This window comes from Caballeronia concitans, from assembly GCF_001544615.1.
GTDB classification, from domain to species: domain Bacteria; phylum Pseudomonadota; class Gammaproteobacteria; order Burkholderiales; family Burkholderiaceae; genus Caballeronia; species Caballeronia concitans.
Genome location: NZ_FCNV02000002.1, coordinates 513,903 through 744,588, shown reverse-complemented (window position 1 = coordinate 744,588; position 230,686 = coordinate 513,903). Strand labels below are relative to the sequence as shown.

Annotated in this window: 195 protein-coding genes and 1 pseudogene (2 of these 196 only partly in view); 99 read left to right on the top strand and 97 right to left on the bottom strand. The window is 63.8% G+C overall.

The window, feature by feature from the left end; all coding sequences use genetic code 11:
• From AWB72_RS09435 to AWB72_RS09425, 3 genes are all read right to left on the bottom strand, one after another.
• Nucleotides 1-1,906, bottom strand: partial view of a two-partner secretion domain-containing protein gene (locus tag AWB72_RS09435; RefSeq protein ID WP_087128019.1) — the 5' end (the start) only. Its footprint begins 4,157 nt before the window's first position; 1,906 of the gene's 6,063 nt are visible here — the first part of the coding sequence; its start codon is at nt 1,904-1,906; its stop codon lies beyond the left edge, outside the window.
• Nucleotides 1,907-1,926: 20 nt separating this feature from the next.
• On the bottom strand, nt 1,927-3,660 hold the full coding sequence (locus tag AWB72_RS09430; RefSeq protein WP_087128045.1) for a ShlB/FhaC/HecB family hemolysin secretion/activation protein: 1,734 nt from the start codon (nt 3,658-3,660) through the stop codon (nt 1,927-1,929).
• A gap of 65 nt (nt 3,661-3,725) precedes the next feature.
• A complete protein-coding gene (locus AWB72_RS09425; RefSeq protein WP_244285569.1) occupies nt 3,726-5,927 on the bottom strand; it encodes a CHAT domain-containing protein in 2,202 nt (733 codons plus the stop codon).
• Between the two features lie 158 nt (nt 5,928-6,085).
• Here AWB72_RS09425 and tssJ point away from each other — a divergent pair, with 158 nt between their 5' ends.
• The 10 genes from tssJ (at nt 6,086) to AWB72_RS09375 (ending at nt 19,724) form a co-directional block, all read left to right on the top strand.
• On the top strand, nt 6,086-6,625 hold the full coding sequence (tssJ, locus tag AWB72_RS09420; RefSeq protein ID WP_342065423.1) for a type VI secretion system lipoprotein TssJ: 540 nt from the start codon (nt 6,086-6,088) through the stop codon (nt 6,623-6,625).
• Nucleotides 6,626-6,695: 70 nt separating this feature from the next.
• Nucleotides 6,696-7,172, top strand: a complete 477-nt coding sequence (locus AWB72_RS09415) for a hypothetical protein (protein WP_052449831.1) — start codon at nt 6,696-6,698, stop codon at nt 7,170-7,172.
• On the top strand, nt 7,172-7,387 hold the full coding sequence (locus tag AWB72_RS09410; RefSeq protein ID WP_052449832.1) for a hypothetical protein: 216 nt from the start codon (nt 7,172-7,174) through the stop codon (nt 7,385-7,387). The genes AWB72_RS09415 and AWB72_RS09410 overlap by 1 nt, the downstream gene beginning before the upstream one ends.
• Nucleotides 7,388-7,722: 335 nt before the next feature.
• Nucleotides 7,723-9,063: a type VI secretion system baseplate subunit TssK gene (gene tssK / locus AWB72_RS09405; protein ID WP_040050114.1), complete on the top strand. Its 1,341-nt coding sequence runs from the start codon at nt 7,723-7,725 to the stop codon at nt 9,061-9,063.
• Nucleotides 9,064-9,083: 20 nt separating this feature from the next.
• Entirely contained in the window at nt 9,084-10,406 is a 1,323-nt protein-coding gene (locus tag AWB72_RS09400; protein ID WP_040050115.1) for a DotU family type VI secretion system protein, read from the top strand.
• A gap of 2 nt (nt 10,407-10,408) precedes the next feature.
• The gene (gene tssM, locus AWB72_RS09395; protein WP_052449833.1) at nt 10,409-14,059 is read left to right on the top strand and encodes a type VI secretion system membrane subunit TssM; all 3,651 of its coding nucleotides are present in this window, start codon (nt 10,409-10,411) and stop codon (nt 14,057-14,059) included.
• A complete protein-coding gene (gene tagF / locus AWB72_RS09390) occupies nt 14,056-14,823 on the top strand; it encodes a type VI secretion system-associated protein TagF (protein ID WP_052449834.1) in 768 nt (255 codons plus the stop codon). Before tssM ends, tagF begins: the two co-directional genes overlap by 4 nt.
• Entirely contained in the window at nt 14,820-16,697 is a 1,878-nt protein-coding gene (locus AWB72_RS09385) for a serine/threonine protein kinase (protein WP_040050116.1), read from the top strand. Before tagF ends, AWB72_RS09385 begins: the two co-directional genes overlap by 4 nt.
• Nucleotides 16,698-17,511: 814 nt before the next feature.
• Complete coding sequence (locus AWB72_RS09380; protein ID WP_342065422.1) at nt 17,512-18,957, top strand: MltA domain-containing protein; 1,446 nt, start codon at nt 17,512-17,514, stop codon at nt 18,955-18,957.
• 62 nt (nt 18,958-19,019) lie between these two features.
• On the top strand, nt 19,020-19,724 hold the full coding sequence (locus AWB72_RS09375) for a response regulator transcription factor (protein ID WP_040049268.1): 705 nt from the start codon (nt 19,020-19,022) through the stop codon (nt 19,722-19,724).
• Between the two features lie 14 nt (nt 19,725-19,738).
• Here the strand turns inward: AWB72_RS09375 and AWB72_RS09370 are convergent, their stop codons facing one another.
• Entirely contained in the window at nt 19,739-21,514 is a 1,776-nt protein-coding gene (locus AWB72_RS09370; protein WP_040049269.1) for an ATP-binding response regulator, read from the bottom strand.
• Nucleotides 21,515-21,730: 216 nt separating this feature from the next.
• Between AWB72_RS09370 and AWB72_RS09365 the strand changes: the two genes are divergently transcribed.
• Nucleotides 21,731-22,507 (top strand): hypothetical protein, encoded by a 777-nt coding sequence (locus AWB72_RS09365; protein ID WP_052449747.1) that lies wholly within the window; start codon nt 21,731-21,733, stop codon nt 22,505-22,507.
• A 21-nt stretch (nt 22,508-22,528) separates the two neighbouring features.
• Here AWB72_RS09365 and AWB72_RS09360 read toward each other — a convergent pair whose 3' ends face one another.
• The 3 genes from AWB72_RS09360 to AWB72_RS09350 all read right to left on the bottom strand — a co-directional run bounded on the left by AWB72_RS09360 (nt 22,529) and on the right by AWB72_RS09350 (nt 25,606).
• Nucleotides 22,529-22,933: a hypothetical protein gene (locus tag AWB72_RS09360; RefSeq protein ID WP_040049270.1), complete on the bottom strand. Its 405-nt coding sequence runs from the start codon at nt 22,931-22,933 to the stop codon at nt 22,529-22,531.
• Between the two features lie 105 nt (nt 22,934-23,038).
• A complete protein-coding gene (locus AWB72_RS09355) occupies nt 23,039-24,373 on the bottom strand; it encodes an MFS transporter (protein WP_040049271.1) in 1,335 nt (444 codons plus the stop codon).
• A gap of 51 nt (nt 24,374-24,424) precedes the next feature.
• Nucleotides 24,425-25,606, bottom strand: coding sequence for a M20 aminoacylase family protein (locus AWB72_RS09350; protein WP_040049272.1), 1,182 nt, complete (start codon nt 25,604-25,606; stop codon nt 24,425-24,427).
• Nucleotides 25,607-25,750: 144 nt separating this feature from the next.
• Here AWB72_RS09350 and AWB72_RS09345 point away from each other — a divergent pair, with 144 nt between their 5' ends.
• Together AWB72_RS09345 and AWB72_RS09340 are read left to right on the top strand one after the other, a co-directional pair.
• The gene (locus AWB72_RS09345; protein ID WP_084592760.1) at nt 25,751-26,728 is read left to right on the top strand and encodes a LysR substrate-binding domain-containing protein; all 978 of its coding nucleotides are present in this window, start codon (nt 25,751-25,753) and stop codon (nt 26,726-26,728) included.
• Between the two features lie 99 nt (nt 26,729-26,827).
• Nucleotides 26,828-29,134, top strand: a complete 2,307-nt coding sequence (locus AWB72_RS09340) for a two-partner secretion domain-containing protein (protein ID WP_052449748.1) — start codon at nt 26,828-26,830, stop codon at nt 29,132-29,134.
• A 6-nt stretch (nt 29,135-29,140) separates the two neighbouring features.
• On the opposite strand, the gene AWB72_RS09335 is transcribed toward AWB72_RS09340, so the two are convergent.
• Nucleotides 29,141-30,970 (bottom strand): ShlB/FhaC/HecB family hemolysin secretion/activation protein, encoded by a 1,830-nt coding sequence (locus AWB72_RS09335; RefSeq protein ID WP_087128016.1) that lies wholly within the window; start codon nt 30,968-30,970, stop codon nt 29,141-29,143.
• 764 nt (nt 30,971-31,734) lie between these two features.
• On the opposite strand from AWB72_RS09335, the gene AWB72_RS09330 reads away from it, so the two are divergent.
• The 6 genes from AWB72_RS09330 to AWB72_RS09305 are packed head-to-tail and all read left to right on the top strand — an operon-like array spanning nt 31,735 to nt 41,292.
• Complete coding sequence (locus tag AWB72_RS09330; protein WP_052449750.1) at nt 31,735-33,015, top strand: efflux RND transporter periplasmic adaptor subunit; 1,281 nt, start codon at nt 31,735-31,737, stop codon at nt 33,013-33,015.
• A 47-nt stretch (nt 33,016-33,062) separates the two neighbouring features.
• Nucleotides 33,063-36,284 carry an efflux RND transporter permease subunit gene (locus AWB72_RS09325; protein ID WP_040049273.1) on the top strand — a complete coding sequence of 1,074 codons (3,222 nt, stop codon included), beginning with the start codon at nt 33,063-33,065 and terminating at the stop codon, nt 36,282-36,284.
• Between the two features lies 1 nt (nt 36,285).
• Nucleotides 36,286-37,785, top strand: a complete 1,500-nt coding sequence (locus AWB72_RS09320) for an efflux transporter outer membrane subunit (RefSeq protein WP_040049274.1) — start codon at nt 36,286-36,288, stop codon at nt 37,783-37,785.
• Entirely contained in the window at nt 37,782-39,113 is a 1,332-nt protein-coding gene (locus tag AWB72_RS09315) for a paraquat-inducible protein A (RefSeq protein ID WP_040049275.1), read from the top strand. Before AWB72_RS09320 ends, AWB72_RS09315 begins: the two co-directional genes overlap by 4 nt.
• Nucleotides 39,110-40,711, top strand: a complete 1,602-nt coding sequence (locus AWB72_RS09310; RefSeq protein ID WP_040049276.1) for a PqiB family protein — start codon at nt 39,110-39,112, stop codon at nt 40,709-40,711. Before AWB72_RS09315 ends, AWB72_RS09310 begins: the two co-directional genes overlap by 4 nt.
• The gene (locus tag AWB72_RS09305) at nt 40,711-41,292 is read left to right on the top strand and encodes a PqiC family protein (protein WP_040049277.1); all 582 of its coding nucleotides are present in this window, start codon (nt 40,711-40,713) and stop codon (nt 41,290-41,292) included. The genes AWB72_RS09310 and AWB72_RS09305 overlap by 1 nt, the downstream gene beginning before the upstream one ends.
• A 14-nt stretch (nt 41,293-41,306) precedes the next feature.
• On the opposite strand, the gene AWB72_RS09300 is transcribed toward AWB72_RS09305, so the two are convergent.
• The 19 genes from AWB72_RS09300 to AWB72_RS09210 form a co-directional block, all read right to left on the bottom strand.
• A complete protein-coding gene (locus AWB72_RS09300; protein WP_040049278.1) occupies nt 41,307-42,335 on the bottom strand; it encodes a hypothetical protein in 1,029 nt (342 codons plus the stop codon).
• On the bottom strand, nt 42,332-43,114 hold the full coding sequence (fabI, locus tag AWB72_RS09295; RefSeq protein ID WP_040049279.1) for an enoyl-ACP reductase FabI: 783 nt from the start codon (nt 43,112-43,114) through the stop codon (nt 42,332-42,334). Before fabI ends, AWB72_RS09300 begins: the two co-directional genes overlap by 4 nt.
• Nucleotides 43,111-44,304 carry an acetate/propionate family kinase gene (locus AWB72_RS09290; RefSeq protein ID WP_040049280.1) on the bottom strand — a complete coding sequence of 398 codons (1,194 nt, stop codon included), beginning with the start codon at nt 44,302-44,304 and terminating at the stop codon, nt 43,111-43,113. The genes fabI and AWB72_RS09290 overlap by 4 nt, the downstream gene beginning before the upstream one ends.
• Before the next feature lie 3 nt (nt 44,305-44,307).
• Nucleotides 44,308-45,246 (bottom strand): phosphate acetyltransferase, encoded by a 939-nt coding sequence (locus tag AWB72_RS09285; protein WP_040049281.1) that lies wholly within the window; start codon nt 45,244-45,246, stop codon nt 44,308-44,310.
• Between the two features lie 11 nt (nt 45,247-45,257).
• Nucleotides 45,258-47,582, bottom strand: coding sequence for a DUF3141 domain-containing protein (locus AWB72_RS09280; RefSeq protein WP_040049282.1), 2,325 nt, complete (start codon nt 47,580-47,582; stop codon nt 45,258-45,260).
• Nucleotides 47,583-47,748: 166 nt separating this feature from the next.
• Complete coding sequence (gene ppk2 / locus AWB72_RS09275) at nt 47,749-48,582, bottom strand: polyphosphate kinase 2 (protein ID WP_084592759.1); 834 nt, start codon at nt 48,580-48,582, stop codon at nt 47,749-47,751.
• A gap of 11 nt (nt 48,583-48,593) precedes the next feature.
• Entirely contained in the window at nt 48,594-48,950 is a 357-nt protein-coding gene (locus AWB72_RS09270) for an RNA recognition motif domain-containing protein (protein ID WP_374728881.1), read from the bottom strand.
• A complete protein-coding gene (locus AWB72_RS09265; protein ID WP_040049283.1) occupies nt 48,950-49,159 on the bottom strand; it encodes a DUF2964 family protein in 210 nt (69 codons plus the stop codon). Before AWB72_RS09265 ends, AWB72_RS09270 begins: the two co-directional genes overlap by 1 nt.
• Nucleotides 49,160-49,203: 44 nt before the next feature.
• Nucleotides 49,204-49,725, bottom strand: coding sequence for a hypothetical protein (locus AWB72_RS09260; protein ID WP_040049284.1), 522 nt, complete (start codon nt 49,723-49,725; stop codon nt 49,204-49,206).
• A gap of 6 nt (nt 49,726-49,731) precedes the next feature.
• Nucleotides 49,732-50,319, bottom strand: a complete 588-nt coding sequence (locus AWB72_RS09255) for a hypothetical protein (protein ID WP_040049294.1) — start codon at nt 50,317-50,319, stop codon at nt 49,732-49,734.
• Nucleotides 50,320-50,367: 48 nt separating this feature from the next.
• A complete protein-coding gene (locus tag AWB72_RS09250) occupies nt 50,368-50,826 on the bottom strand; it encodes a glycine zipper domain-containing protein (RefSeq protein WP_374728884.1) in 459 nt (152 codons plus the stop codon).
• Between the two features lie 370 nt (nt 50,827-51,196).
• The gene (locus tag AWB72_RS09245) at nt 51,197-52,192 is read right to left on the bottom strand and encodes a 2-hydroxyacid dehydrogenase (RefSeq protein WP_040048949.1); all 996 of its coding nucleotides are present in this window, start codon (nt 52,190-52,192) and stop codon (nt 51,197-51,199) included.
• Between the two features lie 30 nt (nt 52,193-52,222).
• The gene (locus AWB72_RS09240; protein ID WP_040048950.1) at nt 52,223-53,812 is read right to left on the bottom strand and encodes an aspartate:alanine exchanger family transporter; all 1,590 of its coding nucleotides are present in this window, start codon (nt 53,810-53,812) and stop codon (nt 52,223-52,225) included.
• A 184-nt stretch (nt 53,813-53,996) separates the two neighbouring features.
• Nucleotides 53,997-54,938, bottom strand: a complete 942-nt coding sequence (locus tag AWB72_RS09235; protein WP_040048951.1) for a 3-hydroxyacyl-CoA dehydrogenase — start codon at nt 54,936-54,938, stop codon at nt 53,997-53,999.
• Nucleotides 54,939-55,025: 87 nt separating this feature from the next.
• Complete coding sequence (gene kce / locus AWB72_RS09230) at nt 55,026-55,958, bottom strand: 3,5-dioxohexanoate:acetyl-CoA acetone transferase (RefSeq protein ID WP_040048952.1); 933 nt, start codon at nt 55,956-55,958, stop codon at nt 55,026-55,028.
• A 41-nt stretch (nt 55,959-55,999) separates the two neighbouring features.
• The gene (locus AWB72_RS09225; RefSeq protein WP_040048953.1) at nt 56,000-56,806 is read right to left on the bottom strand and encodes an SDR family oxidoreductase; all 807 of its coding nucleotides are present in this window, start codon (nt 56,804-56,806) and stop codon (nt 56,000-56,002) included.
• 29 nt (nt 56,807-56,835) lie between these two features.
• A complete protein-coding gene (locus tag AWB72_RS09220) occupies nt 56,836-57,504 on the bottom strand; it encodes a GntR family transcriptional regulator (protein ID WP_052449712.1) in 669 nt (222 codons plus the stop codon).
• Nucleotides 57,505-58,002: 498 nt separating this feature from the next.
• Nucleotides 58,003-59,346, bottom strand: coding sequence for an MFS transporter (locus AWB72_RS09215; protein ID WP_052449713.1), 1,344 nt, complete (start codon nt 59,344-59,346; stop codon nt 58,003-58,005).
• Between the two features lie 62 nt (nt 59,347-59,408).
• A complete protein-coding gene (locus AWB72_RS09210) occupies nt 59,409-60,194 on the bottom strand; it encodes an SDR family oxidoreductase (RefSeq protein ID WP_040048955.1) in 786 nt (261 codons plus the stop codon).
• Nucleotides 60,195-60,822: 628 nt separating this feature from the next.
• On the opposite strand from AWB72_RS09210, the gene AWB72_RS09205 reads away from it, so the two are divergent.
• A complete protein-coding gene (locus tag AWB72_RS09205; protein ID WP_040048985.1) occupies nt 60,823-61,326 on the top strand; it encodes a hypothetical protein in 504 nt (167 codons plus the stop codon).
• An 11-nt stretch (nt 61,327-61,337) separates the two neighbouring features.
• Here the strand turns inward: AWB72_RS09205 and AWB72_RS09200 are convergent, their stop codons facing one another.
• The 4 genes from AWB72_RS09200 to AWB72_RS09185 all read right to left on the bottom strand — a co-directional run bounded on the left by AWB72_RS09200 (nt 61,338) and on the right by AWB72_RS09185 (nt 65,203).
• Nucleotides 61,338-62,897 (bottom strand): SulP family inorganic anion transporter, encoded by a 1,560-nt coding sequence (locus AWB72_RS09200; protein ID WP_040048956.1) that lies wholly within the window; start codon nt 62,895-62,897, stop codon nt 61,338-61,340.
• Between the two features lie 81 nt (nt 62,898-62,978).
• Nucleotides 62,979-63,641, bottom strand: a complete 663-nt coding sequence (locus AWB72_RS09195; RefSeq protein WP_040048986.1) for a carbonic anhydrase — start codon at nt 63,639-63,641, stop codon at nt 62,979-62,981.
• Between the two features lie 151 nt (nt 63,642-63,792).
• Complete coding sequence (locus AWB72_RS09190; protein WP_040048957.1) at nt 63,793-64,584, bottom strand: DUF2182 domain-containing protein; 792 nt, start codon at nt 64,582-64,584, stop codon at nt 63,793-63,795.
• Between the two features lie 16 nt (nt 64,585-64,600).
• Nucleotides 64,601-65,203, bottom strand: coding sequence for a DUF1326 domain-containing protein (locus tag AWB72_RS09185; RefSeq protein WP_040048958.1), 603 nt, complete (start codon nt 65,201-65,203; stop codon nt 64,601-64,603).
• A 214-nt stretch (nt 65,204-65,417) separates the two neighbouring features.
• On the opposite strand from AWB72_RS09185, the gene AWB72_RS09180 reads away from it, so the two are divergent.
• Nucleotides 65,418-66,188 carry a CpsD/CapB family tyrosine-protein kinase gene (locus tag AWB72_RS09180; RefSeq protein ID WP_084592732.1) on the top strand — a complete coding sequence of 257 codons (771 nt, stop codon included), beginning with the start codon at nt 65,418-65,420 and terminating at the stop codon, nt 66,186-66,188.
• Here AWB72_RS09180 and AWB72_RS09175 read toward each other — a convergent pair.
• Nucleotides 66,185-67,078 (bottom strand): ATP-grasp fold amidoligase family protein, encoded by an 894-nt coding sequence (locus tag AWB72_RS09175; protein WP_084592733.1) that lies wholly within the window; start codon nt 67,076-67,078, stop codon nt 66,185-66,187. The genes AWB72_RS09180 and AWB72_RS09175 overlap by 4 nt on opposite strands.
• Nucleotides 67,079-67,542: 464 nt before the next feature.
• On the opposite strand from AWB72_RS09175, the gene AWB72_RS09170 reads away from it, so the two are divergent.
• The 8 genes from AWB72_RS09170 to AWB72_RS09135 all read left to right on the top strand — a co-directional run bounded on the left by AWB72_RS09170 (nt 67,543) and on the right by AWB72_RS09135 (nt 77,926).
• Entirely contained in the window at nt 67,543-69,042 is a 1,500-nt protein-coding gene (locus AWB72_RS09170) for a tyrosinase family protein (RefSeq protein ID WP_143754602.1), read from the top strand.
• 394 nt (nt 69,043-69,436) lie between these two features.
• Nucleotides 69,437-70,396: an ABC transporter substrate-binding protein gene (locus tag AWB72_RS09165; RefSeq protein ID WP_040048961.1), complete on the top strand. Its 960-nt coding sequence runs from the start codon at nt 69,437-69,439 to the stop codon at nt 70,394-70,396.
• A gap of 6 nt (nt 70,397-70,402) precedes the next feature.
• Complete coding sequence (locus AWB72_RS09160) at nt 70,403-71,944, top strand: sugar ABC transporter ATP-binding protein (protein WP_040048962.1); 1,542 nt, start codon at nt 70,403-70,405, stop codon at nt 71,942-71,944.
• Nucleotides 71,937-73,007 (top strand): ABC transporter permease, encoded by a 1,071-nt coding sequence (locus tag AWB72_RS09155; RefSeq protein WP_040048963.1) that lies wholly within the window; start codon nt 71,937-71,939, stop codon nt 73,005-73,007. Before AWB72_RS09160 ends, AWB72_RS09155 begins: the two co-directional genes overlap by 8 nt.
• Entirely contained in the window at nt 73,004-74,038 is a 1,035-nt protein-coding gene (gene yjfF / locus AWB72_RS09150) for a galactofuranose ABC transporter, permease protein YjfF (protein ID WP_040048964.1), read from the top strand. The genes AWB72_RS09155 and yjfF overlap by 4 nt, the downstream gene beginning before the upstream one ends.
• A gap of 7 nt (nt 74,039-74,045) precedes the next feature.
• Entirely contained in the window at nt 74,046-74,768 is a 723-nt protein-coding gene (locus tag AWB72_RS09145) for a FadR/GntR family transcriptional regulator (protein WP_040048965.1), read from the top strand.
• A 153-nt stretch (nt 74,769-74,921) separates the two neighbouring features.
• Nucleotides 74,922-75,368: a YybH family protein gene (locus AWB72_RS09140; RefSeq protein ID WP_244285567.1), complete on the top strand. Its 447-nt coding sequence runs from the start codon at nt 74,922-74,924 to the stop codon at nt 75,366-75,368.
• Nucleotides 75,369-75,571: 203 nt separating this feature from the next.
• Complete coding sequence (locus AWB72_RS09135) at nt 75,572-77,926, top strand: putative bifunctional diguanylate cyclase/phosphodiesterase (protein ID WP_040048966.1); 2,355 nt, start codon at nt 75,572-75,574, stop codon at nt 77,924-77,926.
• Nucleotides 77,927-77,962: 36 nt separating this feature from the next.
• Here the strand turns inward: AWB72_RS09135 and AWB72_RS09130 are convergent, their stop codons facing one another.
• On the bottom strand, nt 77,963-78,883 hold the full coding sequence (locus tag AWB72_RS09130) for a LysR family transcriptional regulator (RefSeq protein WP_040048967.1): 921 nt from the start codon (nt 78,881-78,883) through the stop codon (nt 77,963-77,965).
• 123 nt (nt 78,884-79,006) lie between these two features.
• On the opposite strand from AWB72_RS09130, the gene AWB72_RS09125 reads away from it, so the two are divergent.
• Nucleotides 79,007-80,197 (top strand): M20 aminoacylase family protein, encoded by a 1,191-nt coding sequence (locus tag AWB72_RS09125; RefSeq protein WP_040048968.1) that lies wholly within the window; start codon nt 79,007-79,009, stop codon nt 80,195-80,197.
• Nucleotides 80,194-81,504: an MFS transporter gene (locus AWB72_RS09120; RefSeq protein ID WP_040048969.1), complete on the top strand. Its 1,311-nt coding sequence runs from the start codon at nt 80,194-80,196 to the stop codon at nt 81,502-81,504. The genes AWB72_RS09125 and AWB72_RS09120 overlap by 4 nt, the downstream gene beginning before the upstream one ends.
• A 1,066-nt stretch (nt 81,505-82,570) precedes the next feature.
• On the opposite strand, the gene AWB72_RS28460 is transcribed toward AWB72_RS09120, so the two are convergent.
• The 5 genes from AWB72_RS28460 to AWB72_RS09105 all read right to left on the bottom strand — a co-directional run bounded on the left by AWB72_RS28460 (nt 82,571) and on the right by AWB72_RS09105 (nt 88,255).
• Nucleotides 82,571-83,380: a polymorphic toxin type 22 domain-containing protein gene (locus AWB72_RS28460; protein WP_244285566.1), complete on the bottom strand. Its 810-nt coding sequence runs from the start codon at nt 83,378-83,380 to the stop codon at nt 82,571-82,573.
• 78 nt (nt 83,381-83,458) lie between these two features.
• Nucleotides 83,459-83,896 carry a hypothetical protein gene (locus tag AWB72_RS09115; protein WP_040048970.1) on the bottom strand — a complete coding sequence of 146 codons (438 nt, stop codon included), beginning with the start codon at nt 83,894-83,896 and terminating at the stop codon, nt 83,459-83,461.
• A gap of 7 nt (nt 83,897-83,903) precedes the next feature.
• The gene (locus AWB72_RS28455) at nt 83,904-84,611 is read right to left on the bottom strand and encodes a hypothetical protein (RefSeq protein ID WP_143754600.1); all 708 of its coding nucleotides are present in this window, start codon (nt 84,609-84,611) and stop codon (nt 83,904-83,906) included.
• A 40-nt stretch (nt 84,612-84,651) separates the two neighbouring features.
• Nucleotides 84,652-86,859 (bottom strand): two-partner secretion domain-containing protein, encoded by a 2,208-nt coding sequence (locus tag AWB72_RS09110; RefSeq protein WP_040048989.1) that lies wholly within the window; start codon nt 86,857-86,859, stop codon nt 84,652-84,654.
• Nucleotides 86,860-87,913: 1,054 nt separating this feature from the next.
• Complete coding sequence (locus tag AWB72_RS09105; protein ID WP_040048971.1) at nt 87,914-88,255, bottom strand: hypothetical protein; 342 nt, start codon at nt 88,253-88,255, stop codon at nt 87,914-87,916.
• 119 nt (nt 88,256-88,374) lie between these two features.
• On the opposite strand from AWB72_RS09105, the gene AWB72_RS09100 reads away from it, so the two are divergent.
• Complete coding sequence (locus AWB72_RS09100) at nt 88,375-89,286, top strand: LysR family transcriptional regulator (protein WP_040048972.1); 912 nt, start codon at nt 88,375-88,377, stop codon at nt 89,284-89,286.
• A gap of 6 nt (nt 89,287-89,292) precedes the next feature.
• On the opposite strand, the gene AWB72_RS09095 is transcribed toward AWB72_RS09100, so the two are convergent.
• From AWB72_RS09095 to AWB72_RS09055, 9 genes are all read right to left on the bottom strand, one after another.
• Nucleotides 89,293-90,669: an MFS transporter gene (locus tag AWB72_RS09095; RefSeq protein ID WP_040048990.1), complete on the bottom strand. Its 1,377-nt coding sequence runs from the start codon at nt 90,667-90,669 to the stop codon at nt 89,293-89,295.
• Nucleotides 90,670-90,748: 79 nt separating this feature from the next.
• Nucleotides 90,749-92,470, bottom strand: coding sequence for a GMC family oxidoreductase (locus AWB72_RS09090; RefSeq protein ID WP_040048973.1), 1,722 nt, complete (start codon nt 92,468-92,470; stop codon nt 90,749-90,751).
• A gap of 20 nt (nt 92,471-92,490) precedes the next feature.
• Nucleotides 92,491-93,297 carry an enoyl-CoA hydratase/isomerase family protein gene (locus tag AWB72_RS09085; RefSeq protein WP_040048974.1) on the bottom strand — a complete coding sequence of 269 codons (807 nt, stop codon included), beginning with the start codon at nt 93,295-93,297 and terminating at the stop codon, nt 92,491-92,493.
• Nucleotides 93,298-93,303: 6 nt separating this feature from the next.
• Nucleotides 93,304-94,869, bottom strand: coding sequence for an AMP-binding protein (locus AWB72_RS09080; RefSeq protein ID WP_040048975.1), 1,566 nt, complete (start codon nt 94,867-94,869; stop codon nt 93,304-93,306).
• Nucleotides 94,862-95,398 carry a (2Fe-2S)-binding protein gene (locus tag AWB72_RS09075; RefSeq protein ID WP_040048991.1) on the bottom strand — a complete coding sequence of 179 codons (537 nt, stop codon included), beginning with the start codon at nt 95,396-95,398 and terminating at the stop codon, nt 94,862-94,864. The genes AWB72_RS09080 and AWB72_RS09075 overlap by 8 nt, the downstream gene beginning before the upstream one ends.
• A complete protein-coding gene (locus tag AWB72_RS09070) occupies nt 95,395-96,216 on the bottom strand; it encodes an FAD binding domain-containing protein (RefSeq protein WP_040048976.1) in 822 nt (273 codons plus the stop codon). Before AWB72_RS09070 ends, AWB72_RS09075 begins: the two co-directional genes overlap by 4 nt.
• Nucleotides 96,213-99,218, bottom strand: a complete 3,006-nt coding sequence (locus AWB72_RS09065; protein WP_087128040.1) for a xanthine dehydrogenase family protein molybdopterin-binding subunit — start codon at nt 99,216-99,218, stop codon at nt 96,213-96,215. Before AWB72_RS09065 ends, AWB72_RS09070 begins: the two co-directional genes overlap by 4 nt.
• Before the next feature lie 4 nt (nt 99,219-99,222).
• A complete protein-coding gene (locus tag AWB72_RS09060; protein ID WP_040048977.1) occupies nt 99,223-99,837 on the bottom strand; it encodes a UbiX family flavin prenyltransferase in 615 nt (204 codons plus the stop codon).
• Nucleotides 99,830-101,323 (bottom strand): UbiD family decarboxylase, encoded by a 1,494-nt coding sequence (locus AWB72_RS09055; protein ID WP_040048993.1) that lies wholly within the window; start codon nt 101,321-101,323, stop codon nt 99,830-99,832. The genes AWB72_RS09060 and AWB72_RS09055 overlap by 8 nt, the downstream gene beginning before the upstream one ends.
• 277 nt (nt 101,324-101,600) lie before the next feature.
• Here AWB72_RS09055 and AWB72_RS09050 point away from each other — a divergent pair, with 277 nt between their 5' ends.
• Nucleotides 101,601-102,542: a LysR family transcriptional regulator gene (locus AWB72_RS09050; protein ID WP_040048978.1), complete on the top strand. Its 942-nt coding sequence runs from the start codon at nt 101,601-101,603 to the stop codon at nt 102,540-102,542.
• Nucleotides 102,539-103,978: an aldehyde dehydrogenase family protein gene (locus tag AWB72_RS09045; RefSeq protein ID WP_040048979.1), complete on the top strand. Its 1,440-nt coding sequence runs from the start codon at nt 102,539-102,541 to the stop codon at nt 103,976-103,978. The genes AWB72_RS09050 and AWB72_RS09045 overlap by 4 nt, the downstream gene beginning before the upstream one ends.
• Here the strand turns inward: AWB72_RS09045 and AWB72_RS09040 are convergent.
• A pseudogene (locus tag AWB72_RS09040) lies at nt 103,978-105,543 on the bottom strand (methyl-accepting chemotaxis protein); the annotation flags it as partial. The gene AWB72_RS09045 and the pseudogene AWB72_RS09040 sit on opposite strands and share 1 nt — an antisense overlap.
• Nucleotides 105,544-105,849: 306 nt before the next feature.
• Here AWB72_RS09040 and AWB72_RS09035 point away from each other — a divergent pair.
• The 3 genes from AWB72_RS09035 to AWB72_RS29115 all read left to right on the top strand — a co-directional run bounded on the left by AWB72_RS09035 (nt 105,850) and on the right by AWB72_RS29115 (nt 107,720).
• Nucleotides 105,850-106,959, top strand: a complete 1,110-nt coding sequence (locus AWB72_RS09035; protein ID WP_040048981.1) for a helix-turn-helix domain-containing protein — start codon at nt 105,850-105,852, stop codon at nt 106,957-106,959.
• A gap of 110 nt (nt 106,960-107,069) precedes the next feature.
• On the top strand, nt 107,070-107,222 hold the full coding sequence (locus AWB72_RS29120; RefSeq protein ID WP_167550943.1) for a hypothetical protein: 153 nt from the start codon (nt 107,070-107,072) through the stop codon (nt 107,220-107,222).
• 258 nt (nt 107,223-107,480) lie between these two features.
• The gene (locus AWB72_RS29115) at nt 107,481-107,720 is read left to right on the top strand and encodes a hypothetical protein (RefSeq protein ID WP_040048982.1); all 240 of its coding nucleotides are present in this window, start codon (nt 107,481-107,483) and stop codon (nt 107,718-107,720) included.
• Here AWB72_RS29115 and AWB72_RS09025 read toward each other — a convergent pair.
• Nucleotides 107,715-109,919, bottom strand: a complete 2,205-nt coding sequence (locus AWB72_RS09025) for a two-partner secretion domain-containing protein (protein WP_087128012.1) — start codon at nt 109,917-109,919, stop codon at nt 107,715-107,717. The two genes, AWB72_RS29115 and AWB72_RS09025, sit on opposite strands and share 6 nt — an antisense overlap.
• Nucleotides 109,920-110,185: 266 nt before the next feature.
• Here AWB72_RS09025 and yghU point away from each other — a divergent pair, with 266 nt between their 5' ends.
• The gene (gene yghU / locus AWB72_RS09020) at nt 110,186-111,055 is read left to right on the top strand and encodes a glutathione-dependent disulfide-bond oxidoreductase (protein WP_040050261.1); all 870 of its coding nucleotides are present in this window, start codon (nt 110,186-110,188) and stop codon (nt 111,053-111,055) included.
• Nucleotides 111,056-111,070: 15 nt separating this feature from the next.
• On the opposite strand, the gene AWB72_RS09015 is transcribed toward yghU, so the two are convergent.
• Nucleotides 111,071-111,880 carry a DeoR/GlpR family DNA-binding transcription regulator gene (locus AWB72_RS09015; RefSeq protein ID WP_040050260.1) on the bottom strand — a complete coding sequence of 270 codons (810 nt, stop codon included), beginning with the start codon at nt 111,878-111,880 and terminating at the stop codon, nt 111,071-111,073.
• A 252-nt stretch (nt 111,881-112,132) separates the two neighbouring features.
• On the opposite strand from AWB72_RS09015, the gene otnK reads away from it, so the two are divergent.
• Together otnK and otnC are read left to right on the top strand one after the other, a co-directional pair.
• Complete coding sequence (gene otnK, locus AWB72_RS09010) at nt 112,133-113,434, top strand: 3-oxo-tetronate kinase (protein WP_040050259.1); 1,302 nt, start codon at nt 112,133-112,135, stop codon at nt 113,432-113,434.
• Nucleotides 113,431-114,090, top strand: coding sequence for a 3-oxo-tetronate 4-phosphate decarboxylase (otnC, locus tag AWB72_RS09005; protein WP_208863126.1), 660 nt, complete (start codon nt 113,431-113,433; stop codon nt 114,088-114,090). Before otnK ends, otnC begins: the two co-directional genes overlap by 4 nt.
• Here otnC and AWB72_RS09000 read toward each other — a convergent pair.
• From AWB72_RS09000 to AWB72_RS08985, 4 genes are all read right to left on the bottom strand, one after another.
• Nucleotides 114,074-114,730 (bottom strand): recombinase family protein, encoded by a 657-nt coding sequence (locus tag AWB72_RS09000; protein ID WP_052449849.1) that lies wholly within the window; start codon nt 114,728-114,730, stop codon nt 114,074-114,076. The genes otnC and AWB72_RS09000 overlap by 17 nt on opposite strands.
• Nucleotides 114,731-115,130: 400 nt before the next feature.
• Complete coding sequence (locus AWB72_RS08995) at nt 115,131-115,427, bottom strand: DUF6723 family protein (protein ID WP_052449848.1); 297 nt, start codon at nt 115,425-115,427, stop codon at nt 115,131-115,133.
• Nucleotides 115,428-115,566: 139 nt separating this feature from the next.
• Nucleotides 115,567-116,361, bottom strand: a complete 795-nt coding sequence (locus AWB72_RS08990; RefSeq protein WP_040050263.1) for an enoyl-CoA hydratase/isomerase family protein — start codon at nt 116,359-116,361, stop codon at nt 115,567-115,569.
• 32 nt (nt 116,362-116,393) lie between these two features.
• Nucleotides 116,394-117,458, bottom strand: coding sequence for a tartrate dehydrogenase (locus AWB72_RS08985; protein ID WP_040050258.1), 1,065 nt, complete (start codon nt 117,456-117,458; stop codon nt 116,394-116,396).
• A gap of 931 nt (nt 117,459-118,389) precedes the next feature.
• Between AWB72_RS08985 and AWB72_RS08980 the strand changes: the two genes are divergently transcribed.
• Complete coding sequence (locus AWB72_RS08980) at nt 118,390-118,641, top strand: DUF2934 domain-containing protein (protein WP_244285565.1); 252 nt, start codon at nt 118,390-118,392, stop codon at nt 118,639-118,641.
• On the opposite strand, the gene AWB72_RS08975 is transcribed toward AWB72_RS08980, so the two are convergent.
• From AWB72_RS08975 to AWB72_RS08965, 3 genes are all read right to left on the bottom strand, one after another.
• Complete coding sequence (locus tag AWB72_RS08975) at nt 118,638-119,846, bottom strand: GGDEF domain-containing protein (RefSeq protein ID WP_052449906.1); 1,209 nt, start codon at nt 119,844-119,846, stop codon at nt 118,638-118,640. The two genes, AWB72_RS08980 and AWB72_RS08975, sit on opposite strands and share 4 nt — an antisense overlap.
• A 144-nt stretch (nt 119,847-119,990) precedes the next feature.
• Nucleotides 119,991-121,697 (bottom strand): dihydroxyacetone kinase family protein, encoded by a 1,707-nt coding sequence (locus AWB72_RS08970; protein WP_040050749.1) that lies wholly within the window; start codon nt 121,695-121,697, stop codon nt 119,991-119,993.
• A 76-nt stretch (nt 121,698-121,773) separates the two neighbouring features.
• Nucleotides 121,774-122,481, bottom strand: a complete 708-nt coding sequence (locus AWB72_RS08965; protein ID WP_040050748.1) for an MgtC/SapB family protein — start codon at nt 122,479-122,481, stop codon at nt 121,774-121,776.
• Between the two features lie 117 nt (nt 122,482-122,598).
• On the opposite strand from AWB72_RS08965, the gene AWB72_RS08960 reads away from it, so the two are divergent.
• Nucleotides 122,599-124,614, top strand: a complete 2,016-nt coding sequence (locus tag AWB72_RS08960; RefSeq protein ID WP_040050747.1) for a protein-L-isoaspartate(D-aspartate) O-methyltransferase — start codon at nt 122,599-122,601, stop codon at nt 124,612-124,614.
• 12 nt (nt 124,615-124,626) lie between these two features.
• Here AWB72_RS08960 and AWB72_RS08955 read toward each other — a convergent pair whose 3' ends face one another.
• From AWB72_RS08955 to AWB72_RS08945, 3 genes are all read right to left on the bottom strand, one after another.
• A complete protein-coding gene (locus AWB72_RS08955; RefSeq protein WP_087128039.1) occupies nt 124,627-125,688 on the bottom strand; it encodes an SMP-30/gluconolactonase/LRE family protein in 1,062 nt (353 codons plus the stop codon).
• A 102-nt stretch (nt 125,689-125,790) separates the two neighbouring features.
• On the bottom strand, nt 125,791-126,816 hold the full coding sequence (locus AWB72_RS08950) for an SDR family oxidoreductase (RefSeq protein WP_040050745.1): 1,026 nt from the start codon (nt 126,814-126,816) through the stop codon (nt 125,791-125,793).
• Nucleotides 126,817-126,894: 78 nt separating this feature from the next.
• Nucleotides 126,895-127,308 carry an NUDIX domain-containing protein gene (locus AWB72_RS08945; protein WP_084592919.1) on the bottom strand — a complete coding sequence of 138 codons (414 nt, stop codon included), beginning with the start codon at nt 127,306-127,308 and terminating at the stop codon, nt 126,895-126,897.
• A 242-nt stretch (nt 127,309-127,550) separates the two neighbouring features.
• Between AWB72_RS08945 and AWB72_RS08940 the strand changes: the two genes are divergently transcribed.
• On the top strand, nt 127,551-128,918 hold the full coding sequence (locus AWB72_RS08940; RefSeq protein ID WP_052449904.1) for an MFS transporter: 1,368 nt from the start codon (nt 127,551-127,553) through the stop codon (nt 128,916-128,918).
• Here the strand turns inward: AWB72_RS08940 and AWB72_RS08935 are convergent.
• The gene (locus AWB72_RS08935) at nt 128,915-129,742 is read right to left on the bottom strand and encodes a phosphodiesterase (RefSeq protein WP_087128011.1); all 828 of its coding nucleotides are present in this window, start codon (nt 129,740-129,742) and stop codon (nt 128,915-128,917) included. The two genes, AWB72_RS08940 and AWB72_RS08935, sit on opposite strands and share 4 nt — an antisense overlap.
• Nucleotides 129,743-129,760: 18 nt before the next feature.
• Nucleotides 129,761-130,783 (bottom strand): sugar-binding transcriptional regulator, encoded by a 1,023-nt coding sequence (locus AWB72_RS08930; protein WP_052449903.1) that lies wholly within the window; start codon nt 130,781-130,783, stop codon nt 129,761-129,763.
• A 128-nt stretch (nt 130,784-130,911) separates the two neighbouring features.
• Between AWB72_RS08930 and glpD the strand changes: the two genes are divergently transcribed.
• The gene (gene glpD / locus AWB72_RS08925; protein WP_374728878.1) at nt 130,912-132,450 is read left to right on the top strand and encodes a glycerol-3-phosphate dehydrogenase; all 1,539 of its coding nucleotides are present in this window, start codon (nt 130,912-130,914) and stop codon (nt 132,448-132,450) included.
• Here glpD and AWB72_RS08920 read toward each other — a convergent pair whose 3' ends face one another.
• A complete protein-coding gene (locus AWB72_RS08920) occupies nt 132,451-132,924 on the bottom strand; it encodes a hypothetical protein (RefSeq protein ID WP_087128009.1) in 474 nt (157 codons plus the stop codon).
• Nucleotides 132,925-133,390: 466 nt separating this feature from the next.
• Between AWB72_RS08920 and AWB72_RS08910 the strand changes: the two genes are divergently transcribed.
• Together AWB72_RS08910 and AWB72_RS08905 are read left to right on the top strand one after the other, a co-directional pair.
• A complete protein-coding gene (locus AWB72_RS08910; protein WP_040050741.1) occupies nt 133,391-134,260 on the top strand; it encodes a manganese catalase family protein in 870 nt (289 codons plus the stop codon).
• A 143-nt stretch (nt 134,261-134,403) separates the two neighbouring features.
• Nucleotides 134,404-134,658, top strand: coding sequence for a DUF378 domain-containing protein (locus AWB72_RS08905; protein WP_208863125.1), 255 nt, complete (start codon nt 134,404-134,406; stop codon nt 134,656-134,658).
• A 45-nt stretch (nt 134,659-134,703) separates the two neighbouring features.
• Here AWB72_RS08905 and AWB72_RS08900 read toward each other — a convergent pair whose 3' ends face one another.
• Entirely contained in the window at nt 134,704-135,933 is a 1,230-nt protein-coding gene (locus AWB72_RS08900) for a phosphatidylserine decarboxylase family protein (protein WP_040050739.1), read from the bottom strand.
• Nucleotides 135,934-136,080: 147 nt separating this feature from the next.
• Here AWB72_RS08900 and AWB72_RS08895 point away from each other — a divergent pair, with 147 nt between their 5' ends.
• Complete coding sequence (locus AWB72_RS08895; protein WP_040050738.1) at nt 136,081-136,683, top strand: hypothetical protein; 603 nt, start codon at nt 136,081-136,083, stop codon at nt 136,681-136,683.
• A gap of 52 nt (nt 136,684-136,735) precedes the next feature.
• Nucleotides 136,736-137,329, top strand: a complete 594-nt coding sequence (locus AWB72_RS08890; RefSeq protein ID WP_040050737.1) for a hemerythrin domain-containing protein — start codon at nt 136,736-136,738, stop codon at nt 137,327-137,329.
• A gap of 29 nt (nt 137,330-137,358) precedes the next feature.
• Here the strand turns inward: AWB72_RS08890 and AWB72_RS08885 are convergent, their stop codons facing one another.
• From AWB72_RS08885 to AWB72_RS08870, 4 genes are all read right to left on the bottom strand, one after another.
• Complete coding sequence (locus AWB72_RS08885) at nt 137,359-139,674, bottom strand: FdhF/YdeP family oxidoreductase (protein ID WP_040050736.1); 2,316 nt, start codon at nt 139,672-139,674, stop codon at nt 137,359-137,361.
• Between the two features lie 142 nt (nt 139,675-139,816).
• Complete coding sequence (locus AWB72_RS08880; RefSeq protein ID WP_040050735.1) at nt 139,817-140,314, bottom strand: YciE/YciF ferroxidase family protein; 498 nt, start codon at nt 140,312-140,314, stop codon at nt 139,817-139,819.
• Nucleotides 140,315-140,396: 82 nt separating this feature from the next.
• Nucleotides 140,397-141,242 carry an NAD(+) synthase gene (nadE, locus tag AWB72_RS08875; protein WP_040050870.1) on the bottom strand — a complete coding sequence of 282 codons (846 nt, stop codon included), beginning with the start codon at nt 141,240-141,242 and terminating at the stop codon, nt 140,397-140,399.
• A gap of 29 nt (nt 141,243-141,271) precedes the next feature.
• Nucleotides 141,272-141,772 carry a CinA family protein gene (locus AWB72_RS08870; protein ID WP_040050869.1) on the bottom strand — a complete coding sequence of 167 codons (501 nt, stop codon included), beginning with the start codon at nt 141,770-141,772 and terminating at the stop codon, nt 141,272-141,274.
• A 150-nt stretch (nt 141,773-141,922) separates the two neighbouring features.
• Here AWB72_RS08870 and coxB point away from each other — a divergent pair, with 150 nt between their 5' ends.
• The 7 genes from coxB to AWB72_RS08835 all read left to right on the top strand — a co-directional run bounded on the left by coxB (nt 141,923) and on the right by AWB72_RS08835 (nt 149,826).
• Nucleotides 141,923-142,894, top strand: coding sequence for a cytochrome c oxidase subunit II (gene coxB, locus AWB72_RS08865; RefSeq protein WP_374728876.1), 972 nt, complete (start codon nt 141,923-141,925; stop codon nt 142,892-142,894).
• Nucleotides 142,891-144,837: a cytochrome c oxidase subunit I gene (ctaD, locus tag AWB72_RS08860; protein ID WP_040050734.1), complete on the top strand. Its 1,947-nt coding sequence runs from the start codon at nt 142,891-142,893 to the stop codon at nt 144,835-144,837. Before coxB ends, ctaD begins: the two co-directional genes overlap by 4 nt.
• Nucleotides 144,834-145,484 (top strand): cytochrome c oxidase subunit 3, encoded by a 651-nt coding sequence (locus tag AWB72_RS08855; protein ID WP_040050733.1) that lies wholly within the window; start codon nt 144,834-144,836, stop codon nt 145,482-145,484. The genes ctaD and AWB72_RS08855 overlap by 4 nt, the downstream gene beginning before the upstream one ends.
• Nucleotides 145,485-145,492: 8 nt before the next feature.
• Nucleotides 145,493-145,819 carry a hypothetical protein gene (locus AWB72_RS08850; RefSeq protein WP_040050732.1) on the top strand — a complete coding sequence of 109 codons (327 nt, stop codon included), beginning with the start codon at nt 145,493-145,495 and terminating at the stop codon, nt 145,817-145,819.
• Nucleotides 145,798-146,754, top strand: a complete 957-nt coding sequence (locus tag AWB72_RS08845) for a cytochrome c oxidase assembly protein (RefSeq protein ID WP_052449902.1) — start codon at nt 145,798-145,800, stop codon at nt 146,752-146,754. Before AWB72_RS08850 ends, AWB72_RS08845 begins: the two co-directional genes overlap by 22 nt.
• Nucleotide 146,755: 1 nt before the next feature.
• The gene (locus AWB72_RS08840; protein WP_040050731.1) at nt 146,756-148,030 is read left to right on the top strand and encodes a c-type cytochrome; all 1,275 of its coding nucleotides are present in this window, start codon (nt 146,756-146,758) and stop codon (nt 148,028-148,030) included.
• Nucleotides 148,031-148,572: 542 nt separating this feature from the next.
• On the top strand, nt 148,573-149,826 hold the full coding sequence (locus AWB72_RS08835) for a glycosyltransferase family 4 protein (RefSeq protein ID WP_084592917.1): 1,254 nt from the start codon (nt 148,573-148,575) through the stop codon (nt 149,824-149,826).
• Between the two features lie 2 nt (nt 149,827-149,828).
• Here AWB72_RS08835 and AWB72_RS08830 read toward each other — a convergent pair whose 3' ends face one another.
• A complete protein-coding gene (locus tag AWB72_RS08830) occupies nt 149,829-150,938 on the bottom strand; it encodes a nucleoside hydrolase (RefSeq protein ID WP_040050730.1) in 1,110 nt (369 codons plus the stop codon).
• Between the two features lie 133 nt (nt 150,939-151,071).
• On the opposite strand from AWB72_RS08830, the gene AWB72_RS08825 reads away from it, so the two are divergent.
• The gene (locus tag AWB72_RS08825) at nt 151,072-151,428 is read left to right on the top strand and encodes a CidA/LrgA family protein (RefSeq protein WP_040050865.1); all 357 of its coding nucleotides are present in this window, start codon (nt 151,072-151,074) and stop codon (nt 151,426-151,428) included.
• Nucleotides 151,425-152,159, top strand: coding sequence for an LrgB family protein (locus tag AWB72_RS08820; protein WP_040050729.1), 735 nt, complete (start codon nt 151,425-151,427; stop codon nt 152,157-152,159). The genes AWB72_RS08825 and AWB72_RS08820 overlap by 4 nt, the downstream gene beginning before the upstream one ends.
• Here the strand turns inward: AWB72_RS08820 and AWB72_RS08815 are convergent.
• Nucleotides 152,143-153,123, bottom strand: a complete 981-nt coding sequence (locus tag AWB72_RS08815; RefSeq protein ID WP_087128007.1) for an alpha/beta fold hydrolase — start codon at nt 153,121-153,123, stop codon at nt 152,143-152,145. The genes AWB72_RS08820 and AWB72_RS08815 overlap by 17 nt on opposite strands.
• A 118-nt stretch (nt 153,124-153,241) precedes the next feature.
• On the opposite strand from AWB72_RS08815, the gene AWB72_RS08810 reads away from it, so the two are divergent.
• Nucleotides 153,242-153,460, top strand: a complete 219-nt coding sequence (locus AWB72_RS08810; RefSeq protein ID WP_087128005.1) for an MARCKS-like protein — start codon at nt 153,242-153,244, stop codon at nt 153,458-153,460.
• Here the strand turns inward: AWB72_RS08810 and AWB72_RS08805 are convergent, their stop codons facing one another.
• Nucleotides 153,461-153,886, bottom strand: coding sequence for a CBS domain-containing protein (locus tag AWB72_RS08805; protein ID WP_040050727.1), 426 nt, complete (start codon nt 153,884-153,886; stop codon nt 153,461-153,463).
• Nucleotides 153,887-154,044: 158 nt separating this feature from the next.
• Here AWB72_RS08805 and AWB72_RS08800 point away from each other — a divergent pair, with 158 nt between their 5' ends.
• From AWB72_RS08800 to AWB72_RS08785, 5 genes are all read left to right on the top strand, one after another.
• Nucleotides 154,045-155,136: a glycosyltransferase family 4 protein gene (locus AWB72_RS08800; RefSeq protein WP_040050863.1), complete on the top strand. Its 1,092-nt coding sequence runs from the start codon at nt 154,045-154,047 to the stop codon at nt 155,134-155,136.
• Between the two features lie 104 nt (nt 155,137-155,240).
• Nucleotides 155,241-157,046 (top strand): HAD family hydrolase, encoded by a 1,806-nt coding sequence (locus AWB72_RS08795; protein WP_040050726.1) that lies wholly within the window; start codon nt 155,241-155,243, stop codon nt 157,044-157,046.
• 134 nt (nt 157,047-157,180) lie between these two features.
• Nucleotides 157,181-159,607 (top strand): glucose/quinate/shikimate family membrane-bound PQQ-dependent dehydrogenase, encoded by a 2,427-nt coding sequence (locus AWB72_RS08790; RefSeq protein ID WP_052449900.1) that lies wholly within the window; start codon nt 157,181-157,183, stop codon nt 159,605-159,607.
• 104 nt (nt 159,608-159,711) lie between these two features.
• Nucleotides 159,712-159,882: a hypothetical protein gene (locus tag AWB72_RS29110; protein ID WP_167550946.1), complete on the top strand. Its 171-nt coding sequence runs from the start codon at nt 159,712-159,714 to the stop codon at nt 159,880-159,882.
• Nucleotides 159,883-160,003: 121 nt separating this feature from the next.
• A complete protein-coding gene (locus AWB72_RS08785) occupies nt 160,004-161,164 on the top strand; it encodes a YihY/virulence factor BrkB family protein (protein ID WP_040050725.1) in 1,161 nt (386 codons plus the stop codon).
• A gap of 40 nt (nt 161,165-161,204) precedes the next feature.
• Here AWB72_RS08785 and AWB72_RS08780 read toward each other — a convergent pair whose 3' ends face one another.
• Complete coding sequence (locus AWB72_RS08780; RefSeq protein ID WP_052449918.1) at nt 161,205-162,344, bottom strand: PDDEXK nuclease domain-containing protein; 1,140 nt, start codon at nt 162,342-162,344, stop codon at nt 161,205-161,207.
• Between the two features lie 151 nt (nt 162,345-162,495).
• Between AWB72_RS08780 and AWB72_RS28845 the strand changes: the two genes are divergently transcribed.
• Nucleotides 162,496-162,717 (top strand): hypothetical protein, encoded by a 222-nt coding sequence (locus AWB72_RS28845; protein WP_159459351.1) that lies wholly within the window; start codon nt 162,496-162,498, stop codon nt 162,715-162,717.
• Here the strand turns inward: AWB72_RS28845 and AWB72_RS08775 are convergent.
• On the bottom strand, nt 162,710-163,339 hold the full coding sequence (locus AWB72_RS08775; protein ID WP_040050724.1) for a CDP-alcohol phosphatidyltransferase family protein: 630 nt from the start codon (nt 163,337-163,339) through the stop codon (nt 162,710-162,712). The two genes, AWB72_RS28845 and AWB72_RS08775, sit on opposite strands and share 8 nt — an antisense overlap.
• Nucleotides 163,340-163,553: 214 nt before the next feature.
• Between AWB72_RS08775 and AWB72_RS08770 the strand changes: the two genes are divergently transcribed.
• Both AWB72_RS08770 and AWB72_RS08765 read left to right on the top strand, forming a co-directional pair.
• Nucleotides 163,554-164,183 carry a lysophospholipid acyltransferase family protein gene (locus AWB72_RS08770; RefSeq protein ID WP_040050723.1) on the top strand — a complete coding sequence of 210 codons (630 nt, stop codon included), beginning with the start codon at nt 163,554-163,556 and terminating at the stop codon, nt 164,181-164,183.
• A 31-nt stretch (nt 164,184-164,214) separates the two neighbouring features.
• Nucleotides 164,215-165,153 (top strand): phosphatidate cytidylyltransferase, encoded by a 939-nt coding sequence (locus tag AWB72_RS08765; protein ID WP_040050860.1) that lies wholly within the window; start codon nt 164,215-164,217, stop codon nt 165,151-165,153.
• A gap of 54 nt (nt 165,154-165,207) precedes the next feature.
• Here the strand turns inward: AWB72_RS08765 and AWB72_RS08760 are convergent, their stop codons facing one another.
• The 5 genes from AWB72_RS08760 to AWB72_RS08740 all read right to left on the bottom strand — a co-directional run bounded on the left by AWB72_RS08760 (nt 165,208) and on the right by AWB72_RS08740 (nt 170,649).
• Nucleotides 165,208-166,653, bottom strand: coding sequence for an NAD-dependent succinate-semialdehyde dehydrogenase (locus tag AWB72_RS08760; protein ID WP_040050722.1), 1,446 nt, complete (start codon nt 166,651-166,653; stop codon nt 165,208-165,210).
• Nucleotides 166,654-166,792: 139 nt separating this feature from the next.
• Entirely contained in the window at nt 166,793-167,617 is an 825-nt protein-coding gene (locus tag AWB72_RS08755) for an NAD(P)-dependent oxidoreductase (protein WP_244285564.1), read from the bottom strand.
• A gap of 99 nt (nt 167,618-167,716) precedes the next feature.
• The gene (gene argG, locus AWB72_RS08750; RefSeq protein WP_040050721.1) at nt 167,717-169,051 is read right to left on the bottom strand and encodes an argininosuccinate synthase; all 1,335 of its coding nucleotides are present in this window, start codon (nt 169,049-169,051) and stop codon (nt 167,717-167,719) included.
• A gap of 178 nt (nt 169,052-169,229) precedes the next feature.
• Nucleotides 169,230-169,550 (bottom strand): DUF1330 domain-containing protein, encoded by a 321-nt coding sequence (locus AWB72_RS08745; RefSeq protein ID WP_040050720.1) that lies wholly within the window; start codon nt 169,548-169,550, stop codon nt 169,230-169,232.
• A gap of 82 nt (nt 169,551-169,632) precedes the next feature.
• Complete coding sequence (locus tag AWB72_RS08740) at nt 169,633-170,649, bottom strand: 1-aminocyclopropane-1-carboxylate deaminase (protein ID WP_040050858.1); 1,017 nt, start codon at nt 170,647-170,649, stop codon at nt 169,633-169,635.
• A gap of 177 nt (nt 170,650-170,826) precedes the next feature.
• Here AWB72_RS08740 and AWB72_RS08735 point away from each other — a divergent pair, with 177 nt between their 5' ends.
• The gene (locus AWB72_RS08735; RefSeq protein WP_040050719.1) at nt 170,827-171,315 is read left to right on the top strand and encodes an Lrp/AsnC family transcriptional regulator; all 489 of its coding nucleotides are present in this window, start codon (nt 170,827-170,829) and stop codon (nt 171,313-171,315) included.
• Between the two features lie 195 nt (nt 171,316-171,510).
• On the opposite strand, the gene AWB72_RS08730 is transcribed toward AWB72_RS08735, so the two are convergent.
• Nucleotides 171,511-172,416 (bottom strand): LysR family transcriptional regulator, encoded by a 906-nt coding sequence (locus tag AWB72_RS08730; protein ID WP_040050857.1) that lies wholly within the window; start codon nt 172,414-172,416, stop codon nt 171,511-171,513.
• Nucleotides 172,417-172,555: 139 nt separating this feature from the next.
• On the opposite strand from AWB72_RS08730, the gene AWB72_RS08725 reads away from it, so the two are divergent.
• From AWB72_RS08725 to AWB72_RS08710, 4 genes are all read left to right on the top strand, one after another.
• Nucleotides 172,556-173,998 carry a M20 family metallopeptidase gene (locus AWB72_RS08725; protein WP_040050718.1) on the top strand — a complete coding sequence of 481 codons (1,443 nt, stop codon included), beginning with the start codon at nt 172,556-172,558 and terminating at the stop codon, nt 173,996-173,998.
• Nucleotides 173,995-175,287 (top strand): MFS transporter, encoded by a 1,293-nt coding sequence (locus AWB72_RS08720; RefSeq protein ID WP_040050717.1) that lies wholly within the window; start codon nt 173,995-173,997, stop codon nt 175,285-175,287. Before AWB72_RS08725 ends, AWB72_RS08720 begins: the two co-directional genes overlap by 4 nt.
• A gap of 28 nt (nt 175,288-175,315) precedes the next feature.
• Nucleotides 175,316-176,365 (top strand): serine hydrolase domain-containing protein, encoded by a 1,050-nt coding sequence (locus AWB72_RS08715; protein WP_040050716.1) that lies wholly within the window; start codon nt 175,316-175,318, stop codon nt 176,363-176,365.
• Between the two features lie 810 nt (nt 176,366-177,175).
• Entirely contained in the window at nt 177,176-177,640 is a 465-nt protein-coding gene (locus AWB72_RS08710) for a hypothetical protein (RefSeq protein ID WP_040050715.1), read from the top strand.
• A 1,854-nt stretch (nt 177,641-179,494) separates the two neighbouring features.
• Here the strand turns inward: AWB72_RS08710 and AWB72_RS08705 are convergent.
• Nucleotides 179,495-180,469: a ParB/RepB/Spo0J family partition protein gene (locus tag AWB72_RS08705; protein ID WP_040050714.1), complete on the bottom strand. Its 975-nt coding sequence runs from the start codon at nt 180,467-180,469 to the stop codon at nt 179,495-179,497.
• Complete coding sequence (locus AWB72_RS08700; RefSeq protein ID WP_040050713.1) at nt 180,466-181,677, bottom strand: ParA family protein; 1,212 nt, start codon at nt 181,675-181,677, stop codon at nt 180,466-180,468. The genes AWB72_RS08705 and AWB72_RS08700 overlap by 4 nt, the downstream gene beginning before the upstream one ends.
• A gap of 622 nt (nt 181,678-182,299) precedes the next feature.
• Between AWB72_RS08700 and AWB72_RS08695 the strand changes: the two genes are divergently transcribed.
• Nucleotides 182,300-183,700, top strand: coding sequence for a replication initiation protein (locus AWB72_RS08695; protein WP_040050712.1), 1,401 nt, complete (start codon nt 182,300-182,302; stop codon nt 183,698-183,700).
• A gap of 58 nt (nt 183,701-183,758) precedes the next feature.
• On the opposite strand, the gene AWB72_RS08690 is transcribed toward AWB72_RS08695, so the two are convergent.
• Complete coding sequence (locus tag AWB72_RS08690) at nt 183,759-185,069, bottom strand: YbfB/YjiJ family MFS transporter (RefSeq protein WP_374728873.1); 1,311 nt, start codon at nt 185,067-185,069, stop codon at nt 183,759-183,761.
• A 333-nt stretch (nt 185,070-185,402) separates the two neighbouring features.
• On the opposite strand from AWB72_RS08690, the gene AWB72_RS08685 reads away from it, so the two are divergent.
• The 3 genes from AWB72_RS08685 to AWB72_RS08675 all read left to right on the top strand — a co-directional run bounded on the left by AWB72_RS08685 (nt 185,403) and on the right by AWB72_RS08675 (nt 189,632).
• Complete coding sequence (locus AWB72_RS08685) at nt 185,403-186,497, top strand: alpha/beta fold hydrolase (protein ID WP_040050711.1); 1,095 nt, start codon at nt 185,403-185,405, stop codon at nt 186,495-186,497.
• A gap of 200 nt (nt 186,498-186,697) precedes the next feature.
• The gene (locus tag AWB72_RS08680; RefSeq protein ID WP_052449898.1) at nt 186,698-187,684 is read left to right on the top strand and encodes a hypothetical protein; all 987 of its coding nucleotides are present in this window, start codon (nt 186,698-186,700) and stop codon (nt 187,682-187,684) included.
• Nucleotides 187,685-188,063: 379 nt separating this feature from the next.
• Entirely contained in the window at nt 188,064-189,632 is a 1,569-nt protein-coding gene (locus AWB72_RS08675; RefSeq protein ID WP_244285563.1) for an alanine/glycine:cation symporter family protein, read from the top strand.
• Between the two features lie 12 nt (nt 189,633-189,644).
• Here AWB72_RS08675 and AWB72_RS08670 read toward each other — a convergent pair whose 3' ends face one another.
• Both AWB72_RS08670 and AWB72_RS08665 read right to left on the bottom strand, forming a co-directional pair.
• Nucleotides 189,645-190,241, bottom strand: coding sequence for a cytochrome b (locus AWB72_RS08670; RefSeq protein ID WP_040050709.1), 597 nt, complete (start codon nt 190,239-190,241; stop codon nt 189,645-189,647).
• A 24-nt stretch (nt 190,242-190,265) separates the two neighbouring features.
• The gene (locus AWB72_RS08665; RefSeq protein WP_040050708.1) at nt 190,266-190,562 is read right to left on the bottom strand and encodes a hypothetical protein; all 297 of its coding nucleotides are present in this window, start codon (nt 190,560-190,562) and stop codon (nt 190,266-190,268) included.
• A gap of 237 nt (nt 190,563-190,799) precedes the next feature.
• Between AWB72_RS08665 and AWB72_RS08660 the strand changes: the two genes are divergently transcribed.
• Nucleotides 190,800-191,924 (top strand): VIT1/CCC1 transporter family protein, encoded by a 1,125-nt coding sequence (locus AWB72_RS08660; RefSeq protein WP_040050707.1) that lies wholly within the window; start codon nt 190,800-190,802, stop codon nt 191,922-191,924.
• Nucleotides 191,925-191,935: 11 nt separating this feature from the next.
• On the opposite strand, the gene AWB72_RS08655 is transcribed toward AWB72_RS08660, so the two are convergent.
• From AWB72_RS08655 to hpnI, 4 genes are read right to left on the bottom strand one after another with little or no spacing between them, the layout of a single operon-like run.
• Nucleotides 191,936-192,940, bottom strand: a complete 1,005-nt coding sequence (locus AWB72_RS08655) for a lysylphosphatidylglycerol synthase domain-containing protein (RefSeq protein ID WP_040050854.1) — start codon at nt 192,938-192,940, stop codon at nt 191,936-191,938.
• Nucleotides 192,937-193,752 (bottom strand): hopanoid biosynthesis-associated protein HpnK, encoded by an 816-nt coding sequence (gene hpnK / locus AWB72_RS08650; RefSeq protein WP_040050706.1) that lies wholly within the window; start codon nt 193,750-193,752, stop codon nt 192,937-192,939. The genes AWB72_RS08655 and hpnK overlap by 4 nt, the downstream gene beginning before the upstream one ends.
• A gap of 1 nt (nt 193,753) precedes the next feature.
• Nucleotides 193,754-195,178 carry a hopanoid biosynthesis associated radical SAM protein HpnJ gene (gene hpnJ, locus AWB72_RS08645; protein ID WP_040050853.1) on the bottom strand — a complete coding sequence of 475 codons (1,425 nt, stop codon included), beginning with the start codon at nt 195,176-195,178 and terminating at the stop codon, nt 193,754-193,756.
• Nucleotides 195,179-195,214: 36 nt separating this feature from the next.
• Complete coding sequence (gene hpnI, locus AWB72_RS08640) at nt 195,215-196,474, bottom strand: bacteriohopanetetrol glucosamine biosynthesis glycosyltransferase HpnI (RefSeq protein WP_040050705.1); 1,260 nt, start codon at nt 196,472-196,474, stop codon at nt 195,215-195,217.
• Nucleotides 196,475-196,892: 418 nt separating this feature from the next.
• Between hpnI and AWB72_RS08635 the strand changes: the two genes are divergently transcribed.
• Both AWB72_RS08635 and AWB72_RS08630 read left to right on the top strand, forming a co-directional pair.
• Nucleotides 196,893-197,156 carry a YlcI/YnfO family protein gene (locus tag AWB72_RS08635; RefSeq protein WP_040050852.1) on the top strand — a complete coding sequence of 88 codons (264 nt, stop codon included), beginning with the start codon at nt 196,893-196,895 and terminating at the stop codon, nt 197,154-197,156.
• Nucleotides 197,157-197,548: 392 nt separating this feature from the next.
• Nucleotides 197,549-198,445, top strand: coding sequence for an ATP-grasp fold amidoligase family protein (locus AWB72_RS08630; RefSeq protein WP_052449897.1), 897 nt, complete (start codon nt 197,549-197,551; stop codon nt 198,443-198,445).
• 1 nt (nt 198,446) lies between these two features.
• Here the strand turns inward: AWB72_RS08630 and AWB72_RS08625 are convergent, their stop codons facing one another.
• Nucleotides 198,447-199,385 carry a LysR family transcriptional regulator gene (locus tag AWB72_RS08625; protein ID WP_040050704.1) on the bottom strand — a complete coding sequence of 313 codons (939 nt, stop codon included), beginning with the start codon at nt 199,383-199,385 and terminating at the stop codon, nt 198,447-198,449.
• A gap of 159 nt (nt 199,386-199,544) precedes the next feature.
• On the opposite strand from AWB72_RS08625, the gene AWB72_RS08620 reads away from it, so the two are divergent.
• The 6 genes from AWB72_RS08620 (at nt 199,545) to AWB72_RS08595 (ending at nt 207,719) form a co-directional block, all read left to right on the top strand.
• The gene (locus AWB72_RS08620; protein ID WP_040050850.1) at nt 199,545-201,590 is read left to right on the top strand and encodes a hydantoinase/oxoprolinase family protein; all 2,046 of its coding nucleotides are present in this window, start codon (nt 199,545-199,547) and stop codon (nt 201,588-201,590) included.
• Nucleotides 201,591-201,593: 3 nt separating this feature from the next.
• The gene (locus tag AWB72_RS08615) at nt 201,594-203,333 is read left to right on the top strand and encodes a hydantoinase B/oxoprolinase family protein (RefSeq protein ID WP_040050703.1); all 1,740 of its coding nucleotides are present in this window, start codon (nt 201,594-201,596) and stop codon (nt 203,331-203,333) included.
• Nucleotides 203,330-204,499, top strand: coding sequence for a CaiB/BaiF CoA transferase family protein (locus AWB72_RS08610; protein ID WP_040050702.1), 1,170 nt, complete (start codon nt 203,330-203,332; stop codon nt 204,497-204,499). Before AWB72_RS08615 ends, AWB72_RS08610 begins: the two co-directional genes overlap by 4 nt.
• Nucleotides 204,496-205,311, top strand: coding sequence for an enoyl-CoA hydratase-related protein (locus AWB72_RS08605; protein WP_040050701.1), 816 nt, complete (start codon nt 204,496-204,498; stop codon nt 205,309-205,311). Before AWB72_RS08610 ends, AWB72_RS08605 begins: the two co-directional genes overlap by 4 nt.
• An 88-nt stretch (nt 205,312-205,399) precedes the next feature.
• Nucleotides 205,400-206,761, top strand: coding sequence for an MFS transporter (locus AWB72_RS08600; RefSeq protein ID WP_040050700.1), 1,362 nt, complete (start codon nt 205,400-205,402; stop codon nt 206,759-206,761).
• Between the two features lie 13 nt (nt 206,762-206,774).
• Entirely contained in the window at nt 206,775-207,719 is a 945-nt protein-coding gene (locus AWB72_RS08595; RefSeq protein ID WP_052449896.1) for a hydroxymethylglutaryl-CoA lyase, read from the top strand.
• A 79-nt stretch (nt 207,720-207,798) separates the two neighbouring features.
• Here AWB72_RS08595 and AWB72_RS08590 read toward each other — a convergent pair whose 3' ends face one another.
• Entirely contained in the window at nt 207,799-208,539 is a 741-nt protein-coding gene (locus AWB72_RS08590) for an alpha/beta fold hydrolase (RefSeq protein WP_040050699.1), read from the bottom strand.
• Between the two features lie 187 nt (nt 208,540-208,726).
• Here AWB72_RS08590 and AWB72_RS08585 point away from each other — a divergent pair, with 187 nt between their 5' ends.
• Nucleotides 208,727-209,662, top strand: coding sequence for a LysR family transcriptional regulator (locus AWB72_RS08585; RefSeq protein WP_040050698.1), 936 nt, complete (start codon nt 208,727-208,729; stop codon nt 209,660-209,662).
• A gap of 80 nt (nt 209,663-209,742) precedes the next feature.
• Nucleotides 209,743-210,951 carry a YbfB/YjiJ family MFS transporter gene (locus AWB72_RS08580; RefSeq protein ID WP_040050697.1) on the top strand — a complete coding sequence of 403 codons (1,209 nt, stop codon included), beginning with the start codon at nt 209,743-209,745 and terminating at the stop codon, nt 210,949-210,951.
• Here AWB72_RS08580 and AWB72_RS08575 read toward each other — a convergent pair.
• Nucleotides 210,948-211,904 (bottom strand): sulfonate ABC transporter substrate-binding protein, encoded by a 957-nt coding sequence (locus AWB72_RS08575; protein ID WP_040050696.1) that lies wholly within the window; start codon nt 211,902-211,904, stop codon nt 210,948-210,950. The genes AWB72_RS08580 and AWB72_RS08575 overlap by 4 nt on opposite strands.
• Before the next feature lie 290 nt (nt 211,905-212,194).
• Here AWB72_RS08575 and ssuD point away from each other — a divergent pair, with 290 nt between their 5' ends.
• Genes ssuD through AWB72_RS08560 form a run of 3 tightly spaced genes read left to right on the top strand, consistent with a single transcriptional unit; the run spans nt 212,195 to nt 215,025 of the window.
• Nucleotides 212,195-213,358 (top strand): FMNH2-dependent alkanesulfonate monooxygenase, encoded by a 1,164-nt coding sequence (gene ssuD / locus AWB72_RS08570; protein ID WP_040050695.1) that lies wholly within the window; start codon nt 212,195-212,197, stop codon nt 213,356-213,358.
• 36 nt (nt 213,359-213,394) lie between these two features.
• Nucleotides 213,395-214,237, top strand: a complete 843-nt coding sequence (ssuC, locus tag AWB72_RS08565) for an aliphatic sulfonate ABC transporter permease SsuC (protein ID WP_087128003.1) — start codon at nt 213,395-213,397, stop codon at nt 214,235-214,237.
• Between the two features lie 26 nt (nt 214,238-214,263).
• Nucleotides 214,264-215,025 carry an ATP-binding cassette domain-containing protein gene (locus tag AWB72_RS08560; RefSeq protein WP_040050693.1) on the top strand — a complete coding sequence of 254 codons (762 nt, stop codon included), beginning with the start codon at nt 214,264-214,266 and terminating at the stop codon, nt 215,023-215,025.
• A 47-nt stretch (nt 215,026-215,072) separates the two neighbouring features.
• Here AWB72_RS08560 and AWB72_RS08555 read toward each other — a convergent pair whose 3' ends face one another.
• Nucleotides 215,073-215,369, bottom strand: coding sequence for an IS3 family transposase (locus AWB72_RS08555; protein WP_040050692.1), 297 nt, complete (start codon nt 215,367-215,369; stop codon nt 215,073-215,075).
• 498 nt (nt 215,370-215,867) lie between these two features.
• Between AWB72_RS08555 and alr the strand changes: the two genes are divergently transcribed.
• The 3 genes from alr to AWB72_RS08540 all read left to right on the top strand — a co-directional run bounded on the left by alr (nt 215,868) and on the right by AWB72_RS08540 (nt 218,632).
• Entirely contained in the window at nt 215,868-216,923 is a 1,056-nt protein-coding gene (gene alr, locus AWB72_RS08550; protein ID WP_040050848.1) for an alanine racemase, read from the top strand.
• A gap of 272 nt (nt 216,924-217,195) precedes the next feature.
• Nucleotides 217,196-217,411 (top strand): ferredoxin, encoded by a 216-nt coding sequence (locus AWB72_RS08545; protein WP_143754598.1) that lies wholly within the window; start codon nt 217,196-217,198, stop codon nt 217,409-217,411.
• 18 nt (nt 217,412-217,429) lie between these two features.
• Nucleotides 217,430-218,632: a Rieske 2Fe-2S domain-containing protein gene (locus tag AWB72_RS08540; protein WP_052449893.1), complete on the top strand. Its 1,203-nt coding sequence runs from the start codon at nt 217,430-217,432 to the stop codon at nt 218,630-218,632.
• A 135-nt stretch (nt 218,633-218,767) separates the two neighbouring features.
• Here the strand turns inward: AWB72_RS08540 and AWB72_RS08535 are convergent, their stop codons facing one another.
• Entirely contained in the window at nt 218,768-220,288 is a 1,521-nt protein-coding gene (locus tag AWB72_RS08535) for an aminotransferase-like domain-containing protein (RefSeq protein ID WP_052449892.1), read from the bottom strand.
• Nucleotides 220,289-220,594: 306 nt separating this feature from the next.
• Here AWB72_RS08535 and cofE point away from each other — a divergent pair, with 306 nt between their 5' ends.
• Nucleotides 220,595-221,467: a coenzyme F420-0:L-glutamate ligase gene (cofE, locus tag AWB72_RS08530; RefSeq protein ID WP_084592897.1), complete on the top strand. Its 873-nt coding sequence runs from the start codon at nt 220,595-220,597 to the stop codon at nt 221,465-221,467.
• Nucleotides 221,468-221,482: 15 nt separating this feature from the next.
• Here cofE and AWB72_RS08525 read toward each other — a convergent pair whose 3' ends face one another.
• Both AWB72_RS08525 and AWB72_RS08520 read right to left on the bottom strand, forming a co-directional pair.
• Entirely contained in the window at nt 221,483-222,694 is a 1,212-nt protein-coding gene (locus tag AWB72_RS08525) for an NAD(P)/FAD-dependent oxidoreductase (RefSeq protein ID WP_159459350.1), read from the bottom strand.
• Nucleotides 222,695-222,782: 88 nt separating this feature from the next.
• A complete protein-coding gene (locus AWB72_RS08520; RefSeq protein WP_087128002.1) occupies nt 222,783-224,270 on the bottom strand; it encodes an NCS1 family nucleobase:cation symporter-1 in 1,488 nt (495 codons plus the stop codon).
• A gap of 488 nt (nt 224,271-224,758) precedes the next feature.
• On the opposite strand from AWB72_RS08520, the gene AWB72_RS28840 reads away from it, so the two are divergent.
• From AWB72_RS28840 to AWB72_RS08510, 3 genes are all read left to right on the top strand, one after another.
• The gene (locus tag AWB72_RS28840; RefSeq protein ID WP_040050688.1) at nt 224,759-225,028 is read left to right on the top strand and encodes a hypothetical protein; all 270 of its coding nucleotides are present in this window, start codon (nt 224,759-224,761) and stop codon (nt 225,026-225,028) included.
• 37 nt (nt 225,029-225,065) lie between these two features.
• Nucleotides 225,066-226,298, top strand: a complete 1,233-nt coding sequence (locus AWB72_RS08515) for an NAD(P)/FAD-dependent oxidoreductase (protein ID WP_040050687.1) — start codon at nt 225,066-225,068, stop codon at nt 226,296-226,298.
• Between the two features lie 178 nt (nt 226,299-226,476).
• Nucleotides 226,477-226,905, top strand: coding sequence for a hypothetical protein (locus AWB72_RS08510; RefSeq protein ID WP_040050686.1), 429 nt, complete (start codon nt 226,477-226,479; stop codon nt 226,903-226,905).
• A 24-nt stretch (nt 226,906-226,929) separates the two neighbouring features.
• Here AWB72_RS08510 and AWB72_RS08505 read toward each other — a convergent pair whose 3' ends face one another.
• Nucleotides 226,930-227,748 (bottom strand): MetQ/NlpA family lipoprotein, encoded by an 819-nt coding sequence (locus AWB72_RS08505; RefSeq protein WP_040050685.1) that lies wholly within the window; start codon nt 227,746-227,748, stop codon nt 226,930-226,932.
• A 251-nt stretch (nt 227,749-227,999) separates the two neighbouring features.
• Between AWB72_RS08505 and AWB72_RS08500 the strand changes: the two genes are divergently transcribed.
• Nucleotides 228,000-228,167: a hypothetical protein gene (locus AWB72_RS08500; RefSeq protein WP_159459349.1), complete on the top strand. Its 168-nt coding sequence runs from the start codon at nt 228,000-228,002 to the stop codon at nt 228,165-228,167.
• Nucleotides 228,168-228,420: 253 nt separating this feature from the next.
• Here the strand turns inward: AWB72_RS08500 and AWB72_RS08495 are convergent, their stop codons facing one another.
• Nucleotides 228,421-229,119, bottom strand: coding sequence for an NADPH-dependent FMN reductase (locus tag AWB72_RS08495; RefSeq protein ID WP_374728871.1), 699 nt, complete (start codon nt 229,117-229,119; stop codon nt 228,421-228,423).
• 191 nt (nt 229,120-229,310) lie between these two features.
• On the opposite strand from AWB72_RS08495, the gene AWB72_RS08490 reads away from it, so the two are divergent.
• Together AWB72_RS08490 and AWB72_RS08485 are read left to right on the top strand one after the other, a co-directional pair.
• On the top strand, nt 229,311-229,916 hold the full coding sequence (locus tag AWB72_RS08490) for a nitroreductase family protein (protein WP_040050682.1): 606 nt from the start codon (nt 229,311-229,313) through the stop codon (nt 229,914-229,916).
• A gap of 89 nt (nt 229,917-230,005) precedes the next feature.
• Nucleotides 230,006-230,686 carry the 5' portion of a hypothetical protein gene (locus AWB72_RS08485; RefSeq protein ID WP_040050681.1) on the top strand. 99 nt of this gene lie beyond the right edge of the window, so the window shows 681 of its 780 coding nt (coding positions 1-681); it begins with the start codon at nt 230,006-230,008; the stop codon falls past the right edge of the window.

Here is a 230,686-nt window from a genome sequence, read left to right as displayed (position 1 = left end):
TGTCGATCAGCGAATTTGCGATGCCGACCGCCGCGCCGTCGAAGCTCGTCGCGGCGGCAGGCGTGCCGGCCTGCGCCTGCGGCACGCCGATGGTCAGAAAGCCGCCGTTCGTGCTGATCGACGCCCCCGACAGCACGATGCGGCTCGCGCCCGCCGCTGCGCCGCCCGTGTTGGCGTCGAGCACGACGTTCAGCCTTCCGTTCGGCGGCGCGCTCGGAATCCCCTCCTGCGCCACCGACGCCCCGCCGATGGTCCCGAGCAGCGTGATCGAGCCGTTGGCGCTCATCGTGAGCGTGGCGTCGTTGGCGGCAGCGGGTCCGGTTTTCGTGATGCTCGTGCCGCCCAGCATCGTGATGTCGCCGTTGAATGCGCCCGTGCCGCCGTTGCTCGTCGAAAGCGTGACCGAACTGCCGCTGTTGAGCTGATTGCTGATGTCTTGCGCAAGCACGCTGCTATCGGTCGCGCCGGGTGAAAAGGTGACACGGTTCGCGCCCGTATCGAGCGCGGATACCGCCGTGCCGAGCGTGCTTGGCTGCGTGCTCACGATCAGCAGGCTCGCCGGGTCCAGCAGCCATTCGCCGCCGCGGCCCATCGGGGCATCGACGTGAATCTGACTGCCATTCGTCTCCAGATAGCCGCCGGACGTCTCCACGCGCCCACCGTTGCCGCCGCCCGCCCCGCCCCGTGCCGACAGTTCGCCGTAGACGCGCGCCGCCTGCGTCGCGTACATCACGACGTTGCCGCCATCGCCGGCGGCGAGGGCATCGGCGAGTACGTGGGCATTCGGGCTCATCCACAGGCCGTCCGCGTTCGCGATGTCCGCCTCCCTGCCCGCCGCGCCGCCGCCCACGCGCACGCGTCCGCCGCCTTGTGCGCCGCTCGCGTCGATGCGCGCGCCGTCCATCAGCGCGACATCGTGCCCGGTCACGTCGATGCGCCCGCCCGTGCCGCCGTTCGGCGCGCTGGCGTCGAGACTGCCCGCGATCTCCGTCACGCCCGACGTGCCGCCGTCGAGCACGATGCGCCCGTTGCGCGCCTCCACGCTTCTCGCCCGCACCGTGCCCGTCTGGTTGAGCACGCTCGCGGCGGCTTCGTCGGCGGCGCGCACCGACATCACGATCTGCCCGCCGTCCGCTTCCAGCACGCCCGCGTTGTTCACGAGCGCGTTGGCGACCTTGTCGTTGACCTTCAGCATCGTGAGGCCGTCGCCCGCGAAGTCGAGCGTGATGTCGCTGCCCGCGCCCATCGCGATCTTGCCGAGCGTCGCGCTGACGTGGCCGCTGTTGTCCACCTGCGCGCCCAGCAGCGCGACCGCGCCGCCCGTCGACGCCGTGATCGCCGCGCCCGGTTCGATCGACACGTTCCTGCCCGCCGCGCCGCCCTGCGTGAAGCGGTATTTGCCGGCGAGGAACGCGTCGTCGGAAATGCCGAGCGTCGAGGCGACGAGCGATCCCACGTTCACCGACGCTCCGCGCGCGAACATCACGCCCGCCGGGTTCACGAGGAACACCTGCCCGTTCGCGTTGAGCTGCCCGGCGATGCGGCTCGCCTCGTTGCCCACGACGCGGTTGAGCAGCACCGCCTGCGCCGACGGCTGCGAAATGTCCACGCGCTCGTTGCCCTGAATCGAGAATCCGTTCCAGTTGACGATGCCCTTCTGCGAGCCTTGCGTGATGGTCATCGCGGTGGCGCTCGGCCGGTTGATCGCGACGTTGCCCGCCTGCACCTGCTCGCCGACCGGCAGCGCGAACGCGCCCGGCGCGGCGACGAGCACGAGGAGCGGCAACAGCGCCGACGCCTTCAGCTCGGCGCCCGCATGACGCGCGGCGCGTTTCGCGAAACGCCGGATCGCGCGTTCCCATTCGCGGCGATGCCTGCGGGTCCGAAGGCAAGTGGTGTCGTTCATTGCGCGCTCCTTCACAGACCCTAAAACGATTTGGACACCTGCACGTACACGCGCGGCAGCTTGTCGTCGCCGGTGGTGTCGGGGCCGGTGGTGCGCCAGGCGATGCTGCCGTCGACCGTGATGCCGTACGGCCCGTTCCAGAACGCGCCGATGCCCGCGCCGCTGCGCGTCACCGTGTTCGCGCCTTGTCCGGGAATCGAGCGCGCGTTGTAGCGGCCGACGCCGATATCGAAGAACGCGGACAGCGTGAGCGACGGAATCACCGCGTAACGAAGCTGCGCCGTGCCGATCAGCCCTTCGTCGACGACCGCCTCGGACGGCGAATACGCCCGCACCGCGCGCGGCCCGCCGAGCGTGATGCGCGACGAACTGTCGAGGTTCTGGTTCGCCCATTGCCCCGACATGCCGAGAAAGAAGCTGGTTTTCGGGGTGATCGCGTTGAGGCGGTTGGCCTGCATCGTCAGGCGCACGCTGTTGCCTTGGGCGTGGCGGCCGAACGGACCCTGATCGACCTGCTCCGCGAGCGCCGAATCGATGTTCAGATGCGCGAACGAAAGCTGCACGTCCGCGCTGTTGAAGCCGCCGCCGAGAAAACTGTCGCGGCTTTCGTACGACAGCCCGACGCTCGCCACGTACAGCTTTTGCGGATTCTCGAAGCTCACGCTGCCGATCTTGTCCGTGAGCGACCGATACTCCAGCGCGCCGCGCAGCAGCAGGTTCTGGCTGCGCGAGCGGATGAGCGGATGCGACACCGACGCGGTCACGACATCGGCTTCACCGTGGGCGTCGAGCGCCGAGAAGTTCTGGCCGAGGTAGTAGTACAGATGCGAATACGCGATGCCCGCGCGCGTGCCGTACGCGTTGATCGGTGCGTCGTAGCCGATGCGCCCGTAGACCGTATCGGCGCGTTCGGCGGCGAGCAGGTTGAGGTCGAGGTTGTCGCCGATACCGAATGGCGACGCGAGCCGCCCGACCGCGCCGAGCCGCCAGCGGCCGGCGGGCGCCGCGCCGTAGTCGTCGACGGCGACCGCGAAGTTCCAGCGGCGCACCGGTTCCACGGTCACGCCGAGATCGACGGTGCCAGGCGTGCTGCCCGTCTCCAGCGCCGAACTCACGCGGATGCCCGGCAAGTCCGACAGCAGCAGCATCGTGCGTTCGAGTTCCGCCTGCTTCAGCGGCTTGCCCGGCTCGATGGCGGCGAGCCGCGCGCGCACCATCGACTCCTTGATCGGCGCGCCGGGCGCAACGGTCAGCCGCACGCGCCCGATCTTGCCTTCGAGCACGGTAAAGAGCACATCGCCTTGCGTCACGTCCTGCGGCGGAATCACCACTTGCGCGAGCGGATACCCGCGCTCCCGATACGCCGCCGCGATGCGCGCGCCCATCGCATTGAGATCGTTGATCGATACTTCCTGGCCGATTTTGTCGGCGACGAGCGGAAGCAGCGCGTCGGACGGCAGCGACTCGTTGCCCGCGAAGCGGATGCTCTTCAACGTGAACTTGCGGCCCTCGGGCGCGGGCGGCGCGGCGGGCGGCGGCGCGGGCAGCGCGCTCGTGGCGCCGGGCGGCGGCGCGGCGGTGGAAGGACGCGGCTGCTCGTTGAGCAGCGTGCCGGCGCTCGGCGTCTGCTGCGTGCCGGGAAGCGGCACCTGCTGCGCCCACGCCGACAGCGCGCCCGCACACGCGATGCTCGCGCCGGCCACGCGCGCGAGCTTGCGCCGACGCGGATTGATACGGATAGCGAAGGAATTCATGGCGTCGTTCACGGCTGCGTCGTTATCGAAAATCAGGCGAAGTGAAGCGAATTGAAGCGGAACGTTCAGCGCGCGACCGAAAGCCGCCAGTTGCCCATCAGATCGAAGGGCGCCCAGTAGAACGGATGCGCGAACTTGCTGTCGGCGAGCACGGCGAGTTGTGCATCGCGCATCGCGTCGATGGCTTCTTCGCCTTTCGTGAGCCCGCCGTAGAACGTGCGCATGGTGAGCGCGGTGGATTCATCGGCGACGGGCCACATCGATACGAGCAGCGCCGATGCGCCCGCGTAGAAGAACGCGCGCGTGAAGCCCATGATCTCGTCGCCGCGCTCGATGCGCCCGAGCGCCGTCTCGCACGCGGACAAGGTCACGAGCGCGACGGAATCGAACTTGAGGTTGTAAATGTCCTCCGCGAGCATCGGGTCGGGACCGTCGGCGGGCTGCGTGGCGGGCGCGAGCAGCACGCGGGAATGCAGCGGATCGATGGTGTCGGCTTGCGCGTGCGTCGCCACATGCACGATGCGGCCCGCCGGTGCGTTGTCGCTGAAGGTCTTGCGCGTAACGTCGTCGTGGAGGAAGGCTTCGCGCTGCGCGAAGAGCGGGCCGATGGCGCGGACTTCGGCTTCCGCGCCCGGAAGATCGAACTCCGGCGCAATGCGCGGATTGCCGAACGCGACGAGATTGCTCGCGACGCGCTGCTGCCGCCGCACGAGCTGCACGGCGACGCTCGCCGATGGCGCGAGCGCGATGGCGTGTCGCTGGATCAGAAAACCGTCCGCGTTTTTCAGCGCCTGGAACGGCATGTAGTGCAGCGCGCCGTTCGGCACGACGATGAGCCGTTCGCCCGGACGCAGGCCGAGCGGCGCGATGAGGAGCGCGTCGAGCTTCGCGCCGTAGGTGAGCGCCTGCGGCCGCCCGCGCACGATCGCGCCGCGAAAGTCGTCGACGGCGAGCGCCATGTCGCGGCGCGCGATCGGCAGCGTGAAGCCCCGGATGCCATCAGCGCGCACGACCCACGCGATCATCTTGTCGGTCAGGCCGTGATATTCGACGATCGCCTCGCCGGGTTTGAGCGCGCCGCGCACATCGTCGAGCGACAGCGCGCGGCCGTTGAGCTGCGTTTCACCGACGCTGGATGCGAGCCGGTTGCGCACCACGTCGAGCAGCGCGCGGCTGCGGCTCTTTTCCGAGAGCGCCCAGGCCTCTGCGTAATCGCCGTCTTCGACGACGAGCGCGATCGTTTCCTCGAAGACCGTTTGGGTATCGGAGAAGAGACCGGTCTTGAACTCGTCGCTGCGAAAGCGTGCGCGGATGGACTCGGATTCGTCGAGCGCGGTGAGCCACGCGTCGCGCGCCTTCGCGCGGTCGCCGAGCGCGAGGTATGCGCGGCCCATGCCTTCCTGCGCCCAAAGCTTGTCGTAGCTGGCGTCGGAGCCGCCTTTCGCGGCGCTGGCGGCGAACGCGTCGAGCGCTCGTTGCGGCTTGTGCTCGGCGAGCAGCAGATTGCCTTCGATGCGTTTCCTGAGCGGCGCGAGCAGCGTGTCGTCGATGCCGCCGGTTTCCGCGAAGGTCGCGCGCGCGCCGGCTGCATCGCCGGCGGCGATTTGCGCGTTGGTGATCGAGAGCAGCACCATCGGCCGATACCGCGCCGAAGCCGTCGCGAGCGCCGCGCGATATTCGGTGAGCGCGGCGGCCGGATCGCCGCGCCGCGCCGCGATGTCGCCGAGCACCTTGTGCGCGGGCGCGAGCACTTGCTGCGGATTGCCCGCGCCCGCGGCGATGGCCTCTTTCGCGTAGCGTTCGGCGTCGGGGAGATCGCCCGCGTAGCTGTAGGCGATGGCCAGATCGCGACGCGACAGCGCGGCGAGGTTCGCGTTGTCCGTCTCCTTGGCGACGACGAGCGCGCGCGACGCCGCCTCGATGCTCTCGCGAAAATCCCCGCGCTCCGCCGCCGCCACCGACATGCTGCAGTACGCGTAGCCGTCGAGCTTGACCTGATCGCGCGCGAGCAGAAGGCGCCCTTCTTGCGAGAGCGTCGCGATGGTTTCGGCGTCGCGCACGCGGGCTTCGGCCTGGCGCGCGGCGGGCGTCGGCGCTTCGTCGCGCGTGCGCTGCGCCGATTGGGCCGATTGCGCATCGGCGCGGGCGGCGGCGGCGGCGAGCGCGCAGCACATCGCGAAGGTGGTGGCGATCCGCCGTGCGTCGCTTTTCGCGACGCGAGCACCGGCCTTCAGACGGGCCGGCGCGATCCGATCGATCGGTTTCACGAATGCGCTCCTCGATGACCGCCGCATCGTGCGATGCGGTGCCACGATTAGACGAAACACCGCAGCCGATTTGAAAAACGCGGCGGCGTGGATCGTCTGCTGCTGTGTCGGCGGTCTCACTCAGGCGTTCATCACGGATCATGGACAGCGCGCGTTTTATGGCTCTCATGCGGCTTTGTTGCTTTTGTTGCTTTTGTTGCTTTCGTTGCGCTCGTTGCGCCGTGTTGCTTTGCATGCTCGCCGTGGCCGCGTGCAAGTCGCCGCCTCCGCCGCCTGCGCCGACCATCGTGCGAATCAGCGTGAATGCGCTCGATGGCGTCAATCCGGATCACACGGGGCGGCCCTCGCCCGTCGTCGTGCGCGTGTACGAGCTGAAGACGACCGCCGCCTTCGATAGCGCCGATTTCTTCACGCTCTACGGCAAGGATCAGGCGACGCTCGGCGGCGATCTCAACGCGAAGAACGAATTCCTGCTGAAGCCGGGCGAAAGCCGCAGCGTGGAGCAGACGGTGCAGCCGGGCACGAAGTTCGTCGGGGTGATGGCGGCGTATCGGGATATCGAACGATCGCGCTGGCGTATCACCGAGCCCGTGCCGCCGAATCAGACGACGGTGATGAACGTGCGTGTCGATGCGGCCGATGTGAGTATCGCGGCGCAGGCGGTGCCTGCGGCGGTGGGGAAGAAGGTTGGGAAGTGACCAATTTTGGCTTCGGCCCATGTTCGCCAGTGATACTTTCGTATCCTAACGATACAGGGGACGATCAGAGATGGCTTGCCGACTATCGCGGGCGGCGTCATCGGGCAGTTCTTTCGAGCGCACGCGGAAATCTTCGTGGATCGATCTGCCCGCGTTCAACGGGCCGGCTATTTTCAGCGCGAAACCGGGCGATGTGTTGCCCGACGGGCGGATCGCTACGGCGATAAAAAGCTCAGGTTCAGATATGGCAGGAGCAGTCTTAGGGGAAAGCAGTTCGGATGGTGGCTCGCTGGCACTGAGCCTCGATGATGAGGACTCCACGCTCAATGCGGCACCGTTCGAGTATTCTGAAGACTCGCCGTTGGGTGACGTCTTGGACTCAGCGGCCAGGGCCGTAAGCGAGCCGGACGAAGCGCATTGCTTTGCCCAGTATGAGCGCGACCTCGACATGTGTAACGCGCTGTATACAGCAATGGGCGGCAGTCGTGGCGCGATCCTGTGTCGCCAGAACGCATTTGATCGTCATCAACAGTGCAGAGGATTTTGATGGCTGCTCATTCGCCGTATTCTGTCGTCTCCTACTCGGAAGACACACGAGTGTTCCTGGTTCACGCAATCGAGCCGGCCGCGATAGCGCCCTTACTCGCGGGCAAGCTGGAATTGCCTATTGCTCCGGAAGAGTTCGATAACAAACTGGACGATGAATTCGCGCGCCGCCTGAGCGTCGCCATGCTCAACCTGATCGCGTTAGGACAGCCGTAGATCAAGCGGTATATGAGCGTGACTCAGCAGCCGATGGACGAGCCCGAGTGAAATCAGACGTCGAAGGCGAACGGCAGCCATCCTGCGCACGGTGCCACTGAACATCGGCTGGCGATGCGGCACCGGGTTCGTGGTTCCTGGAAAAGATGCTTGAGGACTTTCTGACAGAGTCGCTAATTCGATCCATCCGCCCACGTCCGCCCCATTCGTCACACCAGACGCCCCACAAGCAGCCCCCCTTCCAAATTCCCCGCCCCCAATCGTTCTTTGACCGGAGCGCCCGGAACGCCCTCGCGTCCTGTAAGCGCCCGCCCGAGCCAAGGAATCGAGCCACCATGACCTGGCATCAACGCATGATCTGGTCCGAGGGCCTCTTCCTCGAACCGCAGCATTTCCAGCAGCATGACCGCTTCATCGAGCATCTCGTGCGCTCCCATGCGCGCGCGACCGAAGCGTGGTCGTGGGGCTGGGCCGCCGTGAGCATCGACGACATCGCGCTCGGGCTCGGCAAGATCGCGCTGTCGCAGGCGTTCGGCGTGCTGCCCGACGGCGTCGCGTTCTCCTTTCCCGACGACGCCCCCGCGCCGCCCCCGCTCGACATCCCGCCCGGCACGCGCGACGAAACCGTGCTGCTCGCACTCCCGCTCGCCCGCGCAGGCGCCAAGGAATTCGACTCCGATGCCGCCGCCACGGACCGCGTCGATCACCTGCGCTATCGCACGAGCGATACCTCCGTCGCCGATGTCACCACGAGCACCGATCGCGTCGCGCAAATCCGCGTCGGCGCGCCGAATCTGCGGCTCATGCTCGCGCGCGACGCCACCGACGCCTTCGCGACCATCGGCCTCGCGCGCGTGCTCGAGCGCCGCGCGGACAATCGCGTGGTGCTCGATCCCGCCTACATCCCGCCGATGCTCCACGCGCTCGCCGACGCGCGTCTTCTCGGCTACGCGCAGGAACTCGCGGGACTCGCGCATCAGCACGCGGACCGGCTCGCGAGCCGCCTCGCGAATCCGGGGCGCGGCGGCGTCGCGGAAATCGCGGATTTTCTGCTGCTGCAAACGCTCAACCGCTTCGAGCCGCAGTACGCGCATCTGCTGCAATCGCCGCTTCTGCATCCCGAACGCCTTTATCAGACGACGCTCGCGTTCGCCGGCGACCTCGCCGCCTTCGACGAGCGCCGCCGCGTGCCCGCGTATCCGCCGTATCGGCACGACGACATCGCCGCGTCGTTCGAGCCGCTGATGCGCGACGTGCGCCAACTGCTCGCGCAAGTGCGCGAACCGGACGCCGTCGCCATCGAATTGCAGAGCCGCAAGCCCGGCGTGCGCGTCGCGCTCATCAACGACCTCGAACTCGTGCGCAGCGCGGGCTTCGTCCTCGCGGCGAACGCGCAGATGCCGGGCGAGGCGCTGCGCACGCGCTTTCCCACGCAGGTCAAGATCGCGCCCGCCGAAAAGCTGCGCGATCTCGTCAATCTCGCACTGCCGGGCATCGGACTGCGCGCCATGCCGGTCGCGCCGCGTCAGATTCCGTTTCACGCGGGCTTTTCGTATTTCGAGCTGGATCGCGGCGGCGAGCTGTGGAAGGAACTGGAGCAGACCGGCAATCTGGCGATGTATATCGCGGGCGAATTTCCGGCGCTCGAACTCGAATTCTGGGCGATCCGCCATTGAGACCATCGGGCATCGACGACATGACGAACCACGACGATCCCTTCGCCGGCTTCGAATCCGACCAGACGATGATCAAGCCGAATCCGGGCGCGCGCCGCCGCGTGCCCGGCGCGAGCGAATCGCGCGGCGGCGGGAACACCGAAGGCGCATACACCTCGGATTCCGACCCGCGCGCCTTCGACGCCGCATTCGTTCAGGGCGGCGCGGTCAATCCGCTCGTCGCCGCGTGCGCGCCGCTTCTGCAACTCGCGCCGCGCATCCGTGCGATGAGCGCCTGCGCCGATCCCGCCGCGCTACGCGATTCGCTCGCCGCCGGCGTGCGCCGCTTCGAGGCGCAGGCGCGCGTGAACGGCGTCCCCGCCGAGCAGGTCACGGCGGCGCGCTACATGGTCTGCACCATGCTCGACGAAGCCGCCTCCGGCACGCCTTGGGGCGCGGGCGTTTGGGCGCGGCAAAGCCTGCTCGTGACCTTCCACAACGAAGCGTGGGGCGGCGAGAAAGTCTTCAAGCTGCTCGCGGGACTCGCGCAGAAGCCGTCCGAGCATTTGCATTTGCTGGAGTTGTCGAACATCGTGCTCGCGCTCGGCTTCGAAGGGCGCTATCGCGTGGCGGCGCAAGGCAGGCAAACGCTCGACGCGATCCGCGCGCGGCTTCATCAGCTGATCCGCAAGGAGCGCGGCGATCCGGAGCGCGCGCTCTCGCCGCACTGGGAAGGCGTGCCCGCCGCGCGCCGCCGCACCACCGACGTGCTGCCGGTCTGGGTCGCGGGCGCGCTCGCGCTGCTCGTGCTCGCCGCCGCGTGGCTCGCGATGAGCTTCCAGCTCGGCCGCCTCTCCGACCCCGCGTTCGCCGCGCTCGCGTCGATCCGCGCGGGCGCGCAACGGCCGCTCGTCGTCACGCAGGCGGCGAAGCCGCGTCTCGCCGAATTCCTCGCGCAAGATATTCGCGATGGCCTCGTCGCCGTCGATGACCGCGTCGATCGCTCGGTCATCACGCTGCGCGGCGACAACGTGTTCAGCCCGGGCAGCGCGCAAGTGTCGGCGCAAACGCGGCCGCTGATCGGGCGCATCGCGGCGGCGCTCGGCGCGGTCCCCGGCAACATCCTCGTCACCGGCCACACCGACGACCGGCCGATCCGCTCGGCGCGCTATCCGTCGAACTGGGAACTCTCGCAGGAACGCGCGACGAACGTGCGCGACCTGCTCGCGGCCACGGTGCCAGCCGCCCGCCTGAAAGCCGAAGGCCAAGGCGACGCCGACCCCGTCGCGCCCAACGACTCCCCCGCCGGGCGCGCGCGCAACCGGCGCGTCGAGGTGACGCTTTTCGCCAGGCCGGGCTCGTGATCATGAAGAAGATCCTCTCGATCCTGTTTCATCCCGTGCTGCTGACCAGCATCGGCTTCCTGCTGATCGCCGGCGTGATCTGGATCGCGGGGCCGCTGCTGTCGTTCGCGGGCAACTATCCGCTCGAATCGACGACGGCGCGCGGCATCGCCATCGGCTGCGTCGCGCTGCTGCTCGTGCTGCGGATGCTGCTCTCCGCGTGGCGCGCGCGTCGCACGCAGGCGGCGTTGTCGAAGGGATTGTCAGCAGGATTCGCGATGCGCGACGCGCCGCCGCCCGCGCGCGCCGCCGCGCCATCGGCGGGCGAAGCGGAGGTCGCGACGCTCTCGCAACGCTTCGACGAAGCGCTCGCCGTGCTGCGCGACGCGCGCATCACCGCGTCCGGCGGCAAGCCCGGCTGGCGCGACTGGATCACGTTCTCGGGCAGGCAATATCTGTATCAGTTGCCGTGGTACATGTTCATCGGCGCGCCGGGCGCGGGCAAGACGACCGCGCTCGTCCATTCGGGCCTGCGCTTTCCGCTCGCCGAGCGATTCGGCACCGACAAGATTCGCGGCGTCGGCGGCACGCGCAACTGCGACTGGTGGTTCACCGACGAAGCCGTGCTCATCGACACCGCCGGCCGCTACACCACGCACGAAAGCGACCGCGACGCCGACCAGACCGCGTGGCAGGGCTTTCTCGCGCTGCTCAGGAAGACGCGCCCGCGCCAGCCGATCAACGGCGTGTTCCTCACGCTCGCCGTGCCCGATCTGCTCGCGGCCACGTCCGCGAACGCGGGCGACATGGCCGCCACGCTGCGCGCCCGCATGCGCGAGCTGATCCAGGCGTTCGGCACGCGCTTTCCGGTCTACGTGCTCGTCACCAAGACGGATCTGCTCGCGGGCTTCACGGAGTTTTTCGCGGACATGTCGAAGGAAGAGCGCGCGCAGGTCTTCGGCTTCACGTTTCCGTACGATCCCGCGCATCCCTTGACCGACGCCGAATTCGCCGCGCGCATCGATGCCGAGCTGAATGCGCTCGAAGCGCGGCTCGTCGCGCGCGTGCCGGACCGGCTGAACGCGGAAAGCGGGCTTGCCGCGCGCGCGGCGATCATCGGCTTTCCGCAGCAGTTCGCGGCGTTGAAGCCCGTGCTGGCCGAAGCGCTCGCCGCGACCTTCGTGCAGTCGAAGCACGACGAGCTTCCGTTCGTGCGCGGCGTCTATTTCACGAGCGGCACGCAGGAAGGCACGCCGATCGATCGCGTGATGGGCGCGCTCGCGCGGGCGTTCCATATCGATCGCATCGAGCGCGGCGCGCAGCCGGCACGCGCATCGGGCGGGCGCAGCTATTTCATCGAACGATTGCTGAAGCAGGTCGTGTTCGCGGAGCAAGGGCTCGCGGGATCGAACCTGCAATGGGCGCGGCGGCGGCATCTGCGGCGGCTGTCGGCGTATGCGGGCATCGCGGCGTTGAGCGCGTGCGTGCTGGCGCTGTGGGGCACGAGCTATCTGCGCAACCGCGCGTATGTGCAGCACGTCGAACAGGCCGCGCGCGCGGCGAAAGAGGCGGTCGCGGGGACATCGGCGGCGAATACGAGTCTCGTCGCGCTGCTGCCGATTCTCTCGGCGGTGCAAAAGCTCGGCTCCACGCCGCAAGTCGATGCCGCGCATCCGCCGCTCGCGATGCAATGGGGCCTGTGGCAAGGCGCGAAACTCGACGCCGCCGCGAACGGCGCATACGAACGGCTGCTCACCGATCTCTTCCTGCCGAAGCTCGCCGCGCGCATCGAGGAGCAGGCGCGCAGCGCGAACGCGTCGAATCCCGGCTACGCGTACGAAGCGCTCAAGGCGTATCTGATGCTGCATCAGCCGGATCATCAGGACCCCGATGCGCTCAAAGTGTGGATCGTCACCGACTGGGACCGCTCGCTGCCGCGCGAGGTCGGCAACGAGGAGCGCGCGGCGCTGGCCGGCCATCTGGATGCGCTGTTTTCGCGCGGCGTCGTGCATCCTGATTTGCCTTTCGACGAACGTCTCGTGGCCAGTGTGCGTTCGATGCTCGCCGCCAGCACGCTCGCGCAGCGCGTCTACGGGCGCGTGAAGCAGCAAGGCGTGGGCGCGGATTACCCGGAATTCACCGTCGCGCGCGCGGGCGGGCCGAACGCGCAGCTCGTCTTCGTGCGGGCGAGCGGCGCGCCGCTCACGCGCGGCGTGCCGGGGCTGTATTCGTTCGACGGCTATCACAAGGCGTTCCTGAAAGCCGTCGATGACACCGCCGCGCAACTCGCGAGCGAAGAGCCGTGGGTGCTCGGCATCCGCGATCAAAGCGGCCTGCCGCGCGGCGATCCCGCAGCGATGCAGCGCCTGACGCAGGACGTGCGGCTGCTGTACTTGCAGGACTACGCGCGCACATGGACGGAATTTCTGAACGACATCCGCATCGTGCGCGCGGACACGCTTTCGCAGTCGGTGCAGATCGCGCGCATTCTCTCCGCGCCGGATTCGCCGCTCGCGATGCTCGTGCGGGCCGCATCGCGGGAAACAACGCTCGCCGCGAAGCCGGACAACGAAGCGACGGTCGTCGACAAGGCGAACGACAAGATCAGCGCCGCGCGCGAGCGGCTCGAAAAGATCATTCGCGGACCGGACCCCACGCGCATCGCGCCGGCCGCGCCGGGAATGCGGCTGGAGAGCGTCGTCGACGATCGCTTCGCCGGCCTGCGCGCGCTCGCGACGAGTCCCGGCGGCGGGCAGCCCGCGCCGATCATGCAGACGCTCGCGCTCATCAACGATGTCTACGCGTACCTGAGCGCCACCGACGAAGCCTTGCAGCAGAAGACCGCGCCGCCGCCTTCGGACGCGCCCGCGAAGCTGCGTTCGCAGGCCGCGCGCATGCCCGAGCCGATCCGCACGGCGCTGCTCGACTTAGGCAGTCAGGGCGCGGCGCAGACGCTGCAGGCGCGTCGCGTGAATCTGTCGGCGGACCTGAAGGAGTCGATTTCCGCGTTCTGCAACCGCGCGGTGGCGGGGCGCTATCCGTTCGTGCCGGCGTCCGGCCGCGACGTGCTGCCCGAGGACTTCGGCACGCTGTTCGCGCCGGGCGGCAAGTTCGACGACTTCTTTCAGAAGAACCTGGCGCAGGACGTGGACGTATCCGCGAAACCGTGGGCCTTTAAGAAATCCGATTCCACCGCGACGCAGATCAGCCCCGCCGGGCTCGCGCAGTTCGAGCGCGCGGCGACCATTCGCGGCGTGTTCTTTCGGGGCGGCGGCAAGACGCCGGCGCTGGCGTTGCAGTTCAAGCCGCTCGACATGGACCCGTCGATTCTTTCGTTCACGCTCGACATCGACGGGCAAATCCTCACCTACGCGCACGGCCCGCAGGTTCCATCGGCTATTCAGTGGCCCGGCGCGCGCGGCTCGGGCCGCGTGAGCCTGCAACTGACGCCGCCGCCGTCGAACGCAGCGAGCAATCTGGTGTTCGAGGGACCGTGGGCGCTTTTCCGCATGTTCGACCGGCTCGACGTGCAGCCGACGGGCCAGCCAGAGCGCTTCATCGTCACGTTCGATGTGGAGGGGCGCAAGGCGCGCTTCGAGGTGACGGCGAACAGCGTCGAGAATCCGTTCCGGCTCGCCGATTTGCGCGCGTTCTCGTGTCCGGAACGCCTATGAGCGACGATCTCGCCGACGCCCTCGCCGATGAAGGCCCGGCCATTCCCGGCTGGTACGGCAAGCTGCCGTCGCTCGGCGATTTCGCGGCGCGGCGGCTCTCGGATGCGTTCGTCGCGCCGTGGGACGCGTGGCTCGCGCAGCGCGTCGCGGAAACGCAGCTTGCGCTCGGCGCGGACTGGCTCGAGTTCTATCTCACGTGTCCGGTGTGGCGCTTCTTCGCGATGCCGGGCGCGATTGCGCCGACGCTCACGCAGTGCTGGGCGGGCGTGGTGATGGCGTCGGTGGATCGCGTGGGCCGGCATTTTCCGCTGACGATCGCGGCGTCGCTGCCGTGCCCGCCTGCGCGCGGCGGCGAGATCGTCGCGCTGTGGGACTGGCTTTCGGCGATAGAAGGCGTGGCGCTCGCCGCGCTCGATTTCGACCACAGCATCGAGCGCCTCGACGCGCAGCTCGCCGCGCTGCCCGCGCCCTCGCCCGCGCCGCCCGTCAACGATGCGCGCGCGGCCGTGCTGACCGAACCGTGGATCGTGCAGTCGGCGGCGGCGCTACCGGATGCGCTCGCGCGCACCTTCGCCCCGGTCTGGCAGACGGAGCTTTATGGCATGAGCATGTGGACGTCGGCGCAGTGCGCGCAACCGGAAGAATCGACGGACGACGCGCAGGACCCGCCGACAGCGACGCCACGCCCGTTCACCATCTGGCCGGCGTACGGCTTGCCGGACACGGCGCTTTTCACGACGCTCTTGCGGGACCGCGCATCATGAACGCGACCGGCAGGCGTCCCGACGAGCGCGATCCGGACGGCGGCGACGAAGGCAAGACCGAGGTCAACATCGAGGCCGGCGGCGAGGACGACAAGACGGTGATCGTGAGCGGCGCGCGCGTGCCGTTGCCGAACAAGCCGGGCATGCCGGGCAAGCCCGCGACGCCGCCCACTGATGGCGTCCTGCCGCCCGGCACGCGGCTCGGCGAGTTCGAGATCTTGGGGCTGATCGGCGAAGGCGGCTTCGGCATTGTGTATCGCGCGCTGGATACGTCGCTGGATCGCGAGGTGGCGGTGAAGGAGTACATGCCGTCTGCGCTGGCGGCGCGCGTCGGGGCGACGCAGGTGCAGGTGAAATCGTCGCGATACGAGAGCATGTTCCGCGCGGGCCTGAAGAGCTTCATCAACGACGAGGCGCGGCTGCTTGCGCGATTCGATCATCAGTCGCTCGTGAAGGTGTATCGCTTCTGGGAGGCGAACGGCACGGCGTACATGGTGATGCCGTACTACCGGGGCGTGACGCTCAAGGACGCGTTGAAGGCGATGCCGAAGCCGCCTGACGAAGCGTGGCTGCGCGCGCTGCTGACGCCGCTCGTCGATGCGCTCGCCGTGCTGCATGCGTCGAACTGTTTTCATCGCGACATATCGCCGGACAACATCATCCTGCTCGACGATAGCCATCGTCCGGTGCTGCTGGACTTCGGCGCGGCGCGGCGCGTGATCGGCGACATGACGCAGGCGTTGACGGTGATTCTGAAGCCGGGTTATGCGCCGATCGAGCAGTATGCGGAGGTGGCGTCGCTGAGGCAGGGGCCGTGGACGGATCATTACGCGCTGGCCGCGATGGTGTATTTCGCGATCACGGGCAAGACGCCGCCGCCGTCGGTTGGGCGCATGGTGAGCGATGCGTACCAGCCGCTCGCGAAGCTGGCGGCGGGCCGCTATTCGGAGCGCTTTCTAAGGGCGATCGATCATGCGCTGGCGGTGTCGCCGGCGGACCGGCCGCAGACGGACCGGCAATTCGCGGATGAACTGGGGATTGCGCTGGATGTGGCGTCGGCGGAACGTGCGGCGGGCACGGATGCGTCGCGCGGTAGAAGTGCGTCGCGGCGGCGCGTGCGCTGGATGGTCGGCGCGGCGTGCGCGCTGGTGGTGGCGGCGCTCGGCTGGTTCGTGCCGAAGCTGATGCAGCAAGGTCCGCAGGTGGCGAGAGTGGATCGTGTGGATCGTGTCGATCGAGTGCAGGGGACGGCGAGCGAGGCGGCGGGATCGGCGGCGGCGCCTGTATCGATGCCGGCTGCGTCGCCGGCTGTTTCGCCGATCACACCGCCGCCGCCTGCGTTGCCGCCGTATACGCCTGCTGGTGAGTTTGCGCGGATTGAGGCGTTGTCGGATCCGTCGGTTGGGGTGAAGGTGGAGGTGCCGTTGGCGCGTGCGGTGGTGGATCGGGACCGGTTGCGCTTCATGGTGACGAGCGATCGCGATGGATATCTGTATGTGTTCGCGGTCGATCCGGCGAACCAGTATTTGCAGTTGTTTCCGAATGAGTTGGATCGAGACAATCGGATCGATGCGGGGAGGCGGATGGTGTTGCCGCGAGCGGCGTGGCCGATGCAGGCGGGCGAGCCGATTGGGGAGAATCATTTCGTGGCGATCGTGTCGTTGGCGCCGCGAGATTTTTCGGCGTTGGATTTGACGCACGATTCGGTATTCCCGAGTTTGTCGACTTCGGCGCAGGCATTGGCGGCGGCGCAGCGGACGTTGAGTGCGTCGCCGTTTGCGGGTGTGCCGTCGTGCGGGAGTGCGGCGCCGTCGTGTCCGGTGGCGTATGGAGCGGCGACGTTCAAAATCGACGTGGTGCGTTCGTCTAAATGATGGGTGACATTGAAAGGCACCGATGGTGTTAACGAGCCGAGGGGCTCGGAGGACGTGGCGCTCAGTGGGCGTGGAGGGTGATTCAGGGTTGATTCAAGCTGAGTGCCAACGTTGTTCTACGGAGTGCTGTGTTATGGCTTGATGGATGAAGAAAAACCGAAAGGCTTGAGAGACCACGAGGCATTGAAAGCACCGATGGTGTTAACGAGCCGAGGGGCTCGGAGGACGTGGCGCTCAGTGGGCGCGGAGGGTGATTCAGGGTTGATTCAAGCTGAGTGCCAACGTGGTTCTACGGAGTGCACCCTGATTCAGAACAGCGGGCGAAAAGGCTGCTTTCTTTGGTTACTTTCTTTGCAGCAGCAAAGAAAGTGACCCCCGCCCCGGGGAGGGGCGAGCTAATAGACCGACACGAAAATAAGAAAAGGGAAAACGTGACGAGGAAACCATGTCACAAGAAGCGAAGGGCTCCGACGAATTAACCGTGTTAAAGCTGCTAGCCGCAGCAGCGGCAATAAGCATAGCGAGTGGTTGCGCGACAAACCCACCGCCCGCTGCCGCGGAGGCAAATGCCCCCACGCTAGCACCACAGAACGAAGCGAAAGAAGAACCGAGCATAGTAAGCGCCGCACCGACGGGGCAAGAGCCTGGCATAACGAGCCCGTTACCGGCGACCCCATCGGCCCAACTGTCGGGCACAGCGACCCCGTTCGCGACAAAGAACGCCTTGTACACCCCGGTCCCCTTCACAGCCGTCCCCGGCTGGTCGAGGGATGACGTAGCCGAATCCTGGGAAGCCTTCCGCCGGAGCTGCTCGGTGCTGGGCGGCAAACCCGCCTGGGCCGCCCCGTGCGCGGCATCGCGAAAAATAAGCGCAACGGACCGCACCGCCATCCGGCAGTTCTTCGAAGAGAACTTCACGGTCTATCAGATCAGCAACGTGGACCGCACATCGCGCGGCGTGTTGACCGGCTACTACGAACCGGTGATGCGCGGCAGCCGCCGCTACGAACCGCCGTACGTGTACCCGGTCTACGGCGTCCCGCGCGACATGCTCTTCCTCGATTCCCGCAAGCTGCCACCGAACGCGCGCTCGGAACCGATGATGGCGCGCATCGAAGGCCGCTCGGTGGTACCGCTCGCGGCGCTTTCGATGAGCCGGGCGAAGGGCGTCTACGCGCTCGATTTAGGCAACAGCGTGCCCGACATCCGCGACAAGAAGCTGCGGCTGCGCCTCGTGGGCGGGCGCATCGTGCCGTACCTGTCGCGCGCGCAGATCGAACGCGGGCGCATCGATGCGCCGGTGCTGGCCTATGTCTCCGATCCCGCGATGCTCTACTCGATGCAATTGCAGGGCGCGGGAAAGATCGTGCTGCCGGACGGCGTGAGCGTGATCCGGCTCGCTTATGCCGAGCAAAACGGCTTCGCATTCAATCCGCCGGTTGCGAGCGCGCAGAGCAAGGGTCGCAAGATCCTGGTGCGCGGCGTCGAGATCGCGCTGGAAGAAGGCGCAGTGAGCGTGACGAACACGCCGGATGGCGCGGGCGCGTCCGCATCCGACGACACGCCTCAATCTCCGCTGCTGCGCGGCGCGCAGGACGCGGACGCATCGCCTTCGAGCGACGATCAAAGCGCCGACGCCAACCCCGACTCCCCGCTCCTGCGCGGCTTCACGCTTGCTAAGAGCGCGACGCCCGCGGTGCATCCGGCGCGCGTGAGCACGCCATCGGTTTCGGGAAATGCAGGCGTGGCGCGGATCGATTCGCCGCGCGCAACGACCACAGCGCCCGCTCCGCTCACCTCGACGCCCCTCGCCTACACGTTCGCCACATCCGATCCGAGCTACGTCTTCTTCCGCCCGATTCCGGATTCGTCGTCGGGGCCGATCGGCGCGCTCGGCGTGCCGCTGTCGCCCGAACGCTCCGCCGCGATCGATCCGCGCACCACGCCGCTCGGCGCACCCGTGTTCATCGATGCGAGCGAGAGCGGATCGGGGGCATCGGTCACGCGGCTTTTGATGGCGCAGGACGCGGGCGGCGCGATACGTGGCGCGGTGCGCGCGGACTACTTCTTCGGCACCGGCGCGCAGGCGCAGCAGAAGGCGAGCAGAATGAAGCAGCCGACGCAGATGTGGCTGCTGCTGCCGAAGGGGCTGCGCATCTCCGCGAAGGAATCGGGCGTGCGCGTGCGCGGCGGACCCGCGTTGCCGAGCGCGGATTGCGTCGTGAGCGACCCGGACTTGTGCGTCGACGATACACAGTGAATGATGCGTGATGCGCGCACGAGAAAAGCGCCGCGCATCGCGACACTCAGCCGGGAGACAGCATGAGGTTCCTCGTCGCCGACGACCACGAACTGATCCGTCAGGCCGTCAAGTCGCTGTTGCGCGGAATCGATCCCGAAGCGCAATTCGACGAAGCCGATAGCTGGGACACGCTCGCCGCCGCCGCGCGGCCCGAAGCGAACCACGATCTCGCCATCGTGGACCTGCACATGACGGGCATGGCGGGCGCGTCGTCGCTGGCGACGCTGCTGAAGGCGAATCCCGCGCTGCCGCTCGTCGTGCTCTCGGCGGAAGAATCCGTCGATGAAATGCGCGCCGTGCTCGCCGCCGGCGCGCTCGGCTTCGTGCCCAAGCGCGAGCCGGCCAACGTCATGCTCAAGGCCATCGAACTCGTGCTCTCGGGCGGCGCGTATGTGCCGATCGAGGCGCTCAGTCTCATCGGCGCGGCGCGGTCTGCACCGGCGCGACCCGCGTGTCCTTCCCCGACCATCACGACGAACGGCCCCGCCGCCGCGCTCGCGCCGCATCATCTGCATCTGATGGAAAACCTCTCGCCACGGCAGCGCGAAATCATGCGGCTCGTGCATCGCGGCTGCACCAACAAAATGATCGCGCGCGAACTGCAAGTCGCCGAAGGAACCGTCAAGGTCCATCTGTCGGTCATTTTCCGGGCGCTCGGCGTGCATAACCGCTCGTCGGCGATCGCGGTCATCAACGGCTGGCTGCAGGCGGGGCGCGAACTCTAGGTGCTTCGTTCGATTCACGCGGCCTCGTTCTGCCCGCTCTCCTGCAAGAGCATGTCGAGCGTGCGGCGCAGACGTGCCGGCGTCACCGGCTTGCGCAGGACCGGCACGCCATCGGCGGCGAGCGCGGACAGTTCGGGCGATGCCATGTCGCCGGTAATCATCACGCACGCCAGTTCGTTGTGTCCGCGCCGCCGCAGCGCCTCGCGCACAGCGCTAATCGCCTCCACACCGGTTTGCTGACGGCCGATCCGGTAGTCGCAAAGAAACGCGTCCGGCACGAAGCCCTCGGCGATCGCACGCACCGCCGCGAGTTCGTCGCGGCAGCCGCGCACGACGCAACCCCAGCGCGTGAGCAGCGTGCCGAGAGCATCGAGATTGGCGGGGTCGTCATCGACACACAGAATCTGGCGGCCTTCGAGCGGCGCGCCCACCGAAGGCGGCGCGGAAAGACTCGCGGTAATCAGCCCCGCCTCGCCGACCTTGACCGGCACGCGCACGGTCGTGCCGCGCCCGAGGTCCGAGCGCAGCGTGAGTTCGTCGCCGAGCATGCGGATGAGGCGTCGCACCGTCGGCAGGCCGAGGCCGTGTCCTTGCCGCACCGGGAATTGCGGCAGCGGCACCTGATAGAACTCCTCGAAAACGAGTTCGTGTTCGTGCGGCGCGATGCCGATACCCGAATCGCGCACTTCGATATGGCAGCGCTCGCGATCCACGCCGTGCCGCACGCCGATCCAGATCGCGCCGCGCTCGGTGTAGCGCACCGCGTTGGACACGAGGTTGATGAGAATGCGTTCGAGCAGCACGGGGTCCGTATTCGCGATGCAATCGGTCGGCGCGATCCTGAACGCAAGCCCTTTCGCGGCGGCGGCGGGACGGAACTGCTTGTCGATGCGCGCGAGCAGTTCCGAGAGCCGGAAGTGCTGCGTGATGACCTGCGTGACGCCGCTTTCGATGCGCGCGAGATCGAGCACCTGATTGAAGAGATGGTTCAGCGCCTCGACGTTCGCCATGATGTGCTGCGCCGTTTCATCGCGTTCTTCGGCTTTCGCGCCGCGTTCGCACAGCGCTTGCGCAAGCAGGCCGATGGCGTGCAGCGGCTGCCTGAGATCGTGGCTCGCGGCGGCGAAGAAGCGGGTCTTGGCGCGGCTCGCATCTTCGATCAGGCACTTCTGCCGCGTGATGGTCTCGGCGAGCCGTTGCTGGTTCACGAGCGCCGCGACGATGCGCCTATATCGCCGCCGATGCTGCGCCGCGAACACGCATACCGCGACGCCGCACGCGGCGAGCAGCGCGCTCATTTCAACGCGCGCGGGCCCCGGCAGAATCAGATTCAAGACGATGGCGGGCGCGATCAGCGTCAACACGGCGGCGGACAGATTCAACGCACACAGCCCGTTCGACGCGTATGCGAGCGCGGCCAGCGCGACGAGCAGCACGGTATGGATAGCGGCGGTTTCGTCCATATCGTTTCGGATCGCGAACCACATAGAAAAACCGGGAGCCGCGTGAAGCGCTACGTTGGCGAGCGCGTGAACATTGATCCATTCGCGTGCGCTCAAGGCAAACGGATGAAGACGCCGCCACGCCCACACCGTCAGCATGAGCGCGATGCCCACGCCATAGAAATGCATGCAGAGAAGAGTGAGCCGCGTGTCGCCGGGGCGGGTGAGATAGACCGCGCCGAGAAGGGAAATGGCACAGCCGTGCGCGATGAACGATGCAGGGTCCGCGGCATATAGCGCGTTCGCGAGATCGGTGTCGATCTCTCTTTGCTCACGATCGCCTGGCATTCTGTCATCCCCTTGTCGCGGTGCACGCCGGGTCGGTTCAGAAAGCAGGCGGACGATGCGGACCGCGTACACGGCATGGCCGTGAAGCGATCGTGCAGGTCCCGTGCTCGACTGGTTTACCCGAGAGTTTAGGCGACGGCTATCACTTAATCCATATTGGACGATCCCTCCGAAAAAACCATACTCATCGCGTAGCCACCGATAAGGGGGGATGCGATGGATACCTTGACGATGGACGCGGCCGCCGATGCCGGTCCCGTATCGACACTGGCCACGCTGTGGCGGCGCAGGACGCATCTGTCGCACGACGAAATGGTTTCGATCTATACGCTCGTGCGCAGCGCGTTGCGCAGCTACCATCCTCCCGAGTTGCAGTCGCTTCGGGAAGACAAGGAAGAGCTGATCGCGCAGTTCATCTACTCGAAGGTGCTGAGGCTCGAGCCGGGACACACCGATACGCATTCGAGCGATCAGAGCGCGCCGTCGAGCCGCTACGCCGTATGCACGTATTTCAGGCGCTTTTTGATCGATTGCCTGCGAAGCGCGAGCTATCAGCGCGACGTGTCGATCGAAGTGGACGGCATCGGTCAGCAAGTGGATGAACACGCGCACGCCGTAGCCGATCCGGTCGAATCCGTTTTGATGCAATACGGGCTTTGCGAAGCGCGCGTGCGGCTGCTCGCGCGCGAGTTCATCGACGGCCTCGACAAGTACGAGCGGCTCGTGCTCGCGGGCACGCTCGGCTGGTCATCGGGCGGCAAGGGCGGACTGTCGGGCGTGGCGGCGCGGCATCACATCCCGTCGTATCACTATCGCGCGGTCAAGCTCGGCGTCACCGTCAAGAAGTCCGCGCAAAGCGACGACTTCGCGGCCACCAAGATCGGCCGATGGATCAGCGCGACGCTCGGCATTGCGATCATCGCCGACAATCAGTCCGCGATCTTCGTCATTCTGAATCTGCTCGCTGTGGAGTCGGGGCCGGGCGCAGCTTGAGATGGACGGGCGCGTGGCGTGTCATCTGAACACCCGCGCCCACGCCGCCCGAACGCGGCGCGCCCGGTCTTCGAGCAGATAGGACGCGGCCAGCGCGAAAAGGCCGGCCATCACGCCCGTCAGCGCGTGCTCCAGCCACGGAACGCGATAGCCGCTGCGGTGCGAGAGGACATCGCCCAGCGCGGTGAGCAGGCCGACCATCAGCGCATTGCCGAAGCGCAGCGCGTAGATGCGCTTCACCGCCGGCACGAAGCTCAGCAGCACGGCGAGCGTGCCGGTGACAAGACCCGTGCGCAGCGCGACGGTCCAGTGCACGACGCTCAGCAGATTGCCCCAGCTTCCCGGCATGCAGGTCATGCATGCGCTGACCGGCTGCCAGAAACGCTGAACGAAAAGACGGACGCGGCGCTTCCAATCGATCGACATTGCAGTGGATCAGCGAGTTCGCGGTAGACCTTCCTTGCATCGCCGGGCGACGATACAACGAGTATGGTAGGCCCGCGATCCAAATGCAAACCGCCGCTGCATCGCTCAATCGAGCGCCTCGCGTGATCCCTCGCGCATGCAGTGAACGGCGATCACGCTCAATACGCCGCACGCAATCACGTACCAAGCGGGCGCGAGCACGCTGCCGGTCACGACGATGAGCGTCGTCACGAAGAACTGCGCGAAGCCCCCGAAGATCGCCACGCCGATGCTGTACACGATAGCCGCGCCCGTCGCCCGCACGCTGCGCGGAAAGAGTTCGCCGAGCATCGCGCCGACCGGCCCGACATTGAGCGAATGCACGACGGAAAGCGCCGTCACGACCGCGAACAGCGTGCCCGCCGTCGGATGGCGGTTGAGCAGCACGAAGGCGGGATAGATCGCGAGCATGAGCACGATGCGCGTGGCCTGCGCGAGACGCTTGCGGCCGAAGCGGTCGGAGAGATACCCGCCCACGGGCGTCAGCACGAACAGCACCGCGCCCGCGATGCAGCCCGAGAGCATCGAGGTCCATCCGGGCAGGCCGAGCGTCTTCACGCCGTAGATCGACAGATAGAACACGATGATGAAATGCGCCGATGTCCCGCCGATGGTGAGCCCGAGTCCCGAAAGCAACGCGCGGCCGTGATGACGCAGCACCGCGCGAAGCGGCGTCTTGTTTTGCGTGTGCGACTGCGACGAGACGGCGGCATCGACGGACTGCACGTGAGGCGCTTCTTCCATCGTGCGGCGCAGCCACCAGCCGACCGGCACGATCAGCGTGCCGATGACAAACGGCACGCGCCAGCCCCATCCTTCGAGTTGCGCGGGCGTGAGGGCCGCGCTCAGCGCCACGCCGGTCAGCGCGCCCGCGAGCGCGGCAAGACCCTGGCTCGCGAACTGCCACGACGCATACAGCCCGCGACGATTCGACGGCGCCTGTTCGAGCAGCAGCGTCGTGGATGCGCCCACTTCCCCGCCCGCCGAGAAGCCTTGCAGGAGCCGCGCGATCACGAGCAGCACGGGCGCCGCGACGCCCGCCTGCGCATATGTCGGCGCAATCGCGATGAGCGCGGTCCCGAGCGCCATCAGCCCGAGCGTGAGCAGCATCGCCTTCTTGCGACCGGCGCGGTCCGCGTACATGCCGATGACGATCCCGCCGAGCGGCCGCGTGAAGAAGCCGACGCCGAAGCTCGCCACCGCGAGCAGCAACTGGCCGACCGGATCGTGCACCGGAAAGAACAGCTTGCCGATGATGAGCGCGAAGAACGCATAGACGGTGAAGTCGTAGAACTCGAGCGCGTTGCCGACGGCGGCCGCCGTGACGAGACGCACGCGCGCCGCGCGCCCGCTCAAGGGCTGTCTCGTGCGTGCGTTACCGGCGATTGCGGGGGTATCCATGTCGTGCTCCAGTGTGCGCGTGGCGTGAGTCGATAACGATGTCGATGAGAATCAGTCGGCGAGCCAGGCTTCGGCGAGCCGGACCCAGTAGCTCGCGCCGGTCGCGAGAATGTCGTCGTTGAAATCGTAGCCGGGGTTGTGCACCATGCAGCCGCCCTTCGATCCCACGCCGTTGCCGATCCACGCGTAGCTTCCGGGACATGCTTCGAGCATGAACGCGAAGTCCTCGCTGCCCATCAGCGGCGCGGCGGCGGGATCGACGCGTTGCGCGCCGAGCATGTTCGTCGCGACTTGCGTGGCGAACGCGGTCGGCTCCGCATGATTCACGAGCACGGGATACCCCAGTTCGTAGTCGATCTCGGCGGTGCAGCCGAACGCGCTCGCCTGCGCGTGCGCGAGCGCCGAAATGCGCTCCTTCAACTGCATGCGCACGGCGGCGTCGAGCGTGCGCACGGAGAGCTTCATCAGCGCGGTCTCGGGAATCACGTTGTTCGCTTCGCCCGCCTGCACGCTGCCGACGGTGACGACCGCCGGTTTCTGCGCATTCACTTCGCGCGCGACGATGCTGTTCAGCCCCAGAATGATCGATGCCACCGCCGACATCGGATCGCGCGCGGCGTGCGGCATCGCGCCATGACCGCCGACGCCGCGCACGACGATCGACACGCGGTCCGACGACGCCATCGCCGGCCCCGGCGTGAAGAACATCTCGCCCGCGGGCAAGCCCGGCATGTTGTGCAGGCCGAACACGGCATCGCAGGGGAAGCGCTCGAAGAGGCCGTCTTCGATCATCGCTCGAGCGCCCGCCTCGCCTTCCTCGGCGGGCTGGAAGATCACGTTGAGGGTGCCGGAGAACTGCCCGCTCGACGCGAGATGACGCGCCGCGCACAGCAGCATGGCGGTGTGGCCGTCGTGACCGCAGGCGTGCATCACGCGCGCGGTCTTGCTGGCGTAAGGCAGGCCGGTGGTTTCTTCTATCGGCAGCGCGTCCATGTCGGCGCGCAGGCCGATGCGCTTCGTGCCGTCGCCCTGTTTCAGCACACCCACGACGCCCGTCCTGCCGAGACCGCGATGCACGTGGTATCCCCATTCGGCGAGCAGCCCGGCGACGAGATCGCTCGTCTGCGTTTCATCGAACGCAAGTTCCGGATGCTCGTGAATGCGCCGCCGCACATCGACGAAATCGGCTGCAATGGCGGCAATGCCGGGGATGATCGGGTCAACTGAAAGCATCTTGGCTCCTCGAACGCGTCGCGTGGTTCATCGATCGATTGAGCATAGGCAGTCGAAAATAATCGCAAAAGACAGTAAATTCCGTCTATGACGACCCACGGTTGTCGGCGAAAACCCTAGGTATTCCCAGGTGACAGCATGACGATGAAGTACCACCAGTTGCGCGCGTTCCTCTCCGTGGTCGAGCAAGGGAGCATTCGCGCCGCGGCGCGCAGCCTGTTTCTCTCGCAGGCGGCGCTGACGAAAGCCATCAAGGAACTGGAACAGGATCTGGGCGTGCCGCTCATCGTGCGGACCGCGCGCGGCGTCCAGCTCACCGCGTTCGGCCAGCAGTTGCGCGTGCGCGCGAAGCTCGTGGTGAGCGAAATGCGGCGCGCCGAAGACGACATCGTGCAGATGAAGGGCGCAGGGTCGGGCAGCGTGAGCGCGGCCATCACGCCGACCGCCGCGCTTTCCGTGCTGCCGCAGGCCTACGCGATGTTCCGCCGCGAGATGCCGCAGGCGAAGGTGAGTTTCATCGAAGGCTTTCCGGGCGTCGCGCTTCCGCGTCTGCGCGACGGCACGCTCGATCTCGTCGTCGCGGTCATCATGGCCAGTCAGTTGTCGGCCGAATTCGACTACGTGCCGCTGTACGAATCGCATTCGGTGATCGTCGCGCGCAAGGATCATCCGCTGCGTCATGCCACGCGCCTCGCCGATCTCGCGGATGCCGAATGGCTGCTGAATCCATCGCCCGAAAGCACGACGCAGGCGCTGCTCGACATCTTCACGCAGCACGGCTTGCCGAGGCCGCAGCGCGTGATCGAATGTCCGAGCTTCGTCATCGCGCATGGGCTGCTGCGTGAGTCCGAGGCGCTGGCCTCGATGCCGCGTTCGCTGCTCGATCACGAATGGGTCGGTGAAGGGCTTGCGGTGCTGCCTGTCGAGGATGCGCTGCCGGTATCGTCGGTGGGCGTGGTGACGCGTCGCGACAGCCCGCTCACGCCCGCCGCGACCGTGTTTCTCGACTGCCTGCAACGCGTGGTCCGCGAACGCAACGCTGCAAGCGCGCTTGGCGATAAAGATCAGAAAGCGACGGCGTCGCGCTCGCCAATCCGCATACAACAGTCCACTCGTCCCTGATGCGTCCGCGGCCCGCACTGCCGCATTGAAATTACCCGATCCGGTTCTATCCTGAATGATCCACCGGTCAGTTCGGTGTGCCACGCAACGGGAGACGTCATGCGCGATGAATCGTCCAAGCACGGCCGGCTCATCAGGCCCGCCGCGATCGTGTTTCTGGTGAGCGCCTCGGTGCCGGCCGCCTTCGCCGCCGGACCGCTGCCGCAGAACGGCCAGTTCAAGGCCGGCTCGGGCAGCATCACGTCGTCGGCCACGCAGGTCAACATCACGCAAAGCACCACGCGCGGCGTGATCGACTGGAACAGCTTTTCCATCGGCGCGGGCAACAGCGTGAACGTCAACAACGGCGCGGGCGCGACGCTTTCGCGCGTGACCGGTCCGAATGCCTCGGCCATCGACGGGAATCTCAGCGCGACAGGCAGCTTTTACCTCATCAATCCGCAAGGCGTGGTGATCGGGCAGCAAGGCGTGGTGACCACAGGCGGCCGCTTCGTCGCCGCCACGCTCGACACGAGCAACGACGCGTTCATCGCGGGCGGCCCGCTCACGTTGTCGGGCACGAGCACCGCGTCCGTCGTCAATCTCGGCAAGATCAGTTCGACGGGCGGCGATGTCTTCCTCATCTCGCTCGCGCACACCGAGAACGCGGGCCGCATTTCCGCGCCCAACGGCACGGCGGAACTCATCGCGGGCAACAACGTGCTGCTCAAGGATTCGACGAGCGGCGCGCAAGTCTTCGTGCAGCCGGGCGCGCAAGGCGACGTGGTGAACCGGGGCGGCATACGCGCCGCGCAGATCCATCTCCAGGCCGCCGATGGCAACGTCTACGCGCTCGCCGGCCATCACGCGGGACTGCGCGCGACCGGCACCGCCACGCGCGACGGTCACGTCTGGCTCATCGCGCATCAGGGCGATGTGCAGCAGCACGAAGCGATCACCGCGCGCAACAGCGACGGCTCGGGCGGCACGGTCCAGACCACCGGCAAGACGATGGAACTGGAAGACAGCACGGTGACGGCGGCGAAGTGGACCATCGGCGTGGGCGAACTGAACGCCGGGCCGCATAACGCGGCGGCGATCGCGGGGAGCCTGTCGAAAGGCACGTCGGTGACCATCGAAGCGGACAGCGACATCAACGTGCTTTCGACGCTGACCTGGACCGGCAACGCCACGCTCGTGCTCAAGGCCGGGCATTCGATCCTGCTCGGACCGGTCACCACCATCGCCAACACGGGCGCGGGCAATCTTTACCTGCGCGCGGATTCGAAGAGCATCGACAACAACGGCAGCGTGACGAACCAAGGCACGATCGACTGGTCGCGAAGCACGGGCATCGTCGCCGCGTTCCACGATTCGAACGGCACCTTCACGCCCGGCACCATTCGCACGAACGCCGCGTGGGCCGCCGCGCCGTTCAGCGGACTCAAGACGCAGGTGACCGCGTATCAGCTCGTCAATTCCATCGCGGAGTTGGAGAACATCTCGCAGAACCTGAGCGGCAATTACGCGCTCGGAAAGGATCTTAAGGCGAGCGGATCGTTCACGCCCATCGGCCTTGCCAGCACGACGGGCTTCACCGGCCAGTTCGACGGCTTCGGCCATATCATCGACGGCATCTCGTTCAGCACGACGCCTTTCTCGAACTCGCCGCCGCTCGGCATGTTCTCGGCGATCGGCGCATCGGGCGTGGTGCGCAACCTGAATCTCACGAACGCGTATGCGTCGCCGTGGGGCACGGTCGCGGGACTGCTCGCGGGCACGTCGGCGGGGCTGATCGCCAACGTCAACGTCACCGGCCAGATGTCGACGGACGAGATCGGCGCGGGCGCCATCGGCGGTGTCGTCGGCGAGAACTCGGGCACCATCTCGCGTGCCACCAGCAACGTGTCGCTGTACGCGCAAGGGTCGATGGGCGGCATCGCGCTATCCAACACGGGACTGATCGTGCAGTCGTGGGCGACCGGCGACTACGGCGGCGGCACGCATGCTCACGTGGGCGGCATCACGGCGGGCAACGGCAAGACCGGCATCATCCGGCAATCGTATGCGACGGGCAGCGGCGGCGGCGTGACCGATGGCGGACTGGCCGAGTACAACACGGGCAAGATCGAGGAATCGTTCGCCGCGATGGCGCTGCCGACCATCTTTCCCCCGGGCTATGTGGGCGGCCTCGTATCCACGAACGTCGGCAACGTCGCGAAGGACGTCTACTGGGATCGCGAGGTGTCGGGGCAGACGGTCGGCGCGGCCACGGGCAACGCGATCCCCGCCGCCAACGGCTTAACGACCGCGCAGATGGGCATGGCGTCGAGCTTCGCGCCGAGCTGGAACTTCGGGCCGGGCGGCACGTGGACGTTCGTGCCGGGCGTCTCGCATCCCGTGCTGCAATGGCAGGTGAACAAGTAGCCGCCGTCACGAGCCGAGCACGATATACAGCATCCCGACCGGCGCTTTGGATCCGGCGGGAACCGCGGCGTGCAGCGGATACCCGAACGTGCCGCGCACGTTGACGAAGCGGTTGACCTGAAAGCGGAACCCGCCGCCTATGCCGACGAGCGATCCGTTGTTCGGCTCCGTCGGCTGATCGATGCGGTTCCACACGCGGCCTGCATCGACGAAGAGGAACGGCTGGATCGCCACGCCGCTTTCGCCGATGCTCCACGGCGGCGTGCGGATTTCCGTCTGCACGTTCCATCCGCGATCGCCCTGCACGACATACGGCAGGTAACCGCGCACGCTGCTGTCGCCGCCCAGCCCCATCTCTTCGCTCGGCAGCAGCGTGTCGGGCGTCCATTGCAGCGCCGCCCTTCCCCATGCGACGAAACCGGCGCCCAGCGCCACATCGCGCTGCGCCGACAACTGCGCGTACATGTAGCGTGGCGTCGCGCCGTGACGCGCGCTTTCGAACGCGGCGTCGCGATTGTCGGCGTCGAGCCGGCCGGGACTCAGCACGACGGTCGCGTTCGCGCGTGTCTGGCCGCTCGCATCGCTGCGGTTCAGATCGTACGCAAGCAGGAATTGATGGATATGCGTGTTGGAATTGAACACCTGGAATCCGCCGAATTCGAGGTTGTTGTTCGACCGCTTGTAGTCGTAGCCGAACTGCACCTGTTGCTGCCAGCCCGAGAACGGCGTGAGCCGCCAGTCGTAGCGGATGCTCGCCTGCGCGGAGATGCCCGTTTGCCCGTAACTGTCCGGCAGGCGCGGCGTGCTTTGCGCGTAGACGCCGAATAGTTCGATGCGGTCGCGCCACGGCAATGGCGCGGAATAACTGAGCGCGTGCGCGACGAAGCGCGGACGGTTCGGACGCCCTTCGATGTCCGGATTGCCGCTCAGCGCGTCGTTGCTCGCGGTGATCTGATACGCGATCTGCTGATCGAGGCCGAAGAGATTGCCATAGTCGATGCCCGCGAAGAAGCGGTCGCGGCCGAGCTGCGGCACGCCCGCGTTGTCGTAGCCCGCCGAGACGCGCATCGGGAAACGGTCGGCGGTTTGCAGGATCACGTCGGTGGTGCTTTCGGCCTCGCCGGGCGCGTAGATCACATCGACCGCGCGATACGGGTTCGCGTTGAGCAACGCGAGGCCCGTGGCGACGTCGGATTCGCGGATGGCGTCGCCGGCGGTGAGCGGCATGTCGCCCTCGAGCAGCGCATCGGAGAAATAGCGATTGCCGCGCGGGATCACCCGGCCCAGCCGATAGCTCGCCACCGCGATCCGCACGACGCCGTCCGTCACGTCCTGCTCGGGCACGTAGACATCGACGAGCGGCAGCCCGCTTTCGCGATAACGCGCGACCACGGCGCGCCGAATCTCCGCAAGTCGCGCGAAGGTGAGCGGGCGATCGAGATCGGCGGCGAAGCCTTGCAGGAACGCGTCGTCGAGCGGAGGCAGACCGCGCGCGACGATGCGTCCATCGGCTGCGCGCGCGGCTTCATTCGCCGATGCGCCCGGCGCGCCCGCCTCGCGCGAACCCGACGCCGATGCTTCGAACACGAGTCCGCGCAGCGCGGCGACGGCCACTTGCGCCGACGCGCTTTCGGCTTGCGGCGGCTGCGGCGGCGCGGCGGGACGCGCGGGCGCGGGCGGCGGCGTGGGACTGACATCGCGATAAGACTGCGCGCGGGCAAACGCGCTCGACAGCAGCAGCGTCGCGAGGCAAAGCCTTGTCAGCCGATGACGCCGTGCCGGACGATGAGCGCCCGCGAAATAGCGGGCGCGCGGTTCCACGAGCGGATTGCGCATCTTGTTCCATGTTGTCGGGCACGTTTCGTGACGCGCTTTCGGTGGGACGCCGGCGCCGGATCGACGCCAGGCAGCAGATGTTAAGACCGAACGATAGCAGGCGCTATCCGGACAGGCGGCTATCGACAAATGCGGGAGGGAGGGAAAACCCTTGGAGTCAGCTCATTCCCATGAAGGTGATTGAGCCGACAAAACGCGCTCGCTGAACCCGGCTCATGCCGTAAGGGCAGCACGTATGTTCAGCCGATCTCGTCGTCGAAAGAGCGTCCATTCCTCGCGTTATGAAACAGTGGAAACGTCACATGCAAGAAAGCGAAATCAAGTATTTACTTCGGACACAAAACTATTCTCACTGACCCCCACCGTTTCACGAATCGACACGAACCCACGCCCGCAAATGCCACGCACGAACCCTATGGCGTTTTCAACATTATTCGGCTATTAGTAGATTCGTCAGGCGCACCGGCATGCACGCGGTGACCGCTCGTGGCCAGGCATGCAAGTGTCTCCGGCCATTGCGCGAACATCGAAAACGGAGGCAGCTACGGCACTTATGAGGCTCGGGTCTCGCGCTCGTTGACATCGACACGTCAATCCGTCGCGCGCGTAATCACTGCATGGCGAATGCAGCGCCGTGAGACACGCGCGTTGCCGGCATCGGCATGCAGGCGTTCTTCGCGCGCCGCGAGCATGTGACGGCGAGCGCGCCAAAGCGCCCGCACCCTGGTCAAGCCATCCCAAGAAGAGAGGCGTTCATGACGTTCATGGCGTTGGTGTCGGAACGATTACTGCATGGCGGTCATGCGCGGATGTCCCACGCGATACAGTCGATGCACGCACGCCGCTACATGCCGCTCGCGGCGCTGGCCCTGCTCTCGCTGGCCGCATGCAGGAAGCCGCCCGCCGAACCGCCGCGCGCCGCCGTCGACGTGACGGTGGTCACCGTCGCCGCGAAAACGACGCCGGTCGAATTCGAATTCACCGCGCAGACACAAAGCTCGCGCGAAGTGGAAATACGCGCGCGCGTCGACGGCTTCCTCGAAAAGCGCATGTACACCGAAGGCGCGCTCGTCGCGGCGAACCAGATCATGTTCTTGATGGACAAGCGCCCGTTCGAAGCCGCGCTGCAAACCGCCAAGGGCGCGCTTTCGCAGCAGCAGGCGCGGCTGCTCGTCACGCAACAGAATCTCGCGCGCGTGAAGCCGCTTGCCGCAATGAACGCGTTGAGCAAGAAGGATCTCGACGACGCCATCGGCAACGAAAAGAGCGCGGAGGCCGCCGTCATCGCGGCGCAAGGCGAAGTGCAGACCGCGCAACTCAATCTCAGCTATACGACCATTCGCTCGCCGCTCAAGGGGCTTTCGAGTTTCGCGCGCGTGCAGGAAGGCAGCTACGTCACGCCGACGCAATCGGGCCTGCTCACCTACGTCTATCAGCTCGATCCGATGTGGGTCAACTTCAGCATCTCGGAGAACGAGCTGCTGACGTATCGCGAGCAGATTCAGAAAGGACAGTTGCGCTTTCCGCCCAACAATCAGTTCGATGTCACCGTCATTCAGGCCGATGGCTCCGTGTATCCGGAGACCGGCCGTATCGATTTCACGAATCCCGCTTTCAGCACGCAGACCGGCACCTTTCTGGTCCGCGCGTCGTTCGCGAATCCGAAGGGCACGCTGCGTCCCGGCCAGTTCGTGAAGGCGCGCGTGTCGGGGGCGCTGCGGCCCAACGCGATCCTCGTGCCGCAACGCGCCGTGCTGCAAGGCGCGAAGAGCCATTTCGTGTGGGTGCTCGACGATCAGTCGAAGCCGCATCAGCGCGTGATCGAAGTGGGCGAATGGCACGGCGACGACTGGTTCATCACGAGCGGTCTTCGCGCGGGCGAACGCGTGATCGTCGATGGCGCGATTCGCGTCGCTGCGGATTCGCAGGTGCGCGTGGTGAGCGCGCCGGCGGAGGGCGCGGCCCCGGCATCGGCTGCGATGGCGGCATCGGGCGCGCAGGCGTCGATCGGGACGACGAAGCCCGCCAGCGAGAGCCAGCAGTAAGCATCAATAGCCATCAGCCAAGCCGAGCAGAAAAGCGGAAAAGGCCAATGAACATCTCACATTTCTGCATCGACCGCCCGATCTTCGCCTCGGTCATCTCGATCATCATCACGCTCGGCGGCGCGCTCACCATGCTCGCGCTGCCGACCGCGCAATACCCGGACATCACGCCGCCGCAGATCACCATTTCCGCGACGTATCCGGGTGCGAGCGCGGAGGTCGTCGCGAACAACGTGGCCGCGCCGATCGAGCAGCAGGTGAACGGCGCGGACAACATGATCTACATGAGCTCGTCGAGTTCGTCGACGGGCAATCTGACGATCAATGCTTACTTCCAGATCGGCACGAATCCGGAACTCGCGCAGGTGGACGTGCAGAACCGCGTGAACCTCGCGCTGCCGCAACTGCCGCAATCGGTCACGGCGCAGGGCGTGCAGGTGCAGAAGAAGTCGCAGGCGTTCATGATGGTCGTCGCGATCTATTCGCCCGACGAACGCTACGACGCTACCTACATCGCCAATTACGCGAACGTCTACGTGCTCGATGCATTGAAGCGCATTCCCGGCGCGAATCAGTCGAGCATCTTCGGCACGCCCGACTACGCGATGCGCATCTGGCTCAAGCCCGACCGCATGGCGCAGCTCGGCATCACCGCCGCCGACGTGCAGCGCGCGGTCGCGAACCAGAACCAGCAGTTCGCGGTGGGCCGGCTCGGGCAATCGCCGACAGGTTCGCCCGTCGAGCAGTCGTTCGCCGTGACGACAACCGGGCGCCTCACCGAGCCCGCCGAATTCGAGAACATCATCATCCGCGCGGAATCCGGCGGCGCGGCCATCGTGCGCTTGAAAGACGTGGGCCGCGCGGAACTCGGGCAAAAGGATTACTCCATTCGCAGCCGCTTTCAGGGCAAATCCGCGACGGTGCTCGCCGTGTATCAGCAGCCGGGCGCGAACGCGCTCGACGTCTCGAAGCAGGTGCGCGCGCGTCTCGCGGAGATGAAAAAGACGTTCCCGGAAGGCATCGACTACCAGATCGCGATGGACACCACGGAGTTCACGCGCGCATCCATCTCGGATGTGGTGCATACGTTCTTCGAAGCCGTCGTGCTCGTGGTGATCGTGGTGTTCGTGTTCCTGCAAAGCCTGCGCGCGACGCTCATCCCGGTGCTGGCCGTGCCGGTGTCGATCGTCGGCACGTTCATGGGCATGGAAGCGCTCGGCTTCTCCATCAACATGCTGACGCTGTTCGGCATGGTGCTCGCCATCGGCATCGTGGTGGACGATGCGATCGTCGTGATCGAAAACGTCGAGCGCAACATGACCGTCCACAAGCTCGATCCGAAAACCGCCGCGAAACAGGCGATGGACGAGGTCGCCGGGCCGGTCGTCGCCATCGTGCTCGTGCTGTGCGCGGTGTTCGTGCCGGTGGCGTTCCTCGGAGGCATCACCGGGCAGATGTACAAGCAGTTCGCCATCACCATCGCGATATCGGTGGTGATCTCGGGCATCGTCGCGCTGACGCTTTCGCCCGCGCTCGCCTCGCTCCTGCTCAAACCCGGACATCACGAAAAGAAGGGCTTTTTCCGCTGGTTCGACAATCAGTTCACGCGCATGACGCACGGCTACACGCGCATCGTGCGGCTCGTCATCCGGCGATTCGTGATCGCGCTGCTGCTGTTCGTCGGCATGATCGCGCTCGCCGTCGTGATGATGCGCGACATTCCCACGGCCTTCCTGCCGCCCGAAGACCAGGGGTATCTGCTCGGCGCGGTCATCATGCCGGACGCGGCTTCGCTCGATCGCACGGGCGCGGTGTCCGACCGCGTGACCGAGTACTTCATGAAGCAGCCGGCGGTCGGCAGCATCGCGACGGTGGACGGCTTCAGCCTGCTCGACAGCCAGAACAAGAACAACGCATCGACGTTCTTCGTGGGGCTCAAGAGCTTCGACGACCGCTACACGTCCGCCAATATCCGCACACAGAACGCGCGCGCCGTGCTCGTCAATGCGTACAAGGCGCTTTCGCAAGTGCGCGAGGGCATTGTCGTGCCGCTCAATCCGCCTTCCATTCCGGGCCTGGGCACCACGGGCGGCACCGAAATGTGGATACAGAGCAAGGGCGATACGACCATCGCCCAGTTCGCGGGCATCGTGCAGGATTACGTCGCGAAGGCGAAGGCGAGGCCGGAGTTGACCGGCGTGACATCGACCTTCAACGCGTCGTCGCAGCAACTGCTCGCGGACGTGGATCGCGACAAGGCCGAGACGCTCGGCGTGCCCGTCGAAGACGTCTATAGCGCGATGCAAACGATGTTCGGCTCGCTCTATGTCTCGCAGTTCAACCGGTCGAGCCGCCTGTGGCAAGTGATTCTTCAGGCGGAGCCTTCGTATCGCCTGAAACCGGACGACCTCACGCAGATCTTCGTGAAGAGCAAGAACGGCAGCATGGTGCCGCTCAAGTCGGTGGTCAACACGCGCTACGTGACCGGCCCCGATCTCATCACGCGCTTCAACAACTTCCCGGCGGTGAAGATCACCGCGAACGCCGCGCCGGGCTATTCGTCGGGGCAAGTGATACAGGCGCTGGAGGAAGTCGCGTCGGGCTTGCCATCGGATTACGGCATCGCGTGGAGCGGCGAAGCGTTCGAGGCGAAGCAGTCGGGCGGCACGTCGGGCCTCGTCTTCGTGTTCGGGCTGATCATGGTGTTCCTCATTCTCGCCGCGCAATACGAGAAGTGGAGCCTGCCGCTCGGCGTGCTGATGGCCGTGCCCTTCGCCATCTTCGGCGCGCTGCTCGCCATTCTTTTGCGCGGCCTCGACAACGACGTGTACTTCCAGATCGGCCTCACGATGCTCGTCGCGCTGGCCGCGAAGAACGCCATTCTCATCTTCGAGTTCGCGGTGCTGAACGTGCAGTCGGGCAAGTCCGTGTTCGACGCGACCATGACCGCCGCCGAAGAGCGTCTGCGCCCGATCGTGATGACATCGCTCGCGTTCATTCTCGGCTGCGTGCCGCTCGCCATCGCGACGGGCGCATCGGCGAACAGCCGGCATTCCATCGGCACGGGCGTGATCGGCGGGATGCTGGGCGCGACGGTCATCGCCGTGTTCTTCATCCCGATGTTCTTCTGGGGACTCGAAACGCTGTCCGCGCGCTCGAAGAAGAAGAGCGGACAGACGCCCGCGGCGACGGCATCCGAACCGCCGCCGCGAACACCCGGCGGCAGCGGCCCGAACGCGACGCCGTCCGCTCCGGACAAGGGGCATTGACATGCGGCCCGACCGGTTCCTTCGCACCCTGGCGGGCGTGATCGCCGCCGCATCGCTCTCGGGCTGCCTGCTCGGGCCGAACTATTCGCGTCAGCCCGTCGAGACGCCGGCGACGTATCGCTTCGCCGCGACGGAAGTCTCCGATACCGCGAACACCGAATGGTGGAAGCAATTTCAGGACCCCGTGCTGGATCAATTGATCGAAACCGCGCTCGCCAACAACAAGGACGTGAAGATCGCGGCGGCGCGCGTCGAACAGTTCATGGGCCAGTTCGTCACCACGCGCTCCGCGCTCTTCCCGCAGATTTCGGCGGGCGCGGACGCCTCGCGCCAGCGCGCGTCGCAAGCCGGCGCCGTGCGGCTTCCGCCGGGCTTCGGGCCGGTCTACAACCAGTTCGATTTGTCGGTGTCGGCGGCGTGGGAACTGGACCTGTTCGGGCGCAATCGCCGCCTGACGGAGGCCGCACGCGCGAATCTGCTGTCGAGCGAAGAAGGACGGCGGGCGACGATTCTGTCGCTGGTGGCGTCGGTGGCGTCGTCGTATCTGAATCTGCGCAGTCTCGACAGGCAACTCGAAATCGCCAAGGCGACGACGCAAAGCCGCGCGGAATCGGTGCACGTGTTCACGCTGCGCTTCGAAGGCGGCGAAGTCTCGCAGATGGAACTCGCGCAGAGCCAGTCCGAATACGAAGCCTCACTCGCCACCATTCCTCAGCTCGAAACGCAGATCGCGCAACAGGAAGACGCGCTCTCCGTCCTGCTCGGCAGCAATCCCGGCCCGATCGTGCGCGGCCTCGACCTCGGCGCGCTCGCGACGCCCGTGATTCCGGCGGGCTTGCCATCGGACCTGCTGGAACGGCGGCCCGATCTGCTGCAGGCAGAGCAGGATCTAATCGCGGCGAATGCGCTGATCGGCGCGGCGCGTGCGCTCTACTTCCCGCAAATCTCGCTGACGGGGCTCTTCGGCACCGCGAGCACGCAGTTCTCGTCGCTCTTCACGGGACCGGCCCGCGTGTGGTCGTTCGCGGGTCAGGTGACGCAGCCCATCTTCACGGCGGGCAATATCTCGGGGCAGGTCGAGACCGCCGAGGCGCAGCAACGCGCGGCGCTGCTTTCTTACCAGAAGGCGATTCAGGTCGCGTTCCAGGAAGTCGATGACGCGCTCATCCAGTCGCAGAAACTGCACGAGCAACTCGAAGTGCAGGGCCGCCAAGTGACGGCGCTTTCCACCTACGCGCGTCTTGCGCGGGCGCGTTACGAAGGCGGCTATACGAGCTATATCGAAGTGCTCGATGCCGAGCGCAGCCTCTTCAATGCGCAATTGTCGGAGACGCAGACGCACGCGGCCGCGCTCGCTTCGTTCGTGACGCTTTACAAGGCGATGGGCGGCGGCTGGGTGATCGCCGCCGACAAGATGACGACGCAGACCGCGACGCAGACGGCGACCCCGCCCGCCGATGCGGCGAAGCCGGCCGCATCCGCCGCGCCGACGGTGCAATGAACACGGCGGCCACCGCTGCAATGCCCGGGCACGATCCGCACGACGATCGCGCGTTGATCGCGTGCCCCGAATGCGATCTCTTGCAGCACGAGCATCCGCTGCCGCCGGGCGGCGCCCTGCGCTGCTGCCGATGCCGCGCCGTGCTGTATCGCCGCCGCGCGCACGGCTTCGACCGCGCGCTCGCGTGCGCGCTCGCCGCCTGCGTGCTGTGGGTGATCTCGAACGCGTTTCCCATCGTCGGGCTGTCGGTCAATGGCGATCTCGTCGAAACGACGCTCATCGGCGCGGTGCGCGTGTTGTATCGCGACGGCATGTGGCCGCTCGCCGGCCTCATCTTCGTCACGACAATCTTGATGCCCGCCGTGCACGCGTTCGGCACCGTGTGGCTCCTGCTGCCGCTTCGCGTGCATCGCAGGCCGTATCGCGCGGACGCGGTCTTTCGCCTGCTGTGCATCGCGCGCGAATGGGGCATGACCGAAGTGCTGATGCTCGGCCTGCTCGTGGCGGTGGTGAAGCTCGCGCATATCGCGTCGGTGGTGACGGGGCCGGCGCTGTGGTCGCTCGCGGCGCTCATGCTGCTGCTCGTCGCGACGGCATCTTCGTTCGACGAACGCGCGATGTGGTCCGGCATCGGCGATGCGTCGCTCGCGCTGCCCGAAGGCGTGCCGCTCAAGGGCCGCACCGCGTCGGCGAGCGGCATCTGCGTGTGCCATGACTGCGGGCTGTCCACGCGCGGCGTGCTGCATCATGCGCACCGATGCTGCCCGCGCTGCGGCGCGCGCCTGCATCTGCGCAAGCCGGCGAGCCTCTCGCGCACGTGGGCGTATCTGATCGCGGCGGCGGTGCTCTACATTCCCGCGAACATGCTGCCGGTGATGAACACGAGTTCGCTCTTCGGCGCGCAGAAGGACACGATCATGAGCGGCGTCGTGTATCTGTGGACGTCCGGCTCGTGGCCGCTCGCGATCATCGTGTTCATTGCGAGCATCGCCGTGCCGATGCTCAAGATTCTCGCCATCGGCTATCTCGCCGCGAGCGTCAACTTGCGCATGACGCAGTACACCGCGCAGCGCGCGCGCATCTACCGCATCGTCGAGCTGGTGGGACGCTGGTCCATGCTCGATATCTACGTGATCGCCGTGCTCGTCGCGCTCGTGCAGTTCAGCGCGATGGCGACGATCGAAGCGGGGCCGGCGTCGATTGCGTTCGGCGCGGTCGTCGTGCTGACCATGCTCGCCGCGATGTCCTTCGATCCGCGCCTCATCTGGGACACGAGCGACGCACGACGCGAGCAGGATGCACGACACCACGAGGAGCACGCGACATGAGCTCCCCAGGCGACTTGCCCGATGCCGAAGTCGTGCCGAAGAAGCGCTGGCGCATCCCGTGGATTTGGGTGGTGCCGGCCGTCGCGGTGCTGATCGGCATCTGGCTCGCGGTGCAGACCGTGCTGGAGAAAGGCCCGACCGTGACGATCAGCTTCAAGACCGGCGAAGGGCTGGAGGCAGGCAAGACCAAGATCAAGTTCAAGGACGTGGAGATCGGCATCGTCAAGTCGGTGGTGCTCTCGAAGGACTACACGCGCGTGGTCGCCACGGCGGAATTGACGCGCGATACGGCCAACATGCTCGTCGACGACACGCGCTTCTGGGTCGTGCGTCCGCGCGTGGCGGGCGGCTCGGTGTCGGGCATCGGCACGCTGTTGTCGGGCGCGTATATCGGCATGGATATCGGGCGCGGCAAGGACGCGCGGCGCGATTACACCGGGCTGGAAACGCCGCCCGTGTTCGCGAGCGACGTGCCGGGGCGACAGTTCGTGCTGCGCGCGGCGGATCTCGGTTCCGTGGATGTCGGCACGCCGATCTATTTCCGGCGGCTGCAAGTGGGCCAGGTGACGGCGTTCGAACTCGACAAGGACGGCAGCGGCGTCACGCTGCACGTGTTCATCAATTCGCCGTACGACCGCTACGTGAACGCCGATTCGCGCTTCTGGCAAGCGAGCGGACTCGATGTCACGCTGAGCACCGACGGGCTGAAGGTCAACACACAATCGCTCGTGTCGATGCTGATCGGCGGCCTCGCGTTCGAAACGCCCGCCGCGTCGCTCAGTTGGGCGCAGGCGCCGGCCAATACCACCTTCACGCTCTTTCAGACGCGCTCGGAAGCGCTGCGCGTGCACGAGCACATCGTCGAGACTTACGTGTTCAACTTCACCGGCTCGGTGCGCGGCCTCGCGGTCGGCGCGCCGGTGGAGTTCCGGGGCATTCCCATCGGCGAGGTGGCGGCGATCAACACGCGCTTCGATCCGGTCACGCGGCAGATCAGCATTCCGGTGGAAGTGAAGCTGTATCCGGAGCGCTTCACGTCGCGCTTCGAGTCTGGGCCGAAGAAAGGCCGCCTGACGAACGATCCCAAAGCGCTCGCGAACTTTCTCGTCGCGAACGGTCTGCGCGCGCAATTGCGCACCGGCAGCCTGCTGACGGGTCAGCTTTATGTCGCGCTCGAATTCTTCCCGGACGCGAAGAAGGCGAGCATCGACTGGAGCCGCACGCCGCCCGAGATGCCGACGACGCCGAGCGGACTCGCCTCCCTGCAGGATTCGATCAACCGCATCATGACGCGCATCGACAAGCTGCCGATCGAGCAGCTCACCGCGAGCGCGCAGCAGACGCTCGACAACACGAGCGCCCTGATGCAGAACCTCAACACGCAAGTCGTGCCGCAGGCGACGAACACGCTCGCGGCTGCGCGCGCCGCGCTCGAAGCCGCGCATTCCACGTTGCTGCCCGGTTCGGGATTGCAGCAGGACACCACCGAGGCGATCCGCGAACTGACGCGCACGGCGGCTTCGTTCCGCAGCCTGGCGGATTATCTGCAGGAGCATCCCGAAGCGCTGCTGCGCGGCAAACCGGAGGACAAGAAGTGATGCGCGTTGCCTGCCTCTGTCTCGTGACGGCGGCGATGATCGCCGGATGCGCCTCGCCGCGCGCGAGCTTCTATCGGCTGAGCGCGGACCCGTCGTTGACGGCGATGACCGCGCAGCCGCCCGCGCGCACGATCATCGTGGGTCCGGTGACGGTGCCGGATCTCGTGGATCGTCCGCAGATCGTCACGCGCAACACGAACAACGAAGTCGCGCTCAACGAATACGCGCGCTGGGGCGAGCCGCTCAAAAGCAGCATCGCCGATGCGCTCGCCGGCGATCTCACGCTGCTGCTCGGATCGGACCGCGTGGCGGTGGCATCGCGCGCCATCGCGGATACGGATGCGTTGCGCGTGCGCGTCGATATCCAGCAGTTCGAATCCGTCACGGGCGAGTCGGTGCTGATCGATGCGCGCTGGACGATGCGCGGCATAAGCGACGGCGCCGGCGTGAGCGGCCGCTCGCTCGTGCGCGAACCGGTGAGCGGCCCGGACTACGACGCGCTCGTGGCCGCGCAAAGCCGCGCGCTGGCGCATGTGAGCCGCGACATCGCGGCGGCGATCGTAGGCACCGCCGGACCGTGACGACGCGCGGCGCGTTACAAGACCCAGCGGGCGGCATCGTCCAGAGCGGTTCCTGCGGGCGGCAGATCGCCCCGCGCGATCCGCACGAACTCGACCGCGCGCGTCTCGGGCGGCTGCATCGGCAAATGCGCGAGATTCAGCGTGAGATCGGCGGCGCGCTCGTTGCTGGCATCGTCGACGACCAGGTTCATCTGGTTCACGCGCAACGTGCGCTGCGTCACGCGAATGTGCGCGGCGGGATCGGCAAGCACTTCCATGAGCGCGCCGAGCTGTTGTTCGACCGCCTCCGCACGCGATCCGAGCGCGGCGAGCGCGGCTTCGTTATCGGCGATATCGCGTTCGAGGCGCGCGATGTCCGTCGAAGCATCGGCGGATAACGACGACGCACCGCTCAACCCCGACACGCCCGCGCCGCGCCTGCCGAGCATCTGCATGCGCGCCGACAGCAGCGCGTGTTCTTCGTGCAGCGCCTCGCGTCGCGCATCCTGCGCCGCGACGCGCGACATGCCTTCGAGCGCAAGCTGCTCGACGAGCCGCAGCACGATGTCGTGCCTGAGCGCGGCATCGGTTTCGTCGCAGATGCGGATGCGCTTGTCGTCGAAACTCACCGCGACGCGCGGCACGTCAGCGCGCATGACGCCGTCTTCTTCCCCGGCAGTCAGCACGCGCCGCTCGACGAAGCGGCTGCTCAGCACCGCACACGCATGATCCGCGACATAGTGCTCGTCGAACCAGCGGCGCAGTTCGTTCGACTGGCCGATGACGCGCGCGATGTCGTCGGCGGTGGCGAACATCGCGCGCAAGTGCGGATCGTCGGCCCACGCGGCGGGCGTGGCGTCGCGCGGCATCGGCAATGCATCGACGAGTCCGCGCACATAACGGAGCGTCGCGCCGACGGCCGTCGTGAGCCGCGCTTCGTACCGGTTCGCGAGCCGCACATGCGGCGCAATGCGCACGATGCGTTCGAGCGCCGCGCGCACGTCATCGCCAGACGCGCGCGCGTCGTCGTTCGAATGTCCGAACAGCCAGCCGATGATGCTCATGCCATGATGTGCACGCCGCCGTCCACATAGAGCGTTTCGCCCGACACGCGCCGCGCGTAGGGCGTTGCGAGGAACGCGCATGTGTAGCCGACGTCCATGATGTCGACGAGTTCGCCGAGCGGCGCGCGCGCCGCTGCTTCGGTAAGCAACAGGTCGAAGTCCTTGAGTCCGGACGCCGCGCGCGTCTTCAGCGGACCGGGCGATATGGCATGCACGCGCACGCCCTGCGGTCCGAGTTCGAACGCGAGATAGCGCGCGCAGGCTTCGAGCGCGGCCTTCACCGGACCCATGACGTTATAGTTCGCGACGACCTTGTTCGCGCCGTGATAGCTCATCGTGAACATCGTGCCGCCGTTTTTCATGAGCGGCGCCGCGAGCCGCGCCATCCGCACGAACGAGTGACACGAGATGTCCATCGCCGCCGCGAAGCCCTGCGCCGAGCAGTTCAGAAGACCGCCCTGAAGATCGTCCTTCGGCGCCCACGCGATGGAATGCACGAGGATATCGAGCGCGCCCCATTCACGGTCGATGCGCGCGAACACCGCATCGAGTTCGTCCTGACGCGACGCATCGAGCGGCATGAAGATCGGCGCTTCGAGCGCCTGCGCGAGCGGTTCGACGTGCGGCTTCGCCTTCTCGCCGGCATAGGTGATGGCAAGCTCCGCGCCCAGATCACGGAACGCCTTCGCGCAGCCGTAGGCAATGGAATGCTCGTTGGCGATGCCCGTCACGAGCGCCTTCGCGCCTTTCAGCGGCGGCGTCTGAACCTGCAGTGTCATGTCGATGCTCCTTGCGTCAGCGCGAGCGTATGACGCGCGATCATCAGCTCTTCGTTGGTCAGCACCACCCACGCGCTCACCTTGCTCGACGCCGTGCTAATGCGCGGGCCGCCGCGCTCGTTCGCGGCGTCGTCGAGTTCGATGCCCCACCATCGCGCTTCGTCGCACACGCGTCGCCGTATTTCCGCCGAATGTTCGCCGATGCCTGCCGTGAACACGACCGCATCGAGGCCATGCAGCGCGGCGGCCATCGATCCGAGCTCGCGGCAAATGCGATACACATAAAGATCGATGGCGAAGCGCGCGCGAGGATCGTCGGCGGCGAGCAGCGCGCGCATGTCGCCCGAGATGCCCGATACGCCGAGCAATCCCGAGCGCCGATACAGCAGGTCTTCGATCTCGCGCGCGTTCATGCCGAGTTCGTCGAACAGATAGAGCACGACGCCGGGATCGAGACTGCCCGTGCGCGTGCCCATCATGAGGCCGTCGACGGCGGTGAAGCCCATCGTGCTCGCGACGCTCTTGCCATCGAGCATCGCGCAGAGGCTCGCGCCGTTGCCCAGATGCGCGACGACCGTGCGCCCCGCCGCCGCATCGGGCGCGATCCGCGGCAGCGCGCTCGCGATGTATTCGTACGAGAGACCATGAAAGCCGTAGCGACGAACGCCCATCTTCGTCACCGATTCCGGCAGCGCAAACGCCTGCGCGAGCGGCGCTTGTGTGGCGTGGAACGCCGTGTCGAAACACGCGACTTGTGGCATCGACGGATTGCGTTCGGCAACGATGCGAATGGGCTTCAGATTATGCGGCTGATGCAGCGGCGCAAGCGGCGTGAGCGTGTCGAGTTCCGCGACGACATCGGCGGTGGCGAGCACCGGCTGCGTGAAACGCGCGCCGCCGTGCACCACGCGATGCCCCACCGCGACCAGCCGGTGCCCTTCGCCATGCGAGCGCAAAAAGTCCGCGATATGCGCGATGGCTTCCGCGTGCCGCAGCTTCTCGCCATCGCCCCAAGCGTGCTCGCCGGTCTTTTGACCGTGGGCGTCGAATGCGATGAAGCGCGGCGAACTGAAAAGCCCTTCCGCCTGCCCGTGCGTGACGAGCGCGAGACCATCGGGGCCGTTCACGTCGAACGCGCAGAACTTGATGCTCGACGAACCGGCATTGAGAACCAGAATGACGTCGGCCATGTTTCACCCCAGCAATTGCGTTTCTTCCCGGCGCTTGGCCGCGACGAGCGACGCCACCGCGCACGACGCGAGCCGCGATTGCAGCGTATCGGCGCGGCTCGTGAGGATGATCGGCACGCGCGCGCCGAGCACGATGCCCGCCGCATCCGCGCCCGCGAGAAACGACAGGCTTTTCGCGAGCATGTTGCCCGCTTCGAGATCCGGCACGAGCAGCACGTTCGCGCGGCCCGCGACGGGCGAATCGATCTTCTTGGTCCGCGCGGCTTCGGGATCGATCGCGTTGTCGAGCGCGAGTGGACCGTCGACGAGCGCGCCCGTGATCTGATGCCGGTCCACCATCTTGCAGAGCGCGGCGGCTTCCAGCGTCGACGGCACTTTCGGGTTCACCGTCTCCATCGCGGAGAGAATCGCCACGCGCACTTCGGCCATGCGCACCGCGTGACCGAGATCGATCGCGTTCTGCAGGATATCGACCTTGTCCGCGAGCGTCGGCGCAATGTTGATCGCGGCATCGGTAATGATGAGCACGTTCTCGTGACCCGGCACGTCCATGATGAAACAGTGGCTCACGCGCCGCGCGGTGCGCAGCCCGCCTTCGCGCGCGACGACGGCGGCCATCAGTTCGTCGGTGTGCAGGCTGCCTTTCATCAGCGCTTCCGCCTTCGCTTCGCGCACCAGTTCCACCGCCCGTTGCGCGGCGGCATGGCTGTGCGGGGCATCGACAAGCGGAAAGCCGGCGATGTTCAGCCCGAACTCTTCCGCCACTTCGCGGATGCGCTCGCGCGGCCCGACGAGCAGCGGCTCGATCAGCCGCATACCGGCCGCTTCGACCGCGCTTTCCAGCGATGTGCGGTCGCACGGATGCGCGATGGCCGTCTTGAGCGGCGGCAGCGTCTGGCAGATCGCGATGAGCTTCTGATACTTCTCGTGCGTATGCTCCATGTTCACTCCCGTCAATGCGTCTGCACCGATCGTTTCGCTGGCTTCGTCGCGCGCGCGGGCGGCATCGGCAGCGCGGCGCGGATGCGCGCAAGCATCTCGCGCTGCGCGGCGCTCGGCTCCGTGCTCTGCATGCGGCTATCGGCGAGCAGCGCATCGATGAGCGTCAGGAGCTTCTTGCGCTCGTCGGCATCGGCGAGGAGATCGGGTAACGTCGCGAGCGCCTGCTGCGGTTCGAGACGCACGATGATCTCCTGCTCGCCGCGCAGACGACGCCACGCATCGGGCTGCATCTGCGGCATGTATTGCGCGTAGTCGTGCGTCAATTCCTGGCGCAGCAGCATGCGGGCAAAGGGCACCGGCTCGTCGTGCTCCATCAGAAGACACGCGATGCGCGCGAGCGCTTCCGCGTAACCGCCCTTCGCGATGCCCGCCAGCGCGTCCTGCACGAACGGCAGATCGCGCGGATTGGCCGGTTCGTTCGGATGCTCGCCGGACGGTATGGCCTGATCGTGATGCGCCGAGAACAGCGTGCCGTAGAGCGAGAAGAAGAGGCTTTCGGTGGCGGCGTCGCGCATTGCACGATAAAAGTCGAGGCCCGCGCTCACCATGTCCGATCCGCAATGCTCCGCGTCGCGCCACGCGTTTTTCGCGGCGTCCGGCTTGCGCGCGGCTCTCACCGCGTCCGCTGTCGGGCCGAGCCAAGCGAGCCACGGATTGAGGTCGGAGCACATCCAGCGCTGCGCGCGCAACGGATGAAACTGCCTGAAGAACGTGGCGGTCACGTCGTTGGACATCGCCTGAACGAAAGGCTGCGCGAACAGCTCGTACGCGCGCTGATTGAAGTCCGATACTTGTTGCACCGCCTGAAACGGTAATTCGTCGATACGCTCGAAGCGATTGAAGCGCGCAACCACGTCTTCCAGCCGATGCTCGCGGAAAGACACGTCGTATTCGGTCGTGCCGTTCGCGCTCTTGCGCTCGGCGATCTCCATGCCGTACAGCCCCGGCGGAAATGTTTCGATCGCCTCCAGCACCGATGCGATCTGCGTGTACTCCTTCTTCGCGACCTTGCCGCTCACGAAGATGCCGAGATGGCCGATATCCTGATGCATCAACCCGACGATCACCTGTCCGCGCGCCTTGATCTCCTCGGTGCTGCGATAGATATCCGCGACCCAGTTGAACGCCTGTTGCGGCGGCGTGATGTTGTCGCCGAGCGATGCGAACAGAATGATCGGCGAGCGGATCGCGCGCAGATCGAACGATGCGCCTTCCATGCCGCGCACTTCGCCCGACCATAGCTTGTTGCCGACGAAGAGATTGCGCGTGATCCATTCGATCTCGTCGCGGTTCATCAGGTAGTAGGCGCCCCACCATCGTTCGAAGTCGAGAAAGCGCGGCGGTTCCGTGTCGATGTTCGCGAACAGGTGGTAGTACTTGTCCCACAGGCTGTTTGCGGGATTGAGCGACTCGAAGTTCTGCACGAGATGCGCGCCGTCGAACCTGCCGTTGCCCAGGTCCGCCGTGAACGACGCGAGCCACGTACCGCCCAGCATGCCGCCGGAATAGCGCATGGGGTTGTCGCCCTCGCCTTCGCTCCATGCGCCGCTCCAGTACGACATCGGTGCGCCGTTGATGACGAGCGGACCCGTTTCGTCCGGCTCGGAACTCGCGAGCATCATCGCGGCCCAGCCGCCCTGGCAGTTGCCGACGATCGCGGGCTTCGGGCTCTCGGAATGCCGCTCGCGCACGTGCTTGACGAAGCGCTGCTCGGCGGCGCAGACATCGAGCAAGGTCTGGCCCGGCTGCGGATCGCGGAAGAACGTGACGAAGTAGACCGGATGCCCCGCGCGCAATGCGACGCCGACTTGCGAATCGTCCTTGAAGCCGCCGATGCCGGGACCGTGGCCCGCGCGCGGATCGATGATGAGATACGGCCGCTTCGTATCGTCGATGACGACGCCTTGCGGCGGCACGATACGCAAGAGCGCGTAATTCACCGGGCGCGCGAAACCGCGTGCATCGAGAAGCATCTCGTACTCGAAATGCAGCACCGGTTCGGAGCCGCGCTGCGCGCGTTCGACGAACTGGTTGCCGCGCTGGCGCAGCGTGTCCCAGAAGAGAATAGAGCGCTGAAAGACATCGACGGCGTAGTCGTATGCATTTGGCTGCGCCGGCATGGAAGCACTGGCCGCGCCGTTGTCGAGCCACGTCTTGCTGGCGGCGCGAATGCGCTCGCCGTATTGCTGCTGCGCGGTTTGCGCGCGCTTTTGGAACACTCGTGCGACCTTGCCCGCGATTTCCTGGCTGCGGGCGAACTGGACGGCATACGTCATGCGTGACCTCCGCAAGAGATTGAGAGGGAAACGCTTACATTAGATGCAGGGCCGGATGATGGCGACGCAAGTACGCATGAATATCATCGACAAAACCCATGCGCAACGTTGCACCGGCGCGATGTCATCGTCGTTGAGCTACATCAAGGACTGGTCGATGCCGCGTTCAAAACGGCTCCGGCACGTAACGCAAGGGCCGCTCGTTCTCGCGATAGCCGTCGGGCTTCTGGCGCTTCGGCAGCTTCACCTTTTCGCGGGGCACGGCGCTGTAAGGAATGTTCGTCAGCAGGTGGGTGATGACATTGAGACGCGCGCGCCGCTTGTCGTCGGAACGCACGACGTACCAGGGCGCGTGTTCCGTATCGGTCGCGGCGAACATGTCGTCGCGTGCGCGCGAGTAGTCGTACCAGCGGCTGTAGGATCGAAGGTCCATCGGCGAGAGCTTCCAGATCTTGCGCTCGTCGTGGATGCGCGCTTCGAGACGGCGCGTCTGTTCTTCCTGCCCGACTTCGAGCCAGTATTTCAGCAGGATCACGCCTGAATCGATGATCGCCTGTTCGACGAGCGGCACGCCGTGCAGAAAGGTCTCGACCTGCTCCTGCGTGCAGAAGCCCATCACGCGTTCGACGCCCGCGCGGTTGTACCAGCTACGGTCGAAGAGCGTGATTTCGCCCGCTGCGGGCAGATGCGGCAGATAGCGCTGCATGTACATCTGCGTCTTTTCGCGGTCGGTCGGCGCGGGCAGCGCGACGACACGGAACACGCGCGGGCTCACGCGTTCGGTGATCGCGCGGATGGTGCCGCCCTTGCCCGCGCCGTCGCGTCCTTCGAACACGACGCAGATTTTCGCGCCGGTATGAACGACCCATTGCTGCACTTTCACGAGTTCGACGTGCAGGCGCGCGAGTTCCTTTTCGTAGGCCTTGGCGCTCAGCCGCTCATGCCCGCTCGCGCGTTCGTGCGTGCGTTCCGGCTCCGCGATCGCATCGTGGTGGTTCATGTATGTTCCCCTCAACGCTCGTGGCGCTCGGGCATGACCTGCACCACGAGCGTGCGATCCTTCCATAGCATGTTGTGCAGGCGCGGCTGAAAGCGGCGAAGCACATGCGGCTCGACGGAGTCGAACGTCACGACCGCCGCCGGATGTTCGCCCGTGCCGCGCACGCGTCTGATGGAATCGAAAGAAGGGAACCCGTACTTACAGAGGAACTCGCGGATCTCGTCATCGGTCGTTTCCTCTTCGACATTGCCAAGCCAGAGATCGCCCATTGCGAAGCCCTCCATCGCATGCGGGACGTGCGCCGCCGCGTTGATCAGCATCCCGCTTCTATAGCCTAGTACACAATCGTGGCCATCACGACGATTCATCACGACTCGTCGCCGCTCCCCTGCTTGCGCTGCGCGAGCGGATTCAGCGCCGCCACGAACACGACGATGCCCGCGCCCAGCGCGACCATTCCATAGCGGAACTCGGGCCGCACGTCATAGATCAAGCCGTGAATGGTTCCGTACAGCCCGCCCAGCCAGATGAACACGCCAATGGCCGCGATCACCATTCGAAGCTCGTCTCGTCTCATCCATGCCTCCGTGGCGCACTCCGCCGCACCGCATCCGCCACGACTCACAACACGTTCCGCTGGCTCGGGTCGTAGCGAGGATCGGGCTGCTTCTGCGTCTGCCTGAGCACGCCGTCCTTGTCGAAATAGAAATGGAAGAGCAGATGGTCGATGTTGTTTTCGACATACCGATACGACCACACTTCGCGGTCCATGCGCTTGAAATACGACGTTTCGAACGGCCGGCCGAATGCGGTCAGCACGTCGTTGCGCGTCCACTTGCCGACCTCCGCGCGATAGAACTCCTTGTCCTGAAGCACTTGCCGCACACTGACGACCTTGCCCGATGCATCGATATCGACGGCTGTGGTCGTGGAACCCATCGGCTGTGTCGGCCACATCAGCCGCTTGCCGCCGCCGGGCAACTCGTAGCTTTCCTTAGGCGCACCGAGACGCGCGACGATCGCCTGCTGATCCATCCCCGCATCCACGCGCGCTTCCTGCTGCGCGCAAGCGGCAAGCATCAGCACCGCGGCAGTGCTCAGGCTCACACCATGCCGGCGCGCCAATAAAAGGCCCTTTCTCATGGCACTTTATTTGCGCATCGCAGGATCGACGGAAATGGCCAGCGCTTCGGTGTACACCGCCTTCACCTGATCGCCCTTCTTCACGCGCTTCAAGCGCTCGGGGTCCGACACGACCACATCGACCGTCTGCCCGCGCGGACCGCGCAGCGTCACGGTGTTCGCGTGGCGATCGACGGCCACGACATCCGCGATGATCGTCACTTCGCGACCGATCTCGCCGCCCGGTTTCGCACCCTGCGGCGCGCGCGCTTCGATCTCTTTCTCGGAACGCTTCACGTCGGTCTTCGTATCGACGAGGCTCAGGCTGAGCGATTCGCGATACTGCGCCGTGACGACATCGCCGACCACGAGCTGATCGAAGTTGCGCGCTTCATTCGTCACCTCGAGTTCCAGCACCTTTCCCGCTTTCGTCTTGAGCGTGACGGTGCGCGTGGCCGGATCGATGCCGACGATCGTCGCCGTGACCTTCGCCACGCCCTGCACCGTGGCGCCGTGCTGTCCACGCTCGATGCTCATGTCCGTTTCGGGCTCGGCGGACAGTGCGCTCGTGCAAAGCACAAGACATGACAGCAGAAGCAGACTCGTGCGCCTCATCATCTCGCTCCTTCTACATGGCTTCAAAGCCGCTGCGTGGATTAAACGTCATTGAATCGAATAGCCGCGTCCCTGCATGCAGGCGGCCCACGCGCGGTAATACGTGCTCATCGCGCCCTGGCTTTGCGCCTGCGCGTTGGCTTGCTGCTCGCGCCGGTTCTGACGCGCGCGCACGCCGCCCGCCATCGTGCCGGCGGTGGCGCCGATGGCCGCGCCCTTGCCCGCATCGCCCGCAATCGCGCCGATGACCGCGCCGCCCGCCGCGCCGCGCGCAGCACCGCCCACGCGTTCGCCGCCGCCCACGGCAGGCCCGCTCGGCGGTGGCGGCGCCGCCGATGCCGTCGCCGGATCGATGCCCGTATTGCTCTTCGCCCAGCTATAGCAGGCGCCATCGTCCTTCTGCTGTTGCTGCGCGCTCTGTCCTTTCGACGGATACGCGATCGGCTTGCCTTGCGCCATCACATCGAGCGTCAAAACCGCGATCACGATGGCGCAACTCACTCGCATTCTCTTTGCGTTCATGCCCACTCCTTGCCTTCCTTCTCTATTGCGACGAACGTACTTCAACGGCGGCGCATTTGCGCCACTACTCTTCTGATACACCACGCCGTTGCCGTTGACAATGACAGTCATGACGCCGCGCTCACCATTGCACAGGAAAGCGCATGCGATAAGCGTGATAGAGCGTCGACCGGTTTCGGTCTCTGAAATAATGCGAGTCGGTTCGATGAGAGGTGCGAACGGTATCGTCGATTATCTTTGCAGCAGCGTGCCGAAAACGGCGTCGATAGCCGCCATTGATCGCGGATTCAGTTTGAAGATATGCAAACGCCGTGGCTTATTCAAGGCCACGACGCACACGCCGCGCATCGACTTGTCAGCTTGCCTTTACTTCATTCACGAGCGGCTCGTTTCGCTCGAAGGCACTCACGCTTTGCAGCGTCGTTTCGCAAATGGTCGTCAGCGCTTCGCGGGTCAGATAGGCCTGATGTCCCGTCACGATGACATTCGGAAATGAGACGAGACGCTGCATCACATCGTCCTGAATGATTTCATTCGACAGGTCGCGAAAGAAAAGACTGCCTTCCTGCTCGTACACGTCGATGGCGAGGCCGCCCAACTGTCCGCTCTTCAATGCCCCGATGACCGCCTCGGTATCGATCAGCGCGCCGCGGCTCGTGTTGATGAGCAGCGCGCCGGGCTTCGCGCGTGCGAGCATGCCGGCGTTGATGATGTGATGCGTCTGCGGCGTCAACGGACAATGCAGGGAGATGATGTCCGCCTTCACGCCGATTTCGCCAGGCTCCGCATAGCGGCAGCCGAGCGCTTTGAATTCCGCCGACGGATACGGGTCGAAGCCGATCACCTCGCATCCGAAGCCGAGCATGATCTTCGCGAACACGCAGCCGATCTTTCCCGTGCCGACGACCGCGACCGTCTTTCCGTACAGATCGAAGCCGATGAGTCCATCGAGCGAGAAGTTCGAATCGCGCGTGCGGTTGTACGCGCGATGCACCTTGCGGTTGATCGCGAGCAGCAGCGCGACGGCGAACTCCGCCACGGAATAAGGCGAATACGTGACCACGCGCACGACCTTCATGCCGAGCCGCGCCGCCGCTTCGAGATCGACGTTATTGAAACCCGTGCAGCGCAACGCGACGAGACGCGTGCCGCCGCGATGCAGCGCTTCGAGCGCGCGCGCATCGGCCTTGTCGTTGACGAAGATGCAGACCGCGCCGAAGCCGTTGGCGAGACCGGCGGTATCGTGATCGAGCAGCACGTCCAGATATCTGAGCGCGTGGTGCTCCGACTGGTTCGCTTCATCGAGAAACTTGCGCTCGTAAGGCGTCGAACTGAAGATCGCGACTTCCATGATGGCCTCCCTGAAAATGTCGATACGGCTTTAGCCGCTCGCAAGCGATATGGCGATCTGAACGAAAAGCACTTTCACGATGGTCATCGACGGAAAAATCATCGCGTACATGATGTCGGGCTGCTCGGTCGGCGCAATGCGATTCGCGAATGCGAGGATGGCCGGGTTGCCCGTCGCGCCGCAGATCACGCCGGCGGTGGTATCGAACGGCAGCCTGAAAATCCACAGGCAGCACGCCGCCGTGACGCTCACGAGCACGGCCAGCGTGATCGCGCCATAGAGCAGCAGCAGCGGCCCGGCCGTGCCGACCGTCGCGATGAACTTCGGCCCGCACGATATGCCGACCTGCGCGAGAAAGATCGTGAGCCCGAGATTGCGCAGCACGAGGTTCGCGGAAAGCGGCATGACCCACACGAAAGGCCCGTTGCGCCGCAATTTGCCGAGACACAGCGCGAGCAGCAGCAGCGCCGCGAGGCCGAGGCTGAAGGAGCCGAGACCCGGCACGGGCAGCGGCAGCGCGCCGATCAACAGCCCGGCGGCCGCGCCGATGCCGAGGCAAATGAAGCTCAAATCAGCGGTGCCTTTGATGGAGTCGCCGAAGAACGCGCGTATCGTCGCCTGATGCGCGCGGTTGACGAGCAGCCCCACGCGATCGCCCGCTTCGATCACGAGATCGGGCGTGGAAAGCAGATCGGCGTCGCCGCGCCGGACATGCGCGATCGCGCACTTCACGCCATCGGGAAAGCGGATGTTGCCGAGCGCCATGCCGACCACCGCCGGATTCGATGCGAACACGCGCATATAGTCGAGGTCTTCACGACGGCTCGTCACGCGGCCCGGCTGCAACTCGCCGCATAGCGCGGTGGCCTGTTCGAGCAGCCGGCGGTCCGTGGCCGTGGCAAGCAGGACATCGTCGGAGCGCAGGACGAAGTCATCGGCGGGCAATTGATTGTGGTGCTCGCGACGCACCGCTGCAATCGCGACGCCCGCAGGCAAGCGCGCCGTGAGCGCCGCAATGGTGAGGCCAAAAAAGCTCTCGTTTCTCAGCGCGATTTCGGCGGTTTCGAGCACCTTCGCCGGCGGCTTCTCGATCGTCGCCTTCAGCATGACCTTCAGCGCGTAGAGAAACAGAATGGGCCCGGCCACGCCGAACGGATACGCGACGCTATAGGCAACGGCGGCGTCGTTGCTTTTCATCGATGCAATCGCGACTTGCAGGCTTGCCGTGCTCGTGCCGCTGCCGGCGAACATGCCGAGCGAATCGGCGAGCCTGATGCCGAGCGGAATGAACGCGCATGACACGAGGCCCGAGGCGATCACGCCCACGCATGCGGCCGCGTTCGCCTTTGCGCCGTCGCGGCTCGTGAGGCCCTTGAAGAACTGCGCGCCGTATTGAATGCCGATTCCGTATAGAAAGAGCAGCAGCCCCAGCGTGCCGAGCAGCGCGGGCGGCGCCGACTTCGGCGCGAACGCACCCACGGCGAGCCCGACGAACAGCACGGCCCCGGACCCGAGCGCGACGCCCTTGATATTGATCTCGCCGATCAGATAGCCGAGCGCGATGGTGAGAAACAGCGCGAACAGCGACTGATTTTCGAGGAACGTCCTGACTGCATCCATGCTGCCTCCCGTCGATCTTGCCGTCCTGCCTGCAAACATTAAAGACGCTCGACGGGGCGCAGTCCAGATTCATTGACTGCGATGATTCGGTTTTCGACACAATCACGAGCGGCGCATCGAATGTTCAAACGTGCCGCTCGCATTGAACGCTACCCATGCGCTTACATCATCGCGCGAAGATGGTTCAACCCTTCTCTTCCAGCGACCGCCGATGCGCAAGCAGCGCCATCAATCGACGATCCCGCCAGCGGCTGCGCTCTTCGATGCGGTCCCGATCCAGCACCGCGCGGCGTTCGGCGTCGAGCCGCGTGAGCGTTTCGTCGGACCAGTGAAACGGCGTGCGCGTCGCCGCGATGCTGCGATATGTGCCGCCATACCGCGACGCATAATCCGCGACGCCGCCGGGCGCGTTCAGGTCGATCGTCTCGAACGGACCCATGAACGACCAGCGCATCGCGAGGCCATCGCGCATGACGGTATCGAGGTCGGCTGCGCTCGCATAGCCTTGTTCGTAGAGACTCAACGCTTCGTCGAGCACGGCGCCTTGCAAGCGGTTGAGCAAGAACCCCGAAATTTCACGATTGACGATAACCGGCTTTTGCCCCGCCTCTTCGTATAGCGCGCGCGCACGCTCCAATGTATGCGGCGCGGTCCACGGCGCGCCGCACAGCTCAACGAGCGGCACGAGCGAGGGCGGATTCACCGGGTGCGCCACGAGACAGCGCGCGCGGCCTGCCAACTCTTCGGTGAACGTCGATGCAGGCAGTCCCGATGTGGAACTCGCGAGCAGCGCATCGGGCTTCGTCAGCCGGTCCAGATCGGCGAACAAGGCGCGCTTCGCTTCCACGACTTCGGCGATATTCTCTTGCACGAGGTCCGCATCCGCGACGGCTTGCGCCAGCGTCTCGCATGCGCTGATGCGCGCGACAATGGTATCGACGGCTTCGTCGATCAGACCGAACGATGCGAGATCCTCCACGCTTGCGCGGATCGCCGGGATCGCGCCCGCGAGCATGTCGGCCGATGCATCGTGAATCCTGACGGTGAAGCCGTTGCGCGCGAACACGATGGCCCACGCGCGGCCAATGCGACCCGAACCGATGACCGCGACGTTTCTTCCTTGCATTCGATTGATCCTCGATGGTTGCGGGTCGCCGCGTTGACCGCGGCCAGCACGACGCGCCCTGCACTGTCGTTCACGAAGCGTCGCGCATCAGAAGTTGGTGTCGCTCGCGCCCTTGAGTTGCAGCATTTCGCGCGCTTCGTCCGGCGTGGCGATATCGAGCGACAATCCTTCGATCACCTGCCGGATCTTGCGCACTTGCGCGGCGCTGGATTCCGCGAGCTTGCCCGGTTCGATCCACAACGAATCTTCCAGGCCCACGCGCACGTTCGACCCCTGCGCGACGCCCATCGAGCCGAGCGCGATCTGATTGCGGCCCGCACCGAGGATCGACCAGACATAGTCCTTGCCGAACAGGCGGTCCGCGGTGCGGCGCATATGCGCGAGGTCTTCGGGATGCGGGCCGATGCCGCCCAGCAAGCCGAACACGCTCTGCACGAAGAACGGCGGCTTCGCGAGCCCGCGATCCACGAAATGCGCGAGGTTATACAGATGCGAGATGTCGTAGCACTCGTACTCGAAGCGCGTGCCGTTCGCGCTGCACGAAGTGAGGATGTATTCGATATCCGCGAAGGTGTTCTTGAACACGAGATCGCGGCTGTTTTCCAGATGCTTGCGCTCCCACTCGTATTTGAATTCCTTGAAGCGATCGAGCATCGGATAAAGGCCGAAGTTCATCGAGCCCATATTGAGCGATGCCACTTCCGGCTTGAAATGATGCGCGGGCTTCAATCGCTCCGCGACGGTCATGTGCGGACTGCCGCCCGTCGTGATGTTGATGACCGCGTCGGTTCCCGCCTTGATACGCGGCAGAAACTCCTGGAACACGGCGGGGTCTTGCGTGGGATGGCCGTCGTTAGGATCGCGCGCGTGAAGGTGAATAATCGCCGCGCCTTCCTTGGCCGCCGCGAGCGCCGCATCGCCGATCTGCTGCGGCGTCAGCGGAAGATACGGCGACATGGAGGGCGTATGGATCGCACCGGTCGGCGCGCATGTGATGATGACCTTGCGTTTGTTTGCCATGTGAGTCCTCTTGGGTCCTTTTGTCCTCGTGGGTCTTCAGTTCAAAGCACTTCGACGTTGCCGCATACCGATATGGCTTGCCCCGAGATGCCGCTGCCCGCGGGCGAGCATAGAAAGAGCGCGGTGGCGGCGACTTCTTCGGGCGTCGTCATGCGGCGCAGCGAAATCTTCGCGAGATACTGCTTCTCCATCTCCTCGTACGGGAGGTTCATCTGCTTCGCGCGCGCCGCGATCACGCGTTCGATGCGCGGCCCCTTCACGACGCCCGGCTGTACCGCGTTGACGCGGATGTTCGTGGGACCGAGTTCGATCGCGAGACTCTTCACCATGCCGACCACGGCCCACTTCGTCGCCGCATACGGCGTTCTGAACGCATAGCCGAGCCTGCCCGCCACCGACGACAACGCGATGATCGTCCCGCCATGCGGGGCATGACGCAGAAGCGGCACCGCGCGCCGCGCGAAGTAGAACTGCGCGTTGAGATTCACGTCCACGGTGTCTTCCCACTCCTCGACGCCGATCTCTTCGATACCGCCCGTCGGTCCCGCGATGCCCGCGTTGTTCACGAGCACATCGAGGCCGCCGAGCTGGCTTTCCACATCGCCGAAGACGCGTTCCACCGCATCGCGGTCCGACACATCCGCGAGCGTCGCGGTAATCGGATTCAGCTCGGCGCGGGCTTCGGCTTTCGCGAGCGCATCGATGGCGTCGGGGCTTGCATCGCAGACATGCACGCGTGCGCCCGCATCGATGAAAGCGCGCGCGGTCACAAGCCCGATGCCCGATGCGCCGCCCGTGATGAGCACGCGCAAGCCCGCCTGCGGTTTCAACATCTGAAGAACCGTCATTCCTCGCCTCCCTATTGTTATTCGTGATCCTAAGCGCTTGCCTTCTTGCTGCTATCTTTGCTGGCTTGCTCCGCGCCTTGCAGGCGCTCCGCGATGTCCGCCGCCGCATCGCCGATATCTTCTTCAATACCCGCACGCGCGCCTTCGCCGTCGCCACGCCAAAGCGCCTCGACGATATGACGATGCGCGGTCATCGAGCGGCGCATGTGCGGGATATCGGGTGCGACGAGATTCAGGAACGGACCGATGCGCATCCACAGGTTCTTGATCGTCGCGAGCGTGATGTCGCTTGCGCCGTGCGTGTAGATGGCGATGTGAAATTCGAAGTTGCTGCGCAAATAGGCGGGGCCGTCGCCGGCTTCGACATGCGCGTCCATCACGTCATAGACGGCTTGCAGCGCGGTGAGATGCTCACGCGTCATGCGCGACGCCGCGCGCTTCGCCACCGCGCCTTCGAGCGCGATGCGCACGTCACGCAGTTCGCCGAGCAGTTCCAGCGTCATTGGCGGGACCATCAGCGCGCGGCCGGGTCCGTCGATGAGCGCGCCTTCCGCCTGCAAGCGTGTAAGCGCCGCGCGCACCGGCATGGTCGAGGAACCGACGGCTTCCGCCACGCTGCGCAAGCTCAACAACTGGCCCGGCGCGAAGCGGCCGGTCATGATCGCCTCGCGCAATTGCGCATAGACGCGGCCCGCCATGGTTTCCCTTGCCACGAGTTCCAGCGAGGAAAGATCCGTCGTGGAGCGTGTCGCCACTGTGCGTCTCCGTCGTATGACTCGGGTTACGCTGCGTTAGCTGTGACCTGTGATCACAGTTCGGTTCAGTGAATTCTGTTACGTGTTCCGTTCGAGGTCAACGGCGTTTCGTTAGGGGAAAACGCGGATGCGCTGTTAGCGTGCGCTCACACGCCCGTAGGCGATCAATGCGATATACACGAAGGCGTCATGCGTTCTCCTTCTCGCGCCACATCATGGATGACGCTTGCCCGCTCACGCTTCGATGGCTGCACGCGCGGACGATGACGCGTGACGCGCATCGCCAGCACCGCGTGCAGTTGCGGCCAAGGCCTACATCATCGCTTCGAAGCCAATAGCGGTGCGTTTAGCCAAAGGATTGTCGAAGCGCGCCGGCCTTGACGCCGCGCAGCGGTTGCCCGTCTGCGCGGCGAGGCGGTGAAAAGATGAGTGACGGACGTTTTACCGGAGGCGCTCGCCGCGCGCCGTGCCTGCATCGCGGAAACGGATCTTGTGCGGCATGGCCCACGCAATCAGCGCAGCCGTGAAGATGCATACGACGGCGATCGCATACAGCCCCATCGATGCGCTGCCGAGCATGTCCTTCACCTTGCCGACCATGTACGGCGCGACGATCCCGCCGAACTGACCCAGCGAGTTGATCAGCGCAAGCCCGGCCGCCGCCGCCGCGCCCGTCAGAATGCGCGCGGGGAACATCCAGAAGATGCCGAACGATGCGATCACGCCCGTCGCCGAGATGCTCAGGCCGAGCACGAGCAGCACCGTGTTCGTGGGCCATGCGGCGCTGATGAAATAGCCGAACGCGGCGGCCAGCGCGCAACCGGTCAGATGCCAGCGACGCTCGCCCGTGCGGTCCGAGCTGCGGCTGATGAGCACGGTGCCGATCATCGCGGAGAGATACGGAATCATCGTGATGAGACCGATGACGAGCGGATCGCTATTGCCCGCGCTTTTCACGAGCTGCGGCATCCAGAACAGGAAGCCGTAGATGCCCATGCACAGGCCGAAGTAGATCAGCGAGAACAGATAGATGACCGGCCAGCGCAGCGCAACGAGAAAGGAATGCGTGCTGTCCACCTTGCGATCGCGCGCGATGATCGTGGAAAGCAGGCTCTTTTCAGCGGGCGTGAGCCACTTCGCATCTTCGACGCGATCGTCGAGCACGAACAGCACCATCAATCCGAGCGTGATGGAAGGCAGCCCTTCGAGGAGAAAGAGCCATTGCCAGCCCGGCATGCCGTTGACGCCGTCGAAGTACTTGAGGATGCCGCCCGAGATCGGCCCGCCGATGATCCCGCACAACGCAATCGCGCCGAAGAACAGTGAGTTCATGCGTCCGCGACGCTCGGCGGGAAACCATTGCGTATAGAAATACAGGACGCCCGGCACGAAGCCGGCTTCGAGCGCGCCCAGCAGAAAGCGCAGCACATAAAAGGACGTTTCGTCACGCACGAACATCATCGCCGCCGATGCCGCGCCCCACGAAATCATGATGCGCGCAATCCAGCGGCGCGCGCCCGTGCGGACCATGATTGCGTTGCTCGGAATCTCGAACAGCAGATAGCCGATGAAGAACACACTCGCGCCCAGGCCATACGCGGCTTCGCTCAGGCCGAGTTGCGACTGCATCTGCAGCTTCGCGAAACTGATATTCACGCGGTCCAGATACGCCGCCACGAAGCACGCAAGGATGAGCGGCACGATGCGCCAGCTCACCTTGTTGAAGATGCGCGCTTCATCGAGCGCGTGGGCCTCGGGGGCGACGTCCGCCAGGGTTTTGAGCATTGCTTGTCTCCGTCGATACTTTTATGTGAAGCACTGCGTCAGCCGATATGCTCGGGGCGCGTCTATCCGCGTCCGACGAACGGCATCTTCGTCGCCATGACGGTCATGTACTGCACGTTCGCTTCGAGCGGCAAGCCCGCCATGTAAGCGACCGATCGTGCGGCATGCGCGAGGTCCATCGTGGGTTCGGGCGCGCGTTCGCCGTTGGCCTGCAGCACGCCGCTCTGCATCTTCGCGGCCATGTCGGTCATCACGTTGCCGAAATCGATCTGGCAGACCGCGATGTCGTACTTGCGGCCATCGAGCGCGCATGCCTTCGTCAGCCCGCTCACGGCGTGCTTGCTCGCGGTGTAGTCGGCGGAATGAAGACGCGGCGTGTGAGCGGACAGCGAACCGTTGTTGATGATGCGGCCGCCGCGCGGCTCTTGCGCGCGCATTTGTCGGAAGGCCGCCTGCGTGCATAGCAGCGTGCCCGTCACGTTGATATCGAGCATGCTGCGAAAGCGCTCGATCGACAGGTCTTCAACCGAGACGCCTTCCACGCCTACGCCTGCGTTGTTGAACAGCAGATCGAGCCGGCCGAAGCGGCGCTGCACGGTTTCGAAGAGATGCGCGACGGAGGCGGGATCGGCCACGTCGGTTGCAATGGCGAGCAGGCGGTCGGCGGCGTCCGCATGCTGCTCTGCATAGTCGCGAATGACGGCATCGAGCGCGTCCTGTCGACGGCCCGCGAGCGCGACCCGCCAGCCTTCGTCGGCGAGCGCGTGGACCGTCGCGCGGCCGATACCGCTGCCTGCTCCCGTGACGATGGCCACGCGCTTTGCGTTCGGTCTGTCGTGCTGACTCATTGTTCGTGTTCCCCCGGAATGTTCTGGATCGTCCTTGCATCGACTTAGCGAATCTAGCCAAAAGCCCGCGCGCCCAACATTGAGAATTTGCGATAGGGGTATGAGAAAGCGTTATACCTTTGGCGTTTTCATGGCCGATTCGGGCGGCAATCCGCGTGCGGTAAGTCTTGGAGCGGCGTTACGCAGCAAGGCTTGCGGCGTTGTTGCGCTACGGCATCGCGCTGAGCGCGAGCCGTCGTGCGTGTTGTCTGCCGAATTGTGAATAAGGGAAGATGCGGAGGAAGACGCGAACGGCTTTTCGTTTTTTTTGCCGGCAGTCGCCGGTGCGGCGTCGGCGCCGCGTCGTCCACGACAAGAAAGAGGCGCACAGCTTCGAGAACTTCACATTATTCAGGGCACCTACTGACTTACGAGAATATGCACTGGACCTTTCGATTTCTAACTTCTATAAAACGTGAGTGTGCGGCATCGCGCAGGAAAGCCATCTGAATCACACGTCGAATTTCATACGGCGCGCTCGAACTCATTCGACGCGCCTGTGCTCGATCGTGTCCGAGTGTTCCCTTTGCTGCCGCGCACCTATTCGAATCACCGCAAGTTGGAAACAAGAACGTGGAGGTTGATCATCATGAGCAATAGTGCTTCAGGCAGGTTTCTGATTCACGCCTTGGTCGGCGTCATAGCGGCATGCGGGGCATCGATCGGTCATTCACAGACGCTCCCGAAGCAAGGCACGATCGAAGCGACTTACACCGCATCCGGAGCCGATGTCCGAAACGTCACCGTCAGCGGCGACGACGCCGTTTTTCTCTTCGAATCGACGCTCCTGATGACCAACAACAGCAAGACGCCGCTGATGCAGAACGTGACCGCGCGCTGCGTCGAAGCGGGATTCAGCGCCGGCAGCGCAACGGGATACTGCGTCTATTCGGACAAGGACGGCGACAAGTTCGTTGAGGCGTACACGTATCAGGGCGGATCGACGACAGGCAAAGGCACGCTCAGTTCGGGCACCGGGAAATATAAGGGCATCCAGGGACAGTTCGACTGGCAGCAAGTGGTCGCCCTGCCCTCGGATAAAGGTACGTACAACTACATCGGCAAGAAGACGGGCAGCTATCGCATTCCGTAGAACGGCGGCATTTAGTTCTCTCGTTGCCGCATCAGTCCCATCCAGCCGCTTCCGGCAGACTGCGCATTCGAACGCGGAAACTGACGGCATTCGACATGCATGCGTCGCGCGGGCGCATCGGCCACGAAGTCATCGATGAGTTCGCGCACGTCGGGGTCGATGTAGTCGGCGCGCGAGGCATCGAGAATGACGGTGGCGCCATCGGGTATCGCACGCAGATGATGCCTGAGCGATACCTTGCCGAGAAACGAAACGTCCTTTCGGAACGAGAGCAGATAGTGGTCGTCGTGCTGCGCGACCGTGATGGGCCGCCTGAGATTCGCATGCACCGCGAGCGCGAGACTACACGCGATGCCGAGCAGAATGCCCATCAAGAGATCGGTCAGCAATACGCCGGCAATCGTTACCATGAACGGAGCAAAACGTCCGATGCCTTGCTTCGCCACCGCCGCGAACAGCGAAGGCTTGGCGAGCTTCAAGCCCGTGAAAATAAGGATCGCGGCGAGGCACGCGAGCGGAATGAGATTGATGATGCTCGTCAGCGCGAACACGCTTGCAAGCAGCAGCACGCCGTGAATGAACGACGACCAGCGGCTTTGCGCGCCCGCATGCACGTTCGCGGAACTGCGCACGATCACCGATGTGATCGGCAGCGCGCCCATTGCCCCGGCCATCATGTTGCCGATGCCTTGCGCCTTCAATTCACGATCGGGCTGCGCGGCACGCTTCCTCGGGTCGATCTGTTCGACCGCTTCGAGACACAGCAGCGTTTCCAGACTCGCGACGATGGCGAGCGTCAGCGCGAGACGCCATACATCGGGCTTCGCGAACTGCGAGACATCGGGCCATGCGAGCGCGTGAGTGAATGCCGCAAACGTTTGCATCGACGGCAACGAAACGCGGTGCTGCGCCGGCGGCGCGAACCCCGGCGCGATCATGTCGAGCAAGAGCGTCACGCCAATGCCGAACGCGACCACGGCAAGCGGCGCGGGCACCACGCGCACGAAGGCAAAGCGCCGCAACGCGCGCGTTTCCCATCCGGCCAGCATCGCTAGCGAGACGAGTGCGACCGCGCATGCCGCCACGGACATTGCGCCGAACGGGGTATCGGCCATGCCTGCGCCGCTCGCGGCTTGCGCGCCGTCATTGGCGAGTCCCGCCGCGAGCGGTATCTGCTTGATGACGAGCAAGAGGCCAATGGCCGCAAGCATTCCCTTGATGACCGACGAAGGCACATAGGCCGCGAAGCGCCCCGCCTTGAGCATGCCGAAGCCGAACTGAATAGCGCCGGAAAGCAGCACCGCGAGCAGGAACGAAGAGAAGCTGCCGAGTCCGGCGATGCCATCGACGACGATAACGATGAGACCGGCTGCGGGACCACTGACGCTCAGGTGCGATCCACTCAGCAACGCGACGACGAGGCCACCGATGATGCCGGACAAGAGCCCGGCGAAGGCATCGACGCCCGATGCGTTGGCTATGCCGAGACAGAGTGGCATGGCGACGAGAAAGACGACCGTGCCCGCGAAAATATCGCGCGGAAATTGGCTCAAGCGATTGTTGGAGTTCATGGTTTTTTCAAGCGAGTTTGGGCCTGCAACGTCTTTGAGCAAACGTCGCATCCGGGAGAAACGCTAAAGGAAATCAACTAATCAGAATCCGGCGGATTCCACCGTTTCTCGCGTATCGGCGTTGGCTGAAGGCAAGGCTTCACGCGCGCATCCTTGGTCATAGCCGGACGCCAGTACCTTGATGAGTCCGTCATGCAAGCCGAATATCCAGCCATGTACGAGCGGCGCCGCAGCGCGATCCGCTATGACGGGCGCCTGCCGCAAGAGACGCACTTGCTCGAGCACGTTGAGTTCCGCGAGACGGTTGGCGCGCGCATCGAGTTCAGTGAATGTGTCGAGTTCTTTTCGATGCCGCTCGCCTAGCGCGCAAAGCGGTGCAATGCGCCGGTTCACGTGCGGCAAGTCATTCGATAGCGGCAGCAGCGAGGCGCGCACGCCGCCGCATCCGTAATGTCCGCACACAATGACGTGATCGACTTCGAGCACGCGCACGGCGTACTCGAGCACGCTCATGGTGTTGTCGTCGGACGGACAAAACAGGTTGGCGATATTGCGATGAACGAATAAGTCACCGGGGTTTGCGTTCGTGATGGATTCGGCCGGCACGCGGCTATCCGAACAGCCGATCCACAGCACCTTGGGGCTTTGGCCTTGCGCCAGGCGAGGAAAAAATTGCGGGTCCGCATGGGCGATCTCGCGAGCCCACGCAATGTTTTCAACGAGCATTCGTTTGGGTCGATTCATGCGTTCTTTCTCCAAAAGAGTGGCAGCCGCGCCTTGCGTGTCGGCACACCGATTCTTACGAAAGACTTTCGCATGAAAAGTTCATAATTGTCTAAAGAAAATTAAAGCGATCTTCAGTGACTTTTTTAGCGCCAGATCTATTGCGACGGACCTAGACGATGTGCGGCAACACAATCCATCCGGACCAGGCGATCAGCCCAACTCCGAGCGCCTTGCCGATGTATCGTCCCGAAGGCAGATTCTTTTCCGCCGCCATGACTGCACCGAGTGCGAGCATCCACCCGACGCTTCCCGTTCCTACTGCAAACATGAGCAGCATGAGCGTCCAGCAGCAGCCGACGCAAAACGCGCCGTGATTCACGCCCATCAGAAAGCTGTCGCGTCGCGCGCTCCGGCCGCTCCAGTGCTCCATGACGAACATGAGCGGCGAGCGGCACTTGTCGAGGCACCGGTACTTGATGCGGCTGAACTGATAGACGCCCGCCAGCCCGACCACGCCCGCGCCCAACAGCCACGCATACAGCGAGATCGTCGGCGTGCGTTGAGCGAGCTGATGCAGTACGGCATCGACGCCATGCGCGACTGCGCCGAACATCGCCCATGCAGCGGCATAGCCCGAGACGAGCAATGCAAGCAGCACGCGCCTGTCCGCGCGCGTGGCGGTCAGGCGTCTGAAGTTCGCGAGCAATGGGAACACGGTCGGCAACATCATGGCTGCGATCATCAGCAGCCACGCCGCGCTATGCAGCAACGCGTCGAGCATCACGCTGCCGCCGGGAACGGATTCGCAAAGCGCGGCCACGCCCGGCAAGTCGATCCAGCTCGCGTGATGCACGTAGCGCGCGTATGGCCCCGCGCCCCACGCCCACAACACGATCCAGGCGCTCGCCACCAATGCCGCGAAGAGGGGTGCGAAGAGCCGCGCACGTTCGGCGTTGCGCATGTCGACGCCCGCTTCGTCAGGACGCGAAGCTGAACGAGCCTTGAATCGCGTTATGCCCGCTCAACGTGAAATCGATGCCCAGCTTATCGTTCTTCAGGCGAAACTTATTCGCTTTGCCGACGTATGCAGGTGAGCCGGGTATCGTCGAGAAGATGCTTTCGACAAGCGTTGTCGGCTCGCCAGTGGGACCGCGATACGGTTCGAGTTCGGCGTCGACCGTCTGGCCCACGGTGAGTCTGCCTTTGCCGTCGCGCACCGTGTATTCGATCGGCGCGCGCTCAACCGATACCACTTCGCCGATCAGCTTCACGAGTTCCGCGAGCGGGCCGCCGCGCTCTCCGCGATGCACGCTCAGCAGCGCATCGAATTGCGCATCGGTGGCGTTGTTATCCACATACATCGCAACGCGCCAATCGCCCTTTAACACATTGCCCGGAATGAACGCGGCGAACGCGACGGTGATACCCGACACGTCCACGCCATCGATCACGCCTTTTTCATAGTGATACGCCATTGCGCTGCGGCACGTCCCGTTGTCCGGATCTTCGCCGATCCAGCACGGACATAGCACCTTGCACTCGCATACTTCAAGAATGCTGCCTTCCAGTCGATAGCTCATTTCTGCCCTCATCCGTTGATGTCGAACGATCGGGCCGTCGTTAACACACGTGTGTTCGATTGTGCATTGTCTTGTCTCGAGCGACGTCCGCCCGATTTCTGTTTTAGGCGTTATGCGCGCGGATGGAAAGCCGCACTCATTTATTCCTAGTTGTCCATACTAAAAGAGCTGTACTACGCTGTCTCGGTGACAGGCATATCCATTCATCCGATGAATGCGCGAGTCAGTCAAGCACGTTCGTTTTAAACCCACTCGCCGCAGTCCGCGGTTCCCAAAGCTCCACGCCGGGTCATCAACGGAGGCGCGCATCGTGCTCATGCCGCTCGAAGAGTTTCGTTTTGGACGCGGACAACGGTCGGCGCTGGCTGCAACACGCCGCCGATCAAACGTGATGGTCGTCACCGGGGCGACGGTCGGCGTCGGAAAGACATACGTGGCCGCCAATCTTGCGGGCCTCAATGCGCGCGCAGGCAAGCGCGTGTTGCTCATCGACGCCGATCTGCGCCACGGACGCGTGGCGTCCTTGTTCGGCCTTTCGCCCGGCGCGGGACTCGCGCATGTGCTCAGCGGAAGGACGGACATCAAGGCCGCGCTTCGCTCGGTGGACGTGCGCGGCCTGCATGTGATGACAGCCGGCGGTGAGCTTGCGGACCCGTCCGAGCTGCTTTCGAACGGACGCCTGTCTGAAATGCTGCGGCAACTCATGCCGCATTACGACGTCATTTTTATCGATACCCCCGCGATACTCGCTTTCGCCGATGCGATCACCGTGGCCGCGCTCGGCGGATCGACGATTCTGATCGCGCCGCCCGGACCGCAAAGCGACGACGAGCTCGAAGACGCAGTGAACGTGCTTCAGCGCACGGGCGCGAATGTCGCCGGCGTGATCTATAACGCGCCACCGCGCCGCGCAGGCGACGATCGCAGGCGCGCTTACCCAACGGGATATGCAGCACGGCGCCGACGCAGCCCTGGCGCTTTCTAGGCCCGTGCGCCTTGCATGAATGGCCGGTTCATGAGACGGCCCCATTCGTAGTCGAGATCTTCGGGGACCATCGGAAACACGCCCGCGCCCGGCGTGAAAGTCAACTCGCCGAAATAAATCTTGTCGCCCGGCGCATAAAGATCGACGCGAACATACTCGAAGCCTTCCGCAAGCGACGTCGCCACCGCCAGCAACGCGGCCAGGTTTGCCGGGCGCGGCGCGGCTTGCATGCTACGCAGATAATGCCCGATCGCGAGATCGAGACGGTTCCAGTTTGCGTCGTACGTATCGCCACGCGGATGCTCGCCGAAACGGTCCGAAATCACCGCGATGTAGATAGTCGGCTTGGTCTGCCCTTCGCTGAAGAAGCAGTGAATCTTGATGTCCGCGGGAACCTCCTCGTTCGACTCGAGGAGCAGGTGTTCGAAGTAAATGCGCGGCTTGATGGTGCGATAGTGACGTTCGCGCGCCACGCGATAGAAGTCGGTCGCAAGCCAGCGCTGCGCGAGACGCTGCAATGCCTCGAACGATGTCTTCGACTTGTCGCGCACGACTTCGACAAAGCCGCTGCCGTGATTCGCCTTCATCACGAACTTCGAGGGCAACGCATCGAACACGTCGCGCGTGAACGCCGGCGGCGTGGCAATGAGCGGTATCAGATATTGTTCGCCGACCTTGCGGCGCACATAGTCGCGCACGGTTAATTTGTCGGTCAAATCGACAAAACGCGCATCGGGATAAAGACAGCGATGCAGAATCTTTTCGTTGAATGTTCTCGGATGCGTGATATTCGGGAACCTTCCAACCTTGCGCCGGTGCGCGATGCTCAAGAACACGCGGTCTGGCATGCAGTCCAGTACGGCTTTGCCAAGTGCCTTGCCGATCGACATCATCGTTCTCCTGTGTTGCGCCGTTCTGCGTGCAAGTCCACGGCACGATGAGCCCGTCGATGATAGACCATGAAACGGTCGCTTTCTAGCGAATGACCGAGCAAGCGCGTCAGACGTTTGCAGAGTCCATGAGAACATGGCAGACCGCCGCGCGACTGTCGCCACAGTGCGACAACACATGTATAAACGACATTAGTCGGATATTTACGTGCGGAAACGCACGATTAAAGCACGCCTGATCGGCGTACATTCCTTTCTGACAACTCACGGCGCAAAACACTTGCAAGGCTCGCGTTCGGACGCCGATTGCCGAACGCAAGCGCAAACGTTAGATTAGTCGCCCAGTTTTTCCGCTCGCCATTCAGGCAAGAGCCAAAGAAAAGACCGCTTGACACGCCGGTCGCTATCTGGGCCGGCCTGATCGCGCACCATCTAATTAGACGTACTATGTACCGGAGAACATCTTGAGCCGCCTCAAAATTACCCGACGAGCCTTTCTCGGCGGCGCTGCATCCACCCTCTCATGGGCTGCTTTCCCCTACATGGCGGCGGCCGCGACCAACGTCATCCGCGTGGAATGGCAGCAGTACAAACAGACCCCGCAATATGCGTCGTTCCTGAACGCCGTGCGTTCGATGATGGCGAACACCAACGCCAACGATCCCAATTCCTGGCAGTACTGGAGCAACGTTCACGCGAACTACTGCCCGCACCGCACGCCGTACTTCCTCGCATGGCATCGCGGTTATCTCTACTATCTCGAGCAGCAGATGAAGCGCATCACCGGTGACGCCTATTTCACGCTGCCTTATTGGGACTGGTTCAGCAACCCGCATGTGCCGAGTGAGTTCACCGACAACGCGAGCGGCAATCCGCTGTACTGCCCGCGTCTGAACACGAACGTCTATAACGCACTCGATCTTTCGCCGTTCTCGTATTCGGTCGTGAACTTCCAGCGAGGCACCGCGAATTCGTTCGAAGAGAAGTTCGAGACCGCACCGCATAACCCGGTGCATAACATCATCGGCAACACGATGGCGACGATGCAATCGCCGCGCGATCCGATCTTCTATCTGCATCACGCGAACGTGGACCGCCTCTGGCATGCATGGGCGCTGCCGGACGGACGCACCATGCCGCCGCCGACGGATCCGTACTGGGCAGGCACGTTCACGTATGCGCCGGGCCTCACGATCAACAAGGAGCAGACGTACTCGAACCGCACGCGCCTCGGCTACGACTATGCGAATACGTCACGGCCCACCACGATGCCGCCGCAGGCGCACGAGGGCCGCATTATCCGCGTGCAGGCGCAAGTGCCGCAGATTCACGCGCGTCCGCCAGTCGCTTCGTTCCCGGCAACGGCAGCCCGCACGGTCGGAAACGGACGCCGCTCGATTGGCGGTGTCAAGAACGTCGTGCTCGGCAAGCAATCGATCAGCGCACGCGTGATCGGCGAAGCGGCTTCCACGAAGCAGCTGCAGGATCTGCTCTCCGCGACGGCCGACAGCTTCGATGCGGCATCGCGCGGCGCACCGAACGCCGCAGCGCTCGCGGCGGGCAAGAGCAGCCAGTACAAGTCCGTGAAGATCGTGCTCGATAACGTCACGTTGACCACGGCGGGCGCAGCGGGCGGTTACTTCTACAACGTGTATCTGAATCTGCCCGAAGGCGTGGATATCGACGAAGTGCGCTCGAAGCATTTCCTGGGCACGGTCGGCGCGTTCGAAATTTCGGGCGCCGCGCATCACGGTGAAGTGTCGCTCGACTTCCCGGCGACTGCCGCGCTGCTGAAGATGGGCTCGGGCAACGGGCGCGAATATGCGGTTTCGTTCGTGCGCGTGGACGGCGGTGCATCGGCCAAGGGCGATGCGATCTCCGTCGGCGAAGTCCGCGTGGAATTCTCCACGGAAGCGCCGTACATCATCTCCACGAGCACACGCGCCCCGGCCGGCGCTTACTAAGGCTCGAACGTCCGGCCTCGCCGCCGGATGCTTCGTTCGAAAGACCCGCCGATGTCTGGCGGGTCTTTTTTTAGCCCCATTTATTATGGATATCTAAGTACCGTTTCGCGCCGAGCCGTCGGCACCCAGCCCATTGCTTCAAAACCCACAAGATGGTATGACTGTTTCCCGCTGAAAAGCGGGTTTACATGGATAAAAACCCGCGAAACTCCTTCATATAGTCTACCTATCTCAGCGCCGCCTCATCGCACACGTCAAACCCAAATAGCGAGAGAGTTCGCCGTTAAGCGGTTAAGGGATAAGCAGGACCCAGGCCGAATCACCGATTCAGACGTGCATTCCACAAGCATTCGAAGACCTATAAATCGACAGCGAACGAATGGAGGGAACACCGATGAGACGCCGTACCGTATTGGCCGCGATGGCCGCCGCATCATTGAGTGGAATGATTCCGGAGTTGAGTTTTGCGCAGAAGCCCATCGTGCTCGGCTTCGCGCAAGTCGGCGCCGAGAGCGAATGGCGCACCGCGAATACCGAGTCCATCAAGTCGAGCGCGAAGGATGCGGGCATCGACCTCAAGTTTTCGGACGCCCAGCAAAAGCAGGAAAACCAGATCAAGGCAATCCGCTCGTACATCGCGCAACGCGTGGACGTGATCGCGTTCTCGCCTGTCGTCGAAACGGGCTGGGACACGGTGCTCATCGAAGCGAAGAACGCGAAAATCCCCGTCGTGCTGACCGATCGCGCGATCAGCAGCAAGGACGAATCGCTCTATGTCACGTTCATCGGCTCGGACTTCACCGAGGAAGGCCGCAAGGCGGGCCGCTGGCTCGTCGAGAAGATGAAGGACAATCCCGGCCCTGTGAATATCGTCGAATTGCAGGGCACGGTCGGCTCCGCACCCGCCATCGACCGCAAGAAGGGCTTCGAGGAAATCATCAAGTCCGATCCGAAGTACAAGATCATTCGCTCGCAGACCGGCGACTTCACGCGCGCGAAAGGCAAGGAAGTGATGGAGGCGTTCCTCAAGGCCGACGGCAAGAAGATCAACGTGCTCTACGCGCACAACGACGACATGGCTATCGGCGCGATCCAGGCTATCGAAGAAGCGGGCATGAAGCCGGGTAAGGACATCGTCATCATTTCCGTGGATGGCGTGAAGGGCGCGTTCGAAGCGATGATGGCCGGCAAGCTCAACGTATCGGTGGAATGCAGTCCGCTGCTCGGGCCGCAACTGATGTCGGTCGTGAAGGACATCAAGGCGGGCAAGCCGGTGCAGAAGCGCATCGTCACGCAGGAAAGCATCTTCCCGATGGAAGTCGCGGCGAAGGAATTTCCCAACCGCAAGTACTGAGCGACGATGACATCGCCAAGCCCGACGGACGCCGCGCCCGTGCTCGAGCTGCGCGGCATCGACAAGCGTTTTGCCGGTGTGCACGCTCTGGCCGACGTGAACCTCACCCTTTATCCGGGCGAGGTTCACGCGTTGATGGGCCAGAACGGCGCGGGCAAGTCCACGCTCATCAAGGTGCTCACCGGCGTCGTCAGTCTCGACGCCGGCGAGATCCTGCTCGATGGCCGCGCCATTCGCCCCGGCTCGCCTCAAGAAGCGCAGCAGCTCGGCATCAGCACCGTGTATCAGGAAGTCAATCTCTGTCCTAACCTGTCCGTCGCGGAGAACATCTTCGCGGGATCGTTTCCGCGTCGCGGTGCGCTGCATGCGTTTCGCATCGACTGGGAAGCGACGAATCGGCAAGCGCGCGAACTGCTTGCGCGCATCGGACTCGATATCGATGTCACGCGCCTGCTCACGAGTTATTCCGTCGCGGTGCAGCAGATGGTTGCGATTGCGCGCGCGTTGAAGCTCTCGTCGAAAGTGCTGATTCTCGATGAACCCACTTCCTCGCTCGACGAAGAGGAAGTGCGTCTGCTCTTCGACGTGCTGCGCCGTTTGCGCGCGCAAGGTCTCGCCATTCTCTTCGTCACGCACTTTCTCAACCAGGTCTATGCGATCTCGGACCGCATCACCGTGTTGCGCAATAGCCGGCGTGTCGGCGTGTGGCGTGCGGACGAACTGAACACGCAGGCGCTGATTGCCGCGATGCTCGGGCGCGAACTGGCCGCCGCTCAAGCGCGTCAGACGCCGCCCGAAGAAACCGATACGGCCGCCACCGACGACATGCTTCTCGACGCGTCACGGCTCGGTCAAACGGGGCAATTGCAACCGCTCGATCTGCGCGTGCGCGCGGGCGAAGTCGTGGGCGTCGCGGGCCTGCTCGGGTCGGGGCGCACGGAACTCGCGCGGCTCTTGTTCGGACTCGAGAAGCCCGATGAAGGCGAACTGCGCATCGACGGCGTTCCGGTGAAATTCACGACGCCCGCGCACGCTATCCGTCACGGTCTCGCGTTCTGTCCCGAAGAGCGCAAGGCGGACGGCATCGTCGCGGAGCTGTCGTTGCGCGAGAACATCGCGCTCGCGTTACAGGCGCGGCTCGGCGCGCGGCGATGCCTCTCGCGAGCGGAACAGAACGCGCTCGCCGAACGGTTCGTGCGCGCGCTCGGCATCAAGGCCGCGACGCTCGACATGCCCATCGGCCTGCTTTCCGGAGGCAATCAGCAGAAGGCGCTCATCGCGAGATGGCTTGCCACGGAACCGCGCCTCCTGATTCTCGACGAACCTACGCGCGGCATCGACGTCGCCGCGAAACAGGAGATCATGGACGAGATCCTGCGGCTCGCATCGACGGGCATGGCCGTGCTCTTCATCTCGTCGGAGATATCGGAAATAGTTCGGATTGCGAATCGTATCGTCGTGTTGCGCGATCGCCGCAAGGTCGGCGAGTTGCCCGCGGGCACGAGCGAAGACACCGTATGCGAAATGATCGGAGCCGAACATGGATGACGCCGCACCGCGCAGAACGCCGGCGAGCGCGCTTCGCGCCGCGCTCGAGCACCGGCTCGGCTGGCCGCTCGTCACGCTCGCGCTCCTGCTCGCGCTGAACGCCGCGTTCAACGCGGGCTTCCTGCATGTCGAATGGCGCGATGGCCATCTGTACGGCAGCCTTATCGATATTCTGAATCGCGCGGCGCCGCTCGCGGTGGTGTCGCTCGGCATGACCATCGTGATCGCCACGCGCGGCATCGACATCTCCGTGGGCGCGATCGTCGCCATTGCGGGCGCGGTCGCCGCGTGGGCCATCGGCGGATCGGTGGCGGGGAACGTCACGCGTTTTCCGCTGCCCTTCGTGTTGCTGGCGGCGCTCTGCGTCGCGTTGCTGTGCGGCGTGTGGAACGGACTGCTCGTGGCGCGCGCGGGCATGCAGCCGATCATCGCGACACTGATTCTCATGGTCGCCGGGCGCGGCATCGCGCAGCTCATCACGAGCGGGCAGATCATCACCATCTACTATTCGCCGTACTTCTTCTTCGGCGGCGGCTATTTGCTCGGCTTGCCGGTGTCCATTCTGATCGTCGCGCTCGTCTTTGCATTGCTGTATCTCGCGATCACGCGCACGGCGCTCGGGCTCTTTCTTCAGGCCGTCGGCATCAATCCGACAGCGGCGCGCGTCGCGGGCGTGCAGGCGCGGCGGCTGACGCTCGGCGCATACGCGTTCAGCGGCTTGTGCGCGGGCGTCGCGGGCATTCTCATCAGTTCGAACGTGAAGAGCGCGGATGGCAACAACGCGGGCCTCCTGCTCGAACTCGATGCGATCCTCGCCGTCACGCTCGGCGGCACCGCGCTCACGGGCGGACGCTTCACGCTCGCGGGCAGCGTGATCGGCGCGCTCATCATTCAGACGCTCACGTATCTGATCTATTCGCTCGGCGTGCCGCCTGAAGTGAATCTGGTGGTGAAGGCCATCGTCGTGTTCGCGGTGATGATGCTGCAGTCCGGCGAGTTCCGCGCCACCGTTGCGAAGTTCGCGCGCCGCCCTGCTCTCTCCGACCGCGAGGTGCGCCGATGAACTCGCGCCTGCCCAAACCGCCGAGCGTGCCGCTCACGCCCGAGCACGGCGGCCGCGCCCCGCGACGCTCGATCGCGCAGAGCCGCTATGTGCCGCTCGCGGCGACCATCGCGCTGTTCATCGCCGTATCCGTGATCGGATCGACGATGTACACCGGCTTTCTCTCGCCGCAAGTGTTCCTCAATCTGCTGATCGACAACGCGTTCCTGATCGTCGTCGCCGTGGGGCAGACCTTCGTGATTCTCTCGGGCGGCATCGATCTTTCCGTGGGATCGGTGATCGCGTTGACGACGATGGTCTCCGCCGCGCTCGTCGAGAAAGCGGGCTGGCATCCGCTCGTGGTCATTCCGCTGGTGCTCGTCATGGGCACGGCCTTCGGCACGTTCATCGGATGGCTGATCGCGCGCTTCAGGCTTCAGCCGTTCATCGTGACGCTCGCGGGCATGTTCCTCGCGCGCGGGCTGTGCTATCTCATCAGCATCGATTCCATCAGCATCACGCATCCGTGGTATGCGGCCGTCTCGCAGATTCGCATTCCGCTTGCAAGCGATGCATCGCTTTCCATCGGCGCGGTCATCGCGCTCGTCGTGCTTGCCGTTGCGGTGTTCGTCGCGCATTACACGCCGTTCGGCCGCTCCATCTACGCGGTCGGCGGCAATCCGCATTCGGCGTTGCTGATGGGCCTGCCGGTGCACGGCGCGACCATCGGCGCGTATGCGCTTTCAGGCTTCTGTTCGGCGCTCGGCGGCGTGCTGTTCACGTTCTACATGCTGTCGGGCTATGGCCTGCATGCAATGGGACTCGAACTCGATGCCATCGCCTCGGTCGTCATCGGCGGCACGCTGTTGACGGGCGGCGTCGGCTATGTGATCGGCACGCTCTTCGGCGTGCTCCTGCTCGGCATCATTCAGACGCTGATCTCGTTCGACGGCTCGCTCAGTTCGTGGTGGACGAAGATCGCGGTCGGCGCGCTCTTGCTCGTGTTCTGCCTGTCGCAGCGGGCCTTCGGTTACCGCGCGGCGAGGCGCTAAGGAAAGCATGGACTATCGTCATCCTCCGGTCCGCAAAAGCATGCACGCGCGCATCGTGCAGGAGCTTGGCATCGAGATCGTAAGCGGCCGGCTTGCGCCCGGCGAACGCCTGCCCGCAGAAGCCAGGCTGTGCGAATCATATGGCGTGAGCCGGCCCGTGCTGCGCGAAGCGACGCGCGTGCTGGTCGCGAAGGGGCTCGTGCTGTCGAAGCCGCGCTTGGGCAGCGTCGTGCGCCCGCGCGACGAATGGCACATGCTCGATCCCGATGTGCTCTTCTGGACCATCAACAGCGTGAACGAAGGCGAGTTCTTTCGATCGCTGCTCGTGGTGCGGCGGATCATCGAGCCGGCGGCGGCGGCGCTGGCGGCATCGAATGCGACGGACGACGATCTCGCGCGCATTCGCGATGCATTCGAGCGCATGTCGCATGCCGACACGCCCGATGCGTTGCTCGCGCCCGATCTCGACTTTCATCGCGCGATCATGTCGGCCACGCACAACGACATGCTCATGTATATCGGGCATATGTTGTCGCTGGCGCTGTCGGAATCGATCAAGCTGACGAGCCGTCATCCGGATACGCACGCGCTTTCGTTGCCGCGCCACAAGGCGATTCTCACGGCCATCATCAACCGCGATCCGCTCGGCGCGCGTCATGCGAGTCTCGTGCAGCTCGACAACGCGCAGGCCGATGCGGAGAACGTGCTGTCGGCGGTGTATCAGGAATAGCGTATCGGCGAAACACGGTCGAACGTTCATGCCTTCGTCTTTCGTTCACTTGGCGCGCAGCGCGTTAATTGCTTACGCCGCAGCGCGCTTCCTATACTTCGTGCGCCGTCGCCCGAATTGACGAGGACGACGAAACGATCATGGAGACAAGCGATGAAGAAGACAATCGGATGGATGAGCGCATGCGCCGTTTTCATCGTGGCCGCGCCGTATGCGGTTCACGCTGCGGAAGACGCCACGGTCCAAAAAGTGAACGCAGCGTGGGACCAGACGTTCAACACCGGCGATGCTAAAAAGCTCGCCGCGCTCTACGACGAGAACGCGGTGATATCGCCGGGTAACGGCAAGACGATCAAGGGCCGCGCGGACATCGAAAAGCTCTTCGACGGCTATTTCAAGGCAGGCACGGGCAATCACACGACGAGCGTCGTCAACGCGCGGCGCGTGGGCAATGTGATGTACGAGACCGCGAACTGGACAGCCACCGTCGATAAGGACGGCAAGAAGACGCAATACCAGGGCGTGCTGCTCAAGGTGATGACCAAGGGCAGCGACGGACAGTGGCGCACCACCGCGCACACGTGGAACGCCGCGCAGTGAAAGCGCCGCATCACGCAATCGCGTGCCGCAATTTTTGCCGCTTTTCGCAGGTAGAAGCGCATCGCTCGGCTCACCGAACTTTCGGATCGCGAACGCGCACCCTAAAGCATCCGCCCGCCGCGACGTAAACCAGCTATAGCCACTCCCGGCCACGCCAGGCCGGGGCGGCCGCTCGTCCACCGCAAGCCGGGTTCGTCTCGCACATGTCTCAAACCACTCGTCCCGGAGTTCCAGGAGCCATCCCGTATCCCAGCGATACGGCGCGACCCCGCTCTCCCGCACGCAATCAGGGCTTCCTCGCCTTCTTCCTTGCGACGCGCAAGCGAAGCATCGCCTCGCTGCCGCTCGCGAGCATCGCGCAGATCTTCTCCGCCGCCGCGGGCGCATGGGCGCTCGCGTGGTTCGCGCTGTCGTCGGTGTCGGAGGAAGCGGCTTTCTGTATCGGCGCGGGCGCATGCGTGCTCACGCTGCTGCTCGGCCTGCGCCACGCCCGCCGCGAACTCGCGCGCGCCAACGCGACCGCCGCGCTCGCCCGCGCGCTGCTCGACGCCAACCGCGAATGCCTGAAGCTGATCGGCCCGGATGGCCGCATGCTGCGCATCTCCGAACACGGCGCCGAAATCATGCAGGCGAGCAGCCCGGAACAACTCGCGGGCGCGAACTGGCTCGGCTTCTGGTCCGGCGACGACGCCCGCGCCGCCCGCACCGCATTCGATGCCGCGATGAGCGGCTCGCGCGCCTCGTTCGTGGGCGCGTGCCCGACGACGGCCGGCGTGCCGAAGACGTGGCAATCGCGCCTCATTCCGATCGACGACGGACGCGGCGGCGTGCGCGACATCCTGTGCGCATCGCTCGATGTGACACAGGAAGCCGAACTCGCCGCCGACCTGCGCGCGAAAGAACTGCTCATGTCCGAAATGGAAGCGCACGTCGGCCTGTGCTTCTACTCGTACAGCGCGGATTACAGCTATTTCCACCACGTGAGCGCGGGCTGCGCGTCGGTCTTCGGCATCGAAGCGAAAGTGCTGCGCGAACGTCCGCAGGCGTGGGTGGAACTCGTGCTGCCGGACGACCGTCCGGAGCTTCTCGCGACGATGCAGCGCATCACGCAATCGAAGGACGGCGGGCGCGCGCGCTATCGCATTGAACATCCGGTGAACGGCGTGCGCTGGATTCAGAGCACGGGCTACCCCATATTGGACGCGAACGGCAATGTCGTGCGCGTGGTCGGCATCAGCGAGGACGTGACCGTCGAACACGAACGTCTGGCCGAACTCGACCGCCTCGCGTTCTCGGACTCGCTGACGGGGCTGGCGAATCGCGGCGCGCTGGTGCTCAAGATCGAGGAGCGTTGCCAGCGCAATGCCGCGTTCGCGCTGATGTTCATCGACCTCGACCGCTTCAAGGTGCTCAACGACACGCTCGGGCACACCGCCGCCGACCGCCTGCTCAAGTCGCTGAGCGAGCTGATCCAGGCCGCGTTGCCGCCCGACGCCCTGCTCGCGCGCCTAGGCGGCGACGAATTCGCCGTGCTGATCGACGACGCCGCCGACAAGACGCGCCTCGCCCGCATCGCGAAGGACATTCTGGCCGCGCTCGCAAGATCGGGCGAGCCTTCGCGCGCGGATGCGTTCGTCACCGCGTCCATCGGCATCTCGGTGTTCCCGGAGAACGGCGCGGACCACGAGACGCTGCTCACGAGCGCGGACATCGCCATGTACGCGGCGAAGAAGGCCGGGCGCAACGGCTTTTCGTTCGCGGACGCGAATTCGACCGAACGCATCGTCGATTTCAAGCTGGAGCGCGATCTGCCCGCCGCGCTCGCGAATCGCCAGTTCCTGTTGCACTATCAGGCGATCCACGAGCCGCGCACGCTCGAAGTGCGCAGCGTGGAAGCGCTGATCCGCTGGAAGCATCCGACCCGCGGGCTGGTTTCGCCCGGCGTGTTCATTCCGATTCTCGAGGAAAGCGGCTTCATCAACGAAATCGGCGCGTGGGTGATGGACGAAGCGCTGCGCCAGCTCGCGCTCTGGCGTCATGCGGGCGCGCGCTCGCTCGGCGTGTCGGTGAACGTGTCGTCGCGGCAGTTGCGCGACGAGGCGATCGTCGAGGTCGTCAACGACGCGCTGCATCGCTATGAGCTTCCGGCATCGAGCCTGGAAGTGGAACTCACCGAAAGCGCGCTGATGGAGAATCCCGCGCGCGCGCAGCGGACCTTGTCCGCGCTGAAGGCGCTGGGCGTGCGCATTGCCATCGACGATTTCGGCACCGGCTATTCGAGTCTGCGTTATCTCGCGGACTTCTCGCCCGACACGCTCAAGATCGACCGCTCGTTCGTCGCGCGGCTGCAGGACGATCGTGCGACGCAAAGCATCGTCGGCGGAATCATTCAGATGGCGCGCGCGCTCGGCGTGAGCGTGACGGCGGAAGGCGTCGAGCAGACGGTGCAGCTCGAATTCCTGCGCGATGCCGCATGCGATCGCGTGCAGGGTTTCCTGCTGAGCCAGCCCGTCGCGCCGGAGAAAGTGCTCGGGCTTTCCATCGCCGCGCCTGAATAAAACTGGCCTCGTCCGCCCTTTCGACGCGGCGCACGCTCACGCGCGCTCGTTGAGGAAACTCTGCGCGAGCTGCTTCCACAGATGATCCGCCGCCGGCGAAAGCCGCCTGCCGACGCGCGTCATCATCTGGCTGCCGAAACCTGCCGCGATCGGATGATCGATCGGCACCGCGACCAGTTCGCCCAGATCGACACCGCGCCGCGCCGTGATCGTCGACATGAACGCGACGCCCAGCCCCGCCGCCGCGAGCGTCTGCGCCGTGTTGAAGAGATCGACGCGATACGCGGGTATGACGTTGAGCCGCGCGTCGTCGAGCAGCGACTGCACGAACTGCTGCACGCCGAACGCTTCCGTCATGAAGATGAGCCGCTCGTGCGCGAGTTCGGCGGCGGGCACCTTCGACATCGACGCGAAGCGATGCGCCGGCGCGACCACCGCGCACAACGGCCGCTCGGCAAAGCGATGGATGCGCATGGCGGGATCGTCGGCGGAGCGCGCGCACAGGCCGATATCCACCGCGTCGTCGCGCACGAGCGAGAGCACCGCGGGCGTCGGCCCCGAACGAATTTCAACGAGGATGTCGGGATAGGTCATCGAAAAGCGCTGCAGCGCCCGCGCGATCAGATTGCCGATGAATCCCTCGCCGACGCCCAGCGCCACGCGCCCGCGCCGCAAATGCCGGTATTCCTCGAGCCGCGCGGCGAGATCGCGGGCGCGGCGCTGGCCGTCGCGGTAATGGTCGATCAGAACCTGGCCGATTTCCGTCACGACGACATTGCGCCCGCGCCGCTCGACGAGCGGAAAGCGCAACCGCCGCTCCAGCGCCGCGACCTGCCGGCTGATGACCGATGCGTTCACGCCAAGCGTTTCGGCGGCCATCCGCATGCCGCCCGCCGCGTCGATTTCGGCGAGATAGCGCAGCGAGCGCTCACCGATGTCGTCCGTCAAATCGTTCATGTGCGTCCGTACCGTTGACTCAAAGGCAACATTCTGGATGCGTTCCGGTCATGGGTCGAGTTTTTCGTCGGTGCAATACTCGCTGAATTAATCACGGACACTGCAACAAAGGAGCACCCAACCATGCCCGAAAGCCGCTTTTGCGAAGTCGCCGATCTCGCCGATGCGAAACCGCAGCTCGACGAGATTCGCCACCACATTCACCAGCATCCGGAACTGTCGTACGAGGAAGCCGCGACGTCGCGCTTCGTCGCCGAGAAGCTGCGCGCGTGGGGCTATGAAGTGACGCGCGATGTCGGCGGGCATGGCGTGGTGGCATCGCTCAGGAACGGCACGGGCAAGCGGACCGTGGGCGTGCGCGCCGACATGGACGCGCTGCCGATCCACGAGCAGACCGGCCTCCCTTACGCGAGCGTCCACGACGGCAAGATGCACGCGTGCGGCCACGACGGCCACACGACCGTGCTGCTCGGCGCGGCGCAACAGCTCGCGAAGACGCGCAATTTCGACGGCACGGTCCACCTGATTTTTCAGCCGGCGGAAGAAGCCGGCGCGGATAGCGGCGCGGAACGCATGATCGCCGATGGTCTTTTCGAGCGCTTTCCGTGCGACGCGATTTTCGGCCTGCACAATCATCCGGGCGTGGCGACCGGCACGTTCGGCTTTCGCGCGGGGCCGCTGATGGCCGCGTGCGATACGGTCAAGGTGCGCATCGTCGGGCGCGGCGGACATGCGGCGCGTCCGCATCTCGCGGTGGATCCGGTGGTGGTCGGCAGCAGCATCGTGATGGGCTTGCAGTCGATCGTCTCGCGCAACATCGATCCGAACGAGGCGGCGGTGGTGACGGTCGGCTCGTTCCGCGCGGGGAAGGCGGCGAACGTGATTCCCGAAGACGCGGTGCTCGAAATGAGCGTGCGATCGTTCTCCGCGACGGTGCGCGAGACGCTCGAGAAGCGCATTCGCGCGCTGATCGCGTCGCAGGCGGACGCGTATGGCGCGACGGTCGAGATCGACTTCATTCGCGGCTATCCGGTGCTCGTGAACAGCGAAGCGGAGACCGAGTTCGCGCGACAGGTCGCCGAGGAACTCGTCGGCAAGGAGAACGTGATTGCGCCGTTTCCGCCGATAGCGGGCAGCGAGGACTTCGCGTACTACCTGCAGAAGGTGCCGGGCTGCTTCGTGCGGCTCGGCAACGGCGAAGGCCGCCCGATGCTGCACAACGCGCGCTATGACTTCAACGACGACAATCTGGCGATCGGCGCGGCGTTCTGGACACGCCTCGTCGAACGCTTCCTGAGCGGGGACCGCGCATGAACGCCACGACGCAATCGCTTCCCCGCGCGGGCGCTCACGAAGCGCCGCAGATGTCGGCCGCGCAGCAGCGCAAGATCGTGCTGGCGGCGGTCATCGGCAATCTGCTCGAATTTTTCGATTTCACCGTCTACAGCTATTTCGCGCTGACCATCGGCAAGCAGTTTTTCCCGTCGAACGATGGCATCACGTCGTCGCTGCTGGCGTTCGCGGTCTTCGCCGTGGGCTTCGTGATGCGGCCGCTCGGCGGCATCGTGCTCGGACGATACGCGGATCGCGCCGGCCGCAAGCCCGCGCTCACGCTCACTATCTTGCTGATGGCGGTGGGATCGGCGGCGATCGGCCTGGCGCCGACTTACGCGCAGATCGGGCTGGCGGCGCCGGTGCTGATCGTCGTCGCGCGGCTGGTGCAGGGCTTCGCGCAGGGCGGCGAGTTCGGCGCCGCGACCGCGACCTTGCTCGAAATGGGCGGCAGCGCGAGCCGTGGCTTGCGCGCGAGCTGGCAGTTGGCGAGCCAGGGCGCCGCGGCGCTGCTCGGCTCGGGACTCGCGGCGAGCCTGGGCTTTCTGCTTTCGGACGACACGATGCATGGCTGGGGCTGGCGCATTCCGTTCCTGATGGGCACGCTGATCGCGCCGGTCGGCATTTATCTGCGCCGTCATATTCAGGAGGAAGCGCCTGCCGCGAAGGCGGTCGTGACGCGCGACGATCCGAAGCGCGGCCTTTATGTGCGCAACTGGTTCCTCACGATTTTTTCGATCATGGGGATGTCAGTTTCGACGTACGTGATGATGTATTACATGCCGACCTACTGCATTCAGTATCTCGGCTTGCCTTCGAAGATGTCGATGCTGGCGGGCGTCGCGTCGAGCGTGATTTCGCTGGTGATGTGCCCGGTTTATGGCGCGTGGTCGGATCGCATGGGGCGGCGCAAGCCGCTGACGGTGATCGGGCGGATTGCGCTGATCGTGCTGCTGTATCCGGCGTTCTGGGTGATGACGCATTTTCCGTCGCTGCCGGTGGTGCTGGCCGCGCTGATCGTGCTGATGCTGTGCTACACGATGGGCTCCGCCCCGGCGTATGCGCTGATGCCGGAGAATTTCCCGAAGCATCTGCGGGCGGGGTATATGTCGAGCGCGTATGCGATCGCGGTGTCGGCGTTCGGCGGGACGGCGCAGCTGGTGGCGGGTTGGCTGATTCGCGCGACGGGGAACAAGATGGCGCCGGCGTGGTACATGATCGGGTGCGTGCTGGTGTCGCTGATCGCGGTTTCGATGTTCGAGGAGACGGGGGGGCGGGAGTTGGGGTGAGGGGGTTTTGGGTGGGGCATTTTGCCAAATGCCCTGCTCGAGATGCGGTCAGCTTTCTATCTTCGCCGCTTTGCGTCTGCGCGGCGCGGTCGTGCGTCGTCTGTCCGTTGGCCACCTCGACACTGAAGCCGGTGTGGGTGCCGTTGCCGCCGAGATCGCCGAATTGATGATGGCTCGTGTCGTCATGGCTCGTCATCGAATCCACGCCTGCCAGCACGGTTGCGGTATTGCTGCCCCGGTTCAGACGTTGAGCCCCATCTTCCAAGCAAAACCGCCAAAACGACAACCTAGCTCGATGGCTGGTTGTTTGTAGCGTAATAGGCGCTTTCTAGCTCAGCGCATTACGCACATATTCCGCTAGCCCGAGTAAATCAGAGTAAGCAATTGGAGCAAATCCAGGGTAATGCTCCGCGATATAGCGACTAACATCAACCTTTTCTATCTCAGATCGAATCTCATCGACAAAGACGGGTTGGATGACCCAATTGGTGCCCGGCAAGGCTACCCGTTGATGCTCGACCATATGCCACGCGATAGCCCCCTCGTATCCATCAATTGCTGATTTCAATTTGGCAATGAATTCCGGCTGCTCCGCGCTAAATCGGATCGAAGTGTACGGCGGAGCATCGAATGGTCCTGACGAACAATACTTCCGTCCTTCAACACAATTTCAACTTTTCGCGCCTGAAATTTTCTCCATTCCACATTTGCGGCTTGCTCAATAACGCGGCAAAGCTCATCTCCGTGAGCGAGCGTCGTACTCGTCGTTTTGTTGCCCCTTTGACTGTGGTAATTGAGACGCCTTGTGGGTTCGTGTTTTTCATGTCTACGTGCTTATGCAGCACGGCCAGTTGGTCATTACGCCCTTGCCTGCCATGCCTTAGACGAGGAACCCAACTCAAAGCCGGGTTTTGTCGTTTTAACTAAAGAAGAATTTTTTTATAAGCAATCACAGATGAAGGCGAATGCGGATCCGACACAAACCCAGTAAGCTCGCTTTTCTCCGCGCGTCATCTTGGCCCATTGCTCAGGGGTTGGACCACCACCTGCAGCCATTTGATTCTCCTTAATTAGTCTTTTCAGTCGTTTGAGTTGAATGGCCCCAAGGCAGCACCCCAAAGCTCAATGCTCCTGGCGTGCCAATGCCAACTTCCAATGCCGTCGAACCTCCATAAGCATGAGTTACTGCACCAAACACATTGACACCGAAAGGTGTTGGTATAGATACGAATGCTTGGTTCCCGTCCCCCGCCAAGAAGTTGCGCGCATCTTCAGCATTGCTTGCCCCGTAGATGTAGCCGACTGAGCTACTAAAACCAGGTTGGTAAGAAACAGCAGACGGGTTGGTCATCGAAACCCCACCCGATAGGTAAGTCGAGCCATCGTAAAGACTCACGGCTGCCGTACCGCTTCCTGAGAGAACGCTGACGCTTGTGGTCGCATAGTCCGGCGCAAGTCCCCGCCCATGCTCTCCGAAACCCGCCGAGTAATCCCCCGTGTTGTACCCCGGCGAGAACGGCCCATACGGATCAACTCTCGGTGTTGCTGCCTGAGCGCTCGACATACCCCAACTGTATGGCGAACTTGCGCCGCCCGTGCTTTGCGTAATCAGGTCTTGCAACGCCGTCGATGGCGTAGCCAGCATCGAAGGATCTTGCACAAGGTAATTTCCCGTACTATCCGTCACCAACTTCATGCCTGTCGTGTCATAGACTGCATTGTTCGGTGTATCCGCATTCAACGGCACAACCACGCCTGTCGAGGCATATTCCCCGTACTGGCTATTGTTCGCTGCGCGCATGGCATTTTCGATCTGCGCTGCGCTGATCGGTGAACCGTCAGCATTCGTCAGCCCTTGCGCCTTCGCCTGATTCACGATCTGCTGCGCCTTAGTCTTTTCTTGCGGATGCAATTGCCGGTTGTAAAGAACCGCTACATTGGCGGATCATTAAACCTACCGTGCGCCACACCGTCGGATAGTTAAAGCGTTATAGGTCATGTTGATACCATAGAGAGCTTTTCCCTCTCCGTATTCGACGTTTCTTTGCACGTCGGCACGAATTCCCTGCTTGCAAAGCAAAACCTCTCCCTGGTAACTAATGTCACGCCAGCCAAGTGCTCGCAACCCGCGCTCGTACTTATTGGCTAGATCAGATGTCCATGTCTTCGCATCGATTCCAGTGTATAAGTACGCGGACCCATATTTGCTACCATGAGATTCACTTGAAATAACCCCGCCGGACTTCAGAATCGAGGTCATATCGTGACGCATAATCTCAAATTTCTGTGCAGTGTCAGTCGGATTATTCTTGATTGCCAGAAACATAAAAACAATCGCGACGATCGCAATTCCGATGCCAGCTCGCTTCTCTAATGTCTTCATCTTGACCATGACAGGTTTATTGTCGCTTCGGTTGCATTCCGGGAATCGTATAGATCGGAAGACTGAACCCGGTCGAACCACCGACTCCAATGTTGGCTGAACGTGTGAGCCCGCCAAAACCAACGCCAACTTCTACGGACGTATCACCACCGACTGCATGATTAGCTCCGATGCATCCTCCGTATGCGCAGGCATTTCCGCCAAATGATCCACCACCGAGGAAGTTATCTGTTCTATCCGCCTGAATAGTCGGTGCTTGGTTGATTGCGGAAGGAATAACGCCGAAGGTAACAGACGCTCCGGGTTTGACGGGAACTGCACCGCCACCGCCTATGTAGACGTTGCCGTTATGCAAGTTAATAGCAACGCTCGCTGATCCACCCAAAGCTGCACCTCCGATAGTGACGTAATCAAGCTTGCCGGGTTGTTGAGCCAACACGTTAGAGATAAATGCATTGCGATCGGCCTGTGAATCCGCGTCGCTGTATTTAAACTGCCCGCCCGACGTTTGCCGCACCATACCGCCCGCGCCAGCCGTCGAGAACAACGTCCCGTTGTAGTTCTGCAATTGCGTTTGCTCAGCTGTATAACCCGCGCCTTCCTTTTCTAACGCTGAGTATTTAGTGTAGTCCGCCGTGCCCGGTGCATATTCAGCCGCGCAGTGAACCAGCGCACATCCCGCTGCTTCCAGTCGGTGTTCCTTATCCGAGTCGCCGTTGGCCAAGTCATGTATGGCTTTCCTCTCATCCGGATGCAACTGCCGGTTATAAAGATCCGCTCGTCGCGATCGTGCCGCCGTTGTTCGAGAGCGATCCGCTGTAGATCGACAACGTGCCCGCGCCCGATGTCGTGATCTTGCCGTTGTCGTTGATGAGCGCGGCAGGCGCAAGCGATAAATCCGCCGCGTTCGTTTGAATGGAACCGTTGGCGTTGTCGAGCGTGCCGACGACGGCGAGCGTGGTCGCGCCCTTGCCCGTTTGCGTGATGCTGCCCGCGTGATTGACGAGACTGTCCGCTGCAAGGGCGACCTGGTCGCCGGTGATTGCGCCGTTGCTGTTATCGAGCGTCGCGGCCCTCACGTTCACGACTTTGCCGGCGGAAATCGCGCCGCCTGCAACGGTGAGCGTGGACCCAGCGGTGACGGTCGCGTTGCCGTTCGCGGCCAGCGTGCCCACGTTCGAAAGCGATCGCGTGGCCGTCGCGGTCAGGTCTTGCACCGCCGTGATCGAACCGACATTGACGAGCTGCCCCGCCTGCACGACGACGTTGCCATTGCCGCCGATCACACCGCCTTGCGCGTTGTTCAGCAGACCCGATGCGCTCACGCTGAGACCGTCCGCATTGAGCGACGTGAAGTGGCCCGCGCTGTTATCGACACTCCCTGCGCGCACGTCGAGCGCGCCTGCCGACTGCATCGTGCCGCCCTGATTCAAGAGCGCATTGACGATGTTCGCGGAAAGCCATCCACCCGAAATGATCTGGCCGTTGACGTTCGACAACGCGCCCGCGTTGATTGATTGCGCGCCACCGGACTTCAATGCGCCGTTGTCGTTGGCGAGCGTGCCGGTGGCATTCGCGTTGATGCTGCCGCCCGCCGTCGTCGTCGCTGAGGAAAGGTTGATGTCGCCCGCCGAAGCGGTCAACGCGAGGTTGCCGTTCGCCGTCGTCGAACTGCCCGCCAGATTCACGGATGCGCCCTGCACGACGGCATTCGCGGCCGCTGCATTGCGTCCGCTCGCGGAGATTGCGCCGCTTGCGATCACGTTGAGATCGCCTTGCGTGCTGATCGAGCCGTCGCTGTTGATGCCCGCGCCGAGCGTGCCCGTCGAATCGACACTGCCCGCGTTGATCGTCGTATTGCGCTGCGCGGCGAGCACACCGCTATTGGTCAGCGTGCCGGAAGTCGCCGCGACGACATCTTGCTGTGCGTAGGTGGTGCCGCTATTGTCGATACCATCGCGCGCCGTCGCGCTGATGCTGCCGCTTGCATTCGTCTGCCCGGCGAGCACGAGCTTGCCTTGCGATGTAAGCGTCAGATCGCCCGCTTGCGCCGCGAGCACGCCTCGGTTCGAAACCCCAACGCCATATTCATTCGATGCGAGAAAGATGCGACTCGCATACATCCCGCCCAACTGACTGACATCGATAGCAACGGCAGGCGCGGCGCCATTGCCCGCAATCGGCGTCGCAGCGAGCGTGGTGTGATCGACCTGATTCGCACCGGTAACAACGTTGAGATTGTTGGCATAGATCGCGGCATTCACTTGTACGGCACGTGCCAGCAAGTCCACCTGATCGACATTGGTCGCGTTCAGCCCCGCACCTTGCACGGTGATATTGCCGCCCGCAACATTGAATCCCGCGAGGCTTCCGTTCGCGCCGAAGTTCGGCGTGCCGGTCGTCAAAATGGCGCGCGACGTATTGATGAACCCGCCGCCATCCACCACGATGCCCGACGGATTCGCCACGATCACTTCGGCCTTCGGCCCCGCGACTTCCAGATAGCCGCGCAACTGCGAAGGCGAATTGCTGAGCACCTGATTGACGATGATCCCCGCCGACTGCCCCGGCGCGAGGTTCGGATTACCGTTGACGTAGCCGGCTTGCTGCGTCTGAACGATGGTCGGCGAGTTATTGAGAAGCGCGCCTTTGCCGGGCACGTCCAACTGCGAATAGTTGTTCAACGAGACGCCAGCCGCAGAAGGCTTCGCGATGTTGACCTGCTGCAAGCCGTTTTGCGTCTGCAAAACCTGCGCGCCAGATCCAGCCGAAGGCACGATCTGCGCAAGCGTCAGCGTCGATACAGTACCGAGCAGCGCCATCGCGGCACAAGCAACGGGGCGCAACACCGGAAGCGAACTAGCGCCCGTGCCGCTTGCGGGCTCAGATGCGTGGGAAACTGCGAAGTCGGCGACCGCGACCAGCATGCGGCGCAGGCGACAGAAAACTACCTTGTATAAGCCTTTGTTCATTCGTTCAATCTTCGGCTGCGTAAGTCAACCGAAAATTGTCACGGGCGGGCCTTTACCGAGGCACTCAGCCAATTCCGAATTGGCTAAAACAATTCGTGCCGTATGTCAGGGTTGTAAGCGGATCGGCGAGCGCAGAGAAAATCAGTTTCCCTTCACGCCGTCGTCTATAACAGAGTGACGACGTGCTGATCCTCACGTCCAGTGCTCACCCCGCACGACACCTACAAGACTTGAGCCGTACAACGACTGAAGTGCATTCTCACCCGCGCGGCGCTGCGGGCTCGTTGCATCCGGCGCTTGGCTGTCGATCAAACGTTCGTTTCCCTAACGATTCCATGACATCGACAACGCCATGTCCGGATTCGGATGTCGCACGTCCTGGAATGCGATGTCGAGTCATCGACGGAGTATCGATCATGAAGGCCTTATTTCTAGCGGTAACGGGAGGCGTCCTGCTCTCGCTAGGCAGCATCGCTTACGCTCAATCCACGGGTTCAGACTCGTCATCATCCATGGGCGGCTCGCGCTCGGGCGCCTACGACAGCGGGCAATCCGGCCAATGCGTCACCGGCCTGTCGTGCAATATCTATCGCGGCAGCTGAAAAGTTGCGAGGCGCTGCCTGAAGGAAAGCGCCTCGCAGCATTGAAGCGATTAAAGAGAACGCCCCTGCAGTCGACGCGCATCTCTGTACGACAACGAACACATCATCCTGTTGCGGTCGATGGCGAGCGCATACCATTGACTATCGAAATTGAATTACATCGGATAGCTAAGCGATTGTTTCGCTTTTTGGCACATGCAGCCCATTGGCGTCGACACTGGTATTCAACTACTCCATGAGGTATCGATGAGACCGCCCAGAGCGTCGTCGTGTGGTTCGCCGGCTTCGCGCCGATCGCGACGGACGCGCGCACCGGCGTCAAGGGCGCTCAGGGCACGGCCGCCGGGCAGATCGAGGCGGCATCATCGTTCGATGCGCGCGCCCGCAGAACTGTCCGGCGTGCGGTGGTGTCCGCTGCGCTGCCGAAGGTTCTGACGCATACCGCCAACGCATCAATCGCCGGTGCTCGGCCCGCTCCCTACCGCATCGATCGTCCTTCCGCCCGCGTGCTGCAGCAGCGCTTCGACGTCGCTGGCCCGCGCCTCGTCTACTTGCACGGTCAGAATGAATCGCGACACTTCGCCCTGATGCCTGAACCGCGCATCGTATTCCTCTTTCCAGCCGATAGAACCCGTGCTATCGCCCGTCAGAAAGTTGCCGCGCACGGGGCCGGCTTCGTCGGCCTGAAAGGTCAGTTCCACGGCTTCGCGTGGCACGCCCGAAGTCACGAGCGCATCGCGCGCCTTTTCCGCTTCCTCTTGCGATTGAAACACTCGTGCGATCGTCGTTTCCAATTGCGGCTCCTTGTATGCACTGATGCGGAAATCGTGCGCAATACGCGTGCCGCGTGTCAGGTCGCGCTGCGCAGACTACACTTGCATGCTCTAGCCGCACCCTCGGAAAACGGTCACGCATGGAATTGAAGCAGGTTCAGTACTTCATCGCCCTGTTCGAAGAGGGCACCGTCACGCGCGCCGCGAAAAGGCTGAATATCGCGCAGCCCGCGCTCAGCATGCAGATCGCCAAGCTCGAAACCGAGATCCGGCAGAAGCTCTTCGAGCGCGGTCCGCACGGCATGGCGCCCACCGAAGCCGCGCGGCTCATGTACCGCCTTTACACGCCGATCATGCGCGACATCGATCACGCGCGTGAGCATCTGAGCCGGCGCGATGTCATCGTGACGGGACGCGTGTCGCTGGGCATGGTGTCGTCGGAAGCGCAGAGCGTGTTGCCCGAATCGCTGGCGCGTTTCGATGCGCTGTTTCCTCAAGTGGAAGTCTCCGTCGCCGATGGCTTCAGCGCGCAGCTCATCGACGCCGTCGAATCTGGCCGGCTGGATGCCGCCATCATCAACAAGCCGCGCGGGCGGCTCACGCTCGATGTCGAACCGTTGCTCGTCGAGGAAATGGTGCTGGTGACGAGCGCGGCGCACGGTCCGGACCTGCCCGACGCCATCGATCTCACGGCGCCGTCCGGCATCGAGTTCGTGTTGCCCACGCGCCGCAACGGCCTGCGCGGCGCGCTCGATGCCGCGCTCATGGCCGCCGACGTCGTCATTCAGCCGAAGTTCGAGATCGATCTGCTCAGCACGATCGTGCAGTTCGTCGAGCAGAGCAGCATCGCGACGATCCTGCCGCGCGTCGTCGTGCAGGCGAAGGTCGATCAAGGCCTGCTGCGCGCGCGCACGATCGCGGTCCCGCCGATCGTGCGCCACATCATTCAGGTCACGCATCCGAAGCGGCCGATCGGGCCGGCCGCTTCGGCGTTGATCGCGATCATCACCGAGGAAATCCGGCGCGTGACCACGGGCGCACCGGCCGAATGAGGCCGCTCACGAAGGATTGCGCGCCGCGCCGTTGTCGAGCTTGCCGAGCGTCTCCGGCACCACGAACGCGCCCACGATGAAGATCACGCTGATCGCGCCGGCGAAGATCGCGAGCGTCGAGGGCAACTGGCTCGCGTCCTTCGCGACGAGCGAGACGAACGTCGGCATCATCCCGCCGATCGCGAAGCCGATATTCCACGAAAGGCCCGTGCCCGTCGCGCGGATGGCGGTCGGGAAGCGCTCGTTCAGAAAGATCAGCACCGGCGCATAACCCGCGCTGCCGAGCGCGGAGAGCAGCACCGCGTAGACGCCGATCATCGTGATGCTTTGCGCCGTCGGCAACAGCAGGAAGAGGCCGGGCAGCGCGACGAGCCGGATCAGGCCGATCCAGATGAACGCGCCCTTGCGCCCGATGAACGTGCTGATATGCCCCGCCGCCACCGATGCGACCACCACGGCCACGCTGCAGATCATCAGGATCGCGGCTGCCGCGCCGTTCGGCGCATGACTCACGACCTTGAGGAACGTCGGCAGATAGCCCGACGTCAGGTAGTAGCCGCTGCCGCCGCCGATGGTCAGCAGCAGGTTCACGAACAGCACGCCGCGATATTCCCGCGAAAACAGCGTGCGAATGGGCGAGCGCACCACTTCGGCCTTCGCGCTCTTCGTCTGCGCGGCGGCTTTCGCGGCCTTCTCGGCGGCGAGCTTCTTCCATAGCGGCGATTCTTCGAGGCTATTGAACACGAAGAGGCCGAGCACCGAACTCAGAATGCCGGTGAAGAACATGCAACGCCAGCCCCACGTATCGAATGCATCGCCGGGAAAGATGGCGGACATCGCCAGAAACGTGAGCGATGCGAGCAGCGCGCCGAGTCCCGCGCCGCCCCCGCCGATCAGTCCGGACACCGCGCCGCGATACTTCGGCGCGACGGATTCGGTGCCGATGGTATGCGTCGACGCCACCACGCCGCCGACGAACACGCCCTGCACGAGACGCAGCAGCAGGAAGAGAATCGGCGCGAGGAGACCGGCCTGCGCGACCGTCGGCAGCAGGCCGAAGGCCGCCGTCGACACGCCCACGCCGACGACCGCGAAGATCATCGCGCCCTTGCGGCCGTGACGGTCCGCGTAGGAGCCGAATAGCGCGGAGCCGAGCGGGCGCATCAGAAGCGTCACCGCGAACGACGCATAGACCGCCGCGAGCGAAAGCATCGCGTGTTCGGATGGGAAGAATAGACGCCCGACGACGGGCGCCACGTACAACAACACGAACAGGTCGAACAGATCGAGGGCCCAGCCGAGGCACGATGCCATGACTGCGCCCATGATTTGCCGCTGATTGGCCGGAAGCACGGCGGCCCCGTCTTGCGCTGCTACGGACATATGCATCTCCATGTGTGTCATCGGCACGCTTTTTCGATGCGTGCTCTTGTCGAGGTTAAGGAATCGTTGTGCCGGTCCTTCAGTGCGCGGCGGCGATGCGCGATTCGGCGCCCGCTCTTCGCCCGGCGACCATCGCATCGGCGATCTTCTCGGCGATCATGATGGTCGGTATGTTCGTATTGGCCGATGGCAGGCGCGGCATCAGCGATGCATCCACCACGCGCAGCCCTTGTGTGCCTCGCACGCGGCCTTCGGTGTCCGTCACGGCGTCGCGGTCTTGCGGACCGCCCATGCGGCACGTGCCGCTCGCGTGCCACACGCCGAACACGTTCGCGCGGATGAAATCGTCGAGCGCGCGGTCGTCGTTTATCAGGGCGGACATCTTCAGGCCGCGCGTGAAGAAGCGTTCGATCAGCAGGCGCCTGAGCGGCGCGGGCGTATCGAGCAGCACGCCGAGCATCGACGTCAGCAGCGCATTGCCGTCGCCGACGCGGCTCAACGCCTTTACGCGCGGCGAGAACGCGGCCGGAAAGAAGTCGCGCGGATCGCGGCCGAGACCCGATGCATCGACAATGCGCGCGAGCATGCGCACGCCCACGGCGAGCCGTTGCAGGTCGCGTTCGTCGTCGAGCAGGTTCAGATCGACGCGCGGCGCAGCGGCCGCATCGGGCGATGCGAGCTGCACGCGGCCACGCGAATACGGCCGGTTGCACCACAGGAAGAAGAGGCCGAGCCGGTTGCCGAGCGCGTGCCACGCGGCGCGCGTCGCGCTCGATAGATAGAGGTCCGAATCATCGCAGCCCGCGACGCCCGAGCTCATGCGCGCCGCCGTCATGCTCGCGCGGCGTCGTGCGAGCGGCATGCGAAAGCGCGGCTCGAGAAAATGACAGAACGTGAGCGACGGATGATCCTGCAGATTGCGTCCGACGCCCGGCACATCCACCGTACATGCAATGCCCTGCGCCGCGAGTTCGCGCGCATCGCCGATACCGGCGCGCAGCAGCATCGCGGGCGACTGCAACGCGCCCGCGCAGAGCACGACTTCGTTCGCCTCGAAATGCACGCGCTCGCCGTTGCCCGCAATCGCGACGACACCGCGCGCAGCCGCGCCTTCCATCACGATGCGCTCGACGCGCAGATTCGCATGCACGCTGAGATTCGGGCGCTTGCGCGTGGCTTCGTCGAGATAGGCGATGGCCGTGGAGACGCGCGCATCGTCGATATTGGAAAACGCGCCGGGAAAGAAGCCGTCGCCGAACTCGCCGTTCTGGTCCTGTAATTCCGCGAGGCCGTTCGCGCGCATGCCCTTCGCGAACGCGTGGCAGAACGCGGGCCAGTCCTTCGGCATGATGCGTCGAATGGGCACCGGACCATCGCTGCCATGCAGTTCGCCGCCGGGGAAGTTCACGTCGCGTTCGAGCTTGCGAAAGTACGGCAGCACGTCGCGCCACGACCAGCCATCGGCGCCGTTCGCGGCCCAGTCGTCGTAATCGCGCGGCAGGCCGCGATTGGCCGACTGCACGTTGATGCTCGATCCGCCGCCCATCACGCGGCCCTGCTCGTAGACGCGCGGCGCGGCGTGCTTCGTGGCCTTCGCCTTGAGGTCCGGCCAGATATAGGTGTCGCCGCAGAAGACCGGCATCGGATAGCTGTCGAGAATGGCGGCGGGCACCGCGCCCGGCGGCGTATCCGCGCCCGCTTCGATCAGCGCGACGCGCACCGACGGCGCCGCCGACAGCCGATGCGCGAGCACGCATCCCGCTGAGCCGCCGCCCACGATCACGTAATCGAAGCGATCCATCGCCTGTCTCCTGGTTTGGTTCAGCTACCGCGAAACGCCGGTTTGCGCTTGCCATGAAACGCTTCGACGCCTTCGCGGAAATCGTCGGACGCGCGCAGGCGGCTATAGCAATGCCCTTCGAGTTCGATGGCGATCGAAAGCGGCGAGTCTTCCGTATCGTTCAGCAGCTTCTTCGCGGTGCGCTGCGCGAGCGGCGAAAACGCGCGCAACTCATCGACGAGCGCATCCGTGGCCGATTCGAGTTCCGCATCGGCCACGCAATCGACCGCAATGCCCCAGTCGTATGCCTGCTTGCCGGGGATACGGCGCGAGCGCATCACGATGTCCTTCGTGCGGCCGATGCCGACCATCGACTGCAAGCGCGCCGATCCGCCCGAGCCGGGAATCTGGCCGAGCTTCTGTTCCGGCAACGCGTAGAAGGTCGTGTCGGTGACGATGCGGAAGTCGCACGCGAGCGACAACTCGAAGCCCACGCCGAAGCAGAAGCCGCGATTGGCCGCGATCACCGGCTTCGAGCAGCGCGCGGGCGCCGCGATATTCCACGCGAGCTTCGATACGTGTTCCGGCGATGCTTCCAGAAAGCCCTTGATGTCGCCGCCGCTAGAAAAGTGCTCGCCGGTCGCGCGCACGACGATCACGCGCACGCGGTCGTCTTCGTCGAGTGCTTCGAACACGGCGCGCAACTGGTCGCGTGCGTGCATCGAAATGACATTGAACGGCGGGCGGTGCAGCACGATATCCGCGCGCTCGCGCGTTTCGTCGATTTCGACGGAAAAGCCGTCGAGGTCTTGCAGCAGCGCGTGGCCGCGATGGTTCAAATCGCTCATGGCGTGTTACTCCTTCGTAGTCTCTGTAGGTTGTGCGGTCGGTGCATTGGCGTCGGGCGCGTATTCGCCCGCCTGGAGCTTGCGGCGCAGGATCTTGCCGACCGGCGATTTCGGAATGTCGTCGACGAACACGTAGTCGCGCGGACGCTTGAAGTTGACGAGATCGGACTGGCGGCACCACGCGTCGAGCGCGTCGGAATCGACATACTCGCGGCGCTTGATGAACGCGACCACGCGCTGGCCCCAGCGTTCGTCCTTGACGCCCGCGACCGCGACTTCATCCACCGCCGGGTGCAGCGACAGCACCGATTCGATATCCACCGGCGAGATGTTCTCTCCGCCGCTGATGATCATGTCATCGACGCGGCCGGTCACGTAGAGATCGCCGTCGCGGTCGAGATAGCCGGTGTCGCCGGTGAAGTACCAGCCGCCGCGTAGCGACTTCGCGTTCGCGTCCGGCCGATTCCAGTAGCCTTCGAACGCTTCGTCGCCGAGCAGGTCCACGATGATCTGCCCTTCCTCGCCGGCTTCCGCGATCTCGTCGGGCGAAAGCGCATCGAGCTTCACGACGCGCAGCCGCGTGTTGATGCCCGCGCGGCCCGCGCTGCCGGGCTTCTTCGTCGCGTCCTGATCGATGCTGAACGTGTAGACCTCGGACGAGCCGTAGTGATTGACGAACAGTTCCGGCTCGAACGCCGCCGAGAGGCGCTTGAGCAGGCCATCGTTCATCGGCGCGCCCGCGAAGCCGAGCTTTCTTACCGACGATGTATCCGTGTCGGCAAACGCGCTGTCCGCGAGCAGGTCGTGATAAAGCGTCGGCACGAGATAGAGGCACGTGAGCGCGTGCTTCGAGATGCATTCGAGCGCGAGCTTCGCATTCCAGCGACGCACGCAGACGAAGAGGCCATCGACGAGGGCCATCGCAAGCAGCGAGCGCACGCCCATCGTGTGATAGAGCGGCATCACGCCGAGCGTGCGTTCGCCGCGCTTATACAGGTTCTGCGCGACGTGTGCGAGCGCGCCCGCGCGTTCATGCCGATGCCTGCGCGGCACGCCCTTGCCCTTGCCCGTGGTGCCGGACGTGTAGAGGATCAGCGAGATGTCGTCGGCGGTGGCATGCGTCGTTTCTTCGGCGCTCTCTTTTTCGACGATGAGCGCATCGAAGTTCATCGTGCCGCCGGGCGCATCGTCGAGCGCGATACGCGGCACGTTTTGCGCGGCGGGGCTTTGCACGACGGCATCGGCGGAAACGGGTTCGTAGACGATCGCCTTCACGCCCGCGTCCGTCACGCAGTAGTCGAGTTCCTCAGGCTTCGCGCGCCAGTTGAGCGGCACGATCACGATGCCTGCGAATTGCCCGGCCCAGTGCAGCGTCGCCATTTCCCAGCGGTTTTGCAGCACGACGAGCAGCCGGTCGCCGCGCTCTATCCCAAGCTCGCGCAAGCCATCGGCCACATTCAGGATCATGCGATGCCACTGCGTGTAAGTCAGTTGCACGTCGCCATCGACGAGCGCGAGCGCGTTCGGGCTGCGTTCCACGCTTTGCAGGAAGGTGCGTCCGAGATCAAGCATGTTCGGTCTCCTTAACGTCTGCATTCGTTCGCCGACGCGCCGCCACGTCCAGCACGGCGGCGACGATCGGCGTATAGCCCGTGCAGCGGCAGATATGCCCGGACAGCATCTCGCGCACTTGCGCTTCGGTCGGATTAGGCACGCGCTCCAGATAATCCGCGCACGACATCAGGATGCCCGCCGTGCAGAAGCCGCACTGCAATGCGTGATGCCGCTGGAACGCCTGCTGCAAGTCGCCGAGCGTCTGGTCGGGCGCGAGGCCTTCGACCGTATCGATACGCCGTCCGTCGGCCTGCACCGCGAGCATCAGGCACGAGCGCGCGGCGACGCCATCGACATGCACGGTGCATGCGCCGCATACGCCGTGCTCGCAGCCGACGTGCGTGCCTGTCGCGCCGAGTTCGTGCCGGATGAAGTCCGACAGCAGTTCGCGCGGCTCGCAATGGCCGCTTCGTTCGCGGCCGTTGAGCGTCAGCGTGATGCGCCGCGCTTCGCCGTGCCGCATGAGGGTGTCCGACATCTTGCTCACTTCGCCTCCTCTATCGCGCGCCATCCGAGTTGCCGGACCAGATTCCGGCGATATTTCGCGCTGATGTGCGCGTCGTCCTGCGCGTTCAGTTTCCAGCTCAAATCGTTCAGCGCGCCGCGCAGGTCGTCGCCTTGCAAACGCGGCCAGCGCTCCGTCACCGGCCGGTCCGCGACGCCGCCCACCGCGATGCGAATCGAATCGTCGGTAACGACCGCCGCGCACGCGACGATCGCAAAGTCGCCGTGGCGCGCGGAGAATTCCGTGAACGCGTAGCGCTCGCCCGGCTTGCGCAGCGGGAAGCGCACCGCTTCGACGAGTTCGTCCGGCTCGCGCGCGGTCATCAACATGCCCTGAAAGAAGTCTTCCGCCGCGAGCGTGCGGCGCTTCTTCTTCGAGCGCAGCATCACGTCGCCGCCGAGCGCGGACAGCACGAGCGGCAACTCCGCGCTCGGGTCCGCGTGCGCGACGGACCCGCATACGGTCCCGCGATTGCGAATCTGAAAGTGCGAGATATGCGGGAAGGCCATCGCGAGCAGCGGCGTTTCGTCGGCGAGCGTGGCGCGCCATTCGACGCTGCCTTGCGTCGCCGCCGCGTTCACGACGAGATGCCCCGCACGCTCGTCCACGCGCACGGCATTCAGCTCGGCGGTGCGCGAAATATCGACGAGCACCTTCGGCTGCGCGAGCCGCATGTTGAGCACGGCCATCAGCGACTGGCCGCCCGCCAGCACGCGCGCGTCTTCGCCGTATTGCGCGAGCGCATCGAGCGCGTCTTGCGTGGTCATCGCGCGCAAGTAGTCGAACGGTGCGGGCTTCATGCTCGTCTCCCAAAACGGGCGAGGAGTCTCGCTATCCACGATCCATGCGCTTGCACCGGCTTGCCCGCCGCCTGCCTTCCGAGCGATTCGAACAGTTGCTTCAGCACGACCTTCGCCGCGCCTTCGAGCATGCGGCCGCCGACCGCCGCGACCTTGCCCGACACCTGCGCTTCGTAGTCGTACGTGAGGCGCGTGCCGCTGCCTTGCGGCGTCAGTTCGACGATGCCGCTGCCGCGCGCGCTGCCGAGCGGCGAGATGCCCGCGCCCGCGAGACGCAGGCGACGCGGCGCATCGATTTCCGACAAGCCGATGCGCGCCTCGAAACGCGCCTTGATCATGCCGACGCCCACCGTCACGTCCGCGCGATACTGGTTCGGCGCGGTTTCGTCGAGCGCATGACAGCCGGGTATCACGTTCGCGAGCGCCTTCGGATCGAGGAGCACGGCGAACACGGCTTCGGGCGTCGCGGGCAGATCGACCGCGCCTTGCGCCGTGAGCGCGCGTCCGCCGCCCGGCGTTGCGGCTTTCGTCGGCGATGCTTCGCGATACTCGGGCCGCGAAGGCTCGGGATCGTCGATGCCGATCATCGCCATCACCTTGGGCGGCGTGAGCGGCAAGCGAATGTCCTCGACACCGAGCGCATCCGCCACTGCATTCGCGATGCACGGCGGCGTGCTCATGTTGTTGCCTTCGCCGAGTCCCTTCGCGCCGAGCGGCGTGAAAGGCGACGGCGTTTCCATATGCACGATCACGGGATCGGGCACTTCGCAGGTCGTCGGCATCAGATAGTCGGCGAGCGTGCCGGACTGGAAGCTGCCGTCCGCGCCGTAGCGAAACTCTTCCATCAGCGCCGCGCCCACGCCCTGCGCGAACGCGCCGCGAATCTGGCCATCGGCGAGCGCGGGATTGAGGATCGTGCCGGCATCGTGGACGGTCACGTATCGGTCGATGCGCACGCGCCCCGTCTCGCGATCCACTTCGACGCCGCACATGTCGAACGCGAAGCCATACGCCGCCGACGTATTGATGCGGTCCTGCTCGTCAGGCGCATCCATGTGCGGCGGCGACCAGAACACGGTCTCGCGCAGGCCCGGCTCGTCGCCATCGGGCAACAACGCGGGCGCCCAGTGCGGCGCATTGCTCGCGGCACGCGCGAACGGCAGCGCGCGATCTTCGGCATCGTTCGGAAAGATGCGCGCGCCTTCGAATCGCACGTCACCGGGCGCGCAGCCGAACTGCTTCGCGAGCACGCGCGCGAGCTTGTCGCGCACGCGCGTGGCGGCGAGATGCACGGTGCCGGCCACCGCGCCCGCGAATCGGCTCGAATAATTGCCCGCCGCGACGGACCACGCGTCCTTGTGCGTATCGAATTCGACGTTGACGACGATATCTTTCGGATCGAGCCCGAGTACGTCCGCGACGACTTGCGCGCACACCGTCATGTGGCCCTGTCCCGCCGGCGTCGATGCGATGGTCACGACCACGCCGCCCAACAGATCGACGCTCACGGTTGCGCTCGCAATCGCGCCGTTCTTCGGGCCGGCTTTTCGGCGCGCGTCGGCGGGCATCACGGTCGTGATGTAGCCCATGTTCGATACCGACGGCTCCACGATCGCCGCGAAGCCGATGCCATAGAGCCGCCCTTCCTTGCGCGCGGCATCGCGGCGCGCGGCGAGTTCGCGATATCCGCCCTCGTCGATCGAGCGGCGCAGCGCTTCCTGATAGTTGCCCGAATCGAGCAGCGCGCCCGCTGCCGCGCGATACGGGAACGCATCGGCGGGAACGAAGTTGCGGCGATAGACATCGGGCACATCGAGCTTCAGTTCGATGGCGATGCGCTGAATCAGCCGCTCCAGCGCGAAGTACACTTGCGGCCCGCCGAAGCCGCGCACGAGGCCGGTCGGCGTCTTGTTCGTCAGCACCACGCGATTGCGCACGACGAGATTCGGGATCGCATACGCGCCCGTCAGGCAGCCGTGCATCCGGTAGAACGTCGCGGGTTCGGGCGCGCGCACGTAACCGCCGACGTCTTCCATCTGATCGTACGAGAGCGCGACGATACGGCCATCGTTTTCGACGGCGGCTTCTATCGTCGATACGCGCGCCGTCGCCGATGTCGCCGCGCTCAAATGCTCGAGCCGGTCCTCGACCCACTTCACCGGCGCACCTGCCTTGCGCGATGCGAGGCACATGAGCACGACATACGGAAACACCGCCTGCTTCACGCCGAAGCTGCCGCCGGAATCGCGCGGCGCCTTGTGACGCAGGCGGTTCGCGGGCACGTTGAGCGCCATCGCCATGACGGCGTGCAGCGAGAACGGCCCCATGAAATTGGACGTGACGTCGTAGCCTTCGTCGCCCGACAAGTATTCGGCGATGACCACGCCGCATTCGATCGGCGCGCACGTGTTGCGCGGATAATGCGCGACCAGCTTGACGCGATGCGGCGCGCTTTCGAACGCGGCTTCCGGCTCGCCGTAGCGGAAATGCCGGTCGCTGATGACGTTGGTGCCGACGCGCTCGTGCAGCACGGGCGCATCGTCCATCACGGATTGCTCGATGGACGTCACCGGATCGCGCATCGTGTATTCGACCTTGATGAGATCGAGCGCGTCTTCCGCGAGCGCACGCGATTCGGCCATCACGACCGCAACCGGCTCGCCGACGTAACGCACGCGATCCATCGCGAGCGCCCACTGTTCCATCGGCGACTTCACGCCGACGACGAACGGACGCGACCACGGACGCAAGTCGTCGCGCGTGAGCACGGCGCGCACGCCCGCGAGCTTCGACGCGGCTTCGGTATCGATCGACACGATATCCGCGTGCGCATGCGGCGAGCGCAGAATCGCGGCGTGCAGCGTGCCCGGCTTCACGGCGATGTCGTCGCCATAGCGGCCACGGCCCGTCAGGATCGCCGGGTCTTCGAGGCGCTGCATCGAACGGCCGACGTGACGCTGCGGCGCGTCGATTTCAGCAAATGCGGTTTCGCGCTGGTTCATCGCGTCACTCCTCACCTTCGGCGCGGCCGCTGAATTCATCGGCGAGACCGCTCCAGCGGCGCGCGATTTCAGCGTGCTCGATGCCGAACAAATCCAGAATGCGCCCCACCGTGTGATCGACCACATCGTCGATGGTCTTCGGATGCGCGTAGAACGCGGGCACCGGCGGCATCACGATCGCGCCCATTTCGGTGGCGAGCGTCATGTTGCGCAGATGCGCGAGATTGAGCGGCGTCTCGCGCGCGACCAGCACGAGGCGGCGACGCTCCTTGAGCATGACATCGGCGGCGCGCGTGAGCAGGTTGTCCGCGAAGCCGTTGGCCACGCCCGCGAGCGTTTTCATCGAACACGGCGCGATGACCATGCCTTCGGTCAGGAACGATCCGCTCGCCACGGCCGCGCCGATATCGCGCACGTTATGCACGACGTCCGCGAGGGAATCGATGTCGCCGCGCGTGAGGCCGAGTTCCTGCGCGGCCGTCACCGCGCCCGATGCCGACACGATCAGATGCGTCTCGTGCGTGCCCAGACGGCGCAACGCGGCAAGCAGGCGCAGGCCGATGACCGCGCCGCTCGCGCCCGAGATGCCGACGACGATTCGCTTCTTCCGTTCAGCCATGATCGCGCGAAAGGTAAGCGTCGAACGCACGGTTATCGGCGGCAACGAGCGCGTCGAGATCCACCGTGTCCTGGCCCGGAATGCGCACGCGCGTGAACACATGCGCGGGATACACGACCGGGCGCGTCGCATCGAGGCCCATCTTGGCGCTCACGCCTTGCAGATGCGCGGGCGCGTCGTCGGGCTGGCCGACCGTCGTGGACGGATCGAGCGGCGAGCCCTGCGCGCCGTCGATCACGACGAGATCGCGGTCCGCCTGGAAGCGCGTCGCGATGGCCCATTCGATCTCGGCGGGATCGTGCACGTCCACGTCCGTATCGACGACGACGACCTGCTTGATGTCGTAATGCGCGCCGAACGCGCACAGGATGACGTTCTTCGCTTCGCCTTCGCGCTTCTTGTCGAACTGCACCCACAGGTGATAGCGGCACACGCCGCCCACCGACAGATGCACGTCCTTCACGGCCGGATGGCTGCGCTGTAAATGCGCGAGCAGCGTGGCTTCACGCGGAATGCCGCCGAGCAAAAGATGCTCCATCTCAGCGGGAATGATCGTATGAAACACCGGGTCGCGCCGATGCGTGACCGCCGTCACTTCGATGACTTCGCGCGCTTCCTTCGCGCTGTAGTACTTCGGGAATTCGCCGAACGGGCCTTCCGGCTCGCGCACGTTCGGCAGAATGCGCCCTTCGATGACGATCTCCGCGAACGCGGGCACATGCACGCCGTTCGTCACGCATTGCGCGACAGGCAGCGGCGCGCCATGCAGCGCACCCGCGATTTCGAGTTCATCATGATCGATGGGCGTGATCGCTTGCGAGGCGAGCATCGTGAGCGGATCGACGCCGATCGCGATGGCTACGTCGAGCGCATCGCCGGCTTCTTCCGCCGCGCGCTGGAATGCATAGAGATGGCGCGGCAGCAGCAGGATCGCCATGCGATCGCGGCCATGCACCTGAATGCGATTGATCGACACGTTTTGCACGCCCGTGCGCGGATTGCGCGCAATCACGAGACCGGCGGTGATGTACGGACCGTTGTCGTGTTCGCTGTGCGTTGGAATAGGCAAGAGCGCGTGAAGATCGATATCGCTCGTATGCACCACTTGCTGGCACGGCGCGTCTTCACGTCCGACGAGTTTCGATTCGAGCGGCGCGGCGGCCGCTGCGGAAAAGCGCGCGAGCAACGCGGATTCATCGACGCCCATTGCTTCCGCAATCCACGCGCGCTTCGACATGAAGCCGCTCACGACGGGCATTGCGTGACCGCCCGGCTGCGTGAAGAACGCGGCCTGCGTGCCGTCGAGGCGTTTCGCGATGGCAGCGAGTTCGTGTTCGAGCGCGACCGGCTTGTCGATGGTCGCGACGCGGCCGGTCTGCGCGAGATGCGCGAGCCAGTCGCGCAGCGAAAGCGAGCCGGTGTCGGCGCCCTTCGGGGCCCAGGCGAATGGGGGAATGCCGTTCGTTGCGGCATCGCGTGTATTCATCAGCGTCTCCATCTGTGCGCGCCTGCCGTGGCAAGCGCATTGGATGAAGCGTAGCGAGATCGCCCCATAACATCTAATACTGTTTATTGATGCGGCGAATCATTCGCTCTTATATCCGTGTTAGCCCGGATGACAGGCTTCTTACAGTTACGTATCAATAGATCGCTCACTCACGCGTTATTGCTGGGCGCACTGGCATGAAGCGCGCTGCACATCTTACGAAGTCACTTGATAATGGTGATACCGCCCATTAGCGTTGCTGATGCCCCGGGGAAACATGGACCTCAAGCAAATCCAGTACTTCATCGCGCTGTTCGAGGACGGTTCCGTCACGCGGGCGGCCAAGCGGCTGAACATCGTGCAGCCCGCGCTGAGCATGCAGATAGCGAAGCTCGAGGACGAACTGCATCAGCAGCTCTTCGAGCGCGGCGCGCACGGCATGGCGCCGACCGCGGCGGGACGGCTCATGTATCGCCTGTTTCTTCCGATCATGCGCGACCTCGCGCACGCGCGGCAGCAACTCGTGCAGCGCGAGGAAGTCGTGACGGGGCATGTGGGCATCGGGCTGATCGCGTCGGTGACCGAAAGCGTGCTTGCGGATTCGCTCTCGCGTTTTCATGCGCGTTATCCCGATGTCGAAGTCACCGTCGCGGATGGCTATAGCGCGACGTTCATCGACTGGGTCGCGGGCGGCCAGCTCGATGCCGCGATCATCAACAAGCCGCGCGCGCGTCTCTCGCTCGATTCGCGTGCGCTGCTCGATGAAGAGATGGTGCTCGCCACCAGCGCCGCGCACGGCCCCGATCTGCCGCATGCGATCGAACTCGCGCAACTGCCCGAACTGGAACTCGTGCTGCCGACCAAGCGCCACGGCCTGCGCGGCGTGCTCGACAGCGCCGCGCAACACGAGGACGTGCTGCTCGCGCCGCGCTTCGAAATCGACGTGTTATCGACCATTCTCAAGCTCGTCGAGCACACGCGCTTTGCGACCATCCTGCCGCGCATCGTCGTCGAACGTGCGGCGCGTCACGGCACCTTGCGCGCGTGCCCTATTCTCGCGCCGCGCATCGTGCGGCACGTCATCTGCGTCAGCCATCCGCGACGGCCCTTGAGCGCCGCAGCCGAAGCGCTGATCGCGATCATCGGCGATGAACTGCATCTCGCATCAAATAGTTCGCCATCCGAACCATCTACCAACATCAAGGAACGCTCAGCATGAACGCACGACACTGGATTGCCGGCGAATGGACCGGCACGCCCAACGCCGACAGCATCGATCCCGCGACGGGCGAAGCCATCGGCCAGTTCGCGGACGGCGGCGCTGCCGAAGCCGATGCCGCCATCGCCGCCGCGCGCCATGTCTTCGATCGCACGACGTGGGCGCAGGACGCGCGCTTGCGCCAGGACGTGCTGCTCGGCTGGGCATCGGCGCTCGAAGCGGAACGCGACGCGCTCGCGACGCTGCTCACGCGCGAAAACGGCAAGGCCATCGCGCAATCGCGCGGAGAAATCGCGGGCGCCATATCCGAAGTGCGCTATTACGCAGGACTCGCGCGGCACATCGCGGGACACGTGCTCGAAGCCGAACCCGGCACGATATCGACGATGCTGCGCGAAGCGGCCGGCGTCGCCGCGATCATCGTGCCGTGGAACGCGCCGGCGGTGCTGCTCGTGCGCTCGCTCGCGCCCGCGCTCGCGGCGGGTTGCACGGCCGTCGTGAAGCCCGCCGCGCAGACGTCGCTCGTCACGGCCGCGATGCTGCGCTGCTTCGAGCGCACGGCGTTGCCGAAGGGCGCGGTGAATCTCGTCAGCGAACAGGGACACGCGGCGAGCCAGCGGCTCGCGGAATCGCATGACGTGGATGTGGTGAGCTTCACGGGATCGACGGCGACGGGCAAGAAGATCATGACCACGGCGGCGGACAGCATGAAGAAGCTCTCGCTCGAACTCGGCGGCAAATCATGCTGCGTCGTGTTCGACGATGCCGATATCGCCGCCATCGCCCCGCGTCTCGCGCGCGCCGCGACGATCATCTCGGGGCAGCAATGCACGGCGGCGCGGCGCGTGCTGGTGCATGCATCGCGTGCGGCGCAGATGCGCGAGCATCTTGTGGCGGCGCTTGCATCGCTGAAGGTGGGACCGGGCATCGATCCGGCGACGGATATCGGCGCGCTCATCGATTCGAACACGCGCGATGCCGTCGATCGCACCATCGAACGCGCCTGCGGCATGGCGGATCGCGTGTTGTTGCGCGGCGAACGATCGGGGCATGCGTTCCTGTCGCCGACGCTCGTCGAACATGGCGATCCGAAAGCGTTCTTCTGTCAGGAAGAAATCTTCGGGCCGTTCGTGACGCTCGAAGTTTTCGAGACCGAACAGGAAGCCATAGCGAAGGCCAACGATACGGTCTTCGGCCTTTCCGCGAGCGTGTGGACGAACGACGGTCCGCGCGCGTTCCGCATCGCTCGGGCGCTGCGCAACGGAACCGTCTGGATCAACGACCACAACAAGCTCTTCGCCGAAGCCGAAACGGGCGGCTACCGGCAAAGCGGACTCGGCCGCCTCCACGGCTACGATGCGCTCGCGGACTTCACCGAGCTGAAGCACATCTGCATGCCGGCGGGCGTCGCGGAAGGCATCGTGCCGCTGCGTTAACTGATGCGGAATTGCGACACGGTCTGCGAGAGATGCCGTCCCTGATCGTCGAGCGCCTGCGAAGCGGCCGCCGCCTGTTCGACGAGCGCGGCGTTCTGCTGCGTCACGCGATCCATTTGCGCGATCGCCTGATTGACCTGCTCGATGCCGCGGCTCTGCTCGCCGGATGCCGCCGCGATCTCGTCCATGATGTCGGACACGCGGGCCACTGCGCGCAGCACGTCGCTCATCGTCGTGCCCGCGTCCTGCGCGAGCGCGAAGCCCGCTTCGACCTTCGCCACCGATGCGCCGATCAGTTCCTTGATCTCCTTCGCCGCATGCGACGACCGCTGCGCGAGCGAGCGCACTTCCGAGGCGACGACCGCGAATCCGCGTCCCTGTTCGCCTGCGCGCGCCGCTTCGACCGCCGCGTTCAACGCGAGGATGTTGGTCTGGAACGCAATGCCTTCGATGATCCCGATGATGTCCGCGATCTTCAGCGAGCTTTCGCTGATGGCGGTCATCGTCTCGACGACGCGCGTCACCACCGCATCGCCCTGCTTCGCCACGTCCGACGCGTTCGCCGACAGCGTGCTCGCCTGTTGCGCGTTGTCGGCATTCTGGCGAACGGTCGACGTGAGTTCTTCCATGCTGGCCGCCGTCTCCTGAAGCGATGATGCCTGCTCTTCCGTGCGCGCCGACAAATCCGCGTTGCCCGATGCGATCTGCATCGAACCCGTCGCGATGCTGTCGGCGGCCGTGCGCACTTCGCCGATCAGCGTGACGAGGCTCTTCTGCATCGCGTCCATCGACGAAAGCACGCTGCCTGCGGGCACGGCGCGCGTCATCGCGACCGGACTCAGGTCGCCCGATGCCACGCGCTGCGTGATTTCCTTCAGCGCGGCCGGCTCCGTGCCGAGCGCGCGCGTCAGCCCGCGCGTGATGAGCACGCCCGCAGCCACGGCGGCGGCGACCGCGCCCGCGCAGATCGCAGCGAGAATCCGCAACTGCGACGCATAGTGTTCGTGCGCTTCGGCGACAAGCGCTTCGGCGCGCTGATGCGTGTACGTCGAATAGGCGTCGGTCGCGCTCACCAGTGCGGCGAGCAGCGGGCGGCAGTCCTCGTTGATCTTGCGCACGGCTTCTTCCTGCCGATGCTGCGTCGCGAGTTCGACGATGGCCTGCGCGACCGGCGCGTAGAGCGCTTCGATGCGATTGATTTCGGCGACGAGCGCGCGCGCTTTTTCGGTGGTGTCGGTGGCCGATGCGATCGTCGCGTCGAGGCGCGCGAGATGCGCGGTGACGTCGGCTTGGGCACGCGCTTCGGCTTCTTTTTCGAGCGCGAAATCGGCGGGCGTCGTCACGAGCGCCATGTTGCGGGCGGCGATCGCGCGCCGGTCCACGGCCTGGCGAACCTGCTCGGCCAACGTCTCGCGCGCGTTGGTGCCTTCGACGAACTGAAAGAAGCGCTGATTCGCGTCGCCCAATGCGCTGATCGCTACCGCCGAGACGATCAGCACGACGCCCGTGAGAAAGCTGAATGACAAGGCGAGCTTCGCCTTCATCGACATGGTGTTGAGATTCATGGTTGTTATGGTGTGCGCCGTGGTCCGCGGCGTTGCCGGCAAAACTGCCGGCTTGTTATTGGGGCTTTTCCGTTTCTACCAATTTTTGCTTGCTTGCCCGTCGATGATGTCGTGGCTAGAATTACCGATTCGGTTGAAGCACGAAAGTAATTGCGACCGATGAAGGCAGTTAACAGCGCGTTAGCCGTATAAGCGTAGATTTAACTGAAGAATTGCGCAAGCGCATTGTTTCCATTTCTATCAAATTCGGCGATTGTGCTTTAGGGCGAAGCCAGCTATCGTTTGCGACCTCGAACAAGGACTTTCATGGCAACCGAAGACGATCCGATCCTCACGACCCGCGATGCCGCGGCCATTCTTGGCGTATCGGTCAAGACGGCGCAGACGTGGATCGAGCAGGGGTTGATCGAGTCGTGGAAGACGCCGGGCGGACATCGGCGGATGCGCGAAACTGCGGTCACGGAGTTGCGCGAGCGGCTCGGCAACCGGCGGCAGGCTTCGTCGCAGAGCGAGAGCGCGTTCGCGCTCGCTGTCGCGTCGGATGCGGCGTTGCCCGCCTATCTCGATGCGTTGGCCGCGGCGGGACTGCGCGGCATCGGCCAGAGCGATCCGTTCAACGCGATGCTCGACGCGGGCATCGCGATGCCGGCCGTCGTCGCCGTCGAACTGATGCGCGGCGACTGGGAGCGTCTGTCGATGTCGCGGCGCCTGCTTCAGTCGCGCGATCTGGCGCATATGCGCATGCTTGTCGTGACCGACCTGAGCAGCGCGCAACTCGAAGCGGACCTGGGCGCGTTGTCGCGTGTGACGGTGGTGCGTGCGCCCGCCGAGACGCCCGCATTGGCCGCCGCGTTGCGCGAATGTCTTGCGATTACGGCTTCCGAGGAGACGGTCGCATCGCCCTATCCGGTCGCGGCGAATGAGGCTGCGCGCTTGCAGGCGGTGGCGCGCACGGGTCTCGTCGATACGGTGAGCGAGCCGGAGTTCGATGAGATCGTGCAGTTGACGGCGGAGATATTGCGCGTGCCGATCAGTCTGATGACGCTGCTGACGCCGGATCGCCAGTGGTTCAAGGCGCGCTGGGGCCTCAATGCGCACGAGACGCCGCGGCCGTGGGCGTTTTGCAATTACACGATCACGCAGACCGATGTATTCGTGGTGGAAGATGCGGCGAGCGATGCGCGTTTCAGTGCGAATCCGCTGGTGGTCGATGAGCCGCGCATCCGGTTTTATGCAGGTGCGCCCTTGCGCGATGCGGATGGAAATGCGCTCGGCGCGTTATGCGGCATCGACCGGCAACCGCGCACGATCGATGCGACGCAGAAGCGCCGGCTTGCGAATCTCGCGGCGCTGGCGTCGGATCGGATTGTGGTGGGGGCGCGTCGCAGGGGGGAGAGGTGGGGAAGGGGTGGGTGAGGGGGCGTTTAGTCCTCTGTAGGCTATCCGCATTGATGCGCGTCGCGCCTTGCGCCTGGATCGTCGCCGCGTTGCCCGCGCTCACGAGCTGAACGTAGTCGTGGTTGTTGATGTCCCATCGCACCTCGGCCTGGTCCGGGCGGATGTTCTTCGCTGGATCGAAGTCCGGCCAGAACGTGATCGACACCGTGCCGTCGCCGTTATCGGTCAGGCTGTTGTACCACTGCTTCGCGTTGTTCGTGACGACGCGGCTGGTTGGCTGAAACTCCATCTGACCCGTTGAAGGATTGAAGACGGGGACCGTGCTGGTATCTTGCACGGGAACGGTCAGCGAGAACGTCTGCGCGCTTGCATCGATGTTCGTCACTTGGTCCTTGGGCACCGTCACGGTGACGGGATTCGCGAGCGCGTGCAGCGTTTGATCCGAGATTGCGCCGTTGTTCCAGTTCCATTCGGGGAACGTGCTGCTGTGATAGGTCGCGAGATCGCCGCCGGACAAGCCCGCCGTCCACAACGTCAGCGTGGTCGATCCCGCGTCCTCACCGTTGCCGCCGAGCGTGCCGCCCGTGTTCGTCACGTCCGATGCGCTCACGCTCGTCGCGCCATCGCCCGCGTTGGTGAGCTTGCCCGATGTGTTGTCGATGTCGCCTTGCGTGCCGATGCTCAGGCCATTGCCGCCGTACATCGACCCGCTGCGATTCACGATGCACGATGCCGCGTTCACTTGCGCGGACTTCATCGCGAGCAGCGTGCCACTATAGGAGTCTGCGGGCGTTACCCGCTGCATTCGAGAGCGCGCCCTCCGAAGTCACGGCAAGCGTGCCTGTGCCCGCGTGCTGGATCGTGCCGCTATCGTTCGTGATGCCTTGTGCATTGACGCTGAGATTCGTCGCGTTCGATGCAATCGTGCCGCCGGTGTTATCGAGCGCGCCGCCAGCGTTGATGCTTTGATCGACGGCGCCGTATTGCGTGAGCTTGCCGCCACGATTGACGAGCGCGCCGGGCGTCGATACGGCGAGCGTATCGCCTTCGATGTCGCCGCTCGTGTTGTCGATCGATGCAGCGGACACGGTCGTCGTCGCGCCCGAGAGCGTGCCGCCCGCGTTGCTCAACGCACCCGCTGTCGTTGCGTTCAGCACACCGCCTGCGACGACACTGCCCGCATGATTGTCGATGCTTTGCGCGTTGAGCGTGGCGTCGGTGGCAGCAGTGAGTTGCCCTTGATTCGACAACGTGCCAGCGGAAATGCCAAGCGCGCCGTTCGTCCCAATGGTTCCGCCCGCGCCGTTGACCAGCGCGCCCGTCGTCGTGACGTTCAGGCCATCGCCATTGAGCGAAACGATGCGCCCCGCCGTGTTATCGGCCGATGCCGCGCCAATCGACTCCCGGCCCGCCGCCTGCATCGCGCCTTGCGCATTGTTGATCGCGCCGCTCGTGCTGACATCGAGCGTCGATTGCGTCACGACTTGACCGCCCGCGTTGCTCACATTGCCCGCTGCGACCTGCATCGCGCCGCCGCTCGACAGCTTGCCGCCATCGTTCACCAGCGTGCCTGCCGCGCTGGCGTTCAGCGCGCCGCCTGCGGTCGTCGCGGCGTTGGCGAGGTTCATGTCGCCGCTGATGGCCGCGAGCGAAAGCACGCCATTGGCCGACGTATTGCTGCCCGCGAGATTGACCGACGCACCTTGAATGACGGTATTGCCGCCGCCTTCGTTACGGCCCGTCGCCGCGACCGCGCCGCTTGCGATCACGTTGAGATCGCCTTGCGTGCTGATCGAGCCGTCGCTGTTGACGCCCGCGCCGAGCGTACCCGTCGAAGCGACACTGCCCGCGTTGATCGTCGTATTGCGCTGCGCGGCGAGCACACCGCTATTGGTCAGCGTGCCGGAAGTCGCCGCGACGACATCTTGCTGTGCGTAGGTGGTGCCGCTATTGTCGATACCATCGCGCGCCGTCGCGCTGATGCTGCCGCTCGCGTTGGTCTGTCCGGCGAGCACGAGCTTGCCTTGCGATGTCAGCGTGAGATCGGCCGCTTGCGCCGCGAGCACGCCTCGGTTCGAGACCCCAACGCCGTATTCATTCGATGCCAAAAAGATGCGATTCGCATACATCCCGCCCAACTGACTCACGTCGATGGACACGGCAGGCGCAGCGCCATTGCCCGCGATGGGCGTTGCAGCCAGCGTGTTGTGATCGACCTGATTCGCACCGGCTACGACGTTTAAATTGTTGGCATAGATCGCGGCATTCACTTGAATGGCGCGTGCCAACAAGTCCACTTGATCGACATTGGTCGCATTCAGCCCCGCGCCTTGCACGGTGATATTGCCGCCCGCAACGTTGAACCCCGCGAGGCTTCCATTCGCGCCGAAGTTCGGCGTGCCGGTCGTCAAAATGGCGCGCGACGTATTGATGAACCCGCCGCCATCCACCACGATGCCCGACGGATTCGCCACGACGACTTCGGCCTTCGGCCCGGCGACTTCCAGATAGCCGCGCAACTGCGAAGGCGAATTGCTGAGAACCTGATTGACGATGATCCCCGCCGACTGCCCCGGCGCGAGATTCGGATTGCCGTTGACGTAACCCGCTTGCTGCGTCTGAACGATGGTCGGCGAGTTATTGAGAATCGCGCCTTTGCCGGGCACGTCGAATTGTGCAAAATTATTTAGAGACACACCAGCCGCAGAAGGCTTCGCGATGTTGACCTGCTGCAAGCCGTTTTGCGTCTGCAAAACCTGCGCGCCCGAGCCAGCCGAAGGCACGATCTGCGCCAGCGTCAGCGTCGATGCTGTGCCGAGCAACACCATCGCGGCACAAGCGACGGCGCGCAATACCGGAAGCGAACCAACGCCCGTGCCGCTCCCCGGTTCCGTTGCGTGCGATGTAGCGAACTCTGCTACCGCGACAACCATGCGCCGCACGCGGCAAAAAATCAGTTTGTGCAAATTCTTGTTCATTCTTTCCGGCTTCCCGACCGACCAAATCACCGGCGCGATTCTCGCCACGGTAATCAGCCGTCACAAACAGACGATTCCTAATTTGCGAGGAAGCCGCGTTTTATGACAACGGTCAAAGAAAGCTTGCGAAAGGGCGTCCGTGCCGGGTCACGGCCGCGCTGCAAGCCGCGCGAAAGCGCCGGCTCGACGAAGAGCCGTATCGGCACGATTGGCACGGACCTGCTAACCTCGACCGAATTCAGTTCACGAGCGAAGGAGCGTCGAACATGAGCGATTCGTCCGAGTACGTGTCACCGGAAGTCTGGACGTGGAACAAGGAAAACGGCGGCCGCTTCGCCAATATCAATCGGCCGATTTCCGGCTCGACGCATGACAAGGAGCTGCCGGTCGGGCGTCATCCGTTGCAGCTCTATTCGCTGGCCACGCCCAACGGCGTGAAGGTCACGGTGATGCTCGAAGAACTGCTCGCGCTTGGTCACGCGGGCGCGGAATACGATGCATGGCTCATTCGCATCGGCGAGGGCGATCAGTTCGGCAGCGGCTTCGTGCAAGTGAATCCGAACTCGAAGATTCCCGCGTTGCTGGATCGCAGCGGAGCCGAGCCGGTGCGCGTGTTCGAATCGGGCGCGATCCTGCTGTATCTCGCGGAGAAGTTCGGCGCGTTCTTGCCGACGGACCCCGCCCGGCGCGCCGAATGCCTCTCATGGCTCTTCTGGCAGATGGGCAGCGCGCCGTATCTGGGCGGCGGCTTCGGCCACTTCTATGCGTATGCGCCGACGAAGATGGAGTATCCCATCGACCGTTTCGCGATGGAAGTGAAGCGTCAGCTCGACGTGCTCGACAAGCGTCTCGCAGAGAGCGCGTACATTGCCGGCGATGCATACACCATCGCGGATATCGCCATCTGGCCGTGGTATGGCGGCCTCGTCAACGGCTGGCTCTACGACGCAGCGACGTTCCTTTCCGTCGATGAATACACGCACGTGCGCCGCTGGGCCGAGACGATCGGCGCGCGCCCCGCCGCGCAGCGCGGCCGCATGGTGAATCGCGTTTTCGGGGAACCGTCGAGCCAGTTGCATGAACGGCACGATGCTTCGGACTTCGACACGCGCACGCAGGACAAGGTGGGCGAGTGAAGGACAGACGCTGAACTACCGCACTTCCGCCAGCACCAGATCGATGCCCGATTGACGAATGCCCGTGGCCGCCGCGGGCGCGAGCGCATCGTCGGTGATGACCTGATCGAAGCGTTCCAGACTCGCCACCTTGTACAAGCCGACGGTCCCGTACTTCGAACTCGCGACGGTCAGCACGGTGCGCGAAGCGGCATCCATCGCGGCGAGCTTCACTTCGACTTTCGGCGCGGAAGGCGTGGTCACGCCGCGCCTCAAATCCCAGGAACTCGCCGATATGAACGCCACGTCCAGCACGAGCTGACGCAGCGTCGCGGCCGCGAGCGTGCCGACGCTCGACAGGTTCGCATGATCCAGTTGCCCGCCGATGTGAATCACGTTCACATGCGTCGCGCTGGCGAACTCGCGCACGATCTGAAAGTCGTTCGTCACCACCGTCATGTCGGACAGCTCGACGATATGCGGCACGAACGAAAGCATCGTCGTGCCGGCATCGACATAAATGGACATGCCCGAACGCAGCGTTTCAGCCGCCCGCCGCGCGATGGCCTGCTTCTGCGGCTGTTCGACCACCGCCTTCAGTTGATGGCTCGGCTCCGCGTTCAGATGACTCGCGATGCGCACGCCGCCCGGCACCGTGTAGACGAGGCCCGCTTCCTCCAGCGCCGCGATGTCCCGGCGCACCGTCATGTGCGAACAGTTGAACGATTCCATCAACTGATGCACCGACAGCACCTTGTCGCGGCGCAATTGCCGCAACATGGCTTCGCGCCGCTGATCGGGAATCAGCGGGACATCGGAGGCATCGGGTTTGGTTGGGGTCGACATGGAAAGACCTTCGATGCGGGCGAGGTCGCCGCCCGCGAAACAACGCGTATCTTAGCCGATGCACATGTCGATGATCACCACGGCGCCGGATGCGGTCGCGAGCACCATCAGGTTCGGCGAAACGCCCGGATGCGACAGCAGGTCGTTTGCGCGGACACGGACCTTAACCTTATTTATCATTATCGTAAATTAATTTACCATGATTTAACATCCGCACCACAAACGCCGTACAATCGAAATATGGAGGCCCACATGCAGACACCTACCCAGCGTCCCGTTCTGGGATGCATCGCTGACGATTTCACCGGCGCGACCGATCTCGCCAGCACCCTGGTGCGAGGCGGCATGCGTACGATCCAGACTATCGGCGTGCCCGTATCCGCCGAGCCGATCGATGCCGACGCGCTCGTCGTCGCGCTGAAGTCGCGCACCATCGAGGCGGCCGACGCCGTCGCGCAATCGCTCGCCGCACTCGAATGGCTGCGCGCGCAGGGCTGCCGGCAGTTCTTCTTCAAATACTGCTCGACCTTCGATTCCACCGACGCCGGCAATATCGGCCCGGTCGCGGAAGCGCTGCTCGATGCGCTTGCCACGAACGACGCCGAGAACTTCGCCATCGCCTGCCCCGCGTTTCCCGAGAACAAGCGCACGATCTATCGCGGGCATCTGTTCGTGGGCGACGCGTTGCTGAGCGAATCGGGCATGGAGAACCATCCGCTCACGCCGATGCGCGATCCCAATCTCGTGCGCGTGTTGCAGCGGCAGTCGAAATCGAAGGTCGGGCTGATCGCGAGCGAAACCGTCGCGGCGGGCGAAGCGGCCGTGCGCAACGCGATCGCGCAGCTTCGCGCGGACGGCGTGCGCCTCGCCATCGCGGATGCGCTCACCGACGCGGACCTGCGCACGCTCGGCGCGGCATGCGCGGACTTGCCGCTCATCACGGGCGGCTCCGGCGTGGCGATCGGCTTGCCGGAGAATTTCCGGCGCGCGGGGCTCATCGAATCGAACGATAAAGCCGCCGATCTCCCCGCCGTCGATGGCGCGGCGCTCGTGCTGGCGGGCAGCGCATCGAAGGCGACCAACGCGCAAGTGGCCGAATGGATCGAATCGAAGCCGGCGTATCGCGTCGATCCGCGCGCGCTGTCGCGTGGCGAGAAGGTCGTCGATGCCGCGCTCGCGTTCATCGACGGACACGCGCCGCAACCCGTGCTGATCTACGCGACGGCCACGCCCGACGAAGTGAAGGCGGTGCAGCAGGAACTCGGCGTGGCGGCGGCCGGCAAGCTGGTCGAAGATGCGCTCGCGGCCATCGCGGGCGAAGCGAAGGCGCGCGGCGTGCGGCGCTTCGTGGTGGCGGGCGGCGAGACATCCGGCGCGGTGGTGCAAGCGCTTGGCGTCGACATGCTGCAAATCGGTCCGCCGATCGATCCGGGCGTGCCCGTCACGGTGACGATCGGTGAAACGCCGCTTGCGCTCGCGCTCAAATCGGGCAACTTCGGCGCGCGTGACTTCTTCGCGAAGGCGCTGCGTTATACGGCGGGAGAACGCGCGTGAGCGAGAACATCATCGGCGCGAACAGCGATGCGAAGCTGCGCGAGGAAATCTGCACGGTCGGCGCAAGCCTCTATGCGCGCGCCTACACGGTCGGCACGGCGGGCAACATCAGCGCGCGCTGCGACGACGGCTGGCTCATCACGCCGACCGATGCGTGTCTCGGCCGGCTCGATCCCGCCGACATCGCGAAGGTCGATGCGCAAGGACGCCATGTGTCCGGCGCGCGGCCATCGAAGACGCTGGAGCTGCATCGCCAGATTTACGATGCGAACGTGGAAACGCGCGGCGTCGTGCATACGCATTCGACATCGCTCGTTGCGCTGACGCTCGCGGGCGTGTGGCGCGACGACGACGTGTTGCCGCCCATCACGCCGTACTACGTGATGAAGGTCGGCCATGTGCCGTTCATCCAATACCGCCGCCCGGGCGATCCGCAAGTCGCCGCGGAAATCGCGACGCTCGCGGACCGCGTGCGCGCGGTGCTGCTGGAACGGCTCGGGCCTGTGGTGTGGGAGCGCAGCGTGTCGCATGCGTCGTATGCGCTCGAAGAACTGGAGGAAACCGCGCGCCTCTGGCTCATGACGACGCCGCGCCCCGCTCCGCTCGATGAAGCCGCCATCGACGAATTGCGCCGGACCTTCAATGCCCGCTGGTAACGTCGTGCGATGAGTGAGCCACGAGTTCGTCGAGTTCGGGCGACGAATCGGCGGGAGTGGCGGCAAGGTGTGCATCGCGCAGACGCATGATGGTTTGCCGCGATGTGCTGAACGTGCGCGCGACTTCCGCCACCGATCCGCCCGCCTTCAGCGCCTTCAGCGCGTCTTGCTGCTGTGTCCTGGACAACGAGCTGGGGCGTCCTTGCGGCACGCCGCGCTCTCTCGCGGCGCTCACCGCTTCGCGCGCGCGAATCTGACGCGTGAAGCGTTCGAGGTCCTGTGCGAGCTGAAGCGCGCGCAAGAATGCGCGTCCCTGGCCTGCGCTGATGTCCTCGTTGCCGTAGTCGAGGCAGACGACCGACACCTTGCGCGATTCGAGTTGTTCGAGCGTGGCAATGACTTCGCCGATGGTATTGCCGAGGCCCCAGAGCTTGGTCGTGATGAACGTGTCGCCCGCGCGCAGCCGCCTGAGGGCGCGCTGAAACGCGGGGCGCGAGGCCACGGGCGTCGCGCAACTGCATTGCTCGATGAACACCGCGCTCATCTCGACGAGATAGCCTGCGGCGTCGATATCGAATAATGCACGCTCATGCGCGGGAAAACCCTCGGCTTCATCGAGGACATACACGACGATGCCCAATTTACAGCCTCCCTGATGTAATCATTAATTGGTATTCACTGATCGCGACCGCGCGTGTGCGTTTTATATGTCGCCCATGCGGGCTTGCCTGCGCGCTCTGATTCACCGCTTTATAAGAACGAATGTTCGTTCATCTAAAAGTGCGCCATTCGTTTGTATTCAGCAATTACTGCTCCCGGCTTTAACGGTGGTGTGCCGAATGCGGAAATTCATGGACAAATGCGACTGCTCACGTGGATATATCACTGTGAGCTTGAGTGATTTCTTACCTGTTACCGGAAAAACAAAGGCTGCCGCGACGATGCAGTGAATACCATCTGATACTCAGCATAGTCGACTGACAGCCTTCGAGCGTTGCGTAAAACCCTGAACCGTCGCAAAGCGCAGTGCGCGCAAACCCTCAAAGCTCGGGCCGCACGAGATCCGCTCTCACGACTTCGTCGCCGCGCCGCTGTGCCGCTTCTATTGCGGCAGCCTTGGTGGGAAAAGGACCGATCGTATCGACGCCATCGAACGGGAAGAGAAGCCGTCCATCTGTTTTCCTGACGACCTTCAGCGTGCCGTAATAGCCGCTTGCGCTGCTGCCGCGATAAGAAGCGTAGATATGGAAATCGTCCTCTGTTGCGCCGGGCGCGGCCGGGACGCTTCGTGTGGGGAACAGTACGAGTTTAGGGCGCCTTCCACTGATGTGCGTCATGCAATCCCTCCGATCAAACGTGTGCGTACGAACCGGTATTGTGCGCGGCGAGCCACGTTCCAGAACTGTACGTAACGCGGGATTTACGAACACAAGATCGACGCGCTGTCCCGCGATGGGAGGAGCGCGTCGCCGTGCTTCAGGCGCCCGTCCAGACCGGCGGGCGTTTCTCGGTGAAGGCCGCGACGCCTTCGTGGAAGTCGTGGCTGCCGTAGCATTGACGCACGAGGTCATCGCCTTCGAGCGGCAGCGCGGCGAGCATGCGCGACATGGACTGCTTGCTCACGCGCATGGTGATGGGCGCATTGCGCGAGAGCCGGTCGACGAGCGCGGCCGCGCGTGCATCGAGCTGATCCGGCTCGACGCTTTCGATGACGAAGCCCGCCGCGATGGCATCGTCCACGTTGAGCATGTCGCCGAGCACGAGCATGCGCTTCGCGCGGCCGATGCCGAACTCCGCGACGATCCGCGCCGTATTGCTGATCGCGAGGCAGTTGCCGAGCGTGCGCGCGATCGGCACGCCGAACTTCGCCTGCGGTGTCGCGATACGCAGATCGCAGCACGCGGCAATCGCGAGGCCGCCGCCGACGCACCATCCATCGACGATGGCGAGCGTGGGCATCGGCAGGGCGTCCACTTTGGATAGCACGCGTTCGATGCGACGCTCGTAGTTCACGCCATCCTCTGCGCTCTTGAACGCGGTGAACTGCTGAATGTCCGTGCCCGCGACGAAGGCCTTGCCGCCCGCGCCGCGAAACGTCGCCACGCGCACGTCGCGCTCGTTCGCGAGCCGCTCGCAAATGGCTTCGAGCTGTTCGTACATGTGCCACGTCATCGCGTTATGCGCGTCGGCACGATCGAACACGATATGCGCCGCCGCGCCTTCCATCGTCAAACGCACTTCGCCTTGCTTGTTCTTGTCGTCGTCATTCATGCGCCATGTCTCCTTCATGTGGTATTAGCCGTTCAGCCGATGCGCGCCGCCACCGCTTCGCCCACTTCGGCCGTGCTTGCCTTGCCGCCGAGATCGCCGGTATGCGGGCCTTCCTTCAGCACGGCGGTGATCGCATCGAGCATGGCGTCGTGGGCTTCGCGTTCGCCGAGGAAGTCGAGCATCATCGCGGCGGACCAGATCATCGCGATGGGGTTTGCAATGCCTTTGCCTGCGATGTCCGGCGCGGAGCCGTGCACCGGTTCGAAGAGCGACGGGAACGTGCGCTCGGGATTCATGTTGGCCGAAGGCGCGATGCCGATGGTGCCCGTGCATGCCGGTCCGAGATCGGAGAGGATATCGCCGAACAGGTTCGTCGCGACGACGACATCGAAGCGGTCCGGGCTCAGCACGAAGCGCGCGCTCAAAATGTCGATGTGCTGCTTGTCCCAACTGACGTCGGGGAACTGCTCGGCCATTTCGGCGGCGCGTGCGTCCCACCAGGGCATGCTGATCGAGATGCCGTTGCTCTTTGTCGCGACGGTGAGCTTCTTCTTGCGTTGCTGCGCGAGGTCGAATGCGAACTTGAGCACGCGTTCGGCGCCCTTGCGCGTGAAGATGGATGTTTGCGACACGAATTCGCGTTCGGTGCCTTCGAACATGACGCCGCCGACGGATGAATATTCGCCTTCGGTGTTTTCACGCACGATCATGAAGTCGATGTCGCCGGCCTTGCGATTCGCGAGCGGCGAAGGCACGCCATCGAAGAGACGCGCGGGACGCAGGTTGATGTACTGCTCGAATTCGCGGCGGAACTTGAGCAGCGACCCCCAGAGCGAGATGTGATCGGGCACTTTGGCGGGCCAGCCGACTGCGCCGAAGAGAATGGCGTCGCACTGTTCGAGGCGGCTTTTCCAGTCGTCGGGCATCATCTGGCCGTGCGCCAGATAGTAGTCGCAGCTTGCCCATTCGATGTGGTCGTATTCGAGCGCGATGTTGAAGCGCTTTGCGGCGGCGTCGAGTGCGCGCAGGCCTTCAGGCATGACTTCTACGCCGATGCCGTCGCCTGGGATCACCGCGATGCGGTAGGGTTTCGTCATTGGGGGACTTCTCCTTTGGACAGGACGCGGGTCATTCTATAGGTTTGGTTTGGCCCTCGCCGGGCCTGGGCTGTCTTTATCTGACTTTCTTTCGGTGCTTATTTTTCGCGTCGGTCTATTTGCGTTGCCCCTCCCCGGGGCGGGGGTTACTTTCTTTGCTGCTGCAAAGAAAGTAACCAAAGAAAGCAGCTTTTCTGGCCCGAAGCACTGACTCCCTGTCCACTCCGTAGACCCACGCTGGCACTCAGCTTGACACAGCCCTGAATCACCTTCCGCGCCCGCCGAGCGCCACCCCATGCGAGCCCCCGGGCTCGACAAAACCATCAGCTCACAACCCACCTCGCTTTAACTCAGACTACGGCGAAACCTACTCGGCAACACCATCGCGCACGCGAGCTTCGCCTTCAGCATAATTTCAAACGCGCGGCTCGCGGCTCATAGTTGGCTACTTGAGATTCAAGGTTTGAGGTTTGGGCTTTGTGGTTGCCGAGTGTGAATGTGTATTTGAAAGGTGAGCGGTGGTGACAGAGGGTGTTGTCGAGCCCGGGGGCTCGCATGGCGTGGCGCTCAGCGGGCGCGGAAGGTGATTCAGGGCTGTGTCAAGCTGAGTGCCAACGTGGTTCTACGGAGTGCACCGTCGAAAAACGAAGTGCGGGCGAAAAAGCTGCTTTCTTTGGTTACTTTCTTTGCAGCAGCAAAGAAAGTGACCCCCGCCCCGGGGAGGGGCAACGCAAATAGACCGACGCGAAAACTAAGCACACCCCCACCGGCAAGGCAAAAAAAACCCCACTGCCATTACCAAAGTACAAAGACCCGCGAATCAACCGAGCGGACAAAAAGAGCAAGCGAAGCGCGCGCAATATGTGGCATGAGGAATGCACCTGTGGCCGCAGGCGAGAAGCCACATTTGAACCCCAAAGGATCGACGAGAATGCCAGACACCCCCAGCAAGCCCGACACCTCGGCGGAAGTCCCGATGGAGGGCGAACTGCTCGAGCAACGCATTCGCACGCTCGCGTATTACATGTGGGAAGCCGACGGCAGACAGCCGGATCGCGCAGACGAGTATTACCATCGCGCGCGCAAGCAATTGCTCGCCGAATATGGCCAGACAGATTCAGCCGACACTGCGCTCGACGAACGATCGGACGGATCGAAGCGAAAGAAAAGGCGCGCGCCCTAGCGATGCGTTTCCTCGACACACGCATCATGCGTCGCGACGCAATCGCCACGCTCACGCGATGCACATTCGAGCCGGTTGCCGCCAAGCGACTTCGCGCGATACAGCGCCTCATCCGCCGATGCCAGCAGTAGCGCGAGCGTAGGCGCGTCGCGGTCCGACACCGCGAGCCCGATGCTCACCGTCGCGCGAATCGCGACCGCATCGGCGCCATGCGCGGTTACTCCGGCAAAACGACGAACGATGGATTCCCCCGCCGTCCGCGCGCGAATGCCGTCATGATCGGCAAGCACCGCCGCGAACTCTTCCCCGCCGATGCGCGCAAGAACAGCATGCGGCCCGAGCACGTTTCGCGCGATCGCGGAGAATGACTTGAGCACGTCGTCGCCGGCCTGATGCCCGTACCGGTCGTTGATGGTCTTGAACTGATCGAGATCGATGGCAAGCACCGCCACACACCGCGACGCCCCCCGCTCAGTAACGATCCGCGCGCCTTCCTCGAAAAACCATCGGCGGTTGCCGACGCCCGTCAGATAATCCGTATTCGATTCACGCACGAGCTGGCCATGCGCTTCGTCGCGCACGAGCCGAAGCAGCGTCATCGGCAAGACGACCGAATAAAGCACGCCCTCATACATCGTGATCTTGCCGACGACAATGAGCACGCCTTGCCCGAACCACGTGACCATCCACGGCAGAACGAACGCGCGTGCCGCATAGAACAACGCATGACCGCCCGAGACGATCGCGGCAATGCGCCTCGACTGCTGGCCCGCGCTGCCGTCGTTACGCAGCAGTTCGCGCGACGTCATCCCGCACGCGATCGCTATCGGCACCGCGCTCGCATACGCCCAGATCAGATCGAGCCAGCGCGCGCCGCCGAGCGCCCACGTCGTCGCGAGCGCCACGAGAATGCCGATCGACGCACGGCGATGCTGTCGTCCGTTCAGCGCTGCGACGCCATGCAGCATCAGCAGATAGCCGCCGACGATGACGAGATTGCTCAACGCCGAGCCCCACGCGCCGGGCAGGTCGCGGCGCATGGCCGCTGCCGCGCAGCCGAGCGCGAGCGTCGCGTAGCCCGCCGCCAGAATTTTTAGTTGACGGCTTCGCCCGGGATGCGACCGATGCTCCCAAAGCGTCATCCCGGAGCTGGCGAGAAGCGTTCCGATCGCAAGTAAATAAAGAGTAAGAAGATCGACGCGCACTCGCTTGCCTTGTTCATTTTCGATGAGGTCTTCGCATGGGCGAGTTAACGGCGGATTCGCGCATGTCTTGAGGCAAACGCGGTAGGGAATACGCGCCGGCTGTCGCCATCCAGCGCCGGCGCGTACTTTTTACTGCGCCGCGCATCAGCCGCGCAGATGCGGTGTCAGCGCAGCAAGCCAGCACGCCACCGCGACCGCGCCGCCATCCGGAATGCCGACAGCCCGCGCGCCGAGATAGCTCGCGCGTCCGGCGCGCGGCGTCATGTTCGCCGTCTCCTGCGCGCCTTCCTGCGCGGCGGCGACGGCCAGGCTCCAGGCGTCATCGACGGAACGGCCCCCGCTCACCGCTTCCTCGAACGCGGATGCGGCGGGCAGCAACGCATCGAGCATCGTGCGATCGCCGGCGTTCGCGCCGCCCAACTCACTGATAGCCTGCACCGCATGCGTGAAGGCGGCGGCCCAATCTTTCGCCGAAGGATGGTCGATGCCCGCGAGATGACGCGATGCGCGCATCAGCGCCGTCGCATAGAACGGCCCGGAACTGCCCGCGATCGCCCGGCGCAACGCGGTCCCGAGCGCGGCGAGCGCTTCGGCGGGCGTCGAGAGCGCGGCATCCGGCACGTCGCGGATAGCGTGTGCCGCGCGTGTCATGCTGATGCCGAGATCACCGTCGCCCGCTTGCGTGTCGAGATCGGTAAGCTGCGATTCGCTCGCGATCAGCGCATCCGCGACGCCGTTCAGCGCGGGCCTGATCCGTCGCGCCCAATCATGCGCGGACTCGCTTTCAACACGCACGCTCCCTTGCGCCTGCGGCATCGGCGCATCGATCCGGATGGCGGCGTTCACCGCGCCGCCGCCGGGCCACGCGCGGGCATCGGTCGGTGCATCGAGCAGATCGAGCGTGGCGTCATCCACGCGCAACAGCGAGATGGAACAGCCGGGCATGTCGAGCGCCGAAAGCAGCGTGCCGGACCACGCGCGCTCCACGCGAATGCCGCGTTGCGCGAGGTTCTCGAAGGCCGCGCGCATGACGATGTCGAGTTCCATCTGCGGCGTCGCGCCGAGGCCGTTCACGAGCAGCGCCACGCGTTCGCCATGCTTGAGCGCGGAATCGTCGACGATGTTTTCGATCAGCACGTCCGTCAGCGCATCGGCGGCGAGCGGCGCGGTGCGCTCGACGCCCTTCTCGCCGTGAATGCCTAGGCCCAGCTCGATTTCATCGTCGGCGAGCGTGAAGCCGGAACGCTCCGCGCCGGGCAGCGTGCAGCCGTCGAGCGCCACGCCCATCGTGCCGAGATTCGCCGCCGCGTGCCGCGCGATGCGCGCGACGTCATCGAGCGCCATGCCGCGCGCCGACGCCGCGCCCGTGATCTTGTGCACGAGCACCGTTCCCGCGATGCCGCGCCGCTGGCTGCGATCCGCGTGTTTGCGCAACGCGACGTCGTCGGCCACGATGACCACTTCCACCGGAATGCCTTCCGCGCGCGCGAGTTCGGCGGCAAGCCCGAAGTTGAGGCGATCGCCCGTGTAGTTCTTCACGATGAGCACGGCCCCGCGCGGGCCGGCCGTCGCGCGGATCGCGGCAAGCACGGCATCGGTCGACGGCGACGTGAACACTTCGCCGCACACGGCCGCGGCGAGCATGCCCGGGCCGACATATCCGCCGTGCGCCGGTTCGTGGCCGCTGCCGCCGCCCGAGATGATCGCGACGGGCCGGTCGGCGGCTTCGCTCTGCGGGCGCGAAACGAGCACGTTCTCATCGCCGAGAATGGCGACGTGCGGCGCTTGCCTGGCCATGCCTTCGAGCATGTCGCGCACGACGCGCGCGGGCGTGTTGATGAGCTTCTTCATGCGTGGTCTCCTTCGAAGCGATGAAAGGCGGGCGGCTAGAAGCGTAATGCATTTCATCGCATGGAGATGCGCGCCGTCATCGCGTGATCGACCACTCCACCGTTTCCACGCCCGCCGCCGACGCCGCTTCGACGAAAGGCGGCACGTCCAGCGATTTCGGCGCGGCGCGCCATTTCACCTTGAACCGCTCTTCCACGCGATTCCCGTTCGCCCCCGCCGATCCCGCGATCGTCGTGAGGCTGCAGCCGTACGCGCGCATCGACTCGACGAGCGTTTCCATCGAGAACGGCCCGCGCTCGTAGACGATCTTCAGTTCGGCCTGCTTGTCCCGCGGAATCCGCATTTCGACGGCTTTCATGAACCACAGCACGACGATGCCGAGCACGAGCCCGATGCCGCCGAGCGCCAGTTGCCCGCCGCCGAAGCACAGGCCGACGACCGTGACGAACCACAGCGTCGCGGCCGTCGTCACGCCGAGCACGAGGCCGTCCTTGCGCAGAATCGCGCCCGCGCCGATGAACCCGACGCCCGACAGAATGCCGAGCGGCAGACGCATGAGATCGAGCTGGATCATCGACTGCGCGGTCTTGCCCGACTGCGCAAGAAGTGCATTGACTTGCAGCATCGCGAGGCACGCGGCCAGGCAGACGAGCAGCGTCGTCCGCAAGCCGGCGACCTTGCCGGACTCGCCCCGGTTCAATCCGATCAGCACGCCCGCCACGACGGCAAGCACGATGCGGATGCACACATCCGGCCATTCGAGGATGAGCGGCATCGGCGACATAAAGGCTTTCTCCACGGCTTACACGATGAATGTCGAGCAAACGTCGAACCTGGGTCCGTCGCTTGCTGGCCCAAGAAAAGGACGGCGAGAACGGCAGAAGTTTCAAAAGGAGCGGCGATGGACCGGTTCGAGAATGCGCGCAGCAGAATGATCGAGCGCCAGTTGAAAGGCCGGGGCATCACGAACGCCCGCGTGCTCGACTGCATGGCGAAGGTGCCGCGCCATGCGTTCGTGGATTCCGCGCTCGCCGAATTCGCCTACGACGACAACCCGCTGCCGATCGCCGCGAATCAGACCATCTCGCAGCCGTACATCGTCGCGCTCATGCTCGAAGCCGCCGACGTGCAGCCGGGCGACCGCGTGCTGGATATCGGCACCGGCTCGGGCTATGCAGCGGCGGTGATGGCGTGCATCGGCGCGCGCGTGGAATCGGTGGAGCGTCACCGAGAGTTGGCCGATGCCGCCCGCGCCACGCTCGATGGGCAGGGCATCGAGAACGTCGCCGTCCATCATGCGGACGGCACCGAGGGCCTGCCGCAGCACGCGCCGTTCGATGCGATCCTCGCCGCCGCAGGCGGTCCATATGTGCCTTCGGCGTGGCGCGAGCAACTGAAGATAGGCGGGCGGCTCGTGATGCCCGTCGGCGATGCGCGCGAAGCCCAGCGCCTCGTCAAGTTCGTGCGCATCGGGGAACACGATTTCGAGCAGGAAGACTTGGGGCCGGTGATGTTCGTGCCGTTGATCGGCGCGGCGGGCTGGGCAGAGGAACCGGATATCCGGCCCACCGCGCCATCGATGCCGCATGCCGAGGCGAACGCAGCGTCCCGTTCCCTGCCCGACCGGATTCGCGCGTCCGCCGTGCGTCTGCCCGCGCCCGGCGCGCCGGATTTCGCGCACGCATTCGACCGCTTCGCGAAGAAGCGCGTCGTGCTCCTCGGCGAAGCGAGCCACGGCACCGCCGAGTTCTACGAGGCGCGCGCGGCCATCACGCGGCGGCTCATCGAGGAACACGGGTTCCGCTTCGTCGCGGTGGAAGCGGACTGGCCGGACGCCGCGATCATCGACGAACACGTACGGCACCGGCCCCGCGCCCGCCCCGATGCGCGGCCGTTTCAGCGTTTTCCGCAATGGATGTGGCGCAATGCCGAATTCGGCGCGTTCGTCGCGTGGATGCGCGCACACAACGCCGCGCTGCCCGACGAACGCCGCGCCGCGTTTTACGGCCTCGATCTCTACAGCCTGTCGGAATCCATCGCCGCCGTGCTCGCGTATCTGGACGAGCAGGACCCGGACGCCGCGCGCATCGCCCGCGAGCGATACGGCTGTCTCACGCCGTGGCAAAAGAACCCGGCGGTGTACGGTCGCGCCGCGTGGCAGGCAGGCTTCGGCAAGTGCGAGAAGGCCGTGATCGCTCAGTTGCGCGATCTGCTCGACAAGCGCCTCGCCTCGCCCGCCGCCGATCCCGGCCTCTTCGACGCGACGCACAACGCGCGGCTCGTGGCCTCGGCGGAGCAGTACTATCGCGCGATGTATGGCGGCTCGGCGGAAAGCTGGAATCTGCGCGACACGCATATGTTCGACACGCTCACGAGCCTGCTCGATGCCTGGGGACCGGATGCGCGCGCCGTCGTGTGGGCGCACAACTCGCATCTCGGCGATGCCTCCGCGACGGAAATGGGCCGCGTGCGCGACGAGCTGAACGTCGGCCAGCTCTGCCGCGAACGCTTCGGCGACGACGCCGCGCTGATCGGCTTCGGCACGCACACGGGCACGGTCGCGGCGGCCAGCGACTGGGACGCGCCGATGCAGGTGATGAACGTGCGGCCATCGCGCGCGGACAGCTACGAGCAGCAGTTCCATCTCGCGGGCGTGAACCGGTGCATGGTCGATCTGCGTCCCGGCGTCGACGATGCATTGCGCCACGCGCTCGCCGAAGAGCGGCTCGAGCGCTTCATCGGCGTGATCTATCGGCCGGACACGGAGCTGTACAGCCACTACGCGCAGGCCGAACTGTCCGCCCAGTTCGACGCCTTCGTGTGGCTCGACACGACGCGCGCCGTCAAGGCGATGCCCGCGTCGCGAGATTCAGCAGAGTCGCCGGAAACGCCCGAGACGTTTCCGTTCGGCCTGTAGCTGCGCGAATCGTTATCGGCGGCGGATGGCGTAGAGCGATGTCGGCAGCGCGATGGGATCGTCGGGCTTGAACCAGCTCATGTCCGGAATGCGCGAATCGGTCACATACACGGTGCCGTCCGGCCCTTGCGTGAACGTGTCGGGCCAGCGCAGTTGCGGATCGCGCAGCAGCGTGAAGTAGCGGTCGCCGTCGCGCACGCGCACCGCGTGATGCTCCACCGACGACACATACAGCCTGCCGCGCTCGTCGAAGAGAAGCCCATCGGCGGGACCGTCTATGCCAACCGTCTCCACCCGCGCCGATACTTGCTGCGCGCTCAGTTGCGCGTTCTGCAGCGCATCGGTCGGAATGCGATACAGCGTCTTGCCCTTCACCGCCTGCCAGTACAGATAGCGTCCGTCGGGCGTCAGCGCGATGCCGTCCGCCGAGAAATTCACGCCGCGCCCGTCGGTCTGACGCAGCGGCTTCCCATCGACTTTCACGGTGACGGTCTTGTCCGCCTGCGTGCTCGGATCGCCGTCCAGCACGCGCCGCGCGACGCCCGTGGTTCTGTCGATCACGACGAGCGCGCCGCGCGCGCCGGAATCGGTCATATAGATGAAGCGGCCGTCCGGACTCAGGCGCAGATCGTTCAGATAGCTGCCTTGCGGCGCGACGCTTTCGTCGAACGCCATCACATGCGCGACACGGTTCGTCGCGAGATCGATCTGCACGAGCTTCGGCGCGCCGGGCACGACGAGCGACTGCGCGGGCGCGCCCGGATCGAGCACCCAGAGATTGCCCTGCTTGTCCGCGACGACGGATTGCACGCACACGAAGTGATCCGCCGGCGACAGTTCATCGCGGCGCGCGTTGCGCCACGCGTTCCAGTCGGCATCGGGATACGGGCGCACGTCGCCGTTCGCACCGAGTTCGGCGACGGAGATTGGCGCGTCCTCGGTCCAGCGCGGGAAGTTGACGAAGGTGCGGCCATCGGGCGATACCGTCACGCCCGTGACCTGATGCTCGAAACGCGCGACGAGTTGCAGCTTCGCATTGCCTCGATGCGCGTAGGCGGTTGCATCGTCAGGCATGTTCTGGGCGAAGCCCGTTTGCGTCAGCAAGGCGAGCGTGACGGCGGCAAGACAGCGGTTCATTCTGTGCATGATGGATTCCTGATCGATATGGCGAAGGTTTCAGGCCGCGTCGCGCACGAGCCGCACGTAATGCCGCGCGGCCATCACGAGCATCACGGCCGCCACGCCCGTCAACGCGGCGCGTGCGCCCGCGGGCTGGAGGCGCGCGCCGGTATAGAGACTCGTCTCGCGCACCGGACCGTTGCGGCCCGAACGCTCCCGCAGCGTGCCGGAGCCTTCGTAGAGCGCATCGCCGCTTTGTCGCGGCTCCTTCTTCAGTTGAATCCTGATGCCGATCTTGCTGGCGATCGCATCGTAAAGACGCGGCGCACGTTGCCCGAAGCCGGACATCGCACGCGATGCACCGCCCACGTAGATATCGCGTTCGGAATGCGTGGCTGCATGAAGGATCGCCTTCGCGACGACATCGGGCGCATACACCGGCTGCGGCAGCTTCGGCTCCTGATCGAGATAGTTCTTCGCATGCTCGACGAACATCGTGTCGATGCCCGCAGGCTTGATCAGCGTCACCGAAACGGGCGCGCCTTCGTCCTTCAGTTCGAGACGCAGCGAATCGGTGAAGCCCTTCACCGCATGCTTCGACGCGACATACGGACCTTGCAGCGGCACGGCCACATCCGACAATTCGCTGCCCAGATTGATGAGCGCGCCGCCGCGTTCGCGCAGATGCTTCGCGGCAATGCGCGATCCGTTCACGACGCCCCAATAGTTGGTATCGAAGAGCTTGCGCTGGTCTTCCAGCGATACATCGACGATGCGTCCGTACACCGAGACGCCCGCGTTGTTGATCCACGTATCGAAGCCGCCGAAGCGCTGGATGGTGGCGTCGGCTACGGCCTGTAGCTGGCTTTCGTCGCCGACATCCGCCACCGTGTAGCCGACATCCGGGCCGCCCTCTTTCGTCAGTTCTTCCGCGAGCGATGAAAGCGCGCCTTCGTCACGCGACACGAGCATGAGCCGCGCGCCCGCTTTCGCGGCAAGGCGCGCGGTGGCGAGTCCGATGCCGCTCGTCGCGCCGGTCAGCACGATGGTCTGTTCACGCAGAGGCTTCAATTTGATGCGCATGGCGGTTCCGATGTAAGGGGAATGAGGGATGAGCCATGCTTCAGCATCCATCGTTCCTCTTCGCCGGTTCTCCGCGCGTCAGACGAGCGCGTCGATCGCGGCCCAGTCGATTGCGACGTCTTCCGCGCGACCCGCCGGCGTGCGCGCCAGCGCGACGATCTCCCGCGTCGGCACGCTCGTTGCCAGCGTCGCAATGTGCGCGGCCTTGAACCACTCGCATCGCGCGATCTCGTTGCGCGGCTCCGGCTTCGCGTCACGCGCGAGGTTCACGCTGAACACGTGATGATGTTTGTTGATGCCGCCGAACAGGAACAGGTACTTCAATTCGCTTACGACGAGACCTGTCTCTTCCTCGAGTTCGCGGCGCGCCGCTTCCTCGGGCGTCTCCTTTCTGCGGATGGTTCCGCCGGGCAATGCCCAGCGCGAACGCCTGCGCGTGACGAGCAGGATCTTCTCGTCGCGGGTGCAAATAATGGTGGCCCTTTCTCTCATCGTCTTATGGAAACGGTTGGCGCGACTCACTGATGCGGCGCCTATCATCGAAATGACATCGTGCGGCGGCACACTCGCGCTGCCGCGAACCTTCCCTTCCCGACTGCCTTAGCCAACGCCATGCCGCGTCGCGATCGCGGAGGAAGGGAAGGCGCGAAGCATTGCACATCCGCGCATCTCCTTTGCAACGATGTGCAAAAGCCACTATAAAAAACGATGCGCCCATGCGCGGGAGAATTCGAATGAGCTTCGATCAACTCGATTCGCAACAGGTCCGGCGATTCCAGCGCAAGGTCACCTTGCTCTCGGCCGGCGGCACCTTTCTCGACGGCTTCGACCTGACCATCGTCGCGGTCGCGCTGCCTTCGGTCATCAAGCAATGGCAGCTCGGCGCGGGGACGCAAAGCCTCGTGGTGTCGTCGGCGATCATCGGTTCGTTCGTCGGCGCCGTGTGGCTCGGGCGGCTCACCGACCGCTTCGGCCGCAAGGCCATGTACGCCATCGACCTGCTCGCGTTCGTGCTGTTCGCGCTCCTGACCGCCGTGTCGCAGAACGCGTGGCAGCTCATCGCCTTTCGCTTTCTGCTGGGCGTGGGCATCGGCGCGGACTATCCGATCTCGGCCACGCTCGTCGCCGAATTCAGTTCGCGCCACAAGCGCGGGCAGCACGGCACCTTTCTCGCGGCGATGTGGTTCGTGGGCGCGGTGGCCGCGTATGTCGTCGGACTCGCGTGCCTGCCGCTGGGCGAGAACGCATGGCGCTACATGCTGGGCGTCGGCGCGGTGTTCGCGCTCGTCGTGTTCGTGTTTCGCATGACGCTGCCCGAATCGCCGCGCTGGCTGCAATCGAAGGGACGACACGACGAAGCCGAAGCGGTCATGCTCGCGGTGACGGGCGAACGCATCTCGATGGGACGCGACGTGCAAGCGAAAGGCAGTCTCGCCGAACTCTTCTCGAAGCCGATGCTTCGCCGCACGCTCTTCGTGCTCGGCTTCTGGTTCTGCTACGCGACGGCCTACTACGGCATTTCGATGTACGCACCCACCATCATCTCGCCGTTCTCGCACGGCTCGCGCGTGCTGACCATCGTAGGTTCGGGACTCATCGCGATTCTCGGCATGATCGGTGCGATCATCGGCATGAATCTGGTCGATCGATGGGGACGCCGCCCCTTGCTCATCACGTCGTTCGCGGGACTTTCGGCGGCGCTGCTCGTGCTCGCGCTGAACGCTAAACCCACGTTCGCGTTCCTCATCGTGCTGTTCAGTTGCGCCGTGCTGTTCGCCAATTCGGGCGGCGGCATCCTCAACTTCGTCTATCCGACCGAACTGTTCCCGACGAACGTGCGCGCGGGCGCATCGGGGCTGGCGACGTCCGTGAGCCGCATCGGTTCGATCATGGGCGTGCTCGTGTTCCCGAACTTCGTCGCGTGGTGGGGCGCGAGCGCGGCGCTGTGGTTCTTCTTCGGCATCGCGCTCGCGGGCCTGCTCATCTCCGTGTGGCTCGCGCCCGAGACGCGCAACATGAGCCTCGAAGAGTTGAACGCGCTCGAAAGCGGACGCGATGCGAACGCCGCGCGTGGCGCGGCGGTTCAACATCGGCCGGTCTAGTCGATGAGCGCGTGGTCGTCGTCGTAAAACGGATACGTGCCGCCGTGATCGCCGATGTACGCCGTATGCGTCACGACGCCTTCGCCTTCCACGTGGCGATGCAGCAGGAACGCGGGCGGCTCCATCACGAAGCGCGATGGACCGTTCGCCCGCAAGTCGAGCGCGACCTGATGCGCGGGCGCGGGACACACGCTCGCAATCGTGCCCGCGAAGCGCGTCTGAATTGCGCGATGCACATGGCCGCACAGCACGCGCTCGATCTCCGGATGCTTCACAACGATGCCCGCCAGCTTCGCGGCGTCATCGGGCGCGAGACGTTGCGCATCCATATGCTCGATGCCGCATGCGAACGGCGGATGATGCATCGCGAGCAGCGTGGGACGCGCATCGCCATCAGCAAGCGTGCGCGCGATCCAGTCGAGACGTTCGGCGCACAGGCGGCCTCCACCGTGCGGCGGGTCCTGCGTATCCGCGACCACCACGCGCAGCGCGCCCAGATCCAACGCATATTGCACGAAGCGCGGATGCTCCCGCAGATACGTGTGATCGGCGAACACCTCGCGCAGCGCGTCGCGGCCATCGTGATTGCCGACGCATAGGTAATACGGAAGTTCGAGCGGCGCGAGCAGGCTTTGCAGATACGCGTATTCCTCGGCATCGCCGAAATCGACGAGATCGCCCGTGATGAGCACGGCATCCGGTCGCGGATCGAGCGCATTCAACTGCGCGATGCATCGCGTGAGATACGCCGCCGTATCCACGCGGCCATAGGCGAGCTTGCCGGGGCGTTTGATGTGAAGATCGCTGATCTGTGCAATGAGCATGATGTTTCCTTGAAGGCCTCAGGCCGGTTTGCCGATTCTGCGCCCGATCGATGACACCGGTTCGCGTTCCGCCGCAAGCAGCGCACGCGCGGTGGGTTCATCGATGATGAGTTCCTTGATGAAGCCGCCACGCAGCGCGCCGCGCACGCCTTCCACCTTGCGCCGCCCCGACACCACGCACAGCGTGTGCTTCGCGCGCCGCAAGAGACCGAGGTCCGGGCCGCTCGCGCGGCGATTGAGCGCGATGTCGCGATACGTGCCGTCCGCGCGAAAGAACACGGTGGCGATATCGCCGACGACTTCATCGCGGCGCAGCGATTCAAGCTCGCTCTTTTCCAGAAAGCCGCCGCTATAGACATGGCTCGTCATATGCGGCGACATCACGCCGACGCTGCACAGCATGATGTCGGCGCGGCTTTGCAGATCCAGAATCTGCCGAACGCTGCGTTCGCGCCACAGCGCGCGCTTGGTCTCCGCGTAGTCGAAGAACGCGGGCACATGAAACGGATGCGGCCGCGCGTCGAAGTTCATCGCGAAGCGCATGATGAGATTGCTGCTGAAGGTGCTCGTCACGCCTTGCGCGTTGCCCGCGCCGTTCAGTTGCACGATGTCCACGTTCGCGGTGGATTTCGGAATCAGATGGTCCGATACCGCCGCCATCGTCGTGCCCCACGCAATGCCCACGACCATGTTCGAATCGACGACGGTGTTCAGATAGCTCGCGGTGAACATCGCCACGCGCCGCAGCCACTCCGCTTCGCCGGCCGCTTCGGGCACCGGCACCACGCGCGCCGCGAGCAGCCGGAAGCGCTGCGTCAGTTCCATTTCCACGCTTTTCGAACGTTCGCTCGGGTCGTTGATGCGTATCTCCACGAGACCGTTCGCATGCGCGATGCCGAGCAGCCGCGACACCTTCGAGCGCGAGAGCTTCATGTCCTGCGCGATCGCTTCGGTCGTCATGTCCTGGTAGTAGTACATCTTCGCGACCTGCACGGCGGCGGCGAACTGGCTCGCTTCGTCCTTGAACACGGGGCTCGGCATACGCGGCACTCTGGAGAAACAGGGGAAACGCCATTACATCATGTTCGCCGGATCGCTTTATAGTCTAGGTTGCACGAAATTGCAGACGCGTTGCGAAAGCGTGCAAACGCACCTGGAAAGCTAAAACCATGCGCAATACGGGAGAAAGCATGACCGAGCGGGCGGCACACGTCGATTACGACGTTCTCGTGGTGGGCGGCGGCATCAACGGAACAGGCATTGCGCGCGATCTCGCCGGACGCGGCGCGCGCGTGATGCTCGTCGAACAGGACGATCTCGCGCAGCACACGTCGTCCGCGAGCACGAAACTCATTCACGGCGGCCTGCGCTATCTGGAGTATCGCGAGTTCGGGCTTGTCAGGAAGGCGTTGCAGGAGCGCGAGGTGCTGTTGTCGGTGGCGCCGCATCTGATCGCCCCGCTGCGCTTCGTCATGCCGCACGTGCCGGAGCTGCGGCCCGCGTGGATGATTCGCGCGGGCCTCTTTCTCTACGATCACCTGAGCCGCCGCGCCGTGCTCGAAGGCTCGCGCAGCGTGAACCTGCGCATGCATTTCGCGGGCGCGCCGCTTGTCGATTCGATCACGCGCGGCTTCATTTATTCCGATGCCGCCGTCGACGACGCGCGCCTCGTCGTGCTCAACGCGCTCGGCGCGCATGAACGCGGCGCGCGAATCGCAACGCGCACGCGCTTCGTTGCGGCATCGCGAGGCGAGCACGAATGGCGTGTGACGCTTTGCGATGCGGCGGGGCATCCGCATGAAGTGAGCGCACGGGCGCTCGTCAATGCGGCCGGGCCGTGGGTCAACGCGCTCGCCGCCGGCGATGCGGATGCAAGCGCCCGCGCGCTGCGGCTCGTGAAGGGCAGTCATATCGTCACGCGCAAGCTGTTCGATCATGACCACGCGTACATTCTTCAGAACGACGACCGCCGCATCATCTTCGCGATTCCGTGGCAGCGCGACTACACGCTGATCGGCACGACGGATGTGGATTACGAAGGGCCGCTTTCCGACGTGCGCATCACGCGCGAGGAGATCGACTATCTTTGCGCGGCGGTGAATCGATACTTCCGCAAGCCTGTCGCGCCCGGCGACGTGGTGTGGTCCTATGCGGGCGTGCGGCCCTTGCTCGCGGACGGCGCGGACGATGCGGCATCGGCCACGCGGGACTATCAGCTTCAACTCGATACCGCGCGCGCGCCGCTGTTGACCGTATTCGGCGGCAAGATCACGACGTATCGGCGGCTCGCGGAAGAAGCGGTGGAACAGCTCGCGGGACCGCTAGCGATCACCGCGCCCGCATGGACGCACGCCGCGCCGCTTCCGGGCGGCGAGATGCCCGATGCGGACTTCGCGCGCTTTCTAAAGGCGTTCGGTGAGCGACATCCGTATTTGCCGCCCGAACTGGCGCACCGTTATGCGCGCGCGTATGGCATGCGCGCGGACATCATGCTGGATGGCATCGGCTCGATGGATGCGCTCGGCGTGCCGCTCGCACCCGGGCTTCACGAAGCGGAGGCGAGCTATCTGATCGAGCACGAGTGGGCCCGAACCGCCGACGACATACTCTGGCGGCGAACCAAGCTCGGCCTTCAGGCGAGCGCGGACGATATCGCGCGTCTCGACGCATGGATCGCCGCTCGCGCCGCTATCGGCATAGGCGGATAGTCAACGCAAGCGGTGCGATTGCGCTCGCGCCAGCGCGGCCACCGCGAAACCCGCGCCCAGCGCGAGATACGTCAGCGCGAGCGACTGCTTCGACAGATGCGCCTCGAATCCCGGCGTGAGGCGATCGGGCACGACGTGATAGTCCACCACATACGCGACCGCGGCCGTCGTCGCCGCGGCGGCGGCAATCTTTCCCGCGCGCGGACGCTTGCCGCACAGCGCTTCGAACAGCACGCCCCAGAAGATCGCGCTGCCTAGATGAATGCCCGCGCCGATGCCGGTGTACTTCGCGCTCAAGTCTTCTTCGCGCGGCGCGCGCTCAGGCCACAGGCAATGCGTGACCGCGTTGAGCGCCGCATAAGGACGACGGCCCGCTGCCGATGCGCCCGCCGCCGCGGCCATCGCCGATGTCAGTCCCGCCGTGCTGCCGGAGCAGATCGCCCGCAATAGCAGGTCATTGGATGTCGAATTCATTCGCGCGTCTCCGTGTATGCGAATGGCGCGAAGCAATCGACATTCCGCGCGGCCATCGCACGTCCAGCGCATTAGTACGGATAACGATGCTTTTCTTCGCGGCACACTGATTGCGATGGGTAAGCGCAAAGCATCGATGCACGCTCATGCAATTTCGCTCGACATTTACTCGACCAGGTGCGCCATGTCGACGGAATGGACGGTGGCACGTGCGTTGCTGTAAGCGAAGCGTCTGCCCGTTCAGGCGCTCCGAGGCAAATGAAGGGCAGACCCATTCCACACGCGGCGTTTCTCTGCCGCATCACGCCAGCACGTTTCATACGCGCTGAGGCTCGCAGCACGACGATCGTGCGCAACGCATTGCGCTTCGCGCGCGGTCGCTGCGAGACACAAGAGAGCAAACCCGATCATTGCGCGCATAGGCGTCGCAAGGAAACGTTCGTCCCTAGAAAAAGGAGCCGTTGATATGTTCGTACATAACAAACGTCTGCAATATACGGTCCGCGTGGCTGCGCCGAACCCCGGACTCGCCAACCTGATGCTGGAGCAGTTCGGCGGTCCCCAAGGCGAACTGGCCGCTGCCATGCGTTACTTCACGCAGGCCGTCACCGAAGACGATGCAGGCCGCAAGGACCTGCTCTTCGATATCGCCACGGAAGAGCTGAGCCATCTGGAAATCATCGGCAGCATCGTCGCCATGCTGAACAAGGGCGCGAAGGGCACGCTTGCCGAAGCCGTGGAAGAGGAAGCGGAGCTGTATCGCACGATCACGCAGAACGGCAACGATTCGCACACCACGTCCATTCTGTATGGCGCGGGCGCACCGCTCACGAATTCCGCCGGCGTGCCATGGACGGCGGCGTACATCGATACCATCGGCGACCCGACGGCCGACTTGCGCTCGAACATCGCAGCGGAATCGCGCGCGAAGATCGTGTATGAGCGGCTTATCAATGTGACCGATGACGCCGGCATCAAGGATGCGCTGGGCTTCCTGATGACGCGTGAAATCGCGCATCAGAAGTCGTTTGAAAAGGCGCTGCATTCCATCCAGCCGAACTTCCCGCAAGGCAAGCTGCCGGGCAAGCCGGAGTTCACGAGCGTGTACTTCAACATGTCGAAGGGCGACGACATGCGCGGCCCGTGGAACGAAGGCGGCGACTGGGAATTCGTCGCGGACCCGCAGCCGGCAGTCGATGGCGGCGACGGCACCGCGAGCGTGCAGGTCACGCAGACCCAAGTGGAAGCGCTACAAGCCCTCGCGACGCGCACCGCGTCGGACCCGGCGAGCGATCCGACCACCGGCGCCGATCTCGGCTCCGGTCAGGCGCAGTAACGCAGGTCCCAACGCCGATATCGCCCGCGGCTGGGCGGTATCGGCGAGGGTGAGGCCGCCCGCTGTCACAGCGACATACGCGACATACGCGACATGCAGGCGGCCGTTTCGATGTCCAATAACTGTCTATGCGGAGTTTAGTCATGCCAACTGTTTCTTCGAATGGGACCGTCGCGATGCGTCGCAATCCGGTCGACTGGATTACCGGCGCGCTCGTCATCATCGGTGCGTTGAACTGGGGACTCGTGGGTCTTCTCAACTTCGATCTGGTGGCGGCCATCTTCGGCGCGGGATCGCCGGGGGCGCGTATCGTTTATATCCTGGTGGGACTGGCGGGTATCTATCAGCTCGTCCGTGCGTTCATGCCGGCGCGCGATCACGCTCTTGCGCACCGCTGATCGCAGCGCCGCGCGTTGGCATCGAACGCGCGGCGCAACGACGTCCTAGCGCGCCGTGGCGAGATGAGCGTTCACCTTGATCGGCGGTTCCTCGTCGCCGAACGGCGGCTCCACAACGAAACTTTCGATCACGCCGGGCCTGAAAATCAGGCACATGGACGATCCGCCGTACTGGAAGTACCCGAGTTCATCGCCCTTGCGCACGCGTTGCCCCGGCAGCGCTTCGATCATGCATGACGACACCTCCGCCATGCCGATGAACACGCAAGCGACTTCGCCAATGGCGGCATCGTCGCAATCGATCACGATGACCGCGCGCGCCGCCACCGCGCTGATATAGCCTTGCGAGTCGTTGAGACCGCCGGGATCTTCGCCTTCCGATTCGGCATCGGAGTAATACGTGCCATCGACGAGATAGGCTTTCACGACCGTTCCGCTCACCGGCGCATGCCAGCGGTGATAGTAGAACGCGCTCAGGAACGCCTGATAAATGCTGCCGCCGACGAAGCGCTCCGCCAGCGCCGTCTCTTTCGCCGTGAAGATTTCCTTCAGCGAATACGGCTGCGATTTGATCCAGAACGAATCTTCGAGCTTGACGTCATGCTCGATGTTGTACGCCGACGCCTCGCACGCGCTGACGATGATCTTGTCGTTGTCAGATTGCGCCACGGGCCGCGCGTCCGGCTTGAACTCGCGCGTGAAGAAGTGGTTCCACGAAGAGAATCCCCAGTGAGGTTTCTCCGGATCGCATAGAAACTGCGAGAGGCCGATCTTGCTGTCCGCCTCCGCGCTGAACCAGCCGTTCGGCGCGTCCGTGTTCAGATGCTCGCGCGAATGCGGGCCGCTCAGGAAACCGGACCACGTGTTCAGCACGCGCTTCATGTGCCTGTTGAATGCGGGGTCGCGAAAGAGCGCATAGCCGGATGGCATGACCATCGGCCAGTCGAGTATCGCGTTGATCGGGCAATGGATCAGGCTCGACTCGCTGAAGGGCGGCGCATAAGTGAGCATCGCATCGAGCAGGATCATGCATTCGTCGATATTCGCATAACCGAGTTCGAAGCCTTCGGCGCGCGCCTCGTCGATCGCGCGCGCGAAGTTCATGCGCACCACCGGGTCCTCGCGTATGAACGCGGCGAACTCCTCGATGACGCTGCTTCTCTTCGCCGTCCCCGCGCGCTGCTTCGCGTAAGCGGCGAAGTCCTTGCGGAACCGCGCGACCGCGTCTTCCTTGCGCGGAAGCCAGCCGCCGAGTCGTCGCTTCTCGTTTGCCATCGTGCGTTGCCTCCTTGTCGTGAGTCGTAGTTACGTGAGTCTGTGGTGGCAGCATGGGGCATTCCATGACGCGAGGCGGAATGTGCTTTGCTTTTACACAGCACGTCCCCCGTCGTTCCACGTCGTTCCCACAAAAGAGGTGAATTCATGAGTGAAGTCCCTTTCCCCTTTCCCAAGTCGCCCGCGAATCAGAGCAAAGCGCGCAGCAAGCCCGCGACGATCGCGCGCGGACTCGGCTGGTACAGCCTCGCGCTGGGCGCCGCCGAGCTGCTCGCGCCGAACGCGGTCGCACGCGCGGCCGGCGTGCGAACCAACTCCGCGCTAGTGCGGCTCTATGGGCTGCGCGAGATTGCCTGCGGCATCGGCATTTTGATGTCGCGCGATCCCGCGCCTTATCTGTGGGCGCGCGTCGCTGGCGATGCGCTCGATTTCGCCACGCTCGTCTCCGCGTCGGACATGGACAAAGAGGAGAGCCGCACGCATGCGCTCGGCGCGATCGTCAACGTGGCGGGCGTCACGGCGCTCGACGTGCATACCGCGCTGTCGCTCGCCAAGGCCGACGAAGCGGAATCGCACGTGCGTACGCAACGTTACGTGTCGATGTATCGCAACCGGAGCGGCTTTCCGCGTGCGCCCGACGCGATGCGCGGCGAAGCGCTTCGCACATTCGACACGCCGCGCGACATGCGCGCGCCCGACGCACTGCTGCCCTACACGCATTCGCAATTCAAAGCGGCAAAAAGCGCCTGAGCGTTCATAACAACAGACACGTCCCCACAGTCAAGAAGGAGTCAACGTGGATATGCAATCCTGCTCGCCTTCCATCACGACGATGATCCGCATGGATCACACGCACGTCATGGCTGCGTTTCATCGCTATCACGCGGACAGCCCGTGGTGGAGAAAGCGCGCCATCGTCGAACTGGCCTGTACGGCGCTTGAAATTCATGCGCAGCTCGAAGAAGAAATCTTCTATTCGGCGCTTGCGGAAGCCATGCCCGGCGACGACACGCTCGCGAAGAGCAAGCCCGAGCACGACAAGATGCGCGAGGACATTGCGAAGCTGCGCGCGATGGGTCCGGACGATGCCGCCTACGACGCGCGCTTCATGCAGCTCATGCGCGAAGTCATTCATCATGTGGCGGATGAAGAGACGGTGCTGCTGCCGACGGCAGAACGCGCGCTGGCGTCGCGGCTATCGGAACTTGGGGCTCGCATGACCGTGCGACGGATGCAGCTCGTCGGGCAGCATCGGCCCGCTGCCATTGCGGCGAATACGATGGGCACGTTCCCGCTCGCGTCGCTGGCGCTGGTGTCGCTCGGTGCGCTTGCTGTCGCATCCTGTCTGCGGCCTTCGGCATCGCGCCGCATGAAGCGCGTCAGGGGCTACGCCTGACGCCTCTCACCCGACGCCGCGCGTCGTCATTACGCGCGCGGCGTCCCGTTCACTTCCACGATATGCACGGGAATCGACTTCGCCGCCGGCACCTTGCTGTCCTTCGCGTGATGCCATAGCGGCAGCAGCGGATTGCACTCCGGGTAATAACCGGCGATGCAGCCCACGGGAATGTCATACGGCTGAATGCGCAAGCCCGCGACGCGCCGCTCGAAGCCATCATCCGCAATGGTCTGCACGGTCACGCGGTCGTCCTTCTTCACGCCGTGGCTTTGCATGTCGGCTTCCGACATCAGAAGCACCATGCGGCCGCCGCTGATGCCGCGAAAACGGTCGTCGAGACCGTAGATGGTCGTGTTGAACTGGCTGTCGCTGCGAAGCGTCATGAGTCTCAGCGCCTGCGGATCGCGCTCCGGCATGTCCGGATCTTCGACGATGGATTCCGGCACGAAGAACTCCGCCTTGCCGCTCTTCGTCTTCCACTTGCGCTCGCGCGCGGGCAGATCGCGCGGGAAGCCGCCAGGCGTCCACATCCGTTCGTTGAAGTCGTGAAAGGTTTCGGGATACGTCTTCGCGATCTCATCGCGCACGAGCGCATAGTCGTTGCGCCAGCGGTCCCAGTCCACGGTCGAGCGGTCACCGAGCGTGTACTTCGCCATTTGCGCGACGATATACGGCTCCGAACGCGCATCCGGCGATGCCGGTTCGGCCACGCCGCGTGAGCCGTGAATGCAGCCGGTGCTGTCTTCCATCGATACCGCTTGTGCGCCGCTTTCCTGGGTATCGATTTCGATGCGGCTCAGGCACGGCAGGATATACGACTTCTTGCCGTGCACGAGATGACTGCGATTGAGCTTGGTCGCGACATTCACAGTGAGCTTGAGATCGCGCCACGCCGGTTCGATGCGCCCGCGATCCGGCACCGAACGCACGAGATTGCCGCCGAGATTGATGACGGCGTTGACCTTGCCTTCGAGCATCGCCTGAAATGCTTCTACGGTATTCATGCCCTTTTCGCGCGGCGGTTCGAAGTGGAACTGGCTCGCGAGCTTGTCGAGCGGCGCAAGCTCCGGCTTCTCGGTGATGCCGACGGTGCGCTGCCCCTGCACGTTCGAATGCCCACGCACCGGCGACGGCCCCGCGCCCGGCTTGCCTATGTTGCCTCGCAAGAAGAGCAGATTGCAAAGCATGCGCACGTTCTGCACGCCTTCCCGGTGCTGCGTGATGCCCATGCCGTAATGCGCGATCGCGGCGTTCGCGCGCATGTATTCGTCGGCGGCGGCTTCGAGGTCCGCGCGCGAGAGACCGGACAGGCGCTCGATCTCGTCCCACGATGCAGCGCGCACGTAATCCGCGAACGCTTCGAAGCCCACCGTCTGCTGCTCGATGAATTCGAGATCCAGTATGCGCGGCTGGCCGCTTTCTTTCGCGCGGTCGTCGGCATGAACCACGGCCTTGCACATGCCGAGCAACGCCGCCGAATCGCCGCCGGTCTTCACCTGATGATATTGCGTGCTGATGACCGTATGCGCGGGCGTCATCATTTCCACCGGCGATTGCGGATTCGAAAACTGCAAGAGCCCCGGTTCGCGCAGCGGATTGAACGTGATGATCGGCACGCCCCGCTTTCTGGCGTCCTGCAACTGATGCAGCATGCGCGGACTATTGGTGCCGACGTTCTGTCCGAAGAAGAACATGAGGTCGGTCTTCTCGAAGTCGTCGAGCGTGATGGTGCCGACACCCACGCCGATCGCTTCCTTGAGTCCGACGCTCGTGCTTTCGTGGCACATGTTCGAGCTGTCGGGCAGATTGTTCGTGCCGTACATGCGCGCGAAAAGCTGGAACATGTACGACGTTTCGAGCGATGCGCGGCCCGAAGCGTAGAACACCACGCTCTTCGGATCGAACCCGCGCAATTCGCGGCCGATGTCTTCGAACGCCTCTTCCCAACTCACGCAAACGTACTTGTCGCTCGCGGCGTCGTAGCGCAAGGGCGCGGTCAGACGGCCTGCCTCTTCGAGATCGTGATCGTGCCACGCCTCGAGTTGCGTCACCGTGTGAAGCTCGAAGAACTGCGGCGTCATGCGCTTCGCGGTCAGGTCCCACGCGGTCGCCTTTGCGCCGCTTTCGCAGAACTCGAACATATGCGGGTCCGCGGGTTTTGCCCACGAGCAGCTCACGCACGCGAAGCCATCCGGCTTGTTCTGTTTGAGCAGCACCGTCGCGTCCTTGAGCGGCACTTTCTCCTGAACGAGCGCGCTGGCGACGGCCTTGAGCGATCCCCAGCCGCCGGAGGAATACGGATAGGCGGCGCTCTTGCGCGCCCCGTTGTCTGATTCGGCCATGTCTGTCGCCTCGGGCTTCTGGTTGTCGTTGATTAACGCCCGAGCAAGCGATGTTCCCTTTCTAACCGCCTTCGTCCGCCTTCCTTGAAGCAAAAACGCGCCGGCGATGCGGCGCGTCGTGCTGCAACGCAAGGGCCCGCGATCAACCCGCAGCCTGCGCCTCGCTCGCGATCTCGGTCTTCGCGAGTTCAGTGAGTTTTTCGTCAGTGGACTTCTCTTCCTTAAGCGTCTCGAGAAGCAGGTTCATCGCTTCTTCCTGGCCGAGTTGCTTCGCGAGCGTGGCGAGCGTGCCGTACGTCGCGATCTCATAGTGCTCGACCTTCTGCGCGGCGGCGATCAGCGCGGCATCGCGAATCGGGCCTTGCTCGAAGTCCTCGATCTGTTCCTGTCCTTCTTCCACGAGCCCTTCCATCGCCACGCACTTGATGCGCTTCAACTTGATGCCGCAGACTTCCACCACCTGATCGATGCGTTCGATCTGACCATTCGTCTCTTCCAGATGCTGCTGGAACGCCTGCTTCAATTGCTCGTTCGAGCTTGCACGCGCGAGCTTGGGCAGCGCCTTCGTCAATTGCTTCTCTGCGCTATACACGTCCGACAATGCGTGAAGGAAGAGGTCCTGCAAAGTTTTCGATGCCATGTTGCCTCCGATTCAAAATGAGTGAGTTCGACCGATGCGAAACCGGTCATGCAGCGGTAGTGGCGCAAACAGCAATGCCATTTCAGTCGCGCGGCAACTCGACCGGAAGCGCCCGCTTGTGGCGCGTTGCGGTGTAGAAGCGGCGGATCGTCGTGAGCACTTCCGCGCTGACATCCTTGCCTTCCAGAAAGTCGTCGATGTTCTCGTACGAGATGCCGTAGCTGTCTTCATCCGGACGTTGCGGCGTGAGCGTTTCGAGGTCCGCTGTCGGCACCTTCATGACGAGGCGTTCTTCCGCGCCCATCGCACGGGCGAGCGCGCGCACGCGGCGCTTGGTGAGGCCCGACAACGGAAGGATGTCCGCGCCGCCGTCGCCGTACTTCGTGAAGAAGCCCATCAGCGATTCCGCCGCGTGATCCGTGCCGATGACCACGCCGCGCCGCGCACCCGCCATCGCGTATTGCGCGATCATCCGCTCGCGCGCCTTGATGTTGCCGAGCACGAAGTCTTCCTGGAAATCGTCGGTGTATTGCACGCCGCCTTCCTTGAGCGCCGCGAGCATTTCATCCGATGGCCGCTTCACGTTGACGGCGAACGTCTCGTCCGGACGAATGAATCGCAGCGCGAGTTGCGCGTCTTCTTCGTCGCCTTGCGTGCCGTACGGCAGTCTCACCGCGACGAAATGCGCCTCGTAGCCGCTTGCCCGCAAGCGCTCGACGGCACGCTGCGCGAGACGCCCCGCCGTCGATGAATCCACGCCGCCGCTGATGCCCAGTACGTACGTTTGCAGCCCGCTCGACTTCAGATAGTCCGCGAGGAAAGCGACGCGCCGTTCGACTTCGGCGTTCGCATCGAAACGTTCGCGCACGCCCAGTTCCTCGATGACCTGTCGCTGCCACTGCCGCTCGTCGTCCGTCTTGTCCAGCATGCTCGCCTCCTTTTCCGTGGGTACCGCAGTCAACGCCGTGGCAGACGATCGAAGTAATGCTCGATGCGCGACAGCGCGTAATGCGCGGCGGCGCTTCTGACTTCGTTGCGATCGCCATCGAAGCGTTTCGTTTCGCTGAAGGTCACGATCTGGCCGCCGCGCAGTTTGTATGACCACGCGAAGCATTGCGTGCCGGGCGGCGGACCGCCGTCGGGCGGTGCATCGGCGACACCGGTGTTCGATACCGCGACATCCGCGATGCATCCTTCCTGGCGCAACGCGCCTTCCGACATCTCACGCGCGACTTCTTCGCTCGTGAGGCCGTACTCCTTCATCGTCTCTTCGCGCACGCCGAGGAAGCCGGCCTTGCCCGTCGGCGAGTACGTGACGAAGCCGACATCGAGACAACTCCCGCTTCCCGGCACCGACGAAACCAGCGACGCGATGTAGCCCGCCGTACAGGACTCGGCGGTCGCGAGCATCAGGCCGCGTGAGCTGAGAAATGAAACCACTTGTCTGGCGATATCCATGCTTTCGACCTCATTCGTCTTGCTGGCAATCTGCTTGCGGTCGACTCCGTCAAGCAAACCGCGCTCCTACGCTCAGCGCGTTCATGGAATGTCTATTGCTAAACACGCTGCACCCGTCCGCAAGGCTGGACCCACAATAATCGACCGATCATGAACCCGGCGGCCATGCAAAGCGCTTTAAGTCCGGCGGGCATCCAGGCGAGCCGCGTGCTCGATCTCTGGCATGTGACGCTCACGGTCTGCTGCGTGGTCTTCGCAGCGGTGCTGCTCGCCTGCATGATCGCGTTGATCCGTGCGCCGCGCGGCACGCCATCGACGCCGGCGGATCTCAGTGGCAACGAAAGCCCTGAGCGCAAGATCAGCCGCCCGGTGATCGCGGCGACGATCGTGTCCGCGCTGCTGCTCGTCGGGCTCCTCGTCGCGGATGTCGTCACGGATCGCGCGCTATCGCGCTTGCCGGTCGCGAACGCGCTGCATATCGAGGTGACGGGGTATCAATGGTGGTGGCAGGCGCGCTATGCGCCCGAAGGCGGCGGCGAAGGCTTCACGCTCGCCAACGAGCTGCACGTGCCGGTGGGACGGCCGGTGGTGGTCTCGCTCGTGGCGGCCGATGTTATACATACATTCTGGGTGCCTAATTTACACGGGAAGAAGGACATGATTCCCGGCCAGCAGACGACCATCGCATTCCGTGCCGATCGCGCGGGCGCGTATCGCGGGCAATGCGCCGAGTTCTGCGGCTACGAGCATGCGCTGATGGCCTTCTCCGTTATCGCCGATCCCCCCGCGCAATACGAAGCGTGGGCCGCGCGTCAGCGTCAGAACGCACCCGTTCCGGCCGATGCGCTCGCCCTTCACGGACGCGATGTCTTTCTCGCCAACGACTGCGCGCGCTGCCATACCGTGCGCGGCACGCCTGCGAACGGCACGGTCGGCCCCGATCTCACTCACCTCGCGAGCCGGCAGACGATTGCCGCAGGCACGCTCGTCAATGATGCGAAGAATCTGTCCGCATGGATCACCGATCCGCCCGCGCACAAGCCCGGCGTCATGATGCCGGCGACGCGGCTTTCTCCTCACGACTTGCAGGCGCTCGTCGTCTGGCTGGACACGCTGAAATGAGCGAACACGCATCATCCGGCGCGAACGCCCCGCGCCCTCTCGATGGCCCGCACGCAAGCGATTCCGTGCGGCGCGCCCTTGCCGAAACATGGAGCGATCCGCCCGGCTTCATCGGCGCGCTGAAAGCCATCAATCACAAGACCATCGCGCGGCGCTTCATCGTGACGACGTTCGTGTTCTTCATCCTCGGCGGCCTGCTCGCGCTCGCCATGCGTACACAGCTTGCGCGGCCCGACGCGCGGCTCATCGGTCCGAACCTCTACAACGAACTCTTCACCATGCACGGCACGACGATGATGTTCCTCTTCGCCGTGCCCGTGATGCAGGCGGTGGCCGCCTATCTCGTGCCGCTGATGATCGGCTCGCGCAGCATCGCGTTTCCGCGCATGAATGCGTATGCGTACTGGGTCTTCCTGTTCGGCGGCATCCTGCTGTTCGCGTCGCTCGCGCTCAATAGCGCGCCGGCTGCGGGATGGTTCAGCTATGTGCCGCTCGCGGGTCCGGACTATTCGCCCGGCAAAGGCTCCGACATCTGGGCGCAGATGATCACGTTCACGGAGCTGTCGGGGCTGCTCGAAGCGATCGTCCTCATCACGACCATCTTCAAGATGCGCGCGCCCGGCATGTCGCTCAACCGCATGCCGCTCTTCGTGTGGGCGACGCTCGTCACGCAGTTCATGGTGATCTTCGCGATGCCGTCGGTCATGCTGTGCAGCACGGCGCTCATTCTCGACCGCCTTGTAGGCACGCATTTCTATAACCCGGCCAAGGGCGGCGACGTGCTGCTCTGGCAGCATCTCTTCTGGTTCTTCGGGCATCCCGAGGTCTATCTGATCTTCATTCCGCCGCTCGGCTTCATCTCGTCGATCATCCCCACGTTTGCGCGACGCCCCGTATTCGGTTATCCCGCGATGGTCCTTTCGCTCATCGCCACCGCGTTTCTCGCATTCGGCCTGTGGGTGCATCACATGTTCGCGACGAACATCCCCGAACTCGGCAAGAGCTTCTTCACGGCGGCGAGCCTCATGATCGCGATTCCATCGGGCATTCAGATCTTCTGCTGGATCGGCACGCTATGGACAGGGCGCCTCAATCTGCGCACGCCGCTGCTCTTCGTGCTCGCGTTCTTCTTCATTCTCGTGATCGGCGGCATGACCGGCATCATGGTCGCGTCCGTGCCGCTGGATCTTCAAGTACACGACACGTACTTCGTGGTCGCGCATCTGCATTACGTGCTGCTCGGCGGCGCCGTGTTTCCGCTCTTCGGCGCGTTCTTCTACTGGTTCCCGAAGTTCGCGGGCCGCATGCTGTCCGAGCGTCTCGGGCGCTGGCAGTTCTGGCTGTTCTTCATCGGCTTCAACATCACCTTTTTTCCGATGCACCTTCTCGGTCTGCACGGCATGCCGCGCCGTGTGTGGACGTATCCGGGCGGAATGGGCTGGGACGGCATGAACTTCGCCGCGACCATCGGCGCGTGGACCATTGCGGTCAGCGTGCTGCTCTTCATCGTCAATGTCGCGATGACGCTGCGGCGCGGCGAACAGGCGAGCGCAGATCCGTGGGGCGCGGGCACGCTCGAATGGAGCGCGGCGTCGCCGCCGCCGCCGCATAACTTCGATGCGCTGCCCGTCGTGCATGGCCGCGATCCGTTATGGGAACCGGATGCGCAGCCGCGCTTCGTCGCGGGCCTCGCGGCGGACGCGCGCGAAGTGCTCGTGACGAGCGTGCTCGATGCGAAGCCGGATCATCGTCCGCTGTTTCCGTCGCCGTCCATCTGGCCGTTCATCAGCGCAGTGGCGACGACGGTGCTCTTCATCTGGTCCATCTACACGCCGTGGGCCGTGGTCTATGCGTCCGTGCCGGTCGCGGCCGCGATGATCCTGTGGTTCTGGCCCAAGCGTGCGGGCAACGCGTTCGCGGCGGCACGGGAGCAGCGTCCATGAGCGCCGCCGGCGATCTTCAAAGCCCGCATGCGCGTCCCGACGACGCAGCGGCGTCGGAGTATGTGCTCGATGTGCATACGCTGCCGACCTTCGCATTCGGGTATCGCAGCCTCATGTGGTGGGCGACGGGCGGACTCATGCTGATAGAAGGCACGGTGTTCGCCATCGCGGTGATGATGTACTTCTATTTGCGCACGCATGCGCCCGCGTGGCCGATGGCCGCCGATCCGCCCGAGCTGCGCTGGGGCACGCTCAATACGCTGGTTCTCGTGGTGAGCCTGCTGCCGAATCAGCTTGCAAAGCGCGGTGCTGAACGCGGCGATCGCGGCGCGGCCAAGTTATGGATGACGGTGTGCCTCGTCGCATCGTTCGTGTTCCTCGTGCTGCGCGGCTTCGAGTTCGCGGCGCTGAACGTGAGCTGGTATGCGAACGCATATGGATCGGTCGTATGGCTGCTGCTCGGATTGCACACGACGCATCTCGTCACCGACACCATCGATACCGCCGTGCTCACCGTGCTTCTGTTCACCGGGCCGTTCGAGAGCAAGCGCTTCGTCGATGTGAGCGAGAACGCGCTCTACTGGTACTTCGTCGTGTTGAGCTGGCTGCCGATCTACGGCGTCATTTACTGGGCTCCGCGCTTCTGATCACGATCATGCTTACATGGCCCGCTCTTCTCTTCGCTCCGTCGCTGCTGCTCGCGTTTCTGAGCGTGAACTATGCGCTCGTCGAACCGTCGTGCCATCTGCAAAGCATGGCCGTGCTGAATGGCGTGAGCGCGGCAAGCCTTGTCGTCAGCGTGATCTGCACCGCCCTCGCATTCGGCCGATGGCGAACCGCGCGGCGTCATGCCGATCCATCGGGCCCGGGACTGACATCGCGCGAGGCATTCGTCGCCGCCGTCGCGACGGGCGTGGGAGCGCTTTCATCGTTGGGCATTTTCGTCATCTCGCTACCGCAATGGCTGCTGTCCGCGTGTTGATCCTCTTCGCGATTGCGCTCTTCGCCGATGCCGCTTCGGCGCACGTCCTCGCGCCCGGCGCAAGCCGCGTGCAGACGTTCGGCTGGACCTTCGAGCCGTGGGTCGTCGTGTGTCTTGCGTTGAGCATCGGGCTGTATATCGCGGGCTATACGCGTTTGCGCGTGCGCGGATCGCGTGGACGCAGCGACCGTTCGATGCGCCTTGCCGCGTTCGTCGGCGGATGGATCGCGCTCGTCATCGCGCTTGTTTCGCCGCTGCATGCGCTCAGCGAAGCATTGTTCTCCGCGCATATGCTTCAGCATGAAATCTTCATGTTGATCGCCGCGCCGCTGCTGGTGATCGGCAGGCCGCTCGCCGTCTGGCTATGGGCGTTTCCGCCGCGCGCGCGCGTGCGTATCGGCATGGCGACGCGCAGCGCGTGGATCGGATCGCCCTGGCGATGGCTCACCATGCCCGCCGTCGCATGGGCGCTGCATGCGGCCGCGTTGTGGTGCTGGCATGCGCCGCGTTTCTTCGAAGCCGCGCTCGCCAGCGAATGGGTTCATACATTGCAGCACGTGAGCTTCCTCGGCAGCGCGCTGCTGTTCTGGTGGACCGTCTTCCGTCCCGCCGCCGCCGATGGCTCGCGCGTCCACAGCGCACACGCCATGCTGTCCCTCTTCACGACGATGGTCCACACCGGCGCACTCGGCGCGTTGCTCACGCTGGCGCCGGCGGTGTGGTATCCGTCGTGCATCGAAAGCACGCTCGCGCTCGGCTTCGATCCGCTGCAGGATCAGCAGCTCGGCGGACTCGTGATGTGGGTGCCGGGCGGTCTCGCGTATCTCATCGGCGGGCTCATGATCGGCGCGCGCTGGCTGTCGAGAAGACCGCTTCGCGATATGACGAGCGTGGCATCCTCCGCCGCCCGGCTGTCGGCGCACGAGGAGTCCTGACATGCGCCCGCTACTTCGCCTTGCCTTGCTTGCAGTTTGCGTGCGCACAGCGGTTGCCGCGCCGCCAGCGCCATCGGCGGATGTGATCGCGCGCGGGGCTTATATCGCCAAGGCCGGCGATTGCGCGGGCTGCCACACCGCGCCGAATAATGGTGCGCCGTATGCGGGCGGGCTGGGGCTGGCATCGCCGTTCGGCACCATCGTCAGCACGAACATCACGCCTGATCCGGAGACGGGCATCGGCAAATACAGTTACGAGGACTTTGCGAAGGCGCTGCGCGAAGGCGTCGCGCCGGGCGGCAAAGGGCTTTATCCGGCGATGCCCTACACATCCTTCGTGAAGATGACCGATAACGACATGCGCGCGCTTTATGCGTACATGATGCATGGCGTGACGCCGGTGCGTTATCGGCCGCCGCCGACGGACGTGCCGTTTCCGTTCAATCAGCGCTGGATGCTCCGCGTGTGGCGCGCGGCGTTCTCGCCGAAAGAGGTCTATAAGCCGCATGCCGATCGCGATGCGACGTGGAATCGCGGCGCGTATCTCGTGCAGGGACTCGGCCACTGCGGTGCGTGTCATACGCCGCGCGGACCGGCGTTTCAGGAGCGCGGCTACGATGAATCGTCGAAAATGTATTTGTCGGGCGGCGTCAACGACAACTGGTTCGCGCTGAATCTTCGCGGCGACACGGGCTCGGGCCTCGGGCGCATGTCGCGCGACGACATCGCTTCATTGTTGAAGACCGGACATGGCGGCGGCACGGCGGCGTTCGGAAGCATGGTGCAGACGATCGAAGACAGCTTGCAGTATCTTGGCGACGATGACCTCGCCGCAATCGCAACGTACTTGAAGAGCTTGCCCGCGACGGGCGCGGCGGATGGTTCATACGATCCGGCGAACGCAAAGCCCGGCACGCTCAAGACGCGCGCGCCAGATGTGCCGCCCGGGCAGGGCGCGGCCGTCTATGCGACGTTCTGCGCGCAGTGTCATCGGGATACGGGCGAAGGCGTGCCGAAGGTGTTTCCAAAGCTCGCTGGCAACCCGGCGGTCATTAGCGAAGACACCACTTCGCTGATCCGGCTCCTGGTCGAAGGCGGCAATAGTCCTGCAACGAAGGCCGGGCCGGCTCGTCAGAACATGCCGGGGTTCGCCGGGCGGCTGTCGGATCTGCAAATCGCACAAGTGCTCAGTTATGTTCGCGGGTCGTGGGGCAACGATGCACGGCCGATTACGACGAACGATGTTGCTTCGTTGCGGAGTAAGTTGCACAAATGAGTGGGCTACGGTACGGAAATTTCGGCCGCATCGTTAGGATATCGTAATTAAATCGCGGAAAATGCTACTTCAAATGAAAGGTGACGAATCACTCACTAGCCGGGCCTCGAACGAAACCATTTTCATTCAGACGAATGCGATTGAACCCTTTGTCAGGTACCCCGTCCAATCGCTTACAGGGCTTCCGAAAACAGGAAAGCAATAGTAAGTACGGCCGGCATTCTTGACGCGCAGTCGTAACCAGATGTCACTACAATCAGAAAGAGTTGCGGAAATGCTTCATCAGAAGATTGAATTGATGCCATACGAAACCTTGCATTTGCTTACGTTTGGCTTCGCGTCTTCTCAAGCTTTTTGGCTTATCCTAAACTCCCACTTACCAGAAGCGATGGCGCAACTGCGGACCATGTTGTGCTTCTTTCCACGACGGCTGCAGCGGCGTACCCCTTGCCTTAGAGAACGTATATGAACGCATACGAATGTATCTTTCAGGCAAGACCGAGGGCGCCTCATCGAAGGACGACGACACTACTTCAAACGCCGTGAAAATACTCATCGTCAACACGCTTTACTACCCGGACAAGATCGGCGGGGCTGAAGTATCCACGCAACTGCTCGCCGAGGGGCTCGTCAGGGCAGGCATGGACGTGTGCGTTGCTTGTGCAACGGGGGCAGGCGCGGACAGCGTTTCCGACTTCAACGGAGTCAAGGTCTATCGTCTGCGTTCGGCCAATCTCTATTGGCCGCATGCGCCGAAGAAACGCGGGCGCATTGCCCGATTCGTCTGGCATGCCATCGATGCCGTCAACGTCGTCATGTCGCGCAAGCTCGCCGGTATCATCGCGCGCGAAAAGCCGGACATCATTCATACGAGCAACCTCACGTGCATTTCCGTCGACGTCTGGCGTGCCGCGCGCAAGGCAGGCGTGCCCATTGTTCATACCGCGCGGGATTACTACCTGATGTGCCCCGCCACGACGATGTTCTCCGACGTCGAACCGTGCAAGCGCCAGTGCAGTTCATGCGCGCTATATTCCGCGCCGAAGAAGGCTGCATCGACACGCGTTCAGGTCGCGGTCGGCGTGAGCCGCTTCGTCTTGCAAAAGCATTTGAATAGCGGCTATTTTCCGCAGGCAACGCGCACGGCTGTCATCAACAACTGCTATGTGCCGAGCAAGGACGCCGCAATCGACGAAAGGCCGCCTTATGTGAGCGGCCCTGTGCGGCTGGGCGTGCTCGGTCGCGTGGAGCGCAGCAAGGGCACGGAGGTCGTGCTGGAACAGCTCACCGCCGACAACACGCTCGACTGGACGCTCGTCTATGGCGGCAATGGCGATCCCGAATACATTCGTTCGCTGAAGGAAAAGTACGACGATCCGCGCGTGCAATATCTCGGGCACGTGAAGCCAAACGATTTCCTTCGCAGCATCGACATTCTTATCGTGCCGTCGATCTGGTACGAGCCGTTCGGGCGCGTGATCGTCGAAGCCTATTCGTATGGCGTGCCGGTCGTCGGTGCAAATCGCGGCGGCATTCCCGAAGTCATCGAACCGCGTTCGAATCTCGTCTTCGATATGGAACGTCCCGAGACGCTCATCGAAAAGATTCGCGAAGCAATCGAATTGCTGAAGGAACCGTCCGTGCATGACAGGCTGCGCAAACACGCCGCTACTTTCAGCCCCGACTCGATGGTCGATGCCTATCTCGACGTGTACCGCAGCGCGCTCGGCGGCGCCATCAAAAGAACCGTCGAACCGGTGACGCCGACCATCACACCCAAAGCGCGCATGGACTGAACTTACTGAAATTTCACGGGCACCGGGCTCGTGAGTAAGTTCACGTAGAAGCTGAAGAACCTGTCGTTGTCATATCGCGTCACATAAGTGATCTTCTGCGGCGACGCGCCCGCAACGGGCGCGTCGGGATACACGCGCACGTGTCCCTGATCTTCACCGGGCGTCGTATCGATATCGAGGTAGGCGCTCTGCGTTTCTTTCGCATAAGTGGGATCGAGAAAGTACCCGATGGTCAGCGTGTCGTAGATATTCGTGTTGTTCGCGAATGCGCCCGCGTTCGCAATCGCATACGCCTGTGTCACCGCCGTCGGTCCCGTCGGCGGATTGACGATCTGGTTATAGACACTCTCGGTCAGCGGCACGGTGTTCGTCACATCGAGCGGAATGACCTTCTGCGGAATGGTCGTTTGCAAGAGCGTGCGCACGGCCACGGGATCGAACCACCAGTTCAATTCACCCACCGCGTTCGCGTTGCCGGGCACGTTCATCGCGCCGCCCATATAGACGATCTGCTTGATCAGCGGAACGATCTCCGGCGCTTTCTGCACGGCGGTTGCGAGGTTCGTCGGCGGTCCGACTTCGATGATCGTCACCTGGTTCGGATAGCGCTTGATCGTATCGATCATGAAGTCCGCGGCGGCCTGGGACTTCAGTTGCGTCGATGTCGCGAAGCCGTCGGGCGGCGCCGTGAGTTGCGATTGCTGTGTCGGCTCGGGCCGCATCCATGCGCCGAAATAGCCGTTCGGATTCGCGGCCTGCTGCGCGCGGATGCTCGCGACGTCATATTGCAGCGGATAATTCGCGCCCGCGTACACGCCTACCTTGTCCTGCACGCCCATGCGCTCGACGGCCTTCAGCGCATCGGCTTGCTCTTGCAGCAGCCAGTCGTTGCCGGTCACGACGCACAGGCCGAGCAGATTGACCTTGCCCTGCCCCATCAGTTGCGTCGTCATCGCGAAGAGCTGGCCGTCGTCGCCCATCGTGTTGAAGTCCGAGTCGATGATGACTTTCGGCGCGTTGTTGTAGGCATCGGTATGATCGGAACCGCCGCAACCGGCCACTACGCCGACCACGACTGCCGTGACGAGTCCTGCTGCATGGCGAGGCGTCATCGCTGTCTCCTGAATTGTTCGAATCATGGCCGCCGATGTCAGCGGCTTCTTCATTCTAGGAGCATTCCGTGCATTCGTCGGCTGGACTAGCGCTTGCTCGCGTCCTTCGCCGACGCGCATCAAAGGACTCGCGATGCTTCTTTCACTCGCCGTGCTGCTGCTCTTCCAATGCCTGGGCGAAGGCATTTCGTATCTCTTCAGGCTTCCTGTGCCGGGGCCCGTCGTCGGCATGTTGCTGCTGCTCGCGTTTCTGATCGCGCGTCCGCGTGCGGCGGAAGTCATCGAAGGCACCGCGAACGAACTGCTGCGGCATCTCTCGCTGCTCTTCGTGCCTGCGGGCGTCGGCATCATGGTGTCGGCGAGCGCGCTGAAGGGCAGCGTCGTTGCGATCGTGCTCGCGATCATCGTCAGCACGACGCTTTCCATCGCGGTGACCGCGCTCGTCATGCGCGCGCTGATGCGTCGTCATGGCGCGGAGCAGGAACGATGAGCGCGTTTCCGAAGATCAATGCGATCTGGGTTTATCTCGCGGCGTCGCCGCTATTAGGGCTCACGATCACGCTCTTCGCGTATCTCGTTGCACAGTGGATTTACGCGCGCTGCCGCTTCAATCCGCTCGCGAATCCGGTGCTGATCGCGGTCGCCATTCTCGTGGCCGTGCTGCTGATCAGCCGCACGCCGTACCACACGTATTTCGAAGGCGCGCAGTTCGTGCACTTTCTGCTGGGACCGGCGACGGTCGCGCTCGCCTTGCCGCTTTATCGGCAACTGGGGCATCTGCGCCGGCTCGCCGTGCCGTTGATCGTTGCGTTGCTCGCCGGATCGATGACGGCGATCGTCTCCGCCGTCGCGGTGGCGTCGTGGCTCGGGGCATCGAAAGAGACCATCGCATCGCTTGCGCCGAAGTCCGCGACGACGCCCATCGCGATGGCCGTGGCGACGTCCATCGGCGGCATTCCTTCGTTGACGGCGGTGCTCGTCATATCGACGGGCATCTTCGGCGCGGCATTTGCCCGCGTCATTCTCAACACGCTGCGCGTGAACGAGCCGGAAGCGCGCGGCTTCGCGCTGGGTGTGGCATCGCATGGAATAGGCACCGCGCGCGCGTTTCAGATCAGTCAGCAGATGGGCGCGTTCGCGGGACTCGGCATGGGGCTCAACGGAGTGCTCACATCGCTTCTCGTCCCGGTTGTCGTTCCGATGCTCACACGCTGGCTTTGAGCGTGTAGCCCGTCGATTTCGATTCGATCGCCATCGCTTCGATTGCATCGCCGATGCGGCCCGCGTCGTCGTAATGCACCATGTGCCCGCGATGCGCGATCACCGATAGCACGCTCTGCGGAATCTCGCGAAAGAGCCGTCCTGAATGCGATTGCGCATCGACGACGACATCGTCCTCGCCGGCAAAAATGCGCACGGGTATGTCGATCTCGCGGTAATGCTTCGACAGTTCGCTCGCGGCGGGCACCATGCATGCCGCATCTTCGCCGATGGCGCGCAATTGCCACGGCCGCAGCACGATCTGCCGCTGCACTTGCTCGCCGAAATTGTCGGGCACGTCGGCGGGCGCGAACATCGCACGCACGTTCGTGTTCAGCAACATGCGCCCCATGACGGGCGATACCGTATAGCGGATGACATCGCCGATTACCGGAACCGCGGCGGGCGCGGTCAGCAGCACGTCGTATCGCGCGGTCGGATAGTAGTAGCCGGAGATGAGCGTCAGCCCGCGAATGTCGATGCGCGGCTCGATGGCCATCGCCAGCGCAACGAGACAGCCGAGCGATTGCCCGACGACGACCGCGCTCTCGATCCCCATCTGTTGGAGCGCACGCTGAAAGAGCGCGGCTTGCGCTTGCGGCGTCCACACGCGATCGCGCGGGCGCGTGCTGAAGCCGAAGCCGGGGCGATCGAACGCGATCACGCGATGCCGTTTAGACAAGCGCCCGACCAGTCCGCTCGCGATGTAATCCTGCAGCGTCACGAGGTTGCCATGCACGAGCAGCACGGTGGGGCCTTCGCCTTCGTCGATGTAATGGAGGCGCACGCCGTCCACGTCGATGAACTGGCCGATAGGCGGATGCTCGCGCTCGGCGCGCCGCCCGCGCCATGCGGCCCACGCCGCGATGCTGGCGGATACGGCCGCGACGCCGACCAGCAGTCTGCTCGAATGTGATGAACGCATGTCTGAGAAGTGTCGATTAGCGGACGAGCGAACAGAGCAAGCACTCGACGTGCCATGCATCGGAACATGGCTTGCTCGCGATGCTGCGTCGATCATTCAACCATCGAGAGGCATCACGATGAATGAGAGCACGCAGAACGGCGACGGCCATACCGAGAGCCAGCCGATTCCCGGCCATACCGAGAACATCCCGACGAACCCCGCCGATGCGCCCGCACGCGGTCCGATGGAAGACCGCGCACCCGACGCGACACCGGACACCAAGCCCGGCACGCCGCCCGGCTCGCAAAGCGAAAGCGATCGGCTGAAGACGCCGGAGGACGGCAATCCGGTGTGATCATCGGTCGGGCACGGACGGCGTGGATATCGCCTGAATCGTCGATGACACTTCGCCGTCCGAGTAGCTCGCGATATCGCCCAGCGCCAGCATGCCGACGAGATGCTTCGCGCTGTCCACGACAGGCATGCGCCGAATCTGCAAGCGCTCCATGCGCTCCATCGCGGATTCGATCGGGTCTTCCTCGAAGCACCATTCCACCGGCTCGCTCGCGACTTCCTGCACGGTGCACGTCGAGTCCTTGCCCGCGGATACCGCGCGCACCACGATATCGCGGTCGGTTATCACGGCCTTGAGTTGCTCGCCATCGCACACGGGCAACGCGCCGACATTGAGTTCATCCATCAGCTCGGCCGCGCGGCGAATGCTCTCGTCCGGCGCGATGCTCTGCACGCCGCGTGTCATTACTTCTGCCACCTTCGTCATGACGTCCTCCGTTTGAAAACGCTGGCCATCGTTTGAGCATGCCTCGTGCCGTCGATGAGCACGCCGATTCATTGCGATGTGAGGCGTCGGCCTGAACATTGCTTATGAAGCCGCATCACCGAAGCCATGCATCGGCGTGGCCGAACAGGAATTCATCGATGAAAATCGCACAGGTCGCACCGCTCTACGAGAGCGTCCCTCCTATCGCATACGGCGCCACCGAACGCATCATCTCTTACCTCACCGAAGCGCTCGTCGTGCTCGGCCACGACGTCACGCTGTTCGCCACGGCAGATTCGCGCACGCAGGCGCATCTGCATAGCAGCACGCCCACCGCGCTATGGCGCGACGAGCGCGTGTGGGACACGACGAGTCATCATCTGCGTCAGCTCGATGCGGTCATCAAACATTCATCGCAGTTCGATGTCATCCACTTCCACACGGAACCCCTGCATTTGCCGATGCAGCGCTTCCTCGCGTGCCCCTCGATCACGACGATGCATGGCCGCCTGCTGCCCGCCGATCACGGCCCGCTCTTCGCGACGTTCCCGGATGCGCCGCTCGTCTCGATCTCGGACAGTCAGCGCAAAGCCATGCCCGATGCGAACTGGCGCGCGACGGTTCATCACGGCTTGCCGCTGGACGAGATGCGTTATTCGCAGGAAGACGGCGATTACCTGCTATTCGTCGGACGCGTGATGCCGGAGAAGCGCATCGATCGCGCAATAGAAATCGCGCGGCGCGCGGGACTTCCGCTGAAGATCGCCGCAGCGGTGCATCCCGGCGAACGTGCGTACTTCAAGGAAACGATCTGGCCGATGCTCGAGGCGTCGCAATCGTTCGTGGAGTATCTCGGCGAAGTGGGCGGCGAATCGCGGCGCGCGCTCTTTGCGAATGCGCGTGCGCTCGTGTTCCCGATCGACTGGGAGGAGCCGTTCGGCCTCGTCATGATCGAAGCGATGGCCTCGGGCACGCCGGTCGTCGCTTTCAGGCGCGGCGCGGTGCCCGAAGTGCTCGAACATGGCGTGAGCGGCTTGATCGTCGATGACGTCGATGAAGCCGTGCAAGCCGTGCAAGCCGTGCGCGATGTCGGCGCGATCGATCGCGCGCGCTGCCGCAAGACCTTCGAGAAGCGCTTCAGTGCCGAGCGCATGGCGCGCGACTATCTCGCGGTGTATCGCGATCTGGTGGATAACCGCGCGAGCGCGGCCAACATCGTGGACTCCGACACCGACGCGTTGCAGGCATAGCGAATGCACGGCATCGCTCGCGTTCGGGCCGGCGCTCGAAGCACACACGCGCCGCCGAAACGCCTAACGCCGATGACGAAGCGCACTCACGGAGGAACACCGCAATGCGATGCATGGTGCTTGCAAGCGACTACGACAACACGCTCGCCCGCGACGGCCGCGTGGACGATGCGACTTGGGACGCCATCGACTGGCTGCGCGCGTCCGGGCGTCACATGGTGCTCGTGACGGGCCGCGAACTCGACGACCTGCTCGAACTATGCGATCGCGTCGACCGCTTCACGCTGATCGTCGCGGAAAACGGCGGCATGATCTATTCGCCCGCCACGCGCGAGCGCACGCTCCTCGCGCCGCCGCCGCCGCCCGAATTCATCGATGCGATGAGAAGGAGCGGCGTGCGTCATCTCGGCGTAGGCGAAACGATCGTTGCAACCGTGAAGCCTCACGACGAACAGGCGCTCGCCGCCATCCGCGATCTCGGGTTGGACTTGCATGTCGTCTATAACGGCGACGCGGTGATGATCCTCGCGCCCGGCATCAACAAGGCGAGCGGTCTGCTCGCGGCGCTCGACAAGCTCTCGCTTTCGCCGCGCAATGCAGTCGGCGTGGGCGACGCGCAGAACGATCATCCCTTGCTCGATGCATGCGAGATATCGGCGGCGGTCGGCAACGCAATCGATGCGTTGAAGGCACATGCGGACATCGTGACGGATCGCGAATATGGCGCGGGCGTGGCCGAATTGATCGACGCGATTCTCGAAGACGATCTCGACGGCGTGAGCGCACGCATCACGCGGCGCAATCTGCTGCTCGGCGAGCGCGTGAACGACGAACGCAAGGAAGAACAGGAAGAGAGCGAAACGCTCGCGCCGCAAGACACAGTCGCGCTGGTCGCTGGTCAATCGGGCGGCGGCAAATCGACGTTGATTACCGGCTTGATGGAGCGGCTGTCGGCATCGGGCTATCAGTTCTGCGCGCTCGATCCCGAAGGCGACTTCGATAACTTCGAAGGCGCGCTGCCCATCGGCGATGCGGAAGCCGCGCCCAAAGCCGACGACGTCACGCGGCTCGTGCATCAGCCGAGCCAGTCGGTCGTCGTCAATCTGATGCGCGTCACGTTCGCGGACCGGCCCGCGTACTGCGCCACGCTGCTCGCGCAGATGCAGAAGACGCGCGCGCTCACCGGGCGTCCGCATTGGCTGATCTTCGACGAGGCGCATCACTTCTTTCCAGCGACCATCACCGCTGCCGATGAAGCGCTGCCCGATCAGCTCGCGCCCGCGCTTTTCGCGACCGTGCATCCGAATCAGGTGTCGCGGCGGCTGCTGGATCGCGTGACGGTGTTCATCGGCGCGGGCGAGGGCGCGCAGGAAACGCTGCGGGAATTCGCCGAGGCCGCCGGCATCGATCAACCGGCCGATATGCCGGATGAAGTGCAGACCGGCGAGGCGCTCGTCTGGCGACGCGATGGCGACGGCAACTGGACGACACCCATCGTCGTGCGGATCGAGCCTGCGAAGACGCAGCGTCGGCGGCACGTGCGCAAGTATGCGGAGGGCATGCTGATTCCGGAGCGCAGCTTCTATTTTCGCGGCCCCGACGACAAGCTGAACCTTCGCGCGCACAACCTCGTGTTGTTCCTCGAAATCGCGGAAGGCGTCGATGAAGACACCTGGCTCCATCACTTGCGTCAGGGCGATTACTCGACGTGGTTCCGCGACGTCATCGGCGATGCGACGCTGGCCGACGAAGCACGCGAGATCGAAACCGACGATGCGCTTTCGGCCAGCGACAGTCTCGAAGGAATACGAAAGGCCGTCGAGCAGCGTTATACGCAGCCGGAGAATCCGGTGGTGCCGAACATCCTCGCGCCGGGATCGAAGGAAGGCGGTGGCACGTCGAGTGCTTGAGGCCCGATAGTCCCGATCAATACGATCGTTGCGATCGTTGTCCGAAGGTCCGCGGCACATGCGCTTGCGCGCGCGTTTGCGTCTGTGCCGCGCGGCCGTATCGACCATCCATCGTTCCGAACAGAGGTGTGTGAATGAATACGAACTCCCCGCCGGTGCGGCCGCGTGCCGGCTCGCCATCGCCCGTCGTGAAATGGCTCACCATCCTGTTCCTCGCGATATCGGGGCTTTATCTCGGCGGCGTCGGCATATGGCTCGTCACCATCGGCGGATCGCCTTATTACGTGATCGCCGGTCTTCTCATGCTCGCGGTCGCGTGGCTCATCGCGCGGCGCAACGCGTCGGCGCTCTTCGTCTACGCGCTGCTGCTCATCGGCACGCTGATATGGGCCGTCGTCGAAGCGGGATTCGATTTCTGGGCGCTCGCGCCGCGTCTCGACGTGCTCGTCATCGTCGGGATATGGCTGTTGCTGCCGTTCACGTATCGCCTGTATGCAAGTCCGGTCGGTAAAGGCGGGCTCGCGGTGGCGGTGGCGCTCGTGCTGACGGGCATCGCGCTCGTGTATGCGGCGTTCAACGATCCGCAAGAGGTCAACGGATCGTTCGCGCGGCAAGGCTCGGCTGCACCGGCTACCGCTGCTGCAACGTCCGGGCGTCCGGGCGACTGGCTCGCCTACGGCAACTCGCAAGGCGGCACGCGCTATTCGCCGCTCGCGCAGATCAACGACAAGAACGTCGGCGACCTCCAGCAAGCGTGGAGTTTCCGCACGGGCGACATGAAAGGCCCGAACGATCCCGTCGAAATCACCGACGAAGTCACGCCCATCGCCGTCGACGGCACGCTCTTCTTCTGCACGCCGCACCAGAACGCCATTGCACTCGACGGCGCGAGCGGCAAGGAAAAATGGCGCTTCAATCCCGAGCTGAAGCCGGACCCGAGCTTCCAGCACGTCACTTGCCGGGGCGTCTCCTACTATGAGACGCCCGCCGCCGCGCAGGCGCGCCAGGCGAACGACACGTCGAAGCTGCCGATGTGCGCGCGCCGCATCATCCTGCCTGTGAACGACGGCCGCCTCTTCGAACTCGATGCCGCCACCGGCCAGCGCTGCCCCGGCTTCGGATCGAACGGCGTGGTGGATCTCCAGCACTTGCAGCCGGTCAAGACGCCGGGCCAGTACGAGCCGACATCGCCGCCCGTCGTGACGTCGAAAGTGATCGTCGTCGCGGGCGCGGTGACCGACAACTACGGCACGCACGAGCCGTCGGGCGTGATCCGCGGCTTCGACGTGGAAAGCGGCAAGCTGCTGTGGGCCTTCGATCCGGGCGCGGCGAACCCGAACGCGATTCCCGACGATCAGCACGGCTATGCGGCGAACTCGCCGAACTCGTGGGCGCCCGCCGCCTACGATGCGCAGCTCGACCTCGTCTACTTGCCGATGGGCGTCACCACGCCCGATATCTGGGGCGGCTATCGCACGCCCGATCAGGAACGCTATGCGAGCGGCCTGCTCGCGCTCAATGCAACGACGGGCAAGCTCGCGTGGTTCTATCAGACGGTGCATCACGATCTGTGGGACATGGACCTGCCCGCGCAGCCGACCATCGCGGATATCCGGGATGCGAGCGGCAATGTCGTGCCGGCCATCTATGCGCCCGCGAAGACCGGCAACATCTTCGTGCTGGACCGCCGCACCGGCAAGCCGATCATTCCCGCGCCCGAGCAGCCGGTGCCGCAAGGCGCGGCCACGGGCGATCGCGTTTCGCCGACGCAGCCGTTCTCCGAGCTGACCTATCGGCCGCAGAAGAACCTGACCGGCGCGGACATGTGGGGCGCGACGATGTACGACCAGCTCGCGTGCCGCGTGATCTTCCATCGGCTGCGCTATGAAGGGCCGTTCACGCCGCCGTCGGAACAAGGCACGCTCGTGTTCCCCGGCAATCTCGGCATGTTCGAATGGGGCGGACTCGCCGTCGATACGGACCGGCGCATCGCGATTGCGAATCCGATCGCGCTGCCGTTCGTCTCGCGGCTCATTCCGCGCGGGCCGAACAATCCGATCGAGCCGCCGCAAGCGGGACAGGCGGGCACCGGCACCGAGGTCGGCATTCAGCCGCAATACGGCGTGCCGTTCGGCGTGACGTTGAATCCGTTCCTGTCGCCGTTGCGCCTGCCGTGCAAGCAGCCGGCGTGGGGCTATGTTTCGGCGCTCGATCTCGATACGCACAAGGTGATCTGGAAGAAGCGCATCGGTACGACGCGCGATGCATCGCCCATTCCGGTTCCGTTCAAGATGGGCATGCCGATGCTCGGTGGCCCGATGACGACGGCGGGCCGCGTGTTCTTCATCGGCGCGACGGCGGACGACTATATTCGCGCGTTCAGCACGGATAGCGGCGACGAGTTGTGGCACGCGCGCTTGCCGGCGGGCGGACAGGCCACGCCGATGACGTACGAAGCGAACGGCAAGCAGTACGTGCTGATCGCGGCGGGCGGCCACGGCTCGTTCATGACGAAGCTCGGCGATTACGTGATCGCATACGCGTTGCCGGACAAGCGGTGATCTTCGGGGACACGCGGGCATTCGTCGTCCGCGTGTTCGCCGAGCATGATCGTTGCTGACAGCGTGATGCGCACCCACGCTCACCGGCACTTAGGAGAACCGCCATGCCAGACGCTTCCGATCCGCAAAAGCCCGATCCTTCGCAATCCGAGATAGCGCGCGGCACGCCGCCCGCGCGCACGCCCGAAACCTTGCCCGACAACACCGACCTTCAACCTGATCAACAGCCCGTGCGCGGCACGCCGGATATGTCCAAGCCGGCCACCGATAGCTAGGCCTGCTTGTCGCGTCGTCGTGAGCGGACGCCTCGTTCGCGACGACGATTTTCATCGCTCCCGATTCAAGGCTGGCACTCCCGATGCTAAAAGCTTACGGCACGATTCCAAGGAGGCAGCGATGGACCACACCGCCGGGCAGCATTCCAAATCCTTCATGAGCCGCGTGATCGCGTGGCCCACTCGCACTTTCAAGCGATTCAGCGCGGACCGAGGCGCACCGATGGCCGCGAGCATCGCATTCTATTCGGCGTTCTCCCTTGCACCGACGCTCGTGATGGTCATCGCCATTGCCGGGCTCGTGTTCGGCGCCGAGGCCGCGCGCGGGCAGCTCTTTCATCAGATAAGCGGAATGCTCGGCAAGGACGCCGCCGCGAGCGTGCAGACGATCGTCGAGCACGCGCATCGCAGCGGCGGCGGCGGAATTGCGGCGATCGTGTCGTTCGTGCTGCTGGCGGTGGGCGCGTCGGCGACGTTTTCATCGCTGAACACGGCGTTATCGATCATTTGGCCCGCCGAAGGAAAACCGAAATCCGGCGTCGCCACGATGGTGAAGGTGCGCCTCATCTCCTTCGGCCTCGTGATGGGCGTGGCGTTCCTGCTGATCGTATCGCTCGTGCTGGATACCGCCGTGCAGGCCGCTGGAAAGTGGGTTTTCGGGGAGTCGCCGCTCGTGGTCATCGGCGATATCGTGCAGTTCGTGCTCGGGCTCGTGATTCTGTCCGCAGCCTTCGGCGCGCTGCTGAAGTATCTGCCCGATGGACACGTCCAATGGCGCGATGCGCTCGTCGGCGGCACGATTTCCGCCGTGCTGTTTTCGGTGGGCAAGAAGCTGTTCGCGCTTTACCTGACGCACGCGGGAACGGCCAACGCGTTCGGCGCGGCGGGCTCGCTCGCGGTGCTCCTGATGTGGCTGTACTTCGCGGCGGCGGTGATGCTGCTCGGCGCGGAAGCGGCGGCAACGCGAGTGGAAGCGCGCGGGGAAGCGCCGGTGCGCACCGACGGCGCGGCGGATGCGAAAGCGCCTGCGGTTTCTGATGCAGCCAAGCCCGTGCCGATGCCGGCGCCCGTGGTTTCGGTGACGTCCGTTGCGCGCGTTCGGCAGGTCGAGCGTCGCGAACGCGTGCCGTCGTCGACGTGGGGGCAAGCGCTGGCGAAGGGCATCGATGCCGTGAAGGCCAATCCGAGCCGCATCGCGATCGCGGCGGCCGGAGCGAGTCTCTTCGTGTTCACGAAGGGATCGCGTCGCACGGACGACAGGCATCGGTCGGCGAAGGCTTGAAGCGGAGGCGGGGGCGTCCGGATAACGCCCTCGCCCTCGTTCACTCCTCGCCCTTTCCCCGTCCCGCTTCCCACTCCCGCCGCACCCGCGCCAGTTCCTCGGCCAGCACCGCCTCGTCCGGCAGCATCATGTGATATTCGGCCGCGAGCACCTTGTTCGGCAGGCCGTCGAGCGCATATTTCGCCACCGCCGCATTAGTCCGCGCGCACAGGATCAGGCCGACGGGCGGGTTCTCGCCCGGCAGCGTCCAGTGCTCGCGCGCGTAATTGCAGTACATGTGCATCTGCCCGACATCCGCGTGATTCAGCTCCGTGAGCTTCAGATCGATGATCACGAGGCACCGCAGCCGCCGATGAAAAAACAGCAGATCGACGCGGTACCAGCTATCGCCTATCCGCAATCGACGCTGCCTGCCGACGAACGTGAAGTCGCCGCCGAGTTCGAGCAGGAAGTCCTCGAGCCGATGAATCAGCGCATCCTCTAGCTGACTCTCCGAATATTCGTCCTTGAGGTCGAGGAATTCCAGAACGTACGGATCCTTGATGGCCTCTTCCGGCGTCACGATGTCGCCGCGCGCCGCGATGCTTCCCTTCTCGATCATCGCGCGCTTGTCGCGGGACATCAGCGTGCGCGTATAGAACTGGCTGCCGATCTGCCGGTCGAGTTGCCGCACGCTCCAGCCGCCGCGCAGCGCTTCGCCTTCGTAGAAGCGGCGTTCGTCGTCGGAGCGCGTGCGCCGCATCAGATGCACGTAGTGCGTCCACGAGAGCGGGAATCGCTCGGCCAGGTGCGCAAGCGATGAATTCCGAATCGCCGATTCGGATTTCGCCTTCGCGCCGGACGCCGATTTCCGATCCTCCGATTCGGAAATCGCTTCCGTCACGGCCGCCGGATACGCCTGATAAAAGAGCCGCATCAGTTCCAGATTGTCGACGCCGAAGCCGCGCCCGAAGCGCTTCGTCAGATCCGCCGACAGCCGCTGCAAGAGCGCCTGCCCATAGGCCGCGCGGCCCGCGCCGCCCTGCTCGAACTCCACGATCCGATGCCCGATGCGCCAGTAAGTCGCCGTCATCAGCGCATTGATGCTGCGCGCCGCCGCCTGCCGGCCCTGCTCCAGGAGCGCGAGCACGTCGCCGAGCGTCGCGCCGTAGTCGTCCTCGGGGAGAATCACGTCGTTCATCGTCGTCCTTTCTCGTCCTTTCGTGCTGTCCGGGCGTCCGCCCGCCGCTTCGAAGTGTCGCATAAGCCGCTTGTGTCACCTGGCGCACATATTAGTCTGATGATTCGCCTTAGGCTTCGGGCTTCATCCGATTCCGGCGTCGGCCAGCTCAATGACCCAATACTTCACTTCGAGGCAAGGCGCGATCAAACGTCTCATGGACCTGAAACGGCAATTCGCGCGCGGCTATTCGTTGTTCACCATCGACGGATGGCGTTGCGACGGCGTCGAAGTGAACGGCCTCGATCAAGTGCTGCTGAACGTGCGCGCCGGGCGCATTCTGTCATTTCGCCATGCCGACGCGGACGGCGATCAGCTCGTGTACATCAGCTAGCGCGCTCGCGTTTCAGCGTTTCAGCAATCCCCGCGCGCACGCGACGCATCGCCGTCAGCACGGCCAGCGCGATCAGCACGCGCCACAGCCACACGCCGATTCTGCCGATAGCCCCCGCGCTTACGCCCGCCCCGATCCACACCGCGAACGCGCCGATGGCGAGCGCGCGGTCGCTCTTGCCGAACGGACCGTCGTATCGACGGCTCGCGCCCGCGAGCGGCCCGATCAACCCCGCGCATTCGACGATCACCGCGCTCAGCGCGAACAGCCACACATCCGCTGCGGCGAGGCCGCCGACCGCGAGAAACGGCAGCACGAGCGCGATGTCCGAAACGATATCGCCCAGTTCGTTCAGATACGCGCCCAACACGCTCTTCTGGCCGTGCTCGCGGGCGAGCATGCCGTCGATGGCGTTGAGCGCCATGCGCAGGAACAGCCAGACAGGAATCAACAGAAACAGCGCGCGATGCGCCGGCGCGAAACCCGCCAGCGCGCCGACCGCGATCGATCCGACCGCAGCGGCGAGCGTCACCTGATTCGCCGTCACGCCATGCCGGGCCAGCCAGCCGGTCAACGGACGCAAAAGACCTTGAAAACGGGGTTTCAGTGCGTAGAGACTCATGGAACGAGGCGCGCAGCCGCGCGAGAAATGAAACGCGCTACTATCACGACCCGCGCCGCCCGCGTCAACCTTCAGGAATGCCAAGCTAGTTAAAGAGGCGGATGTGTCACGGCATCGACGATATTTGGCAAATGTCGTCACGGCCGATTGCGTCGATATCGAGCTTGTGACAGGAATAGCGCCCTGTTCACATTCAACCTCGAACCATCGACCGATGAAACTCACGCACATCTGGCAACGCGATCTGCTTCTCGCTTTCGTGCGGCTCGTGGCCGGCGCTTATCCGGTGTGGCATGCCGGGCCGCCATCCGCCGCGCAGAAGCTGTACTTCTCGAATCACACGAGCCATATCGATACGCTCGCCATGCTCGCCGCGTTGCCGCGCCCCTTGCGCGACGCGGTGCGGCCCGTCGCCGCGCGCGATTACTGGGGTTCGAGTCCGCTCAAGCGCCACATTGCGCAGAAGCTGCTGAACGTCGTGCTGATCGACCGGCGCCGCGAGACCGAAGGCGATCCGCTCGATCCCGTGCGCGATGCGCTCGCAAGCGGCGCGTCGATCATCATCTTCCCCGAAGGCACGCGCGGCGCCGATGCGTTGCCGCAAGCCTTCAAAAGCGGCCTCTTTCATCTGGCGAGCGAATTTCCGCACGTCGAACTCGCGCCCGTTTATCTCGAGAACCTGCAGCGGATCATGCCGAAAGGCGCAATTTTCCCGATACCGCTCATCTGCAAGCTGCACTTCGGCGCGTCAGAGGCGCGTCGCGATGGCGAGGACAAGGCTTCGTTCCTCGCCCGCATGCGCGATGCCGTCGTCGCGCTCGCGCCGCAATCGAACGCGCGCTGAGCGCATCCCTTCATCGCATATCGGAAACACCATGCCGACAACTTTCTGGCAACTCGTGGCCGGCGTCACCGGCGTCCTCGTCGTCGCGACCATCATCGGCGCGATACTCGGCGCGCGCGCCAAAGCGGCGAATCGCACGAACGCGACCATCGTCAATCTGAACGAACGCATCCGCGCGTGGTGGGGCATGATCGCGGTGATGACGATCGCCATCGGCCTCGGCGACAAGGCGACGTACATCGTCTTCGCGCTGCTCTCGTATCTCGCGTTGCGCGAGTTCATCACGCTCACGCCGACGACGCAGAGCGACCACACCACGCTCTTCGTGGCGTTCTTCGTCGCGGTGCCGGTGCAGTACGTGTTGCTCGGCATCGACTGGTACGGCATGTATTCCATCTTCGTGCCGGTGCACCTTTTCTTCGCGATGTCGCTCTTGTCCGCCCTGACGCAAGACACGCGCGACTTCCTGAGCCGCAACGCGCGCATCAACTGGGCGCTCATGGTGTGCGTCTACGGACTGAGCCACGCGCCCGCGCTCCTCACGCTCGATATCGCCGGTTATCGCGGGCAGAACGCGCTGCTGCTGTTCTATTTCCTGCTCGTCGTGCAGATCAGCGATGTGTTGCAGTATGTCGTCGGCAAGCTCTTCGGGCGACGCAAGATCGCGCCGGTGTTGTCGCCGTCGAAGACGGTGGAGGGATTCGTCGGCGGCGGACTGCTCGCAACGCTATGCGGCGCGGCGCTGTATCGCGTGACGCCGTTCGGTTTCGGCGCGGCGTTTTTCATGTCGCTTGCGATCGTGCTGGCGGGATTCGTCGGCGGACTGGTGCTCTCGGCGGTGAAGCGTTCGCTCGGCGCGAAGGACTGGGGATCGATGATCGCGGGGCACGGCGGAATGCTGGATCGCGTCGATTCGATCTGCTTCGCCGCGCCGGTCTTCTTTCATCTGGTGCGATACGTCTATGTATGACAACGCCCGCGCGATGTGTCCACCGCGCGGGCGCTCGTCATCGGCTCGGCGGAATCAGACCGCCATCACCGTGACCGACTTCGTCACGAGATACGGCTCGAGTGCTTCGGGTCCGCCTTCGGAGCCATAGCCCGAATCCTTCACGCCGCCGAACGGCATTTCCGGCCACGGCGTCGCGGGCTGGTTGATCCACAGCATGCCCACTTCGAGCTGGTTCGTCAGCAGATGCACGTTCTTGAACGAACGCGTGAACGCGTAACCCGCGAGACCGTACGGCAGACGATTCGCTTCCTTGATCGCGTCTTCCAGCGAGTCGAAGCCGCGAATGGCCGCGACCGGGCCGAACGGCTCGTTGTTGAACACGTCGGCTTCGAGCGGCACGTCGGTGAGCACCGTCGGCGCGAAGAAATTGCCCGCGCTGCCGATGCGCTCGCCGCCCGTCGCGACCGTCGCGCCCGACTTGCGCGCGTTTTCGATCACGCTCGTCATCGCGGTGATGCGGCGTGCGTTCGCGAGCGGCCCGAGCGTCGTGCCTTCGGCAAGGCCGTCGCCGACCGACAGCCCTTCCGCGTGCTTGACCAGCGCCTTCGCGAAGTCGTCGCGCACGCTGTTGTGAACGAGAAAGCGCGTCGGCGAAATGCAGACCTGCCCCGCGTTGCGGAACTTGGCCGCGCCCGCCGCCTTCACGGCAAGCTCGACGTCCGCATCTTCCGCGACGATCACCGGCGCGTGGCCGCCCAGTTCCATCGTCGCGCGCTTCATGTGCTGGCCGGCGAGCGCGGCCAGTTGCTTGCCGACGGCCGTCGAACCCGTGAACGTCACCTTGCGGATAACCGGATGCGAAATCAGATACTTCGAGATTTCGGGCGGATCGCCGAACACGAGACCGAGCACGCCGTTCGGCACGCCCGCGTCGGCGAACGCGCGGATCAGCTCGGCAGGCGATGCCGGCGTTTCTTCCGGCGCCTTCACGATAAACGAGCAGCCCGTGGTCAACGCAGCCGAAAGCTTGCGCACGACCTGATTCACCGGGAAATTCCACGGCGTGAACGCGGCGACCGGCCCGACCGGCTCCTTCACCACCGTCTGCTGCGCGTTCACGTTGCGCGGCGGCACGATACGGCCGTACACGCGACGCCCTTCGTCCGCGAACCATTCGATGATGTCCGCCGCCGAGTTCACCTCGATGCGCGCTTCGACGAGCGGCTTGCCCTGCTCCTGCGTCATCAGGCGGGCGATGGAATCGGCGCGTTCGCGCACGATGGCGGCCGCCTTGCGCATCAGCGACGCGCGTTCCAGCGCGGTCATCCGGCGCCACGTGGCGAAGCCGGCTTTCGCGGCGGCGAGCGCCCGGTCGAGATCGCCGATGCTGGCCCGCGCGACCGTGCCGATTTTCTCGCCGGTCGCCGGATTCAGCACGTCGATCGTCGCGCCGCCCTCTGCGTCGCACCACTCGCCGTTAATGTAAAGACGCGTGTTCTGATACGTTCCTGCGGTCATTGAGCACCTCTTGCTAGAAAGATGGCCGGGCCGGCGTGATCGCCAGCCGCGAATTTCACTTCGATGAGAAAGGCTGTGCGCTAAGCGTGCAACATCGTTAAAGGATACGCAGTAAATCGTACGACCGCACGCTTCGCGGTCATCCGCCGCGTTCGGTGAAGAAGCGGCCGAGCGCATCGGTGGCGGCTTTGTCGTGGGCGAGCCGCGCGTACAGGCCCGCCGCGCCTTCGTAGATGCGATGTTCCACGAAGTCCTCGCCGATGAAGGCGGCGATCTCTTCCATCTCCGCCACCCAGCGATACGCCTTCGGCGGCATGCGCGGCACGTTGCCCGCGAGCCAGGCGGCGAGTTGCGGCTGGCTTTCGGCAAGCTCGGCGAGCAGCGCGTCGCCCGCGCCGTTGCGCATGGCCGCGAGCGACATGGCCGAGCCGAGCGCCGTCAGCCCTTTCGTGATGCCCGCGTACGACATCTTCAGCGCCGACGCTGCGCCGATGGGTCCGTCGAGCAGACGCACGGCGAGGCCGGCATCGCCGAGCACGTTCGCACGCGCCGCATGCGGTCCCGAGAAATAAAATTTTGGCGATGAAGGCGCGCCGATGATCCCGCCATCGACGAAAGCCGCGCCGGTGGCATCGACGGTCCGCGCGATCGTTGCGACGGTTTGCGGGCTGACCGCGTTGCAGTCGATATAAACAGCCTTGCTGGACGCTTTGTTTAGCGCGGGCGCGAGACGTTCGGCGGTTTCGGCGGCCACGGCGGGCGGCACGATGGAGAGAACGAAGTCGGATGCGGCGAGATCGGCGAGGCCCGCGTCTTCCATGCCCGCTTCGCGCGCGCGGGCGGCGCTCGCAGCGCTGCGGCCTTCGAGCGTGGTGAGCACGCGCGCGCCGGACGCGCCGAGCATCCTGCCGATTGCCGATCCCATGCTTCCCGCGCCGATGAGCGCAATGGTCAGTCGAGTCAAGTGCGGCTCCCTGGAATCGGTTGCAAGACGCACAGGATACGCGGATGGGCGCGGCCCCGCAGAACGCGGCGCGCCCGTCCGGCAAGCGGGATGCGAGCGTTACTCGCTGTCGCCCTTGATTTGCGGCAGCGCCGACGCCTCGCCCGGCGTCAGCAGACCGACTTGCGCGTAGATGCGCAGCTTGTCGCGCGTGTCGGTGATGTCGAGATTGCGCATCGTCAACTGGCCGATACGATCGCGCGGCGAGAACGTCGACGCCACCTTCTCCATCGACAGGCGCTCCGGCTGATACGTCAGATTCGGCGACTTCGTGCTGAGAATGGAGTAGTCGTTGCCGCGACGCAGCTCGAGCGTGACTTCGCCCGTGATCGCGCGCGCGACCCAGCGTTGCGCGGTTTCGCGCAGCATGATGGCCTGCGAGTCGAACCAGCGGCCCTGATACAGCAGACGGCCGAGGCGTCGCCCGTTTTCGCGATACTGCTCGATGGTGTCTTCGTTATGAATGCCCGTGACGAGCCGTTCATACGCGATGTGCAGCAGCGCGAGTCCCGGCGCCTCATAGATGCCGCGGCTCTTCGCCTCGATGATGCGGTTCTCGATCTGATCGCTCATGCCGAGACCATGACGCCCGCCGATGCGGTTCGCTTCGAGCAGCAGTTCGACCGTGTCCGTGAACGTCTTGCCGTTCAGCGCAACCGGGCGGCCTTCTTCGAAGCGGATGGTCACTTCTTCGCGATCGACCTTCACGTCGTCGCGCCAGAACGCGACGCCCATGATCGGATTCACGATGCGGATGCCCGATTCCAGGCTTTCCAGATCCTTCGCTTCGTGCGTCGCGCCGAGCAGGTTCGAATCGGTCGAATACGCTTTTTCGGCGGACATCTTGTATTCGAAGCCCGACTGGCGCATGAACTCCGACATTTCCGCGCGGCCGCCGAGTTCGTCGATGAACTGCTGGTCGAGCCACGGCTTGTAGATCTTGAGGTCCGGATTCACGAGCAGACCGTAGCGGTAGAAGCGCTCGATGTCGTTGCCCTTGTACGTGCTGCCGTCGCCCCAGATGTTGACGCCGTCTTCCTTCATCGCGGCGACGAGCATGGTGCCCGTGACGGCGCGACCGAGCGGCGTGGTGTTGAAGTACGTGACGCCGGCCGTCGAAATATGGAACGCGCCGCATTGCAGCGCGGCGATGCCTTCCGCGACGAGCTGCGCACGGCAGTCGATCAGGCGCGCGCCTTCTGCACCGTATTGCTTCGCGCGGCGGGGAATGGAGTCGTAGTCGTCTTCGTCGGGCTGGCCGAGGTTGGCCGTGTAGGCGTAAGGCACCGCGCCCTTCAGGCGCATCCAGTGCAGCGCGGCGCTGGTGTCGAGGCCACCTGAGAATGCGATACCGACTTTTTGCCCAGTCGGAAGGCTTTCAAGAATTGTGCTCATTAGCGAAACCGTTAAGTCGACGTACGGGTTGGGTGCAACTTTCGAGTATCAACCATGCCCGGTCATAAGACAAGTTGAGCGATTGCGCGCGCACACGCGCGTTTTCGCATGCGCGAGGCCGAAAGCTGCTGAAAACTGCGGGAAACCGCAAGTTTAGCCCGTCGCCGCCGAAGGCTCGCTAACGGAGGATGTCGGTGGCTTTGTGGGCGGCATCGACGCCATCGATAAAGAACACCGCGCCGCTCGCATGGCGCGTGCGCAGCGGCAGAATGCGCCGATACGCGTCCGACGCGTACCAGTCGCGGGCGCGCGAAAGATCCGGGAAGGCGGTCACGATCAGATCGCCCTTCCACTCGCCCTCGCGCACGTCGCAGCGTCCGCCGTGGATGATGAAGCGGCCGTCGAAAGGCGCGAGCGTATCGTCGATACGCTCCAGATACTCGACGATATCCGCGCACATCTCGACTTCGTGAAGATGGCCAATCGCGTATGCGGTCATTTCAAAGCTCCCTTTGTGTATGTCGCGTACGGGAATCTTCGGCCTGGCCGCGCGTTGCGTCGATTACGCGGGAGGTAAAGCGTCAGCCGTTGCGAAAGAGGAAGCTATAGGCGTTCAGCGCGGGCACGCCGCCGAGATGCGCGTACAAGACCTTCGATCCCTCGGGGAACTCGCCGTTGCGCACCATCTGGATCATGCCGTCCATGGATTTACCTTCGTAGACGGGATCGGTGAGCACGCCTTCGAGCCGCGCGCAAAGGCGGATGGCTTCGAGCGTGCCATCGTTCGGCAGGCCGTATTCGGGGCCGCCGAAGCGCGTGTCGAGAATCACGTCGTCGCGCGTGATGTCCTGTCCCAGGTCGACGAGCGCCGCCGTGTGCTTCGCGATGCGCGTGATCTGCTCGTGCGTCTGCTGCGGCTTGGCCGACGCATCGATGCCGATGACGCGTCGCGCGCGGCCATCGGCGGCGAATCCGACGACCATGCCCGCCTGCGTGCTGCCCGTCACCGAGCACACGACGATGTAATCGAACTTGAAGCCGAGTTCCGTTTCCTGCTGGCGCACTTCCTCCGCGAAACCGACGAAGCCTAAGCCGCCCAGCGGATGCTCCGAGCATCCGGCGGGAATCGGGAACGGCTTGCCGCCCGCTTCGCGCACGCTGTCCATCGCGTCCTGCCAGCTTTTGCGGATGCCGATATCGAAGCCATCGGCGACGAGCCGCACGTCCGCGCCCATCATCCGCGAAAGCTGAATATTGCCGACGCGGTCGTACACGGCATCCGAGTAATTGACCCAGTTTTCCTGCACGAGCACGCATTTCATGCCGAGATGGGCCGCTACCGCCGCGACTTGCCGCGTCTGATTCGACTGAATGCCGCCGATGGAGACGAGCGTATCGCAGCCCTGTTCGAGCGCTTCGGGAATCAGATATTCGAGCTTGCGCGTCTTGTTGCCCCCGAACGCGAGGCCGCTGTTGCAGTCCTCGCGCTTGGCATACAGATCGACCTTGCCGCCGAGATGCGCGCTCAAACGCTTGAGCGGCTGGATGGGCGTCGGCCCGAAGGTGAGCTGATAGCGGGGAAAACGTTGCAGATTCATGATCGACATCCTCGTGATTGAGTCATGGCAGCCGCGCGTATGTGCGCGACGCCTCGTGGTCAATCGTAGGGAAAGTCGCGATCCGCCGGGTTGCGAAAAAAATGCGATCGGCCTAACGTTGTGAGTGCATTTTCGCTACTCCCGTCGATTCGTTTCGTTTTGAGCCATGTTCACGCAATGAAAAAAGCCTCGCTTTCGCAAGAGCCGCATCAGACGGACCGCGTCGACCGCGCGATTCTCCGCCAGCTTCAACGCGATGCATCCATCTCCAACGTCGCGCTCGCGGCCAAGGTCAATCTGAGTCCGCCCGCGTGCCTGCGGCGCGTCGAGCGGCTGCGCGAAGCGGGTCTCATACGCGCGACCGTCGCGCTGCTCAATCCGAAAGCACTCGATGCGGGCATGCTCGTGCTGATCGGCGTGGTGCTCGACCGGTCGACGCCCGAGTCGTTCACCGCGTTCGAGAAGGCGGCGCAGAAAGTGCCGGGCTGCATGGAATGTCACGTCGTCACCGGCGAATTCGATTTCTTCATGCTGATCCGCACGCGCGATAGCGACAGCTTCAATCGGCTGCATGCGGAGAAGCTGCTTTATTTGCCTGGTGTGCGGCAGATACGCACGTTTGTCGTGTTGCGGGAGATTTTGTCAACGACGGCGTTTCCGGTTTGAGGAATGGGGATTGCATGGTGGCGTCGACGCTCGGCACGAGAACGCGCACATTCCGCCGTATCGGCCAAAATCATCGACTGTCCTGCGGCACATCGTGAATGCGTAGCTATTGATTCGTGGTCCGAAGCAAATAGCAAGAACCGGAGATCGTCACCTTGACCGCGGACGCGAAGGCATCGGTATCCGCGCGCGCCTTCAATCGATGACTTCCGGCTCCTCGATCGCCCGCTTCAGCAGTTCGACGAACGCGATGACCGCCTGCGGCAAGGTGCGCCCGGCCATCGTCTGAATTTGCAGCGTGCGTTGATGCAACTCGGGATTGGTGATGGGCACGGCCGCGAGTCCATCCGATTCGAGGCGGCTGCGCACGGTGAGATAGCCCGTGAGCGTGACGGCGTCGGTGAGGCGGACGAAGCTCTGCATCGCCGTGTGATAGTTGCTGACGAACGCCGGCTCGAAGACGAGGCCTTCGAGGCTGCACGCAATATCGAATAGCTGGCGGAGCGTGCCGCCCTGGTTGTGCATCGCGAGCGGCCACGCGTGAAGATCCGTCAGCGACACCGCTTCGCGCGACGCGAGCGGATGCCCGCGCCGCATCAGCGCATAGACGGGTGCGCGCTGCGCGTACTGCACCTGAACGTTCTCTTCTGGCGCCATGCTGAAACACACGGCGATGTCGTGCGTGCCGTCGCGCACGCGCTGGGTCGCGATGGACGGCGCGGAGACATCGAGCTGAAAATGCGCGCGCGGATGCGTCTTCAGGAAATGCGCGAACGCCTGCGGCAAGAAATCCGGCGCGACGCCCTCGGATGCCGCGATGCGAATGGTCGCGCGGCCGCCCGCGCTCAAGCCCTGAATTTCGTCGATGATGCGCTCTTCCTCCAGCTGGCTGCGCCGCGCGTGATTCGCGAGCAAGCGCCCCGCTTCGGTCAGCACCATGCCGCGCGGACGGCGCTCGAAAAGCGGCGTACCCATTTGCTCTTCGATCTTCGCGATCTGCCGGCTCAGCGCCGACACCGCCACGAAGAGCCGCTCCGACGCCTTGCTGAGCGAACCGCTGCGGGCCACTTCGAGGAAATACCGTAACGCCGTCTGATCCATGAGGTCTTTTCGCCGATGCGCGCTTTGCCGAAACGGCAAAGGTTCCTGAAAAATATTGTAATTGTCCAGAAATATCGTCCACGTCAGCATGATTCGTCGGCGGCACTAGCTGCCCTGTTCGAATCAGACGGAGAACGATGTGACCCGCGACACCGCCATTCAACTCGCCACGCGCCATTACGATTCCGGCGCGTTCCTCGATGACCTGCAGCGGCGCGTTGCGTATCGCACCGAAAGCCAGGAGGCCGACAGCGGCGAACGCCTCGCCGCCTATCTGAACGAGGAGCTCACGCCGACGCTCAACGCCTGGGGCTTCAACTGCCGCATCGTCGCGAATCCGGTCGCGGGCGTGGGGCCGTTTCTAGTCGCGCATCGCCATGAAGGCGACGACCTGCCGACCGTGCTCAGCTACGGTCACGGCGACGTGGTGCGCGGCTACGACGCGCAATGGTCCGAAGGCCTTTCGCCGTGGCGCGTGACGGTCGACGGCGACCGCTGGTATGGACGCGGCACCGCCGACAACAAGGGCCAGCACAGCATCAATCTCGCCGCACTGAAAGCCGTGCTCGACGCGCGCGACGGCAAGCTCGGCTTCAACCTGAAGCTCTTGATCGAAACCGGCGAGGAAGTCGGATCGCCGGGCCTCTTCGCCGTCTGCGAGCAATTACGCGACGAACTCGCCGCCGACGTCCTGATCGCATCCGACGGCCCGCGCCTCGCCGCCGATCGCCCGACGATGTTCCTGGGCTCGCGCGGCGTCATTAATTTCAGGCTCGACGTCAAGTTGCGCGACGGCGCGCATCACTCGGGCAACTGGGGCGGCTTGCTGCGCAATCCGGGGATCGTGCTCGCGAACGCGATTGCAACGATGGTCGATGCGAACGGCAAGATCCTGGTCGAAGGACTGCGCCCGCCCGCGATTCCGGATGCGGTCGTGCGCGCGCTCGCGGACATCACCGTGGGCGGCAATCCGGGCGAGCCGGACGTCGATGCCGATTATGGCGAACCCGGCCTCACGCCGACGCAGCGCGTGTTCGGCTGGAATAACGTCGAAGTGCTGGCGTTTCGCACCGGCAATCCGGAGAAGCCCGTCAACGCGATCCCGCCGAGCGCGTACGCGCACATGCAGATGCGGTTCGTCGTCGGCACCAACTGGAAGAATCTGCAGCAGATCGTGCGTCGTCATCTCGATGCACACGGCTTCCCAATGGTCGATGTCGAAGTCGAGCGCGGCATGCCGGCCACGCGCGTCGATCCGGACAATCCGTGGGTGCAGTGGGCGCTGCGATCGCTCGAGCAGACGACCGGCGCGCGGCCCGTGCTGCTGCCGAATCTCGGCGGCACGCTGCCGAACGACGTGTTCGCAGATGTCCTCGGCATGCCGACGCTCTGGGTGCCGCATTCCTATCCCGGCTGCTCGCAGCACGCGCCGGACGAGCATCTGCTCGGCTCGGTGGCGAGCGAAGGCTTGCGCATCATGGCGGGCCTGTTCTGGGATCTCGGCGCGCGTGAAGGCGACGCCGGCGACGGCAACCCCGCGCGCCATCTTCCGCGCAAGACGACCGGAGGCCGTTCGCGATGAGCACTGAATCCGTCACCCTTTCCGCGCGGCCGCAGGAGCAGGCCACGCAGAAGAAGATCGCCCGGCTGATCGTCGCGACGTCGGTCGGCAACGCGCTCGAGTTCTACGATCTCGTCGTGTACGGCTACTTCGCGGGCACGTTGTCGAAGCTGTTTTTTCCGACGCACGATCACACCGTCTCGCTGCTGCTCACGCTCGGCACGTTCGCGCTCTCCTATCTTGCGCGGCCGGTTGGCGCACTCGTGCTCGGCTCGTATAGCGATCGTCATGGGCGCAAGGCGTCGCTCACGCTGTCCATCGCGATGATGACGGTCGGCACCGCGATGGTCGCGTTGATGCCTTCGTACGCGACCATCGGACTCGCCGCGCCCGTGCTCATCTTCGTGTCGCGGCTCATGCAGGGGTTTTCGGCGGGCGGCGAGTTCGGCAGCTCGACGGCGTTTCTCGTCGAACATGCGCCGGAACGCCGAGGCTTCATGTCGAGCTGGCAGTTCTCGAGCCAGGGCGCGAGCACGCTGCTTGCGTCGCTGTTCGGCGCGGTGCTGACCAGCACGCTGACGCCCGCGCAACTCGAAGGCTGGGGATGGCGTATTCCATTTTTGTTCGGTGTCCTGATCGGTCCGATCGGTTTGTATATTCGCCGACGCATGGACGAGACGCCCGAGTTCGAGCAAGCGGAGAAGGTCGCGTCGCCCGTGCGCGAACTGCTCGCAACGCAGAAGGAGCGGCTGCTGGTGTCGATCGGATCGCTCGTCCTCACGACGACCGCGAACTACATGCTGCTCTATATGCCGACGTACGCGGCGCGTCAGTTGGGGCTTGCGCCGTCGTCCGGCTTCATCGCGACGCTGACGGCGGGCTTCATCATGATGGTGCTCGTGCCGGTGGTCGGCCATCTGTCGGACAAGTACGGGCGCACGCGCATCATGCTCGTGACCGGGGTAATTTTCTTCCTCACGGTCTATCCGGCGTTCATGTTCATGAACGCGCATCCGTCGCTGCCGACGCTGCTCGCCGCGGTCATCTGGGTCGCGCTGCTCAAGGCGACGTATTTCGCGCCGATTCCCGCGCTCATGTCCGAACTCTTTCCGACCGCCACGCGCACGACGGGCATGGCGTTCGGCTACAACATCGGCACGACGGTGTTCGGCGGCTTCACGCCGCTGGCGGTGGCATCGCTCATCGCCGTGACGCACAACAATCTCGCGCCGGGGCTGTATCTGATGATCGCCGCGGTCGTGAGCCTGTTCACGCTCGTTTGGGCGCGCAAGCGGCTCGACGTGCGTTGAATTTCGAATCCAGTCAGGAAGCCCTCTCATGAATGAAGCATTGCAACGCGCGATTCAGTTTTCAATCGAGCATGAATCGACGTGGGATCGTCAAGTTCACGGGAACTGGGGCGTGCATGTCAACGATCCGCCGCCGTGGAACCGGCTGCTCGGGCCGGTGCACGATCGCGGGCCGGTGTCCGGTGCGATCGCGCTCGATGGTCGCGTGCTGGCGACGTGGGGCGAACCGGATCGCGCGGATCTGACCTTCAGCATCGCGAAGACGTATCTCGCGTTGCTGGCGGGCGTGGCGCACGATCGCGGCCTGTTGCCCGATCCTGACGAGCCCGTGCGCGAGCGTGTGCCGGGCATCGGCTTCGACGATCCGCATAACGCGCCGATCACGTGGGCGCACTTGCTGCAGCAGACGAGCGAATGGCAGGGCGAGTGCTTCGGGCTTTCGGATCAGGCGGATCACTATCGCGCGGTGACGTTCGGCGATCCACCCAACGGCAAGAAGGGTGATCTGCGGCCGCTGCAAACGCCCGGCACGTATTGGGAATACAACGATGTGCGGATCAATCAGCTATCGCTTGCGTTGCTGCATCTGTTTCGCAAGCCGCTGCCGGAGGTTTTTCGCGAGGCGATCGCGCGTCCTTGCGGGCTGAGCGACGACTGGAACTGGGCGGGGTATGACCACGCGTGGGTCGTGATCGACGGGAAGCGCATGCAGTCCGTGCCGGGCGGCACGCACTGGGGCGGCGGCATGTCGATCAGCGCCAACGATCAGTTGAAGATCGCGCAGATGCTGGTCGATGAGGGAGTCGTCGGGGGACGGCGGGTGTTGTCGAGGGAGTGGATCGGGCGCATGCGGACGCCCTGCTCGCTTGCTTCCTTCTATGGCTATCTCGTGTGGCTCAATACGGGGCGGAAGATGTTTCCTGATGTGCCGGCATCCAGCTATTTTGGCGTCGGGGCGGGCAGTTCGTTTATGTGGATCGAGCCTTCGTCGCGATTGACTGTGGTCGTACGGTGGTTGAATTCGGAGCATGCGGGGCGGTTCTTTGGGTTGGTGGGGGAGGCGGTGGGGGTTTCATAAGGCTTTGCACTTTGTTTTGATGCCTTCTGCTTTTCATGTGGCAAGGAACGGGAGTGTTCGCAGCGGTGCTGCGGATGCTCCTTTGGCGCCTGTTGGTGTGCTTGTCCGCAAGCGCGGGAGGTCGCGGTCTTCGACGCTAGTTGCCGGTGACGGCGGTTGTGCGGATGTTGAAATCGACCGCATCGTCGCCATGCTTCCCGTGAGTCACCTTAGTTCGGCCTGGATTACTTCTCCCCTGGCCATGTTTCGATACGGAAACGAGGGGCACGCGCTTCGCAGATCGATGCAATGGTGTGTTTTCGTTGTCGACGCTGGTAGCGTCACTGCGGCGACAGTTTCTCTCGTTGCGTGGCTCAATCGTGCAATCGCATTCGTGGACGACTTCCGCGCGCAGGAATCTCTGTTAGTTGCATAATCAGTTTTGGTAGAACAATGAGTCGCGTCGATCGGCACCAGTAGATAACGCGACGTCATTCCATTCTCTTTCAGCGCGATGTCGGTGACCAGTCCAAACCTTCACAGTTTGCCAACGCGTTTCTATTGAGGGCGGCAACGCCCTGCGGCGCTCCGCTGCGGTTCGCTGGCGGCAAGTTGCGAGCACCGAATGGTAAGCGACGCTCCGGTGAAGCGCGGTGCTGTCGCGATGAATCGGGGACGAAGGTTTCGAATATGGTTATTGCGGCGCGCGCTTCGCACACATCGGGAGCTGCGCCGCGCGTTCCTCGTGCAGTTTGCGCGAGATGGCAGTCGACCCTTCAGGTTTTCGCCGCCGCGATCGTTAACCATGAAAGGTCAACCAACGATCGACATATGTCAAACGCCCTTCCTTTCGCACGTTCGCCTCAAGCGACGCAGAAGCGCCTGAGCAAAGCACAACTTCTTCCCATCCCACGTGCCGTGGCCGATAACCTGGCTCTTCAGGCGCATTTGTCACTCGAAGCGCTGCGCGCCGGCTCGCCCGACATCGGACCCGCGCAGCACATCACCGAAGTCATGCTTCTCGCGAGATTCCTCGCCGAGGCCGGGCATGGGTGCTTTCCCGACGAAGCGTTGCGCGACGCAGACGCAACGATGGCCAACACCTTCGCTCGTGGCGATCGTTCTAGAGTCTGGACCGTCGACGCGAACGACCTGGAGCAGTTGGCTGCAATCGTATCGCTTTACGATCATCAACTACGACGGGCAAGCCTCGCGGCGCTGACTATTGCCAGTGCAAGGCTGGACCAGTTGAAGGCAGGCGAGCCGTATCGCGACTTGCAGAAGCGGCGGGCCTGACGCTTGGCGCATCGGTTACGCCGGGGGTACTCGGAAGCCGTCCGAGGATCTATGTCGACGCAAAAGGCAACGTACGGCTTTCGTATCAATCGATACGAATCGTGTTTGTTTGCCGGCCCGGTGTCGGCGAGAGCCAATTCCACTAGCGTGTGCGACCGAAAACCTTGCCGATCTGGTCGTCATACGTGAAACAACGCGAGAAATCAGACACAGGTCATTGATTCTCTGAAGTTTTTTTCTTTTCTATTATAGCCATGGATGTTCCACGGGCACCGCCCCTGCTGTTTCGGGAGAGTTGAGTCTGTCATGCAGACGGGCTGTTGTCACCGGCCAAAGCTTCCATGCGTACTTCGCTGAAGCGACCGTCTTTGACCTTGCTAGACGCTAAGAAATTCGGCAGATCGCGAACAGCTCATTGCGGCTGCAGTCTTCGCCAGGTTGCACAACTCGGGCATAGTTGGGTCCGTCGGTGAAACAGCAACCTCACGCATCGAGATTAACGGTACCTGTGCGCCGCAGTGCGGCCGAAACTCCGCGCCGTTGATTCAGGTGCAGACTGTCTCGAATTCAACGTCGAAGAGATGGATGGAAATCGTTCGCCATGTTCCGTAATCACACGGTTACAGGCACATCGGCGGCGCTTGTCTCACCGGCGACTTAGGCTGGCCTGTTGGTGATCGGCCCACGATCCTAGTGTGCCGGCCCTCCGAGCTACGGCACCCCGGTGGATTCAGGCCTGTGGGTATTTAGGCGCGGAGCCTCGTAAGAACCCGTTCAAGGATCGTCGGAGTATTACGGCGCACGCGTCGCGCGTCTCGAATAACAACGACATGCTTTCCGATGCAGTGCTCTTTCAAGCGCATCCGGTTCGGGGTGGGTACGTTACACGCAGGTGGGTAATGTTCATCGCTTGATCCAGGTGCCGTGCATGGCTCCTGGTCGTCCCCGAACGCGCGAACAGCGGGTGTCCGAATTCGGACACTGGCTCCCCGCAACTTTGCCTACCCAAGCACAGACGGCGCAGGGCACTTGCCTCATATAGCCGACCAACACCTGCGGACAAATAGTTGAGGATTGACCGGCACTGCTCTTCCGATCGCATAGGTCCATGCGGTGCAGGACTACACGTAACGGCAGTCGCCGCATCACCACCGCAGGGCGTGCTAACTGCGGGCGCTTCCAGTCTCGGACCGCGCGTTCCAATCGGGCAGGGATCGTTAAGGGCTCGTGATCTCCGCGGCCTGCGATCATCATGGCGGCAACGAGGATGCATCGCGCCCCACCAACTTAGGTCCGCGCGGTCTTACGAGCGCGTTTCGATGCCAGTGCAAGACCCCGCCGTTGCTCGCTAGGTGTCCGAATTCGGACGCTGTCACGTCGCCGGAAAGATATTCCGACAAACGACGACTGCTGATGCCCGCTTTTCGCGCTGTCATTTCGGCATTCGGGCAAAGTGGTCGGCGTGCTTGCCACCCCGGAGGTCACGACGACCAGTGCCGGACTACCGGGGCGGGACCCTCCGCACCAGGTGCATATCGCTGCTCCCGCGCATCTGTCTGAACTCAGCAACGTCAACAACGTAGTTAGAGGTTGGCAGCGCTGTCGAAGCGTTGCGCCCGTTGACGGTCGGTGTCCGAATTCGAACACTAGGCACCATTCCGAGGGGTCCAACGATCACCGGGAAACTTATCGAGAACAATTCCAGCCCTTATGGCACTGCCGGCGGAACAGGCGCACGATCGCGTCAACAGCTTTGTACCGTCCGAATTCGGACACTCCTGCGGCCGCACCTCTGAACTGTTGGCCCATCAAACTACAGGCATAAAAAAACCCGCTCGCGCGGGTTAATGACGATTATTCCGAGCGTATCGAGAACATCTTCCCAATATGCTCTCTGAGTTGGTTCTCCTGTTCCTCGGTCACGACCCCAGCCTTGAACTTGAACGTCAGTCCTTTCACATCCTTCGTGATACTGCCGGCCTGCACCTTCCCGGCGAAAATCTTCAGAATGCTGCGACCGCCAGCATCAGTTGCAGACTCACCTCTGCTCACCTGCGCGTTCAAGCTCGCGGCGAGCTTCGTCTGAACCAGGTCACCGGACAACACCTGCGGCCACAATTCATGAAGCGCCTTGAGGCCTGCTTCACCCGCCTTCTTGAGCGCGTTCACAACGTCCTGAGCCGAAGAGGCGCCAAGTACCGACGGCGTCAAGTCGAGGTCCCGCTTGACAAAATCGGGCAGCGAATCGAAGGCCAGAAACCGGTACAAGTCGCTACGAGAGATCCCCATTGCTTCAGCCAGCCGCGTCCGGTTGGGAAACTCCGCCTCGGCCCGTCGAATCGCAATCGCGATTTCATAGTCGGACAGGTCGTCGCGGGTGACGTTTTCCATCAGCGCCAGTGCAGCCATATCCTGATCCGTGCAATCGATCACGACCGCTCGGATCGATTCCTTGTTGATAAGCTTATGGGCCCGGAACCGTCGCTCGCCGGCAACAAGTTGGAACGTCTCGCCGATGCGCCGTACGGTCACCGCCTGAAGCAGACCGACCTCATCGATCGACCGCGCCAGTTCAGACAGCTTCGCCTCGTTGAATTGCCGACGCGGCTGCCACGGGTTAGGTGCGATAGCATCGAGCGGAATCTCCGTCTCGACACCCTTGGACTCCAGCTCCTGAATGCGCAACTGCGCCGCTGCCAGCGCGCTCGTGATGCCGGGCATCGTCTGGGGTCCGCGACTCGAGCGATCCTTCTTATCGCCTTTGAAATCCGCCGGCTTGGGAAGGTTGGCCGTCTTGGCCATGAGTTGTTCGCGAATGTTGTTACTCATGCCGCTTCCCTCCAGGATTTGACGAACATGTCGTCGAGCCACTTGGCGTATTGCATCATCGGTTGTCGGACACGCTGAAGCGACTTCGCTGTCGAATGCGTGCTCACGACGTCAAGCGCGGTCGAGAAGGACAACGCACCGCCGCTCATCACCGAGCTGGCCGGGATTTCGAAGGGGTCGAGCCATCGACCGTATGCGCTCTGAGCCCACTGGCGAACGACCGGTGCCGACGACGTCTTGCCGTAGTCCACCTTCGACAGCAGGATCGAAATGAAGTCGTAGACCTTGTCCTCTTCGTACGGCAGGAAATCTTCGGCGACGTCGGAGAATAACCGCCAAAACGCCAGCGAACTGATGAAGTCGAGATTCTCGGGAATCATCGGCATGACGAGCGCGTCCGCAGCGAGAAGCGCATTCAAGTTCATATACGACAGCGACGGCGACGTATCGATCAAGATGTAATCATATTGAGCACGCAGCGGTTCGAGGCCTTGGCGAAGAACGGCCCAGAATCGGTATCCTTGAATCGTCTTCTGCCGCGCCGGAAGCAGGAACTCCGCACCGTAAAGGAAGGTGTGACCGGGAATGATGTCGAGGCCGTCCCAGTACGTCGACTGAACGCTTGCGCCCAACCCGCCTTCGACGTTCTGGTCGTAGATATAGGGGAGCACGGTGTCGTCCCCGGAGATTTCCTTCTCGGCGTAGAGTCCGCACAACTCCGAAGCGGAAGCCTGCGGGTCGAGGTCGATGAGCAGCACCTTTCGACCCAGCAGCGTCAGCGCTTGTGCGAGACAAACGGTCGTTGTAGTCTTGGCCGACCCGCCTTTCAGTTGCGCCGTCGTCAGCACCTTTCCCTTGAAGTCGCCCTGACCGTCTTCGAGGCGGGTCTGATAGATGTCCGAGGCCATCTTCACCCAGACGCGCACTTCGGGCAGCGTGAACGTGCGGCTGCGCCCGTTACCGTTCAGTGTGCCCGCCGGCAATCCGCCTTCGCCTTTCGTCACCAGATATTGAATCTGCTGGCGCGTCAGGTTGCACATCTCCGCGAGTTCGCTGATGGTGTAGATCGGAGCGGTCTTGCGCGGACGGGGCGCGAGAATCTGTTCTCTTAAGTTATCGGAAAACGGCTCGAGGTTGTCCGCGAATTCCGCGACCTCGCGAAGAGAGACCTTGCGGTCTTCCATAGGTAGGCTGCCTACGTTGGCCATTCTGCGCTTTCTCCATGTATTGACGCTGAAGCGCAGAATACACGAATACGCGTAAACAGGGTTGCATAGCGCTGAAATATCTCAGTTTTCAAGCGGTTGTAGCGTTTTTTGGCAGCGACGTTTGACCTAGCGGTCCACGTCTTCGTAAGTTTCATCGGCATCGAGAAAGCAGCACTAGGCAGCGAACGAAATCGAGCACAAAAACCACCCCCGGGCGGTTTTTGTGCTCGCCGTTTCGGACCCAGAATTCCGCTTTTAAATCAGGCTGTTACCTTTGTCGTCAGTGCGCGAATTATGTTGCCGCGGTGTCTTGGTTCGTTCTGTTTTTTGTAAACTTCGACACACCCACCAACTAACAGCGACGCGATTTCTGTTTGAAATCAACGAGAAGCCCTGTGGATAGAGGCGGTTTTTGGGCGGACTGGGGCGGTTTTTGTGCTGGCCCCGCCGGAAGTTGGGCGGGACCAGACGGTTGTTGTGACGGAAGGGGCGGAATTTGGGCCGCGGGCCGTCGGCTGGGACGGTTTTTGTGCTGCCGAAGTCTCACTCAGCCCGGGGCGGTTTTTGTGTTGACACACTTTTCTTGGCTGTTAGAGTGCCGGGGACCGTTGCGAATAGAAGAATGGAAAACCAGGATCTCACCGTCACCCCTCAGCAGCTTGCGCTCGACATTTACGAAGACATGTCCGGGCAAGGCACGGCTATCTCCGAGGCGACGCGTGACATCGGCTTCCTCAGAAACAACATCTTCACGCGCGTAGGCGGACTCGGCATCGCCGCGCGTCGCGTACTCGACGCCGCTTACTTCATCGTGGCGACGAAGGCGCCGGACGAGCTGATCGACGACAAGGTCTATACGTTCACGGCCGACGTGAACTACTTCAAGTGGCTCATGCGCTACGACAGCCGCAACCACAGCCACCTGATCGCGCAGATGCGGGCCGCGGCGCGGGCACGCGTCGAAATTATGACCGCGCCGTCGATCGAAGAACTCACCGAGAAAGACTCCTGGGGAACGATCAGCCTGCTTGGCGACTGCTATATCGAGCGCAATGTTGTCTGCGTTCTGCTATCGGGCCGCGTCATCAAGTATTTGATCAGCCCGTACAAGGCGCATTGGCTGAGTTTGCGCGCGTCGACTGCTTTCTCTCTTTCGCTTGCGCGAGCCATTTACGATCGCCTGATTCCGTGCGAGGGCCACGGCGTCACCGAGTGGTTTCCGTTCGACGAAGTGCTCGAATGGCCGGGAAAGGTCGGTGAATCGCGGAAAGAGGTCAAGGAGTTCAAGAAGCGCTTTCTCGAGCCGGCCATCGACCAGCTAAACGAAGTGTCGGATTTCGATGTCAGTTGGGAGGCCAACGCCGATCGCGTCACGCGCGACAAGCTCAAGATCCGCTTTCGATTCACCAAGAAGCAGGGCGCGGACGCGGCGCGCGCGGGCATTCAGGATTCGATGTACCTGCTGCTGCACAACGAATTCGCGTTCGATACGCCCGACTTCGAGCGCCTCGCAAAGAATCGCGAGGTTTGGACGGACGAGCGTCTGGAGCAGGCGATCGAATACACGCGGTTCAAGCTGAACGAAGGCAAGGTCACCGTCAGTCCGCGCGGCTATCTCTTCAAGGCGCTCGAAGGCAATTACCGTATCGGCGAAGCGGACCGCAAGATGGCCGCGATCAAGGCGAGACAGCTCGAGGACGACAAGAAGAGCCGCCGCGAACGCGAGTCCGCACAGGCGCAGCTCGAAGCGACGATACAGGCGCAAAACGACTCCGCGCGAGCCAAGATGAGCGAGGAGATTCGTGCGGGCCGCGAGCTATTCGAAGCGGCGGATTCGCAACTGCGCAAGGACCTGTGCCACTCGTTCGTGAGTCAGCTGATCCCGCAGCGGCTGATCGAAAAGCAGGGACTGTCGCGCGAATCGTTGAGCGCAGAGAACATTCTCACGGTCAATCGTGTGGTCGCCGACGCCTTCTGTGCGCACGTTCTGGTCAAACTGAAGAAGACTCGATCCGGAGCATGAGGCGCGTGGAGCAGGGGGCTATGACTTCGTAATTGATTCGGATGCCGAACGAATCCATTCATTCCTTCACGTCGGTGTCTTTCAACGGCTTCTGGCACGCCGCCAGCGCCGCTCCGACTGCCAGTATGAGCGCGGAATAAACGAGGCCGCGCGTGAGCCCGGCGCTGTCGGACACGCGCCCGATGACCGTCGGCCCGACGATCTGCCCGAACGCAAAGACGATGGTGAACGCATTGATCCCGCTTCCCCACTGGCTCGCGGGGAAGTTGTGCCGCACGAACGCTGTCGTCGATGCAACGGCGGACAGGAATGTCGCGCCGAACAACACGCCCGACGCGAACGCTGCAAGCGGATGCGCGACGACGGCGGGGATGACCGTCGCCACGGCGAGCAACGCATTGAGGATGGCGAGCGCCTGACCGCCGCGCATGCGATCGAGCAGGCCCGACCACATCCGTGCGGAAACGATCGTCGCAACGCCGAGCAGCGTATAGAAGCCGATGACGACGGCATCGCTCATGCCCGCGTTTCGCAGCAGCGCGACGATGAACGTCATGTAGCCGATATAACCGATGCCGAAGCACGCGTATCCTGCGAGCGCGAGGGCGAAGCGTCGTCGTGGGACCGCGTGTCCGTGCGCGCCGTCCGGCGTGCGACTCGGCGATGCGATCGGATGCTCGCGCTCGATGCGCCGCGCCGCTGCCACGCCGATGATCGAACAAGCGGCACATGCCGCGGCGAGGGCGAACCAGGCGAAGCGCCAGCCGTGCGGGCCGGGCGCGACGGTGAGCGGCACGAGGATCGACGACATCACGATGCCCCATCCCGTGCCGCCGTAATACAGGCCGATGACGAGTCCTGCCTGGCGCGGCGAAAGCGACGCGAGCCGTGCCGCCAGCACGCCGCCGCTGACGAAGACGAGCGCGCTCGCGGCGCCGGTGGCGACGCGCAAGAGGAGCAGGGCGTCGGTATGGATGACGGCTCCGCTGCACGCCATCAGTACGGCCGTCGCGACGCAGCCGGCGACGAACAACGACTCCGATGCCCATCGACGGGACAAGCGTGCGAAGGCCAGCGCGCCGAGCAGGTAGCCGAGCGCGTTGGCCGTGTTCATCGCGCCGGCCTGGGCGAAGTTCCAGGCGAGGTCCTGCTTCATCGGCGGCAGCAGCAGCGCGTACGCGAAGCGTGCGAAGCCCAGCGCGATGGCGCTGCCAAGCGACAAGGCCACCGCGAGCGAGCGCGCGGGCAATGGATTCGGGTCGTGCGTGACGGACGACGTGTCGTTCGGCGTCGGCCCGGTACGTGGGTGAGAGATGCTGTCGGTGTTGCTTCGGGTGAGCGCTTCGCTTCGGTCGTCACGTTGGTTCACGCGTTATCGTCCTGGTTTGGGCGGACTCGTCGTGGTGGCGGCAATCGCGCTGCGCCGTGGATGAGCTGTCTCCGCGCCTCATGACCTTCGTTCTGTGTGTCGTGTGGACGTATGGTAACGCGGGAGCGGGACTGGACCTGGCGGTGGTACATCCGGAGGCTCCTCGTTAAGCCGCAATGCGTCACTGAACAGCGAACCCGACGACCGCAACATCCCGCCCTACATTTGCAGCCTCTTGACTTTCAATTCCATAACGCGCGAGCATAGGAACGCTCGAAAGCCGCGCCCTGTCGAGCCCGCATAGGTACGTACTCCATACATACTTTCGCTCCGATGGCCCCCCGTCCAGCCCCGCCCCGCCAGCATATCCGCCTGTGCACGGCGAGCGACGGCGCGCGCATCGCTTATGCGGCGTGCGGCTCGGGCGCGCCCCTCATCAAGGCCGCCAACTGGCTCAGTCATCTGGAACTGGACTTCATGAGCCCGGTCTGGAGCCATCTGATGCTGGAGCTTTGCAGCCGATACACCCTCATCCGATACGACCAGCGCGGCTGCGGACTCTCCGACCGCGACGTCGCCGACATCTCGTTCGATGCCTGGCTGCGGGACCTCGAAACCGTCGTCGACGCATGCGGCATCGCGCGTTTTCCGCTGCTCGGCATCTCGCAAGGCGCGTCGATCGCGGTGGCTTACGCGGTGAAGCATCCTGAGCGCGTGAGTCATCTCGTGCTGCACGGCGGCTACGCTCGCGGACGCCTGATTCGCGCACGCAGCGCCGCCGAGTGCGAAGAGGCCGAAATGCTCGTGCGCCTCGCGGAACTCGGCTGGGGCAAGCACAATCCGGCGTTCCGGCAGTTCTTCACGACGCAGTTCATCCCGGGCGGCACGCCCGAGCAGCATCACTGGTTCAACGAGCTGGAACGTCTGACCACGACGCCCGTCAACGCGGCGCGCATCATGCGTGTGTTCAATCGTATCGACGTGGTCGATCTGCTGCCGCTGGTGCAGTGCCCGACGCTCGTTCTGCATTCGAGCGGCGACGCGCGCGTGCCCTTCGAAGAAAGCCGCCTGCTTGCCGGGAACATTCCCGGTGCGCGCTTCGTGCCGCTCGAAAGCGACAACCATCTCGTGCTCGAAGGCGAACCGGCCTGGACGCGCTGGCGCGAAGAAGTGCACGGCTTCCTGCCCGCGTCGGTGACTGCCGATCCCGCATTCGCGACCCTCACGCCGCGCGAGCGCGATATCGTCGAATTGCTGGCGGGCGGACGCGACAACGCGCAGATCGCCGCGCGCCTCGCGCTTTCGGAGAAGACCGTGCGCAATCACATCACGAGCATCTTCTCGAAGCTCGAAGTGGAGAACCGCGCGCAGGCCATCGTGCTCGCCAGGCGCGCGGGCTTCGATGCGCAGCCGTCGGCCGGACGCTGACCAACCCGGCAACGTCCTCGACCGGGACACGTGTCCCGCTTAACGGCCATTGCGCGCTCGAGTCCCGGTGCCGACCGGGACACCCGCCTCATGTATGCCACGCGCCGTCTTCGGAGAATGGTTTCCAGACGGTGACGCAATGCAGCCCTTTCTCTAGCGACCCGTCGTTTTCATCAACGCACAGGTTCACTGGAGCTCACATGAACGCCGTTCCCCAGCCCACCGCCCAGCAACGTTATGCGCGATGCATCGAAGTTTCGCGGCGCATCCGATGGGACATCGACCGCGACGTCTTGCGCGGACGCCGCTTCGACCCATCGCACAAATTCATGCCCGACGGCCTCACGGAAATCGAACGTCTGCCGTTCCTCGAATCCGCCGAGCGGCTTCTGATGTCGCAGATTCAGGGCCGCACGTACGCAAACATGTTCGGGCTCATCGAACGTTTCATCGGCGCGAAGATGATGGACGTCGGGCGCGACCATGCGCTTTCCGATCAGACCGCGTTCGAAGCGATCGTGCGATTCACCGACGAAGAACTGAAGCACCAGGAACTCTTTAGGCGCGTCGAGGCGCTGGCCGCCGACGTCATGCCGTATGGCTACCGCTTCATCGCGAATGCCGACGACGTCGCCGCGTTCGTTCTCACCAAATCGACATGGGCGATTCTCGCGTTGACCTGTTGCGTCGAAATCGTCACGCAGGTGCACTATCGCGAGAGCATGGAGACCGACGGCAGCATGTCGCCGCTCTTCAAGGACATCTTCCTGTTTCACTGGAAGGAGGAGTCGCAGCACGCGATCATCGATGAACTGGAATGGATGCGCGAGGACAGTCGCATCGACGGTAAAGAGCGTGACGATGCCATCGGCGATCTCATCGATCTCGTCGGCGCGATCGACGGCATGCTGCAGGCACAAGCCGTCGCCGATGCGCAGTGCTTCCTCGCGCTGCTCGATCGCGCGTTGTCCGAGGACGAGGAGGCGCGCGTGCATGCCGGCGTGCTGGATGCGTATCGCTGGCAGTACATCGTGTCCGGCATCGATGAACCGCGCTTCGAGAAGCTCTTGACCGGGATGGTCAGCGAGGCGCAGGGCGAACGTCTCGGCGCGGCGCTTGCGGGTCTGCGTCGCCGGACGCTTCATTGCGGCACGGATGTTTTCGCGGCCTTCGATCCCGCTGAGTAAGTTGATGTGCGCCGCGGCTCGTCACACGGGCCGCGGTATGACGAACGTGGAGCGACCCATCATGATTGCGTATATCTTCTGCCTCATCGACATGTGGTTCACCGCAGCCGAGTGCAAGCGCCGGGAGTCGTATCTCGCGGAATAGAAGGATCCGGGCGAAGTGGAACGCCGGATTCGTGCGCTCGAACAGCGCGATGTCACGGGATGATCGTGTGCTTCGAAAGCGGTGGCGGAGACAAGAACGAGTAGCGGAAAGAGGGCCGTATAATAGCCGCCCGCGCGTTTTCGCGTGCGCTATTCATATCCCAAATTCGAATGCCTGCTGTAAGCAGCTCGAAGCAACACAGAAAGGCCCAGCGTGGATGACCTTTTCCGATCCGTGAACGCATTCTTCGCGTTCATCGCGCCTGTCTCCGACTTCCTCTGGGACTTTCCCACCAACATCAAAGCGTACTCGCGCATTCCCGTGCTCGGGCAGTTTCCATTCGCGATCCTGCTGCTCGTCGGCGTCGGCATTCACTTCAGCATCCGCACGCGCTTCATCCAGACGATGAACATCCGCAAGATCGTGCGCATCATGCTGCGCAAACAGTCGTCGAGCACGGGCGTCAGCGCGCTTGCATCGTTCATGCTCGGACTTGCGATGCGCGCGGGGCCGGGGAACATCGTCGGCATCACGGGCGCGATTTCAGTCGGCGGGCCGGGTGCGCTCTTCTGGATGTGGGTCGCCGCGTTCTTCGGCATGGCGACGGCCTTCATGGAATCGACGCTCGCGCAGCTCTTCAAGGAAAGGAAGCAGAACGAATTCGTAGGCGGCCTGCCCTTCTATGGACGACGCATTCTCGGCGGACGGCGCTTCGTCGGCACGTTCCTGTCGCTCGTGTTCATCGTCTACGCTTTATTCAACGTTCCGCCGCAAACGTTCAACGTGTTCACGGCCATCGGCACCATCGCCGATACGGTCGCGGGCACGCATCTCGCGCGGCAATCGACGGTCTATTACGTCATCGCGGCAGGCCTCGTGCTCGCGTGTGCGTTCATCATCATGGGCGGCATTCGCCGCGTGACCGCCTATACCGACGTGCTCGTGCCCATCAAGGCGACGCTCTTCTGCGTGATGTCGCTCGTCATCATCGGCATCAACTTGCCGCTGATTCCGTACTTCTTCCATGAGGTCGTCGTCGGTGCGTTCGCGCCGCATGCGCTGTTCGGCGGCGCCATCGGCACCGCGCTCGCGCAAGGCGTCAAACGCGGGCTGATGTCGAACGAAGCGGGGCAGGGCACCATCACGATGGCGGCCGCAATCGCCGACAATGATCACCCCTGCGAGCAAGGCTTCGTGCAAAGTCTCGGCGTGTTCTTCGACACCATGGTCATCTGCACGATGACGGGCTTCATCGTGGTGATGGCGCACGTATGGACCGGCACCGTGGATGGTCAGGCGTGGGAGTCGGTGCGCGCGTCGAAGATCACGGTGTATCTCGCGTCGGTCGAAGCGCTCGTGCCGGTGTGGGCGGGCAATGTCATTCGCATCGTGATGTGCGTCTGCTACGGGCTCTTCGCATTCACGACGCTGCTCGGCATGATCTCGTTCGCCGAAATATCCGCGAACTTCATTTCACGCAGCCAGCGTTTCATTACCGGCATTCGCGTGGTGGGATCGCTCGTGTTCGTGCCGTTCGGCGCGCTGACCGTGCTCGCGGGACTCGAGCTGCCGAACCTGTGGGCGCTGTCGGACCTGATGAACATCGTCATGGTGCTGCTCAACGTGCCGATCGTGCTGCTCGGGCAAACGCTCGTGTACAAGGCGCTCGCGCATTATCGGGCCACGCGCGGCGGCCCGTTCGTCTCCGATGACATCGGCGTGCGGACCGAATACTGGACCGCAGGCCAGCGCGCGCACGTTGCGAGTGCGCCTGCGCGCGAGACGGACAGCGTCGAGGCTTGAACCAGGCGCGATTCAGCGCCGCTTCAATCCGGGCAGCATGCGTGTCAGCACGGCATCACGCACGACGAAGTGATGGAACATCGCGGCTGCCGCGTGCGCGGCGGCCAGCACGATGATCGCCCATCCGATGAACTCGTGCGCTTCGCCAATGGTGTGATGCGCCGCCTTGCTGAACGGCGCGAACGGCGGGGCGATCAGCAAACCGAAGAAGCTCATCGCTTCATTGCCGGACCAGCGCAGCACGAACCCGAGCACGGCTTCCGCAGCCAGCAGGACATAAAGCAGATAGTGGACGGCCTTGGCGGCAAGCTCCACCCATCCGGACGATGCGACCGGCGCCTGATGTCCCGGCGACAGACGCCACACGATTCGCATGACGATCACCGCCGTCAGCAAGATGCCGAACGACATGTGCGTGACGATCAGAACGTGCCGTGTCGGACGCGGGAAGAAGCCCCAGACTTGCGATAACGCGAACTGGGCCAGCACGAGCACGACGGTGAGCCAGTGAAGCGCGATTGAAATGCGGTCGTAAGACGTTCTGTCGTCGCCGGCGGCAATGCGCGTTGCAGCGTTGGAAAGCGTGGAGGGGTGTTTGTCGTGTTGCATCGTGAATATTCCAGCAGTAGTGGCTCAGCCCGGCATTTCGCGGCCCGTGAAGCGATGATGCATGCGAATCAGGAATCGCTGTGTTTCGGGGGAACGTCGGTACATGGGTTCGACATACGCAAAATAGCTGGCCACGCGCATGAGCACAACGAATAAAACGATGATCGAACCCGCCACCAGCCTGAACCGCAGCGTCTCGAACACCGTTTCGCTCGTTCCCCCAATCTGAATGCTCACGAGTTCCACGATCTGAATGAGCATCGCTGCAACGCAAGCGGTCTTCAGGTGTGCCCGAATGATCGCTACGGTATCGCGTTTCATGGCTGCCTCGAAAGGATGACTCGGCGTACACGGGCCCCCGAGTCTATCCGACGGTGCTGAAGATTTGCTTAAGGCGCGCATCGTTGCGCCTCTCGGTCGCACGTTTCATGCATTCAAGCGACTGAGCACACGAATGCAAATTATTGCCATTCCCGGTCATCGCGGACTTGAGGGTTTATGCGGCGCGCGTGCGAGCCTCGCGCTACAGTCGTGTGTCTCGTCCGACGGAAAACGGATATGGCATCGAAGCAGGAATTGCGACGGTATCGGTTGAATCTCGCCGATGAACTGCATAGCGCGGAACTCTACGAGACGCTTGCGCGTGTGGAAAAGCGCGCTGATCGCAAGCGCCTGTTCGATGAACTCGCCGCCTCTGAGAAGCAACACGCACAGGTGTGGGCGGACAAGCTCAGTGCGAATCATCAGCGCGTTCGCAAGGGACCGAGCTTCAAGACGGTCCTGATGAAAGGACTCGTTCACGTGTTCGGTCCGCGCTTCGTGCTTCCGTCGCTTGCGGCAGCCGAGTTCGCCGACCGCAACAAGTACGCGGGCAATCCCGATACGGCCACGATGTCAGCCGATGAAAATCGGCATGCCAGCGTCGTGCAGTCGCTGGCCAACGAAGGCAGGCCTTCGGCCACCAAAGGCGATGAGATCGCGAATGCGGAGTCGTGGCACCGCGGCGTATCGTCGGGCAACGATCTTCGTGCGGCGGTGCTCGGCGCGAACGACGGACTCGTGTCGAACTTCTGCCTGATCATGGGCGTGGCCGGCGCGGGCGCGCAGAACAAGTCCATCTTGTTGACGGCGCTCGCGGGCATCATTGCCGGCGCATGCTCGATGGCGCTCGGCGAGTGGTTGTCCGTGACCAACGCGCGCGAACTCGCGAGGACGCAGATTCAAAAGGAAGCCGATGAACTCGAGCATACGCCCGAAGCGGAGGAGCACGAGCTTCGCATGATCTATCGCGCGAAAGGGCTCGACGGCGATGAAGCCAGCCGCGTGGCGGCGCAGATCATGCGCGACAAGGACAAGGCGCTCGATGCCTTGACCCGCGAAGAACTCGGTCTCGATCCGGCCGAACTCGGCGGCAATCCGTGGTCAGCGGCGGCGGTGTCGTTTCTTCTGTTTTCGGCGGGCGCCGTGTTTCCTGCAATGCCCTTTCTGTGGTCTTCAGGCAGGTCCGCCATCCTTCAATGCGTTGCGCTGAGCATCCTCGCGCTCGCCGCGATCGGCATGTTCACGTCGCTTTTCAATGGCCGCGGCGCGGCTTTCTCCGCCGTGCGTCAGATTCTGATCGGACTCGCCGCCGCGGCGTTCACGTTCGGCGTCGGCCATCTGCTTGGCGTGTCGGTATCTTGACGACTCGATAATCACGGCAGCCCGGCCGGCGCGCCTGAACGCTCTTTGACATCGGCCGCGCCCAGCAAGCGCAGAAGCGTGAGCGCGATGCCGCCCCAGATGAACTCGCGTGCGCGCCGAAGCAGCGCCAGAGACAGCGCCGCTTCACGATCGATGCCGAGCGCCGCCGACACGGTCACGATGGTCGCCTCCTGCACGCCGAGTCCCGCCGGCATGATGAAGAACGCGTTGCGCACGCACTGCGTCAGCGCTTCGATCGCTATCGCGCCGGCGATGGATACCGGATGCCCGAGCATCGCGAGTCCGAAATAGATCTCCGATGCGCCCAGCACATAGCCCGCCAGCTGCCATGCGAACGCCGACGCGCATCGCGATGTGCGTTGCAAAAGCGAACGGATTTCGGCGTCCAGACGCTTGCCGTCGAGCTTTGCGACGAGCTGGTGCGACTCGCCGATCCATCGGCACGCCATTGCTTCCAGCCGATGAAACGGTGCGCCGCGATGCGCAACCACGAACGCACAGACGGCAATCGGCAAGGACATGGCGAGTCCCCACGCGATGATCGCGGACAGGCCGTCTGCATGACCGAGCGTCATGTAGAGGCACGCGAGTCCAAGCATGGCGAGCGCGTATTGCACGGCCATCGTCACGAGCGTTTCGACGATGACCGACGCGCTCACGACGCCGACATCGCTCATATACCGCGCCGCAAGCCGGATGCCGATCAGCTCGCCGCCGATCCCGAGCACGGGCAGCAGGCGTCCGACTGCTTCGCGCACGACCGCGATCCACCAAAGCGTTGTCAGCGGCAGGCGATCGCGAAGCAGCACTTGCCACGCGCGCGCATCGAGCAGGAGCGGCAGCGCGTGAAGCGGAATGAGCCATAGCAGAACAGGCCCCGCACGCTTGATGAGCGCGAGCGCTTCGAAGATGCCTTCATGCAGCGCGAGCGCGATCAACAACGCCACGGCGATCGGCCAGCGCAGCCACGCGAGTCGTTTGATGAGCGACATCATGCGAAGGCCAGGACGTCGGAGAACGCTCCACGCCGTGCGCCGGTGGCGGCAATGGCTTGCCGCACGCGCGGCGAGCACAGCGCCGCGAGTTCGTCCGCGTGGCGATAGTCGCGCATCGATGCGGTGATCGGTGTGTCGTCGCTGACGGCAGGATGGCTGTACAGCTCGAGCACGCCTTCGGGCGATCGCGCGAGCACATCGAGCATCGTCGCTTCATCCATGCGGCCCGTGGCCGCGATGCCCGCGACCCAGTCGTTATGCGCAATGCCTTCGCGTTTCAATTGCGCCTTCATCCACGCGGTCCACGGCGCAAGCAGCGCGGGTCCGCCCAACTCGCGCGGCAGACGCATCGCGCGCATGCCGAACTCCTTGCCGATGTCGAGTATCAGCGAAAGCACCGTGGGATGAAGATGAAAGTGCTTGTGCGCGTTGACGTGATCGAGCTCGAGACCCGTCGCGGCGAACGCTTCGAATTGCGCGCGGATTTCGTGTCGCAACTGACGTCGGACATGCGGCAGAAAGAAGAAGCGCACGCCGTCGCGCACCATGCGGTCGCCGAAGCGGCCGTTCGCATCGACGAGTGCGGGGATTTCACGGACCGGCGACGTCGATAATCCATCGGCCAGCACGATATGCAAGCCCACGCGCAAGCGCGGAAGCCTGCGCGCGCGATCCACCGCATCGCGCGCGGCGGCGCCGCTCACCATCAGGCTCGCGCAGTCCAGCACGCCCTGACGATGCGCGACTTCGACCGCTTCGTTCACATGCTCATGCAGGCCGAAGTCATCGGCCGTGACGATCAAGCCGCGCACGTCAATGCGCCTCGTGCGCGTGCAGGAACCGGAAGAACTCGACGCCTTCGCGCAGGCGGCGCTTCATCATGTCCCAGCTCGTGAGCATCTCGCGCACGATCTCCCATATCTTCGACGGCCGGAAGTAAAAGCGCTTATAGAAGCGTTCCAGCTCGTGATAAATGTCCTCGCGCGGAAGATGCGGATAGCCGATGGCCGCGAGCTGCACGCCTTCCTTGCTGACGAGATTGATCACCTTGTTCTCTTCGAGCCAGCCGTTCTCGACCGCTTGCGCATACAGCGTCGTGCCCGGATACGGCGCGGCGAGCGACACCTGGATCGTATGCGGATTGATTTCCTTCGCGTACTGAATGGTCTTCTCGATCGTCTCCCGCGTCTCGCCGGGCAGACCGAGAATGAACGTGCCATGCACCTTGATATTGAGCTTGCGGCAGTCTTCGGCGAAGCGTCGCGCGATGTCGGTGCGCAGGCCCTTCTTGATGTTGAGCAGAATCTGGTCATCGCCCGATTCATAGCCGACGAGCAGAAGGCGCAAGCCGTTTTCCTTCATGATCTTGAGCGTGGAATAGGGCACGTTGGCCTTCGCATTGCACGACCACGTGACGCCCAGCTTGCCGAGACCGCGCGCGATTTCCTCGACGCGCGGCTTGAAGTCGGTGAAGGTGTCGTCGTCGAACATGATCTCTTTCACTTCGGGCATGTTGTCGCGAATCCACTTCACTTCTTCCAGCACGTTCTCCACGGAGCGCACGCGATACCGATGCCCGCCCACCGTCTGCGGCCACAGGCAGAACGTGCAGCGCGAACGGCAGCCACGGCCCGTATAGATCGATACATACGGATAGTTCAGATAGCCGATGAAGTAGTTCTCGATCTTCAGGTCGCGCTTGTAGACGGGCGCGACGAACGGCAATTCGTCCATGTTTTCGAGGACCGGGCGCGCCGCGTTGTGTTCGATGGACCCGTCCGGCAAGCGATACGAAAGCCCCTGAATGGACGCGTAAGGTCTGCCCTCGGCGATTTCCTTGCACGTGAAGTCGAACTCTTCGCGGCACACGAAGTCGATGGCGTCGCTGGCTGCGAGCGAGTTGTGCGGATCGACGGCCACCTTCGCGCCCACCATGCCGATGCGAATCGACGGCGCGCGCGCTTTCAAATGCTGCGCGAAGAGCGCATCGGTCGAGAAGGAAGGCGTGCTCGTATGGATGATGACCAGTTCGTATTGCGCGGCGATGTCGAGCGTGGCTTCCACGGAGAGGCCATCGGCGGGCGCATCGATCACGCGGCTGCCGGGAATGAGCGCGGCGGGCTGCGCGAGCCACGTCGGATACCAGAACGAGCGGATTTCGCGCTTGGCCTGATAACGCGAGCCGGCGCCGCCGTCGAAGCCGTCGAACGACGGCGCTTGCAGAAAGAGCGTTTGCATCATGATGCGATCTCGTTGGCGATCAAGGGAAACTGGCTAGTGAATGTCGGATGCATCGCCTGTATCGGCGACGGCTGGAGAATTCTGTTCGCGCACGCGGTTCGCCGCGCCCGAATCATCGACGGGAACGCGCGAGCCGCGCCACAGCACGCTCGACCCGAAACACGCCGCGCACCATTCGAGCATGAGCAGCGCGTCGCGCAAAGGGATGAGCGGCAAGTCGCGCCAGAACGCGCGCATCGATCGCGCGGTGCGCCAGTGCAACAGCAAGCGTGCGCTCAATCCGAACGATGTGCTCAGATCGACGATGGTGTCCGCCACCGATTGCGTGAAGTCCGCACCGCTCGAATCGAGGTGCAAGCCCAGCAATCCGCTCGTCAGGAGCCAGGGCGTCGTGATGGTGATGCACAGCGAGGCGAACCCCGACGGATTGACCGAACGGATGGTGCGAAGCCAGCGCGTCTCGCGTTGCCATAGCGCGCCGAGGCCGCGCTCGGTCACATCCGTCGTGACCACCACGTCGGACAGCACGGTGCGCAGACCCAGCGCGCGCACGCGCTCCGAAAGCCGATAGTCGTCGGCAAGCATGTCGCGCAGCGCTTCGAAGCCGCCGCTTTTCGACAACGCCTCGCGCCGCACGGCGATGGTCGCGCCGAAGCCGAAGGCATCGACATCGAGCGCGTTCGCCAGATACACCGAAGGCGCGAACCACTTGTCGATGAACAGCACGCCCATGCGCGCCCAGAAACCGCCGACACGGCGCCCCCGATAAAGACACGTAACCACGCCGACCTTCGCATCGGCGAGCGGCGCGGTGACGCGCGTGAGGTAGTCCGGCTGAACGGCAATATCGCTGTCGGCGATCACGAGCGCGTCGTGACGTGCGCGCGCCGCGAGGCTGATGAGATTGCTCACCTTGCGGTTGCTGCCGTGCGGCGTGGCATCGATCACGAGTTCGATATCGAGCTGCGGATAATTGCGCATCAGCGTTCGTACGATGCGCGCCGCCGGGTCCGACGCGCTCGCGACGCCGAACAGCAATTGATACGACGGATGCGTCTGATTGCAGAACGTCTCGAGATTCGCGTAGAGGCGCGGCTCTGCGCCGCATAACGGCTTGAGCACGCTGACCGGCGCGTGGACGGTTTCGCGTGCTTCGTCGCCATCGACGCGCGACGTCCGGGCCGACGCGCGCCATCCAGGATGAACGAGCGCCACGAGCGTCGCGTACAACGACGACGCGCAGCACAGCGCAATGACCACCCAAAGCGGAATCGGAACGGAATGCAAGCTCATGCCGTCGTCTCCCCGATCGACTCGGGCGCGGCGTTCGAGGCCAATGGTATTCGGTTTCGCATGGACATCTCCGAAGCGGCTGCCGTCGTCCGCTGTCGCGAGCGGGCGGACTCAACGGAAGGCTGCGGGCGGCGAGCTTAAGGGACGCTTAAGCAGTCGCAATCAATCCATTTCTGTGAGGAATGTCTATTCGTGCAATCCATGCGGCAAGCTGGCAAACAACCTTCATAACGCCGACGCGCGCGCTGCATCTTCGTAAGAATGGACGATGCGGCTTGCAACCCAGACAAAGTGCATCGCGGAATTCTTACCCTGCCTCACAAAAGCATTGCACCGCAGCGAGACATCGTGGTAGAAGCACCGCTTCGTGCGCGTCGCGATGCGGCGCGAAGCATCGGCAATGAACTGGGAGCAGAAGGTGAGAAGGACCGCCGAAAACAAGTTGAAGGTGGTCGCGGTACGTGTCGAGCCGGCGATCGAGCAGCGATTGCGGCTATTGGCAGAAGTAACGGGACACAAGCAGTCGTTTTTCCTGCAGCAGATGATCGAGCGTGGCATCAGCGCGATGGAAGAGACCTGGCTTCCGCCGGACATGCTGGAGCAGGTGCGCGGCGGCGCATTCCAGCCGAGACATCCGGCGAACGACGCCACGCCGGATCTCTTCGGCGATCCTGCCGATTAAAGTTGCGCAGAGCCGGCATCGAAGGATTCGCGAACGTTCGAATGCGTTTCGTAAAAACGATTCGCATTCCGTGATAATCGGGACTTTGCCTTGCTTGCGAAAGTGTCAAGCTAAAAAAAATTTACTCGCGAGCGTGGGGAAACGCGCTCCGCTCACCGTTGACCGTCTGCTACGCTCGTTTTACGAGAAGCGGCGCTTTGCCAGCCGCTTAATACAACCAAAATAGGCAGGCAAGTCTTTTGCGTGAGTAGTGTGGGCTGCCGCACGGTCGCGGCATCGCTGACTTGGGACGATTTCAGTCCACCAACCGGTGCACGACCACAGGCGCTCGCTCACGAAACGGGGCTTGAATCACGACCACTATTACACAATAGTCATACGGAGAATACCGGATGTCGCTTTCGAAACGGCTCTTTGACAGCGCAAAGGTGTGGTTGCCGGACGATGTGTTCCTGAGCTTCGTTCATCGCAGGCGCATCGGGCGATTCCCTAATTTGCGGCGTCCTTTGACGTTCAACGAGCAAATCCTTCGGCGCTGCCTGCATCCTGATCCGCGTTATGTCGATTTGAGCGACAAACTGGCGGTGCGCGACTACATCGCCCGGAAAATCGGGCCGCAATACCTGATTCCGCTGCTCGCAGCACCTTCAGTATTTACTAAAACCGTATTTGACGAATTGCCGAAGGCTTTCGTCATGAAAGCAAATCACGGCAGCGGTTTCGTTAAAGTTGTCCGCGACAAATCGACGACGTCTTTCGAAGAGCTTTCGCAATTGGCGCAAGAATGGCTGACGACCGATTTTTATCGCATTGCGCGGGAGCGGCATTATCGTGCGATCAAGCCGCGCATCTTTTTCGAAGAATTGCTGCTCGACGATACCGGCACCGTTCCGCCCGATCTCAAGTTCCATGTGTTCAACGAGAAGTCGGGCAAGCAGACCATCTATATCCTGGTGATTTCGGATCGGTTCGGCGCCATTCCGCACGGCGACACGTTCGATGCGAACTGGAACGTGCAGAACATCCGCTTCGGCCACTACAAGCCGAGCGAAACGCCGGTGCCGCGTCCCGAGAATCTCGATGCGTTGCTGGAGACGGCGGGCGCGCTCGCACGCGACTTCGAATATGTGCGCGTCGATCTGTATTCGCTGAGAGACAAGATTTACTTCGGTGAACTGACATTCACGCCGGGCGCGGGCGTTCTGCGGATGCAGCCCGATAGCGTGGACTACGAGTGGGGCCGCATGCTCGAGATGATTCGCCAGCAATGGGCGGGTGAAAAGGCTTAGATCAGGCTTCCTCGTTGCGCTTGGCGAGACAGAGATCGATGAACCTTTGCACCGGCTGTGTCAGGGTCGCGCCACGCCGCGTCGCGATGCCGTAGGGCGGCCCGCGCCGCTCGATCTTGATCGGCAGCACGGCAACGAGCCCGTGCTCCTCGAAGTACCGCGCAACCTTCATCGGCACGAGCCCGACCGTGCCGTTTCCCGAGCGCAGCAGCGCGAGCGTCGCGAATGTCGATGACGTCTCGATTGCATAGCGCGGAAACGGCAGCTGCCTGTCATCGAAGAGTTGCTCCAGCAGCGAGCGCATGGGCAGCGCGGCTTGCGGCACGATCCACGGATTGTCCGCGAGATCCGCGAGTTCGATGCGCTCCACGTTCGCGAGCGCATCGCCGCCATCCACCACGAAGCACACTTCCTCGGCTTCGAGCGGCACGAAATCGTAAGCATCCGGATGCACGCTGATGCTCGGCCTGCCGATCACGAGATCGAGCAGACGCTGATCGAGCATCGACAAGAGCCGCGCGCTGTTGTCCTCCCACACTTCGACTGAAATGTCCGGCTGCACTTCACGCAGCGATCGCAGGATCGGCGTGAGCCACACGGGCACCGAACCCATCACCGCGCCGATGGCGAGCGTGCCGCCGCCGCCGCGCATGATCGCCGCGAGTTCGTCGCGCAATGCGCCGATCTCCGATCGCACCGCGCGCGCATGCCGGATCACACAGCGTCCCAGCTCGTTCGCCACGATGCCGCGCGGCGAACGCGCGAACAGCTCCGCGCCGAACATCGCTTCGATTTCGCGCAGGGATTTCGTCGTCGCGGGCTGCGAAAGCGAGACCTGCTGCGCGGCCTTGCGAAGCGACCCGTGATCGTCGAGCGCGATCAGGAGCGCCACGTGGTTCCCGCGCAAGCGCCGCAGGATCGCGTCGATACTGGTTATCACCGATATAACTCCACTGACTCACCTGATCCGAAGGTTTCATTATCCGGGCGGGGCGCGCGTCTCTACACTGGTTCCGTCGATGCCTGGCCCCTGAGCGGCACGATCATAGCCGCAACGGGCGCATCGGGCGCAAAGAACGCAACGCACATGGAGACGCAATTGAAACGAATCGGTATCGATGTCGGCGGCACCTTCACCGACGTCGTCATGGTGGATGACGAAACGGGCCGCATCTGGTCGACCAAGGTTCCCACGACGCCGAAGGATCGCGTTGTCGGCACGGTGGAAGGCTTCCGCAAGATTCTCGAACTGTCGGGCGCGGCGAGCACGGACGTGTCCTTCCTCGGACATGGCACGACGATGGCGACCAACATGGTCGTCGAAGGCACCGGCGCGAAAACCGCGCTCGTCACCACGCACGGCTTTCGCGACATTCTCGAACTGCGCCGCGTTTCGCGCCACGACCGCGCCGATCTCTACGACCTGCTCTTCGACAATCCGCGTCCGCTCGTCGAACGCCGCTGGCGGCTCGAAGTGACCGAGCGCATGCGTTACGACGGCACCGTCGCGACGCCGCTCGATCACGCCCAACTCGAAGCCATCGCCGCGCAGATTCGCGATTCCGATGTCGAAGCCGTCGCCGTGTGTCTGCTGCACGCGCACGTGAATCCGCAGCACGAACGCGAAGCCGTCGATACGCTGCGGCGCCTCCTGCCGGACCGCTTCATTTGCGCATCGCACGAAGTCAATCCCGAAGCGATGGAGTACGAGCGCGCGAGTTCCACCGTCATCAACGCGATGCTCGGCCCGGTCTGCGGCCGATACATCGGCCGGCTCATCAACGCGCTCGCGCAATTGGGCTTCGCGGGCAAGTTCCTCTTCATGCAATCGAACGGCGGTCTCGCCAGCCCGGCGATGGTCGCGGACCGTCCCATCGTGCTGCTCGAATCGGGCCCGGCGGGCGGCGTATCGGCGGCGATCCGCAACTGCGAGAAGAGCGAACTGAAGAACGCGATTCTCGGCGACATGGGCGGCACCACGTTCGATGTCTCGCTCATCCGCGACTTCCGCCCCGAACTGCGCAACAAGAGCGTGCTGCACACGTACACGGTGCGCTCGCCGAGCATCGATATCGATTCGGTCGGCGCGGGCGGCGGCTCCATCGTGTGGATCGATGCGGGCGGCGGCGTGCGCATCGGACCGGAAAGCGCGGCGGCCGACCCCGGTCCCGCGTGCTACGGACGCGGCGGCACGCGCCCGACCGTCACCGACTGCAATCTCGTGCTCGGCTATATCGATCCGGACAGCTTCCTGGGCGGCGAATTCAAGCTCGATGCGAAGGCCGCATGGCGCGTCGTCGACGACGTGATCGCGAAGCCGCTCGGCCTTTCCGTGCCGGAAGCGGCGCAAGTGGTGCGCTCGGTCGCGAACGCGCTGATGGCGCAGGCCATTCGCATCATGACCGTCGAGCGCGGCTACGATCCGCGCGAGTTCAGCTATATCTGCTACGGCGGCGCGGGCCCGGTGCACGCGGTCGATCTCGCGCAGGAAATGGGCATTCGCCGCGTCGTCATTCCGCCGCTGCCGGGGCTGTTCAGCGCGTTCGGCATGACCGTCGCCGATCAGCAATACGACTATCAGCGTCCGCTCGAAAGCGATCTCGCGAAGATCGACGACGCCACGCTCAGCCGCGCGCTCGACGACCTGCGCACGCAGGGCATGGAAGAGCTTGCGCGCCACGGCGTCGATGCGGACGGCGTGAAGGTCGTGCGTCTCGCGGATTGCCGCTACGCCGGCCAGCCCGATGTCATCACCGTGGAAGTGCAGGACGACACGCAAGGCGTCTGCGACGCGCTCGCGGCGGGCTTCGAGGCGGCGCATCTGCGGCAATGGAACTTCGTGAGCAAGGACAAGCCGATCGTCGTCGCCAACGTGCGGCTGCAACTCGTCACGTCGACCGGCTGGCGCGGCGCGGCGGCTCAACGCAACGGCGGCGCGACGCCCGCGCCCACGCGCACCCGCGACGTGTATTTCGACGGCAACGTGCGCACGCTGCCCGTGTTCGCCCGCACCGAGATTCCGGTGGGCGCGAGCATCGAAGGGCCGGCCGTGATCGAAGAGCACAGCAGTTGCGCGGTGCTGAAGGCGTCGCACGTCGCGCGCGTCGATCGTGATCTCAACCTCGTTATCGAACTGGCAGCCTGATTCATGGACATCGTTACCTACGAAATCATTCGCAGCAGTCTCTTCGCGGTCGCGCGTGAAATGAAGATCGCGATGATGCGCACGGCGGGCAGCCCGCTGATGCACGCAAGCGGCGATTCATCCGCCGCGATCTTCGACGCCGACATGCAGCTCGTCGCGCAAGGCAACGACATCCCGACGATGCTCGGCTCGGCCGTCATCTCGACGCGCGTCTCCGTGGAAGCCGTGGGCCGCGAGAACCTGCGCCCCGGCGATGTCATCGTCAGCAACGACGCGTATGTGGGCGGCGGCAATCACCAGCCGGATGTGCAGTTCACGCGGCCCGTTTTCGCGGACGGAAAGATAGTCGCGTTCGTGATGACGCGCGGCCACTGGACCGATATCGGCGGGCAATCGCCCGGCAGCTATACCGTGACGACGTGGGACGTGTTTGCCGAAGGCATCCGCATTCCGCCGGTGCTGCTGTATCGCAACGACGAGCCGGTGAAGGACATGCTGAACCTGCTCACGAAGAACAGCCGCAACGCGCACGAACTCCTGCTCGACATTCAGGCGCAATACGCGGGCACGTTCGTGGGCGACCGGCGCATCGGCGAACTCGTCGCGAAGTACGGCGCGGAGGCGCTCGCCGAAGTCATGGCGCAGAGCCTCGATCATTCGGAGAAGCTGATTCGCGCGGAGATCGCCCGCATTCCGGATGGCGTGTACGAAGCGGAAGAGTATCTCGATCCCATCGAAGCGCCGGGCTGGAAGCAGGAGCGTCCACTGCTGAAAGTGAAGGTGACGGTAGAAGGCGATCACATCACGTTCGATTACACCGGCACCGGCGCGCAAGTGCGCGGCGGGATCAACTGTCCGCTGTCGGTCACCTGCAACAGCACGTGGTTCACCGTGAAGGCGCTGACCGATCCGGCCATTCAGATCAACCAGGGCTGCTATCGGCCGGTCACGATCATCGCGCCCGAAGGCAGCGTGCTGAATTGCCAGTATCCGGCCTCCGTCGTGTCGGGCAATACCGAGACTTCGCCGCGCGTGATCGATCTGTTGCTGAAGGCGCTCGCGCCCGCCGTGCCGGAACGCATCACGGGGCAGAGCAACTGCGCGTCGTGTGCAGGCATTTTCAGCGGACGCGATACGGATGCCACGCGCGTCGCGCAAACGGGCCAGGCGTTCGTCACCATGCACGATGTCCACGCGGGCGGCATGGGCGCGCGCGCCGAGAAGGACGGCGTGAGCGGCGTGCGCGTGTATGTGGGCAACGCGGGCAGCCAGTCCATCGAGATGATCGAAGCGACGTCGCCGCTCGTGGTCGAGGAATGGTCGCTCGTCACCGATAGCGGCGGCGCGGGACGCAGGCGCGGCGGTCTCACGTCGCGGCGCGTGTATCGCGTGGAATACGACGAAGCCACGTTCACGGTCTCCGGCGAACGCGGACGGTCCGCGCCCGAAGGCCACTTCGGCGGATTGCCCGGCACGCGCTTTCTGTGCTCTGTGCAGCGCGCGGACGGCAGCGAGCAGAAAGTGGCCGCGAAGGGCGGGCAGACGGTGGTGTATCGCGGCGACCGCGTGACCGTGCAGCCCGCGGGCAGCGGCGGTTATGGCGACCCGGCGACGCGCGAACGCGCACGCGTCGAAGCCGATATCGCCGATGGCTACATCAGCGAGGAAGCCGCGCGCCGCTTCTACGGCCACGGCGAGACCGTGTCGCACGAAGAAGCCGCGCTCGCGGTGACAGCCGAATGAGCACGCGCGACGACATGCCCAAGCCGTTGCCGCTCGAAGGCGTGTGCGTGGTCGAGATCGGCCACAGCCTCGCCGCGCCGTATGCGGGCATGATCCTCGGCTCGCTCGGCGCGACGGTCATCAAGATAGAAAGCGCGGAAGGCGGCGACTATGCGCGCGACTGGGGCCCGCCGTTCATCGACGGCGCGGCGGCGCTCTTTCATGCGGTGAATCACGGCAAGTCGAGCATCGCGATGTCGCTCTCGAATGCGGATGAAGCCGATGCGCTGCGCGAACTCATCCGCAGCCGCGCCGATGTCGTGTTGCAGAATCTGAAGGCGGGCGGCACCGAAAAGTACGGTCTCGGCGCCGACGACATGCTGCGCATGAAGCCGTCGCTCGTGTACTGCAATCTCGGCGCGTTCGGCACGGCCGGGCCGCTGCGCGACAAGCCCGGCTACGATCCGCTCGTGCAGGCGCTTTCCGGCCTCATGAGCTTTCTCGGGCAGCCGGGCGAGCCGCCGAGCCGCATCCCCGTTTCCGTGAACGACATGGGCACGGGACTGTGGGCCGCCATCGGCGTGCTGGCCGCGCTGTTTCGCCGTCAGGCGACGGGCGAGGGCGAAGTCGTCTCCGTATCGCTCTACGAAACGGCGATCAGCTGGGCGGGCATTCAGATCGCTGACTACCTTGCATCGGGCGTGCTGCCGGGGCGATGGGGCTCCGGCACCGCCGCGATCGTGCCGCATCAGGCGTTCGAATGCGCGGACGGCACGATCATGGTCGCGGCCGGCAACGACCGCCTGTTCCGCCGCCTGTGCGATGTGCTCGCGGTTCCCGCGCTCGCCGCCGATGCGCGTTTCGCCACCAACGGCGCACGCGTGCAGAACCGCGTCGAGCTGATCGAACTGCTGCATGCGGAATTCGCGAAGGCAGGCAGCGCGCACTGGCTCGCCGCGCTCGATGCCGCCGGCATTCCGAGCGGGCCGCTGCAAACCATCGATCAGGTCGTCGCGCACGAACAGACGAAGGCGCTCGATCTTTTGCGCATCACCGACGACGGCGCGGCCACGGTCGTCGGCGTGCCCATTTCGTTCGGCGGCGCGCGGCCCGCGCAGGTCGGCCGCACGCCGAAGCTCGGCGAACACAATCATCTGCTGGCCAAGACGCCACTGGAGACACCTTGAAACTGGCAAAGCACCTCGGCCAAGCGCCGCTCGAAACGCTGCAACTCGAAGAAATCGATCAGCAGATTCTGGTCGTGACGCTCAACCGTCCGGCGGTATCGAATGCGATCAGCACGACGATGGGCCACGAAATCATCCGCGTGTTCGGCGCGCTGGAGGCGGACCCGTCGCTGTATCGCTGCGTGATCCTGACGGGCGCGGGCGATCACGCGTTCTGCGGCGGCGCGGATCTGAAGCAGCGCGAAGGCATGACCGACGAAGACTTCGGCGTGCAGCACTACCTCTTCGAGCGCATGAACCGCGCGATCACGTATTGCCCGCTGCCGCTGATCTGCGCGGCGAACGGATCGGCGGTGGCGGGCGGGCTGGAACTGCTGCTCGCATGCGACTTCGCGTACGCCGCGAAGGATGCGGTCTTCGGCTTTACCGAAGTCAAGCGCGGCATCATGCCGGGCGGCGGCGGCACGCAGCAGTTGCCGCGCACCATCGGCACGCGACGCGCGAAGGAGCTGATCTTCCGCGGCGCACGTTTTACCGCCGATGAAGCGCTCGCGTGGGGCGTCGTCAATCGCCTGTGCGAACGCGGCCGCGTGCTCGCCGATGCGATCGAAGCCGCGCGCGACATCTGCACGAGCGCGCCGCTTTCGGTGGCGCAGGCGAAGAAGGCGATCGACCTCGGCATTCAGGGCGACCTGCGCACGGGTCTCTATGTGGAAATCGAAGCGTACAACCGCCTGATTCCGACATCGGACAGACAGGAAGGCATCAGCGCGTACAACGAGAAGCGTCAGCCCGCGTTCAGGGGCCGCTGAAAAACGGCGAAAGCAGTAGACGAGCAGCAAAGCACCGGCCGGCATCGACCGGCCGGCACGACACCCGGACTCACCGGAGGAGACAGACATGACCCCCAACCCTGGCAGTTTCGACGCGCCCGACGCGGAGCGGACCTACGGCAAGATCACGCGCAGGCTGATCCCGTTCCTGTTCCTGTGCTACGTGTTCGCGTTTCTGGACCGCATCAACATCGGCATTGCACAGCTCGACATGAAGCACGATGTCGGCTTCAGCGATCTCACCTATAGCGTCGGCGCGGGCATCTTCTTTCTCGGCTACGTGCTGATGGAAGTGCCGAGCAATCTGCTGCTCGCGCGCATCGGCGTGAAGCGCACGTTCTCGCGCATCATGATCCTGTGGGGCCTGATCGCGGCGGGGACGGCGTTCGTCACGCTGCCATCGCATCTGTACACCGTGCGCTTCTTCCTCGGCCTCGCCGAAGCGGGGCTGTATCCCGGCGTGATTTTCTATCTCACGCGCTGGTATCCGGTCGAGCGGCGCGCGAAAGTCATCGCGATCTTCACATGCGCGACAGGCATTGCCGGTCTCTTCGGCGGGCCGCTTTCCGGCGCGCTGATGACGTACTTCAACGGCTATGGCGGACTGCACGGCTGGCAGTGGATGTTCATCGTGCAAGGGCTGCCGGCGAGCGTGCTCGGCGTGATGGCGTATTTCTATCTGCAGGACGGCCCCGAGCAGGCGAAGTGGCTGACGCAGGCGGAAAAGAACATCGTGCTGCGCGATATTCGCAAGACGTCGAGCGTTTCCGCGACGCACACCGAGCATACGTTCGGCCGCGCGCTGCGCGATTTCCGCGTCTACGTGATGGGCTTCGTGTGGTTCACGCAGATCGCGGGCGTGTTCGCGATCGGCTTCTGGCTGCCGACGCTCATCAAGAGCGCGGGCGTGACGAGTTCGCTTGCCATCGGCTGCTATTCGGCGATTCCGTACTTCGTGAGCTGGATCGCGCTCATCACGCTGAACCGTCATTCGGACCGCACGATGGAGCGCCGCTGGCATTGCGCCCTCGCGATGATTTGCGGCGCGGCGGGCCTTGTCGTCGCCGCGTTCACGACGGGCAATCTGGCGCTGTCGCTCGCCGCGCTTTCTGTTGCGACCGCCGGCATTCTCGCGCCGAATCCGCTGATCTGGGCGATCTCGACCGACTACATCCGCGGCAGCGGCGCGGCGGGCGGCGTGGCGATGATCAACTGCCTCGGCCTGCTCGGCGGCTTCGTGAGCCCGATGATCATCGGCTCGATCAAGACGCTCACGAACAGCATGGTCGGCGGCCTCGGCGCGATTGCGCTCCTGATGGTGCTCGGCGCGATCGCGGCGGTGAAGTTCGCGCCGTCGACGTCGGCGGCGATGGCGAAGGAAGACGGCCGCGCGGAAGGCGGCGCGACTGTCGCGGATGCGACGCTTTGAGAGGAACATCGAGATGAATGACGCAGTAATTGGCACGCCCGCTGTCCGTGTGCGCGAAGTGGGGTTGCGCGATGGCCTGCAGATGGTCGGCACCATCCTCACGACCGGGCAGAAGCTCGAATGGTGCCGCCGCATGGTGGATGCGGGCGTGCGCGAGATCGAGGTCACGTCGTTCGTGCCGCCGAAGATCGTGCCGCAATTCGCCGATGCGGTCGACGTGGCGCGCGGCGCGCTCGCGATAGACGGCCTGCATGCGGCGGCGCTCGTGCCGAATCTGAAGGGCGCGCAGCGTGCGTTCGATGTGGGCGTCGCGCAAGTGCATTACGTGCTCTCGGCGAGCGATGCGCACAATCTCAAGAACGTGCGGCGCAGCACGGCGGAGTCGGTGGCGGACTTCGGGCGCATCGTCGCGGAGCGGGACGAGCGCGCGAAGCCGGTCGTGCTCGGTGCGGGCGTGGCGACCGCGTTCGGCTGCACGATTTCGGGGAAGGTAGAGGAGCGCATCGTGCTCGGCCTTGTCGAGACGCTGATCGAGGCGGGCGCGGACGAGATCACCGTCGCGGATACGGTCGGCTATGCGAATCCCGGGCAGGTGCGCGCGTTGATGCGCAAGGTGTGCGCGCTGGCGGGCGCGGTGCCGGTGGCGTGTCATTTCCACGATACGCGCGGCCTCGGGCTTGCCAATGTGTTCGCCGCGCTCGATGCTGGCGTGCGCGCGTTCGATTCATCGCTCGGCGGTCTGGGCGGGTGTCCGTTCGCGCCGAATGCCACGGGGAACATCAATACCGAGGACACGGTGTTCTTGCTGGAGGCCGAAGGGCTCAGGACGGGGATCGATCTGGACAAGCTGCTGGCGATGCGGGCGACGCTTGCTGAATGGCTGCCCGGGGAACCGTTCAGCGGGGCCATCGCGCGGGCGGGCGTGCCGAAGACGTTTGGGGAGAGGGTGGCGGCGTAGAGCGGACTGCGCCGCCCGATACCGGCTGACGTTCGCCGTCACGCAGGCGTGGATCGACGCAGGCCGGCCGCAGTAACCCTTACCCCGCCAGCCGCTCCAGCACTTCCACCAGCAGATCCGGCGCGAGCACCATCGCGTCGTGCCCGGTATCGATCGCTTCCCATTGCCACCCCGGCAACGCGCGGACATGCTCGCGCACCGCCGCGAGCGTCTCATAAGACGGATTCGCGCAATGCACATACGTGCACGGCAAGCCATTGCCAAGCGGATGCTTCAACGTCAGCGGCGTGCGATACGTCGCCACCGGATGCGGCGTCAACCTGCGACGCACCCAATCAGCAAGCGGATGATCGTCCGGTATGCCCGTGCCCGCGAGTCCATTGACGGGCATCCCGAGCGTCTGCCCGCTCGCCGTCATCGAGTCCATGCGTTCTTTCACGACGCTTGCCGGCAGCACATCGAACGCGGCCTGTCCATTTTCGACGAGCAGGCTATCCAGAAACACGAGCGCGCGGAGGGCATCCGGCCTGCGGTCCGCCACGCCCGATGCCACCAGCCCGCCGAAGCTATGGCCGACGAGCACGACATCGCTCAGTTCTTCCGACTCGATCAGATTCTCGATGTCCGCTATCGGCACATCGAGCGATGTTGCCGCCGCGAGCAAATGACGCCGGTCGCCGAGCCCGGTCAGCGAAGGCGCGAACACGCGATGCCCGCGCGCCGTGAGCCGGTCCGCGACGAAGCGCCAGCACCATCCGCCATGCCATGCGCCATGAACGAGGACGAAGGTTCTTGCTGCGATCGCGTGAGTGGACGACATGAGATGCGTGCTCCTTGAATGCGCAATGGGTGATGCATCGTACATTGCATTGGCACGTGCATGCTGCGGGGAATCGCGCTATCCACAGCGATAACGGGCGAAATAAAGCCTCCTGTATATTCCGAAGATCAATACGGCGAGCGTGCCGCGCCGGGCGAACTCACTCAATCGAACTGCACTCATCGACATGGACCGAATCGACGCGATGAAAGTCTTCATCGCTATCCTCGACGAAGGCAGTCTCGCGGGCGCGGGACGGCGGCTCGGACGTTCGCCCGCAGCGGTCAGCCGCGCGATCGCTTTTCTCGAAGCGCACACGGGCACCGCGCTTCTGCATCGCACGACGCGCACCATCAAGCTGAGCGAAGCGGGCGAGCGCTATGCGTCCGCGTGCCGCCGCATTCTCACCGATCTCGAAGAGGCGGACCTTCTCGTCGCGCATGAACGCTCCGCGCCGCGCGGTCTTCTGACGATCACCGCGCCCGTCGCCGCCGGCGAAGCGCTGCTCGCGCCGATGCTCGACGCCTTCCTCGCCCGCTTTCCCGCCGTTTCGGTGCGCCTCCAGTTGCTCGACCGGCCCGTCAGCCTGATCGATGAAGGCATCGATATCGCGCTGCGCATCGCGCATCTCGCCGATTCGACGCTCATCGCGATTCCGGTGGGCGAAGTGCGGCGCGTCGTGGCAGCGTCGCCGGGCTACCTGGACGCGCATCCGCAGATCGAGACGCCCGCCGATCTGGCGCAGCATCGCATCATCTCGATGACGCATTTCGGCCTCGATTCATGGAGTTTCCCGGCATCGGGCGGATCGGCGATCCCGCAAGTCGTGCAGTTCGCGCCGCGCATCATCGTGAATACCGTGCACGCGGCGGTGGCTGCCGCCGTCGATGGACAGGGCGTGACGCGGCTCTTTTCGTATCACGTCGCGAAGGAAGTGAAGGAAGCGACGCTGCGCATCGTGCTGCCCGATAGCGAGCACGCGCCGCTGCCGGTTCATCTGCTGACGCCCGAAGGACGGCTCGCGGTGCCGAAAGTGCGCGCGTTCGTCGATTTCGCCACGCCGCGCTTGCGCCGCGAGTTCAAGCGATTGCATCTCGATCCGCGCAAGCACTCGTTCGCCTAGCGGAAGAATCTCTTTCGTCACGCGCGGATTCTCTCGCGATTCGCGCGCCTATAAACTGCGTGCATCCCCACGGAGGCGCCATGCAACACGCAGTCTCGAATCAAACGAAAGGCGCGTCATTCCAGATATGGCGCGGCGTGCTGGCGGGCGCGAGCGCGAGTCTCGTCGGCATCGGGCTTGCACGTTTCGCGTACACGCCGCTCTTGCCCGCGATCATCGGCGCGCACTGGTTCCCCGCATCGACGGCCGCTTATCTCGGCGCCGCCAATCTCGGCGGCTATCTCGTCGGCGCGCTCACGGCGGGCGCGCTCGTGCGTCACGCGCGCGCGGCAAACGTCCTTCGCGCGATGATGCTGCTCGCCACCATCGCCTTCGTCGCGTGCGCGTATCCCGTTTCGTTCGCGTGGTTCTTCGCGTGGCGGCTTGCATCGGGCATCTCCGGCGGCGCGCTGATGGTGCTCGCCGCACCGACCATCCTCGCGCACGTCGCGCCATCGCGACGCGGTTTCGCGGGCGGCGCGATCTTCACGGGCGTCGGGCTCGGCATCGCGGCATCGGGGACCATCGTGCCGCTGCTCCTGCGTCAGGGGCTTCACGAGACATGGCTCGGGCTCGCGGCGGTATCGCTCGTGCTGACGATCGTCGCGTGGAACGGATGGCCGCCGCACGAAGCGCCGTTATCGCATACGAGCGATCATCCGCACACGAAGCCTGCGCCGACGCCCGCATTGCGCGCGCTCTTCGCGGAGTACGGGCTAAACGCGGTCGGTCTCGTGCCGCACATGATCTTTCTCGTCGATTACGTCGCGCGCGGTCTCGGCCGTGGCGTCGATGCGGGCGCGTATTACTGGGTGCTCTACGGTCTCGGCGCGATAGCCGGTCCGCTCCTGAGCGGGCATCTCGCGGATCGTGCCGGCTTCGGCCGTGCATTGCGTGTCGCGTTGCTGCTTCAGCTCGCGGCGGTCGTGTTGCCGGTGCTTTCATCGAATGCGGCGTTGCTGATGATATCGAGCGTCGTGGTCGGCGCGTTCACGCCGGGCATCGTGCCGCTCGTGCTCGGCCGCGCGAACGAACTGCTCGCGCATCATCCCGCCGCGCAGAAGCGCGCATGGCGCACCGCGACGACGAGCTTCGCCGTGATGCAGGCGGCATCCGCATACGGGCTGTCGTTCCTGTTCTCGAAGAGCGGCGGCGACTACCGGCTGCTCTTTGCAATCGGCGCGGCGGCGCTGGGCGTGGCGTTCATCGTCGATGTAATCGCGCTACGCGCCAGCACGTCCACGCGTTAGGCCAAAGCCGCGTCCTTCGTCACGATCTTGCGCGGGATCAGCTTGAGGTCATAGAACGCATCCGCGATGCGCTGCTGCTGTTCGAGCACGGGCGCATCGATCGGGCGATACACATGTTCGTAATGCGCGAGCCCCGCCTTGATGATCGCGGCATCGAGACCCTGAATCGGCGCGAGCTGCGCGGCCGCTTCCGCCGTATTCTGCCTGACCCATTGCCCTTGCTTGCCGAGCGCATCCATCGCGATGGCGATCACGTCCTTGCGCTTCTGCGCGAATTCGCGTTGGCTTAGAAAGAACTGATGATGACTCGCGACGCCCTCGGCATCCGCGATCAACCGTGCATTGCTTTGCGCACGCACTGCCGCGAGGAACGGATCCCAGATGGCCCATGCATCGACGGACTGGCGTTCAAGCGCGGCGCGCGCATCGGCGGGCGCGAGGAACACGGGATGAATGTCCGTGTACTCGAGACCATGCTTGCGCAACAGCGCGACGATGAACCAGTGCACATCCGATCCCTTGTTGAAGGCGACTTTCTTGCCCTTCAAATCCGCGACGCTCTTGATGGGCGAGTCTTGCGCGACGATCACGCCTTCGGCGCGCGGCGTCGGGATTTCATACGCGGTATAGACGAAGTCCGCGCCTGCCGCTTGCGCGAAGACCGGCGGCGCTTCGCCGACATAACCGAAGTCGATCGCACCGACATTCAATCCTTCGAGCAATTGCGGACCCGCGGGAAATTCGGTCCAACTCACTTTCACGCCTAGCGGTGCGAGCTGCTTTTCGAGCGTGCCGTTCGCCTTGAGCAGCACGAGCGTGCTCGCCGCCTTTTGATAACCGATTCTGAAGCGGTCGTTCTCAAACTTGGCCCAGGATGGCAGCGCCGCTGTGCCAAGCGTTCCGGCAAGTGCGGCCAGAAAGAGTCGGCGGCTTTGCAATGTGGTGTGTTTCATGATGAAAAGCCTCCGTCATATGGATTCAGAGGCCGCATAGCTCATGCGCGTCGCGTGTCATCGCGGCCCGGCTTGCCATGCTAGCGAAGCATGAAAGCGCCGTGAAATGACGTTTGCATCTAAGCAAATCATCGTCATGGTAATGAGCGAGACGCGACCGCTTCCAAAGCACCAAAGCAGAAATGGAAAGCTGAATTCCATTGTTCGCAGCCGTGAATCGCGTACTTAAACTGGCTTACTCGTCTTCGACGGCATCGACAATACTTGTGAAAGGCAAAGAGGAGTAGCGCATGAATGTGTTCTGGTTCATCCCGACACACGGAGACAGCCGTTATCTGGGCACGTCGAAAGGGGCGCGCGCCGCTGACCTCTCGTATTTTCAGCAGATCGCAGTTGCCGCCGATACGCTCGGCTATCAGGGCGTGCTGCTGCCCACGGGACGTTCGTGCGAGGACGCATGGGTGGTTGCATCGAGCCTCATCGCGGCCACGAAGAAGCTGAAGTTCCTCGTCGCGATACGTCCGGGTCTTTCCTCGCCGGGACTCGCCGCACGCATGGCCGCAACGTTCGACCGTCTTTCGGACGGACGCCTGCTTATCAATGTCGTGACGGGCGGCGATCCGGCCGAGCTGGAAGGCGATGGCGTCTTCGTCGATCACGACACGCGCTATGAAATTACCGATGAATTCCTGCATATCTGGCGCAATCTGCTGAGCGCATCGCATACGAACGAAGCGATCGACTTCGACGGCAAGCATCTGCAATCGAAGGGCGGCAAGGCGCTGTATCCGCCGGTGCAGACGCCGCATCCGCCGCTGTGGTTCGGCGGATCGTCGGCGGCGGCGCACGATATCGCCGCGACGCACATCGACACGTATCTCACGTGGGGCGAACCGCCCGAAGCCGTGAAGAAGAAGCTCGACGATATCCGCAGCCGCGCCGAAGCGCAGGGCCGCAAGATACGCTTCGGCATTCGTCTGCATGTGATCGTGCGTGAAACCGAGGACGAAGCATGGGCGGCAGCGGACGCGCTCATCAGCCATCTCGACGATGAAACCGTCGCGCGTGCGCAAGCTGCGTTCTCCAAGATGGATTCCGAAGGCCAGCGGCGCATGGCTCAACTGCACGGCGGCAAGCGCGGCGGCCGCGAGACGCTCGAAATCTATCCCAACCTGTGGGCCGGCGTGGGGCTCGTGCGCGGCGGCGCGGGAACGGCATTAGTTGGGAATCCGGAACAAGTGGCGGCGCGCATGAAGGAATACGCGGACCTCGGCATCGAGACGTTCATTCTGTCCGGCTATCCGCACCTGGAAGAGTCGTACCGTTTCGCCGAACTCGTGTTCCCACTGCTCGGCGAACGCGGCGCGCAAGTGGAGAAGCGTTCGGGGCCGCTGTCGGGACCCTTCGGTGAGATCGTCGGCAATAGCTATCTGCCGAACGCGAGCCAGAGCTGATCGTGAACGTGTCACATCATCGAAGGAACTAGCAGCATGGCCGATGCCCTCACTCAAACGATACCCGCGACGCAGCCGGTCAAACGCAGCGCGGGTCCGGTGTTCAGGCGCGTGGGCGCGGCCATCGCGCCGTGGCTCGTGCCGGTTGCGATTCTGCTGCTCTGGGAATACGCCGCGCGCTCGGGCGTGCTGTCCACGCGCGTGTTGCCGGAGCCGCTTGCCGTCGTCAAATCGGCGTGGGCGCTCGTTCAGTCCGGCGATATGTGGGCCAACGTGAAGGTCAGCGCGTGGCGCGCGCTGCTCGGGCTTGCAATCGGCGGCGGCGTGGGGCTCGTGCTCGGACTTTGGACGGGACTCTTTCGGCCGTTCGAAGTCGCGCTCGATTCCACCGTGCAGATGATCCGCAACATTCCCGCGCTCGCCATGATTCCGCTCGTGATCCTGTGGTTCGGTATCGAGGAAGAAGCGAAGATCTTTCTGGTTGCGCTGGGTGTGTTCTTTCCGGTCTACGTCAACACGTTTCACGGCATTCGTTCGGTCGATGCGAACCTCATCGAAATGGCGCGCAGTTATGGCGTGAAGGGCTTCGCGTTGTATCGCGATGTGATTCTGCCGGGCGCGTTGCCTTCCATTCTGGTCGGCGTGCGTTTCGCGCTCGGCCTCATGTGGGTGATGCTGATCGTGGCCGAAACGATTTCCGCGCAATCGGGCATCGGCTATATGACGATGAACGCGCGCGAGTTCCTGCAAACCGATGTCGTCGTCGTGGGCATTCTGCTTTACGCGGTGCTCGGCAAGCTCGCGGATGTGCTCGCGAAAGCATTAGAACGCGTGGCGCTGCGCTGGCATCCCGCGTATCAACGAGGAGGAAAGGCATGAGCGCGACCGCATCTGTTTCGTTGAGGATGGAAGAGCGCTTCGCGGTCGAGCGCGCACAACCGCATGCGCGCACTGCAGTCGACGTGGCCGTCGAATTGCGTGGCGTCGAAAAACGATTCGGAGACCGTACGGTATTGTCGGCGCTAGATTTGTCGATCGAACAGGGCAGTTTCGTCACGATCGTCGGGCGCAGCGGATGTGGAAAGTCGACGCTGCTGCGCCTTATCGCCGAACTGGAAACGCCGACCGGCGGCGCATTGATCAAGCGCGCGGGCAATGGCGCGACGCTCGATACGCGCATCATGTTTCAGGACGCACGCCTCTTGCCGTGGAAGACCGTGCTGCAGAACGTCATGCTCGGATTGAAACGCGGCGCACGCGATCAGGCTCGCGCGGTGCTCAACGAAGTCGGGCTGCTGGAGCGCGAAAACGACTGGCCGTCGCAATTGTCGGGCGGACAAAGACAGCGCGTGGCGCTGGCGCGGGCGCTGGTGCATAGGCCGCAACTGCTGCTGCTCGATGAACCGCTCGGCGCGCTCGATGCGCTCACGCGCATTGAAATGCATGCGCTGATCGAACGGCTATGGCGCGAGCATCGCTTCACCGCATTGCTGGTCACGCACGACGTGCATGAAGCCGTGGTGCTCGGCGATCGCATTCTGTTGATCGAGGAAGGGCGCATTGCGCTGGATCAATCAGTGCCGCTTGCACGGCCTCGCAGGCAGGCATCGGCGGAAGCGTCCGCGCTGGAGGAGCGCGTGTTGCGGCGGATCTTGAAACAGGCGTGAATGATCTGATTCGGCGTTCTGTCGGCCACTGATTCACCACGCCGAAGTCATTCGAGTTCCCGCGCGAGGATGGCCGACGCTCTCTTCAAGAGTACGTTGTCTTCGCGCAGTTGCCGGTTTTCCGCTTCCAGTTGCCGGATGCGCTGCTGTTCCTCCGTGAACGACTCATTCTCGCCCGGATCGCGAGCGGGCTTCCCATCGTATTGGGCGACCCAACGCCGCACGGCTGCCTCGACCAGGTTCATCGACCGGCACACTTCGCTGACCGATAGCCTCTGGTCTCGAACCATCCGGGCCACTTCCCGCTTGAAACTCGCGTCGAATCTCGTGTTCCTCTTCGCCATCTTTCACTCTTCCCATCGATTTTCGGATTGTCCTCCTGTCGGAGCGTTGCGCGCATTTGCGCTAAACCTTCCGACGTTGCTGGACCTTGGGTCACGGCCCTTTGATTTTTGATAGGTCTTGTCCCGACCTCGTTCCTGTAGAGTGGACCGCCAAAATTCGGAGCAACATGGGCAGTCGGTGCATGTGTCAAGAAACCGTATAGCTCCGAATTCCTGAACGGATCGAAAGGGCGAGGTCTTCAATCCTGGATTAACGGCTTAGATCGCCGTCCGGCTTTGATAACTAAGGATACCGAATCACAATAACGCATGCGGACATTGCTCATGCTGGAATCTGGACCAATACGGCATGTTGCATCGCAACTGAACGCTGAGGCATATGGGTATCGAACTGTATCGGGGCTCCCGCGCTGGTCGTCGTTACATTGACGTTTCATCGCCGTCGAAGGATCTGGATCGCTCGACGGCGAAATGACTCTGGAAATCTGGAGACGAACTATGCCGCGTCCAACCGGGCTGAAGATCGATACAAGTGCGTTGCATCACAACCTTGCACTTATCCGTCGCCTCGCGCCTCATTCGAAAACCTGGGCGCTCGTGAAGGCGAATGCGTATGGTCATCGGATCGACGTCGTTCTTCCGCACCTTCGCACGACCACTGGATTCGCCGTCTGTGACGTGGAGCAGGGCGTCGAGCTTAGGAAGACAGGCTGGCAAGGACCGGTGCTGATCGTCGACGGGACATACAACCGAAGCGACCTCTACGCAGTCGAGGAACACACGCTGACGCTGGCCGTTCAGACCGAGGAACAATTGCGTCTCCTGGAGCTAGCGAGATTCGCCAAGCCGATTTATATCGAAGTCACTGTGGCGAACCGCAACGGTATTCTCGGGTTCCATCCGAACGAACTGCGCGACGTCATCGAGCGGGTAAAGCGAGTCGAAGCAATCAGATCGACAGCGCTTTATGGCCGCATTGACGCCACGACGAAAGACGAAAGAAAGCGCGAAGTCATTGAGTTTAGCGAAACGGTTTCGGGCTTGAAGGGCGACAGAAGTTATGGCGGCTCCGCTGAAATTATCGATCAACCGCGTGCGATGCCCGATTGGGTGAGAGCGGGGGTCATCTTATACGGCGCTTCGCCCGCGTCTGCGCCAGGAACTTCGGCCCTCGGGGGTTTTCTGCCGGTCATGAGATTCGTCAGCAAGGTTGTTTGCATCAGAGATGTGGCGTCGGCAAGTACTACGGGAAGTCGCTGGGGCGGGGCGCGCAAGATAGGTGTCGTGGCCTGCGGATATGCGGACGGTTATCCGGACACCGCCGCGGTCGGAACACCCGTTGCAATCGACGGCATCGTGACGCGTGTGCTGGAGAGAGTTTCGATGGACACCATCGTCGTGGATCTCGATCCCTGTCCAGGCGTTCATGTAGGAAGCGAAGTCGAGCTTTGGGGGCAGCATGTGAGCGTGGATCTCGTCGCGGCGCACTCGGGAACGACTGCGAGCCGGCTCTTGTCGTCGGTCAGTTCGCGCCTGCCGCTGGAGATCGTTTAAGCGTGTCTTTGTCAATCGACGGATGGCGCTCGAAATGGAAAGACGGCCGGGGGCGCCGGAACTGTACAGTTGGACAGCGCTAGACGGTTTGTCGACTACCCCATAACGCTAGAAGAAACGAATACCGACTGCTTCTGTTCGATGATGCGTCGACTGCCGATCATGCAATCATCGACTGCGCCGGGTGCAGGTATCGCTCGCCCTTCGATGCTGCTGTCGAGAGTATTCAACGTGAACTAACAGTCGAAGACTAATCCGTGCAGGAGACTTTCGTGATCAAAGTAGAACTGGATCAATCCATTTGCTGTGGATCCAAAATGTGCGTGAGTTTGGCGCCCCAAGCCTTCGTACTTCTCGATTCCGGCGTTGCGGGCGTATTGCCCGAGGCGGGCGCGTGCCCGCTTCATCAGCTCGTCAAGGCTGCGCGAAGCTGCCCGACGCAATGTATTGCTCTATTCGAGAACGATAAGGAAGTGGACCTGTACTAGAACATCTGGGAGACAAGAATGGCGCAGAACTGGTTGCATGCAAATCTCTCGTATCATCCGCCGGAGTGGATCACATCATCCGACATGATCGATCCCGGCAGTCCGTGCAAGCCGCCGGAGTACAAAACGCTCGTTCCGCTGAGCAAGCCTGACGTCGCTTACGACCTCGGTTCGACAGCCGAAACGTGGAAGTACTTCTGGCACGTCGCGGCGACTGTCAAGGAATTCCGGTCCCATACGCACGGCGCCAAAGGTCCGATGACCACGATGCTGCTGGGCGAACGCATCGTGCTCGTGGATCTGGGTGGCCGCATCTGTGCGTTCGATGACAAGTGCGCGCATCGCGGTGCGTCGCTCGGCCTGGGATGGATCGAAGGCGATCAGCTTCGCTGCCGCTACCACGGCTGGTGCTACAACCAGGCGGGGAAATGCACGGATATTCCGTCGCAGCAAGAAGGCGATGCGATCCCGGCCCGTGCGAAGCTGAAAGAGTACGAATGCGAAGTCAAGTACGATCTCATTTGGGTACGCATGAAAGGCGGGGCGGATACGACGATTCCGCATTTCCCTGCGTGGGATTCGAGCGAGATGACATGCCATCTCGGCGAGCCGTATCTTTGGCCCGCGTCGGCCGGACGTCGGATTGGAAACTTCACCGATGTCACGCACTTCGCTTACGGGCATCAGGGAACGCTCGGCGGTCCTCCGCACACGCGTTTCAGGCCCTATCCCGTCACGCAGCACAAAAAGCGTCTGGAATTCCAGGTGGACACCTTCCTTGCCTTCAACGCGGGAGACGCCACGTACGGTCCGCCGACGGGTCCGGACTCGAAGATGCTCGGCCCGGGCACGTATCACGTTCATATGCCGTTCACGGTTCTTCTGTTCTTCAAATGGTCGGAAACGAGGGACACGCAGATCTTCATGCACGCGACTCCGATCGACGCCGAGAACTGTCGGAGCTATTGGTACACGTGCCATTCGACGGACGGATCGTCGGAGCAGGAGCATCTGGCGTTGCAGTCGATCGTGCTGACGGAAGACTTGCCGCTCGTCGCGTCTCACCGTCCGCGTGCTATCGGCGAATCCCGTGACGAGGTTTCCGTGCCTGCGGACAAGCCCGACATCATCTGGCGAAAGTGGATGCGCGAGATTGCGATGGCCGCGATGGAAGGACCTGAAGCGCTCAATCGGACGCTCAACGAAACGGGCGAATATTAATCGCACCTAACACGGCAACCGCCGTGCAAGACCTGTTGTGATCTGTTCACGCCGCCGGAGTCGATCGGCTATCCGGCGGATAACAAGAAATAGCGCATTCGAAGCAGGCGGCTCGATGAAGTTACTCGCGCCGTCCTATAGACCGGGCACCCTCGCAAGATGCGCAGCCATCCGCGAAACCTCACGCAGGAACGAGTTGAGTTTCGGCGCCCCACAGTAAGCCACGTTGAATCGAAACCACACGGTTTCCGTCTTGGCGGACAAGGAAAAGAGTTCTCCGCGTGAGAAGGCGAGTCCGGCTTCCGAGGCCTTTTCAGTGATGAGTTCCGCGTTGAATTGAGCACTGGGCGGAACAAGCCATCCTGCGCTAACGAAGAGGCCACCTTTAGGCGTGGCGAGCGCGGTCATGCCCACGTCGGTCAACACCGATAGAAACTGCTCGCGCTCGTTGGCAAGCCGCATGCGCAGCCGATCGAGATATCTGCGGTGCCCGGGATCCGAAAGCACCTCGAGAATGCAGCGTTCGTTCAACTCGGACGTTGTCAGTCCGCAAGCCATCTTGGTACGTACCACATCCGATACGAGCTGACCCGGACACAGAATGTAGCCTGTTCGAAGAGACGGAGCGACGGTTTTGGAGAATCCGCCGAGACAAATCACCCGGTTGAGTCCGTCCAGCGACGCGAGAGAAGGATCAGATGGAGAAGCGAGGTCGCGGAAGATATCGTCTTCGATGATCAGAAAATCGAACTGCTCCGCCAGAGCAATGATGCGATACGCCTGGGCGGGCGAAAGCGTTGTAGAGAGTGGATTCTGCAGGACCGTGTTGACATACATGGCCTTGGGCCGGTGCAGCGCTGCCAATGAAGCAAGCTGATCGAGATCGATTCCATCGTGATTTCGTTTCACCGAAACCACCTTGACGCCATAGCTGCGAAGAAGATGGTGAATATTGAAGTAAGTCGGATCTTCAATCAGAACGGTGTCGCCGGGCTTCAAGAGACTTCGTACGACCAGATCCAGGCCGTGGGAAACCCCGTTAGTCAATATGATCTGTTCCGGTGCGACCGCACAGAATCGCTCCGTGAAGCCGCGCGCGAGAAGCTGGCGGAGCCGGTAAAAGCCCAACGGATGGCCGTATCCGACGAGCCGCTCCGCCGGCATCTTGATGGCCTGCCGGACCGCTTGCAGAATCATGCTCTCACTGCACCATTCGGGCGGAAGCACGCCCGAACCGACCGGCAACAAATCCGGATTGCGATTCCATACGAGCACTGGCATCCACGCGTCGGGATCGACCACGCGCGAGGCCAACGCTTCGCTGCGAAGCACCGGCACATGCGCGACGCGGGCCGTGACGAAGTACCCTGAGCCCGGTCTCGAACTGAGAACGCGCTTCGAAACGAGGACGTCGTAGGCTTCTGTCACGGTAAAGGTGCTGACGCCGAGCTGCTTCGCGAGCTCGCGGACGGAGGGCGTCTTGGTTCCCGCTCGAAGCCGACCCGATTCCACCATCTGTTCAAGCTTGGCGACGATCTGCCCGACCAGGCTGATTCCACGTTGACGCTCAACTCGCAATTCCTCCAGGAGCGTAGAGTCGCGCGTCTCCGGAACCTTCATCCTTTCACTGTCGGCGCTGGAGTGACTGACTGTCATATTGCCTCTCGCACGAAGGATTAGAGGGGATTGCAAGCGCAACGGCGGCGTGAGAGAAACTGCCGGGTTATTCGGCCACAACTTACAGAACTCGTTTGCTTTCGGTAGCGCGCACGAATCGACTTTTTCATGCGGTCGAATCCTTGTCAATTAACAGCACTGTCATCGCGTCCGAACTGTATTGCTCATTTCACCACTACGTTATGGCATTCCAGCTGGAGCGCTCGGATGATGTTCGCGAGGCTGAGCATGTTTCGTCGACGTCGGTGCACTTAATATCGATTCATGTGCGACCAACGGGCCGATATGGATCGATGGCGCACCGAACATGCTCGTACTGGATACGCGAAGATCGCATTTCTGCTGGGATTTAGTTCTCCAGCCACGCAGGAGGCCAACTTGGAAAAGAACGCACATTCGTTGGAAATCTTCGCTCTGACAGGCATTCCCAAAGTAAAAGCAGGCGACGATGTGGGCGGACTGATCGCGGACGCAATGAGGTCGAACGGCAAGCGGTGGCAGCGTGGCGACATCGTGGTCGTGGCTCAAAAGATCGTGTCGAAAGCGGAAGGGCGCGTGCGCAAAGCATCCGATATCGTCCCGACCGATGAAGCGCTCGAATACGCACGCATCACGGGCAAAGACGCCAGGAAGGTTCAGGCCGTGCTGGATGAGTCGACAGAGATCGTGCGGGCTTGCGATCACCCGCCGGACGGCGTTCTGATCAGCCGCCATCGGCAAGGATGGATTTGCGCGAACGCGGCGATAGATGAATCGAATGTCGGTGACGATGATGCGCTTCTCCTTTTGCCCGAAGATCCGGACGCCAGCGCGCGTCGAATCGCGGGCCGTATCTACGACCGCACCGGCATCGAACCGGGCGTCATCGTGAGCGATACGTTCGGCCGGCCGTGGCGTCGCGGTCTGGTGAATGTCGCCATCGGCTTATCGGGCGTGCCGGCGCTGGATAGCTGGATCGGCAGGCGAGACGCGTTCGGCAGACAGTTGCAGGTGTCTCAACAGGCGACGGCAGACGAGGTGGCCGCCGCCGCCGGGCTTCTGATGGCGAAGGACGGACTCACTCCGGCGATTCTCGTCCGGGGGCTGGCGTGGAAGTCATGCAGCCAGTCACACGCGCGGAGTTATGTACGTCCTTTGGAAGAAGACCTGTTCAAATGAACGTCGAAACAGAAGTCAATCCGGTGGCGGGCAGTTCTTCACCGCGACCTCCCATGCGGTATCGAAGCTGCTGTGGTCATGCAAGCAGGTACGCAAGGCGGCGAACGCTTTCGGAGCGTTGATGGTCACTACGCCGGTCAGCTGTCCGTTGTGCCTGTACACGCCAATGAACGGGCGCTGACGATGTCCGCCCGCGACAGCGATCAGTTGCCCCAGATCGGTTCTCCCGGCAGCCTGTACACGACATCCGTACTGGTCGGTCCAGAAGTAGGGAATCGTTGAAAACGGGGTGGCTCGCTCGGGACCGGCAAGGAGATTCCTTGCGGCGTGCTTGCCCTGGTCCGCGGCCACGAGCCACTGTTGACCCCGCATGACGCCGCCCCACCACTCGTTCGGCCATGAAACCACATCGCCGGCGCCGTAGACGTTGCGGGGACCGGCGTTCAATGTACGGTCGCAAGCGAGACCATCCTCGATCCGCAAGCCCGATCCGATCAGCCATTCGCAGTTAGGATCGACGCCGATACCCACTACGACGATGTCGGCCGGCAATTCCCACCCGCCATCGAGCATGACGGCTTCAACGGACCCTTTACCGCCGAAGCCCGTCACGCGCGCGTTGCAAACAACGTTCACGCCGAACTCGTCATGGAGTCCCGCCAGAATTCGGCCCAATTGAGGCCCTACGGCACGAATCATGGCCGCTTCTGCAAGCTCCACGATCGTCACTTGCACGCCACACGCCGCCGCGCTCGAAGCGATCTCGGAGCCGATGAATCCCGCTCCGACCAAGATCATTCGTACGCCGGGCAACATCCGCTCTTTGATCGCGAGTGCGTCGTCCACGGTCCGCAGCGTGAATATGCCGCGTAGAGAACTCCTGGGGCTGAATGACTTCGGCCGGGCGCCGGTTGCGACTATCAGCCCGTCAAAAGGTATCGAGTTCGATCCGAGATGAACACGGCCCGTGGAAATATCGAGCGCGCTCGCGGGCGTGCCAAGGCACAGGTCTACCGCGTTCCGCTCGAACCATTGATGGTCGCGGTAGCACAACTGCTCGGCGTTTATCTCGCCGGTGAGAATCTGCTTGGTCAAAGGCGGCCGATCATAGGGCAGATGCGGCTCGCCGCACACGAGCGTGACGGCTCCCTCGAACCCCTCCAGGCGCAACGTCTCCACGGCACGCAGACCGGCGACGCTGCCTCCCACCACGACGATTCGGTTCATGACCATGCCGTCTCCTTGGACGCTTCATTGTGAAAGCGGGGAACCCTCCTGCCTTGCGCCTCTCGAGGCGCAAGGCTCCATGAGAAATCTAGACGCTTTCGATGTCGAAGTGAGTGGATTTGCGAGGCGCCGGACGCATCAACACCGAGTAAATCACGATGGCCAGAAACACTCCGACGAACCATGAGTAGTTGTTCACGTCCTTGAAGCCGGCGGGGATCCAACTGAATCGATCAGGGAAGGCAACGGCAAGGAAGCCAGGAAGGTTAGGAAGCACTGAAAGAATCAAAGCAATGAGTGCCGCCGGGTTCCAACCGTTCTTGTAGCGATAGATGCCGTTCTCCTTGAACAGATCGTCGACCTCGATCTCGCGGCGTCGAATGAGCCAGTAGTCCGCGAGCATGATCCCGAGTACGGGCCCAAGCAACGCGCTATAACCGATGAGCCAGGTGAAGATAAAGCCTTGCGTCGATGCAATCAGTTTCCACGGCATCATCAGCACGCCGATCACCGCAGTCAGATAGCCCCCCGTACTGAACGTGATACGCCGGGGGAAGATGGCCGCGAAATCATATGCGGGTCCGACGGTGTTCGCCGCCAGGTTCACGCAAAGCGTGTCGAGCGTGATGATGGCAAGGCCAATCGCCACGCCGATTCCTTCCATTCTTCCGGCCAGGTCGACGGGATCCCAGATTGCCTTGCCGTAAATCGTGACAGTGGCCGATGTCACCGCAACGCCTATGAAAGCAAGGCCGGCCATGGGCACGGGAAGGCCGACAGCCTGCCCTACGCATTGATCGCGCTGGGACTTCGCGAAGCGGGTGAAGTCCGGGATATTGAGTGCGAGTGTGGACCAGAAGCCGATCATGGCAGTCAGCGAGGGCCAGAAGACCGACCAGAACTGACCGGCCTTCTTGCCGCCTTCGACGAACTGAGACGGCGCGGAAACAATCGGACCAAAGCCGCCCGCCTTGTTATAAGCCCACCAGAGAAGCGCGAGAACGATAGCGATCTTGACCGGGGCCGTGATCGTTTCTATCCATCGAATCGACTCGGGGCCGCGCGAGATGAAGTAGAGATGCAAGGCCCAGAAGACAAAGAAGCAGGCCAGATGCGCTGCGTCGATACCTACCCAGCCGATCACGGGTCCGACCAGAGCGCCATGAAAGAGAATATTGCCGACGGCATAGATAGCGTTCCCGCCGACCCAGCACTGGATACCGAACCAGCCGCACGCAACGATGGCGCGCAGGAATGCGGGCAGCTTGGCGCCTTTCGTGCCGAACGACGAGCGGACGATGACGGCGAACGGCACACCGAACTTGGTTCCCGAGTGCCCGATCAACAGCATCGGGATGAGCACGACGGCGTTTCCGAGCAGCACGGTGCCGACTGCCTGCATCGCCGACATGCCTTGATCGATGAGTCCCGACGCGAGGATATAGCAGGGAATGCACATGACCATGCCTGTCCACAGGGCGGCGAAGTGTCGCCAGCGCCATGTGCGATGACGGGCATCGGTTGGAGCAAGATCCTCATTCCATAAATTCGAGCGCTTCTGATAATCATTAGGCATGCGTAGTGTCTCCGTGTAAGTTAAACGCTTTATTTCGACCGCGGACGGCGCGTCGCGCAGCCGGCGTCGTTTGATTTTTTGTCTTGTCCCCGGTGCCGATGATCGTCGCGCATTCCGCTTGTTCTGCTGACGAGGTGCACACGCGGATGACCACGTCTTAATCAGATCGTCGGCATTAAAAAATTCGCCGACCATGTGCAGTGAGCGATATCGTCCAAAAGCGTCATGACGGTCTGGAAAAGCCGTTATGTCGCGATGGCCTGTACAGATGAAACCTTCGCGCGAACGCAAGCCCCACGGCCATCGGAGGCCGATGACGACGCGGCACTCCAACGACTGACGAAACTGTCATGGTCCCGGCCTCAATACGGCGCAATGGTTGAACATTCACGGTAGTTCGAGAAGCCCGCTTCCGTATATGTTTGGCCGCCGGCCCCTCACATACCCTCTTCATCACGAACACTGGCATACGTCGGTAGGAGGGTCATATGAGCACCGGTCACGCGTCGCTGCGCATGGCGATCGACAAATGGTTCGATCACACCCAACCGTTGCGGGTGCGTCGCATACAGGTGGACAGTCCGAATACAGGGCGATGTGTGCGCGTGGAAGGCATCGAAGCGCCGGCGCCGGTCACGATCTATTTCTTCGAACATGAAGGCGGCGACTGGCGGGTCTACCCGGCAATCCGTCGCCCGACGAGCATGGGTGCATTTACGTGCTCAACCGAACGAGAGTTGCAGCTGTCGCTCAGCTGACGAAATGCCGGAAAAAAGTAAAACTCCGAGGAGTCGCATGACTTTGAATCGAATCCTGGTCGTTGGTGCGAATGTTGCCGGACTGAAGGCTGTAGAGTCGTTACGTCAGAACGGCTTCGACGGAAAGATCGTTCTCATCGGAGACGAGTTCCATTTGCCCTATGACCGGCCACCGCTCTCGAAGCAGATTCTCACCGGGGATCTCGACTCGTCGGTTCTTGCCTATCGCGACGCGCAGTGGTTTCGCGATCAGCGGGTCGATGCGCTGCTAGGCAAGCGGGCGACTGCGTTGGACGTAATCAACCAGCGCGTCAGCGTGGACGATGGCGACATATCGTTCGACGGATTGATCATCGCAACCGGCGCGCGACCCCGCACCCTTCCCATCGGTAAAGCGTTGAGCGGCATGCACACGCTGCGCACGCTCGACGACGCACTCGCGCTGAAAGAGCAACTGCACGCGGGCGCTCGCGTGGTTGTCATCGGCGCGGGATTCATCGGTGCGGAAGTCGCGTCGAGCGCGCGCTTGATCGGCGCAGAGGTGACGGTGCTCGAGGCGGCTCACGCTCCGTTGATCCGGGCTTTCGGCGCCACTACCGGGGCGCAGCTCGGTGCGTTGCATGAACAGAACGGCGTGCAGTTGCTTTGCAATGCGCACGTGCACGCTATTCGCGGCAGAGATCGCGTTCAAGCCGTCGTGCTGTCGGATGGAACCGAGCTTCCCGCCGATGTCGTGGTCGTCGGCATCGGTTGCGTGCCGAACACCGAATGGCTTGCGGGCTCTGGGCTGGACATCGACAACGGACTCGTGTGCGATCGAACGTTGAATGTCGGACACGATCGAATCTATGCCGCTGGTGACGTAGCAAGCTGGCTCAACGAGTGGAGCGGAACAACGTCTCGAAGCGAACAGTGGACGGTGTCCGGCGATCAAGGAAGACACGCCGCAGCGAATCTGCTGGCGGGCAGGGAGGCGGCAACGAGCTTTTCAACCGCCCCGTACTTCTGGTCGGATCAGTACGGGGTGAAGATTCAATCGGTCGGACGAACGGACATCGGTCAGTTGCGTAGCCTCACGGGCACGCCGGTCAGTCGGCCGTTCCTCGGTGTGTATGAACACGAAGGCCGCGTCGTTGGCGCGTTAGCGATCAATTCACCGAGAGCCTTCTCCATCTTGCGCGGCAAGATCAGTTCTTCTGCTTCATATGACGAAGCGATTCAAAGCGTCGAAAGATTCATCACCGATGCAGGCGCCGTGCGTTGCGAGTGAGAGCGCACCAACTGTCTTGATGAACGCGCCGATACAATGCGGATTCGTCGCAATCACGGTAGCCGGCAAGCGCATCCGCGATAGCTTCACAAAGCAAGCTCCGTCTATGTCGAGAGAGAGCAGTCCGTCTTAACCTGATGGCTCTGATCGTCACGTTAGGACATAGCGGAGCAGCATCATGCGAACTCAGACCTTCTTGACCCATCAGCAGATCTTCGATCGCGCTGTCGACCATCTCTTCGCCCAGGGCCAGGCGGCGCTGCTGCCACGCGGTGGCGGCGCGTATCGCGGATACTGCGGTGGATGCCCCGTGGGCAGTTTCATCAAGCCGCGAGACTATGTCACCGCGATGGAGGGCGTACCCGTGCGCTATGTCGGCGCGCAATCGTCGACGGGCATTCCGGCCTATATGGACGCCGGCATCGCGGCGCTCAGGAAGGGCCTGCTCCGAGCACGTATCAACGTCTACGATCCTTCGACGATCAGCCTGCTCAGTTGTCTTCAGAACGTACACGACGTGTTCGGCAAGTGGGAGTGGTCCGAGCGACTTCAATCGATTGCGCGCGAGTTCAATCTGTCGGCCGATCAGCTCGAGGTCGCAGCTTGAGCGTCGGGTGATTGCGGTCGGCGTTCAATGTTGCGGCGCGCCGTCCCACGCGGGCAGTGTCGCGCCGTGGTAGACGGTCAGAATCGCCGACGCCACGTTCGCCTGCTGATAACTCTGCACCAGCGTCTTGACCCAGGGCGCTTGCGCATCCTTTGCATTGACCGCGATGAAGTTGCGATACGGATTGCCCGTGACGTTCTCTTGCGCAATGCGTTCCTGCGGGATCTTGATGCCCGCCTTGATCGCCCAGTCGGTGTTGACGACAGCCGCGTCCAGATCGCCGATCGCGCGTCCGACAATGCCCGCGTCCAGCTCCTTTATCTGCACATGCTTCGGATTGCTTGCTATATCGCGAGCGGTCGGCAACAGGCCGACGCCGTCGCGCAGCTTGATGATGCCGTTCGCCTGCAGCAGCAACAACGCGCGGCCTTCATTGCTCGGATCGTTCGGCACGCCGATGGCCGCGTTCTGCGGCAATTCCGCCACCGCTTTCACCTTGCGCGAATAGAGGCCGATGGGCTGCACATACGTGAATCCCACGGGCACGATGTCGTAGTGACGCGCGCTGATCTGCGCATCGAGATAGGGCTTGTGCTGAAACGAATTGGCGTCGAGGTCGCGTTGCGCGAGCGCTTCGTTGGGCTGCGTGTAGTCGGAGAAGGTCGTCACTTTCACGGTAATGCCCTGTTTCGCGGCATTCGCGGCGACGGCGCGCCAGACGTCCTCGTCTTCGCCCGACATGATGCCTACTCGTATTGTCTGGCCTGCGGCCTGTGCTGGCTGCGTGCCCATGATGATGGCGCTTGCAAGCAGGACGGTTGTCAGTGCGGCTTTTAGTTTCATGGTCGGCTTTCCCCCGTGTGTTGTAAGAGCCGTGATGCTAGAGGGCGCTTGCTCGCCTGGGAAATGATTTCGGACGCTATCGTTATCTGCCGCGATCTGGAGAGCGATGCATCGCGCGTGCTTTGCAATGCATTGCACGATATGTCGTTTTGCAGATCTTTTTATTGCTGCTAGATTTGTCTCGTCACGCAGCGAACGGAGGGGTCATGACGCACGTTCTCATGCATTGCTTGCGGGCGTTTTCATCGCCGATGGAACGCGTTATCGAGCGCCGGCGGGTGTGCGCTTATCAGCGTGAATTCAACGCTAGCGCGTCGGAGCGGCTCGAACAGATCGCCATTTATGCGCGGGCGGGGTACTTCAATATGGGGTATACCGTCGATGCCTTTCATATGTCGGCGGATTTCATGCCGCACTGATGTGCTTTCTTTTCGTGTCGGTCTATTAGCTCGCCCCTCCCCGGGGCGGGGGTTACTTTCTTTGCTGCTGCAAAGAAAGTAACCAAAGAAAGCAGCTTTCTTGGCCCGAAGCATCGAAAGCGTAACCACTCCGTAGACACACGTTGGCACTCAGCTTGACACAGCCCTGAATCACCTTCCGCGCCCGCTGAGCACTCACGTCCTCCGAGCCCCTCGGCTCGTCAAAACCACACCCGCCCACCCACGCTCTGCATCAACTCTGCGCCACCGCTACGTGTTGCTCACCCACGTTATACGCATCCGGCGATCCATGCGCACCGAACGCAAGCGCGAACGTGCAGGCTTGTCGTCCCACCGTGCGTAGCTGTTCGACAACCTTCGGGTCGGAGCAGGTATCGTTCGTTTCGAAGCGCGTTTCCAGCGTGTTCACGGCCGCGCCGAACGGCGTCGGCCAGCCGCGCAATGCATGCACAATCGAACGCAACGAAGTCAGCACCGTGCCCGCAGCCTGCCATCCATAGGCGGTCACAATGCCCCCGACCGCGCGGCCATCCAGATACGGACGCTCGTCTAGACGCAATTCCTCCAGCGTATCCAGCGCGTTCTTCACCAGGCCCGAGATGCCGCCGTGATATCCCGGCGTCGCAATGATGAGCGCATCCGCCGCACGCACCGCTTCAATCAACTCGTGCTGCTCGTCGGTCAATTCGCGCGTTTCCGGCGCGTAATGCGGCAAGCTTTGCAGGAACGCACCACCAAACAACTGCACGCGCGCGCCCGATTCCTGCGCGCCTTTCAATGCAAAAGCCAATGCGCGCTCGGTCGATGACGCCGGTCGCGTCGTCCCGCCAATGCCGACAACAAGCGGTCTCTTCGATGTTTGAAGCTGGGTCAAGATCAGGCTCCCTTGGTATGAAGTCGGCAATGATGCAAGCCATGAGCCAGACATCATAACCAGCACGCGCGCACGCCGGAACGCACGAATTCCGCTAAGGATATGCATGGGTGCGGCAGCGCACGCTCACTGTCGCCATAGCAATCGCACTGGAATGCATATCGCAAACGGTTCGTTGCCAGCGCTTCTTTCGCGATATCGCAAACGGTATGCTCGAACATTCATCGTGAACTCAGCGCATTATTGCAATGACACATCGACCCGCTCCGACCGATATCGCCATTCATCCGCTCATCGCCGGACGATGGAGCCCGCGCGCCTATGCTGACCGCCCCGTTCCGCACGCGCAGGTCGTCGCGCTGCTGGAAGCGGCGCGCTGGGCGCCATCGGCGTATAACGTGCAGCCGTGGCGCTTTCTCGTGTTCGAGAAGTCGCAGGATCGCGAGGCGTTCGATCGCGCGTTCGCACTGCTCGTGCCCTTCAATCAAAAGTGGAACGAGCACGCGCAGGTGTTGATCGCGGTGCTCGCCGACACGCTCACCGCGAAAGGCACCGTGAATCCAAGCGCAAGTTACGACGCCGGCGCAGCCGCGATGGCCCTGCTTCTGCAAGCTCACGCGCAAGAGCTGGCCGCGCATGCGATGGGCGGCTTCGACGCAATCGGGCTCGCCAAGACGTTCGCGATACCCGAGCGCTTCGCGGCGCTCAGCATGATCTCGGTGGCGCATCATGGCGACGCGCGCGCATTGCCGGCCGAACTGGCCGAACGCGAGCTCGCGCCGCGTGCGCGCTTGCCGCTGGAAGCAATCGCGCACTTCGGCGCATGGAGCGATACCGCGCAGCATTTGCGTTAAAGATTCCCGGCGTCCATCCGTTATTCCGTTGTCGGCGTGCCGTAAGAAAAGCGGCAGCCAGAATAAACCACAAGACAACGAAGACGCCCATGAAACTGCTTTCCCGATTGACGCTGCTCGCGCTGCCCGTGCTGGCGGCCTGCGGTGGCGGCGGCCACGACGAATCGTGCGTCACCGACCTCAACAACCTTCAGAGGAGTTGCGTGCCGAAGACGTCGCACGCGGTTCCCGAAGGCATCTGGTACGGCGCGGTGAATAGCGACTTCTCGGTCGCGGCGCAAACCATCGTGCTGGAAACGGGGCAGTACTTCACCGTCTTCACCAAGCAAGGCTCGTTTTCGTGGCTGATCGAAGGCATCATGACGGCCACCAACGGCAACTTCACCGATTCCGCGACGCTCGGCGCGGTCTCGAGCTCGATTCGCGGGGGATCGCTGTCCGGCACGTTCGCAACGAAGAGCACGCTCAGCGCGACCACCACGCTCTCATTGAAAGCGGACGATACGAGCACCACGCCCTTCAACGGCAACTACAACGCGACGTACGACACGCCGCTCGGCATCAGCGACGTGGCGCGCACGTGGTCGAGCACATCGGGCATCGTGCCGGCCGCGACCATCACCATCGCCGTCGATGGCACCGCCAAAGGCGCAGCCGCCGATTCGCGCGGACTGTGCACGTTCACCGGCAGCTTCAAGCCGCGCGCCACCGGCAAGCATCTGCTCGACGGCACGCTGAATTTCTCGGGCTCGACGTGCTATCTCGACAGC

Excerpts from the sequence above, each read along its gene's own strand:
- AWB72_RS09240 (WP_040048950.1), bottom strand. The coding sequence starts at position 53,812 with ATGGATGCAGTCAGGACGTTCCTCGAAAATCAGTCGCTGTTCGCGCTG.
- tagF (WP_052449834.1), top strand. The coding sequence starts at position 14,056 with ATGAGCGACGATCTCGCCGACGCCCTCGCCGATGAAGGCCCGGCCATT.
- AWB72_RS08660 (WP_040050707.1), top strand. The coding sequence starts at position 190,800 with ATGGCATCGAAGCAGGAATTGCGACGGTATCGGTTGAATCTCGCCGAT.
- AWB72_RS08585 (WP_040050698.1), top strand. The coding sequence starts at position 208,727 with ATGGACCGAATCGACGCGATGAAAGTCTTCATCGCTATCCTCGACGAA.
- AWB72_RS09235 (WP_040048951.1), bottom strand. The coding sequence starts at position 54,938 with ATGCAAGGAAGAAACGTCGCGGTCATCGGTTCGGGTCGCATTGGCCGC.
- AWB72_RS08670 (WP_040050709.1), bottom strand. The coding sequence starts at position 190,241 with ATGCAACACGACAAACACCCCTCCACGCTTTCCAACGCTGCAACGCGC.
- AWB72_RS28845 (WP_159459351.1), top strand. The coding sequence starts at position 162,496 with ATGACCCAATACTTCACTTCGAGGCAAGGCGCGATCAAACGTCTCATG.
- nadE (WP_040050870.1), bottom strand. The coding sequence starts at position 141,242 with ATGCTGGACAAGACGGACGACGAGCGGCAGTGGCAGCGACAGGTCATC.
- AWB72_RS09185 (WP_040048958.1), bottom strand. The coding sequence starts at position 65,203 with ATGAGCTATCGACTGGAAGGCAGCATTCTTGAAGTATGCGAGTGCAAG.
- argG (WP_040050721.1), bottom strand. The coding sequence starts at position 169,051 with ATGAGCACAATTCTTGAAAGCCTTCCGACTGGGCAAAAAGTCGGTATC.
- AWB72_RS08520 (WP_087128002.1), bottom strand. The coding sequence starts at position 224,270 with ATGCCTAATGATTATCAGAAGCGCTCGAATTTATGGAATGAGGATCTT.
- AWB72_RS08515 (WP_040050687.1), top strand. The coding sequence starts at position 225,066 with ATGACTTTGAATCGAATCCTGGTCGTTGGTGCGAATGTTGCCGGACTG.
- AWB72_RS08745 (WP_040050720.1), bottom strand. The coding sequence starts at position 169,550 with ATGACCGCATACGCGATTGGCCATCTTCACGAAGTCGAGATGTGCGCG.
- AWB72_RS09415 (WP_052449831.1), top strand. The coding sequence starts at position 6,696 with ATGGCTTGCCGACTATCGCGGGCGGCGTCATCGGGCAGTTCTTTCGAG.
- AWB72_RS08840 (WP_040050731.1), top strand. The coding sequence starts at position 146,756 with ATGCGCCCGCTACTTCGCCTTGCCTTGCTTGCAGTTTGCGTGCGCACA.
- AWB72_RS09290 (WP_040049280.1), bottom strand. The coding sequence starts at position 44,304 with ATGGCCGACGTCATTCTGGTTCTCAATGCCGGTTCGTCGAGCATCAAG.
- AWB72_RS08770 (WP_040050723.1), top strand. The coding sequence starts at position 163,554 with ATGAAACTCACGCACATCTGGCAACGCGATCTGCTTCTCGCTTTCGTG.
- AWB72_RS08765 (WP_040050860.1), top strand. The coding sequence starts at position 164,215 with ATGCCGACAACTTTCTGGCAACTCGTGGCCGGCGTCACCGGCGTCCTC.
- AWB72_RS08950 (WP_040050745.1), bottom strand. The coding sequence starts at position 126,816 with ATGCGCATCAAATTGAAGCCTCTGCGTGAACAGACCATCGTGCTGACC.
- AWB72_RS08735 (WP_040050719.1), top strand. The coding sequence starts at position 170,827 with ATGAAAAAAGCCTCGCTTTCGCAAGAGCCGCATCAGACGGACCGCGTC.
- AWB72_RS09115 (WP_040048970.1), bottom strand. The coding sequence starts at position 83,896 with ATGGTCAAGATGAAGACATTAGAGAAGCGAGCTGGCATCGGAATTGCG.
- AWB72_RS09100 (WP_040048972.1), top strand. The coding sequence starts at position 88,375 with ATGGAATTGAAGCAGGTTCAGTACTTCATCGCCCTGTTCGAAGAGGGC.
- AWB72_RS09025 (WP_087128012.1), bottom strand. The coding sequence starts at position 109,919 with ATGAACAAGAATTTGCACAAACTGATTTTTTGCCGCGTGCGGCGCATG.
- AWB72_RS08710 (WP_040050715.1), top strand. The coding sequence starts at position 177,176 with ATGTCAAACGCCCTTCCTTTCGCACGTTCGCCTCAAGCGACGCAGAAG.
- AWB72_RS09165 (WP_040048961.1), top strand. The coding sequence starts at position 69,437 with ATGAGACGCCGTACCGTATTGGCCGCGATGGCCGCCGCATCATTGAGT.
- AWB72_RS09300 (WP_040049278.1), bottom strand. The coding sequence starts at position 42,335 with ATGAGCATCATCGGCTGGCTGTTCGGACATTCGAACGACGACGCGCGC.
- AWB72_RS08680 (WP_052449898.1), top strand. The coding sequence starts at position 186,698 with ATGAACGCCGTTCCCCAGCCCACCGCCCAGCAACGTTATGCGCGATGC.
- coxB (WP_374728876.1), top strand. The coding sequence starts at position 141,923 with ATGAACCCGGCGGCCATGCAAAGCGCTTTAAGTCCGGCGGGCATCCAG.
- AWB72_RS08785 (WP_040050725.1), top strand. The coding sequence starts at position 160,004 with ATGGACCACACCGCCGGGCAGCATTCCAAATCCTTCATGAGCCGCGTG.
- AWB72_RS09360 (WP_040049270.1), bottom strand. The coding sequence starts at position 22,933 with ATGTCGATCGATTGGAAGCGCCGCGTCCGTCTTTTCGTTCAGCGTTTC.
- AWB72_RS09135 (WP_040048966.1), top strand. The coding sequence starts at position 75,572 with ATGTCTCAAACCACTCGTCCCGGAGTTCCAGGAGCCATCCCGTATCCC.
- AWB72_RS09280 (WP_040049282.1), bottom strand. The coding sequence starts at position 47,582 with ATGACGTATGCCGTCCAGTTCGCCCGCAGCCAGGAAATCGCGGGCAAG.
- AWB72_RS09430 (WP_087128045.1), bottom strand. The coding sequence starts at position 3,660 with ATGAATTCCTTCGCTATCCGTATCAATCCGCGTCGGCGCAAGCTCGCG.
- AWB72_RS08820 (WP_040050729.1), top strand. The coding sequence starts at position 151,425 with ATGAGCGCGTTTCCGAAGATCAATGCGATCTGGGTTTATCTCGCGGCG.
- ssuC (WP_087128003.1), top strand. The coding sequence starts at position 213,395 with ATGGCCGATGCCCTCACTCAAACGATACCCGCGACGCAGCCGGTCAAA.
- AWB72_RS09080 (WP_040048975.1), bottom strand. The coding sequence starts at position 94,869 with ATGCTTGATCTCGGACGCACCTTCCTGCAAAGCGTGGAACGCAGCCCG.
- AWB72_RS08780 (WP_052449918.1), bottom strand. The coding sequence starts at position 162,344 with ATGAACGACGTGATTCTCCCCGAGGACGACTACGGCGCGACGCTCGGC.
- tssM (WP_052449833.1), top strand. The coding sequence starts at position 10,409 with ATGAAGAAGATCCTCTCGATCCTGTTTCATCCCGTGCTGCTGACCAGC.
- AWB72_RS08555 (WP_040050692.1), bottom strand. The coding sequence starts at position 215,369 with ATGGCGAAGAGGAACACGAGATTCGACGCGAGTTTCAAGCGGGAAGTG.
- AWB72_RS09215 (WP_052449713.1), bottom strand. The coding sequence starts at position 59,346 with ATGCTCAAAACCCTGGCGGACGTCGCCCCCGAGGCCCACGCGCTCGAT.
- AWB72_RS08615 (WP_040050703.1), top strand. The coding sequence starts at position 201,594 with ATGGACATCGTTACCTACGAAATCATTCGCAGCAGTCTCTTCGCGGTC.
- AWB72_RS09370 (WP_040049269.1), bottom strand. The coding sequence starts at position 21,514 with ATGCCAGGCGATCGTGAGCAAAGAGAGATCGACACCGATCTCGCGAAC.
- AWB72_RS08490 (WP_040050682.1), top strand. The coding sequence starts at position 229,311 with ATGACACATCGACCCGCTCCGACCGATATCGCCATTCATCCGCTCATC.
- AWB72_RS09375 (WP_040049268.1), top strand. The coding sequence starts at position 19,020 with ATGAGGTTCCTCGTCGCCGACGACCACGAACTGATCCGTCAGGCCGTC.
- AWB72_RS09220 (WP_052449712.1), bottom strand. The coding sequence starts at position 57,504 with ATGGCGGGCCGCGTCTATGCGCAATTGCGCGAGGCGATCATGACCGGC.
- AWB72_RS08610 (WP_040050702.1), top strand. The coding sequence starts at position 203,330 with ATGAGCACGCGCGACGACATGCCCAAGCCGTTGCCGCTCGAAGGCGTG.
- AWB72_RS09145 (WP_040048965.1), top strand. The coding sequence starts at position 74,046 with ATGGACTATCGTCATCCTCCGGTCCGCAAAAGCATGCACGCGCGCATC.
- AWB72_RS09095 (WP_040048990.1), bottom strand. The coding sequence starts at position 90,669 with ATGTCCGTAGCAGCGCAAGACGGGGCCGCCGTGCTTCCGGCCAATCAG.
- AWB72_RS09190 (WP_040048957.1), bottom strand. The coding sequence starts at position 64,584 with ATGCGCAACGCCGAACGTGCGCGGCTCTTCGCACCCCTCTTCGCGGCA.
- AWB72_RS09365 (WP_052449747.1), top strand. The coding sequence starts at position 21,731 with ATGGATACCTTGACGATGGACGCGGCCGCCGATGCCGGTCCCGTATCG.
- yjfF (WP_040048964.1), top strand. The coding sequence starts at position 73,004 with ATGAACTCGCGCCTGCCCAAACCGCCGAGCGTGCCGCTCACGCCCGAG.
- fabI (WP_040049279.1), bottom strand. The coding sequence starts at position 43,114 with ATGACACTGCAGGTTCAGACGCCGCCGCTGAAAGGCGCGAAGGCGCTC.
- AWB72_RS09205 (WP_040048985.1), top strand. The coding sequence starts at position 60,823 with ATGAGCAATAGTGCTTCAGGCAGGTTTCTGATTCACGCCTTGGTCGGC.
- AWB72_RS08990 (WP_040050263.1), bottom strand. The coding sequence starts at position 116,361 with ATGAATGACGACGACAAGAACAAGCAAGGCGAAGTGCGTTTGACGATG.
- AWB72_RS09140 (WP_244285567.1), top strand. The coding sequence starts at position 74,922 with ATGAAGAAGACAATCGGATGGATGAGCGCATGCGCCGTTTTCATCGTG.
- AWB72_RS08560 (WP_040050693.1), top strand. The coding sequence starts at position 214,264 with ATGGAAGAGCGCTTCGCGGTCGAGCGCGCACAACCGCATGCGCGCACT.
- AWB72_RS09335 (WP_087128016.1), bottom strand. The coding sequence starts at position 30,970 with ATGCGCAATCCGCTCGTGGAACCGCGCGCCCGCTATTTCGCGGGCGCT.
- AWB72_RS28840 (WP_040050688.1), top strand. The coding sequence starts at position 224,759 with ATGAGCACCGGTCACGCGTCGCTGCGCATGGCGATCGACAAATGGTTC.
- AWB72_RS08760 (WP_040050722.1), bottom strand. The coding sequence starts at position 166,653 with ATGACCGCAGGAACGTATCAGAACACGCGTCTTTACATTAACGGCGAG.
- AWB72_RS09015 (WP_040050260.1), bottom strand. The coding sequence starts at position 111,880 with ATGTCGACCCCAACCAAACCCGATGCCTCCGATGTCCCGCTGATTCCC.
- AWB72_RS09065 (WP_087128040.1), bottom strand. The coding sequence starts at position 99,218 with ATGAACCAGCGCGAAACCGCATTTGCTGAAATCGACGCGCCGCAGCGT.
- AWB72_RS09340 (WP_052449748.1), top strand. The coding sequence starts at position 26,828 with ATGCGCGATGAATCGTCCAAGCACGGCCGGCTCATCAGGCCCGCCGCG.
- otnK (WP_040050259.1), top strand. The coding sequence starts at position 112,133 with ATGCAGACACCTACCCAGCGTCCCGTTCTGGGATGCATCGCTGACGAT.
- AWB72_RS09310 (WP_040049276.1), top strand. The coding sequence starts at position 39,110 with ATGAGCTCCCCAGGCGACTTGCCCGATGCCGAAGTCGTGCCGAAGAAG.
- cofE (WP_084592897.1), top strand. The coding sequence starts at position 220,595 with ATGGATCGATGGCGCACCGAACATGCTCGTACTGGATACGCGAAGATC.
- AWB72_RS09210 (WP_040048955.1), bottom strand. The coding sequence starts at position 60,194 with ATGAGTCAGCACGACAGACCGAACGCAAAGCGCGTGGCCATCGTCACG.
- AWB72_RS08945 (WP_084592919.1), bottom strand. The coding sequence starts at position 127,308 with ATGAGAGAAAGGGCCACCATTATTTGCACCCGCGACGAGAAGATCCTG.
- AWB72_RS09315 (WP_040049275.1), top strand. The coding sequence starts at position 37,782 with ATGAACACGGCGGCCACCGCTGCAATGCCCGGGCACGATCCGCACGAC.
- AWB72_RS09285 (WP_040049281.1), bottom strand. The coding sequence starts at position 45,246 with ATGGAGCATACGCACGAGAAGTATCAGAAGCTCATCGCGATCTGCCAG.
- glpD (WP_374728878.1), top strand. The coding sequence starts at position 130,912 with ATGCGCAATACGGGAGAAAGCATGACCGAGCGGGCGGCACACGTCGAT.
- AWB72_RS09195 (WP_040048986.1), bottom strand. The coding sequence starts at position 63,641 with ATGAATCGACCCAAACGAATGCTCGTTGAAAACATTGCGTGGGCTCGC.
- AWB72_RS09410 (WP_052449832.1), top strand. The coding sequence starts at position 7,172 with ATGGCTGCTCATTCGCCGTATTCTGTCGTCTCCTACTCGGAAGACACA.
- AWB72_RS08855 (WP_040050733.1), top strand. The coding sequence starts at position 144,834 with ATGAGCGCCGCCGGCGATCTTCAAAGCCCGCATGCGCGTCCCGACGAC.
- AWB72_RS08970 (WP_040050749.1), bottom strand. The coding sequence starts at position 121,697 with ATGAAGAAGCTCATCAACACGCCCGCGCGCGTCGTGCGCGACATGCTC.
- AWB72_RS09225 (WP_040048953.1), bottom strand. The coding sequence starts at position 56,806 with ATGACGGTTCTTCAGATGTTGAAACCGCAGGCGGGCTTGCGCGTGCTC.
- AWB72_RS08825 (WP_040050865.1), top strand. The coding sequence starts at position 151,072 with ATGCTTCTTTCACTCGCCGTGCTGCTGCTCTTCCAATGCCTGGGCGAA.
- AWB72_RS08830 (WP_040050730.1), bottom strand. The coding sequence starts at position 150,938 with ATGACGCCTCGCCATGCAGCAGGACTCGTCACGGCAGTCGTGGTCGGC.
- yghU (WP_040050261.1), top strand. The coding sequence starts at position 110,186 with ATGAGCGATTCGTCCGAGTACGTGTCACCGGAAGTCTGGACGTGGAAC.
- AWB72_RS09355 (WP_040049271.1), bottom strand. The coding sequence starts at position 24,373 with ATGGATACCCCCGCAATCGCCGGTAACGCACGCACGAGACAGCCCTTG.
- AWB72_RS08920 (WP_087128009.1), bottom strand. The coding sequence starts at position 132,924 with ATGAATTCGACATCCAATGACCTGCTATTGCGGGCGATCTGCTCCGGC.
- AWB72_RS09035 (WP_040048981.1), top strand. The coding sequence starts at position 105,850 with ATGGCAACCGAAGACGATCCGATCCTCACGACCCGCGATGCCGCGGCC.
- AWB72_RS29110 (WP_167550946.1), top strand. The coding sequence starts at position 159,712 with ATGCCAGACGCTTCCGATCCGCAAAAGCCCGATCCTTCGCAATCCGAG.
- AWB72_RS09400 (WP_040050115.1), top strand. The coding sequence starts at position 9,084 with ATGACGAACCACGACGATCCCTTCGCCGGCTTCGAATCCGACCAGACG.
- hpnJ (WP_040050853.1), bottom strand. The coding sequence starts at position 195,178 with ATGCAAACGCTCTTTCTGCAAGCGCCGTCGTTCGACGGCTTCGACGGC.
- AWB72_RS09200 (WP_040048956.1), bottom strand. The coding sequence starts at position 62,897 with ATGAACTCCAACAATCGCTTGAGCCAATTTCCGCGCGATATTTTCGCG.
- AWB72_RS08580 (WP_040050697.1), top strand. The coding sequence starts at position 209,743 with ATGCAACACGCAGTCTCGAATCAAACGAAAGGCGCGTCATTCCAGATA.
- AWB72_RS08935 (WP_087128011.1), bottom strand. The coding sequence starts at position 129,742 with ATGCTCATTGCACAGATCAGCGATCTTCACATCAAACGCCCCGGCAAG.
- AWB72_RS09270 (WP_374728881.1), bottom strand. The coding sequence starts at position 48,950 with ATGAATCGTCGTGATGGCCACGATTGTGTACTAGGCTATAGAAGCGGG.
- AWB72_RS08880 (WP_040050735.1), bottom strand. The coding sequence starts at position 140,314 with ATGGCATCGAAAACTTTGCAGGACCTCTTCCTTCACGCATTGTCGGAC.
- AWB72_RS09175 (WP_084592733.1), bottom strand. The coding sequence starts at position 67,078 with ATGTCGATCGGCAAGGCACTTGGCAAAGCCGTACTGGACTGCATGCCA.
- AWB72_RS09330 (WP_052449750.1), top strand. The coding sequence starts at position 31,735 with ATGGCGTTGGTGTCGGAACGATTACTGCATGGCGGTCATGCGCGGATG.
- AWB72_RS08980 (WP_244285565.1), top strand. The coding sequence starts at position 118,390 with ATGCCAGACACCCCCAGCAAGCCCGACACCTCGGCGGAAGTCCCGATG.
- AWB72_RS08995 (WP_052449848.1), bottom strand. The coding sequence starts at position 115,427 with ATGACGCACATCAGTGGAAGGCGCCCTAAACTCGTACTGTTCCCCACA.
- AWB72_RS08805 (WP_040050727.1), bottom strand. The coding sequence starts at position 153,886 with ATGACGAAGGTGGCAGAAGTAATGACACGCGGCGTGCAGAGCATCGCG.
- AWB72_RS09350 (WP_040049272.1), bottom strand. The coding sequence starts at position 25,606 with ATGCTTTCAGTTGACCCGATCATCCCCGGCATTGCCGCCATTGCAGCC.
- AWB72_RS08870 (WP_040050869.1), bottom strand. The coding sequence starts at position 141,772 with ATGGATATCGCCAGACAAGTGGTTTCATTTCTCAGCTCACGCGGCCTG.
- alr (WP_040050848.1), top strand. The coding sequence starts at position 215,868 with ATGCCGCGTCCAACCGGGCTGAAGATCGATACAAGTGCGTTGCATCAC.
- AWB72_RS09250 (WP_374728884.1), bottom strand. The coding sequence starts at position 50,826 with ATGCGAGTGAGTTGCGCCATCGTGATCGCGGTTTTGACGCTCGATGTG.
- AWB72_RS09130 (WP_040048967.1), bottom strand. The coding sequence starts at position 78,883 with ATGAACGATTTGACGGACGACATCGGTGAGCGCTCGCTGCGCTATCTC.
- AWB72_RS09245 (WP_040048949.1), bottom strand. The coding sequence starts at position 52,192 with ATGGAAGTCGCGATCTTCAGTTCGACGCCTTACGAGCGCAAGTTTCTC.
- AWB72_RS08655 (WP_040050854.1), bottom strand. The coding sequence starts at position 192,940 with ATGATGTCGCTCATCAAACGACTCGCGTGGCTGCGCTGGCCGATCGCC.
- AWB72_RS09060 (WP_040048977.1), bottom strand. The coding sequence starts at position 99,837 with ATGGCTGAACGGAAGAAGCGAATCGTCGTCGGCATCTCGGGCGCGAGC.
- AWB72_RS08495 (WP_374728871.1), bottom strand. The coding sequence starts at position 229,119 with ATGATGTCTGGCTCATGGCTTGCATCATTGCCGACTTCATACCAAGGG.
- AWB72_RS08510 (WP_040050686.1), top strand. The coding sequence starts at position 226,477 with ATGCGAACTCAGACCTTCTTGACCCATCAGCAGATCTTCGATCGCGCT.
- tssK (WP_040050114.1), top strand. The coding sequence starts at position 7,723 with ATGACCTGGCATCAACGCATGATCTGGTCCGAGGGCCTCTTCCTCGAA.
- AWB72_RS09120 (WP_040048969.1), top strand. The coding sequence starts at position 80,194 with ATGAACGCCACGACGCAATCGCTTCCCCGCGCGGGCGCTCACGAAGCG.
- AWB72_RS09050 (WP_040048978.1), top strand. The coding sequence starts at position 101,601 with ATGGACCTCAAGCAAATCCAGTACTTCATCGCGCTGTTCGAGGACGGT.
- AWB72_RS09180 (WP_084592732.1), top strand. The coding sequence starts at position 65,418 with ATGCGCGAGTCAGTCAAGCACGTTCGTTTTAAACCCACTCGCCGCAGT.
- AWB72_RS08955 (WP_087128039.1), bottom strand. The coding sequence starts at position 125,688 with ATGCCTGACGATGCAACCGCCTACGCGCATCGAGGCAATGCGAAGCTG.
- AWB72_RS08845 (WP_052449902.1), top strand. The coding sequence starts at position 145,798 with ATGGCTGCTGTCCGCGTGTTGATCCTCTTCGCGATTGCGCTCTTCGCC.
- AWB72_RS08790 (WP_052449900.1), top strand. The coding sequence starts at position 157,181 with ATGAATACGAACTCCCCGCCGGTGCGGCCGCGTGCCGGCTCGCCATCG.
- AWB72_RS08705 (WP_040050714.1), bottom strand. The coding sequence starts at position 180,469 with ATGAGTAACAACATTCGCGAACAACTCATGGCCAAGACGGCCAACCTT.
- AWB72_RS09055 (WP_040048993.1), bottom strand. The coding sequence starts at position 101,323 with ATGAATACACGCGATGCCGCAACGAACGGCATTCCCCCATTCGCCTGG.
- kce (WP_040048952.1), bottom strand. The coding sequence starts at position 55,958 with ATGGCAAACAAACGCAAGGTCATCATCACATGCGCGCCGACCGGTGCG.
- AWB72_RS08965 (WP_040050748.1), bottom strand. The coding sequence starts at position 122,481 with ATGTCGCCGATGCCGCTCATCCTCGAATGGCCGGATGTGTGCATCCGC.
- AWB72_RS08740 (WP_040050858.1), bottom strand. The coding sequence starts at position 170,649 with ATGAATCTGCAACGTTTTCCCCGCTATCAGCTCACCTTCGGGCCGACG.
- AWB72_RS09345 (WP_084592760.1), top strand. The coding sequence starts at position 25,751 with ATGAAGTACCACCAGTTGCGCGCGTTCCTCTCCGTGGTCGAGCAAGGG.
- ctaD (WP_040050734.1), top strand. The coding sequence starts at position 142,891 with ATGAGCGAACACGCATCATCCGGCGCGAACGCCCCGCGCCCTCTCGAT.
- AWB72_RS08775 (WP_040050724.1), bottom strand. The coding sequence starts at position 163,339 with ATGAGTCTCTACGCACTGAAACCCCGTTTTCAAGGTCTTTTGCGTCCG.
- AWB72_RS08685 (WP_040050711.1), top strand. The coding sequence starts at position 185,403 with ATGGCCCCCCGTCCAGCCCCGCCCCGCCAGCATATCCGCCTGTGCACG.
- AWB72_RS08715 (WP_040050716.1), top strand. The coding sequence starts at position 175,316 with ATGAATGAAGCATTGCAACGCGCGATTCAGTTTTCAATCGAGCATGAA.
- AWB72_RS08500 (WP_159459349.1), top strand. The coding sequence starts at position 228,000 with ATGGAACGCGTTATCGAGCGCCGGCGGGTGTGCGCTTATCAGCGTGAA.
- AWB72_RS08905 (WP_208863125.1), top strand. The coding sequence starts at position 134,404 with ATGCCAACTGTTTCTTCGAATGGGACCGTCGCGATGCGTCGCAATCCG.
- AWB72_RS08600 (WP_040050700.1), top strand. The coding sequence starts at position 205,400 with ATGACCCCCAACCCTGGCAGTTTCGACGCGCCCGACGCGGAGCGGACC.
- AWB72_RS08590 (WP_040050699.1), bottom strand. The coding sequence starts at position 208,539 with ATGTCGTCCACTCACGCGATCGCAGCAAGAACCTTCGTCCTCGTTCAT.
- AWB72_RS08535 (WP_052449892.1), bottom strand. The coding sequence starts at position 220,288 with ATGACAGTCAGTCACTCCAGCGCCGACAGTGAAAGGATGAAGGTTCCG.
- AWB72_RS08630 (WP_052449897.1), top strand. The coding sequence starts at position 197,549 with ATGTCGCTTTCGAAACGGCTCTTTGACAGCGCAAAGGTGTGGTTGCCG.
- AWB72_RS08900 (WP_040050739.1), bottom strand. The coding sequence starts at position 135,933 with ATGGCAAACGAGAAGCGACGACTCGGCGGCTGGCTTCCGCGCAAGGAA.
- hpnI (WP_040050705.1), bottom strand. The coding sequence starts at position 196,474 with ATGAGCTTGCATTCCGTTCCGATTCCGCTTTGGGTGGTCATTGCGCTG.
- AWB72_RS08910 (WP_040050741.1), top strand. The coding sequence starts at position 133,391 with ATGTTCGTACATAACAAACGTCTGCAATATACGGTCCGCGTGGCTGCG.
- AWB72_RS08575 (WP_040050696.1), bottom strand. The coding sequence starts at position 211,904 with ATGAAACACACCACATTGCAAAGCCGCCGACTCTTTCTGGCCGCACTT.
- AWB72_RS09255 (WP_040049294.1), bottom strand. The coding sequence starts at position 50,319 with ATGAGGCGCACGAGTCTGCTTCTGCTGTCATGTCTTGTGCTTTGCACG.
- AWB72_RS08595 (WP_052449896.1), top strand. The coding sequence starts at position 206,775 with ATGAATGACGCAGTAATTGGCACGCCCGCTGTCCGTGTGCGCGAAGTG.
- AWB72_RS09385 (WP_040050116.1), top strand. The coding sequence starts at position 14,820 with ATGAACGCGACCGGCAGGCGTCCCGACGAGCGCGATCCGGACGGCGGC.
- AWB72_RS09090 (WP_040048973.1), bottom strand. The coding sequence starts at position 92,470 with ATGGATCGCTTCGATTACGTGATCGTGGGCGGCGGCTCAGCGGGATGC.
- ssuD (WP_040050695.1), top strand. The coding sequence starts at position 212,195 with ATGAATGTGTTCTGGTTCATCCCGACACACGGAGACAGCCGTTATCTG.
- AWB72_RS08695 (WP_040050712.1), top strand. The coding sequence starts at position 182,300 with ATGGAAAACCAGGATCTCACCGTCACCCCTCAGCAGCTTGCGCTCGAC.
- AWB72_RS08815 (WP_087128007.1), bottom strand. The coding sequence starts at position 153,123 with ATGCGTTCATCACATTCGAGCAGACTGCTGGTCGGCGTCGCGGCCGTA.
- AWB72_RS08540 (WP_052449893.1), top strand. The coding sequence starts at position 217,430 with ATGGCGCAGAACTGGTTGCATGCAAATCTCTCGTATCATCCGCCGGAG.
- ppk2 (WP_084592759.1), bottom strand. The coding sequence starts at position 48,582 with ATGAACCACCACGATGCGATCGCGGAGCCGGAACGCACGCACGAACGC.
- AWB72_RS09325 (WP_040049273.1), top strand. The coding sequence starts at position 33,063 with ATGAACATCTCACATTTCTGCATCGACCGCCCGATCTTCGCCTCGGTC.
- AWB72_RS08985 (WP_040050258.1), bottom strand. The coding sequence starts at position 117,458 with ATGACGAAACCCTACCGCATCGCGGTGATCCCAGGCGACGGCATCGGC.
- AWB72_RS08850 (WP_040050732.1), top strand. The coding sequence starts at position 145,493 with ATGCTTACATGGCCCGCTCTTCTCTTCGCTCCGTCGCTGCTGCTCGCG.
- AWB72_RS08800 (WP_040050863.1), top strand. The coding sequence starts at position 154,045 with ATGAAAATCGCACAGGTCGCACCGCTCTACGAGAGCGTCCCTCCTATC.
- AWB72_RS09045 (WP_040048979.1), top strand. The coding sequence starts at position 102,539 with ATGAACGCACGACACTGGATTGCCGGCGAATGGACCGGCACGCCCAAC.
- AWB72_RS08720 (WP_040050717.1), top strand. The coding sequence starts at position 173,995 with ATGAGCACTGAATCCGTCACCCTTTCCGCGCGGCCGCAGGAGCAGGCC.
- AWB72_RS08525 (WP_159459350.1), bottom strand. The coding sequence starts at position 222,694 with ATGAACCGAATCGTCGTGGTGGGAGGCAGCGTCGCCGGTCTGCGTGCC.
- AWB72_RS08505 (WP_040050685.1), bottom strand. The coding sequence starts at position 227,748 with ATGAAACTAAAAGCCGCACTGACAACCGTCCTGCTTGCAAGCGCCATC.
- AWB72_RS09320 (WP_040049274.1), top strand. The coding sequence starts at position 36,286 with ATGCGGCCCGACCGGTTCCTTCGCACCCTGGCGGGCGTGATCGCCGCC.
- AWB72_RS09125 (WP_040048968.1), top strand. The coding sequence starts at position 79,007 with ATGCCCGAAAGCCGCTTTTGCGAAGTCGCCGATCTCGCCGATGCGAAA.
- AWB72_RS29120 (WP_167550943.1), top strand. The coding sequence starts at position 107,070 with ATGTCCCATCGCACCTCGGCCTGGTCCGGGCGGATGTTCTTCGCTGGA.
- AWB72_RS08885 (WP_040050736.1), bottom strand. The coding sequence starts at position 139,674 with ATGGCCGAATCAGACAACGGGGCGCGCAAGAGCGCCGCCTATCCGTAT.
- AWB72_RS08940 (WP_052449904.1), top strand. The coding sequence starts at position 127,551 with ATGAGCTTCGATCAACTCGATTCGCAACAGGTCCGGCGATTCCAGCGC.
- AWB72_RS08810 (WP_087128005.1), top strand. The coding sequence starts at position 153,242 with ATGAATGAGAGCACGCAGAACGGCGACGGCCATACCGAGAGCCAGCCG.
- AWB72_RS08890 (WP_040050737.1), top strand. The coding sequence starts at position 136,736 with ATGCAATCCTGCTCGCCTTCCATCACGACGATGATCCGCATGGATCAC.
- AWB72_RS08730 (WP_040050857.1), bottom strand. The coding sequence starts at position 172,416 with ATGGATCAGACGGCGTTACGGTATTTCCTCGAAGTGGCCCGCAGCGGT.
- AWB72_RS08795 (WP_040050726.1), top strand. The coding sequence starts at position 155,241 with ATGCGATGCATGGTGCTTGCAAGCGACTACGACAACACGCTCGCCCGC.
- AWB72_RS09070 (WP_040048976.1), bottom strand. The coding sequence starts at position 96,216 with ATGAAGCCCGCACCGTTCGACTACTTGCGCGCGATGACCACGCAAGAC.
- AWB72_RS08895 (WP_040050738.1), top strand. The coding sequence starts at position 136,081 with ATGAGTGAAGTCCCTTTCCCCTTTCCCAAGTCGCCCGCGAATCAGAGC.
- AWB72_RS09305 (WP_040049277.1), top strand. The coding sequence starts at position 40,711 with ATGCGCGTTGCCTGCCTCTGTCTCGTGACGGCGGCGATGATCGCCGGA.
- AWB72_RS09155 (WP_040048963.1), top strand. The coding sequence starts at position 71,937 with ATGGATGACGCCGCACCGCGCAGAACGCCGGCGAGCGCGCTTCGCGCC.
- AWB72_RS08665 (WP_040050708.1), bottom strand. The coding sequence starts at position 190,562 with ATGAAACGCGATACCGTAGCGATCATTCGGGCACACCTGAAGACCGCT.
- AWB72_RS08930 (WP_052449903.1), bottom strand. The coding sequence starts at position 130,783 with ATGCCGAGCCCCGTGTTCAAGGACGAAGCGAGCCAGTTCGCCGCCGCC.
- AWB72_RS08960 (WP_040050747.1), top strand. The coding sequence starts at position 122,599 with ATGGACCGGTTCGAGAATGCGCGCAGCAGAATGATCGAGCGCCAGTTG.
- AWB72_RS09110 (WP_040048989.1), bottom strand. The coding sequence starts at position 86,859 with ATGAACAAAGGCTTATACAAGGTAGTTTTCTGTCGCCTGCGCCGCATG.
- AWB72_RS09160 (WP_040048962.1), top strand. The coding sequence starts at position 70,403 with ATGACATCGCCAAGCCCGACGGACGCCGCGCCCGTGCTCGAGCTGCGC.
- AWB72_RS09085 (WP_040048974.1), bottom strand. The coding sequence starts at position 93,297 with ATGAGCGATTTGAACCATCGCGGCCACGCGCTGCTGCAAGACCTCGAC.
- tssJ (WP_342065423.1), top strand. The coding sequence starts at position 6,086 with ATGGCTCTCATGCGGCTTTGTTGCTTTTGTTGCTTTTGTTGCTTTCGT.
- AWB72_RS08700 (WP_040050713.1), bottom strand. The coding sequence starts at position 181,677 with ATGGCCAACGTAGGCAGCCTACCTATGGAAGACCGCAAGGTCTCTCTT.
- AWB72_RS09260 (WP_040049284.1), bottom strand. The coding sequence starts at position 49,725 with ATGAGAAAGGGCCTTTTATTGGCGCGCCGGCATGGTGTGAGCCTGAGC.
- AWB72_RS09265 (WP_040049283.1), bottom strand. The coding sequence starts at position 49,159 with ATGAGACGAGACGAGCTTCGAATGGTGATCGCGGCCATTGGCGTGTTC.